This window comes from Cohnella mopanensis (assembly GCF_022352055.1).
Lineage (GTDB): Bacteria > Bacillota > Bacilli > Paenibacillales > Paenibacillaceae > Cohnella > Cohnella mopanensis.
On sequence record NZ_JAKRWM010000010.1, the window covers coordinates 57,672 to 288,357 of the forward strand.

The 230,686-nt window shown below is 50.2% G+C and carries 220 protein-coding genes, 1 other RNA gene, 1 pseudogene and 2 other annotated features (2 of these 224 only partly in view); of the genes and pseudogenes, 25 read left to right on the forward strand and 197 right to left on the reverse strand.

Going from position 1 to position 230,686, the window contains the following annotated elements; all coding sequences use genetic code 11:
- The 8 genes from ileS to L3D05_RS16220 all read right to left on the reverse strand — a co-directional run.
- Window positions 1-1,003, reverse strand: the beginning of a protein-coding gene (gene ileS, locus L3D05_RS16185; protein WP_239617350.1) for an isoleucine--tRNA ligase. 2,084 nt of this gene lie to the left of the window's left edge; only the first 1,003 of its 3,087 coding nucleotides appear in the window; the start codon lies at window positions 1,001-1,003; its stop codon lies off the left edge, out of view.
- A 46-nt stretch (window positions 1,004-1,049) separates the two neighbouring features.
- Window positions 1,050-1,351, reverse strand: a binding site (T-box leader).
- 109 nt (window positions 1,352-1,460) lie between these two features.
- Window positions 1,461-1,946: a DivIVA domain-containing protein gene (locus L3D05_RS16190; RefSeq protein ID WP_239617351.1), complete on the reverse strand. Its 486-nt coding sequence runs from the start codon at window positions 1,944-1,946 to the stop codon at window positions 1,461-1,463.
- An 83-nt stretch (window positions 1,947-2,029) separates the two neighbouring features.
- Entirely contained in the window at window positions 2,030-2,815 is a 786-nt protein-coding gene (locus tag L3D05_RS16195) for a YlmH family RNA-binding protein (RefSeq protein ID WP_239617352.1), read from the reverse strand.
- Between the two features lie 16 nt (window positions 2,816-2,831).
- Window positions 2,832-3,104, reverse strand: a complete 273-nt coding sequence (locus L3D05_RS16200) for a YggT family protein (RefSeq protein ID WP_239617353.1) — start codon at window positions 3,102-3,104, stop codon at window positions 2,832-2,834.
- A gap of 7 nt (window positions 3,105-3,111) precedes the next feature.
- A complete protein-coding gene (locus L3D05_RS16205; RefSeq protein WP_239617354.1) occupies window positions 3,112-3,573 on the reverse strand; it encodes a cell division protein SepF in 462 nt (153 codons plus the stop codon).
- Window positions 3,573-4,274: a YggS family pyridoxal phosphate-dependent enzyme gene (locus L3D05_RS16210; protein ID WP_239617355.1), complete on the reverse strand. Its 702-nt coding sequence runs from the start codon at window positions 4,272-4,274 to the stop codon at window positions 3,573-3,575. Before L3D05_RS16210 ends, L3D05_RS16205 begins: the two co-directional genes overlap by 1 nt.
- Before the next feature lie 7 nt (window positions 4,275-4,281).
- Window positions 4,282-5,121 (reverse strand): peptidoglycan editing factor PgeF, encoded by an 840-nt coding sequence (gene pgeF / locus L3D05_RS16215; protein WP_369417984.1) that lies wholly within the window; start codon window positions 5,119-5,121, stop codon window positions 4,282-4,284.
- A 57-nt stretch (window positions 5,122-5,178) separates the two neighbouring features.
- Entirely contained in the window at window positions 5,179-5,457 is a 279-nt protein-coding gene (locus tag L3D05_RS16220; RefSeq protein WP_169279868.1) for a YlmC/YmxH family sporulation protein, read from the reverse strand.
- Between the two features lie 433 nt (window positions 5,458-5,890).
- On the opposite strand from L3D05_RS16220, the gene L3D05_RS16225 reads away from it, so the two are divergent.
- A complete protein-coding gene (locus tag L3D05_RS16225; RefSeq protein ID WP_239617357.1) occupies window positions 5,891-6,814 on the forward strand; it encodes a transposase in 924 nt (307 codons plus the stop codon).
- Between the two features lie 474 nt (window positions 6,815-7,288).
- On the opposite strand, the gene sigG is transcribed toward L3D05_RS16225, so the two are convergent.
- The 30 genes from sigG to L3D05_RS16375 form a co-directional block, all read right to left on the reverse strand.
- Window positions 7,289-8,071 (reverse strand): RNA polymerase sporulation sigma factor SigG, encoded by a 783-nt coding sequence (gene sigG, locus L3D05_RS16230; protein ID WP_182301727.1) that lies wholly within the window; start codon window positions 8,069-8,071, stop codon window positions 7,289-7,291.
- A gap of 123 nt (window positions 8,072-8,194) precedes the next feature.
- Window positions 8,195-8,917, reverse strand: a complete 723-nt coding sequence (sigE, locus tag L3D05_RS16235; protein ID WP_182301728.1) for an RNA polymerase sporulation sigma factor SigE — start codon at window positions 8,915-8,917, stop codon at window positions 8,195-8,197.
- A 16-nt stretch (window positions 8,918-8,933) separates the two neighbouring features.
- Window positions 8,934-9,896, reverse strand: coding sequence for a sigma-E processing peptidase SpoIIGA (spoIIGA, locus tag L3D05_RS16240; protein WP_239617358.1), 963 nt, complete (start codon window positions 9,894-9,896; stop codon window positions 8,934-8,936).
- A 193-nt stretch (window positions 9,897-10,089) separates the two neighbouring features.
- A complete protein-coding gene (ftsZ, locus tag L3D05_RS16245) occupies window positions 10,090-11,241 on the reverse strand; it encodes a cell division protein FtsZ (RefSeq protein ID WP_239617359.1) in 1,152 nt (383 codons plus the stop codon).
- Window positions 11,242-11,294: 53 nt separating this feature from the next.
- On the reverse strand, window positions 11,295-12,545 hold the full coding sequence (ftsA, locus tag L3D05_RS16250) for a cell division protein FtsA (RefSeq protein ID WP_239617360.1): 1,251 nt from the start codon (window positions 12,543-12,545) through the stop codon (window positions 11,295-11,297).
- Between the two features lie 229 nt (window positions 12,546-12,774).
- Window positions 12,775-13,518 carry a cell division protein FtsQ/DivIB gene (locus tag L3D05_RS16255; protein WP_239617361.1) on the reverse strand — a complete coding sequence of 248 codons (744 nt, stop codon included), beginning with the start codon at window positions 13,516-13,518 and terminating at the stop codon, window positions 12,775-12,777.
- Between the two features lie 79 nt (window positions 13,519-13,597).
- On the reverse strand, window positions 13,598-14,872 hold the full coding sequence (murA, locus tag L3D05_RS16260; RefSeq protein WP_239617362.1) for a UDP-N-acetylglucosamine 1-carboxyvinyltransferase: 1,275 nt from the start codon (window positions 14,870-14,872) through the stop codon (window positions 13,598-13,600).
- Between the two features lie 16 nt (window positions 14,873-14,888).
- Window positions 14,889-15,794 carry a UDP-N-acetylmuramate dehydrogenase gene (murB, locus tag L3D05_RS16265; RefSeq protein ID WP_239617363.1) on the reverse strand — a complete coding sequence of 302 codons (906 nt, stop codon included), beginning with the start codon at window positions 15,792-15,794 and terminating at the stop codon, window positions 14,889-14,891.
- 151 nt (window positions 15,795-15,945) lie between these two features.
- Window positions 15,946-17,055 carry an undecaprenyldiphospho-muramoylpentapeptide beta-N-acetylglucosaminyltransferase gene (gene murG / locus L3D05_RS16270; RefSeq protein WP_239617364.1) on the reverse strand — a complete coding sequence of 370 codons (1,110 nt, stop codon included), beginning with the start codon at window positions 17,053-17,055 and terminating at the stop codon, window positions 15,946-15,948.
- 5 nt (window positions 17,056-17,060) lie between these two features.
- Entirely contained in the window at window positions 17,061-18,158 is a 1,098-nt protein-coding gene (gene spoVE, locus L3D05_RS16275; RefSeq protein WP_239617365.1) for a stage V sporulation protein E, read from the reverse strand.
- 45 nt (window positions 18,159-18,203) lie between these two features.
- Window positions 18,204-19,637 (reverse strand): UDP-N-acetylmuramoyl-L-alanine--D-glutamate ligase, encoded by a 1,434-nt coding sequence (gene murD / locus L3D05_RS16280; RefSeq protein ID WP_239617366.1) that lies wholly within the window; start codon window positions 19,635-19,637, stop codon window positions 18,204-18,206.
- A gap of 23 nt (window positions 19,638-19,660) precedes the next feature.
- Window positions 19,661-20,623, reverse strand: coding sequence for a phospho-N-acetylmuramoyl-pentapeptide-transferase (gene mraY / locus L3D05_RS16285; RefSeq protein WP_239617367.1), 963 nt, complete (start codon window positions 20,621-20,623; stop codon window positions 19,661-19,663).
- A gap of 4 nt (window positions 20,624-20,627) precedes the next feature.
- A complete protein-coding gene (locus L3D05_RS16290) occupies window positions 20,628-22,031 on the reverse strand; it encodes a UDP-N-acetylmuramoyl-tripeptide--D-alanyl-D-alanine ligase (protein WP_255807578.1) in 1,404 nt (467 codons plus the stop codon).
- Entirely contained in the window at window positions 22,031-23,518 is a 1,488-nt protein-coding gene (locus tag L3D05_RS16295) for a UDP-N-acetylmuramoyl-L-alanyl-D-glutamate--2,6-diaminopimelate ligase (RefSeq protein ID WP_239617369.1), read from the reverse strand. The genes L3D05_RS16290 and L3D05_RS16295 overlap by 1 nt, the downstream gene beginning before the upstream one ends.
- Before the next feature lie 87 nt (window positions 23,519-23,605).
- A complete protein-coding gene (locus L3D05_RS16300; protein WP_239617370.1) occupies window positions 23,606-25,534 on the reverse strand; it encodes a stage V sporulation protein D in 1,929 nt (642 codons plus the stop codon).
- An 88-nt stretch (window positions 25,535-25,622) separates the two neighbouring features.
- Window positions 25,623-27,917: a penicillin-binding transpeptidase domain-containing protein gene (locus tag L3D05_RS16305; RefSeq protein ID WP_239617371.1), complete on the reverse strand. Its 2,295-nt coding sequence runs from the start codon at window positions 27,915-27,917 to the stop codon at window positions 25,623-25,625.
- Window positions 27,918-27,947: 30 nt separating this feature from the next.
- Window positions 27,948-28,367 (reverse strand): septum formation initiator family protein, encoded by a 420-nt coding sequence (locus tag L3D05_RS16310; RefSeq protein ID WP_239617372.1) that lies wholly within the window; start codon window positions 28,365-28,367, stop codon window positions 27,948-27,950.
- Between the two features lie 42 nt (window positions 28,368-28,409).
- On the reverse strand, window positions 28,410-29,366 hold the full coding sequence (gene rsmH, locus L3D05_RS16315) for a 16S rRNA (cytosine(1402)-N(4))-methyltransferase RsmH (RefSeq protein ID WP_239617373.1): 957 nt from the start codon (window positions 29,364-29,366) through the stop codon (window positions 28,410-28,412).
- A 74-nt stretch (window positions 29,367-29,440) separates the two neighbouring features.
- Entirely contained in the window at window positions 29,441-29,878 is a 438-nt protein-coding gene (gene mraZ / locus L3D05_RS16320; protein ID WP_169279887.1) for a division/cell wall cluster transcriptional repressor MraZ, read from the reverse strand.
- A gap of 148 nt (window positions 29,879-30,026) precedes the next feature.
- Window positions 30,027-31,118, reverse strand: coding sequence for a DUF4349 domain-containing protein (locus tag L3D05_RS16325; protein WP_239617374.1), 1,092 nt, complete (start codon window positions 31,116-31,118; stop codon window positions 30,027-30,029).
- 108 nt (window positions 31,119-31,226) lie between these two features.
- Window positions 31,227-31,559 (reverse strand): antibiotic biosynthesis monooxygenase, encoded by a 333-nt coding sequence (locus L3D05_RS16330; RefSeq protein ID WP_239617375.1) that lies wholly within the window; start codon window positions 31,557-31,559, stop codon window positions 31,227-31,229.
- Window positions 31,560-31,575: 16 nt separating this feature from the next.
- Window positions 31,576-31,995: an ankyrin repeat domain-containing protein gene (locus L3D05_RS16335; RefSeq protein ID WP_239617376.1), complete on the reverse strand. Its 420-nt coding sequence runs from the start codon at window positions 31,993-31,995 to the stop codon at window positions 31,576-31,578.
- Entirely contained in the window at window positions 31,958-32,800 is an 843-nt protein-coding gene (locus tag L3D05_RS16340; protein ID WP_255807562.1) for an ABC transporter ATP-binding protein, read from the reverse strand. Before L3D05_RS16340 ends, L3D05_RS16335 begins: the two co-directional genes overlap by 38 nt.
- Window positions 32,797-33,810 carry a FecCD family ABC transporter permease gene (locus tag L3D05_RS16345; RefSeq protein WP_239617377.1) on the reverse strand — a complete coding sequence of 338 codons (1,014 nt, stop codon included), beginning with the start codon at window positions 33,808-33,810 and terminating at the stop codon, window positions 32,797-32,799. The genes L3D05_RS16340 and L3D05_RS16345 overlap by 4 nt, the downstream gene beginning before the upstream one ends.
- Before the next feature lie 4 nt (window positions 33,811-33,814).
- Window positions 33,815-35,095, reverse strand: coding sequence for an ABC transporter substrate-binding protein (locus L3D05_RS16350; protein ID WP_239617378.1), 1,281 nt, complete (start codon window positions 35,093-35,095; stop codon window positions 33,815-33,817).
- A 200-nt stretch (window positions 35,096-35,295) separates the two neighbouring features.
- The gene (locus L3D05_RS16355) at window positions 35,296-36,558 is read right to left on the reverse strand and encodes an adenosylhomocysteinase (protein WP_239617379.1); all 1,263 of its coding nucleotides are present in this window, start codon (window positions 36,556-36,558) and stop codon (window positions 35,296-35,298) included.
- 25 nt (window positions 36,559-36,583) lie between these two features.
- Window positions 36,584-38,224 (reverse strand): bacillithiol biosynthesis cysteine-adding enzyme BshC, encoded by a 1,641-nt coding sequence (gene bshC, locus L3D05_RS16360; RefSeq protein ID WP_239617380.1) that lies wholly within the window; start codon window positions 38,222-38,224, stop codon window positions 36,584-36,586.
- Window positions 38,225-38,467: 243 nt separating this feature from the next.
- Window positions 38,468-38,857 carry a DUF3397 domain-containing protein gene (locus tag L3D05_RS16365; RefSeq protein WP_239617381.1) on the reverse strand — a complete coding sequence of 130 codons (390 nt, stop codon included), beginning with the start codon at window positions 38,855-38,857 and terminating at the stop codon, window positions 38,468-38,470.
- A gap of 19 nt (window positions 38,858-38,876) precedes the next feature.
- Window positions 38,877-39,794 (reverse strand): ketopantoate reductase family protein, encoded by a 918-nt coding sequence (locus tag L3D05_RS16370; protein ID WP_239617382.1) that lies wholly within the window; start codon window positions 39,792-39,794, stop codon window positions 38,877-38,879.
- An 88-nt stretch (window positions 39,795-39,882) separates the two neighbouring features.
- A complete protein-coding gene (locus tag L3D05_RS16375) occupies window positions 39,883-40,527 on the reverse strand; it encodes an RsfA family transcriptional regulator (RefSeq protein ID WP_239617383.1) in 645 nt (214 codons plus the stop codon).
- 327 nt (window positions 40,528-40,854) lie between these two features.
- Here L3D05_RS16375 and L3D05_RS16380 point away from each other — a divergent pair, with 327 nt between their 5' ends.
- Window positions 40,855-41,091, forward strand: coding sequence for a DUF2626 family protein (locus L3D05_RS16380; protein WP_115990744.1), 237 nt, complete (start codon window positions 40,855-40,857; stop codon window positions 41,089-41,091).
- A 154-nt stretch (window positions 41,092-41,245) separates the two neighbouring features.
- Here L3D05_RS16380 and L3D05_RS16385 read toward each other — a convergent pair whose 3' ends face one another.
- Window positions 41,246-42,412, reverse strand: a complete 1,167-nt coding sequence (locus tag L3D05_RS16385) for a class I SAM-dependent methyltransferase (protein WP_239617384.1) — start codon at window positions 42,410-42,412, stop codon at window positions 41,246-41,248.
- Between the two features lie 120 nt (window positions 42,413-42,532).
- Here L3D05_RS16385 and L3D05_RS16390 point away from each other — a divergent pair, with 120 nt between their 5' ends.
- A complete protein-coding gene (locus tag L3D05_RS16390; RefSeq protein ID WP_239617385.1) occupies window positions 42,533-43,618 on the forward strand; it encodes a coiled-coil domain-containing protein in 1,086 nt (361 codons plus the stop codon).
- Between the two features lie 28 nt (window positions 43,619-43,646).
- On the opposite strand, the gene L3D05_RS16395 is transcribed toward L3D05_RS16390, so the two are convergent.
- Window positions 43,647-44,939 (reverse strand): ABC transporter substrate-binding protein, encoded by a 1,293-nt coding sequence (locus tag L3D05_RS16395; RefSeq protein WP_239617386.1) that lies wholly within the window; start codon window positions 44,937-44,939, stop codon window positions 43,647-43,649.
- Between the two features lie 136 nt (window positions 44,940-45,075).
- Between L3D05_RS16395 and L3D05_RS16400 the strand changes: the two genes are divergently transcribed.
- On the forward strand, window positions 45,076-45,576 hold the full coding sequence (locus L3D05_RS16400) for a hypothetical protein (protein ID WP_239617387.1): 501 nt from the start codon (window positions 45,076-45,078) through the stop codon (window positions 45,574-45,576).
- 6 nt (window positions 45,577-45,582) lie between these two features.
- On the opposite strand, the gene L3D05_RS16405 is transcribed toward L3D05_RS16400, so the two are convergent.
- Window positions 45,583-46,914, reverse strand: coding sequence for a PhoH family protein (locus L3D05_RS16405; RefSeq protein WP_239617388.1), 1,332 nt, complete (start codon window positions 46,912-46,914; stop codon window positions 45,583-45,585).
- A 209-nt stretch (window positions 46,915-47,123) separates the two neighbouring features.
- On the opposite strand from L3D05_RS16405, the gene L3D05_RS16410 reads away from it, so the two are divergent.
- Window positions 47,124-47,681 (forward strand): YhcN/YlaJ family sporulation lipoprotein, encoded by a 558-nt coding sequence (locus L3D05_RS16410; RefSeq protein WP_239617389.1) that lies wholly within the window; start codon window positions 47,124-47,126, stop codon window positions 47,679-47,681.
- A 21-nt stretch (window positions 47,682-47,702) separates the two neighbouring features.
- Here the strand turns inward: L3D05_RS16410 and L3D05_RS26480 are convergent, their stop codons facing one another.
- The 7 genes from L3D05_RS26480 to L3D05_RS16440 all read right to left on the reverse strand — a co-directional run bounded on the left by L3D05_RS26480 (window position 47,703) and on the right by L3D05_RS16440 (window position 53,145).
- Entirely contained in the window at window positions 47,703-47,825 is a 123-nt protein-coding gene (locus tag L3D05_RS26480) for a hypothetical protein (protein ID WP_255807564.1), read from the reverse strand.
- 78 nt (window positions 47,826-47,903) lie between these two features.
- A complete protein-coding gene (locus L3D05_RS16415) occupies window positions 47,904-49,028 on the reverse strand; it encodes an LCP family protein (RefSeq protein ID WP_239617390.1) in 1,125 nt (374 codons plus the stop codon).
- Window positions 49,025-49,330 (reverse strand): hypothetical protein, encoded by a 306-nt coding sequence (locus L3D05_RS16420; RefSeq protein ID WP_239617665.1) that lies wholly within the window; start codon window positions 49,328-49,330, stop codon window positions 49,025-49,027. Before L3D05_RS16420 ends, L3D05_RS16415 begins: the two co-directional genes overlap by 4 nt.
- A 36-nt stretch (window positions 49,331-49,366) precedes the next feature.
- A complete protein-coding gene (locus tag L3D05_RS16425; RefSeq protein ID WP_239617391.1) occupies window positions 49,367-49,684 on the reverse strand; it encodes a YlaH-like family protein in 318 nt (105 codons plus the stop codon).
- 83 nt (window positions 49,685-49,767) lie between these two features.
- Window positions 49,768-51,609, reverse strand: coding sequence for a translational GTPase TypA (typA, locus tag L3D05_RS16430; RefSeq protein WP_239617392.1), 1,842 nt, complete (start codon window positions 51,607-51,609; stop codon window positions 49,768-49,770).
- Window positions 51,610-51,835: 226 nt separating this feature from the next.
- Window positions 51,836-52,318, reverse strand: coding sequence for a hypothetical protein (locus L3D05_RS16435; RefSeq protein ID WP_239617393.1), 483 nt, complete (start codon window positions 52,316-52,318; stop codon window positions 51,836-51,838).
- 140 nt (window positions 52,319-52,458) lie between these two features.
- Window positions 52,459-53,145 (reverse strand): TerC family protein, encoded by a 687-nt coding sequence (locus L3D05_RS16440; RefSeq protein WP_369417985.1) that lies wholly within the window; start codon window positions 53,143-53,145, stop codon window positions 52,459-52,461.
- 121 nt (window positions 53,146-53,266) lie between these two features.
- On the opposite strand from L3D05_RS16440, the gene L3D05_RS16445 reads away from it, so the two are divergent.
- The gene (locus L3D05_RS16445) at window positions 53,267-54,010 is read left to right on the forward strand and encodes a TerC family protein (protein ID WP_239617394.1); all 744 of its coding nucleotides are present in this window, start codon (window positions 53,267-53,269) and stop codon (window positions 54,008-54,010) included.
- A 42-nt stretch (window positions 54,011-54,052) separates the two neighbouring features.
- Here the strand turns inward: L3D05_RS16445 and thiI are convergent, their stop codons facing one another.
- The 5 genes from thiI to L3D05_RS16470 all read right to left on the reverse strand — a co-directional run bounded on the left by thiI (window position 54,053) and on the right by L3D05_RS16470 (window position 58,143).
- Complete coding sequence (thiI, locus tag L3D05_RS16450; RefSeq protein WP_239617395.1) at window positions 54,053-55,279, reverse strand: tRNA uracil 4-sulfurtransferase ThiI; 1,227 nt, start codon at window positions 55,277-55,279, stop codon at window positions 54,053-54,055.
- On the reverse strand, window positions 55,276-56,454 hold the full coding sequence (locus L3D05_RS16455) for a cysteine desulfurase family protein (protein ID WP_239617396.1): 1,179 nt from the start codon (window positions 56,452-56,454) through the stop codon (window positions 55,276-55,278). Before L3D05_RS16455 ends, thiI begins: the two co-directional genes overlap by 4 nt.
- 111 nt (window positions 56,455-56,565) lie before the next feature.
- Window positions 56,566-57,246: a lytic transglycosylase domain-containing protein gene (locus L3D05_RS16460; protein ID WP_239617397.1), complete on the reverse strand. Its 681-nt coding sequence runs from the start codon at window positions 57,244-57,246 to the stop codon at window positions 56,566-56,568.
- A 102-nt stretch (window positions 57,247-57,348) separates the two neighbouring features.
- On the reverse strand, window positions 57,349-57,561 hold the full coding sequence (locus tag L3D05_RS16465) for a DUF1540 domain-containing protein (protein ID WP_239617398.1): 213 nt from the start codon (window positions 57,559-57,561) through the stop codon (window positions 57,349-57,351).
- Window positions 57,562-57,642: 81 nt separating this feature from the next.
- On the reverse strand, window positions 57,643-58,143 hold the full coding sequence (locus L3D05_RS16470; RefSeq protein WP_239617399.1) for a YpuI family protein: 501 nt from the start codon (window positions 58,141-58,143) through the stop codon (window positions 57,643-57,645).
- 227 nt (window positions 58,144-58,370) lie between these two features.
- Here L3D05_RS16470 and L3D05_RS16475 point away from each other — a divergent pair, with 227 nt between their 5' ends.
- The gene (locus L3D05_RS16475) at window positions 58,371-60,236 is read left to right on the forward strand and encodes a S8 family peptidase (protein WP_239617400.1); all 1,866 of its coding nucleotides are present in this window, start codon (window positions 58,371-58,373) and stop codon (window positions 60,234-60,236) included.
- A 69-nt stretch (window positions 60,237-60,305) separates the two neighbouring features.
- On the opposite strand, the gene rnpB is transcribed toward L3D05_RS16475, so the two are convergent.
- From rnpB to L3D05_RS16635, 32 genes are all read right to left on the reverse strand, one after another.
- Window positions 60,306-60,713, reverse strand: an RNA gene (gene rnpB, locus L3D05_RS16480) — RNase P RNA component class A.
- A 90-nt stretch (window positions 60,714-60,803) separates the two neighbouring features.
- The gene (locus tag L3D05_RS16485; protein ID WP_239617401.1) at window positions 60,804-61,919 is read right to left on the reverse strand and encodes a Nif3-like dinuclear metal center hexameric protein; all 1,116 of its coding nucleotides are present in this window, start codon (window positions 61,917-61,919) and stop codon (window positions 60,804-60,806) included.
- A complete protein-coding gene (locus L3D05_RS16490; RefSeq protein ID WP_239617402.1) occupies window positions 61,886-62,695 on the reverse strand; it encodes a tRNA (adenine(22)-N(1))-methyltransferase in 810 nt (269 codons plus the stop codon). Before L3D05_RS16490 ends, L3D05_RS16485 begins: the two co-directional genes overlap by 34 nt.
- Before the next feature lie 2 nt (window positions 62,696-62,697).
- Window positions 62,698-63,531 carry a hypothetical protein gene (locus tag L3D05_RS16495; RefSeq protein WP_239617403.1) on the reverse strand — a complete coding sequence of 278 codons (834 nt, stop codon included), beginning with the start codon at window positions 63,529-63,531 and terminating at the stop codon, window positions 62,698-62,700.
- Window positions 63,532-63,612: 81 nt separating this feature from the next.
- Window positions 63,613-64,755 carry an RNA polymerase sigma factor RpoD gene (gene rpoD, locus L3D05_RS16500; RefSeq protein WP_239617404.1) on the reverse strand — a complete coding sequence of 381 codons (1,143 nt, stop codon included), beginning with the start codon at window positions 64,753-64,755 and terminating at the stop codon, window positions 63,613-63,615.
- A 34-nt stretch (window positions 64,756-64,789) separates the two neighbouring features.
- Window positions 64,790-66,604 (reverse strand): DNA primase, encoded by a 1,815-nt coding sequence (gene dnaG, locus L3D05_RS16505; RefSeq protein ID WP_439647959.1) that lies wholly within the window; start codon window positions 66,602-66,604, stop codon window positions 64,790-64,792.
- 98 nt (window positions 66,605-66,702) lie between these two features.
- The gene (locus L3D05_RS16510; protein WP_369417986.1) at window positions 66,703-67,179 is read right to left on the reverse strand and encodes a YaiI/YqxD family protein; all 477 of its coding nucleotides are present in this window, start codon (window positions 67,177-67,179) and stop codon (window positions 66,703-66,705) included.
- A 444-nt stretch (window positions 67,180-67,623) separates the two neighbouring features.
- Window positions 67,624-68,430 carry a pyruvate, water dikinase regulatory protein gene (locus L3D05_RS16515; RefSeq protein WP_239617406.1) on the reverse strand — a complete coding sequence of 269 codons (807 nt, stop codon included), beginning with the start codon at window positions 68,428-68,430 and terminating at the stop codon, window positions 67,624-67,626.
- Between the two features lie 30 nt (window positions 68,431-68,460).
- Entirely contained in the window at window positions 68,461-70,542 is a 2,082-nt protein-coding gene (gene glyS / locus L3D05_RS16520) for a glycine--tRNA ligase subunit beta (RefSeq protein ID WP_239617407.1), read from the reverse strand.
- A complete protein-coding gene (glyQ, locus tag L3D05_RS16525; protein WP_239617408.1) occupies window positions 70,535-71,422 on the reverse strand; it encodes a glycine--tRNA ligase subunit alpha in 888 nt (295 codons plus the stop codon). The genes glyS and glyQ overlap by 8 nt, the downstream gene beginning before the upstream one ends.
- A gap of 320 nt (window positions 71,423-71,742) precedes the next feature.
- Window positions 71,743-72,558, reverse strand: coding sequence for a DNA repair protein RecO (gene recO / locus L3D05_RS16530; RefSeq protein ID WP_239617409.1), 816 nt, complete (start codon window positions 72,556-72,558; stop codon window positions 71,743-71,745).
- A gap of 6 nt (window positions 72,559-72,564) precedes the next feature.
- On the reverse strand, window positions 72,565-72,714 hold the full coding sequence (locus tag L3D05_RS16535) for a YqzL family protein (RefSeq protein WP_239617410.1): 150 nt from the start codon (window positions 72,712-72,714) through the stop codon (window positions 72,565-72,567).
- 113 nt (window positions 72,715-72,827) lie between these two features.
- Entirely contained in the window at window positions 72,828-73,730 is a 903-nt protein-coding gene (gene era / locus L3D05_RS16540; protein ID WP_239617411.1) for a GTPase Era, read from the reverse strand.
- Between the two features lie 31 nt (window positions 73,731-73,761).
- Window positions 73,762-74,187 carry a cytidine deaminase gene (gene cdd, locus L3D05_RS16545; RefSeq protein ID WP_239617412.1) on the reverse strand — a complete coding sequence of 142 codons (426 nt, stop codon included), beginning with the start codon at window positions 74,185-74,187 and terminating at the stop codon, window positions 73,762-73,764.
- Window positions 74,188-74,215: 28 nt separating this feature from the next.
- Window positions 74,216-74,590, reverse strand: coding sequence for a diacylglycerol kinase family protein (locus L3D05_RS16550; protein WP_239617413.1), 375 nt, complete (start codon window positions 74,588-74,590; stop codon window positions 74,216-74,218).
- Window positions 74,587-75,123 carry an rRNA maturation RNase YbeY gene (gene ybeY, locus L3D05_RS16555; RefSeq protein WP_239617414.1) on the reverse strand — a complete coding sequence of 179 codons (537 nt, stop codon included), beginning with the start codon at window positions 75,121-75,123 and terminating at the stop codon, window positions 74,587-74,589. Before ybeY ends, L3D05_RS16550 begins: the two co-directional genes overlap by 4 nt.
- Entirely contained in the window at window positions 75,120-77,384 is a 2,265-nt protein-coding gene (locus L3D05_RS16560) for an HD family phosphohydrolase (protein ID WP_239617415.1), read from the reverse strand. The genes ybeY and L3D05_RS16560 overlap by 4 nt, the downstream gene beginning before the upstream one ends.
- 22 nt (window positions 77,385-77,406) lie before the next feature.
- On the reverse strand, window positions 77,407-78,375 hold the full coding sequence (locus L3D05_RS16565) for a PhoH family protein (protein ID WP_239617416.1): 969 nt from the start codon (window positions 78,373-78,375) through the stop codon (window positions 77,407-77,409).
- 40 nt (window positions 78,376-78,415) lie between these two features.
- On the reverse strand, window positions 78,416-79,594 hold the full coding sequence (yqfD, locus tag L3D05_RS16570; RefSeq protein WP_239617417.1) for a sporulation protein YqfD: 1,179 nt from the start codon (window positions 79,592-79,594) through the stop codon (window positions 78,416-78,418).
- A gap of 149 nt (window positions 79,595-79,743) precedes the next feature.
- Window positions 79,744-80,040, reverse strand: coding sequence for a sporulation protein YqfC (gene yqfC / locus L3D05_RS16575; protein ID WP_239617418.1), 297 nt, complete (start codon window positions 80,038-80,040; stop codon window positions 79,744-79,746).
- Window positions 80,041-80,209: 169 nt separating this feature from the next.
- Window positions 80,210-80,671: a YqfB family membrane protein gene (locus L3D05_RS16580; protein WP_239617419.1), complete on the reverse strand. Its 462-nt coding sequence runs from the start codon at window positions 80,669-80,671 to the stop codon at window positions 80,210-80,212.
- Between the two features lie 23 nt (window positions 80,672-80,694).
- Window positions 80,695-81,690 (reverse strand): flotillin-like protein FloA, encoded by a 996-nt coding sequence (floA, locus tag L3D05_RS16585; protein WP_239617420.1) that lies wholly within the window; start codon window positions 81,688-81,690, stop codon window positions 80,695-80,697.
- 62 nt (window positions 81,691-81,752) lie between these two features.
- A complete protein-coding gene (locus L3D05_RS16590) occupies window positions 81,753-83,135 on the reverse strand; it encodes an NfeD family protein (RefSeq protein ID WP_239617421.1) in 1,383 nt (460 codons plus the stop codon).
- A 196-nt stretch (window positions 83,136-83,331) separates the two neighbouring features.
- Window positions 83,332-83,775 carry a GatB/YqeY domain-containing protein gene (locus tag L3D05_RS16595; protein ID WP_239617422.1) on the reverse strand — a complete coding sequence of 148 codons (444 nt, stop codon included), beginning with the start codon at window positions 83,773-83,775 and terminating at the stop codon, window positions 83,332-83,334.
- Between the two features lie 15 nt (window positions 83,776-83,790).
- On the reverse strand, window positions 83,791-83,964 hold the full coding sequence (gene rpsU / locus L3D05_RS16600; protein WP_115990702.1) for a 30S ribosomal protein S21: 174 nt from the start codon (window positions 83,962-83,964) through the stop codon (window positions 83,791-83,793).
- A 155-nt stretch (window positions 83,965-84,119) separates the two neighbouring features.
- On the reverse strand, window positions 84,120-84,473 hold the full coding sequence (locus L3D05_RS16605) for a histidine triad nucleotide-binding protein (protein ID WP_239617423.1): 354 nt from the start codon (window positions 84,471-84,473) through the stop codon (window positions 84,120-84,122).
- Between the two features lie 130 nt (window positions 84,474-84,603).
- Window positions 84,604-85,041 carry a hypothetical protein gene (locus tag L3D05_RS16610; protein WP_439647955.1) on the reverse strand — a complete coding sequence of 146 codons (438 nt, stop codon included), beginning with the start codon at window positions 85,039-85,041 and terminating at the stop codon, window positions 84,604-84,606.
- 88 nt (window positions 85,042-85,129) lie between these two features.
- Window positions 85,130-85,744, reverse strand: a complete 615-nt coding sequence (locus L3D05_RS16615; protein ID WP_239617424.1) for a hypothetical protein — start codon at window positions 85,742-85,744, stop codon at window positions 85,130-85,132.
- Between the two features lie 33 nt (window positions 85,745-85,777).
- The gene (gene addA / locus L3D05_RS16620; protein WP_239617425.1) at window positions 85,778-89,698 is read right to left on the reverse strand and encodes a helicase-exonuclease AddAB subunit AddA; all 3,921 of its coding nucleotides are present in this window, start codon (window positions 89,696-89,698) and stop codon (window positions 85,778-85,780) included.
- A complete protein-coding gene (addB, locus tag L3D05_RS16625; protein ID WP_239617426.1) occupies window positions 89,695-93,237 on the reverse strand; it encodes a helicase-exonuclease AddAB subunit AddB in 3,543 nt (1,180 codons plus the stop codon). Before addB ends, addA begins: the two co-directional genes overlap by 4 nt.
- Window positions 93,238-93,407: 170 nt before the next feature.
- Complete coding sequence (locus tag L3D05_RS16630) at window positions 93,408-93,629, reverse strand: hypothetical protein (RefSeq protein WP_239617427.1); 222 nt, start codon at window positions 93,627-93,629, stop codon at window positions 93,408-93,410.
- A 131-nt stretch (window positions 93,630-93,760) separates the two neighbouring features.
- Window positions 93,761-95,158 (reverse strand): class I SAM-dependent rRNA methyltransferase, encoded by a 1,398-nt coding sequence (locus L3D05_RS16635; protein ID WP_239617428.1) that lies wholly within the window; start codon window positions 95,156-95,158, stop codon window positions 93,761-93,763.
- 68 nt (window positions 95,159-95,226) lie between these two features.
- Here L3D05_RS16635 and L3D05_RS16640 point away from each other — a divergent pair, with 68 nt between their 5' ends.
- A complete protein-coding gene (locus L3D05_RS16640) occupies window positions 95,227-96,201 on the forward strand; it encodes a Na/Pi cotransporter family protein (protein WP_239617429.1) in 975 nt (324 codons plus the stop codon).
- Here the strand turns inward: L3D05_RS16640 and deoC are convergent.
- The 19 genes from deoC to gpr all read right to left on the reverse strand — a co-directional run bounded on the left by deoC (window position 96,198) and on the right by gpr (window position 116,554).
- Entirely contained in the window at window positions 96,198-96,896 is a 699-nt protein-coding gene (gene deoC / locus L3D05_RS16645; protein WP_239617430.1) for a deoxyribose-phosphate aldolase, read from the reverse strand. The two genes, L3D05_RS16640 and deoC, sit on opposite strands and share 4 nt — an antisense overlap.
- Window positions 96,897-96,922: 26 nt before the next feature.
- Window positions 96,923-97,348 (reverse strand): NUDIX hydrolase, encoded by a 426-nt coding sequence (locus tag L3D05_RS16650; RefSeq protein ID WP_239617431.1) that lies wholly within the window; start codon window positions 97,346-97,348, stop codon window positions 96,923-96,925.
- A 103-nt stretch (window positions 97,349-97,451) separates the two neighbouring features.
- Window positions 97,452-98,801, reverse strand: coding sequence for a tRNA (N(6)-L-threonylcarbamoyladenosine(37)-C(2))-methylthiotransferase MtaB (mtaB, locus tag L3D05_RS16655; protein ID WP_239617432.1), 1,350 nt, complete (start codon window positions 98,799-98,801; stop codon window positions 97,452-97,454).
- 1 nt (window position 98,802) lies between these two features.
- Complete coding sequence (locus L3D05_RS16660) at window positions 98,803-99,582, reverse strand: 16S rRNA (uracil(1498)-N(3))-methyltransferase (protein ID WP_239617433.1); 780 nt, start codon at window positions 99,580-99,582, stop codon at window positions 98,803-98,805.
- A 56-nt stretch (window positions 99,583-99,638) separates the two neighbouring features.
- Window positions 99,639-100,304, reverse strand: a complete 666-nt coding sequence (locus tag L3D05_RS16665; protein ID WP_239617434.1) for a site-2 protease family protein — start codon at window positions 100,302-100,304, stop codon at window positions 99,639-99,641.
- Window positions 100,301-101,293 carry a 50S ribosomal protein L11 methyltransferase gene (prmA, locus tag L3D05_RS16670; RefSeq protein WP_239617435.1) on the reverse strand — a complete coding sequence of 331 codons (993 nt, stop codon included), beginning with the start codon at window positions 101,291-101,293 and terminating at the stop codon, window positions 100,301-100,303. The genes L3D05_RS16665 and prmA overlap by 4 nt, the downstream gene beginning before the upstream one ends.
- 788 nt (window positions 101,294-102,081) lie before the next feature.
- Window positions 102,082-102,387 carry a hypothetical protein gene (locus tag L3D05_RS16675; protein ID WP_239617436.1) on the reverse strand — a complete coding sequence of 102 codons (306 nt, stop codon included), beginning with the start codon at window positions 102,385-102,387 and terminating at the stop codon, window positions 102,082-102,084.
- A gap of 5 nt (window positions 102,388-102,392) precedes the next feature.
- Complete coding sequence (locus L3D05_RS16680) at window positions 102,393-102,536, reverse strand: YfhD family protein (RefSeq protein WP_239617437.1); 144 nt, start codon at window positions 102,534-102,536, stop codon at window positions 102,393-102,395.
- 136 nt (window positions 102,537-102,672) lie between these two features.
- Complete coding sequence (dnaJ, locus tag L3D05_RS16685) at window positions 102,673-103,797, reverse strand: molecular chaperone DnaJ (RefSeq protein ID WP_239617438.1); 1,125 nt, start codon at window positions 103,795-103,797, stop codon at window positions 102,673-102,675.
- 84 nt (window positions 103,798-103,881) lie between these two features.
- Window positions 103,882-105,726 (reverse strand): molecular chaperone DnaK, encoded by a 1,845-nt coding sequence (gene dnaK, locus L3D05_RS16690; protein WP_239617439.1) that lies wholly within the window; start codon window positions 105,724-105,726, stop codon window positions 103,882-103,884.
- Window positions 105,727-105,777: 51 nt separating this feature from the next.
- Entirely contained in the window at window positions 105,778-106,368 is a 591-nt protein-coding gene (gene grpE / locus L3D05_RS16695; RefSeq protein ID WP_239617440.1) for a nucleotide exchange factor GrpE, read from the reverse strand.
- 52 nt (window positions 106,369-106,420) lie between these two features.
- Window positions 106,421-107,446 (reverse strand): heat-inducible transcriptional repressor HrcA, encoded by a 1,026-nt coding sequence (hrcA, locus tag L3D05_RS16700; protein WP_239617441.1) that lies wholly within the window; start codon window positions 107,444-107,446, stop codon window positions 106,421-106,423.
- 137 nt (window positions 107,447-107,583) lie between these two features.
- Entirely contained in the window at window positions 107,584-108,084 is a 501-nt protein-coding gene (locus L3D05_RS16705; RefSeq protein WP_239617442.1) for an N-acetyltransferase, read from the reverse strand.
- 89 nt (window positions 108,085-108,173) lie between these two features.
- Window positions 108,174-109,361, reverse strand: a complete 1,188-nt coding sequence (gene hemW, locus L3D05_RS16710; protein WP_239617443.1) for a radical SAM family heme chaperone HemW — start codon at window positions 109,359-109,361, stop codon at window positions 108,174-108,176.
- Between the two features lie 89 nt (window positions 109,362-109,450).
- Window positions 109,451-111,268: a translation elongation factor 4 gene (gene lepA, locus L3D05_RS16715; RefSeq protein ID WP_239617444.1), complete on the reverse strand. Its 1,818-nt coding sequence runs from the start codon at window positions 111,266-111,268 to the stop codon at window positions 109,451-109,453.
- Window positions 111,269-111,371: 103 nt separating this feature from the next.
- Entirely contained in the window at window positions 111,372-113,318 is a 1,947-nt protein-coding gene (locus tag L3D05_RS16720; RefSeq protein ID WP_239617445.1) for an endonuclease MutS2, read from the reverse strand.
- A gap of 402 nt (window positions 113,319-113,720) precedes the next feature.
- Complete coding sequence (locus tag L3D05_RS16725; protein ID WP_239617446.1) at window positions 113,721-114,095, reverse strand: hypothetical protein; 375 nt, start codon at window positions 114,093-114,095, stop codon at window positions 113,721-113,723.
- An 18-nt stretch (window positions 114,096-114,113) separates the two neighbouring features.
- Entirely contained in the window at window positions 114,114-115,358 is a 1,245-nt protein-coding gene (locus tag L3D05_RS16730; protein WP_239617447.1) for a stage II sporulation protein P, read from the reverse strand.
- A gap of 191 nt (window positions 115,359-115,549) precedes the next feature.
- On the reverse strand, window positions 115,550-116,554 hold the full coding sequence (gene gpr / locus L3D05_RS16735; protein WP_239617448.1) for a GPR endopeptidase: 1,005 nt from the start codon (window positions 116,552-116,554) through the stop codon (window positions 115,550-115,552).
- Window positions 116,555-116,682: 128 nt separating this feature from the next.
- Between gpr and rpsT the strand changes: the two genes are divergently transcribed.
- The gene (gene rpsT / locus L3D05_RS16740) at window positions 116,683-116,955 is read left to right on the forward strand and encodes a 30S ribosomal protein S20 (protein ID WP_239617449.1); all 273 of its coding nucleotides are present in this window, start codon (window positions 116,683-116,685) and stop codon (window positions 116,953-116,955) included.
- Between the two features lie 531 nt (window positions 116,956-117,486).
- On the opposite strand, the gene holA is transcribed toward rpsT, so the two are convergent.
- From holA to L3D05_RS16755, 3 genes are all read right to left on the reverse strand, one after another.
- Complete coding sequence (gene holA, locus L3D05_RS16745) at window positions 117,487-118,518, reverse strand: DNA polymerase III subunit delta (protein WP_239617450.1); 1,032 nt, start codon at window positions 118,516-118,518, stop codon at window positions 117,487-117,489.
- 221 nt (window positions 118,519-118,739) lie between these two features.
- Window positions 118,740-119,699, reverse strand: a complete 960-nt coding sequence (locus tag L3D05_RS16750) for an anti-sigma factor family protein (protein ID WP_239617451.1) — start codon at window positions 119,697-119,699, stop codon at window positions 118,740-118,742.
- Window positions 119,696-120,244 (reverse strand): RNA polymerase sigma factor, encoded by a 549-nt coding sequence (locus L3D05_RS16755; protein WP_182301814.1) that lies wholly within the window; start codon window positions 120,242-120,244, stop codon window positions 119,696-119,698. Before L3D05_RS16755 ends, L3D05_RS16750 begins: the two co-directional genes overlap by 4 nt.
- 194 nt (window positions 120,245-120,438) lie before the next feature.
- Here L3D05_RS16755 and L3D05_RS16760 point away from each other — a divergent pair, with 194 nt between their 5' ends.
- Both L3D05_RS16760 and L3D05_RS16765 read left to right on the forward strand, forming a co-directional pair.
- Window positions 120,439-120,972 (forward strand): RNA polymerase sigma factor, encoded by a 534-nt coding sequence (locus L3D05_RS16760; RefSeq protein ID WP_239617452.1) that lies wholly within the window; start codon window positions 120,439-120,441, stop codon window positions 120,970-120,972.
- Entirely contained in the window at window positions 120,969-122,096 is a 1,128-nt protein-coding gene (locus L3D05_RS16765; RefSeq protein WP_239617453.1) for a hypothetical protein, read from the forward strand. Before L3D05_RS16760 ends, L3D05_RS16765 begins: the two co-directional genes overlap by 4 nt.
- 352 nt (window positions 122,097-122,448) lie before the next feature.
- Here the strand turns inward: L3D05_RS16765 and L3D05_RS16770 are convergent, their stop codons facing one another.
- The 4 genes from L3D05_RS16770 to L3D05_RS16785 all read right to left on the reverse strand — a co-directional run bounded on the left by L3D05_RS16770 (window position 122,449) and on the right by L3D05_RS16785 (window position 127,671).
- The gene (locus L3D05_RS16770) at window positions 122,449-125,064 is read right to left on the reverse strand and encodes a ComEC/Rec2 family competence protein (protein ID WP_239617454.1); all 2,616 of its coding nucleotides are present in this window, start codon (window positions 125,062-125,064) and stop codon (window positions 122,449-122,451) included.
- Window positions 125,065-125,172: 108 nt separating this feature from the next.
- Window positions 125,173-125,691: a deoxycytidylate deaminase gene (locus L3D05_RS16775; protein ID WP_239617455.1), complete on the reverse strand. Its 519-nt coding sequence runs from the start codon at window positions 125,689-125,691 to the stop codon at window positions 125,173-125,175.
- Window positions 125,692-125,721: 30 nt separating this feature from the next.
- A complete protein-coding gene (locus L3D05_RS16780; protein WP_239617456.1) occupies window positions 125,722-127,014 on the reverse strand; it encodes a homocysteine synthase in 1,293 nt (430 codons plus the stop codon).
- 90 nt (window positions 127,015-127,104) lie between these two features.
- Complete coding sequence (locus L3D05_RS16785; protein WP_239617457.1) at window positions 127,105-127,671, reverse strand: ComEA family DNA-binding protein; 567 nt, start codon at window positions 127,669-127,671, stop codon at window positions 127,105-127,107.
- A 108-nt stretch (window positions 127,672-127,779) separates the two neighbouring features.
- Here L3D05_RS16785 and comER point away from each other — a divergent pair, with 108 nt between their 5' ends.
- Window positions 127,780-128,613: a late competence protein ComER gene (comER, locus tag L3D05_RS16790; RefSeq protein ID WP_239617458.1), complete on the forward strand. Its 834-nt coding sequence runs from the start codon at window positions 127,780-127,782 to the stop codon at window positions 128,611-128,613.
- A 425-nt stretch (window positions 128,614-129,038) separates the two neighbouring features.
- Here the strand turns inward: comER and L3D05_RS16795 are convergent, their stop codons facing one another.
- From L3D05_RS16795 to L3D05_RS16805, 3 genes are all read right to left on the reverse strand, one after another.
- Complete coding sequence (locus tag L3D05_RS16795; RefSeq protein WP_239617459.1) at window positions 129,039-129,686, reverse strand: hypothetical protein; 648 nt, start codon at window positions 129,684-129,686, stop codon at window positions 129,039-129,041.
- Window positions 129,687-129,823: 137 nt separating this feature from the next.
- A complete protein-coding gene (gene leuS, locus L3D05_RS16800) occupies window positions 129,824-132,259 on the reverse strand; it encodes a leucine--tRNA ligase (RefSeq protein WP_239617460.1) in 2,436 nt (811 codons plus the stop codon).
- A gap of 78 nt (window positions 132,260-132,337) precedes the next feature.
- Window positions 132,338-132,580, reverse strand: a binding site (T-box leader).
- Between the two features lie 47 nt (window positions 132,581-132,627).
- Complete coding sequence (locus tag L3D05_RS16805) at window positions 132,628-133,260, reverse strand: TetR/AcrR family transcriptional regulator (RefSeq protein WP_239617461.1); 633 nt, start codon at window positions 133,258-133,260, stop codon at window positions 132,628-132,630.
- A gap of 143 nt (window positions 133,261-133,403) precedes the next feature.
- Between L3D05_RS16805 and L3D05_RS16810 the strand changes: the two genes are divergently transcribed.
- Window positions 133,404-135,629 carry an MMPL family transporter gene (locus tag L3D05_RS16810; protein ID WP_239617462.1) on the forward strand — a complete coding sequence of 742 codons (2,226 nt, stop codon included), beginning with the start codon at window positions 133,404-133,406 and terminating at the stop codon, window positions 135,627-135,629.
- A gap of 65 nt (window positions 135,630-135,694) precedes the next feature.
- Here the strand turns inward: L3D05_RS16810 and L3D05_RS16815 are convergent, their stop codons facing one another.
- The 20 genes and pseudogenes from L3D05_RS16815 to essC all read right to left on the reverse strand — a co-directional run bounded on the left by L3D05_RS16815 (window position 135,695) and on the right by essC (window position 163,199).
- The gene (locus L3D05_RS16815) at window positions 135,695-137,815 is read right to left on the reverse strand and encodes a S41 family peptidase (RefSeq protein ID WP_239617463.1); all 2,121 of its coding nucleotides are present in this window, start codon (window positions 137,813-137,815) and stop codon (window positions 135,695-135,697) included.
- Window positions 137,816-137,917: 102 nt separating this feature from the next.
- Complete coding sequence (locus tag L3D05_RS16820; RefSeq protein ID WP_239617464.1) at window positions 137,918-138,922, reverse strand: nuclear transport factor 2 family protein; 1,005 nt, start codon at window positions 138,920-138,922, stop codon at window positions 137,918-137,920.
- A gap of 34 nt (window positions 138,923-138,956) precedes the next feature.
- Window positions 138,957-140,876: a hypothetical protein gene (locus tag L3D05_RS16825; RefSeq protein ID WP_239617465.1), complete on the reverse strand. Its 1,920-nt coding sequence runs from the start codon at window positions 140,874-140,876 to the stop codon at window positions 138,957-138,959.
- 15 nt (window positions 140,877-140,891) lie between these two features.
- Window positions 140,892-142,688 (reverse strand): protein kinase family protein, encoded by a 1,797-nt coding sequence (locus L3D05_RS16830; RefSeq protein WP_239617466.1) that lies wholly within the window; start codon window positions 142,686-142,688, stop codon window positions 140,892-140,894.
- A gap of 46 nt (window positions 142,689-142,734) precedes the next feature.
- On the reverse strand, window positions 142,735-143,535 hold the full coding sequence (locus tag L3D05_RS16835; protein WP_239617467.1) for a hypothetical protein: 801 nt from the start codon (window positions 143,533-143,535) through the stop codon (window positions 142,735-142,737).
- A 3-nt stretch (window positions 143,536-143,538) separates the two neighbouring features.
- Window positions 143,539-144,219, reverse strand: a complete 681-nt coding sequence (locus L3D05_RS16840) for a vWA domain-containing protein (RefSeq protein ID WP_239617669.1) — start codon at window positions 144,217-144,219, stop codon at window positions 143,539-143,541.
- 336 nt (window positions 144,220-144,555) lie between these two features.
- Window positions 144,556-145,203 (reverse strand): annotated as a pseudogene (locus L3D05_RS16845) (serine/threonine protein kinase); the annotation flags it as partial.
- Between the two features lie 28 nt (window positions 145,204-145,231).
- Window positions 145,232-145,420, reverse strand: a complete 189-nt coding sequence (locus tag L3D05_RS16850) for a hypothetical protein (RefSeq protein ID WP_239617468.1) — start codon at window positions 145,418-145,420, stop codon at window positions 145,232-145,234.
- Window positions 145,421-145,466: 46 nt separating this feature from the next.
- Complete coding sequence (locus L3D05_RS16855) at window positions 145,467-146,543, reverse strand: S-layer homology domain-containing protein (RefSeq protein ID WP_239617469.1); 1,077 nt, start codon at window positions 146,541-146,543, stop codon at window positions 145,467-145,469.
- A 62-nt stretch (window positions 146,544-146,605) separates the two neighbouring features.
- The gene (locus L3D05_RS26780) at window positions 146,606-152,605 is read right to left on the reverse strand and encodes a glycine-rich protein (RefSeq protein WP_239617470.1); all 6,000 of its coding nucleotides are present in this window, start codon (window positions 152,603-152,605) and stop codon (window positions 146,606-146,608) included.
- 111 nt (window positions 152,606-152,716) lie between these two features.
- Window positions 152,717-153,853, reverse strand: a complete 1,137-nt coding sequence (locus L3D05_RS16865) for a copper amine oxidase N-terminal domain-containing protein (protein WP_239617471.1) — start codon at window positions 153,851-153,853, stop codon at window positions 152,717-152,719.
- Between the two features lie 63 nt (window positions 153,854-153,916).
- Window positions 153,917-155,542 (reverse strand): Mbeg1-like protein, encoded by a 1,626-nt coding sequence (locus L3D05_RS16870; protein ID WP_239617472.1) that lies wholly within the window; start codon window positions 155,540-155,542, stop codon window positions 153,917-153,919.
- Complete coding sequence (locus L3D05_RS16875; RefSeq protein WP_239617473.1) at window positions 155,539-156,321, reverse strand: hypothetical protein; 783 nt, start codon at window positions 156,319-156,321, stop codon at window positions 155,539-155,541. The genes L3D05_RS16870 and L3D05_RS16875 overlap by 4 nt, the downstream gene beginning before the upstream one ends.
- Window positions 156,318-157,061 carry a hypothetical protein gene (locus tag L3D05_RS16880; RefSeq protein WP_239617474.1) on the reverse strand — a complete coding sequence of 248 codons (744 nt, stop codon included), beginning with the start codon at window positions 157,059-157,061 and terminating at the stop codon, window positions 156,318-156,320. Before L3D05_RS16880 ends, L3D05_RS16875 begins: the two co-directional genes overlap by 4 nt.
- A gap of 38 nt (window positions 157,062-157,099) precedes the next feature.
- Complete coding sequence (locus L3D05_RS26490; RefSeq protein ID WP_255807570.1) at window positions 157,100-157,234, reverse strand: hypothetical protein; 135 nt, start codon at window positions 157,232-157,234, stop codon at window positions 157,100-157,102.
- Window positions 157,235-157,280: 46 nt separating this feature from the next.
- Window positions 157,281-157,604: a hypothetical protein gene (locus L3D05_RS16885; RefSeq protein WP_239617475.1), complete on the reverse strand. Its 324-nt coding sequence runs from the start codon at window positions 157,602-157,604 to the stop codon at window positions 157,281-157,283.
- Window positions 157,605-157,675: 71 nt separating this feature from the next.
- Window positions 157,676-157,978 (reverse strand): pore-forming ESAT-6 family protein, encoded by a 303-nt coding sequence (locus tag L3D05_RS16890; RefSeq protein ID WP_239617476.1) that lies wholly within the window; start codon window positions 157,976-157,978, stop codon window positions 157,676-157,678.
- Between the two features lie 21 nt (window positions 157,979-157,999).
- Window positions 158,000-158,302 (reverse strand): WXG100 family type VII secretion target, encoded by a 303-nt coding sequence (locus tag L3D05_RS16895; RefSeq protein WP_239617477.1) that lies wholly within the window; start codon window positions 158,300-158,302, stop codon window positions 158,000-158,002.
- Between the two features lie 30 nt (window positions 158,303-158,332).
- Window positions 158,333-158,584, reverse strand: coding sequence for a methyltransferase (locus tag L3D05_RS16900; protein WP_239617478.1), 252 nt, complete (start codon window positions 158,582-158,584; stop codon window positions 158,333-158,335).
- On the reverse strand, window positions 158,577-163,199 hold the full coding sequence (essC, locus tag L3D05_RS16905; RefSeq protein ID WP_239617479.1) for a type VII secretion protein EssC: 4,623 nt from the start codon (window positions 163,197-163,199) through the stop codon (window positions 158,577-158,579). Before essC ends, L3D05_RS16900 begins: the two co-directional genes overlap by 8 nt.
- A 211-nt stretch (window positions 163,200-163,410) precedes the next feature.
- Here essC and L3D05_RS16910 point away from each other — a divergent pair, with 211 nt between their 5' ends.
- Window positions 163,411-163,794: a hypothetical protein gene (locus L3D05_RS16910; protein WP_239617480.1), complete on the forward strand. Its 384-nt coding sequence runs from the start codon at window positions 163,411-163,413 to the stop codon at window positions 163,792-163,794.
- Window positions 163,795-163,797: 3 nt separating this feature from the next.
- On the opposite strand, the gene L3D05_RS16915 is transcribed toward L3D05_RS16910, so the two are convergent.
- The 32 genes from L3D05_RS16915 to spoVAC all read right to left on the reverse strand — a co-directional run bounded on the left by L3D05_RS16915 (window position 163,798) and on the right by spoVAC (window position 190,701).
- Window positions 163,798-164,154 (reverse strand): hypothetical protein, encoded by a 357-nt coding sequence (locus L3D05_RS16915; RefSeq protein WP_239617481.1) that lies wholly within the window; start codon window positions 164,152-164,154, stop codon window positions 163,798-163,800.
- Window positions 164,144-164,395: a hypothetical protein gene (locus tag L3D05_RS16920; protein ID WP_239617482.1), complete on the reverse strand. Its 252-nt coding sequence runs from the start codon at window positions 164,393-164,395 to the stop codon at window positions 164,144-164,146. The genes L3D05_RS16915 and L3D05_RS16920 overlap by 11 nt, the downstream gene beginning before the upstream one ends.
- Window positions 164,396-164,410: 15 nt before the next feature.
- The gene (locus L3D05_RS16925; RefSeq protein ID WP_239617483.1) at window positions 164,411-165,091 is read right to left on the reverse strand and encodes a hypothetical protein; all 681 of its coding nucleotides are present in this window, start codon (window positions 165,089-165,091) and stop codon (window positions 164,411-164,413) included.
- Entirely contained in the window at window positions 165,088-166,056 is a 969-nt protein-coding gene (locus tag L3D05_RS16930) for a M23 family metallopeptidase (RefSeq protein ID WP_239617484.1), read from the reverse strand. The genes L3D05_RS16925 and L3D05_RS16930 overlap by 4 nt, the downstream gene beginning before the upstream one ends.
- 57 nt (window positions 166,057-166,113) lie before the next feature.
- The gene (locus tag L3D05_RS16935; RefSeq protein ID WP_239617485.1) at window positions 166,114-167,088 is read right to left on the reverse strand and encodes a hypothetical protein; all 975 of its coding nucleotides are present in this window, start codon (window positions 167,086-167,088) and stop codon (window positions 166,114-166,116) included.
- Between the two features lie 7 nt (window positions 167,089-167,095).
- The gene (locus tag L3D05_RS16940; protein ID WP_239617486.1) at window positions 167,096-167,545 is read right to left on the reverse strand and encodes a hypothetical protein; all 450 of its coding nucleotides are present in this window, start codon (window positions 167,543-167,545) and stop codon (window positions 167,096-167,098) included.
- 16 nt (window positions 167,546-167,561) lie between these two features.
- The gene (locus tag L3D05_RS16945; RefSeq protein ID WP_239617487.1) at window positions 167,562-167,849 is read right to left on the reverse strand and encodes a hypothetical protein; all 288 of its coding nucleotides are present in this window, start codon (window positions 167,847-167,849) and stop codon (window positions 167,562-167,564) included.
- Between the two features lie 13 nt (window positions 167,850-167,862).
- Window positions 167,863-168,282, reverse strand: coding sequence for a hypothetical protein (locus L3D05_RS16950; RefSeq protein WP_239617488.1), 420 nt, complete (start codon window positions 168,280-168,282; stop codon window positions 167,863-167,865).
- Window positions 168,282-168,692 carry a hypothetical protein gene (locus L3D05_RS16955; protein ID WP_239617489.1) on the reverse strand — a complete coding sequence of 137 codons (411 nt, stop codon included), beginning with the start codon at window positions 168,690-168,692 and terminating at the stop codon, window positions 168,282-168,284. The genes L3D05_RS16950 and L3D05_RS16955 overlap by 1 nt, the downstream gene beginning before the upstream one ends.
- A gap of 5 nt (window positions 168,693-168,697) precedes the next feature.
- Entirely contained in the window at window positions 168,698-169,135 is a 438-nt protein-coding gene (locus L3D05_RS16960; protein ID WP_239617490.1) for a hypothetical protein, read from the reverse strand.
- A gap of 118 nt (window positions 169,136-169,253) precedes the next feature.
- Window positions 169,254-169,835, reverse strand: a complete 582-nt coding sequence (locus L3D05_RS16965; RefSeq protein ID WP_239617491.1) for a hypothetical protein — start codon at window positions 169,833-169,835, stop codon at window positions 169,254-169,256.
- Window positions 169,836-170,023: 188 nt separating this feature from the next.
- Window positions 170,024-172,021, reverse strand: coding sequence for a hypothetical protein (locus L3D05_RS16970; RefSeq protein WP_239617492.1), 1,998 nt, complete (start codon window positions 172,019-172,021; stop codon window positions 170,024-170,026).
- Between the two features lie 21 nt (window positions 172,022-172,042).
- A complete protein-coding gene (locus tag L3D05_RS16975) occupies window positions 172,043-173,872 on the reverse strand; it encodes a CpaF/VirB11 family protein (protein WP_239617493.1) in 1,830 nt (609 codons plus the stop codon).
- Window positions 173,873-173,921: 49 nt separating this feature from the next.
- The gene (locus tag L3D05_RS16980) at window positions 173,922-174,713 is read right to left on the reverse strand and encodes a CpaE/TadZ family protein (protein ID WP_239617494.1); all 792 of its coding nucleotides are present in this window, start codon (window positions 174,711-174,713) and stop codon (window positions 173,922-173,924) included.
- The gene (locus L3D05_RS16985; RefSeq protein ID WP_239617495.1) at window positions 174,710-175,282 is read right to left on the reverse strand and encodes a hypothetical protein; all 573 of its coding nucleotides are present in this window, start codon (window positions 175,280-175,282) and stop codon (window positions 174,710-174,712) included. The genes L3D05_RS16980 and L3D05_RS16985 overlap by 4 nt, the downstream gene beginning before the upstream one ends.
- Window positions 175,282-176,313 carry an SAF domain-containing protein gene (locus L3D05_RS16990; protein WP_239617496.1) on the reverse strand — a complete coding sequence of 344 codons (1,032 nt, stop codon included), beginning with the start codon at window positions 176,311-176,313 and terminating at the stop codon, window positions 175,282-175,284. The genes L3D05_RS16985 and L3D05_RS16990 overlap by 1 nt, the downstream gene beginning before the upstream one ends.
- Window positions 176,314-176,372: 59 nt before the next feature.
- Window positions 176,373-176,960 carry a hypothetical protein gene (locus L3D05_RS16995; RefSeq protein ID WP_239617497.1) on the reverse strand — a complete coding sequence of 196 codons (588 nt, stop codon included), beginning with the start codon at window positions 176,958-176,960 and terminating at the stop codon, window positions 176,373-176,375.
- Window positions 176,961-177,730: 770 nt separating this feature from the next.
- Window positions 177,731-178,525: a class I SAM-dependent DNA methyltransferase gene (locus L3D05_RS17000; RefSeq protein ID WP_239617498.1), complete on the reverse strand. Its 795-nt coding sequence runs from the start codon at window positions 178,523-178,525 to the stop codon at window positions 177,731-177,733.
- A 38-nt stretch (window positions 178,526-178,563) separates the two neighbouring features.
- Complete coding sequence (locus L3D05_RS17005; RefSeq protein ID WP_239617499.1) at window positions 178,564-179,508, reverse strand: CvfB family protein; 945 nt, start codon at window positions 179,506-179,508, stop codon at window positions 178,564-178,566.
- Window positions 179,505-179,849: a ribosome silencing factor gene (gene rsfS, locus L3D05_RS17010; protein WP_239617500.1), complete on the reverse strand. Its 345-nt coding sequence runs from the start codon at window positions 179,847-179,849 to the stop codon at window positions 179,505-179,507. The genes L3D05_RS17005 and rsfS overlap by 4 nt, the downstream gene beginning before the upstream one ends.
- Window positions 179,850-179,872: 23 nt before the next feature.
- Window positions 179,873-180,457, reverse strand: coding sequence for a bis(5'-nucleosyl)-tetraphosphatase (symmetrical) YqeK (gene yqeK / locus L3D05_RS17015; protein WP_239617501.1), 585 nt, complete (start codon window positions 180,455-180,457; stop codon window positions 179,873-179,875).
- Complete coding sequence (locus L3D05_RS17020) at window positions 180,447-181,034, reverse strand: nicotinate-nucleotide adenylyltransferase (protein ID WP_239617502.1); 588 nt, start codon at window positions 181,032-181,034, stop codon at window positions 180,447-180,449. The genes yqeK and L3D05_RS17020 overlap by 11 nt, the downstream gene beginning before the upstream one ends.
- Window positions 181,035-181,055: 21 nt before the next feature.
- On the reverse strand, window positions 181,056-181,352 hold the full coding sequence (gene yhbY, locus L3D05_RS17025) for a ribosome assembly RNA-binding protein YhbY (protein ID WP_239617503.1): 297 nt from the start codon (window positions 181,350-181,352) through the stop codon (window positions 181,056-181,058).
- 188 nt (window positions 181,353-181,540) lie between these two features.
- Entirely contained in the window at window positions 181,541-182,383 is an 843-nt protein-coding gene (gene aroE / locus L3D05_RS17030; RefSeq protein ID WP_239617504.1) for a shikimate dehydrogenase, read from the reverse strand.
- Window positions 182,384-182,420: 37 nt separating this feature from the next.
- Window positions 182,421-183,539 (reverse strand): ribosome biogenesis GTPase YqeH, encoded by a 1,119-nt coding sequence (gene yqeH / locus L3D05_RS17035; RefSeq protein ID WP_239617505.1) that lies wholly within the window; start codon window positions 183,537-183,539, stop codon window positions 182,421-182,423.
- A gap of 4 nt (window positions 183,540-183,543) precedes the next feature.
- Entirely contained in the window at window positions 183,544-184,068 is a 525-nt protein-coding gene (locus L3D05_RS17040) for a YqeG family HAD IIIA-type phosphatase (RefSeq protein ID WP_239617506.1), read from the reverse strand.
- A 155-nt stretch (window positions 184,069-184,223) separates the two neighbouring features.
- Window positions 184,224-186,446, reverse strand: a complete 2,223-nt coding sequence (locus L3D05_RS17045) for a DUF4129 domain-containing transglutaminase family protein (RefSeq protein WP_239617507.1) — start codon at window positions 186,444-186,446, stop codon at window positions 184,224-184,226.
- Window positions 186,443-187,684 carry a DUF58 domain-containing protein gene (locus L3D05_RS17050; RefSeq protein WP_239617508.1) on the reverse strand — a complete coding sequence of 414 codons (1,242 nt, stop codon included), beginning with the start codon at window positions 187,682-187,684 and terminating at the stop codon, window positions 186,443-186,445. The genes L3D05_RS17045 and L3D05_RS17050 overlap by 4 nt, the downstream gene beginning before the upstream one ends.
- 2 nt (window positions 187,685-187,686) lie before the next feature.
- Window positions 187,687-188,640, reverse strand: a complete 954-nt coding sequence (locus L3D05_RS17055; protein WP_239617509.1) for an AAA family ATPase — start codon at window positions 188,638-188,640, stop codon at window positions 187,687-187,689.
- Between the two features lie 174 nt (window positions 188,641-188,814).
- Window positions 188,815-189,165, reverse strand: coding sequence for a stage V sporulation protein AE (gene spoVAE, locus L3D05_RS17060; RefSeq protein ID WP_239617670.1), 351 nt, complete (start codon window positions 189,163-189,165; stop codon window positions 188,815-188,817).
- Window positions 189,165-190,202, reverse strand: coding sequence for a stage V sporulation protein AD (spoVAD, locus tag L3D05_RS17065; protein WP_239617671.1), 1,038 nt, complete (start codon window positions 190,200-190,202; stop codon window positions 189,165-189,167). Before spoVAD ends, spoVAE begins: the two co-directional genes overlap by 1 nt.
- Window positions 190,189-190,701, reverse strand: a complete 513-nt coding sequence (spoVAC, locus tag L3D05_RS17070) for a stage V sporulation protein AC (RefSeq protein ID WP_239617510.1) — start codon at window positions 190,699-190,701, stop codon at window positions 190,189-190,191. Before spoVAC ends, spoVAD begins: the two co-directional genes overlap by 14 nt.
- A gap of 185 nt (window positions 190,702-190,886) precedes the next feature.
- Between spoVAC and sigK the strand changes: the two genes are divergently transcribed.
- A complete protein-coding gene (gene sigK, locus L3D05_RS17075; protein WP_169280001.1) occupies window positions 190,887-191,588 on the forward strand; it encodes an RNA polymerase sporulation sigma factor SigK in 702 nt (233 codons plus the stop codon).
- 76 nt (window positions 191,589-191,664) lie between these two features.
- Here the strand turns inward: sigK and L3D05_RS17080 are convergent, their stop codons facing one another.
- Window positions 191,665-192,111: a tellurite resistance TerB family protein gene (locus L3D05_RS17080; protein ID WP_239617511.1), complete on the reverse strand. Its 447-nt coding sequence runs from the start codon at window positions 192,109-192,111 to the stop codon at window positions 191,665-191,667.
- Window positions 192,112-192,288: 177 nt separating this feature from the next.
- Between L3D05_RS17080 and L3D05_RS17085 the strand changes: the two genes are divergently transcribed.
- Window positions 192,289-192,783 (forward strand): DUF2269 family protein, encoded by a 495-nt coding sequence (locus L3D05_RS17085; protein WP_239617512.1) that lies wholly within the window; start codon window positions 192,289-192,291, stop codon window positions 192,781-192,783.
- A gap of 154 nt (window positions 192,784-192,937) precedes the next feature.
- A complete protein-coding gene (locus L3D05_RS17090; protein ID WP_239617513.1) occupies window positions 192,938-193,600 on the forward strand; it encodes a 3'-5' exonuclease in 663 nt (220 codons plus the stop codon).
- Window positions 193,601-193,637: 37 nt separating this feature from the next.
- Here the strand turns inward: L3D05_RS17090 and L3D05_RS17095 are convergent, their stop codons facing one another.
- Genes L3D05_RS17095 through L3D05_RS17120 form a run of 6 tightly spaced genes read right to left on the reverse strand, consistent with a single transcriptional unit; the run spans window position 193,638 to window position 198,471 of the window.
- The gene (locus tag L3D05_RS17095) at window positions 193,638-194,573 is read right to left on the reverse strand and encodes an urease accessory protein UreD (protein ID WP_239617514.1); all 936 of its coding nucleotides are present in this window, start codon (window positions 194,571-194,573) and stop codon (window positions 193,638-193,640) included.
- A complete protein-coding gene (gene ureG / locus L3D05_RS17100; RefSeq protein ID WP_239617515.1) occupies window positions 194,557-195,231 on the reverse strand; it encodes an urease accessory protein UreG in 675 nt (224 codons plus the stop codon). The genes L3D05_RS17095 and ureG overlap by 17 nt, the downstream gene beginning before the upstream one ends.
- A 35-nt stretch (window positions 195,232-195,266) precedes the next feature.
- The gene (locus L3D05_RS17105) at window positions 195,267-195,980 is read right to left on the reverse strand and encodes an urease accessory protein UreF (RefSeq protein ID WP_239617516.1); all 714 of its coding nucleotides are present in this window, start codon (window positions 195,978-195,980) and stop codon (window positions 195,267-195,269) included.
- 36 nt (window positions 195,981-196,016) lie between these two features.
- Window positions 196,017-197,729, reverse strand: coding sequence for an urease subunit alpha (gene ureC, locus L3D05_RS17110; protein ID WP_305037456.1), 1,713 nt, complete (start codon window positions 197,727-197,729; stop codon window positions 196,017-196,019).
- 58 nt (window positions 197,730-197,787) lie between these two features.
- Window positions 197,788-198,150 carry an urease subunit beta gene (locus L3D05_RS17115; RefSeq protein WP_239617518.1) on the reverse strand — a complete coding sequence of 121 codons (363 nt, stop codon included), beginning with the start codon at window positions 198,148-198,150 and terminating at the stop codon, window positions 197,788-197,790.
- 12 nt (window positions 198,151-198,162) lie between these two features.
- Window positions 198,163-198,471: an urease subunit gamma gene (locus tag L3D05_RS17120; RefSeq protein WP_239617519.1), complete on the reverse strand. Its 309-nt coding sequence runs from the start codon at window positions 198,469-198,471 to the stop codon at window positions 198,163-198,165.
- 268 nt (window positions 198,472-198,739) lie between these two features.
- Here L3D05_RS17120 and ilvD point away from each other — a divergent pair, with 268 nt between their 5' ends.
- Window positions 198,740-200,410, forward strand: a complete 1,671-nt coding sequence (gene ilvD / locus L3D05_RS17125) for a dihydroxy-acid dehydratase (protein WP_239617672.1) — start codon at window positions 198,740-198,742, stop codon at window positions 200,408-200,410.
- Window positions 200,411-200,580: 170 nt separating this feature from the next.
- On the opposite strand, the gene L3D05_RS17130 is transcribed toward ilvD, so the two are convergent.
- Window positions 200,581-202,062, reverse strand: coding sequence for a polysaccharide deacetylase family protein (locus L3D05_RS17130; RefSeq protein ID WP_239617520.1), 1,482 nt, complete (start codon window positions 202,060-202,062; stop codon window positions 200,581-200,583).
- Window positions 202,063-202,243: 181 nt separating this feature from the next.
- On the opposite strand from L3D05_RS17130, the gene L3D05_RS17135 reads away from it, so the two are divergent.
- Window positions 202,244-203,392 (forward strand): AI-2E family transporter, encoded by a 1,149-nt coding sequence (locus tag L3D05_RS17135; protein ID WP_239617521.1) that lies wholly within the window; start codon window positions 202,244-202,246, stop codon window positions 203,390-203,392.
- On the opposite strand, the gene L3D05_RS17140 is transcribed toward L3D05_RS17135, so the two are convergent.
- The 15 genes from L3D05_RS17140 to cymR form a co-directional block, all read right to left on the reverse strand.
- A complete protein-coding gene (locus L3D05_RS17140) occupies window positions 203,322-205,160 on the reverse strand; it encodes a peptidoglycan D,D-transpeptidase FtsI family protein (RefSeq protein WP_239617522.1) in 1,839 nt (612 codons plus the stop codon). The two genes, L3D05_RS17135 and L3D05_RS17140, sit on opposite strands and share 71 nt — an antisense overlap.
- A gap of 137 nt (window positions 205,161-205,297) precedes the next feature.
- Window positions 205,298-207,412 (reverse strand): methyl-accepting chemotaxis protein, encoded by a 2,115-nt coding sequence (locus L3D05_RS17145; protein WP_239617523.1) that lies wholly within the window; start codon window positions 207,410-207,412, stop codon window positions 205,298-205,300.
- A 163-nt stretch (window positions 207,413-207,575) separates the two neighbouring features.
- Window positions 207,576-208,835 (reverse strand): peptidase U32 family protein, encoded by a 1,260-nt coding sequence (locus L3D05_RS17150; RefSeq protein WP_239617524.1) that lies wholly within the window; start codon window positions 208,833-208,835, stop codon window positions 207,576-207,578.
- 28 nt (window positions 208,836-208,863) lie between these two features.
- Complete coding sequence (locus L3D05_RS17155; protein ID WP_239617673.1) at window positions 208,864-209,799, reverse strand: peptidase U32 family protein; 936 nt, start codon at window positions 209,797-209,799, stop codon at window positions 208,864-208,866.
- 113 nt (window positions 209,800-209,912) lie between these two features.
- Window positions 209,913-211,220, reverse strand: a complete 1,308-nt coding sequence (gene mltG / locus L3D05_RS17160; RefSeq protein WP_239617525.1) for an endolytic transglycosylase MltG — start codon at window positions 211,218-211,220, stop codon at window positions 209,913-209,915.
- Between the two features lie 67 nt (window positions 211,221-211,287).
- Window positions 211,288-211,599: a DUF1292 domain-containing protein gene (locus L3D05_RS17165; RefSeq protein ID WP_239617526.1), complete on the reverse strand. Its 312-nt coding sequence runs from the start codon at window positions 211,597-211,599 to the stop codon at window positions 211,288-211,290.
- 35 nt (window positions 211,600-211,634) lie between these two features.
- Entirely contained in the window at window positions 211,635-211,943 is a 309-nt protein-coding gene (locus L3D05_RS17170; RefSeq protein WP_239617527.1) for a DUF1292 domain-containing protein, read from the reverse strand.
- Window positions 211,944-211,954: 11 nt separating this feature from the next.
- A complete protein-coding gene (ruvX, locus tag L3D05_RS17175; RefSeq protein ID WP_239617528.1) occupies window positions 211,955-212,368 on the reverse strand; it encodes a Holliday junction resolvase RuvX in 414 nt (137 codons plus the stop codon).
- 3 nt (window positions 212,369-212,371) lie between these two features.
- On the reverse strand, window positions 212,372-212,647 hold the full coding sequence (locus L3D05_RS17180) for an IreB family regulatory phosphoprotein (protein WP_239617674.1): 276 nt from the start codon (window positions 212,645-212,647) through the stop codon (window positions 212,372-212,374).
- 266 nt (window positions 212,648-212,913) lie between these two features.
- A complete protein-coding gene (gene alaS / locus L3D05_RS17185) occupies window positions 212,914-215,541 on the reverse strand; it encodes an alanine--tRNA ligase (protein WP_305037457.1) in 2,628 nt (875 codons plus the stop codon).
- Between the two features lie 353 nt (window positions 215,542-215,894).
- Window positions 215,895-216,965, reverse strand: a complete 1,071-nt coding sequence (locus tag L3D05_RS17190; protein ID WP_239617530.1) for an AI-2E family transporter — start codon at window positions 216,963-216,965, stop codon at window positions 215,895-215,897.
- 144 nt (window positions 216,966-217,109) lie between these two features.
- A complete protein-coding gene (locus tag L3D05_RS17195) occupies window positions 217,110-217,316 on the reverse strand; it encodes a YrzR-like zinc ribbon domain (protein ID WP_239617531.1) in 207 nt (68 codons plus the stop codon).
- Window positions 217,313-217,864 carry a PRC-barrel domain-containing protein gene (locus L3D05_RS17200; RefSeq protein ID WP_239617532.1) on the reverse strand — a complete coding sequence of 184 codons (552 nt, stop codon included), beginning with the start codon at window positions 217,862-217,864 and terminating at the stop codon, window positions 217,313-217,315. Before L3D05_RS17200 ends, L3D05_RS17195 begins: the two co-directional genes overlap by 4 nt.
- Before the next feature lie 32 nt (window positions 217,865-217,896).
- A complete protein-coding gene (locus L3D05_RS17205) occupies window positions 217,897-219,048 on the reverse strand; it encodes a cysteine desulfurase family protein (RefSeq protein WP_239617533.1) in 1,152 nt (383 codons plus the stop codon).
- 47 nt (window positions 219,049-219,095) lie between these two features.
- Complete coding sequence (cymR, locus tag L3D05_RS17210) at window positions 219,096-219,515, reverse strand: cysteine metabolism transcriptional regulator CymR (RefSeq protein WP_094041756.1); 420 nt, start codon at window positions 219,513-219,515, stop codon at window positions 219,096-219,098.
- A gap of 230 nt (window positions 219,516-219,745) precedes the next feature.
- On the opposite strand from cymR, the gene mnmA reads away from it, so the two are divergent.
- A complete protein-coding gene (mnmA, locus tag L3D05_RS17215; protein ID WP_255807573.1) occupies window positions 219,746-220,912 on the forward strand; it encodes a tRNA 2-thiouridine(34) synthase MnmA in 1,167 nt (388 codons plus the stop codon).
- 70 nt (window positions 220,913-220,982) lie between these two features.
- Here the strand turns inward: mnmA and L3D05_RS17220 are convergent, their stop codons facing one another.
- The 3 genes from L3D05_RS17220 to L3D05_RS17230 all read right to left on the reverse strand — a co-directional run bounded on the left by L3D05_RS17220 (window position 220,983) and on the right by L3D05_RS17230 (window position 222,896).
- Entirely contained in the window at window positions 220,983-221,729 is a 747-nt protein-coding gene (locus L3D05_RS17220; protein ID WP_239617534.1) for a YebC/PmpR family DNA-binding transcriptional regulator, read from the reverse strand.
- 160 nt (window positions 221,730-221,889) lie between these two features.
- A complete protein-coding gene (locus L3D05_RS17225; protein ID WP_209743912.1) occupies window positions 221,890-222,087 on the reverse strand; it encodes a cold shock domain-containing protein in 198 nt (65 codons plus the stop codon).
- Window positions 222,088-222,179: 92 nt separating this feature from the next.
- On the reverse strand, window positions 222,180-222,896 hold the full coding sequence (locus L3D05_RS17230; RefSeq protein WP_239617535.1) for a class I SAM-dependent methyltransferase: 717 nt from the start codon (window positions 222,894-222,896) through the stop codon (window positions 222,180-222,182).
- A gap of 230 nt (window positions 222,897-223,126) precedes the next feature.
- Between L3D05_RS17230 and L3D05_RS17235 the strand changes: the two genes are divergently transcribed.
- Window positions 223,127-223,360, forward strand: a complete 234-nt coding sequence (locus L3D05_RS17235; protein WP_239617536.1) for a hypothetical protein — start codon at window positions 223,127-223,129, stop codon at window positions 223,358-223,360.
- Between the two features lie 33 nt (window positions 223,361-223,393).
- The gene (locus tag L3D05_RS17240) at window positions 223,394-223,573 is read left to right on the forward strand and encodes a hypothetical protein (protein WP_239617537.1); all 180 of its coding nucleotides are present in this window, start codon (window positions 223,394-223,396) and stop codon (window positions 223,571-223,573) included.
- A gap of 38 nt (window positions 223,574-223,611) precedes the next feature.
- On the opposite strand, the gene L3D05_RS17245 is transcribed toward L3D05_RS17240, so the two are convergent.
- Complete coding sequence (locus L3D05_RS17245) at window positions 223,612-223,806, reverse strand: hypothetical protein (protein WP_239617538.1); 195 nt, start codon at window positions 223,804-223,806, stop codon at window positions 223,612-223,614.
- Here L3D05_RS17245 and pepF point away from each other — a divergent pair.
- On the forward strand, window positions 223,805-225,595 hold the full coding sequence (pepF, locus tag L3D05_RS17250) for an oligoendopeptidase F (protein ID WP_239617539.1): 1,791 nt from the start codon (window positions 223,805-223,807) through the stop codon (window positions 225,593-225,595). The two genes, L3D05_RS17245 and pepF, sit on opposite strands and share 2 nt — an antisense overlap.
- A 280-nt stretch (window positions 225,596-225,875) precedes the next feature.
- On the opposite strand, the gene L3D05_RS17255 is transcribed toward pepF, so the two are convergent.
- The 4 genes from L3D05_RS17255 to L3D05_RS17270 form a co-directional block, all read right to left on the reverse strand.
- The gene (locus L3D05_RS17255; RefSeq protein ID WP_239617540.1) at window positions 225,876-226,379 is read right to left on the reverse strand and encodes a DNA-deoxyinosine glycosylase; all 504 of its coding nucleotides are present in this window, start codon (window positions 226,377-226,379) and stop codon (window positions 225,876-225,878) included.
- Between the two features lie 120 nt (window positions 226,380-226,499).
- Complete coding sequence (locus tag L3D05_RS17260) at window positions 226,500-227,330, reverse strand: carbohydrate ABC transporter permease (RefSeq protein WP_239617541.1); 831 nt, start codon at window positions 227,328-227,330, stop codon at window positions 226,500-226,502.
- On the reverse strand, window positions 227,330-228,211 hold the full coding sequence (locus L3D05_RS17265; protein WP_239617542.1) for a carbohydrate ABC transporter permease: 882 nt from the start codon (window positions 228,209-228,211) through the stop codon (window positions 227,330-227,332). Before L3D05_RS17265 ends, L3D05_RS17260 begins: the two co-directional genes overlap by 1 nt.
- Before the next feature lie 81 nt (window positions 228,212-228,292).
- On the reverse strand, window positions 228,293-229,681 hold the full coding sequence (locus tag L3D05_RS17270) for an extracellular solute-binding protein (protein ID WP_239617543.1): 1,389 nt from the start codon (window positions 229,679-229,681) through the stop codon (window positions 228,293-228,295).
- A 241-nt stretch (window positions 229,682-229,922) separates the two neighbouring features.
- Here L3D05_RS17270 and L3D05_RS17275 point away from each other — a divergent pair, with 241 nt between their 5' ends.
- Complete coding sequence (locus L3D05_RS17275; protein ID WP_239617544.1) at window positions 229,923-230,657, forward strand: MBL fold metallo-hydrolase; 735 nt, start codon at window positions 229,923-229,925, stop codon at window positions 230,655-230,657.
- Window positions 230,641-230,686: the start of a TetR-like C-terminal domain-containing protein gene (locus L3D05_RS17280; RefSeq protein ID WP_239617545.1), read on the forward strand. It continues 518 nt past the right edge of the window; 46 of the gene's 564 nt are visible here — the first part of the coding sequence; its start codon is at window positions 230,641-230,643; the stop codon falls past the right edge of the window. The genes L3D05_RS17275 and L3D05_RS17280 overlap by 17 nt, the downstream gene beginning before the upstream one ends.

Consider the following 230,686-nt stretch of genomic DNA (forward strand, 5'->3'; position numbering starts at 1 on the left):
ACATCGGAATCCCATGCTGACGGGCAACGCGATAATCGTCTTCCCCATGCGCCGGGGAAATATGAACGATTCCCGTACCGCTCGAGTCGGTAACATAGTCGGCATCGATAATTCGATAAGCATTTTCTACCGTCACGTATGGGAACAGAGGCTCATAAGTAAGCCCGACCAACTCGCGGCCCTTAACTGTACCTAGTGTCTCGTATTCGCCTTTCATAACTTTGTCCGCTAAAGCGGAAGCGATTATGAACACTTCTCCGTCTTGTCGTACACGTACGTAATCCAATTCGGGATTAACCGCAAGCGCGACGTTAGCCGGCAGCGTCCAAGGAGTCGTCGTCCAAGCCAGGACGAATTCTCCGTTTTCCTTAAGCTTGAATTTGGCTGTTGCCGTCAGGTCCTTGACATCTTCATAGCCTTGGGCAACCTCATGCGAGCTGAGTGTCGTTTGGCAGCACGGGCAGTACGGACTTACCCGATGTCCCCGGTACAACAGCCCCTTATCATGAATCGTCGCCAACACGTGCCACACGCTTTGGATGTAATTGTTATCCAACGTAATGTAGGGATCATCAAGATCGGTCCAGTAGGCGATTGCTTCCGTAAGCTCCCGCCATTGACGCTCGTATTCAAAGACGCTCTCTTTGCACTTGGTAATAAACGGTTCTACGCCGTATTTCTCGATTTCCTGCTTGCCGGAGATACCAAGCTGTTTCTCGACGCCTAGCTCAACAGGCAAGCCGTGCGTATCCCATCCCGCTTTACGGATAACCCGGTAGCCCGCCATCGTTTTGTAGCGGCTAACGAAATCCTTAATGACGCGGCCAAGCACATGGCCGATATGAGGCTTCCCGTTCGCGGTCGGAGGCCCCTCATAGAAAACGAAATTCGGTTTCCCTTCGCGATTGTCGATCGACTTGCGGAAAGTATCCTCTTGTTTCCATTGCTCTAGAATACGCACTTCGCGGGATCTTGCTTTTTCTTTAACGTCAACGCGTTGCATCTTCCTCATCCTTTCATAGCCAAAAAATAAAAAAAACCCGTCCCTGGAAAGGGACGAGGTTAGCTCGCGTTACCACCCTTGTTCCGCCCCTGCTCCTTCAAAGAAAGCTTGGCGGCAACTCGCAACGCACCGTAGCTCCCGGTTGTTGACCGGCTTCTAACGTAGTGCGCGTTCCTGATAACGGAGGACGTCCGGCTCTGCTTATTAGCGTTAAACCTATAGATTCAACGGCGTTCGGCAGCGCATCTCGGGGATGATATTCGGCACGTTCCTCACGCTGGCTCGCAGCTTCCGCCAGCTCTCTGAATTTCGGATGTCGCGCTTACTGATTCCCTTCTTCGATCGGGTATGGAATAATCGTATATCCTTGTTATACTTTTTACCGCAGCGTTTGTCAAACCCAGTTTCGCTCGATAACAAAAAAAGACCCTGAAGGATCTCTTTTGTTTATCGCAGATTAAGCTTCGATACCGCGCGGCTCGCGGCTATCCAACGAATCCCAACCATCCTGAGTCAACAATTCCATTTGCGTCTCGATCAGCGCCCGGAAACGCGCGCGATAGATCGTCGCCTGCTTTTTCAATTCCTCGACTTCCAGAGCCACCTTGCGGGACTTGGCCAACGCGTCGTTAATAATACGGTCAGCGTTCTTCTCCGCTTCTTTAACGATCAGTTGGGCTTCCTTCTTCGCGTTGCCTCTCAATTCATCAGCCGCTTCCTGAGCAACGATGATCGTTTTGCTAAGCGTTTCTTCGATGTTAGAAAAGTGGCCCAGCTTGTCTTGAGAAGCAGCAATTACATTTTGCAACTCTTTATTCTCGCGAATCATCGCTTCGTAATCTTTGATGATTTGATCGAGAAACTCATTTACTTGATCCTCGTCGTATCCGCGAAGGCGGCGTGCGAATTCTTTGTTATGGATGTCCAATGGCGTAAGTGGCATTGGCGCACCTCCTGGTTCATAATTTCCGTGTAGGCTTTTCAATGACTGAATTCGACGAAACCTGTGAAAATCCTTCTATTCCTTTACACAAATTTGCCGACCCTCACCCGGATTCTTCCGCTCTTCGACACGCCTTCTACTTCGATAACTTTAAATCGTCCAAAGCCTTTCATCGAAACGACATCTCCGGCCTTCAACGAATGTGAAGGATCTTCGATCGGTTTCCAACTGACTCTGCAACGCCCCGCCTTGATCGGATCGACGATTTTGGCACGGCTTAAGCGGAACACATCGCTCGCTACTCCATCTAACCGCATCGAAGCAACCGATAGTACTTGCTCCTCCAACTTCATATGGACTTCCCTTAAGGCCGACAAGGGGCGAATCGTAACATTAACGTCGATACGATGAGCTTGCTTCATATGACCGACGATGAAGTCGCCGATATCAACGGTTATAAGAGCATGACACCCTTCATCGCTAACATGCAGATCACCGATTTTATCTCGTTTAATACCTAAGCCAAGTAGCGCTCCGAGATAGTCCCCATGGTCCAGATCCGAAACACGTCGATCTTCTGAAGAAATATCAAGGACGACGATTCCCATATCCTCATCGTCTAGCTGTTTGTAGTCGGGAGCAATAATCGCCCTCTGACGCTCTGCCTGCTCAGAACCACCGGCAAGCATAACCTGGACATCAGGATTCCGATTGGCTAACGTAAATAAAATATGCGCTTGGCGTGGGTCAAGAAAATCCGTCCGCTTCGTCTCATGACGTTGTGCGGCGCGTTCGACCCATTCCCAAGCGCGATCAACGAAAGCTTTCTCATCAGGATGAAAATGCTCGTAAATTTCTTTATGCGACATTTTGAATTGAACTCCCTTACTTTCCGAACAAGTACTCCAGAACTGTCACTAAGCCTATGAGAACATATTTTAAAGCGATATACGCGACAATCGGCGAAATATCCAACATGCCTCCGATAGGAGGAATCAATCTCCGGAATGGTTTTAAGTAGGGCTCCACCAGTTTACCTAGAAACTCTCCAACAAAACTTTCGCGAACGGATGGTAGCCATGACATCAACACGTAAATAATGATCATGTATGAGTAGATGCTACCCACAATTCCAATAAAACTTTCTACTTGTTCCAACCTGGTGTCACCTCATTTTGGGATAGTCAGCGGCTTCATCAGATAATATCTCCGTGATCGTTCCCGACACTTCCACCGAATCCGGCGTGCACATAAAAATGTCTGGCCCTAGCTTAGAGATATGGCCTCCAAGCGCATATACGGTACCGCTTAAGAAGTCCACGATCCTGATCGCTTGATCCCTTCTTACCCGTTGCAGATTCACAACGACAGAGCGACGCGACTTCAACTGATCGGCAATCTCTTGCGCCTCGTCATAAGAACGTGGTTCCGTCAGAACGACACGAGAGTTCTTCTGAGAATGTATGCTCACAACATTGTTCTTTCCTGATTGTTTACGCGAATCAAACACAGGGGTTTCAATTTCTTGCTCATCGGACCCTGCGTACCTTTCACGGTCTTGATCTTGCTCTTGTTCTTGCTCTTCTTGCAATCCTAAATAGTTCAGAAACTTGTTCATGACACCCATCACAATCCCTCCTCTATCTCTTCTTTCCCTACCAGCACTGTTCCCAAACGCACCCAGGTTGCTCCTTCTTCCACAGCCACCTCGAAATCGTTGGACATTCCCATTGAAAGTTCCGTTAACGGTTCCTTCAGAATTGCCGATTCATTCAGCTCGTCTCTTAATTTCCTTAGTGCGCGGAAGACTGGCCTCGTCTCTTCAGGTTCGCTTTCAAAGGGGGCCATCGTCATAAGCCCAATCGGTCTAATCCGATCATACTTATGAAGAGCGATTAAGAATGGCTTGACCTCGTCTGGCGCTAAACCGTGCTTCGACTGCTCGCCTGATACGTTCACTTGCAATAAACAATCAACCTGAATGTCTAACAACTGCGCGCGATTATGAATCGCTTCAGCAAGCGACAGACGGTCTAAGGAATGGACGTAATCGAATTTACCGATGACATCCTTTACTTTATTGGTTTGTAGGGAGCCTATGTAGTGGAAGACGGCTTGTCCGTTTAACGTTTCCCATTTCGGTTTGGAATCCGGCCAGCGATTTTCTCCGATATGGGTTACGCCTTCTTGTATGACGGCTTGGGCTGTTTGTACCGATACGTACTTCGTTACGGCGATAATCTGGATGTCACTTCTCTGTCTTCCGCTTCTGATGCATGCTTGCTCTAACTTGTTTTCCACGTCTCGCAAACGGTCATGTAATGTCACGAAACGATCACCTCGATTTCCTTCCAAGCCAACTCATCATCCGTCCTGTCACTCCATTTTCCTTGCGATGGGAAAAGAAGAGATCCGTACGGCAGCTTGTACACCATGATGACATTTCGATGTGACTCGGCAAAATTCCTGCTTTTATCATAAGTTCTCGGTTTAAATGTTTCAAGTCGAGGTATGCGCGACCTTCCGATTGGGCTGGTTTGACGATTCGTGCATCCTCGTGGGATGAATTTCCGTTCCTTAGCTTACCTAATAACGGCAGCACATGCTGAAGCACATTTTGATCCACTTCATAGCAACAGCTGCCAATAGACGGCCCTATAGCCGCTAGTACGTTTTCTGGTTTCGCTCCGTAGACAGCTTGCAGCTTTTCAACCGTTTTAACTGCGATTTCGGTTACTGTTCCCTTCCATCCCGCATGAGCGAGCCCCAAGCTTTCCGTAACGGGATCATAGAAGTACAACGGTACACAATCTGCAAAATACATTGCCAGCAATACATCGGATTCGTTCGTAATGAGGGCATCCATGCTCTGAATCGCGTTATCCCGATGAAGCCTGCCGCGTCCGTAATCCTCGGAAGTTACCACATGTACCTCGTTGCTATGAACTTGTTCTGCGCAGGTAAAGGCTTCGAATTTCCAACCGAGTTCCTCGGTAACCTGAATACGCGATTGTATGACTGCGTTAGGATCGTCACCCACGTGAAGCGCCGTATTATGGGCTTGTCTTGTCGTGAATCCGGCGGTAACTCCATCCCTTTCACACCAAGAATGCAGCAATAACAACGGTGACTCCTCATCCTCTAAGCGTAATTGAAACGGCTCCAAAATCCACACCTCCGAACCCAGTTTACCACAGCTCCGCGGCAATCGGAAGAAAGGCGCCGCAGCGCGCTATCTTCCCGAATGTTGTTCCCCGTCTTCCAGCCGGTATACCTTAGCGTCATCCAAACGAACAAGAACGACGTCCGTTCCGATTTTTACGATATTTCTCCAAGGAATAACCACGTCGTTCCCACTGCCGAACATTCCGAACAAACGAGTGGACGTAGGCACCACGATAGAGTCGATCCTTCCTTGTCGCAGGTCCAGCTCCAAATCGCTAACCTGCCCTAGCTTTTTTCCATCCACGATGTTAATGACGTCCTTCGTCTGAAAATCAGAAATTTTCACTATTCCTCGCCCCCATTCGGCTAGGCAATCGTACCCCACTACACAATATATGAGCCAGTCTGGAAAAATGTACGGTCTTCAGCTCGCGCCCTCATATAAATAGTATGATCACCCCTCTAAACCCGTATAGCCATTATCCCCCTCAGTCAGTTTGTCTGTCCACGCCAGTTCCATATGCCCATTATCCCCTTCAGTCAGTTTGTGTCCACGCTAGTTCCGTATGTCCATTATCCCATTCATTCAGTTTGTGTCCCCACTAGTTCCGTATGTCCATTATCCCCTTTAGTCAGTGAGACTTTTACCGATATTGCACCCGATCCAGGTCCATAATCGCTTTATTTTTTTTACCGTTATTTATGTTTATCACTTGATATTTTTATATAAATTATGTAAAATAAAATAAGAACAAATGTTCTCATTGGGGTGAGGGATAATGCAAAGTTCGCAATGCTTCGAGCATTTTTGCAGTCTGTATAACTCAGAAGAAAAATGCATTGCCGCCTTTTTCGACGCCCGTTGGCCTACAGGTTTTTGTTGTCCGCACTGCTCACATCGCCAATTTTATTTAATCCGTACTCGCAAGCTTCCTTTATATGAATGCCGTGATTGCCATATCCAGACTTCACTTACCGCGGGAACGATTCTCGAGGGCAGCCGGACACCACTGAAGCTTTGGTTTCAAGCATTGTATCTTCATTCGCTACCAACCGGCATAAGCGCAACGAAATTAACATCAATCATTGGGACAACATACAAAACCGCCTGGCTTATCTGCCATAAAATTCGTCACGCGATGTCTTCCGCCGAATCTCGCGAATTGCTATCTGGAGTAGTTCGGGTGAATTGGGGAGTCTATGGCCATCCGTACAATCCGACCATATTCAGGCATCCTCAAGAGCAGCCTCTTCTAGCCGGCGGCACAATCGACTCCAACGATCAAATCATCCACCTCAAAATCAAACAAATTTCCGATAACCATCTCATTCATGACCGCATTACCCGCTTAGGCAGCCTTGCTTTCACCTCCCAGTATGTCGATCCCGCAGTTACTGATTTAACCGTCGTTACCCAGAAATTTAGCCGTAACAGGTCCAATGCCCTCATTTCACTCTGCAATCGCGCATCTAATTGGATGAATCTTGTGTTTAATGGCATAGGTCCGAAGCATCTACAATCTTATTTGGATCAATTTTGTTTTAGCTTCAATCGTGTTCAGAGCGGCGAGAACATTTTTAATAATCTTCTTCAATACTCCGCCTCTACCTCAACTTTGAAGTACCCTGAATTAGTAAGTCGTGCTAATCATTCCAAACTACATAAACGCAACTATTTCCACCTTCTAAGAGAGGCTTGCTAAAACAATCATGATTACATTATCTAAGCCATATTTTATGGCGAACTTTTGCGAATCTGCTAATTGAGTATGCTACCCTTTAGTAGGTGGTAGGTGCCACTCAATAACGGTCCTACATTGTTGAGTGTTACTTTTTCTGCATTACAGCTTAATGGTCTTATGTAATTCGGCAATGTTGAGGATATTAACTCTTAAGTGATGCTCTTTTGCGATTCTGCATAGTTGAAGGTGCTACTTCTTAGCGAGGCGCTTATAATACTTCGGCGTTGTCTGGGCGGGGTCGTTACTGAACGAAGGGGATAATGGCTGTAGCTATTTTTGGGGGATATAGGTTCAAATTCAAGTTTAGGTTCAGGTTCGCGCTCAAACTCAAGCGCATGCCTGTGCCCGTGCTATCACATCGAGTGTCAGTACCGACATAACAAAAAGAGAGCGAAGAAACATTCCTTCACTCTCTCGCTTATTTCTACGCTTGTACTATGTTTTAACATGTTTTTGCATTTGCTGGATCGCCGACTTCTCGAGCCTGGATACTTGAGCTTGAGAAATACCGATTTCGTCGGCCACTTCCATCTGGGTTTTACCTTCGAAGAAACGCATGGACAAAATCATTTTCTCGCGATCATTGAGCTTTCTCATTGCTTCCCGAAGAGCGATCTCTTCAATCCATTGAACGTCTTTGTTGCGTTCATCGCTAATCTGATCCATGACGAAGATCGGGTCTCCACCATCATGATAGATCGGTTCAAACAAAGAAACCGGATCCTGAATCGCATCCAATGCGAAGACGATATCCTCCTTCGGAACATTCAATACTTCGGAGATTTCCAAAATTGTCGGTTCTCTGGAGTGTTGATTCGTTAGTTGGTCTCTCACTTGCAACGCCTTATAAGCAATATCGCGCAAGCTGCGAGAAACTCGGATCGGGTTGTTATCCCTCAAGTAACGACGGATTTCCCCGATGATCATCGGAACCGCATAGGTCGAGAATCGAACATTCTGACTCAGATCGAAGTTGTCGATTGCTTTCATTAAACCAATGCAACCGACTTGAAATAGATCGTCTACGAATTCTCCACGGTTATTGAACCGTTGGATCACACTCAAGACCAGGCGTAAATTTCCGTTTACCAATTTTTCCCTGGCAGAGATTTCTCCTCGGGTTTGCAGAGCGAGAAACAGTTCCCTCATTTCGGCATTGGTTAGAACGGGCAGCTTTGAGGTGTCCACTCCACAAATCTCCACTTTATTGCGGGTCAAGGCAATTCCTCCCGGGGAGCAGCATTAATGTAAAGTATCTCCGGGTAGGGGTTTTTTATTCCGATATTTGATACTTATGGTACACGCGAAAAAAGTGAGAAAAAACCGAATTTTCGCGCAATTTTATACCATTTTATTAAATTCCTTGCGCAGTCGCTTAATAATTCGTTTTTCTAGTCTCGAGATGTACGATTGAGATATACCTAGCAAGTCGGCGACATCCTTCTGGGTTTTTTCTTCCCCGTCAGCCAACCCGAAGCGCAGCTCCATGATCGTGCGCTCTCGCTCGCTAAGCTTATCCAATGCTTTGTGTAACAATTTACGATCGACTTGTTCTTCAATATTGCGGTAGATCGTATCGTTTTCCGTTCCAAGCACATCGGAAAGAAGAAGCTCGTTGCCATCCCAGTCGATGTTTAAGGGCTCGTCGAACGAAACTTCTGTCCGCGTTTTGCTATTCCTCCGCAAGTACATCAGAATTTCGTTCTCAATACACCGAGATGCATATGTCGCTAATTTAATTTTCTTATCCGGATCAAACGTATTTACGGCTTTAATGAGACCTATTGCGCCGATGGAAACCAAATCTTCAATATGAATTCCCGTGTTCTCGAATTTACGGGCGATGTAGACGACTAATCGCAAGTTACGCTCAATGAGCATAGCCCGGATTGCGGCATCTCCCGTAGACAGTCTCTCTAATAAATATTCTTCCTCTTCTCGACTGAGTGGCGGGGGTAATGCCTCGCTCCCACCAATGTAGTAGACCTCTTCGCTTTTCCAACCAAACCAGAATAACAGGCGATAAAACGATAATTGGGTCTTTAATTTCAAGTTCACGAACATTTCTGTAGACCTCCTGTCACGCAGGTTGAGATGGAGCCGACGTTAAGGGGTCGGCATGAGCCATGTCGGGGTGGACAATGGCACGATACGTACCTTCGGATGACAAAGTTCCTCCATCTAAACCAATTAGAACCCGGTTCACTTGAAGAAGGGGATGTCCTTCCCGAGACAACAAAACCGCATCCGGCTTTACGGCCAGCATGAGACGGGTATTGCCATTCACTGCGCGATAGGGGACTAATCTAAGGCGATTTCCCCAAGGATATTCCTCCGCGGAGGACGTATCCAATTCAGATATAAGCAGGTCAGCCGACTCACCTTTTAACCGTTCACACCAGCCTTGAGGCAGTTGTTCTCTCCAAACGCTTGCCTCCATAATCATGACGGGGATGCGAGTTAACGGATCATACAGCCGATTGCCCGTATCCATTAAGGCCTTTATCTCCCAACTGCCTTCGCCAACCTTAATCTGAACATTCCAAAACAGTTGTTCCAGGTCTTGCCGTTTCCTGCGAGTTTCCGACGTGCTGCGGAACAACCAAAGAGAGAGCAGGAAGGTCATCACGAACAAGCCTAATTGCATCTGCCACTCTAAGAGCAAGCCTCCATCCGCTGTATACGTAACCCCGCCCCAAGGCGACTCCGTGGAGCGAAGCAAGTAGGACAGTCCGATTACACCGCCTAGCGTTGCAAAGTTCACCAAGTAAAAGGCACCGAAGTTACGGATAAATTGTAAAGGTCCGCCATATCCATAGGAGAGCAGTACCATTCCGAGAGACACTATCACTTTAGCTCCGAAAGAATAAAGGTACGGGATATGGGCCCAGAACATCGCAGCTGCATAGATCGCTCCTACGAAGGCGGCAACAAACACACGGCTTCTTGCTGGCCTAAGGTGGCGTACTTTTGCGGTAGTCAGCAACACGGCACCGTCTACGGCAAAATTGGTGAAGAACACTAAATCTACATATACGGTCATAGGCTGCCCCCATCCTTGATCGCCCGGAAAACGACGACGAAACGCAAGCCGGGATGGATGAACCCAGTATAATCGCTTTCAAATTCGGTGTCTGTCTAATCTTGCCGACCCTCTAAGCCTTTTTTTTGTCGATAAAAAAAGCTCCGAGTCCGCAATTGCGGACCCGAAGCTCTTAAAAGTCGTATGAATAGCCTTAACGATCGCCACGCGGACGATTACGTAAAAATGCAGGAATATCAAGTTGATCGCTCGACAAGCTTTGATTGCCGAAAGGGCGAAGATTCCCTGTCTGACGAGCGTCAGATGGGCTCGAGCTCTCGGTTTGAGGTTGTGCTTGCGCTTGTGGTTGCGATTGAGGCAATGGTGTCGCTGCTGGACGTCTTGTTGGACCTTTGTGCTCAAAACCCGTAGCAATGACGGTTACTTTGATCTCATCCTTCAAGTTGTCATCGATAATCGCCCCGAAAATCATATTCACTTCCGGGTCTGAGGCCGAAATGACGATTTCCGCCGCTTCGTTAACTTCGTAGAGAGACAAGTTGGAACCGCCAGTGATATTCATGATAACTCCGCGTGCGCCTTCAATCGAAGTTTCCAGGAGAGGGCTCATGATCGCTTTGCGAGCGGCTTCCATAGCACGATTCTCCCCGGATGCTTGACCGATTCCCATTAATGCAGAACCGCGCTCCGACATGATCGTTTTCACGTCTGCAAAGTCTAGGTTAATCAAGCCAGGTACGGCGATAAGATCAGAAATACCTTGAACAGCTTGACGCAACACGTTGTCCGCTTCGCGGAAAGCTTCAAGCATCGGAGTTTTCTTGTCGACAATCTCAAGCAATCTGTCATTTGGAATGACGATGAGAGTATCAACTTTTTCTTTCAGCGCTTCGATACCCAGCTCTGCTTGCGAAGAACGTTTACGACCTTCGAAAGTGAATGGACGGGTTACTACCCCAACCGTTAACGCTCCGCATTCCTTCGCCAATTCGGCGATTACGGGAGCAGCACCTGTACCGGTTCCACCGCCCATACCTGCCGTAACGAATACCATATCCGCCGAACGAAGCGTATTCGTAATAAATTCACGGGATTCCTCGGCTGCCTTTTTACCAACGTCAGGATTCGCACCCGCACCAAGCCCACGAGTAAGCTTATCCCCGATTTGCAGCTTTTGTTCAGACTTCGTCAAGTGCAATGCTTGCGCATCCGTATTCACGGTAATAAACTCTACGCCTTTGACGCCGTTCTCGATCATTCGGTTTACAGCGTTACTGCCGCCGCCACCGACTCCGATGACTTTGATTTTCGCAAGTGGCTCCATTTCAAAATCAAACTCCAACATAATTTGCTAACTCCTCCTTGCTTCGCATGAATGGTTCCTTAATAAGCGGCGGCTTAAATAAATTCCTTGAACATGTTTTTGAACCATTCAACAATGCCAGGCTTGGATGCCGTATTAGCGCTGCTACCGGCTGCTTTCGCTTTTGGTGCGCGTTTGGTTCCAACTGCGCCGCGTGTTCGAACATATTTGGTTACATATTGGATCATGCCAACACCGCTGCTGAAAGACGGATCTCTAACTCCGATGTAATCCGGCACAGCGATTCTAACGTTGGATTCCAATTCGATCTGCGCCAATGGAAGAACGCTTGGCAAAGAGACGGAACCCCCTGTAAGAACATAACCGTTAATTTTGTCGTGATAACCCAATCGTTTAACCTCTTGACGTACCATTTGGAAAATCTCTTGCATTCGAGGTTCGATGATATTCGCAAGATCGAGCTGGGAGAATTCCTTCTCCATGTTGCTTCCCACTCGCATGACCTTGAACTTCTGATCCTCAGCGGCATCATCCGTACGGGCACAGCCGTACTTCAGCTTGATTTTCTCCGCATGTTCGGTTTGGGTTTTGAGACCATAACAAATATCGCTAGTCACATAGTCTCCGCCAATCGGAAGCGTAGATACAGCTGCTAGACTTCCACCTTCGAAGATGGCAAGCGTTGTCGAGCCTGCACCAATGTCCGCTAGAACGGTTCCCATTTGCTTCTCGTCTTTGGTTAAAGCCATCATTCCTGACGCAAGTGACATCAAGATAAGGCCCGAAATACGCAGACCTGCTTTCTCTACGCATCTCATGAGGTTATGTACAGCTGCTTTTGTACCTGTAATAATGGTGCATTCAACTTCGAGTCGAACGCCAATCATACCGCGCGGATCTTGAATATCCGCTAATCCGTCAACTAAAAACTGCTTGGGAACAAGTCCAATGATTTCCCGTTCAGGCGGTAGGGCAACCACTTTGGCCGCTTGTAAAACACGTTCAATATCTTCTTCGCCGATTTCCCGATCTTCATTGGAAACAGCGACGACTCCGTGATTACTTTGCAAAGCGATATGATTGCCGGAAATCCCGACGTAAACCTCGCTAATTCCAATTCCGACCATGCGCTCAGCATGATCGACGGCATTACGAATGGACTGCACGGTTTGGTCAATATCTACAATGGCGCCTTTGCGAATCCCATCGGAATCTGCAGAGCCTACGCCAATGATGTTAATGGCCCCGTTGCTGATCTCCCCGATAATCACCCGGATTTTCGAAGTTCCAATATCCAGGCTGACGATGAGGTCGTTGTTGCTCAACCGGTGGCACCTCCCGTAGTTCAATGAAAGTGGCTGTGTACAAGGGATGCTTCCTCTACTTATTCCACATCCACGAGGTTTTCCCTCTTTTTTCTACAATTTTTTTAGTCATTTGTTGAGGATGCTATCAGACAATCTGAAAGAGTACCTATTTCACCCATAAATGAAATTCTAGCATTCTTTTCGATTATTGAGTAGAGTCCTTTTCCTTAACTTTATCGGCTTCTTGTTACTCATCTGTAACATTTTCCGCGGAATAGGGCAAATAAGTGTCTGCTTCCAACATAATTATCTTGCCGGGTTCCCGATTTTGCACGATATCGCTAAGATAGGCAATTTTATCTTTTAGCTTGTCTACTGTCGTTACGACTTCGAATCTAGAACGTGTAAACATCTTGATCCGACTCGGATAAGAGATCGAGGGATCGGGATGAATCTCCGACAAATCTGCAAGGAGATAATTAGGAAGCTCATCTAGAACGCGACATAACGCATTCAAGTTGACATCTTCCGGCTTCCATCCTGAAAGAATCGGCTTGTCTAGCAAATTACCTTCGGGAATCGGCAATGTCAAGCCATTGGACAAAACCGCTAGCAGCTGGCCGTTATCGGAAAGTTGAACCGCGACTTGCGGATATTCCTTCACTTCGACGCGTAGCTTGCCCGGAAAATTTTTGATGATATTAACGCTCTCGATGGGTTTCATCTCCGTTAGCCTAGCCTTAAGTTTGGCAATGCTAGGAACAAAAAAGGAATCCCCAGGCGTAACGCCGAGTTTCAACCCGACTTCTTCTTTGCTTAGATATTGCGTGCCTGTTATCTCTATCTCCGAAATCTCGGAAAGGGGGGAGCGGAAAAACAACACGATGAGAACGATGACAAAAAGCGCAATCAAGAGCCTTAACAATTTTCTCCCGCGGCGAGAGCGAGGAACTCCCCCTTCGCGCTTTAATGCGGGAATTCTTTCCGTCATAATCCATCCCCCCTTGTCCATCTCTTTCATAAAAAAAACCCGCAGCCGAAGTCGTTTCTGCGGCGGGGAACTTTCACCGTTAGCTGTAAACCTTGCTTATGTGGACTTCCCGGGTAATATTGCCGCCAATCTGGCGGAACATCTCTTCGATTCGATCATATCCGCGATCGATATGGTGAACCTGTTCGACGACCGTGCGGCCTTGAGCCGCCAGCCCGGCTATGACAAGCGCGGCGCCTGCGCGAAGATCGGTCGCTTCTACCCTTGCGCCATAAAGCTGAGGTACTCCCCGTATAAAGGCATTGTTCAGATCTACCCGAATATCGGCTCCCATGCGGCATAATTCATCCACATGCTTGAATCGTCCCTCGAATATCGTTTCTTTCATGACGCTGACGCCATCCGCTAAGGCAAGCAATGTCATCACTTGCGCCTGCAAATCCGTCGGAAACGCGGGATAAGGTGACGTTACAATACGATCAACAGCCGAAGGACGTACTAAAGCGCCAACCTTAATTATATCATTTCCTACCTCGATTTGAACACCTGCCCGGCGAAGGACGTGGATGAGCGAGGTCAGTTGCCCCGGCTGCGTATTCTCGAGGGTAACTTCACCGCGCGTTGCCGCTGCGGCAACCATTATCGTTCCCGTCACGATCCGATCAGGGATTACGTCGAAATCGCATCCATATAAGGACTCTACTCCGTCTATCGTCAACGTATCCGTGCCGGCGCCTGATACTCGCGCCCCCATCTGATTCAGAAACAACTGCAGATCCTGAATTTCAGGTTCTCTCGCTGCCCCGATGATCGTCGTCCGGCCTTGAGCCAGGACAGCTGCCATCATGATGTTTTCCGTAGCCCCCACGCTAGGAAAATCCAAGCTCACTTCGGCTCCTTTAAGTCGACGGGCGGAGCAAATGATTCTGCTGCCCTTCTCTTCTATATTCGCACCAAGAGCCGCAAGACCGCGCAAATGCAAATCAATCTTTCTTTCACCGATCGCGCATCCTCCGGGTTGATAGAGCTGAGCTTCGCCGAAACGCGCGAGAAGAGGCCCCATCAGAAATACCGAGGATCGCATTCTCCGCATCAGACTCTCCGGAATGTGAGAGGAAGTTGCGACCGTCGAATCGACCGTCACTACCGAATCCTGATGTCGGGCTTTACACCCGAGATCCCGCAATATGTCCAGCATCACTTCAATATCAAGCAGCCTTGGTACATTGCGGATCGTCACTTTCCCCTCCGCCAGCAAGCTGGCGGCCAAGATCGGCAAAGCAGCATTTTTGGCTCCATGGATACGAATGGTGCCCGAAAGCGGATTCCCGCCTTCAATCACCAAATTGTCCAAGGGTTTCACCTCCGGGTTACCGCTCACCCAACAAGAGAACCTCCGGTACTAGTAGGATTCCATAAGTTTGTTCAATAGTGCGTTGTACTCGTCGTATGAGCGTGAGAACGTCCTCAGCCTTAGCACCGCCATGGTTAACGATAAAGTTAGCGTGCAGTTGGGAAACTTCCGCTGCGCCTTCCCGCAGTCCCTTTAATCCTGCCGCTTCGATCAGCCTTGCGGCATGATCGTTAGGCGGATTGCGGAACACGCTCCCCGCGCACGCCATCTGAAGCGGTTGGGTCCGCAATCGGCGATCCTTGTATGAAGCGAGCGCCGCCGCGATTTCCTTGCGGTCTCCGTTCGCCAGACGGAATACCGCACGGGTTACGATCCCCTTCCGTTCGTGAAGAATGGAATGGCGATACGAGAATCCCATCTCCTCTTTCCCAAGCACAGCCCGACTTCCGTCTTCCCATATGATGTCTGCTGACTGTAAGATGCGTGAAATGTCCGATCCGTGTGCTCCGGCATTCATGTATACGGCACCGCCGACCGTCCCGGGAATTCCTCCCGCGAATTCCAGACCGGTAAGCCCCTCTTTGCCAGACATGACTGACAGCTTGATGAACGAGTACGAAGCCCCTACCGACACCGTCTCGCCATCGAAACGCGCATCGTCGAAGCCGTCGCCCAGCTTGATGACCGCTCCGCGAACCCCTTTATCGGACACCAGAGTATTGGAGCCGCGACCGAGTGCGCACCACGGTACGTCATAGCGCTTGAGCAACTTCAAAGCCGCCGCAAGCTGACTATCCGTTTCCGGGACGAGCAGTAGATCCGCAGGTCCGCCGATTTTCCAAGTCGTATGTCCGGCAAGCGGCTCATTAAGCCGTACATGGCCGATTCCGGCTTCTTGTAGCTCAGCGACCAACTGCTGCATGGCATTATCCTCCTAACGAGTCCTTCAAGGCTGCACGTGCTGTCATTACCGTTGCCACAAGTTCGGCAGTCACGATCACGTTGTATCTTATGACGGCTAGGCGGTGGTGGTGACAAACGCCTATTGCATGCTGTACGAAGGACTGAGTCGTTTATCTTTTTCTTTGAATACGTACAATCTGATCATAGATGGCGGATGCCGCCTTCGGCATGCCGAGCCCTCTTGAAGCTTGAGCCATTTTACCCCTTAACACTTTATCGCCCATAATGGAGCTGATCTGGCTGAACAACAAGTCACCCTTCAAATCTCTTTCCAAGATCAGCCGAGCCGCTCCGGCATCGGCAAGACTTCTTGCATTAGCCTCTTGATGGTTATTCGTCACATTCGGCGACGGAATCAGAATAGATGGAATCCCAAGCGATGTCACTTCCGCGAGGAACGATGCTCCCGCGCGACCAATGAAAAGCGTCGCCGCCGCAAGCACTTCGGGCATATTGTGAATATAAGGAAGCACGTGCACGCGATTGGAACCTTCTGAGTTCATCCGCTTCATCGCCGCGGCCGTATCGTTATAAAATCTTTCGCCGGTTACGAATACGAAATGAGTATCCGGTAGCTTATGCAGCAACGGTCCCATTTCCATGATCGCGTTATTGATCGCTTTAGCCCCGCCACTCCCGCCCACAATAAGCACGAACGGCGTTTCCTGAGGCAATCCGAGCGAGGAAAAGCCCTTGCTCCTATCGGCTTGCAACACCCTCGTCGCGCAAGGGTTTCCGGCAAATTCTACGTCCGGACATTTGTTGAATAAAGGAACGGATTCTGAGAAACTAACCGCTACCCCATCGACATACCGGCTCAGAAACTTATTCGTCAGCCCTGGCAAGACGTTCTGCTCATGAATTAGCGTCGGAATGCCTAGCCGAGATGCAGCATAAACGACGGGACCGCACACGTAACCTCCGGTACCTACGACTACATCGGGCTTGAATTTTCTGAGCAGTTGCTTGGAACGTCGCACCCCTTGAACGAATCGAACGACTGTCCGAACGTTCTCCCAAGACAGGGAACGCCTGAATCCCGTAATCGTTACATCTTCGAACGCGATACCTTGCTCTGGCACGATTCGGCTTTCCAATCCGCGGTTTGTTCCTATGTACAATAAGGAGGAGCCGGGTTGCTTCTCCGATATTTCGCGACCAATGGCCAAGGCGGGATAGATGTGCCCTCCCGTACCCCCTCCGGTTAACACGACACGCATGAAAGTCACCTCGAATATCGGGATAAATTAAGTAAAATGCCAAGCGAAGTAAGCAATAAGGTCAATGAGGAGCCGCCGTAGCTTACTAACGGCAACGTTACGCCCGTAATGGGAAGTAAGCCGATTACTACGCCAACGTTGATCAACACTTGCACCGCGAATATACCGACGATTCCGGTTGCGAGCAAGCTGCCGAAAGGGTCGGAGATCGTAATCGCCGTCCTCATGCCCCGCCATATGAGAAGCAGAAACAATAAAATCAACAAGGAGCCTCCGATGAATCCAAGCTCCTCCGCAATGATCGAAAAAATAAAATCTGTCTGCGGCTCCGGTAAATAATTATATTTTTGACGGCTCATTCCGAGTCCAAGGCCGACTAGCCCTCCAGGCCCAATCGCGTATAACGATTGAATGGATTGATAGCCTGCTCCTTGCGGATCTTGCCATGGATCCAGAAAGGCCGTAATTCGCTGTAGTCGATAAGGCGCTGCCGCTATTAAGCCTGCTAATCCGGCCATTCCTAACAAAGCCAAACCACCGAGATGGGCGATTCTTGCTCCTGCCACGTATATAGCCAGCAAGGTAGCTCCGACCATAACGGTTCCTGTTCCCAGGTCCGGCTGAAGCATGATCAACGCGAACGCCGCCCCCATAATACCAAGCGGCGGAAGTAATCCTTTTGTAAAATTCGTAATCTGATTTTGCCGCTCCGAGAGCAGCTTAGCTATGAAGAAGATCATCGCTAGTTTCATAAATTCAGAGGGTTGTATGCCGAACGAACCGATCCCCAACCAGCTTCGTGCGCCTCCGCGCACGACTCCAATACCCGGGATCAACACGATAAGCAGCATGCCAAAGCACACTAATAACGCAGGAACCGCCCATTTGCGCCAGAACGTATACTCCACGTTCATCATAACGAACATGGAGACGATCCCAAGCACGGCGAATACCAATTGCCTTTTCACATAGTAATACGAATCCCCATAATCATGAAAAGCTGCTACAGCGCTAGCGCTATACACCATCACTACGCCAATGGCTAGAATGCCAAGAGTAGCGGCGATCATCCACACATCGGGAACGGAACGGGATTTGGCCATGAACCGGACACCTCGCGGTTTGCAAAAGTGGGGACATGCCCCCTTCTACAACGTATGCGCCGATTGCTTAAAAATGCGACCTCGAACCTCATAGGATGGGAACATGTCCCAGCTTGCGCATGCAGGCGACAGAAGAACGATATCTCCCGGCGCAGCCATGGCGGCTGCTTCCACGACGGCTCGGCGAAGCGTTTGCTCGGCGTCCTCTACAGGTTCGACGATTTTCACGTTCGTTAAACCGGATAACGCGGCTACTTTGCCAATCTTCTCCCTTGTCTCTCCAATAGCCGCTACGCCTTTAAGCCGATCGCGAAACACTGGCAACAGCTCCATATAATCCGAACCGCGGTCCAATCCGCCAGCGATCAGAATCAATTGAGACGGCAACGACAAAATCGACATCGTCGTCGCCATCGGATTCGTCGCTTTGGAATCGTTATAGAATTTCACGCCGCCGAACGTTCCGACGAACTCTAAGCGGTGTTCTACCCCGCGGAAATGGCGAAGCGGCTCCACGAGTAGCTGCGGGTTCGCTCCGGCGGCCAAAGCGATGGCAATGGCAGCTAGTGCGTTAGCCGTATTATGGCGACCTGGAATTCCTAACTCGTCAACGCGGATGATTCGATTCTTCTCTCCGTCTTCGTCAATGCTGACGATCCATCTTTCCTGTTCGATCTCATTCTCGGCGGGACGAATCGAGGAATAAGGCGGATCCACCATAATTCCCTGCGTTAACGTCCGCGTTACGGAGAATGGAAACCGTTTCCCTTGGAAGTCGTTCGCTAAACGGCGACAAGTTTCGTCGTCTTCATTGTAAATGGCGATATCTCCGTTTTTTTGGTTCTCAAACATTTTCGCCTTCGAAGCGACATAATCCTCCATGGAGCCGTGATAGTCCAAATGCGTCTCTGCGACGTTTAGCAAACATGCGATGCGTGGACGAAACTCTGACGTTCCTTTTAATTGGAAGCTGCTTAACTCGGCTACGAGCCAGCCGTCTTCGGCAACCTCAAGAGAGGCTTCGCTAAGCGGCCGGCCGATGTTTCCTGCGACGAGCGGCTTAAGCCCGGCAGCTTCCAGCAACACGCCCGTCAACGTCGTCGTTGTCGTTTTGCCGTTAGAGCCTGTAATGCCGATAATCGGCGCCGGAGAAAGATGCCCCGCAACCTCGACTTCGCTTACGACTTCTACGCCAAGCTGTAACGCGCTGACAATAGGAGCCGCCGAATAAGGAATTCCCGGGTTTTTGACCAGCAACGCGGTTTCCTTCGTCACGAGATCGTCCGGATGATGTCCGCACACAACAGAAATGCCCAAAGCCGTCAATTCATCGGCTTCAGGGCATTGTTCCCGCTCTTTCTTGTCGTTGACGACCACTACCGCGCCGACGCTATGAAACAGTTTAGCTGCGGCAACGCCGCTTCTTGCCAAGCCGAGAACGACGACGTGTCGTCCCCGGTAGGATGTTAGTTGCATCATCTCGCAATAGCCCCTTTTGTCGCTTAACTCATCTTATACAATAATAAGCCTGCCCCGGCCAGCAACAAGCCGACGAACCAGAAGGTAGTGACGACCCGCCACTCCGACCAGCCCGATAACTCGAAGTGGTGATGGATCGGACTCATTTTGAAAACACGCTTGCCTCGCGTCTTGAATGATCCGACCTGAATGATGACGGACAGCATTTCAAAGACGAAGACACCCCCGATGACGATGAGCAGCAGCTCCGTTTTCGTCAAAATCGCAACGGCAGCAATCCCTCCGCCAAGTCCCAACGACCCGGTGTCGCCCATGAAAATTTTCGCGGGATGTGCATTATACACTAGAAAACCGAGCACCGCGCCCACGACGGCTGCGCTAAATACGGCCGATTGCGGCTGCGTGGCTTCCAAGGCAATGATCGCATAAGCTCCGAAAGCCAAGGCGCTTGTCCCGGATAAGAGCCCATCCAACCCGTCCGTGAAATTCACGGCATTCGTCGAACCGAGGAACATAATGACAACAAGCAAGTAATAGGACCATCCCAAATCGAAGGACCAGTCCGTTCCCGGAACGGAAACGATTGTACTATGGTTCATTTTGTATAAAATATAACAGAAAATAGCCGAAAAAAGGAGTTGCCCGAATAATTTCTGCTTAGCGGTCAAACCTAGCGAGCGTTTAAATACGATTTTAATGTAATCATCAAGAAAACCGACGAGTCCGAATCCTAAGCAAGCCGTGAGCAATGCCCAGTATTCCAGTCCCTGGTCGGCGAACTTTAGAAAAGCGAGCGTTAAAGCTACCAAGATGATAATTCCGCCCATCGTTGGCGTGCCTGATTTCTTCAGATGGGACTCTGGTCCGTCCGTGCGAACCTGCTGTCCGAATTTCAGCCTGCGCAGGAGCGGAATGAACAACGGTCCGAATAAAACCGCAAGCACGAAGGAAACGCCTAAAGTCCAAATAATCGATGTATAGTCCATTCCCCTACTCCCCGGCTCCTTTCTGCAATTTCTTCACGACTTCTTCCAGTCGCATTCCGCGAGAAGCCTTCACAAGCACCAAATCATCCGATGCCAGCTCCCCGACCAAATAGTCGGCCAACGCTTCTTTCTCTTCGAAATAACGTACTCGGCCTTCCGAATAATTCGGCTTCGCTTCCTCGTACGTTTGTCGTGACAGCGGACCGTAGAGAAGGACATTGTCCGCCTTCGAATCGGTTAAGTAGCGTCCGATTTCTCCGTGTAGGGCGACCTCGTCCGCGCCAAGCTCAAGCATGTCTCCAAGCACGATCCACTTGCGACGGTATCCCGACAGCTCGGCAACCAGATGGATGGCCGCTTTAACCGAGGTTGGACTGGCATTATACGCATCGTTGAGGACGACGGCACCGTTGGACGCAACGCTCCGTTCGATTCTCATGCCAGTCAGCTTCGTCGCTTTAAGCCCTTCGCCAATCTCCTCGAACGTCAATCCGAGCAACCGTCCGACCGCGACGGCAGCCAATGCGTTAACCGCGTTGTGTCTGCCGGGCACGGGCAGCTCATATTGGGATTCCGATTCGCCGCTGACCGTAAATTGCGTTCCTTCGGTACTTACCCGAATGTAACGCGCGATCCAATCGCAGTCCGGATTCTCGCCGAAGGTCACAAGTTGAATCGGCTTATCGAGGTTAAGTGCCGCCAACTCTTCCGCGATCAAAGGCTCATCGCCGTAATAGACGAGCGTGCCCGACAGCTTCAGTCCTTCTGTAATTTCCAGCTTCGCACGGGCAATATTTCTCCGTGATCCAAGCTGCAACAGATGGGACTCCCCTATATTGGTAATGATCGCGATGTCCGGCTTCGCCAAGGAAGACAATAATGATATTTCCCCCTGCCCGCTCATCCCCATCTCCAATACGAGCAATTCCGTATCTTTAGGCGCGCTTAGGATCGTAAGCGGCAATCCGATATGATTATTGAAGTTCCCCTCGGTTTTATGTACGAGGTACCGGGTCGATAGAACCGAAGTTACTAAATCTTTGGTCGTCGTTTTCCCATTGCTTCCGGTTACGGCTACGACTTTCACGGCTAATCCGCCGTTCAAGTAACCGACCGCCAATGCTTGCAGAGCCTCCAGCGTATCTTCGACCAAGATTAGCGGAATATCGAGCTCCGGCAAGGGTACTGCGCTTTCCCACAATGCGGCGCTAGCGCCGGCATCCTTAGCGATTTGAATATAGTCGTGCCCATCGAATCGTTCGCCCTTCAAAGGCACGAACAGTTGTCCGGGTTTAATCTTGCGCGTATCCGTCGAGACGCCGGATAACAAGATGTTATCGTTCGCCGATAAACCTTGTATCCCTATGGCGCCGCTCCATTCGGCCACTTCGCGAACCGTTGCCTGCATCACTTCATTCGACTCCTTATAGCTTCTTTCGCCACTAGGCGGTCATCGAAATCATGCGTGACTCCGCCGATAATTTGATAGGTTTCATGGCCTTTCCCCGCAATCAATACTACATCGCCGGGGCTTGCCATTTCAACCGCTTTTTCGATCGCCGTCCGCCTATTGGGCTCAAGCACATAACGATCCTGCGCAACTCCCGCTTCCTTTAGCCCATCTTCGATATCGCCCAGAATGGAGAGTGGTTCTTCCGTCCTAGGATTATCGCTCGTGACGATCAATTGGTTCGCCAATTCCGCGGCGATTTTCCCCATAATAGGACGTTTGGTCTTATCGCGATCGCCGCCGCAGCCGAATACGCAGATAACCTTCCCCGTAGCCAGCTCGTTAACCATGCTGAGCACGTTTTCCAAGCCGTCTGGCGTGTGCGCATAGTCTACGATAACCGCGTAAGGCTGGCCCTCGTTGACGGGCTCCACGCGTCCAGGTACGCCATCAATCCGCTCTAAGCTGCGCAAAGCGTCGTCCAATTCGATACCTTCGCACAGCGCGGCTCCAAGGGCGGCTAGTGCATTATATACGTTAAACTTGCCTACTAATTTTAGATGGACTTGACGGTTACCGCAAAAAGTTTCCAATTCGAACGAAGTTCCGCTTGCGGTAATTTGCACGTTAGACGCCTTAATGTGGGCAGCTTGATCGATTCCGTACGTTACAACCTCGGCAGACGTCAGCTTGGCATATCGGACAGATGCTTCATCGTCGCTGTTCAGCACCGCAAATGAACGATCTTCGATACGGTCCGCATATGTATTGCCTAGTCGGGAGAAAAACAAGCCTTTAGCCGCCTCGTAGGCTTCCATCGTTCCGTGATAGTCCAGATGATCCTGAGTAAGATTGGTAAATATCGCGGTTTTGAAATGACAGCCTTTGACCCTGCCTTGTTCCAAAGCGTGGGATGATACCTCCATCACGCATCGATCCGTACCGGCTTCGACCATGGAGTGGAAAATTTGCTGCAATTCCAACACGTCCGGAGTCGTTCCCGACATCGGAAGGCTCCGACCGCCGAATCGCGTTTCTATCGTTCCGATGACACCTGCGGACACGCCGGCATCCGACCAGATTTGCTCGACTAAATAACTCGTTGTCGTTTTCCCGTTCGTTCCGGTAATGCCGATCGGACGCAGCTTGTGCGACGGCCTGCCGTAGAAAAAATCAGCCAACTGCGCGAGAGCTTGCCGAGAATTCGGCACGATGAGCTGAGGGGCGGAGATCGGCAGCTCCCGATTTGTCAACAGCGCGGCGGCGCCTTTGCTGATCGCTTGGGCTGCATAATCATGCCCGTCCACCGTATGTCCGGGAAGACAGATAAACAAACAGCCCTCTTTAATTTTACGCGAGTCGCTTTCCAAGCTTTGAACGATAAGGGATGGATCGCCAACGATTCGGCATACGAGCAATTGCTGGGACAACTCATAGAGATTCATATAAGACTAGCCTCCTGACGACATCTTGTACATTGTAAACTCATTATGGTCCAATGACTCCCGATCATTCAAGTGGAATCGCCAACTTTAGTCCGAAGCGCCTAGATAGATTCGGATCGCGGAGCCCTGTTCAACCCTTGCCCCTGCTGCCGGCGCTTGCCGAACAACGGTTTGCCCGCTTCCAGAAGTTACTAATCGAAAGTTTGAATTCATATCCTCGTACAGGTCGGATACGGTTTTGCCAACGAGATTCGGCACGGTTACGATCCGGGGTTCTCCGCTGCCGTATTTATATTCCTTCTCCACTTGGGCGGTTCTAGGCTTAACGCCTAAATGAGGCAAGGCATCCGCCATAATATTGCGAACGATCGGAGCGGCTACGACTCCTCCGAATTGAATGCCTTGGGGATTATCGACCGCTACGTAGACGACTAGTTGCGGGTCGTCCGCGGGAGCAAACCCGATGAACGAAACGATGTGCTCACTTTTCGAATATCTTCCGTTCACGACTTTCTGCGCCGTCCCCGTCTTCCCACCGACGCGATAACCTTCCAGGAACGCCTTCGCTCCGGTTCCTTGCGCGACGACCTTCTCCAGCGCCTCTCTCACCTTCTTGGACGTTTCCGGCGATATGACCTGTCGCACTAGTTCAGGCTTCGTCTCCTCTAGAATCATACCGGTTTCCGGCTGTATCCATGATTTGGACACGAACGGCTTATAGAGCTTGCCGCCGTTAATGGCCGCCGATACCGCCGTAATCTGTTGGATCGGCGTTACGGAGACGCCTTGCCCGAAAGCTGTCGTAGCCAATTCCACAGGCCCGACCTGCTTAGGCTTGAACATGATCCCGTTCTCTTCCCCTTTCAAGTCGATGCCCGTCTTCTTCCCGAATCCGAAATCGTAAATATAAGAGAATAGCTTATCTTTCCCCAACCGGTTTCCAAGCGTCACGAATCCCGGGTTGCAAGAGTTCTCGACGACTTCCAAGAACGTCTGGCTGCCATGTCCGCCTTTCTTCCAACAACGCAGCTTCGCTCCCGCAACATCAATATAGCCCGGATCATAGAAATGCTCATGCTCCAGATCCACTTTTCCTTCTTCCAACGCTGCCGCTAAAGTAATAATCTTGAACGTGGAACCGGGCTCGTAAGTCATCCAGATCGGCAAATTACGGTTATAAACCTCGACAGGTACTTCCTGGTAATTGTCCGGACGAAACGTAGGGCGACTGCCCATTGCATAAACTTCACCGGTATTCGGATTCATCGCGATAGCAATTACGCTATTCGCTTGATATTGAAGCATCGCTTGATCAAGTTCACGCTCCACGATCGATTGGATGGTCTGGTCGATCGTCAGTTGCAAGGACAATCCATCCTGAGGCGGCACGAAAATATCCGACGATTGCGGCATTTTGCGCCCGGCGGCATCGGTGAGCGACGACACGTTCCCCTTCTGTCCGGTTAACCGATCGTCGTACTTTAATTCCAATCCCGTTAAGCCCTGATTATAACTGCCCGTAAACCCAAGCACGTGCGCGGCTAAACTTCCGAAAGGATAATATCGCTTGTTGTCTTCGGACACGACGATGCCCGGCAAATTCAAACTGCGCACTTCCTGAGCTTTCTCGGGAGTCAATTTGCGCCCCCCCGGCTTAAGCTCTACGCTGGATTGCACTATGGATATTTTCTTGAACAAACTCTCTTCCGACATCCCCAAGAGCCCGGACAGTTGCCGAGCCGTCTCTCTTTTGTCTTTGATCTGTACCGGAATCGCATAGATCGTCGGAGAGCTGATATTGTACGCAAGCCGTATGCCGTTGCGGTCTAATATCTCCCCGCGCTTGGCTTGGAACGGAATATCCCGTCTCCAGGAATCTTCGGCCTTCTTCGTAATTTCCCCGCCGATCATAAGCTGGACGTAGCCTAATCTGATGATCAAGGCTGCAAAGGCGATCACTGAAATGACCATTGCGAGATACAGCCTCTTCCTTACGGTAACCTGTGAAATTTTCAAAATGAAAAACCCCCTTTACCGGGAACGTCTGGACGTGCTTTCGCCTAGTTCCAGACTATTCTCGGGAAAAGAGGGTTAGAACAAGCCCTCAACCTTCGGGCTTCGTTTCTGATGAACTACCAGAAGCAGCTTCTTCGGTTGAGGCTTCGGTCGACTCCGCCGGCGGTTCAACCGCTTGCCCTTGGGGAGCGAGCGTTAATTGAAGAATCCATTTCCCATCGACTTTAACGGCTTTCTGCGCCGTGACGTAGCCTTGGCCATCTACTGTGGCCGCGACCTTGAGCAGGGAACACATCTCAAGTGCATCGCGTAGCGAAAGTCCCTTAAGATCGGGAACGTTGCCGGGTTTCGTATCCGTTAGCAAATAAATTCGCTGCGAGGGAGGAAGCACGCTTCCCCCTTTCGGCAACTGTTGCAGCACTTTGGTGCCTTTGCCGAGCACTCCGACCGGGAAAGAGCGCTCTGTCAACTGTTGGCGCGCCTGAGACACCGTTAAACCGGAGACGTCCGGCACGGAGGACGTGATTTCGACATCTCTACGTGGCTTAGTAGACTCGCTGGAGGGAGTCTCCTCCGACTTAGGCAAATTCGGCTCGATACCCATATGCAACAACGATTTGCCCATAATTTCTTTGAAGATTGGACCGGCTACCGAGCCCCCCCCGGCATTGGCGATCTGCGGTTCGTCTACGACAACGTACAGTACGATTTTCGGCTTCTCCACGGGAGCATAACCGATAAACGAAACGACGTATTTTTCCTTGGAATAACCGCTTTTGTTATCTTCGTTTTTCGTAACCTTCTGCGCCGTCCCCGTCTTCCCGGCAATCTTGTAGCCTGGAATATACGCTTTATACCCAGTACCAATCGCTTTGTCGCTTACGACCGTCTCCAAGTATTCGCCGACCTTGCGGGAAGTTTCTGGAGAAATGACTTGACGAATCACTTTAGGCTCGGTCAAAGTCTTCTCTCCCGTATTCGGGTCGCTGATCGATTTGACGATATGCGGCTGCATGAGTTTGCCTCCGTTGGCTACGGCGGCTACGGCGGCCACTTGCTGAATCGGGGTAACCAATACCTTTCCTTGACCGAACGCGGCCGTAGCTACCTCGGACGGATAATTGAGGCTGAACGGCCTGGACACCTCGTTCGGCAGCTCAATGCCTGTCTTCTGCCCGAAGCCGAAGTCGTTAATGTATTTCGTTAATCTTTCCTTCTTTAGCATTTCATAACCTAGCTTAACGAAAGCAACGTTACTAGAGTGCTTAAGGCCGTCCAAATAAGTGATTTCTCCCCAGCCGACTCCGTTGTGGTCCTTGACCGGCTTATCCTTTGGGCTGTATTTGATCGTTCCGGATTTATAAAAAGCGTTCGGGTCGAACAACCCTTCCTCTACCGCTCCCGCTAACGTCACGATCTTAAACGTCGAGCCCGGCTCATATAAGGATTGAATCGCGTTGTCCCGGAACGAATTTTGATCCTTCGTATCCCAATACGTATTCGGGTTATAGTCGGGCAAGCTGACCATTCCCAATATTTCCATCGTTTCCGGATCGGCGGCGATCGCCGTTATACTGATCGGTCTATACTTTTCATAGGCGGTTCTTAACGCTTCCTCGATATAGTATTGAATATCCTTGTCGATCGTCAAGGTAATGTCCTTGCCGTCCACCGCCTGCTTGTATTCCACATCCCCGTTCGGAAGCTGGACCCTAGCGCCGTCCTTCTGATACTTGATGAATCCGGGACTTCCGCTTAATTCTTCATTCATCTTCTGCTCCAAACCGTAGACCGCTTTGCCGTCCTTACTCTCGTATCCGAGAATATGGGAGGCTAGGGAACCGTTCGGATAATAACGCTTTTGTTCCTCCATGAAGTACAGTCCGACGTCGTTCTTCACGCCTGTCAACGTGCGAATCTCGTCTCTGAACGCTGCTAAACGGTCTCTAGTCGCTTTGTCGACCTTCCAACCATCCGGCCGAACTTCGCGTTGATCCCGATAGGTGACTCCGTCGTCTTTCTTGGAGGTAATGAATTCTCTTAGTTTGGCTTCCTCTGTACCCAGGACGATATGAAGCTTCGATACGATCCTGTCCGTCAGCTTCCATTCCGGATGCAAGGCTTCCAACTCCGCGATCCGTTTAGGCCCTACCGCAACCGTATAGGCTAGAGCATCCGCGGCTAACACTTTGCCGTCCCGATCGAGCAGCTTGCCCCGTTCTTGCCGAATGGTCTCGCTCGTCACCCAAGTTTTCATCGCTTGCTCCGACCAGAAATCGGCTTTCACGACCTGGACCCAATAGATTCGAACGATTAAACCGACAAAAAGGAGGGTAAATAACCCTCCCGCCAGTAACGTCCGTAGTTTGATTCGTTTAATCATAGCTTTATCCTCTTCTTTTCCCGATCTAGCTTAAGGCTTCTTCGCCACAGCATTGTGATCGTCCTTGGAAGCGGTAATTCCTTCGCCTTCTATCTTCACGTAGCCATTCGCGATAGCTCTATCCCTAATAATGGCGGGATCGCTAAGACTATTCACTTGGTTCTGAAGCTCTTTGTTTTTCTCCGTTGCTTGTTCATAGGATTTTTTCGTCGCTTGAATCTCTCCGTTGACCTGATAGATTTGCGCATAACGAAAAATAATAATGCCTGCGACAAAGACGACTAAGCCGACCGTAAACAAATACAGTAGTTTCTCGCCGATCGGAATCGTCCTCCGGCGAGGGACATTCGTTCTCTGCGGTTGTCTGGCTGGCTGCTGCTGCTGCTGATGTTGTTTTCTTTCTTCTTGTACGCGCTCCGGACGAAGCGCCAAGTTGCCGTAGTATGCCATTTTTACCTTGTGCCCCTCTCAGCGTTATCTATTCTAACCCGGTTATCCGAGCTTCTCTGCGATTCTTAATTTGGAAGAACGCGCCCGTGGATTGGCTTCCAATTCTTCCTCCGTCGGTAAGATCGGCTTGCGAGGCGTCAGCTTCAAGCGGCCGTCTCCGCCACCGCACACGCATACCGGAAAATCGGTCGGGCAGCTGCAGCTTGCGACTTCCTTCGCCAATGTCGTCTTACAAATGCGATCCTCTAAGGAGTGGAACGTTATAACCGCTACGCGACCTTGAGGCGCCAAGCATTCTATCGTTTGATCCAATGCCTCCTGGAAGGCTCCGAGCTCATCGTTCACCGCGATGCGAAGCGCTTGGAAAGAACGTTTCGCGGGATGGGGGCCTGTTCGGCGCGTCGCTGCGGGAATCGAGGATTTAATAATCTCCGCCAATTGGCCCGTAGTTTCGATCTGCGCTTTTTCTCTCGCTTTCACGATGTTAGCCGCGATCTTGCGGGCGAACTTCTCTTCCCCGTAATCCCGAAGAATGTTCGATATTTCCCGCTCCTCCCATTCATTAACGATTTGTTTCGCGGTAAGTGATTCGTCGCGATCCATTCGCATGTCCAGCTCTGCATCGAGGTTGTAGCTGAAGCCGCGATCGGCTTCATCCAATTGCGGGCTAGATACCCCAAGGTCGAACAATACTCCGTCCACCTGCGGTACCCCGTCCTTCTCCGGAACTCCGGCCGACTTAAGCGCCAGCTTCAGATAGCGGAAGTTGCTTTTCACCAGCGTCACGATATCGCCGTATGCGGCTAAGCGTACGCGTGCATTGGCAAGGGCGGTTTCGTCCTGGTCTAATGCGATCAATCTCCCCTGCGGGCCGAGCTGCGAGGCGATAAGCTCGCTGTGCCCTGCGCCCCCCAAGGTACAATCGACGTAAATGCCGTCAGGACGTATGTTTAAGCCTTTTACCGATTCCTCTTTCAATACCGTAACGTGGTGAAACATAGTTGCTGCCTCCCGGTGCCCCATAAGGGTTCCGTCTTTCTTGTTTATGTATGGTTTGGTAAGTTGTAAGCGAGTTAGAAGTTAAAATCAAAGTCGACGAGTTTCTCGGCAATTTCGTTAAACGAATCGGCAGACTGCTTGGAGTATTCCTCCCAAGTCGCCTTGTCCCAAATTTCCACTCTGCTGGATACGCCGATTACGGTGCAATCTTTGTCGAGTTTGGCATATTCGCGCAAATGGTTCGGTACGTTTACCCTGCCCTGTTTATCCCATTCGCATTCCGAAGCCCCCGAGAAAAGCAGCCTGGAGAACGCCCTTGCGTTAGCCGCCATCGACGGCAGGGTCTTGATCTTTTGTTCGAGCTGGGCCCATTCTTCGCGAGGGTAGACGAACAAACAGTTGTCCAATCCACGGGTGACAATAAAGTCGGTGCCGAGAGCTTCTCGGAATTTCGCCGGGATAATAATCCGTCCCTTGTCATCGATGCTGTGCTGAAATTCCCCCAAAAACATAAGCTCCCCACACCCCCTCCACTATTCACCACTTTCCACCACTCTGAACCACTTATGATGATTATTCGCGGCATAAAATAAAAATCCTGCCACGAGAGCAGGATTTTCAAAAAAATATTTCATGAGATTAACGACTATCGTCTGCCAATTATTGATTTTCTTCCTCTTTATCGGTATCTTTAGCAACCGAATCATCCGTCGTCGGAGCGATAGACTGATTCCAAGACTTCCTTTTCTCTTCCGATTGAGTACGCCTACTCCCTCTACGCTTGCGAACGAAAATATAAATCGGAAGTCCGATGACGAGGACAACGGCCAATATAGGAAGCAAGGCAGCTATGAAGATTAATAGCCATTCCCCTGCATTCTTTAATACTTTAGCGCTGCCGGACAAGGCATCCGAGATCCGCGCTCCGAATCCGCTCTTCTCGACGGTCTCTTCCTCTTGATTGTCCGGGATTCCCGACGATTGGTACAAACGCAGGTTAATCGTGGAGAACGCAACGTTCTGATCAAGAAAGCGAATCCGACCTTTAATCTGTTCGATTTCCTGCTGAACGTTGCCTAGCTCATTGGAGAATCGCACGAGATCATCGCTTTTCGTCGCTTTGTCCATGAAGCTCAGCAATCGCGATTCTACTGTTTGCTTAGCCTTAAGCCGAGCATCGAGGTCGACGAATTCTTCCGTAACGTCGTTACCCTGTACCTCGCGCTCAAATTTTAGATTTTTGATTTTCTGCAATTTATCCAAGAAAGAAGTGAACCCTTCGGAAGGCACTTTAATGACGTAAGAAGCGCCAACCTCGTTCGTATTGCGGCTGTCGGAAAATTGAAGGACATACGCCCCGCCAAGATGGATAATATTAAGCAACTCTTCCTCGGCAACCTTAAATTCCTTGACCTTCATGACCAGATCGGCACGGTAGATGATTTTGCGCCCGAAACCCGCATTAGCGTCCGCGATCGGACCGATTCCGCCCCCGCCGACCGCAACTTCATTCCCGTCTTGCATCGCGGCCTCCGCAGGCGCAGCAGAAGCCTCCGCTCTCGCAGCCGAGTCCGCGACAGAGAACGACATCGAAGCAGATGTCGTATTAGCTTGCCGATCGGCTTCGGTTGCGACCTTCGCCATAGAATTGCTATCGTTACTGCTGCCACATGCCGCTAAACTTAACGTCAGCCATACCGCCAGCATCAGAAGAACACTGTTTCTGAAGCCTCGTTGCCATTTCCCCTTCATCTAGATCTCCCCTTTTTTTGTTTGCTAAATGGATAGACGCAGTAGTTGAGGAAAATGTTTCCTATAGAAAGAATATCCCGCTTCGCATATCAGCGAGCGGGATGAGGGCTAGTTTTCTATTGGAAGCGCCGGAAGATGAGAGACGATGATCTCGTGCAGCGTGATTTTGTTGCCGATAACCTGATCGCCGTTACCGTTTTCTCTGCGTCCCGCATGTGCTTGCTTAAAGGAATCGCTTTGCACCCAAGCATCGAAAGCCTTTTTGTCCTCCCAAGTCGTGCATACTTGAAATTCCTCGTATTCTTCGATTCCTTGCGTTTGCAGCAATTCCATTCTCACGAATCCGGGAAAGGTGTGAACGTTTTTCGGAGACTTGAATCTTTCCCGAATTACGTTGCCATAACCCGGCTTCGCTTGGATCGTATTTGTTACGATGATCATTTTGGAATCTCTCCTTTTATATTAATTCGCTGGAGTGCTCCAGAAATTCGAATACTTCCCGAGCTTGAGGGCCGCCCATAGCCGCGTGTCTGATCAACGGAATTCCGTGCGGTCCTTCCGCATGGATCATGGCGGGATATTGTCCGATCATGAGCTTCACAAGCTCCAACTGTCCAAGCATCGCCGCTGCGAATATATCCATTCTTGCGCCTCGCGCGATTAAGAATTCCGCGATATCTCGTCTACCCACATGGGCTGCCGCTCCTAGCCCGGTTTCCCAATCCCCGCCTCCCCAGTTCATGGAGGAGTGCAACAACCCGGGTTCGATCTCCAACAGCTCCTTTACTTTATCTAAATCGGCATGCGCCGAAGCTACGAACGACTTTACGAGCTCTTGGTCAATTGCCGTTAGCGGCTTTCGCGACTCCAACGCCATTCCACGATTCCTCCTTTATTTTCGCTTTAGCTAAGCCCCGCGGGGCATACACCGGCTTCCCTTCATCCTCGTAAATCTTCGCTTCGATTCCGAACACTTGAGAGAAAAAGGCCGGGACATATACGTCTTGAGGCGCTCCGTCGCTCACGACTTTGCCGTCTTTCATCGCAATGATTCGATCGCTGTAACGGGCCGCTTGATTCAAATCATGCAGCACCATGACGATTGTAATGCCTTGTTGTCTATTCAAATATTGCAGCAGTTCCATGACTTCAAGCTGATGGGCAACATCCAAATAAGTCGTCGGTTCATCGAGCAGCAACGTATGCGGAGTTTGAGCGACGGCCATCGCAATCCACGCCCTTTGTCTTTCGCCTCCGGATAAAGTAAACAAAGAGCGATATTGCATCTCGGTCAGATGGGTCATTTCCAGCGCCCAATCCACAATATCCTCATGCTCGTTCCGGCATTCCTCGTACCATTTCAAGTGAGGGTGGCGGCCTTGTTTAACCAAATCCCGCACCGTCAGATCCAAATTATGGTCTTGCGTCTGCGGAAGCATCGTTAACATCTGGGCTACCTTTCGCGTTTTCATCCGGGCGATCGCCTCCCCTTCCAAGAACACGACCCCGCTTCGCGGATGTGCCAATCTCGTCAGCAGCCTCAGGACGGTTGATTTACCTGAGCCGTTAGGACCAACGATGCTCGCCATTTCTCCCTGGCGAATGTGTATTCCGAAGTCCTCGACGATATTTCGCTCCTGATATCCGAAAGAAATCCTTTCCGCGTTTAAGGCGCTCTTCAAACTTTAAGCCCCCTTTTCAATAAATAGAGGAAGAATGGCGCTCCTAGCAAAGCCAGCAATACGCCGACGGGAAATTCGATCGGGTCGAACCATGCCCTTGCCGAAGTATCGGCGGCTACGACGAGCGCCCCTCCTCCAATCGCGGACAGAGGCAGAAAATACTTATAGTCATTGCCGACGATCATTCGCACGATATGCGGCACGACAAGGCCTACGAAACCTATCAATCCGGCAACGCTAATCGCAACGCCCGCCATGAAAGTAGACATGAGTATGACAAGCATCCTGCTTCTTTCCACTCGATTGCCAAGCAGTTTCGCCACTTCATCCCCCAGAATCAGCACGTTAGCATGCTTGATCAGAAAGAACGATAACAATATTCCGATGCATGCGTAAGGAGCAATGGTATCGAAGTGCGGCCAGCTTTTCCCGTTCAAGCTTCCGGCGAGCCAGGGCAGAACCGATTGCACCTTCTCGCTATTCAACAGCATAACCGTCGTCATTCCCGCGCCGAGCAAGGAGTTAACGGCGACTCCGGCCAGAATCATCCGCCCGGTCGGCGCTCCCTTATTCCAAGCTAACGCATAGATGATCGCGGCAGCCAATAATGCTCCCAAGAATGCCGCCAACGGTACGAGCGACATATGCTCCGGGAATAAGATCATGATCGAAACCGCTGCCAGACCGGCTCCGGATGACACGCCGATAATGCCCGGGTCTGCCAACGGATTGCGGAATACTCCCTGAAGGAATGCGCCCGAGATCGCCAAGCATATCCCGATGAGTAATCCGGTAAACACCCTTGGAAGCCGCAAATTCCATACAATTTGACGGAATTCGCTATCCGTGCTGGAGAAAAGCGACGTCCACACCTCTTTCGCCGGGATTGAGATGGCACCGACCATTAAGCCATATAGGATGGAGAGAATAGCTAGACCGATGAATAGAACGAATAACGCGACTCTTCTCCTAGTTCGAGGGTCTTTCCTCAAAGGTTTGGGTATGCTCATTCCGTTATTTCGCCTGAAGAAGCAATTTATTCAGCACCGTAATCGCTTCAGGTGCTCGCAAGCCCGGATTTGCCGCGAACAAGTCATTCGGCAGTACCTCGAACTGACCCGATTTCACGGCGCCTAGGTTTTTCCATGCCGGATTACTTTCCAGCTCCTTCTTAAAGCTTGCTTTCACTTCCACCGGATCGCCGTGAGTGATCAGATAGATCACGTCAGGGTTGGCAGCCACGATTCTTTCCATGCTAAACTCGGCGTACTGCGGCATTGTATCCATCTTCGGAAATTTGGAGGCTACGTTATCCCCGCCGGCCAGTTCCAAGAAGTTGCCCGGGTAACTCGTCGGAAGAGCGACCACGAAGCTGCCGGTTGCTCCATAGAGGATTAATGCTTTAGGTTTCTTCACGGGTTGGTTAGCCGTGACCTTCTTCAGCTGTTCGTCCATTCCTTTAATCAACTTAGCTGCTTCTTCCTCTTTCCCAAGCACTTCTCCGTAAAGCCGAATGGAGTTTTGGATTTCTTTGAAATCGTTATGCGAATTCAATAGCACTTTAGCTCCGAGCTTCTCGATCGTTGCTGCTTGCGGCTGAAGGGACGGGCTGCCGATGACCAGATCCGCTTTTAACGTGGCCAGTGTCTCGAAGTTGATCCCATGCGCGCTGCCGATCTCCGGTATGGAAGCGGCTTCCGGCGGATAAACCTTTCCGAGCGCCGTAGACCTTCCGACGATATTCCCGCCGAGCGCAGCTACGATCTCCGTATCCGATGAGGATAATGTCGCGATACGCTCAGGGACTTTGCTTAACGTAAGGGGACCGGTCTTCGTTTGCACGGTCAATTTGCTGTCGATTGTGACTTGTTTTTTTGCGTTATCCCATTTCACCCACATCCCGAAAGATTGAGCTAGGGCACGAAGTGGGACGAATGTCGTGTTATTGATGCTTACCGGTGCGGATTCTAGCTGTTTCTTCTGGTCGTTTATGTATGCCGTCTTGGAGCCGACCGTATAAGTAACCGTAACGTTATTTTTCGTGGCTTTTACGATTTTCGTCTGAGCATCCCAGCTGACTTTGCCGCCCATGCCGGTTACGACGTTGCTATAAGGTATCATTAAGCGACCTTTTATGATTTGGGGTGCGGTCGATAATGAAATTTCTTTGCCGTCCACGACCACTTTAATCGAATTATTCGTTGTTGCCGCTTCCGCAGATTGTGCGAATCCAACGGCTGCAACCCACAGGATCACTGCCGACAATAATCCAGTCCACAACTTTTTACGAAACATTTTGTTTCCTCCTGATAAAGAATATGATGAATTTCGGGATGATCGTCATTATGACGTCGATAATGATAATCATTTTCAATTAGAACTTTACATGATAATGATTATCATTGTCAACATCAATCTGTTTAAAATAAAAAACGTTTACTCCGCCGAAAATAATCGGTGAAATAAACGTTTTTAGGGTTTGTTCGGTTACACAATTAGTGGGATGCCCAGCTGTCCAGATAGGCCTTCTGCTCTTCGGAAAGCGTATCGATCTTAATCCCTAGCGATTCCAACTTCGTACGGGCAACAAGCTCATCCAGCTCGTAAGGTACGTTAACGACCTTGCTGCCGATGCTCTCGTAGTTCTCGTTCACATGACGCAAAGCGATCGCTTGCAACGCGAAAGTCATGTCCATGATTTCCGCCGGATGTCCGTCTCCGGCCGCAAGGTTCACTAAACGACCCTCGGCAAGAACGTAAATTTTACGTCCGTCCTTCAGGACATACTCTTCAATGTTTCGACGAACGACTCGCTTGGACACCGACAATTCGGCAAGCTCAACAAGATTCACTTCGATATCGAAATGTCCGGCATTCGACAGAATTGCTCCGTCTTTCATATTCGCAATATGCTCGCCGCGAATAACGTCTTTATTGCCCGTCACCGTTACGAAGAATTCGCCGACTTTCGCCGCTTCTTCCATCGAAAGCACGGTAAATCCATCCATGTAAGCTTCCACTGCGCGAATAGCATCCACTTCCGTCACGATTACGTTTGCGCCCAACCCCTTGGCACGCATTGCGACGCCTTTGCCGCACCAGCCATATCCGTTGACGACGACGTTTTTACCGGCAACGACCAAGTTCGTCGTGCGGTTAATTCCATCCCATACGGATTGGCCCGTACCGTAACGGTTGTCGAACAAATATTTGCAATACGCGTCGTTAACGGCAACCATCGGGAATTTCAAAGAACCATCCTTCTCCATCGCTTTCAGACGCAAAATACCTGTTGTCGTTTCTTCGGCTCCGCCGCGTACTTGGGCAAGCAGGTCTTGGCGTTCCGAATGAAGGATCGATACGAGATCTCCTCCATCGTCGATAATAAGGTCCGGCTTCGTCTCCAACGTTTTGACCATTAGGTCTTTATATTCCTGCGGATCCGGATTGTATTTGGCGTAAACCGCGATTCCGTCTTCTACGAGCGCCGCGCACACGTCGTCTTGGGTCGACAGCGGATTGCTTCCGGTAATGACAACTTCCGCGCCGCCCGCTTGCACGACTTTAGCCAAATAAGCGGTCTTAGCTTCCAAGTGAAGCGAGATCGCTACGCGCAATCCCTTGAAAGGCTGATCGCGTTCGAACTCCTTGCGAATTTGGTTCAGAACAGGCATATGGGCTTGCACCCAATCGATTTTGAGTTTACCTTCAGGTGCGAGAGATGGATCGCGTACGATACTCTTTAATGCTGTTTTCATAAAATAATTCCTCCATAGTATTCGATTAAGTAGTCAAACCCTCTACTAGCCGTTGTCCGCCGATCGCCTCGTAAGGCACGTCTATCCACAAGGCTAGCCAATCCGGCCCGAACCGATTCAAGAAATGAATGGTTCCGTATACTCTCTCTTGGGGCTTATCCAAGGGAGAGAGCGAGATCTGGATCCGATCCCATTGGCGGAGCGATGAATCATGCTGTTTGGCGATCGCGTCGATCGACCGCGACTCCAAATATTTCATCTGCTCTATGATTTTGTCCTGATTGGTCGCAGCTAATGTAGCAAGCCCAGGTTGCACCGATGATACGGTAGCCATGATCGGGGCGTACAGTTCGAGAAATTGCCGTTTAGCATGCTCGAATTGCTCTTCTATTTTCCACTCGTCTTGCTTGCTTAGCCAATCCGATTTCCGCTTTGCCCATTCAGACAATGCTTCTTCGGCAGACAAATGATATTTGTCCAACAGCTTAGCGACGCTTGGCTCTAAGTAAGTGAAAGATTGGCGCGGCACCAATATCGGCATAGATAATCCGAACTCGCGGAATGCAGGACCGAGAATTCCCCAATAAGCTATCTCGGATGGACCTAATACGGCCCCGAGCACGGGCAGTAAATAATCCTGCATGAGAGGCCTAGTCAGCGCGTTCGTGCTTAATCGATCCGGATGGTCGACCGTTAGCGCCACCATCTCTTCCCTAGAGTAGGCTACATTGCCCTTACGGTCAATAAAGCTTTCGTCATCTTTATGGAGCAGAAGTCTCCCCTGTTCGTGATGAAGGAATAAATTCGCGCTCCCGGAAGTCGTTTCGGCCTGCAGGTTGAAACCTCGATCGAGCACCAACTGTTCCCCTTGTTTCAGGGCGCTTTCGAGCTCGTCATTGCGAAGAATGAGATCCCGGAACATCGGGCCTTCCAGCGCCCTCAAGCTCGGATCGTCGGCATCAAGGAGCACAAGCCCCATGCTTCCGAACCAATCCGCAAGCAACCTGGCAAATGCGAGACTCAATGTAGGCGCATCCGCGACATGGGTTTGCAACCGCTCCAACAAGCTTTGTTTGAATTCCGTATCCGGCAATTGCGCGGCCAATTCCTGTAAAGCCGTATGCCATTGCCCGGAAGTAAGCGAAGTTCTGCTGACAGCTAGGCGCGGGCCTTCAGGCCGTTCGACCCTAACCCTCCGAATGCCACCTTCCGCGGATTGAATATTAACGTGATTGGCCTCGTCGAAGTCGTGATCCTCGCCGGCGATCCAGAAGAGGGGAATGACGGGCCTGCCTAATTTTCTTTCCGCTTCTCGAGCGGTTTGGATGACGGACAATGCTTTATAGAAGATCAGCAGCGCTCCTCCGAACAATCCGGCTTGCTGCCCGCCTACGATCACTAAGCTATTCGGTTGCCCAAGCTTCTCTAGCGATTTCGCGGCTTCCGGAAAGTAAGGTAGCTTTTCCTGATAACGTTTAAGCGCTTCGGCTACCTTCGCTGGATTGGCTCTCTGCGCCGCCTTCTCATCGAGCCGGGAAGCTCTCTTAGCCCAGCTTTCTTGCTCGGATGGATGACATCCGAACAATTCACCGACCGCTAAATCTCCTAACCGATAACGTTCCGCCAAGGAGGAACTGTTGGATTCCTTAAGAAATGAAATATTCAAAGGGAAGATTCCCCCGTTCTGTCTTTGTACTATCAAATTGATTGTACACAAGAGCAGTTAGCGCGTCAAAAAAAATCGCGCATAAAGGGATTAACTAAATAGGTCGTATTCGATCATGTATACATCTGTCTGCACTCTAGTGTTCGGGCTTTAAGGGGGAGACGCCTTGAGCTGCTGAAGAGCTCGTTCAAGACTGGAGAGTGTGCGGAGTATTACGGGAGAATAGGTTCTGCTTGAGCAACTTCAAGTAAAATAGCGGATAACATCAATCGGCATTAACAAAACATAGAGCAGCGCCAATCCGAAGAAGGATAATCTCCAGACCGCTCGTATTAGCTTTCTCGAATCGACTTTTCCTCTTACGCGATTTTGCGCGTTACCGATCAAGCCGCCACAAATCAGCATGATGAGGATCAGGAAAAACAATCCGAATTCCGTATGAAGCAGACGATTGATCAACATCGCCACGCATCCTAACAAGAATGCTCCGGTTACGTCCATGGCGAGTTGCATCGCTCTCTTCCGATCTCCCCCCCGAATGGAGGAGACATAATAAACGAGGAGGAACGGGATAACGGGTACTGTCGCCAAAAATGCATAGGATTGAACCAAGGCGGACCAGATTAAACTCAAGGGCTACCTCTCCTCTCTTTTAACGGATAGCTTTAACTAGCGTCGTAACGGCTAAGTTCCATGGCGCGTCCTTGCCTTGCTCAGCCGCCATTCGGCATACCGCTCCATTAATGGAATCTATCTCAGTCGTTCTCCGTGCCCCAATATCTTGCAGCATGGAGGATTCATTCAAACGAGTCGCCTCGCAAACCTGCAGGACATGATCCCACAGTCCGTGCTCGTCCTCTAATCCATAAGCGCTAAGGATATCGAACGTCTCGTGGAACAGGGATCTCATCGCGTCCAGGCGAACCGCGGATTCGATAAGCTCGCCGTTGCGTACTCGCAAGATCGCCGTTAGGGGATTGATTACGGCATTCACGAGCAGTTTCCGCAATATTGCTTCTCCCAACTGTTTCGACAAAAATACGGAAAATCCTGCCTGTTTCAACAATAGTTCGATGAACCTTAACAGGGTTGCGTCCAATTGTTCCTCTACGCCGATTCTAGTCTCGCCGATTCCCGTATGGCGAACGGTAGTTTCGTCGAGTCTAAGCGCTCCCTCCGTCGTAATAGCCGTAACCAGCTCCCTGCCGGGCAACGCTTGCTTCAGAAGCTCACGATGACCGACGCCGTTCTGAAACAATACGATCGCCCCGCCAACCGGAATGGAGGCGGAAAGCTCCTGCAGGAACTCCGTAGTCAGCGCAGTCTGTTTAACCGCGAGTAGTACTACGCCATTGTCGGCAAGGTTCGCTTCTCCCATCGGCGTTGCCTTGACTTTGAAGTTGTTCGCTAGATTGTCTACTGGATTCTCTAGCGTTAGCCCTCGTTCATTCAACAGAGCGGCCTGACGGCGGGTTCTTGTCCATATGGCGCAATTGCACCCGGATGCATTCAGCTTGCCAGCGAGCAGCAATCCAAGCGAGCCACCGCCGAGCACGGCGATTTTATCCATAGTCAGCCAATCCTTTTCCTAGTTTTCATTAACCATACCAAAGCAAAACCCGCGAGGATAGTCCCCACGGGTTTTGATCTTTTCTTGGCTATTCGATTCTCTCGAGATTACCGTTCGCATCCATCTTGAACCTCGCGCGATCCTCGTCTACTTCTTCCGTTAGGAATGCGAGTCGGCGAGCACGATCCATAATGCGAATTAACGCCTTATAGTCGTCATTGACGACGCGATAATCCGTCTGCACCTCGTTAACCTCTTTAGACAACCGTTCGTTCACTTCGCGGAATTCGTTTAAGCGATCGTCCTTATCCTTCAATTCTTTTTCCAGATGACGAATTTGCCGGCTCATCTCTTGTACGGTCCCTTTCCATTGGCGCAAATAACGAATAATTGCTTCCAATGACATAGATTCAGCGGACAATAATTCCGCTTTCACTCCGTCTCCTTCTTCGACGACTAAACGTTCTGCGCCGGAAATGGTGGAAATCCCTTGTTTTTTGAGATAATTCCGTTTTTGCCGTTGTTGTTTGGCCATTCCGATGGCCTCATCATATCTCTTGCGGACGCAACTATTCCAACGAAAACCGCAAGCGGCAGAAGTTCGGGCAATTCGCTGTCCTACTTCTTCAAATGCGGATAATTGGGTGCTGCCCTCGCGGATGTGGCGTAATGTTACCTCCGCCAATATTAAATCATCATCCGGACTCCATGCGTCTTGTCTCACAGCCGTCATGGGTGCCCTTCCCTCCTTAAGAATCACGTATATTTTGCTGCTTTCTTCATTTCTATGCCCGTAGTAGAATTCATAGAATCTATCGGATACTTCTATTTATATCCATTTTTCGTTTCACTATACCTTTGAACTAAAATCGATATGACGTTTAGAGTAAATACATAGTTAATCGATTATCGGGGATATTAGTGCTACAACATTGTTTAGAATCCCCTATGGGATTGAAAAGTTTGCCGATTCGTCACGACTTGTTTGTTTACACTCTTTAGTCCAACCGTTATAATATGCTTTAGAAATCGTCTTGTGTGTATGAGAGGGGAATATACGATGGCACGAATGTTTAGGGTGCTCGGCTTCTGGACACTGGTAATTGCCCTAATGGCGTTTGCTGGCGACATGTATGAATTCGCACTGTTGTTCTTCATGCAAACCGCTGTTTTCTTCTTGCTCGGGTATTTGAATTTCACCGAACGGACGTATCTCATGATGTTCTGGGGATACATGGTACTGGCTTTCCTTGGATTTACCTATTGGACCGTGTTCGAGATGGGAATCCCGGTATAACCAGCATCATCTAACGGTTACATACGCCAATCTAGAAGTGATAACAAAGCACAATAAAGGCTGCCTCCCATGTCTGATAAGACATGAGGCAGCCTTTTCCGTTAACGGCAGCTTTCCGGTATGCGATTGCTGACTTTATGAATTCACTTCGCATTCATTCGACTTTGACGAATATTTGCGCTTTAAATAATTCGCTCATTCCGTCCGACAAGAGCAATTGGCGAATCGCCCGATTGCGGCGCACGACCGGATGAAAAGGATCGGTGATGGCATGTGCGCTCAATTTATGCAAAATGCCGGAGTTCACCAGAAATTGTTTTTGCGTTCCATACCAAAGTTGTTTCCAACCTCGCAGCTCGACAACTTCGCGTGTATGACTGAAATTGACGTGCGAAGTCAAATCCTGTTCGCCTGGCGCTTCGTAAGGATTATTATGGGCTCTATGATTGCGATAGCAAAGCAATGTGCCATCCATCCGATGCGGCGCGAACAATTCCTCCGTAACGTCCCCGTAATCGATAAATAGCAGAACTCCCCTGCTTATTCGCCCCGCTAAATGGTTAATCCAATCCATAGCGGCCAAATTCACTTCGATCGTTTGGCCTTCTTGTAATTCGATTCCAGCATCGTCTACCCATACCTTAAGTCGTCGTTCGACGGGTTCCATTAGGCAAGGGGATAAGCCTTTTCCTTCTTCCCAGGTGACCCCCCATTCCCACAGCTTTCCACTCCGAAGAACGAGACGATACGTTGGAAATGCGTCCAGTAGCTCGTTAGCTACGATGAAAACTGGACGATCGCCCTCGATCAATTTCTCACCGGCTTCGCTTCCTTCGACGCTAGCCTTGCCTGAAATAATAGCGGCAGCCAATTCCTCCCGGGCCACTCGACGATGCTCGGGATTGTCCTCGACTATCGTCAGCCGGAACTCTTGTTGGGGTCGCTTTTGTTCATTCCATGACTCCCATTCCTCTAACATCTGACGGCTAAGGCGGCCCGTTCCTCCGCCCCAATCCACAATATCGAAAGCCTGCTCCCCGGTGAACCATTGCTCTGCAAGGCGAGCAAGCTCTACAGCCAGCTGTTCCCCCATAAGCTCGCCGATATAGGCGCTTGTATAGAAGTCGCCCTCACGGCCGACTCTCGCGTTCCCCGAGCGATAATATCCAAATTCGGGATGATAAAGACATTGCTTCATATAATGATAAAAGGAGATTGCGGACAACTCTTCTCCGGTATCCAACCTTCCTATTCTGTTGCTACCCTTTATTTCTTCTCTCAGAACCGCTGTAAGAGGAGTTTCCGATAAAGTGTTATTCAATCCTTAAACACCTTCCCCGCGCTATGTAGTCATATTATAATAACATAGGATTGTACATAACTTCGTCCGTCCCATAAACGCATTCGGCAGGATCTCGCAACAGGAAAGGAGGAACCCTCGATGCGTCGTTGGCTTATCGCCATGTTTGTTGCTTTAACTATGCTGATCTATATGTCCCGCTCCGTCGCCCTGTTGCCCGTCAATGCAGCACCGTTGCCGGAAGAGACAAGAAAACTTCTAGAGAAAAGCTTGTCCGTCGTCGAGCTGGATAGAGAAATCGATCGAATCTCCGGGCTTAAGAACAAGACTCAAACGGAAATCGACAGCAGCGAAAAAAAGCTAGCCGAACAAGAAATCGCAATAGCCGTACAAAGAGAAAAAGCCGGTAGGGTTCTTCGTTCGTATTATATGGGGTATAAGGATTTCTGGCTATCCGCGTTGTTGAACGCGAATTCACTTCCCGAGTTGATCCGCGTATGGGATACGATGGATATGATCGTCCAATCCGATCATAATACGATGAATAGCTATGCTAACGATTATCAGCAGTTGAAAAAAGGCTATCATAAGCTCCAACAAGATAAAGAGGATTTAGCAGCCGTAGCTTCTCAGCTCATTGCCCAGCGCGAGCGGATCATTGCCCTTCAGAGCGAACTGGACAAAGCGCTTGCCGCGAGCGGAGATCAGCAAATGCTGCTCAAATTAATGGATGAGCTTCAAGCTTATTGGAAGAACGTAGGATTATACGAGGTCAAACAGCATTTCAAAGCGATTGCCGATGCCATGAGAAATCTACCTGACTTCGTGAAGGAAACACCGGGGATTATTCAATCTAGCGGATTGAAAACCAAGCTCACGATTACGGATGCCCAATTAAACGAATTTTTGCGAAAAGAAGATAAACGGTTCAATGACTTCGCCTTCACTTTCGAGGATGGCCTCTTGACCATGGAAGGAGACAACGGGAATATTCAGGTCAAGATTCAAGGCCGATATACCGTAGAGAATGAACCGGAGAACGCCATCCGCTTCCATGTAGATAAGTTAATTTTCAATGGCTTAGAATTGCCCGATACGACCAGAGCGGATCTCGAAAGAGAATTCGACCTCGGCTTCTATCCGCAGAAGCTGATCAAATACGTCAAAGCCCAAAGCGTTGAAATAGACAACGGAAAACTCATCGTCCAGCTCACGATTGGCGGATAACTCGACCCTCGAGGGGAGGAACCTCCCCTCAATAATTGGATGACCATTCCTGCTTCCATTCCTCTAACGATAGACTCCCTAGCGCAAATCGGGTCCATAGGTTACGCAGATACTCTAACCGGGCAGACATTTCCGGACCCGAATAGAGCGGTGATTGATTGGGGAAACCTTGACCGGTTCTTCCTGGAATCAAATTGGACAATTTCCTATCGCTATCGTAGAGAGAACGATAAACCGGGAGCTTGCCTTCCTCTTCCATAATCCGCAGTTGCATCTGGTCTTTCGTCATCTCGGAAATCCAAGCCGAAGCCGCTTCTTCCGATTTCGTGTTCGAGGAAATAACAAAGCAACTCCCGCGCGGCCATACAAAGGGCAGCTTCCATGAATGATGGTCGATGACAAGCTTAGGCTCAGGGGCCGATCGAGGCTGCTCCACCAGAGTGGCGGCTTCGGAGTAGGGCATGATCGCCGCCAAGGCGGTTCTATCATTCAAGGCGCGCGCAGCTTCCTGCGTTGATTCGATGAACTGAACGTTAGGTCTGCTCCGCTCTAGCAACAGTAAGGCTTGCTCAAACAACGTTCCGCTCCAAGGATCGTTATCCGCCGTCCATATGCCGTCGCTTCTCTGGGATGAAGCATTCTCTAGCCATGCCATCAGCGCCAAGGGATCCGTACCGTCTATCGCCAGCCAAGAGACTATATCTTCGGATTGGGCGCTCTTATCCGCCAAAGCGGACCATTGTTCTAACGTGAGTGGGAATGCAACATTAGTACCAAGCCATTCATTAAGCAGATCTTGATTCCAGACGAGCACGAAAGGATCCATGTCACGCGGTACTCCCCACAAAATACCGTTCCATTTCAGAGGAGCGGTTAGTGCGTCGAATTGTTCGGCTAACGCCTTGCCAGCGAAAGCGGAGTCAGCGGGTAAGAGATACCCCGATGAGGCGAATTGGATGACCCATTCGTTGGACACTAGCATAATATCCGCCGCTTCTTCCAATTGGGAAGATTGCGTATACGTTGAATAAGCTTGTTCGGGGTCTAATCGTCGCAATTCAATATGGATATCCGGATGGATTAGAGTAAATTCCTCATTCTGAGCGACCAATTCCTCAAATTCCCGCTCTTCCATGGCGACCTCGATCGTTAATTCGGAAATTTCTAGATCCAGTACGGGAGCCACGTAAGTTGAGGGTTCGATGTTGTCGGGCACGACCGCAATCGGTGCGGTTGAAGTAGGTGCATCTGCCCATGGTGATAGGATTAGAACCATTATGCATAGCAATAAGAATACTAAGGCCGACTTACTTCGTGCCACAGCCTTCACCTTTTTCATCGTATCGTTAACCGCTTCTTATTAATGATAACAGGACATAGCCTGCCTGTCTCCCCTTTTTAGAAAGCGCTTTATCCGTTATGATAGTGAAAATAGCAGTTCGAAGGTTGGAGAAGAGATGGTACTGAAAAAAGTTATTGGGTTGGATATGCAACTGCCGATCGGCAGTTCCCCGGCATTTTACGCTCGTATCGTAAAAGAGATCGAGGAACATGCGGCTTTACTCGATCGATACGAAGAGTTATGGATTGTCGATTCGGAAGCGCATCTCAGCGCTGTAATTGAACGGCTCGCCCCATACAGGGTCGCCTTCGAACGCTGCGAGTTGGTCTGGGTCGCTTCCGATCGGACAGAACCCGGCGAGCTGTACGAGGATTATGCCATTGTTACCGGCAACGGCAATATTTACTTTGACTTGAGCCTTACCGCTCTCTTCGGCTTAAGCGCGGCAAAGCCGGATGCGGAACCCGCTCCGGCCTTGCTACAACTGCAAGAACATTTAATTGGTTCCTTTACGAGTGACGGCCGAACGATCTATCTCATCGACCGACAGCTGGACTCTTTGGCAGACCGCATTGCAAAGGCATACAAGTGCGATATCGAATGGCATAAGCTGTAACCGGCATTATAATCTTTCGGTAGCTAGCTGGGCAAGCCGCGAACGTTCTCCCTTCTCCAGCGTAACATGGCCGCTGATTCCTTCTTCCTTAAAGCGCTCGACAAGATACGTAAGGCCATTGCTCTGGGAATCGAGATAAGGATGATCGATTTGCTCCGGATCGCCAAGCAATACGATTTTACTATTCTCGCCAACGCGGGATACGATGGTTTTCACTTCATGTTTACTCAAGTTCTGAGCTTCATCGATGATAATGAATTGTCCCGGAATCGAGCGGCCGCGAATGTACGTCAACGCCTCTACTTGAATGCTGCCCATGCCCATCAATATTTTATCGAGATCCCCGGATTTTTTCGTATCGAACAGAAATTCCAGATTGTCGTAGATCGGTTGCATCCACGGACGCAGCTTCTCCTCCTTCTCCCCCGGCAAATACCCGATGTCCTTGCCCATTGGCACGACCGGCCGCGCGATTAGCAGCTTCTTGAACTTATGCTCATCCTCCACCTTCATGAGACCCGCAGCAAGCGTAATGAGTGTTTTCCCCGTTCCGGCTCTTCCGGTTAACGTTACGAGCGGTATCTCATCGTTAAGCAACAGCTCCAACGCCATTCGTTGTTGCGCGTTGCGAGCCGTAATTCCCCATATCGGATCGTTGCTCATATGCAACGGTTCAAGCCGGTTGCCATCCGACGTTACCTTCAGGAGAGCCGATTTGGAAGTGCCTAGTTCATCCCGTAAAATGACGAATTCATTCGGATGTAAGGTCACTTTGATTCCAAGCTGATTGACCCCTAAAAATCGCGTGGAGTAAAACTCGTCTATTACGGAAGGATGAACGTGTAACGTCATATGACCCGTATATTGATCCGATACCGACACGGTTTGGTCGGATAGGTAATCTTGGGCAATAATCCCCAGCACGTCTGCCTTCACCCTGACCAGCACATCTTTACTGACGATGATAACCGGGCGAGGATCGCCGCTTTCCTGCTCCTCTAAGTGGTAATTCAAAGCTACCGCGAGAATTCGGTTATCGTTAGTCATCTCCCCGAATAACTCCTGTACCCTCACGAAGCGCCGATGGTTCATCTCTACCTTTAACAAGCCGCCGTTAGGTAACGCAACTCCGTTGTGCAGCTGTCCCAAGGTCCTCATTTTATCCAATTCCCGAGAGATATTACGCGCATTGCGTCCGATTTCGTCGGCTAGCCTTTTCTTAGAATCAATCTCTTCCAGAACGACTGAAGGGATAATGACTTCATTGTCTTCGAAGGCAAACAAGGAGAGCGGATCATGCAGGAGCACATTCGTATCTATCACGTAAATTTTACGCATGGGTGTTCCCTCCCGGTTCGTCGATTATTGGGTGAACTTGTTGTTTAACACCAAGAATTGTCCAATTCTGACTTTACATAGTGAGCGAATGACGAGGAAACAATATGACCATCGAACGCTTTCTCCTGTGATAGCCGATTTCGAATCGTGCACGATTAAGCGACATCGGCTAATACGGGCATCCCTCCAAACCAGGGTGGTGAACTCAATTGAAGCAGTATAAGTTAATCGCTCGCGCAACCGCATTGCTGGTCATTCTTGCTCTCGCAATGGGTTCCGCAGGCTGTGGTAAAAAGCAAGCAACACCGAATGCCGCAAACAATCATCTGCAAGCTCAAGCCTACAGAGGAGCGGCTAAGAAGATCGACAATCCGAAAAAAGTCGCCGCTCATCTGGAGTCGCTTGCTCGAGGTGTACAAGGCGTTAAATCCGCTAACTGCGTCGTGTTCGGCAAGTACGCCATCGTCGGCATCAACGTCGATGAGAAGATGGAACGCTCCCGCGTCGGTACGATCAAGTACGCGGTTGCCGAAGCTTTCCGTAAAGATCCTTATGGCATCGACGCTGTCGTGACCGCGGATATCGATCTTGCCCAAAGGGTTCGTGAAATTCGCGCCGATGTCAATAACGGCCGTCCGATTTCCGGATTCGCGGAGGAGCTCGCCGACATTGTCGGACGTATCATTCCGCAAATTCCGAGAAACATCATTCCTCCGAAAACCCCGGAAAACGTGGGGACCAGTTCCGTTAATAAGCTTGGAAAATGACAAAAAAAGCCCAGTGAGAGATCACTGGGCTTTACTCATGGCAACAACGGCTTGTAACTCCAAGACGTTAGCCGATCTGATATCGTTAAAAAACGGAGTCGGAATAGGGGTAACTTCCGCAACAGAAAGTTTGCTTTGAACCATCCGCAGCCCCCCTAAGTGGAATTCTGGTTTGGTTCCATTATATCACAGGGGTATCCGGTTTCCAACGGACAAATAGAGTTACTCCGAGGCGGATGGCGAACTGGTCGGCACAGCTAAGGGAGCCGGCCTTCCATCCTGTAGCAATTCCTCGGCAAGCGCCTTCTTTGCCTCTTGCAGCTTATCCTCGTCCAAATAAACGTAAGGACTTTTCCATGTTCCGGTTAATGGGATGAAGCGAATATCCGACCGGTTGATGCCGAAATACGTTGTGATGATATTCTCGATCTGCGTTGCGGGAATGTCCGTCCTCAAGTTGTCGCCAACGGCGTCCATAATGCTGCCAACCTTCGTAACGCTGCTGAAGGACTTCATGCGATCGGCGATGGCGCCGAGCACTTGGCTCTGCCGCTCGTTACGTTCAAAATCGCTCGAAGCCGCGGTTTGCTTATAACCTCGACCGGGATTAGACTTCCGGTAACGAACGAAACCAAGCGCCTGCTCTCCGTCGAGCTCTTGCTCGCCCTTCTTCAGATCGATATCCGTACCGTCTACGGTATCGACATAGCGCATATCCTTGTCTACCGTGACATTCACGCCACCGAGAGCATCCACGACGTCTACGAAGCCTTTAAAATCGATTACCGCCGTATAGTCGATAGGAATTTCGAAAAATTTGGACAACAACTCGCGCGTCTCATCCCGAGCATAAGCAGAAACGAGATCGCCTTCGAGATTTTCTTTATTGCGCCCATTCATGAAGAAGGCTGCATAATAGCCGTTGGCTTTATGCTTCTTATAACCGTCTAAGTTGAAATCGCTGTCTCTGGGAATAGAGACGACCGTAGCGGTTTTCGTGACGGGGTTGAATGAAGCTACCATCATGACATCCGTGTTCATGCTGCCTGTTTTGGTTCGGGTATCCAGTCCAAGTATGGCTAGAGAAATCGGTTTGACTTGCGCACGCTGTTCCTTAGGGACGGTCACGCTACCTTTGCCATCGTCAGGTTTCGCAATTTTAACCAGGTTGCCTTTCCATTTATCGAAAAATAAATAGGCGACCCAGCTTCCCAGCACCAGAATGATTACACCCAGCAAAATCAATGCGATTCTGCCCCAGCGGATTTTTTTTCCGGGAGGCTTTGGTTTCGGATTAGAAGATGCTCGACTTTTTCCGCGCGATGGCAACGGTGTATCTTGACTCAAACCAGTTCCTCCTCATCCTCTGTTCCGGGCTCATCATCCGTGTCGTCCGATTGACCGAACATATCCCGGTTTAATTGCTCCACGGCTTCCCGATCAAACCATACGGTACGAGTGGAACCGTCTACCTTGTCGTATGTAACATGCACTTTCCCGGCATCGACCGAGCTGACCTCAAACGACGTCAATTCGTGGTCTTCCGACAAAATTTGCGCAAAAAAGAGAAGTGTCTCCCTTGCTGCCCCGTCATCGGGACGCGCGGAGGAAACCCACTTCATCTGAAGCCAATAGAACAACGCATCCATTAAAGACACGGCCGTTTCCCCTCTCCCAAGGAAAAGCTATTGAGGATCGGCTGAATTCACTTGCGGTGAATCGCCTTTTTTGTTGTTGCGATAAGCTTTGCGTTTGTCATAAAACTGACGCATCCGGAGCAGTGCCATCATGGCGACCGCAACGGCCATACATTGAATGATCGGCAATTTATCAAGCTGCAGCAGCAACAAAACCAAACATCCGATAGCAAGGACAACATGGACGAGAATTTCCTTCAAAATCGGAAGTTTCCCCATCCTGAATACGGCGTTAAAAATATAAATCGTGCAGGCGACGATGAGCAGATAGGAAATAACCGGATGGTCGTGGAACCATGTCTGCATTGAAATCCCCCCTTAAGCGTTCTATGCGGCATGACCGATACCCGTTAGTCGAGTATCGGTCATCGCGATAGGACATGCTGCGATTAAACTCCGGTTTCAGCCATGCGGCGTTGTTTCTCGGATCTGTCTCGCTCGCTTTTGTTCAATACTTTCTTCCGCAGGCGAATGCTCTTCGGCGTAATTTCGCACAGCTCGTCGTCGTTCAAATATTCAAGCGCTTCTTCGAGCGACATCAGACGAGGCGATTTCAATTTAACCGTTTCTTCCTTATTGGCCGTACGGATGTTGTTTAGCGCCTTTTCTTTACAAATATTGACGATGATGTCGTTATCACGCGTATGCTCGCCGACGATCATGCCTTCATATACGTCCATACCTGGCTCAAGGAACAAAATTCCGCGATCCTCTACGGACATCATACCATACATAGTCGTTTTTCCCGTTTCGCTCGCGATGAGTACGCCTTGATGACGTCCGCCAACTTGACCGCCGACCATTGGGCCGTAGTTGTCGAAGGCATGGTTCATAACGCCGTATCCACGCGTTAAAGTCAAGAAATTCGTGCGGTAGCCGATCAATCCGCGGGCAGGGATCAGGAATTCCAGTCGAACTTGGCCCGTGCCGTTGTTGATCATGTTGACCATCTCGGCTTTGCGCGTACCCAAGCTCTCCATAACGGAACCCATGCTCTCTTCCGGAACGTCGATCAACAAGCGCTCGATCGGTTCGCTCTTCACGCCGTCGACCACTTTAAGAATAACTTCCGGCTTGGACACTTGGATCTCGAAGCCTTCACGGCGCATGTTCTCGATCAAGATACTCAAATGCAATTCACCGCGACCGCTTACGATAAATGCGTCCGGGCTGTCCGTCTCTTCAACTCTCAAGCTGACGTCGGTTTCGATTTCTTTGAACAAACGTTCACGCAGTTTACGCGACGTTACCCATTTTCCTTCACGTCCGACGAATGGGCTGTTATTGACCAAGAAAGTCATTTGCAGGGTCGGTTCATCAATGGCTAGTACCGGCAAAGCCTCAGGATTAGCCGGATCTGCAATCGTTTCGCCAATGTTGATTTCTTTCAAGCCGGCGATCGCTACGATATCTCCCGCAGCCGCTTCTTCGACTTCGATACGCTTCAGGCCTTGGAAGCCGAATAGTTTCTCGATACGGGCCTGTTTAACGACGCCTTCGCGGTCGATGACCGCAACGACTTGACCTTGTTGAATACGTCCGCGGTTAACGCGACCGATCGCAATACGACCCATGTATTCGTTGTAGTCGAGTAGAGTAACAAGGAATTGTAACGGTTCGTCCGGGTTTTCCTTAGGGGATGGAATATGTTCGAGAATCATCTCGTATAACGGCTCCATCGTTTCTTTCAGGTCATCCGGCGTGTTGCCGGCAATTCCGTTAAGACCAGAAGCGTATACGACAGGGAATTCCAGTTGGTCATCGGACGCTTCCAGCTCAATGAACAGCTCGAGAACTTCGTCGACGACTTCGACTGGACGCGCGGCTGGACGGTCGACTTTATTTACGACGACAACCGGCGTTAACCCTTGTTGCAACGCTTTGCGCAATACGAATTTCGTTTGCGGCATACAGCCTTCGAACGCGTCAACGACCAGAAGAACGCCGTCAACCATTTTCATGATCCGTTCTACTTCTCCGCCGAAGTCGGCGTGTCCCGGTGTATCAACGATGTTGATCAGCGTATCTTTGTAATTAATAGCCGTGTTTTTCGCCAAGATCGTAATGCCGCGTTCTCTTTCGATGTCATTGGAATCCATTGCACGATCTTGAAGCTGCTCATTGTCGCGGAATGTTCCGGATTGACGCAGCAATTGGTCAACCAGTGTTGTTTTACCATGGTCAACGTGGGCAATAATTGCGATATTACGAATTTTGTCTCTTGAATGCATATTTCCACTCCTCGTTTATCTCTGGTTCCCCAGGCGGCTTGAGCCTTTTACTCTAGGGTTCTCTAAATCCACAAAACAAAACGCCGACTCGAGGCCGACGTTAATTAGCATCACCGGTACGATTGACACAGCGTGATCCAAAAGTCTTCAACTGGTCCTCAACCATTCTATTATACGCTAGAAGAGTCGAAAAGCCAACTATTTAAATTGCGTCAGGCAAACAAACTTACCAAGATCTTGGCCGACGAACGACAAGCCATACTCCGAAACCGATCAAAGCAGCTGCAAATAAGTAAATTCCCCATGTCCACAACAAGGTCATGAAGAACAGTACGAGCGAAATAACCGCCAACCCTATCGCGATGGACCAAATTTGCTTGTTACGGCTATAACCGAATACGTGGTATTCATATAACCCGACAGCGATGGCAAACAAAAAGAAAGGCCATAAATATTTCATGGAGCCCCATCCGAACCAATTGCCGATCAACAGAATGATCGATACCACCGTTAATATTCCCGCGGGAATCAAAGTGATAGACGGAACCATGCGACCAAAATAAAGAACGTGAAGCAACAAACCGGGAATTAAGATAAAAAGCGGCCAAAATACGGCCCCGATAAACGCGAAGACTCCTAATTTACCTAGAAGAATTATCAATCCAACAGCCACGACGCCGATTCCGACTGCGGCGGATTGTCTGTTCACGATGGCTCCCCCACTTCATTCCATTCTCTGCACGCCTCAAGTTGCGCGGCGTGACATTTATTCCTTTAGTTTAATGGAAGTCCGGGGAAAAAACTAGTTCATGAAAGCAAAATTTTCCCTAAAGCGCTTTAATGCGCGATTTACCCGCTTAAATCGCCATTGCCGGCTTTGCTGCGTCGACGCAATATTAATGCAATGATAATCAGCATGCTTACCGTTAGAAACGGGATTAACCTTTCATACTCAGGCTGAAGCAGTTCCATGTAACGTAGCAGTCCGGGATCTCCCATTGCCATTTCGGCCGCCGTATAACCAAGTAAAGCTCCGCCCAAATACAGTAGTCCGGGCAATCGATCCAATATACGAATAATAAACGAGCTACCCCAAATAATAATCGGGATACTCATGACGATTCCGATGACTAGCATGGCAATATCACCGTTCGCTACCGCAGCTACCGCAAGCACGTTGTCCAGGCTCATGACGAAATCCGCGACTACGATTGTCCATATAGCTCCCGCCAACGTGGAGGCAGCTTGCGTATGGGCGGTTTTCTCCTTATTGTCGAGCAGCAGTTGCAAGGCAATGACCAGTAGAAGTATCGCTCCGGCTGTTTGGAGGAATGGAATATGAAGCAACGTGATCGCACCTAAGGTCAACACCACTCGAAGCCCAATAGCCGCTAACGCCCCCCACCAGACAGCCTTGCGCCTTTGATCTTCCGGCAATCTGCGACCGGCCATCGCTATAACGATAGCGTTATCGCCACTTAAAAGTAAATTAATCATGACGATTTCCAAAAAAACGAAAAATGTTTCCATTTCCATGCGGACACCCCCTCTTACCAGTTTTATGTACAAGCCGAAGCGGATATGTGGGCACATTTTTGAATCTATTCCGAAAATAGGACGTATTACTGCTTGATTAATATAGAGGAGGGACTAAATCGTGGAACTATTCGGGTGGGATTTGCTTAGCGTGGACTTCTGGTCCATCTTGTTGACGATCGTATTCATCGATCTTCTGCTAGCAGGCGACAACGCAATCGTAATCGGTCTCGCAGCCAGAAATTTGCCGAAGAACGTACAGAAAAAAGCAGTCCTTTGGGGAACGGCAGGAGCCGTTATCATTCGAATCGTTGCAACCATGCTCGTCGTATCCTTACTCAAGATTCCGTTCTTGCTTGCCATCGGTGGCATATTGCTGCTATGGATCGCCTACAAGCTGCTCGTACAAGAAGATTCGCACGGGGACATCAAGCCTAGCTCGACGTTATGGGCGGCGATTCGAACGATTGTCATCGCGGATGCAGCCATGGGGCTTGATAACGTCATCGCGGTTGCCGGAGCGGCGCACGGAGATTATTTCTTGGTTATTCTCGGATTAATCATTAGCATCCCGATCGTCGTATGGGGCAGTACCTTATTCATTAAAATCATTGAAAAATTCAAATGGATCATATATCTAGGTTCTGGAGTCCTTGCCTATACGGCCGCCAAAATGATCACGCACGAGGGAGAGTTCAAAGCTTACTTCGTCGCCAATCCCGTGTTCACTTGGATATTCATCGCCACTCTAGTCGTATTGGTTATTGTTGCAGGCGTGTGGACGAATGCGATTCAAGCGAGGAAAGTCCAGCAAAAAAAGCCCGCTCCGCCGCTCGTCGCCAAAAAAAGCCGTGAAACGCATTAATGCGTTTCACGGCTTTCTCTATTGATTGAGCTATATGGCAGCTTAGAACCAAGCGTCTTCTTCCTTGGATTCCCCGGCAGGCGCTTCTACTCCGTCTTCCCTCAGCACTAGCACTTCGGTTCCTTGTACGGCTTCATCGATTAATCGTTCGAGCTCCTCCCCCATATGAGCTTCTATGCGCTCTACAAGCGTAAGATTCGGCTGGGTTGCTGGAGATTTAGGCACGAATAACGTGCAACAATCCTCGAACGGCAATATAGAAGTTTGGAACGTCCCTATGCGCTCCGCGCAATCGATAATATCCTGCTTGTCCATCATGACAAGCGGGCGAAGTAACGGTAACGAGGACGATCTTCCGATCACGTTCATGCTTCCAAGCGTTTGGCTGGCTACCTGCCCAAGGCTATCACCGGTCACGATCGCTAAGGCTCCGTTCTCCTCTGCCAATCGCTCCGTTATTTTCAGCATGCTCCGTCTCATTAACGTAATGATCAGGCTATCGTGCCCGGATTGAGCGAGCTTCGTCTGGAGCTCTGTGAAGGGCACGAGATGCAGTTTGATTTTGCCGCTATAATAAGCCAATCTCTTCGCGAGGGTAATGACCTTCTCTTTTGCTTGTTCGCTTGTAAAAGGATAGCTATGGAAATGGACGGCTTCGATTTTCAAGCCTTTTCTCATCGCCATCCAACCCGCCACCGGACTATCGATGCCTCCCGAGAGCAGAAGCATGCCTTTCCCGTTCATGCCGAGAGGAAACCCTCCGGCCGCTTTCTCGACCTCGCAGTAAATATATGCACTTTCGTGCTGAATATCGATCTTAAGCTCGACATCGGGCGCTCGAACGTCCACTTTCAGATCGGGGGTGTTGCGCAGCACATGGGCACCGACCAAATGATTCATTTCTATGGAATCGTGCGGGTACTGCTTCCATCCCCGTTTGACGGATACCTTAAAGGTTTTGGGTTCGGTTTTTAAGCTTCTCATCATTTGGAGCGAAGTTTCGCGAATCGCTTCCAGATCGTGCTTCGAGCTAATTACGGGGCTATAGGTTTGAATTCCGAAAATATCCTTCAACCGGTCGCTAACTTGCTCGTAGCTCTCGCCGTTTAGATGAATGTAAACTCGCGCATAACCTCTTACGTATTCCAGCTTAGGCATTGCTTTTAACGCCGATTTGATCCGGGTGAGCAACATCGCCTCGAAACGGTTGCGGTTACGTCCTTTGATTGTAATTTCCCCGAATCTGACCAGTACGAGATCGTATTTCATTTCGAATTCCTCTCTAACGGCTTCAGCTCAGCCACAACTCTTTTTAGCCTATCGCCTAATATTTCGATGTCTTCCATCGTGTGTTCGTCCCCGAAGCTTATCCGGATACTCCCTGATGCCCGATCGGCGTCTTGCCCCATCGCGAGCAGCACTCGGCTTGGCTGCAAGCTCTTGGAAGAGCAAGCAGACTGGGAAGACACGAGTATGCCATGTTTCTCCAGCATATGAATGATAACTTCCGGACGCATACCCGGATACGAGAAATTAACAATATGGGGAGCTGCGCCCGTTTCGCCATCGGCTTCGTCCGAATGTACTCCGTTAAAGAGAAGTTCAGGAATATCGCCTACGATATGCAGCAATCTCCGTCTAATCGCATACATTCGTTCGCGTCGCGCCTCTTGACTCTCTACCGCCAGTCTAAGCGCTTGAGACATCGCGACTATCCCGGGTACGTTATGCGTTCCCGAACGCGTGCCTTGCTCTTGATCTCCGCCGCTAAGGAGCGGGGAGAGCTCATTCCCGCTCTTCACGAGCAGAAACCCCAATCCTTTAGGGCCCCCGAACTTGTGCGCCGAGCCGCTATATAAGTCGACACCCCATTCCTTCCAAGAGAAAGGAACCTTTCCGACCGCTTGCACGCCATCGACGTGAAACCGTACGTGCGGAAATTCGCCCAGTAATTGGCCGATCTCGCGAATGGGTTGAACGACGCCGGTTTCATTATTGACCTGCATAATGCTTACTAGCACGGTATCTTTCCTTATCGCGTTCGCAACGTCTTCCGGACGAATTTTCCCTTGTCGATCAACGGGCAAAATCGTCGTATGGATTCCGAACGTCTCAAGCTGACGAAAGCTTTCGAATACGGAAGCATGCTCAATCGCGGACGTAATGATATGTTTGCTTGATCTGGCGACTTTATTGACCGAGCCTTTAATAGCCAGATTATTGCTTTCCGTACCCCCGGAAGTAAACACGACCTCTCCGGGCTCCGATCCCATTCTGTCGCTAATGCTGGCCCTTGCTCGATCAATCAGCTTCATCGCCTCGGCGCCGGACTTATGCAAGGCCGCGGGGTTAGCATAATGAAGCTTCATCAGCTCGCTCATCGTCTGGATCACCATCGGCAACATAGGCGTAGAAGCGCTATGATCATAATAATACGTTTTCATTCGTAATCCCCATTCTGCCGTACACGAGATTATTCATAATAAAAGGACCAATAACGGGAGCAGGCCCATGGCCTCCCCCCGTCTTGATCCCCGTAAGTGATGTAAGTCAGATTAGACGCCCCATTGGTTAGACGCATTCACAACCTTGCGGACGTAATTTTGCGTCTCCGTAGGCAACAAATGAAGGTTTGCCGCGAGCTCTTGATCGTTGTGGATTCCCGTTCGGTCAACGCGACCCGGACCCGCGTTATAAGCGGCTAACGCGGTAGACACATTGCCATCGTATTTGCGCAGCAAATACGACAAAAATCTGGTGCCGCCATCGATATTCTGGGCTGGATCGAAGGAATCGGTTACTCCTAATCCGCGAGCCGTATCGTCCATCAACTGCATGAGTCCTTTGGCGCCAGCCGAGGAAACAGCATTCGGATTAAAGGAGGATTCCGATTGGATCACGCCTTTGATCAGTGCAGGATCGACGCCATACTTAGCACCAGCCATCGTAATCAGATCATCGTAGGCCGAGGACGAACCTTGGTCTCCGGTCAACGCTCCTCCCCAAGAAGCGGTAGGCATTGCAAAAGACGATAGGCCGCTCAACTGCGACATTAAACCGCTCGATGATTGCTGGCTGGAATCCGCAGACGTATACTGGCTCAGCAACATCTGGAATAAACCGTTGCCATCGCTTGCCGTTCCATCGGTTGATGCGGAGCTTAAAGGGTTCATCTCCGTCATCCATTGCGTGAGAAGCATTTGCTTCAGTATTCGTGGATCCGTCGATACATTCACGTCGGTTAGCTCCCGATAGTCATATTGTAAGTATATCCATTGTACAACAAACTACCGGAGTACGACTAGTCCCGACAAAAAATGAAATCTCGTCCCTTAGAACTATTTTTCCCCATTTGGCTTAAAGGTGAGGCAACAAGTTACGGATGATTGCTTGGCTGTGTCCTTGTGCGAGAAAAATTCATCGGCGAATTCCTCATTCCATTGGTTGTTGGCATGGGAATCCACTTCAATTGTAATTTCTTGCGCCCCGCAACGGTTTCCTTGACCCCAATAAGAACAATTGCTAACGCTGCACGCTACGCCACTCGGCATAATAAATCACCCCCCTGTCCTATTGTGTACCCTGTGAAGACGGGTATACGGACAGAGGGGTGGAGGTTGTAGGCATAAATGTTATTTAGCTTGGCTCTGCATGCGGCGATGCGTTAAGTAGTCGCTCTCGTAATAGGACAAATCATCGCGCAGTTCCTCGTAGACGCGGGAAATGCTTAGAATGATGTCACGCGCGACGCGAACCGGCTTCGTACGGAAGCGGATGGCATCTTGCCCGGTATACGCATAACGTCCATCCTCGGAATAACATTCGTTTTTCGGATAGAAGAACGAATTTACACCATTGTGATACACATCGTATAATGCACGTTCCGCCAGATCGTTGTCGAAATTAGGACGTCTGAGTACCGCACCGAGCTTCTCGTAAGCGACTTCGGAGAACACAAGCAAATGACGCAAATCGGACAATAACCCGCTGTAGAAAAGAGTACTATCTGGAATGTCTGCTTGTGCAAGCTGCTCAAGCGCGTTGTGGTTTAGGAATTGTTCAATCGGATCGATCGCCGCCTTCAACTTATCCCGACTTGATTCGGCAAGCGCTTTAATATTAGTAGCTGGCATGGATTGTTCCCCTTTCCATTGTGCGAAACATATCTTTAAGGTATTAGATGGGTATCAAACTAAATAGTCTCGCTACAGGATCCGGCGAAACCTTATTCATCGTAACATATTTCCTGCGCAAACGGTACTGCCAAGGGTAAAAAGAACCGTATATTTTTGTGCTTTCTCCTTCATTCTAATGGACAATGAACTCCCTTGCTTAAAGGGATACAAAGGAGAGGTGCAGGTTGAGACGTAATACGTTAATCGGAATATTGTGTACGCTCGCCGTCGTCTTGATCGCGATTCCGCTTCTGCCTTCCTCTTTCCATTCCGGCCAACGCGAGCCATCCGCTTCGCCAGTCCGCGAAATGCAATCCAGCTCTAAGAAAGAAGCTACGTATAAACTGCGGACCGTACAGCAAGATATGGAAGCGACCGAGCGATTGTCACGTTCCCAGGTCATCCGCGACATCAAAAATTTTCTGGCAAACCGTTCGGATCGGGAGTCGAGCAAGGCGTTCCAAGCTCTGCTGAGAACCCATCCGGAAATTAAGTATGCGGAAAAAAACGACGGGAAGCACCGGGAGGAAACAGGAAAACCCAATTCGCTGCTCGCCCGGTCGGCCAAGCCTCATTTGACCAAAGCCAGACAAGCGCTACTTAAGAGCAACAGCTACGCTTCGCCGACATTTACTCATGACGGAAAAAGTTACTTCGTGCTTTCGCAACGTGCGCCCGAGCCTGCCGGCAAGCAAAATCTAGTCGCTCTCGTGTCTACCGAGGTTATCCAAGCGGTAGAGAGGCATCAGCGCCGCAATTTACGCCTAATCCCTTATCCGCCCGAAGGACGCTATCGGATAGAGTCGGTCGTTCCGGGCTCCAATGCGGAAACAACCGTACGAACAGGTGAGGACAACGGCAATGCCAGCCACTATGCCGTGGATGAGATCGTCGTCAAGTTTCGCGCGCCGCTTACGGATCGCCAATTGCTTCAACTGCGCAAAGATTTAGATTTGTCCGTCGTGAGATTCACCGGGAAAACTTATGTTTTCCGCTCCAAAAAACACGATACTAAGGCGCTGAAAAAATACTTTCACGATAAATTCGATCCCGAGTTCGTCGAACCCCACTATCTCTATATGACTAACGATTCTGGAAACGGCGCGTCCATTGTCCCCAATGATACACTGTATTCCGAATACCAATGGAATTTGCCCGAAATCGCAACGGAAAACGGATGGAATATTTCGAAAGGAAGCACCGATGTCGTCGTAGCCGTATTGGATACGGGCGTTCAAGCCGATCATCCCGATCTTCAGGGTCGTCTCGTTAAAGGAACGAATATCGTGGACCCTTCAAGTCCTCCTGACGATGACGTTGGACATGGTACGCATGTGGCGGGGATTATCGCTGCCAAGGTCGATAACAACGAGGGCATTGCCGGAATGACATGGTATACGAAGATCATGCCCGTTAAAGTGCTCGACAGCTCTGGCGCAGGCTCCACTTATTCCGTTGCCGAAGGAATCATATGGGCGACGGATCACGGGGCGAAGGTCATCAACATGAGCTTAGGCAATTATGCCGAAGCGCAGTTCCTTCACGATGCACTCAAATACGCCTATGATCACGGAGTCGTACTGGTGGCTGCCAGCGGCAACGATAACACGGATCGTCCGGGCTACCCTGCCGCTTATCCGGAAGTGATCGCCGTGTCCGCGACCGACGCCGATGAATCCAGGGCCGAGTACTCCAACTACGGTGATTATATAGACGTCGCCGCGCCGGGAACTTCCATCCCGAGCACATACCCCGGCAGTCGCTACGCGGCATTATCCGGGACGTCGATGGCATCTCCTCACGTTGCTGCGTTAGCATCCTTGATACGCACGGCGAACGCCAGCCTGACTAACGTCGAGGTTATGGATTTGCTCAGACACACGGCTAAAGATCTAGGAGCAAGCGGCAGGGACAAAGATTATGGCTACGGTCAGATCGATGTCCAATCCGCTCTGCAAACCGCCCACGGAACTAGCAGTTCCTTACAGCTATATCCGCAGCAAGTGCGCCGGGAGTTAGAGCAGCTCAATAGAGAGAATAATCGTCATTGAACTTTAATGACTATTCAAAAAAAGCCTTCCCAGTACTACTGGGAAGGCTTCTTCATTCAAACATGTTAGCCGGAAAGCTTGCCGTAAGCCGGGTTCTGTACTTCAAGTGGTCATAACGGATAGCCGAAGCGATCCTCCCACGAACTGAAGCGACAATCATCTTTCTAGGCCGTACATTGCTATACGGCTCAAGCGACCAACCCGAACGCACCCCGGGCTAGGGCTGGCTTGCGCCTGCGTCCTCCTCGGTCTTGCTCCAAATGGGGTTTACCAGGAGCAAAGTCACCAGTGCTCCTCGTGGTCTCTTACACCACGGTTCCATCCTTGCCTGATCTGCCTAAGCAGCCATCGGCGGTCCATTTCTGTGGCCCTGATCCTTCAGCTCGCGCTGACTGGACGTTATCCAGCATCCTGCCCTGTGGAGCCCGGACTTTCCTCTCGTGGCGCGAAGCCACCAGCGATTGTCTGTCAAACTTTCCGGTTTGCATCGACTAGTATAACGCGAAATGCTCTCGCTGACAACGGGAACGAATGGAGTTTATGCCACAATACCTATTCGAATGGCAATTATCGTAATTGAAATGGCTCCGTATCGATCTCGGAAGCGAATACTTCCGTAGTGTAACCTTTGTTAATGAGTTGCTCGGTCAGCCATTTCGCCACATTGATCTTCATGATTTTTTCGGCGTGGTGTCCAGGATCGATAATAGACATTCCTGCTGCAAGAGCATCCTGCGCGGAATGGAAATCGATATCTCCGGTAACGAGGACGTCCGCGCCAGCGAACATCGCATGGCGGATATATTTGGCTCCCGCCCCGCCAAGAACGGCGACTTTACGAATCGGCTTCGAGCCGTCCCCGACCATGCGGACGAAAGGAACCTGGAAAGCCGCCTTTACGCGTTCGGCGAATTGATCTAAGCTCTCCGTTGCCGGAAGCACGCCCACCCTACCGAGTCCGAAAGATCGGCCTTTCAAATCCATGCTGTATAAATCATAAGCCACTTCCTCGTAAGGATGCGCCTTTAACATCGCAGAAATGACTCTTTTCCTTGCGCTTAAAGGAACGACCGTCTCCAACCTGACTTCCTTGGCATGGGTCAGCTTTCCTTGCTTGCCGATGAACGGATCGCTTCCTTCACGGGGGAGAAAAGTGCCTGTCCCCTCGATGTTGAAGCTACAATGGCTGTAATTGCCTATCCAACCCGCACCTGCGGAGAAAATGGCATCTCTTACCTTCTCGTGATGGGTCTCGGGGACGAAAACGACCAATTTGTACAGCTTGTCGGTATGAACCTCTTCCAACACGTCGCGTCCGGTAAGTTCTAGCGCTTCGGCCATCCAATCGTTCATGCCGCCTTCGGTCGTATCGAGATTCGTATGGGAAATATACACGGCAATGTCTTTCCGAAGCAGTTCGGCAGCTAGCGCCCCTGCGGGCGTATCCGTACGCAGATGTGCAAGCGGTCGATAAATAACCGCATGGTGCGCGATGATAAGCTCCGCGCCCAGCGAAGCAGCCTCGTTGACCACAGCGGGCGTAACGTCCAACGTCACAAGTACGCGGCTGACCGGCTTTGCTGCCGAACCTACCTGCAATCCGATTTTATCGTCCGGTACGGCATAATGCTTGGGAGCGAGCCGCTCCATTAATTGGAGGATGGTTTCTCCGCGAGCAAACATGACAGCACCTCCCGAATTTCTTTAACGTCCTCTTCCCATTCCCTAGCCTTCTCCGCCGCTTCGGGAGCGGTTGCGTGCTTAAGCTGGAGAATGACTCTCTCCCGCTTGGCGATCTCCTCTTCCCACTTCCTGTGGAAAGCTTCGGTTGGATGCCTAAGCAGCAAGGGACCCATTTCATACAAGAGGGTGGATGAGATCTTAGTGATAGCCGGAGCTAGCAGTTTCTCGTCGTACAGATTTTCATGCGCTAACAATGCTTCTGACGGAGCCGATGAAAGAACAGCCCGCATTAGCGTATAGATTACTCCGTCCTCTTCTAACAGCATCTCCTGATCGAGCACAAAGTGATGGCTAACGAGCCATCGCCTAACCGCATCTTCCGCGACATGGGGCGAGAGGACAAGCGTTCGAACTCCGTCTAAACTATCTCCCGCTTGGTCGAGAATTCTGGCCATCAAACTCCCACCCATGCCGGCTATCGTTACCGTATCCACTTCTCCAGCACATAACACCGCCATTCCGTCCCCTAACCGGACGGATACGACTTGTTCCAATCCTGCCTCAGACACTTGTCTCTTTGCGGCCTCTACGGGCCCGGCATGAACGTCTCCAGCAACGGCATAGCTGATTTTACCTTTCTGTGCTAAATAAACCGGAAGCAGAGCGTGATCCGTCCCGATATCGGCAAAGCGAGCTCCTTGTGGAACCCACTCCGCCAATGCCGATAATCGGCGGGACAGCTTCAGCCCTGCTCCATTCCCTTTTAATTCTTTCATTTTTAAGCAACCCATTCCATCCATTGTTTGCGTAATCGGAACATCGTTATGCCCATGATTACGATCTTAATTACAATTTCCAACTGTATCCAATCCGTGTGGATAGCATACAAAGCCGAGTAAACTTCCGGCATAAACCAAAGTACTAAAGAGGTCGCGAACAGGACTGTGCCGGTAGACTTGTACTTTACATGTAGGAACCAGCTCAACCAGCAGATTAACAACGCCGCGGGGATCCAGTACACTTGGGTTTCAAGCAAAGACGGTCCCGAAGTATGCTTCGCAAGTAACAAAGTATACAAAGTAACGATAGCCATCCAGCCGAACCAATGGACAACGGCGTACCTTAGTAGGATGCCGCTGGATATCCAAACCGCTGCGCAGATGCCAAGCAACCACAATGGACCCGACCCGGCCAACCAATCGTTAAGACGCAGGACCAGAAACCCGACCCCGATCAGAAAAGCCATCCCACTCCCCATTGCAATAAGCCCGCGCGTCGGATTATCCTCCCTCAGCTTGGCCCCGAAGACAATAAACGCCGCCGGCACAATGCTGGTTATCCCTATTTGCAATGGCAAAGGAAACGCGCTAAAATGAAGTACAACAAAACAAATCAAGGCAAAACTTCCAAATGCAAGAAGCCACAGTTTGCCCGATGCTTGCCCAATTTTCTTAACGACAGTGCCCGCATAACTTAATGGACGTTCATTCAAATCTTCCAAATAGATGTTCTGCAGGAAGTCGCAATATTGCTCCGGCAATAACTTGTTGCGGCGCCAAGATTCAATTTCCTTCACGACGATATTGCGTTTCTCTTCATCCAAACCAGCCATACCGACGATTCCCCTCTCGCCTTTTGAAGAAAAAGACCTTCAACCAGATCGGCAAAGGTCTCACTCGCATACTTATCATTTTTATTCCAAGAAATCCTTCAATCGCTTGCTACGGCTTGGGTGACGCAGTTTCCGAAGCGCTTTGGCTTCGATTTGGCGAATACGTTCGCGCGTGACACCGAAAACTTTGCCAACCTCTTCAAGCGTACGCGTACGACCATCATCCAATCCGAAACGCAAACGAAGAACATTCTCTTCCCGTTCGGTCAGCGTGTCCAGAACGTCTTCCAGCTGTTCCTTGAGCAACTCGTAAGCTGCCGCATCCGCTGGAGCTAACGCCTCTTGGTCCTCAATAAAATCTCCAAGGTGAGAATCATCCTCTTCGCCGATCGGCGTTTCGAGTGAAACCGGCTCCTGCGCGATTTTCATGATTTCCCGAACTTTATCCACGCTTAATTCCATTTGTTCCGCGATTTCTTCCGGTGTAGGCTCTCTTCCAAGCTCTTGCAGCAACTGACGCGAGACGCGAATCAGTTTGTTGATGGTTTCCACCATATGCACAGGAATCCGGATCGTTCTCGCTTGGTCCGCAATCGCGCGAGTAATCGCCTGTCTGATCCACCAAGTTGCGTAAGTACTGAATTTGAAGCCCTTGTCATGATCGAATTTCTCGACGGCTTTCAGAAGGCCCATGTTGCCCTCTTGGATCAAATCCAAGAACAGCATTCCCCGTCCAACATAACGCTTCGCGATACTGACGACAAGACGCAGGTTAGCTTCGGCTAGCCTCTTTTTCGCTTCTTCTCCGTCCGGTCCGCCGATTTCGATCTTCTTGGCGAGCTCCACTTCATCATCCGCGCCCAGAAGGGGAACTCGGCCGATTTCTTTAAGGTACATCCGCACGGGATCGTTGATCTTGATTCCCGGAGGAAGCGAGAGATCATCGTCGAAATTGAATTCGTCGCGTTCTTCCTCTTCCCCGTTTCCGTGGCCATGCCGTTCGCGGCCTAATTCATCATGATCGTTGGATACCTCGATGCCGATATCCGCCAATTGTTCGAAGAACTCGTCGATTTGCTCTGGATCTTGGTCAAATGGCGACAGTTTCTCCATGATGTCTTTATAGGTCAAGGTAGATTTTTTCTTTCCTTGTTCTATCAGTTGGGCTTTGACCTGTTCAAGCGTCGCTTCCGTTTCCAGTCCGGTGTGTTGATCGTTTGCCATTTCCGACTCCCTCCTCCCTGAGAAACCCGCGCAATCAAAATTGTTTGCGCTGCTTTTCCAGGGCGATAATCTCTATACCCATTTGTGTTGCACGTGAATAATCGCCAGCTCGCTGGGCGCGATTCAATTCTTCAGTCAAACGTTCCACTTCCCGTGCAAGAGAAGCGCGACCGATCGTACGGATGCAATCTTCCAGTTCCCGTTCGCCAAACGGAATGTCTATTAACGCGATGGCACTGGCGGTACGTTCCAAGCGATCGTCCTGTAAGACCGCCACGAACCTGCCAACATCAGGATCATTGTTTTGAGCGTAATAAGCATATAAATAAGCAGCTAAAGCCGCGTGATCCTCGACATGAAAACGTTCGCCAAGTTTCTGCTGAACGAGGAGTGCCGTCTCCTTGTCCTGCATCATCCACGAAAGCAGTTGGCGTTCCGCATTAACATGCGCGGCTCCCAATGGAGGATTCTTGGAGGCAGATCTCTTTTCATTCCATACATTATTCCACGATCCGGCCGGAATATCCCCTGCGTTTCCCAATTTCTCTTGTTGCCTGTATTCGAAGCTTTCCTGCTTCAACGTATCGAGCGATACGCCGAACTCTTGGGCTAGCTCCTTCAACAACAACTCCCGTTCCGTTGGAGAATCTCGTCTCGCCACGATTCGTACCGCATCGCGCAAATACCTAATCCTTCCATCTTCTTCTAGGAGTATATGGGATTTCCTTAAATATATAAGCTGAAATTTGACCGCGGAAACCGCTCCCTCTATGAACTCGCGAACAAACGGCTCATCACCGTGGGACGAAATGTACTCGTCCGGATCCATTCTGTTCGGAAGCACGCTTACGCGGACGCGGAATCCCGCTTCTTCCAGCAAGGGTATGCTTTTGTGTGCGGCGGCTTGTCCTGCATCATCTCCGTCATAACATAAGATTACCTCATCCGCGAACCGTTTAAGCACAGCCGCATGTTCCCCCGTCAACGCGGTTCCCATCGTTGCAACTCCGTTGTGGACTCCCGCCGACCATGCTTTGATTACGTCGACATAACCTTCGAATAGAACGGCCTGTCTGGAGCGGCGTATCGCGGGTCTGGCTTCGTGCAAGCGGTATAGCGTTTTGCTCTTATTGAATAAGGCCGTCTCCGGAGAGTTCAGATATTTCGGTTGACCGTCCGACAGCAACCTACCCGCGAATGCAACGATCTGTCCGGCTGCATCATGAATCGGAAACATGATGCGATCTCGGAAGCGGTCGACATAACCTTCGGACTCTTGCCTTCTCGACAATAATCCTCCGGCTTCCATCTCCGCAGGAGCATAGCCTTTGCGTTCCAACGCTTGAGTAAGGGTGTCCCATCTTGCGGGGGCATAACCGATGCCGAACTGCTCGATTAACGTATCGGTAAACCCTCGGGACATTAAATACTCCCTTGCCGGTTTCGCTACTTCCATATTCCGCAGAAGGTAATGGTACAATTTCGAGCTGTATTCATGGGCTTCGATAAGGATTTTCTTTTCCTTGTGGAACGCGGAAGGCTCCTCATGATTGGCGGTCGTCCACGTAATGGGAATGCCAGCTTCTTCCGCTAGCGCTTTGACCGCTTCTGGGAACGATTCCCCTTCCATCTCCATGACGAACTTGATGACGTTGCCACCTTTTCCGCAGCCGTAGCAATGAAATATTTGCTTCTCCGGCGTTACGGTGAAGGATGGCGTTTTCTCGGAATGAAAGGGACAGAGCCCCTTCAAGTATTTCCCGTTTTTGGTTAGATGAACATATTTGCCTACCGTCTCGGAAATTTCGTGGCGGCTTAACACTTCATCGATCACCGACTGCGGTATCATTCCGTAATTCAAGGAATTCACCCTATTTCCCGGTGCTTGCAAGCGCAATGAACAAAGGTAATGTCCATCGGTCTCTTGCTCGCACGTAATACAATTCGCTAAAGGTCGGGATTCTCCTGCAACCCTCGCAACAGAGTTGTCAGTTTTTGTTGAAATCGATCCCGATCTTCATCGGTGAATGCCCTCGGCCCTTTCGTACGCACACCTCCGCGACGTTGTCGAGCCGAGAAATGACGTTGCTCCAACAAGCCTTCGATGTCGGCTTCCCGGATTTCCTTGCCTCTTGGCGTCAAGACGGCAGCGCCACGCGCAAGTCCCAATGCCGCCAATCCATAGTCGCCCGTTACAAGGATATCGCTTTTAGTCAGCACGTTGGCGATATATAGATCCGCCGATTGATCGCTGGCGTCAACGGTTACGACTTCCACGGATGGCTCCGGCACCAGTACATGCGCATGGCTCGAAACGAGAAGCGCCGTGGCGCCGCAGGTTCTCACCGTTCTGCCAATTTCCGACTTCACCGGACATGCATCGCCATCCACCACAACCCTATGACGCACATTAATCATCGACATCACCACACGATTCACCCAAAGTTTGCCGTAGTATTATATACGCTAACGGGACTCAAAAATCCTGCCTTTCCCCGATCAAATTTTATGTTCCCCATTTCAACCGTTTTTGAAAACATTTTGAAGAATCGATTACGGCTGCCCGCAAACCATTCGACATTCCTACATTTTTCGACAAACAGCATGGTAATCAGAATACACTAGAACCCTGTATTTCTCCTAGATTCCACCGAAATCGTTCATAAATTGCTCACAATTATGCAAATCGTGCTACCGCATTTCTATTTGATGGGTCTAATTACCCAAACCACCACAACAACTGCGTCTGAAGTTCCGGTCACATAGAACTAACCCTTAGTTATCATCGGCGCATTCAATTCCAATTAAACCCTGAACGATATTGTTCCTAATAATAACTAAAAGAGAACCTCGCGGTTCTCTTCCGGTCTAGCCTTGCAAATTCTCCAATATGAGACTCGCGGTTTCCTCTACGGCTTTATTCGATACATCGATGACTTTGCAACCGATTTTCTCCATCACTTGTCTTGCATGATCCAATTCCTTACGAATCCGTTCCGAAGTAGCATAAGGAGCGGAGTCGGGCAATCCGAGTGCTTTCAGTCGCTCCTTGCGAATGGCGTTCAACGTATCTGGACTGATCGTCAAGCCGATTACCTTACTAGGAGAAGCAAGATACAATTCCTTAGGAGGCACAAGCTCGGGAATCAAGGGTACGTTAGCGACTTTATACGTTTTATGCGCCAGCACCATCGATAGAGGTGTTTTGGATGTTCTGGATACCCCCACGAGAACGATATCCGCCTTGAGGATTCCAGTGACGTCCCGGGCATCATCGTAACGCACGGCGAATTCCACAGCCTCCACCTTCCGGAAATAATCAGCGTTCAACAGATGATTCAGTCCAGGCTCATGCCGGGACTCATGGCCAAGGGCGTGCTCTAGATTATCGATGAGCGGTCCGAGCAAATCTATGGCCGTCAATTGCATTTTCCTCGCCTGATCCACCATATAATCGCGCAAGAATGGAATGACCAACGTATAGAGCACGATGCTATTGTCCGATTGAGCCGCCACGAGAACGGAATCAATCCCCTCCCGGGACTGAATAAAAGCCGCGCGGCGAATTTGCACGGATAACGGGTGGAACTGAGCGGCGGCAGCTCGTACCGCAAGCTCTCCCGTATCCCCCGCAGAGTCGGAAACCACATACACGATAACGCTAACTTGCGGCATAGACAGGTCCAACTCCTTCCAATGGAATCGTCATCCTGCCAGCTTGGAGAAATCGGCGAAATGTTTGACGTCGTCGGCTACTAACGCTAAGATCGCCAGACGATTCCGCCGCAACGCCTCGTCCTCCGCCATGACCATGACCGCCCCGAAGAAGGCAGCCACAGGACCGCTTAAAGAAGAAAGCGCCGATAACGCCTCTTCCATATTCGCTTGCGCGCTAGCGGCTAAGAAGCGGCCATGCGCTTGTTGCCACGCTTCATACAACTCACCTTCAGCGGCATCCGCGAACAACTGGACGTCCACTTGTTTGGAGTCGGCTTTCGCGGCAAGATTGCATACCCGGTTAAAGGCTTCGACCGCTGGACGGAACTCCGCTTTGCCGCTTTCCGAATTCACGGCTTGCAAAGCATGGGCACGAAGCACCGTACGGCGTACGTCCGTCGTCCCTGCTCCAAGTACCGCATCTACGATATCATAACGAATCGCCTGATCGGACAGGACGTTCTTGATTCGCAACGCGAAAAACTCCTGCATATCTTTGCTGATGTCATAAGCTTCTCGCTTCAATCCTCTAGCCGCATGGACGTCTAAAGCGATCTGGAACAATTCCGCAAGCGAAATTTCCATTTCGTGCGCCAGCAACGTATTGACGATACCCGCCGCTTGGCGGCGCAGCGCGTATGGATCCTGCGACCCGGTCGGAATGATTCCGATCGAGAAACATCCCGCGATCGTATCCATCTTGTCTGCGATCCCCACGATCGCGCCGATCAAGCTTGCCGCAGGCGTATCTCCTGCATTGCGAGGCGAATAGTGCTCGTTGATCGCACGGGCTACGCTTTCTCGCTCTCCCGCTTTGCGAGCATAATCTTCTCCCATGATGCCCTGCAGCTCTGGGAACTCATAAACCATCTGAGAGACTAGATCGAATTTGCAGATGTCGGCCGTACGGCTAACGTCGGCTTGCGCGTCTTGATCCAGGCGCAAATGTTGGGCGATTCGATCCGCTACGATCCGAACCCGGCGAACTTTATCCCCAACCGTTCCCAGTTCCTCGTGATACACGATATTTTCAAGCTTAGCCAATGCGTCCTGAATGACCAGCTTTTTATCTTCCTCATAGAAAAACTTGGCATCGGACAAACGTGCCCGCAGCACCTTTTCGTTTCCTCTGGATACAACGTCCAACGATAAGTTATCCCCGTTACGAACGGTGACGAAATGCGGAAGCAAACGTCCTTCCCCATCGAATACCGGGAAATAACGCTGATGCTCGCGCATCGAAGTGATCAGCACCTCTTGCGGAATTTGCAGGAATGCCGGATCGAAGGATCCCGTTAGCACGGTAGGCGTCTCCACAAGGAAAAGCACTTCCTCCAATAAATCGTCTTTAACCGCAATATTCCAGCCCCGTTCCGCCGATAAGCTCTGAATGCCGGCAACGATCGCCTTCTGGCGTTCTTCAACGTCGACGATGACCTTCTGCGCGCGTAACTTCTCGACGTACTGGCTAGGTTCCTCGACGGTCGTATCCTCGCCAAGGAAGCGATGTCCTCTCGTAACGTTGCCGGTCGTTACTCCCGTAATCTCGAACGGTACAATTTCTTTGCCGTGAAGGGCGATCATCCAACGTATCGGACGGACATAGCGCAGCTCGTAATTACCCCATCTCATGTTTTTGGGGAACGTAAGAGAAGTCACCAAAGCCGGCAACGCATCCGGCAGCAACGTTGCCGTTTCGACGCCAAGGCTGTTCTTCGTAGCATATACGTACTCCACGCCCGCTAGTTCGCGAATAAACAAGGATTCCGGATCAACGCCCTGGCTCCGCGCGAATCCTTGAGCCGGTTTGCTAAGCGCTCCGTTCTCGTCGTAAGCGATTTTGCGGGACGGCCCTTTGACCTCTTCGCTAATATCCGTTTGTTTATCCGCAAGTCCAAGAACGTGAACCGCTAATCGACGTGGCGTCGCGTAGGCTTTAACCTCGTCGTAGGCCAAGCGGCTGTCCGCGAGCCATTTTTCCGTTTTCTCTTTCAGTTGATCCATCGCTCCGCGCACGAATCGAGCGGGCACTTCTTCCATCCCGATCTCCAACAACAAATCTCTAGCCATTGTTCACCGCTCCTTTCTTCAGCAGCGGGAATTCCAGCCGCTCGCGTTCCTGCAAATAAGTAGCCGCAACCTGTCTAGCCAAATTGCGTACCCGCGTAATGTAACCCGTGCGCTCCGTAACGCTGATCGCTCCCCGCGCGTCCAACAAATTGAAAGCATGGGAACATTTCAGTACGTAATCGTAAGCGGGGAATACGAGATTGACGTCCATCGCGCGCTTCGCTTCGCTCTCGTAAGTTGAGAACAATTGGAACAGCATCGCCGTATCCGATACCTCGAACGTGTATTTGGAATGTTCGAATTCAGGTTGTTTAAACACGTCGCCATAAGAAACGCCTTGAACCCATTCCAGGTCAAACACGTTTTCTTTGTCTTGAATGTAAGAGGCTAATCTCTCCATCCCGTAGGTAATTTCTACCGCAACCGGGTGACAGTCGATGCCCCCGACTTGTTGGAAGTACGTGAACTGGGTAATTTCCATTCCGTCCAGCCACACTTCCCATCCTAGTCCCCAAGCCCCAAGCGTCGGAGACTCCCAGTTATCCTCAACGAAGCGGATGTCATGGTGAAGAGGATCCAAACCGAGCTTCTTCAAGCTTTCTAAATAAAGCTCCTGGATGTTGTCGGGAGATGGCTTCATGATCACTTGGAATTGGTGATGCTGATACAGCCGATTCGGGTTTTCTCCATAACGGCCGTCGGCCGGTCTTCTGGATGGCTCCACGTACGCGACATTCCACGGCTCCGGTCCGATCGCGCGAAGGAAGGTCATCGGGTTCATCGTTCCCGCGCCCTTCTCCGTGTCATAAGGCTGCACGACGATACAGTTCTGCTCTGCCCAGAACTGCTGCAGCGTCAACGTCATTTGTTGGAAATTCATTCGTAATTCGCTCCTTTGGCGTTACTGCTCATAATAAAAAGCCCCCGTCCCACGTCTGCCTTGGCAGACATAGGGACGGGAGCTGAACATTCCCGCGGTTCCACCCTACTTGGCATCCTTCCGGCAGCGATATCGTCGCTATGCCGAAGGTTACCCTCCTCATTCGTGCATTCTCTCCAGAGCGCCCTTCGCCGATCCGTAGCTCCGGGCTTGCACTCTCCCCGGCTCGCTGCTGTTGCTGACGGTGTTCGGTTACTCTTCTCCTTCACAGAGAAAAAAATCGATTATGATGCCATTCTAACCTACTGCGGCGCGGACTGTCAAACCGTTCCGTCGCCTGCTTCGCCCGTTGGCGGGGACGGTTCGGGACGCTTCCTCGGTTCGCCGAGCAATTCACCGTACTTCTCCAACTGATCCAGAAAGCCGCGAGACTTCAGATTCAAGTTCAAATGCGTATCCATCCATCTTCGCATAGCGAGCTGCAATTGACGTTTCGTGCTTGTCTTGACTGCTACGTTGCCCAACCTTCGTAAATCTAGCGCCAGAAATACTCTTAACAGCTTCCAAACGGCATCTTCCAGCTCTAATGCCGTGGAATCCCTGTGCCTGCACCGATAACATAACGCGCCCCCGGCGAGCGAACTGAAACGATAAGGACCATCCGGATTTCCGCAACTGACGCACTCGTCTAACATAGGAGCATATCCTGCGGCGCTAATAACCTTCATCTCGTAAGCCCGAAGGACGATCTGCGGGTCTTTGCCGCCGGCAAGCGCGCTCTGGCAAGCTTTCAATTGATGAAATAGATAGGTAGCCGCTTCATCGTCATTAATTGCCCGATCCGTTAGTTCGGCAGCATAGGCCGCATATGCGGGACCTTCAAGCCCTTCCCTCAACTCCCGAAAAGATTCGATGATTTCGCCGCTGTTCAAAGTGCCAAGCGTTCCGCCCTTGTAATAAGAGTAATCCCCGTATGTAAAAAGCTGAGCCAAAGCCCCGTATCGGCTCTTCAGCTTCTTTGCTCCGCGCACGACAATGCCCTGCTTCCCGTATGTCGGCGTAAGCAGGGTAATAATTTTATTTCCTTCTCCGTAATCGGAGCTTCGGATGACTAAGCCTTCCACCCGATATAACATCGGCTCTCATTCCTCGTCCGCGGCATAACCCTCTTCGACTTCAGGCCCGGCATCTGCTCCGAGCTCTGATGTTCCGAGATTGTGCACTTCTTTATAAAGCAAATACGCTTCGATATCGCCGGTTTGCGTAAACACGTGCCACGTGAAATCCCGCACAGCGCCTCATCCTCTCCGGGCGAAAATGAATTGCACTTTCACGGATTAGGATGTCTCGGGAACGGCTTCGATATGCCTGTTACTTTTTGCACAAAGTCCACTGTTATTAACAATTAATCGTTGCGGTACCCCAGCGTTTTCAAGATCGAGTCGCGATTGCGCCAGTCTTTGTTCACCTTCACCCACAGCTCGAGGAAGATCTTGGAACCGAGCAGCTTCTCCATGTCCATGCGGGCCAGCTTGCCGACTTCCTTTAGCAACGCGCCGCTTTTGCCGATAATAATGCCCTTCTGGGAATCCCGCTCGACGAAAATGACCGCTCCGATATTCACTAGCCCGTTAGCCGCCACGCTCATGCTTTCAATTTCAACCGCGATGGAATGGGGTACTTCTTCCCGCGTCAGCTGCAGGAGCTTCTCCCGGATCAACTCCGCGCATACGAACTGCTCCGGGTGATCCGTAATTTGGTCAGCCGGGTAATACATAGGGCCTTCGTCCAAATATTTCGCCACTTGCTCCAGCAATGCATTAACGTTGTTCCCGTTAAGCGCCGATACCGGAACAACCTCCGTGAAATTCATAAGCTTGCTGTATTTATCGATCATCGGCAGCATCTCGTCGGGATGAATCTTATCGATTTTGTTGAGCACGAGAAAGACCGGAGTATCCTTAACCTTCTTAAGCTGCTCGATAATGTAACGATCCCCGCCCCCGATCGGCTCGGTAACGTCCGTTAGAAACAGAATCGCTTCGACTTCGTTAAAGGCGCTTTCCGCAGCCTTAAGCATGTAGTTGCCTAGCTTGGAATTCGGTTTCGTAATGCCCGGAGTATCCAGAAACACAATCTGGACGTCATCCGTCGTGTACACGCCATGGATTTTGTTGCGCGTCGTCTGGGGCTTATCCGACATAATCGCGATTTTCTGTCCGATCACTTGGTTCATCAGCGTCGATTTACCTGCGTTCGGACGGCCTACGATGGCTACGAATCCTGATTTGAAGCCTTTTTTCTGCATAACTGCCAATCTCCTTATGTCAATTCGATTCTCATTTGTTCAATTCGCGGGAAGTAAACGCGCCCGGAAGCAATTCGGACACCGTCGTCATGCGAAAGTCCCCCGCCATATTGCCCAGTATGACCGGCATATCAGGCTGGCAAAGTTCCGCAAGCACTTGGCGGCATACTCCGCAAGGCGTGATGGGGTGTTCGGTCTCGGCAATAACGGCAACGGCTTTGAATTCACCGGCCTCGCAACCGTCCGCTATCGCGCGAAACAATGCCGTTCTCTCCGCGCAATTGGTCGGTCCGTATGCGGCGTTCTCGACGTTGCAGCCGTAATGAAGCCGATCTTGCGCATCTATGGCAATCGCTCCGACCGCGAAACCGGAATAAGGAATATAGGCGCGGGAACGGGCTTCCTTAGCCGCTTCCAATAATTGCTCTATCGAATAGGGATGCACTTTGCTGCTCATTATGATTTCCTCCAAGTCGTCCTATAACTTATTTAATGCAAGCTTCCCACAAAAGCGGACCCAATACGATCGCACCGACCGCGACGGCGAAGAGGGCAGCCACGAGCACGGCACCGGCCGCCGTATCTTTAGCCTTCTTGGCAAGCGGGTGCGGCTCGGGCGATATCCGGTCGATCGTTCTCTCGATTGCCGTATTGATCAACTCCGATACCCACACTCCGGTGATGGCGACTAATAGCCACAGCCATTCCAATCGGGACACGCCCAACCAAACGGCTAAAATAATGACGATTATCGTAGCCGCCAGATGGAATTGCATATGCCGCTCGCTCCGCAGCGCCTCGGCTATACCCGCTATCGATTGCCTGAACGATCGGATCTCGCGGGAAAGCCAGCCGCTCATCTCGTCAGCCCTGCCTCTTTCAGTACCTCTTCCTGTTTGCCGAACATTTCGCGCTCTTGCTCTTCGTCCCCATGGTCGTATCCGATCAAATGGAGAAAGCCATGCACGAACAAGAAACCGAGCTCTCGCTCAAAGCTATGTCCGTACTCCTCCGCTTGCGCCTCGGCTCTAGGAACGGAAATGACGATATCCCCTAACAGATCCGAGAACGGATTGCCCGCTTTTTCTTCATCCTGCCAATTCTCGTCTCCATCTTCCGACGCTTCGTATTCGTCATTGTACTGAATGTCCGGCTCTTCCCCTTCGACCAAAGAAAAGGAGAGCACATCCGTAGGCTTGTCCAAGCCGCGATATTGTCGATTCAGCTCACGAATGCCTTCGTCGTCCGTCAACGTAAGCGTAACGATTCCGTCCTGCACATCCTCCTTTTCTCCAGCGATATGCAACAGCTTCTCGAGCAAGTCCATCCATTTCTCTTCGCGTTCGCCGGCTCCGCCTTCGCGCTCGTCGATCCATTCCAAACTTAGCGTCATGCTTTGATCTCCTTTGTTTCCTTCATTTTTTTCAGTTCTTTGTCGTCCGGGTACTCGATGCGGGAGTGGAACATCCCGATGACCGTTTCCTTAAGCGTCTCGGCGATTTTGTCCAGTTCCCTAAGCGTCAAGTCGCATTCGTTGAATTGGTTATCATCCAAACGGTCCTTAATGATTTTACCGATCATCTCTTCGATTTGTTCCACTTTAGGATGGTTTAGCGACCGGACGGCCGCTTCCACGCAGTCCGCGATGCCAACGATCGCAGCTTCCTTCGACTGCGCCTTCGGCCCCGGGTAACGGTAATCATCCTCTGTAAAATCGATCTCCGCCCCTTGTTCCTGGGCTTGCTTGACCGCCTTGTAATAAAAGAACTTCAAGAATGTCGATCCATGGTGCTGCTCGGCGATGTCCCGGATCGGCTTGGGCAGCTTATGCGCTTTGAGCATATCCGCCCCGTCCTTCGCATGTGCGATGATGATCGAAGCGCTCACCTTAGGATCGAGCTTATCATGCGGATTTCCGGAGGCGCTTTGATTTTCGATAAAATAAAGCGGTCTCTTCGTCTTGCCGACGTCATGGTAGAAAGAACCTACGCGGCACAATAGTCCATTCGCTCCTACGGACTCCGCCGCAGCCTCCGAGAGGTTACCGACCATCAAGCTGTGATGGTAAGTGCCCGGCGTCTCCGTGAGCACCTTGCGAAGCAAAGGATGATTAGGATTAGATAGCTCGACCAGCTTAAGCGCGGACAATATCCCGAACGTAACCTCGAAGAACGGCATCAGTCCAATGACGAGCACGGCTGTCAGCAATCCGCTGGAGAACATGAAGATGACCGATTGGACGAGCTGCGGCCGGCTTGGTTCGGGATTGACAAGCATGAGCGCGAGCACCGCAACGGAACCGAAGAGGCTGACCATAATTCCCGCTTTGAGAATCGAGGAACGTTGGCTCGCCCTATGGATAGCCAACACTGCCGTGAAAGAAACGACAGCCGCTACGAAACCGTAATGAAAATCGAAAACATGCTCCTGCTCCACGTTAAGAATGAGACTGGCAAGCAGAGTGAACAAAAAGGAGCTCACAAGGCCGAGATGCAGATCGAGCAACAACGTCACGAGCATGCTTCCCATCGCGATCGGTGCCAAATAGCCGACAAAAGGCCATTCCTCGCTGTGGGTTAGCGAGACGAGATGCATGAACAGAATGTTCAGCGCGAAGATCAGCAGCAGCATGACCCAGTCCACGTTCGTCCGTTTCTTGGCCGTTGCCGCGGCAATCAGCTCGACGTAACCATATAGCGCTAATGTGAAAATAACCGAAAACAACAGCACGCCCAGCTGCGGCAAGTAATTTTTGCGTTCCTGAAGCAGTCCTAACGAGTCCAGCTTCTCGTACAAGCTTTCCGTAATGACTTGTCCCGCCTTAACAACGACGTCGCCTTGCTTAATTAATACGGGCGGTGTATTCTGTTTGGCTTCGACTTTTCCGTCTTCCGTCGCTTTCTTATCGTAAAATTTGTTCGGCAAGATCGCCAAACGAGCGAGCTCCTGTACGATCTCGCGTTCCGTCTTCAGCGACAAGGAGCTTGCATTAACGAGCTCGGCGACTTTCGTTCTCGCCGTCTCCGCTTGCGTTAACGATTCTCCCGTCAGCTTGCGAACGACGTCCCACCCTACCTTGCGCATCTCGGTCAACTGATCCTGCGTTAAGCGGGGGATCTTGTAGAACGTCTCCTCAGGTATCGAATATAACTGCGACAGCACGACCTGCTGCATCTCCTGGAGCAAGCCCTCGGAATACGTTTCCGATCCCTTGTTCGCTTTGACGAAATTCGCGATATACTGGTCGACGCGCTCCGGAATGACGCGCCGAAAAATATCGACCTTGTCGGCTTCCGTAATCTGGTCGTCCAGATTTAGCTCCTCGATCCTAGCAAAGATTTCGTTGATCAGCGTTTCATTCCGAAGCACTACGATCGAATAGATCGGACCGACCTTCTCTGCGGCTTCTTCTTGTGCCTTTAACGTCGCCTTCTCGTCAAGCTCCTGGCGCGGCGCTTTAATATCCTTATCGCTTTTGCCGTTCAGCGTAATATCGTAAGTCTCCGGCACAAGGCGCGGAGCGATGCTGAAGTAAAACAAAAATACAAAAAGCAGGAGCAGGAGCCAGCGCATCGCTGCGCTGTGCTTCCATCCTGCCGCTGCCCCAGATAAGGTAAGCGGATTGCTTGGTTGGCCGCTGTCATTCCGACTCATCCGGCACTCCCCTTCCTTATGTTTATTGTTGTTCGCCGTTTGCGTTGTAGGCCAATATAATTTTCTGCACGAGCGCATGTCGGACGACGTCTTGATCGGTAAAGCTCACCATTCCGATCTCCTCGATATCGCGTAAAATCCGTTCGGCTTCGATCAAACCGGATTTTTTCCCTTTCGGAAGATCGATTTGCGTCACGTCTCCGGTAATAACCATCCGTGATCCGAAGCCTAGGCGGGTCAGGAACATCTTCATTTGCTCCGGGGTCGTATTCTGCGCTTCGTCCAAGATGACGAAGGAATCGTCCAACGTCCGCCCCCTCATGTAAGCGAGCGGAGCAATCTCGATTTGCCCGCGCTCCATCGCTTTGGCTACGCCTTCAAGTCCGAGCGCGTCGTTAAGCGCATCGTACAACGGACGCAAATACGGGTCCACCTTCTCCTGCAGGTCGCCCGGCAGAAAACCTAAGCTTTCCCCTGCTTCGACGGCGGGACGAGTAAGCATGATCCGCTTCACTCTGCCCTCTTTCAACGCCGCGACCGCGCACATGACCGCCAAATATGTCTTACCGGTACCCGCTGGCCCAATGCCGAATACGATGTCCTTCTTCCTGATCGTTGTGACGTAATGCCTTTGGCCCAACGTCTTCGGAATGACCGGCTTACCGCGGAAAGTCGATGTAATCTCGCCCTTGAACAAGGACAGAAGCTCGTCCGCCTTTAATTCCCGCGACAATTCCAACGCGTAGCGGACATCTCGTTCGTTCAGTTGCAGTCCGCTTTGAACCAGTTGAATAAGGGTGTCGAATAATTGCTGCAACGAGCGAACTTCATCCGCGGGACCTTCAATATAAATTTCCGCGTCCCTGGAATGGATAAGCGACACGGTTTCCTTCTCAATTAGTCTCAGGAACTTATCTTGCGGACCGAACAGCGCTAAGCCTTCAGCCGCATTGCGTAACGGGATAGTCGTATATTCTTTCAATTCCGTCAAAAAGCCTCATTCCCCCTAATCGGTAGATGCTTATCATAGCTTATCCTATTGGACGTTCTATCGCGATAGATTGTTCCACTTCAAAAAGAACGGTTAACAACACTTTACCATTCTCGGTATGTTCATGCAAAATTTTTTCGGCTTTAATGACCGCATCTTTCCCCGCTTTAGCCAGCATTTCGGAGCGCGCTTGCTCCAAACCGGCTAACTTGGCTTCTGCCGGCGTCCGGACTTTCTCAAGCTCTACCACTTCGAGCTCGTGCTCCTTCATCGTCCCGAACGGCAACAGCCGCTTCCAGAGCTGCGCGCGATGAACCGTCGTGCGCGTTTGCGAAATTTCGTAGGACGGCTCGCCGTATCCCGAAATTTGCAAGGCCCGGTTCCCGATAATCAGATATGAGCGATCTTGGGTAACTCCGGTTAAATTTTTGGACTTCGTGACTAGGGGAGACTCGATCCGATACTCATGCCACACCAAGCCCATCACTTTTCCTTTCGAAATGACCGTCTTATTGTTCCGCTCATCCCCGAGAACTCCGGAAATGAGGATGTCCCCTTTGCGCACCCGGTCGTTGCGTTCCACTTTCGGACGCCCATTCTCCGCAATGATTCGCGTAATAACGGCATCGGTCTTGGCGACGAGATGCCTTGGGCCTTCCAACGCCGTTTTCTCCGGCTTGGTCGAATCGATTACCGTAATCGAGATAGAGGTTCCCCGTTTGTCCACTCCGATCCATGCCGCTTCGGGCAACCGCAGCGCCAACCGCTGCGATAGCGATGCCGCATCCTGCAAGCGGAACGACCATTGGAAAGTGTAGACGCCTTCTTCCCTTGCGGCTTGCAGTATTTTCTCCTCGGGAATCGCGGTATTCCCTTCGATCCGGACATCCCAAACGAACGTAGACAGGAGGAATAAAGCCAGCACGAACGCGAGCATGCCTCCCGCGAATGTCTTTCTTCTAGACAGCCGTGCCATTCGAAACGGCAGCCCGTGCCGCGATATAATTCGAGTTCGGCTGCCGCATCCTCGCAATAACGGACGTAGGCGAAAAAAATCGGGAACCGACACCCCGAAGGTCAATTGTCCCGCAGGACTGAACGATATATTCCAGAGCGGGACCTGTTCCCTAGTTGCCGCATTGAGGAAAACTTCGGGCTCCCCCCCAATGAGCTTAACCCAAACGTATCCGCGTATCGTTGCTACCCATGATCCTTTCATCTTTGACTCTCCTCCCGGCTTAGGGCTTGTCCAGATCAACAGCAAAACAGCTTCGCCGTCATTGGGACATCCCGTTCGCGAGCCTATTGCTCTATACGATGGGTTGCGCTAGGGACGGCGAGCCATTGGACTCGAACGTAATCCAAGCGTCAACTGGACGGCTTCCCTTTCGCGTGCAGCTGGACGCCCATGATTTTCCCTTCCACGAATACTTCCTCTGCCCCGATATTCCGGATGACTAAATCTTGGCCCGTGACCTCCATAATCCCGTTATCCATCGCTAATCTTAGAACATCCGGGGAAAAATGGAGGATACCTCGGTGATTTTCCACCGTAACCTGAAGGCCCCCGATCATCGTGATGCGCGGCAAGTCCAGCACCACATCCTGCGGCAGGTCGAGAATCGTTGCGGTCCATTTGCGCAGCTTCCGACTTACACGCATCATTGGGCGGTCCTCCCTCCTATACGTTAAACATATGCGCCGCATGCTCGCTTTATGAAGCGATGCCCGGCCAAGCCGCCATCCTCGCCATGTTTATCATCCGCGCGAACGACAAAAAAGCAGACCCCATAGGGTCCGCTTTATGAAAACATTAGATATGGACGATCGTTCGCTATCGCCGGTAGGGTTTGCGCGCTCTCGGCGGGCCTAGTATTTCAGCCCACATGACGGCCCGGGCGAGCTCCGTGCTCGCCAAACCTTGAACCTCACCAGAGCCCCCTGTACGGGGCACCGCATTTTGTTTCTTCGGCATGTTAGCCGTCGTGTTCGTCATCGCAATCGGCGATGATTCCAACGCATAGGCATCGTCAACCGTAGATTTATCCTCGACCAGGGATGGAAGCGACTCCCGCTGGCGGGAATCCACCCGGATCGTTCTCGGCTGCTGAGGAGCCGGCTTACGGATTTCAGGCTCGGGTTGCTTCGTCTGCTGATCGCTTCCCCCGAAGTCCGGCATCCGGTTAGGAGGCCGATTTTCGAGCGGAGATTTCCGAAAAAACAGCGAGTATATAATCCCGACCGCAAGGATGACAAAGTAAAAATTATGCGTCAGGAACGATATTAATTCCTCCACCGTTCATTCCTCCTTGCTTACCCTTATGGCTTCTGCTGACCATTCCCGCCAATGTCATTTTGCTTACCGATAGAACCCCGCATTTGCGTATCGGCTTCGATGTTTTTCAAGTTCATGTAATCCATGACTCCAAGCTTACCGGATTTCAAAGCCTCCGACATCGCAAGAGGGACTTCGGATTCCGCTTCGACCACCTTCGCTTGCATCTCGACTACGCGAGCCTTCATCTCCTGCTCTTGGGCGACCGCCATCGCGCGACGTTCTTCCGCCTTCGCTTGAGCGATTCGCTTATCGGCTTCCGCTTGCTCCGTTTGCAGTTGAGCCCCGATATTCTTACCTACGTCTACGTCAGCGATATCAATAGACAAAATTTCGAATGCTGTGCCCGCATCCAAACCTTTGCTTAGTACCGTTTTGGAGATGAGATCAGGGTGTTCCAGAACGTCCTTATGGGATTCGGAAGCCCCGTTCGTGCTAACGATTCCTTCGGCAACACGAGCGAGAATGGTTTCCTCACCAGCTCCCCCGACGAGACGATCAATATTCGCACGAACCGTCACACGAGCTTTAACCTTAACTTCAATACCGTTTTTCGCAACTGCGGAAACGACAGGAGTTTCGATGACTTTCGGATTTACGCTCATTTGAACCGCTTGAAGCACATCCCGTCCTGCGAGGTCGATCGCAGCTGCCCGCTCGAATACGAGAGGAATATCTGCGCGTTGTGCAGCTATTAGTGCGTTAACTACTCGATCAACGTTACCGCCAGCAAGGAAGTGACTTTCTAACTGGTTAATATTCAAACCTAGACCGGCTTTAGTTGCCTTAATTAACGGATTAACGATCCGACCAGGAACAACGCGGCGCAACCGCATCGCTACCAAAGTAATAATGCTGATACGCACACCTGCTGCCCAAGCAGAAATCCACAACATAAAAGGGAAAAAGCTCATAAACACCGAAACCGCTACAATAACTACAGCTATAATGACTAGTAGTTGAACATCCGTAGTATTCATCGTTTACCTCCAACAATTTATTAGTCTATTCGACTTTTCATCAACTAGTAATTCGATGCAGCCTATTCGATCTCCTTCACAAGAATGCGCGTTCCATCCGCGGATAAGACCCGTACTCGCTTACCCTTCTCGACAAACTCGCCCGAGGTGATGACATCAAGACGTTCGCCGCCGAATTCCGCCATGCCCGAAGGGCGCAGCATAGACGTTGTCATCCCTTCCTGACCGATCCATTTGTCTCGGGATTGCTGAGGGACGAAACCTTTGTCCGTCGTTAATTGCTCGCTCAGGATAAACCGGTTCCAGATGCCCCGCTTGCGGAAAATATAAACGACTATACCGACGATAACCGCTGCCACCAGTGCGGCTATGCCGAGCGACTGCAGCGCGTTGCCGGTATCGTAGGCTCCCATCGTGATCCCGAAGATCAACGCTACGATGCCTAGAATACCCAAAATTCCGAAACTCGGCATGAATACTTCCAAGATTAGCAATCCGATTCCGATTAAGAACACGACCAATGCCTCTATTCCCGCGAACCCAGCAATCGACTGACCGAAAAAGTAGAGTGCAAAGGACACGAGACCGATAATTCCCGGCACTCCGAAGCCTGGTACGAGAAACTCGATCGCAATGCCCGCGATTCCGATGATGAGCAACAAGGTAGCGATTCCCGGGCTCGTTACGAATTCGGATACCCTTTCCGCGAATGAAGGATTGAACTCAATCACCGCGCGATCGGACAAGCCTTTCCAGGCGATCACTTCTTTCGTCGTCTTGGCGATCTTATCCGCATATCCTACTTTAAGGGCCTTCTCCGCGCTTAGGGAAATAATATGGCCTTTCTCTTTCGTTTCGCCGATCGCTTTCATCTCGACGACCGGATTAGGATCGACCATTCCGATCGCGATATTCGGATCGCGTCCGTTCAGCTCGGCTGCCGACGCCATCTCTTCCCTCCAAAAAGAAACAAGCTTCGGATGATCTACAGGGTTACCGTTACTGTCAACGATCATGGCTGCTCCGATTGTCGTGCCCGGAGCCATTGCGATATCTCCCGCGTTAAGCGATAGGTATGCGCCTGCCGAAGCCGCTTTGCCGCTAATAAAGGCCACCGTCGGCACGCCAGCTTCCCGTATGCGCTTCCCAATAGCCTCGGCACTATCCAAACGGCCGCCAGGCGTGTCGATGTCGAGCACGACGAGGGAGGCTTTGGCTTTCTCCGCATCCGTTAAAGCGCGATCAAGAAAAGAAGCAAGACCGCTTTGCACCGTTTGTTGCACCGGAACCACGTATACGGCTCCGGCAGTAGTCTCTTCTGCAGCTCGAACGCCGCCTACAGCAATGCCGATAATCGGAATTACCGATAGGAGAAGCAGCAGGGCAAGCCTGGCCGCTCTAGTCCACCCATCGATTTTCTGGCGATTGGGATGAGATAAGGTCAAGTCCATTCCTCCTACAACTTTTTTTTAGGCGATATACTCTTAATACGGTTCGACAGAACTATTGTTTCAATCCACCTTAATTAAGTATCGGGTCGACCCCTTCAGGAAATTAGTAAACAGGGGAAATAAGTTTCTGTCAAGCTGGCAGAAAGCAAAAAGCACTCCCCTAAAGGAGTGCCTGTCGTTCATGTCGGAATTATTGCAGAGATTGTTGGACGATTGCATTGACGAGCTTACCGTCAGCAATTCCCTTCACCTTGGGCATAAGAGCGCCCATCAATTTCCCCAGATCGGCTTTAGAAGAAGCACCGGTTTCTTGCATGGTCTGTACAACAATGGCTTTGACTTCTTCTTCCGTAAGCTGTCGTGGAAGATATTCAGAGATGATCTCAATTTCTGCCTTCACATTGCTCACGAGATCTTCCCTACCGCCTTTTTCAAAGTCTTGGAGGGAATCACGTCGCTGCTTGAGTTCACGGCTCATTATATTAAGCAATTCGTTATCGTCAAGCGCGCGGCGTAGCTCGATTTCTTGGTTTTTGATCGATGCACGAACCATGCGAATCGTCTGCAGGCGAAATTTCTCACCGCTCTTCATCGCTTGTTTCATGTCTTCGTTCAATCGTTCCGCAAGATTCATGAGTGCGGATTCCTCCTAGAACTTCCGTTTGCGCGCAGCTTCGGATTTCAACTTCCGCTTAACGCTTGGTTTCTCGTAATGTTTACGTTTCTTCACTTCCGCGAGAACGCCGTCTTTGGCAATGGAACGCTTAAAGCGGCGGAGTGCAGCGTCGATTGTTTCATTTTTTCGTACTTTTGTTTCGGCCACCTGTTTTCCCTCCCTCCGCAACAGACCCAACACGGTTATCAAACTATATTATATGTGATGAGGAAAGGGGGTGTCAACTTGAGTCTGACGAAAAATTCGATTCCTGCTCAACTAAGTTTTTCCTCGATTCCATATGCTTCCAATACGCGACTATCCTAGTTGGAAGACGGATTTAAATTGGCCAGTTTCTCTCCCCCGAGAATGTGCCAGTGAAAGTGAAATACGATTTGTCCGGAATCTCTTCCGCAGTTGTTCACCAGCCGATAACCGGATTCCTCTAGTCCCGCTTCCTTAGCGATCTGCCGCGCGGCGAATAAAGTTCGCCCAAGCAATTCGGCGTCTTCGGCGCCCCATTCGTTCATCGATGCGATATGTTTCTTAGGAATGACCAACAGGTGAACGGGAGCTTGCGGTTGGATATCATGGAACGCGAGGACATGTTCGTCCTCGAACACTTTGCGCGACGGAATCGTTCCTTCGGCAATTTTACAGAACAGGCAATCTGACAATGAACACACCCCTTAGAAATCTATTGCACTTATCATAACGTATTCCCTTCCTCCTCGTCCAACTGCGCTCTGCCTGAAGAGGCAAAAAAAAGAGGACCTACGTCTGCAGGCCTCCGGTAGTCTCTCGCGCTTACCAGTAATAAGGCAACAGCGAAACAGCCGCTAATCCTGCCAAAGGCAAAATCAAACGGTTAAATCGTCTTGGACGGTAGTACGGCGGATAGAAGGGCTGTTGCGGAAAGAAGCCGCGCATCGGCTCCACGCATCCCGGAACCGCGAGACATACCCACTCGTCGTCCACGTGCTCTACGATCCCATCATAACAAAAGCCATCGGCGGCTTGGATTTCCACGTATCGATGCATATGGGATTCGCACAAAGATTTCGTTACAACTTTAGCAACGGGCTTAACGGCCATCTTATAATCGTGATGATGGTGATGATGGTGGTGGCCTTTCTCTTCCGCCACTGGATAAACGACCGGCTTCTCGGCTTTTTTGGGCGGCATCGGCACCGGTGCCGGGCTCGGCGCCGGGCTCGGTGCCGGTTGCGGTTTAGGTTTTTCCATCGGATTTCCCTCCTTGGGCGCTTACCTTCTTCAACATCATATGCCGATGTAGGCGAATGGCTACTAGGAGGACAATGAATTAGGCGCCTTAAAGATTATCCGCAAGTTGCTCCAGGTACTTACTCGCTTCCACGACGTTCGGCACCCAATCGGCGACCGTAACCATCTGCCGGAATCCCGCTTCTCCGGAAGGTGGCCGGAAGCGATTAAGAGCTTGCTGCATTTGCGCTGCCCCGTCACGGACTAGCGTTAGCATCGCGATCTCTTGCTCCGTTAACGTTCCTTCATGCTCGCCTACCGAAGCCAATATACTTTTCTCGCCAAATACGGTATTCATCGCGACAATAATTGGGTTGCCCGTCTCTTCCGTGGATTGTCCCGTTGTGAGTCGTTGGGCTTCCAAGAACAAGCCTAAGGACTCACCAGAAGCGAGATGGGCTTCGCCAAGCATTCGTGCCGCACGCATCCGATCCGCTTCGGATTTAGCGCTCAGCATGAGATCGGTGCCATTATGAAGCCGGTCCGCGTAGATTAGTGCGTAATTGTACTCCTCGGCTAATTGTTTACCTTGATCCGTCGTATGAGTCTGCTTCATAAATAAGTATTTGGTAGAAACGACGATGATTAACGTCATAAGAACCACAAGAACGACGAATATTATTGGAGCCGTATAACTTCTTTTGCTTTGAACGTTGGCCGACATGTCCATTTCCTCCTGCAATCGACTTAACTTGAATTAAATCAAACGAACGGAATGCCCGCCGTCGAAAAAATACACATAAGCTTCCGTTACTGGCGTATTTAAAATACCACTTACTGCCTCGCTGTATTTTTCTACTTGGAACCGGTGTTTTTCCGCCGCCTCTTCCGGATTCATCCCCTTGAGGACATCCGTTTTGTAATCCACGAGCACGAGCCCGTCTTCCTCCGCGAACAAGCAATCGATAACCCCTTGGATAATAACCGTTTCTCCCGACGATGAAGCAATCGATCCCGGGTAAACGGTAGCCGCATCATGCCCGAAGGTAAAAGGAACTTCCTTCCACACTCTTGTAGCCTTGCCTATTCTCGAGTACAAAGGATGGAGGCAGAATGCCGCCACGACAGACGAGTCAACGCCTTGGCGTTGCTCTTCGGAGAGAATTCGGCGTTCTACCAAGCTCTCAAGAAGCTCTCGGATCTTTGCTTCGTCGATGCCTTCCCGGAAAGGCAAATGTTGCATGACGAGATGGAAAGCCGTCCCCCGTTCGGCTGGCGTCAACTGGCGCGCAGACATGAATCGCGGGCGGCGAAGCCGATACGTAGAGACCGGAACCGCTTGATCAGACTCCGGCGTCTGTTCCGGTTCGGCCCATCCTTCCCCATCGGAACGCTCATGCCATTCCTCGATTGGGGTGGGGGAGCTCTCCGGCAGCCCGGGCAGCGAACCGGCGTTACTTTCCTGCAACCGATTTTTAAGAGCGGTGATCGATGTCTTCGCCGCTAAGCGAGAAGCTGCCGCGTCCTCATATTCCCAAGAGAGAATACGTGAGATTCGATCCGAGGTATCGGAATGTTCCGAAGCGATCTTCTCTCCGTTCAAGACGGCATTCCATAATTGTCCCTCGTCAGGCTTGGCTTCTTGGACGTCCTGCGCCTGTCGGGTGTACACGTTAGCGGGGACGATTCGGCAAGTCCATCGGCGCGCCGGGTCCTGTAGCTCGCTGGCGATGACGGCCGCCGGACCAAGCCAATCCAAATACTTTCCGGCGGCGGCAACGGCAAACGTAGGCAAGCTCCCCTCAGCCATGGCCGCGGTTTCACTCCACTGTTCCCATTGCTTGGAGGCGTTCTTGCTCGTGCCGATCAAATAGAGCTTCTCCTTGGGCCGCGTTAAGGCGACATAGAGCACCCTCATTTCTTCCGCAAGCATTTCGGCTGCCAGTTTTCTGCGAATAGCTAGCTGAGGCAGCGTCGGATATGCAACGCGAGTGTCCTTCTCCACTACCCTTGGACCGAATCCTAGCTTCTTATGCTTAAGAAAAGCCCCGTTTAAGTCTCTGCGATTGAAATTACGGGCTAGCCCCGCCGCGAAAACAACCGGGAACTCCAAGCCTTTACTCCTATGAATCGATACGATCCGCACGACGTTCTCGCTTTCGCCGAGCGCGCGCGCGGCTCCAAGATCGGCTCCGGTATCGCGCATTCTGCCTAGGAAACGAAGAAACCGGAACAATCCCCGGAATTTAGAGGAGCGTTCGTACTGGACAGCCCGGTTGACGAGCGCCCGCAAGTTCGCTTGCCTCTGTCCGCCTCCGGGCAAGCCGCCAACATAGTCATAATAGCCGGTTTCTCGATATAACATCCACAGCAGGTCTCCTAGCGGCTCCCTTCTCGCATAATCGCGCCATTGTTCCAGTTGGCTTACGAATCCCGCTAATACCTCCCGCAAACCATCCGGTGCAACCGCTTGGGAATCAATGATTCCCGCAGCTGCATTGACCGCTTCCCAGAATGAGCCATTCCGGCGGGACAATCGGATTTGCGCGAGCTGTTCGGCCGTCAAGCCGCCGATCGGCGAACGCAACACTCCCGCCAGCGGGATATCCTGGTGAGGATTATCGATGATAGACAGAAGCGACAGCATGATGTCTACCTCCGTTGCCGCGAAATAACCTGTTGCCAAATCGGCATAAGCGGGAATGCCTGCAGCCTTCAGCTCATCCAGAAACGTAGGAGCAAGAGCGGTAACCGCCCTGAGCAAAATGACGACGTCCCTGTATTGTACCGGACGGTGCAGCTTAGCTTTGCCATCGTAAACAGCGAACGGTACCTGATCCGGGTCGTCCGCTCCCATCAATTTGCGGATTTCCGCCGCTATGCATCGGGCCTCTAACTGCGCCGATTCCACGTCTTCGGTTTCATCTGCCCCTTCGGACGAGGATGCTCCGTCCTCGTTCGTATCGGAAGCAGCCTCCCCCGATTCGGTTTCCGACTCCGTGCTTGCACTAGCCGAGGAATCCAACACGATCAATTCAACCGAATAAGGGTTCGGTTCTCCTCCGTCAGGATAACCTTCACCGTAGATCAATTCGGCTCGGCCGTCATAATTCATCTCCCCCACGGGCTCTCGCATAATGAGCCTGAACACGTGGTTAACCGCATTTAAGATTTCCTTGCGGCTGCGGAAGTTACGCGCCAGATCTATCCGTAATCCGTCCGAGTCTTGACCGGTCAATAACGAATCCTCCGCATTGTCGCCGTAAGCCTCATATCTTCGGTATTTATCCAGAAACAAGCCCGGCTCGGCCAATCGGAATCGGTATATGCTCTGCTTCACGTCTCCTACCATGAACACGTTACCCGGGTCTTTGCTAGAAATAAGAGCTACGATGGCCTCTTGTACCTCGTTCGTATCCTGGTATTCGTCCAAATAAATTTCCGCGAACCGCTCTCTGAACCCGATAGCTGCCAAGGAAGGCACGCTGCGTTCCGGCGTAGAAACGGGATCTCTCAGGATGCGTAGCGCGTAGTGTTCAAGATCGCTGAAATCAAGCAATCCTTTCGCCCGCTTAGCCTGCTCGTAGCGCTCTCCGAACGCCACGGCCAGCTCCGCTAATTGCTCCATCTCCGGGGCAAGGGAGCGAAGCTCAGCGGCGTACTGCTCAGGCGAACGGACTAACCACTCTTCAGACAGCTTGCCCGCCGCCTTCTTCGCAGAGTCTCTTAAGCTTTTGACTCTGTCGATCAGATCGGGGTCGTATTCATCGCCTTTGCAAGGCTTAAGCCTACCGAAGGAAATGTCCGCAACCGCGGCCTGCCAATCTTCCCAAGCTCCCGCCTCAAAAGCGTTCGTCACTTTCTCCAGCCCGTCTATATCCGCGAATAACGTATCGATATAGGGCTCCGGCCCTCCGGGCTCATGAGCGATACGCAACGCGCCGCGCAGCAAGTGCAACGTACCTTGCAACAGCAACATCGCATCCTCGCGCAAGCTTTTCACCCATAGCGAACTAAGCAGCGTCTCTGCTTGCGCGCTTTCGAATTCGCCAGCCGTTTGCCGAAGCCAGAAAGCCGGCCAAGGATGGCTTCCCGCGTATTCGAATAACTCCAGCACAAGCCGATGCAGCGGTTCGTCGCTTCTTTCCCCTCCGAAGTGATCCGCCAAGGCCGCCAAAGAGCCCGCTTCCCCTTCGGACTCGTAACGTTCCTCGAACAGCTCGTCGAGCGTATCCATCCTCAGAAGCTCGGCTTCCGTCTCGTTCGCCATGCGAAATCCGGGATCAAGCCCGATAAGCGGCGCATAACGCTCCACGACCTCCAAACAGAAGGAATGGAGCGTCGTGACCGACGCCCTCGGCAGCAATGCAATCTGGCGGCGCAAATGCTTGGAATCCGGGTCTTGCTCCAATGCTTCTTCCAACGCATGGCGAATCCGTTCTTTCATCTCCGCCGCTGCCGCTTTCGTGAACGTGGCCACGAGCATCGCGTCTACGTCCAGCGGACGGTTCTCGTCGGCGATTCGCGAGATGATTCTCTCGACCAGAACGGCCGTTTTACCGGAACCGGCCGCGGCAGCGACAAGAAGATTGGAACCGTCCGCCTGGATCGCCGCCCATTGCTCATCGGTCCACCGGCTGATGGCCGGTTTTGCCGGCCAAGCGTTTAGCTGGCTCATTTCGGGTTCCCTCCTTCGGCGCTGCGCGACAGCCTATGCCATAACTCCTCGCGGCTTCCTGCTTTGCTTAACGTTTGATAAGCATTTCCTTCCACTTGGTTGTCGAAATGGCACACCGGCCGGAAATCGCAAAACGTGCAAGGACTGCGCTTATCGAGACGATAAGGAGTAATCGCCACGTCGCCGTCGATGATCCGTTTGCCAATGCGGCGGATTTGCGAGCGTACCGATCCCCGGAGCACCTCCCATTCGCTCTTGTCCGCGACTTGCGAGCGCGCGGAGAACGTCCCGTCCTTCTTGAATTCGACCGGCACGACAGCGGATTTGTTCCCGTGGTTCAAGGATTCGTCCATCAGCTTGACCGATTCCCCATCGGAGAGAAGCAGCCCCTGCATTCTGTATTGGCGGAACATGGCGTTGCGGGCTTCATCCTTAGGCAATCCGTTCGGCGTAACCAATAAAGGATTCTGTACGTGAAAATAGAGCACGCCCGCCGGTTTGGCCGGTTGTCCTAGCCAATGCGGCGCGTGAGAGACGACGACGTCCAAATAAGTAAGCATTTGGAGCGACAAGCCATGCGCTACCTCGTCTAGCTTTAGCTTCATAGCACTAGACTTATAGTCCATAATGCGCAGGAGCAAGCCCGAAGAGGATTGCGCGGCATCGACGCGGTCGATTTTACCGGCGATGTCCATCCATCTTCCCCCGTCTAATTCCAAAGACAAAGCAGGCAACAATCCTTTCGGCCCGAAGCTCATCTCGAGCCCGACTGGCTTGAAGGCCGACAAGGCGGCATGCTCTCCAAGAATCGCCGATGCTTGCGTAACGATATCTCTCAGCTTACGCGCCATTACCTGATGACGGTGGGAAGACAATAAAATTTGCGATTGGATGCGCGGAAGCAGCTTGTCCACCGCGGCTGCGGCTTCTAACTGCCAGCGAACCGCATCCATGCCGGCCGGACCTTCCGCGAATAGCTTCTCCGTCGTTTGGCGGAGTGCCGCATGAAATAGCTGTCCGATATCCGGAGCGTCCACCCGGAACAAGCGACGTTCCTGCAGGCGCAAGCCATGAACGGCGAAATGCTGGAACGGACAAGCGATGAACCGCTCCATCCGGGATACGCTTGCAAGCAGACGCTCTCCGTACAACTCTCGGCTCGTTTCCGGGCTAAGCGGTTGTTCTTCGTTCGTATAGTTCAAAGAAGAAACGAGAGAGGTAAGACGGGCATTCCAGCTCGTCTTATCCCGCAACCAATTGTAGACCGACCACCAGCCTGCGGATAACGTTTCCCCTTGCCGCCAGCCGCGAAGCCGCGTTAATAGATGGGTCATCGCTCTTCCCGGATGCACCGCGAATCGCAGCTGTTCCTCTTCCGATTGCGTTTCCTGAGGCTCCGCGGCTAGAGAACGGACCGGAATGCCGGGAAATCTCTTCTTAAGCTTGCCTATCCATTCCGATGGAAGAAGCCCTTGCCCTTCCTCGTTCGCCGCCGGATAGCTGACCCACAGATGCTCGGAAGCGGTCGTAAAAGTTAAATACGCCAAAAAGGCTTCGTCCAACAACCGTCTACGTGAGCCCGGAGCAAGCTTAAGCCCCGAGACGGCAGCTTGTTCGCGTTCTTCCTCCGCTAGCAGGCCATTCTCGGAAATGCGCATCGGCAGCACGCCGTCGTTCGCTCCGAGCAAATAAACGATTCTCACGCGGTCGGACCGCGTTCTCTCCGGACTGCCGATCAACACGCCGTCAAGAGAAGGAGGCACGGCCCCGAGCTTAAGCTCTTCCAAGCCCGAATCTATCATTCCGGTGAACAATTGAATATCCGGAGAGTGGTCTCCCATTAGTTCTACCAATTGGTCTAAGAGATGAATAACCCCATCCCATAACGGACGATGTACGGCCATTCGGCCCGGTTTTCCTGCCGCTTGATCTTCCTTGCTCCAACTTTCCAGCCTATCGGCCGCGCCCGTCTGTTCCAGAAAATCATAGAGACTTTCACAGAGTTCCCTGACGGAACGCGCGGATTTCATTCTTGCTTCCATGGCTAGCAATGGCCCGAGCAATGCATCCCGGACGTCGATAAAGCTCTGTAGTTCATCTTCGGCGGCGATGCTCGTCCCTTCGATCTCCAGATCGCCGCGGAATAGCGGGAACCATGCTTGAGCAGCATGCCAACGCCAACCGTCGATTCCCGCCGCCAGTACGTAGTTTTCCAAGCGGTCGATCTCGTCTCGGGTTACTCGTCGATCAGGCGTTCCTAGCAAATCCGTCTTCGCGCAGCGAAAGACGGCCTCCGATTTCCAGCCGCCGCTAATACATTCGAGCGCCGAGCGGACGAATTCCACGAACGGATGATGAGAGACGGAAGCTTTGCCGTCCAGATAATAAGGAATACCGTAATCCCCGAACACCTTCGCGAGCAAATCCGCGTACTCGTCCATTTGCCGAATGAACAAAGCCATATCGCGCCAGCGGCTCCCTTGCTCTCTAACGCGGTACAGCATATCCCGGGCTACGGCTTCCGCCTCCGCTCTACGGTTCGCGGCTTCGTACAAGGAGAGTCCGCAATCGGGATGACCGGGTTGCAAGATCGCGGGATCGCCATCCCAACGCTTGCGTTTCGGATTGTCCCAATTCCGTTCCAAGAAAGCGAGCATCGGATTCGACTTGAAGCGCGGAGCGACTACGGGATCGAGAACGACCGGCGGCTCGAGCTTAATGCCTGCCGACTCCGCCAGCTCGCACAATTGTGCCGACGTCTCCGCCGTAGGGTGGAACACGTCCAGTTCGTCCGGCCGTTCACCGGAACCATAGGGCTGATCGACGCATAGGGCGATATTCACCTTCTGCGTTTTCCTTAGGAGAGCTTCTACGACCGTATACTCGCTTGGGGTAAACCCGTGAAAACCATCCACCCACACCTGCGCGCCTTCCAAATACGTCGAAGAAGCCGCTCCTTTCGCTAACCAGTCGAGCATGTCTTCCCCGTCAAGCCAATGCCCTACAAGTTGCTGCTCCATATCCGAGTAGATAAGCGATAGGTCGTGGAGCTTGTCTGCCAGCAAAGACGATTCCTTATTGGCTACCGTCCTTAAGGCTGCCGCGTCCGCCTGTTCCGTTAGCTTGGAGCTATCAATTCCGTATCTTTTCATTTCCGTAAACAGTTCGTTAATCCGAGCGATAAGCCCCGTTTCCGTTTTCCCGCCGTGAAATACGCGCAAACTTTCCCGGCGAGCCTCCAGTACTTTATGTAACAGCATCGCTTTGCCGTTATCTTGAATCGGAACGATCGCCGAGCCTCCGGTTTCTTGCATGACCCGAAAAGCAAGCCTGCGAAAGCTTAAGACTTGGGCTCTCATGAATCCGGATAGTCCCGGCGTCGAGACCATCGCATATTCCATCTGGAAGGTTGCCTGCTCCGGAACGAGAAGGATAAGCGGAGGCCCCAAGGGGTCCTTATGCAACTCTCTCCTTATCTCATCCAGGATCAGACGAGTTTTTCCGCTCCCGGAACGACCCGTAATGAGCTGAAGTGGCATTTAACAACCTCCCGTTCCTTGTATTTTGTCCCTCACAAGCGATGATCGCCTTCACACCGCATTCTTCGATCATTGTATCACAGGAATCCGAAACGAGCACAGGCGTTCGCGAAGTTGCCATCACTTACATAAATAAAAAAAACGCCGGGTTTCCCCGACGTTCGCTAAGCTTAGGAAATATTCATATACCATTTGCTTCCATCATCGTATTTGAAGATCGCCGCGTCCGACCATAACTCGATATAACTGACATGTTTCCATCGGCGGCGAAATTCCAGATCGTCCGCCATTGCGCGAATCCGGGTGTTAAAACGGCTTCTGCTACTAAGAGCTTTAGCTCTATTTTCCAACGGAACGGCCCGTTTACCAAACAATATTACTTCATGCACCATGACTTCAACCTCCCGTTTCCTTGCCTCATGATTAAAGATAATCCAGAGGCGTTAGAAATGTTCCCGAAACGAGATGAAATCATGCTTCTTTTTGCTAACATTTTCTTAACAAATAGACAATGGTCCGATCTTTAAAGCTCTTTACGGCTACGAACCTCGAATATTCCGAACTTCAAGTAATGCCCCTCTTCTACGCCAGCCAACTGAGGATGATCCTTGCCCGCTCCGCGCCATTCGATTCTGCGAATCACTTTGCCGGCATCTTTCGCCGCTTCCTGGATCGTCTCCAAGAACAGCTCCGGCCTTACATGATACGAGCAACTGGCCGTCACCAAGTAACCGCCCTCGTTCAGAAGCTTCATCGCTTGCAGGTTAATGTCCTTATAACCGCGGCAAGCCCCTTCTACTGCTCGTTTCGTTTTGGCGAAGGCCGGAGGATCGAGTATGATTACGTCCCAAGATCTTCCCTCGGAGGTCAGCGGTTTAGACGTATCTACCTTAACGCCTGCCGCTTTGGCGTTCGCTCTCGTTTGCCTTTCGTCCCGACCGGCGACTTGTTGGCGCAAATATTCGAAAGCGTCGGCGGCAACGAATTCCACGCGGTCGGTAAAGCCGTTAATTTCCACGTTATGGCGGGCGGTTTGCAGCGCGTGCTCGGAAATGTCCAGGCAGGTTACTTTCTTCGCTCCGAAATCGCAGGCATGCAACGTAAAGCTTCCCGTATGGGCGAAGCATTCAAGCACCGTTGCCCCGTCCCAGTAAGGAAAAGTGACTTCGCTGCCCTTCTCGTTGACAGGAACCCTTTGACTAACTCCATTATCCGAAAGCTTCTCCACCAGCTTGATTCCGCTCCGCGCTCCCCAGCCTTTCACCAACGGCTTGATCGATGCCCGGTTCTCGCGTTGATCGAAGAAGTATCCCGTTTTCTGTCCGCCTTCGATATCGACTTGGACTTTTAATCCGTTCTCTACGATTTCCACGAGTCTAGGACATTCCCCGTACAGAACCCCGGTTCTCTCCTCAAGCCCTTCCAAAGTGCGGACGCCTACGTCGCTTCTCTCATAGATCCCTTGCGGAGCGAATACATCGATAAGCGCCGGAAGCCAAGCATCCTTAGCCAATTCCATTCCAAGCGTAAGCACCTGTACGACAAGAACATCGTTAAAGCGGTCAACGACGAGACCCGGAAGAAAATCCGCTTCGCCATAGACGAGTCGGCATGACGTTTCATCGCCAAGAAAACGGGTACGGTGGTCTCTCGCACGTTCGAAGCGTTTCTTAAAGAAGTTAGCGTCCATGGAATCTAACGGTCCGTAAGCCACGATTCGCACCGTAATTTGCGATGCCGGATTCCAATATCCCGTGCCTAGTAGCAGTCCGCGATGATCCCGCACTTCTACCAATTGTCCTGGAGTCGCTTCCCCCTCCGTCTTGGCGATCTCATTCGCGAATATCCAGGGATGACCTTCCTCTAAACGCGGGCGTCTTCCTTTGTTTAACCACACCGCTGCTTGACTGCTCATTTGCATCTACTCCTTATCCGTTTCCGATCATAAACTTGTCCTATTATCGCATAGTTTGAATGGGGGGTGCGAATATGTTTGCTAGCTTTATTTTCCCGTCTTTGCTTGGGTTCGCCTTATTATTGTCCGGCATGAAAGTCATGGAAACTTCCCTACAACAATGGGCAGGGCAGAAACTCGCTAACTGGGTGGCCCGTTCGACCGCAACGCCGTTGAGAGGATTTGCCGTCGGTACTATCGCCTCCGCGCTATTGCAGAGCAGCACGGCCGTGACCGTCCTCACGATCGGTTTCGTGAATGCGGGTTGGCTCACGCTGCCCCGAAGCTTCGGGATCATATTGGGTACGAACGTAGGGACTTGCCTGACGACGGAGCTCATGAGCTTCCAATTGCACCGTTACGGGGCTCCTCTGCTGGCGTTGGGCGCGATAGGTTGGCTAATCACTTTCATTCGGAACGAGATGCGAAATTCAAGCGCGACTCCCCGATGGGGGATGACGTTCCGATATGTATCCGTTGCCGTCGGCGGCTTCGGCTTGTTGCTTATCGGCTTTAAGCTCCTTCAAGGAATGGGACCCGCCCTTCGGGAAAATAGCGTGTTCGAATCGCTCATGCGCCATACGGACGAGAACTTGTTATGGGGGATCCTAGGAGGCGCCGCGCTTACCACGCTTGTTCATTCCAGTGCCGCTGTTATCGCGATGTGCATGGGACTCGCGGCGACAGGCGCAATCTCGCCGGAAGCCGGGATCGCAATCGTTCTAGGAGCTAACATCGGCACTTGCTTCACCGGATTGGTAGCCTCGCTCGGCGGAGGGCCGGGGGGCCGTTTCGTCGCTTTATCCCAGTTAACGCTTAACGTTGGGGGAGCTTTGCTCTTCTATCCGATGATCGGCATCCTGCATGCGATGGCTGCTTACTTGGCGCCGGATGACCCCTCCGCCCAGATCGCGCATGCTCAGACGATTTTTAACGTGGCATGTTCCTTGCTAGCCCTTCCGATTGCCTACTTGCCTATGTGGCGTTCCCTTAACCCAAGAAATCCTTAGATTAGTTCTAGCTTGCCGCGAATGATCTCTTTGCCCGAGCTACTGCCGATCCTATTCGCGCCAGCTTCTAACAATGAGATCGCTGACCTAGCGGTCCGAATACCCCCCGAAGCTTTGATCCCCATCGTTTCCGATACCGTTGACCTTAGCAGACGAATATGTTCCACAGAGGCTCCCTTGCCGCCGAAACCGGTCGAAGTCTGGATATAATCCGCTCCCGCCGCTTCGGCGATTTTGGCGCCGGCAACGATATGCTCGTCCGACAATAGTCCGGTTTCCAATATGACCTTCACCAAAGCGCCGCCTTGAACAGCTTGTACGACCGCGGCGATATCGCGTTCTACCGTATCATAATCTCCGTCCTTCAATTTGCCGATAGGTAAAACCATGTCAATCTCCGATGCCCCATCGTCCAAGGCCGCGGAAGCTTCGAACGCCTTCGCTCGTGTCGCATGGGAGCCCAAGGGAAAACCTACGACCGCGCTTATTTTCACGGAAGTACCGCTCAACCGTTCCCGACACAACCGGACCCATCCTCCGCTCACGCAAACCCCGTAATATCCGTCCTCGACCGCTTCGCTGCATAGCTCGATAAATGGTTTTGCCCCTGCCACCGCGGATATGAGCGTGTAATCCATGAAGGCTGCTAAACGGCTGTCCATTTGCCACAAAGGAAACCGACTTTCTTCGGACATGACTTCCCCCCTCACATTCAACGATTTTACTTCACGCCTAACTTCTCAAGAGCTAGCCGAAGCACTTCGTCATTGTTGTCATAACCGGAGTCCAGTTGCAGCTGCCAGGCTTGGGTTGGCTCGTACCATGCTACTCCTGTAATTTCCTCAACCTGCGCTTGAAGTTGGCCTTCCCCCGCTTCAACCAAATAATAATGTACTTCTTTCTGAACCGTGCCTAACTGTGCATGCTCATACACATAGGAGATGATTTGAAGCGGGGCCACTAGTCGTCCGATGATGCCCGTTTCTTCCTGTATTTCGCGCAATGCGGTTTGCTCGATCGTCTCTCCGGGCTCCATCTTCCCCTTCGCCAACGTCATCCGTCCGAACCGGTCCTCGATCAATTGGATTTCGAGTTGTCCGTCGCGTTTGCGATAGACGACTCCCCCAGCGGAAATTTCCTTCTGCATGTTCCGAATCCCCTTTATTGTTCCTATGTATGAGAAAAAAGACTTCACGGCAAGGAGGAAGCTCGCGCACACCTGCCTTGCGATGAAATCTTCATTCCGAATGCTACGCTTGCATCGCGACAGGGTGCGATTCGGATTCGAGCACCTCGAGAAGCTCGCCTTGACATTCATTTACTGAAGAACCCGTAATGCGAACTCGGCAAAGCTTGCCGATTAGCGACGGCTCCCCGTTAAATACGACTTGAATGTAATTATCGGTGTAACCGGACACCAATCCGGTACCTTCAGCGCCTTTCGCTTCCCGTTCGGGAATGACATCCAGCACCTTACCGACCCATTCGCGACCGTATGCAGCTTGCATGCGCTCGGATAAGTCGATCAATTGATGCACGCGATCGTGCTTCACTTCTTCGTCCACTTGCTCGTCCATGCGTGCCGCCGGAGTTCCTGTCCGCTTGGAGTATGGGAATACGTGCATTTCCGCGAAATTCATCGCTTCCATGAACTTATAGCCGTTCTCGAATTGCTCCTGCGTTTCTCCAGGGAACCCAACAATGACGTCCGTAGTAATCGCGACTCCCGGCATCGCTTCCTGAATGAGACGGATTTTCTCCGCGAACTCCGCGGTCGTGTACTTGCGGCGCATCCTCTTCAGGATATCATCGTCGCCCGCTTGAAGCGGGATATGCAGATGTCTGCACATCTTCGGTGAGCTGTTCAAGATGGCGATCATTTTCTCGTCGATCTGGCTCGCCTCGATCGAACTGATGCGAATGCGTTCCAGACCCTCTACTTTATCCAAGTCGGCAAGCAAATTAGCTAACCGGTAGTTTTCCAGATCATCTCCGTACCCGCCGGTATGAATTCCGGTCAGTACGATTTCCTTGTAACCCGCGGCGACGAGCTGGCGGGCTTGATCCAATACGCTCTCCGGATTACGGCTGCGGGACAAGCCGCGAGACCACGGAATGATGCAGAATGTGCAGAAATTGTTGCAGCCTTCTTGGATCTTCAAGAAAGCGCGCGTCCGCTCCGCGAAATCGGGAACGTCCAGCTCCTCGAACTCGCGGGTTTTCATAATGTTGCGAACCGCGTTAACCGGCTTGCGATCGTTCTGGATGTCCGTAATGAACGACATCAGCTTCTCCCGGTCTTGCGTTCCGATAACGAGATCGACGCCCGGAATCGCCAAGATTTCGGCCGGTGAAGTCTGCGCATAGCAGCCCGTAACCGCGATAACGGCGTCTGGATTCCGGCGAACGGCACGGCGGATAATTTGCCGGCTTTTCTTGTCGCCCGTGTTCGTAACCGTGCACGTATTAATCAAATAAACGTCCGCCGTCTGTTCGAAGTCGACCTGCTCGTAGCCTTCGTTCTTAAACAGCTGCCAGATCGCCTCGGTATCGTAAAAGTTGACTTTGCAGCCAAGTGTATAAAATGCCACGTTCGGCATCTCAAATTCCTCCCAACTCTCCGGACTCGTATGCTAGACAGGCGAGCGCGAATAACGCTGCCGTCTCCGTCCGTAATATTCTTCTGCCTAGACCGATCCATTTCGCCCCGGATGCCGTTGCCGCTTCCGCTTCTTGTGGGGTAAAGCCCCCTTCAGGCCCAATGACAACCATGATGCGCGGAGCTGATGTAGCCTTTGCGGTTAACTCTGAGGTTTTGAAGCTTGCTAATAAATCCCTTAGTCCGTTACCGGAACGTCCTTCTTCTTCGTAACAGAACAGAACAAGATCGTATTGTTCGAATTGCTGAAGCAAAGCTTTCCATGAACGAACCGCATGAATGTCCGGAACGACGCTGCGGTGACTCTGCTCCGCGGCTTCTTTGGCGATCTTGCGCCAACGCTCGATCCGTTTCGCTTCCTTGCGGTCGTCGTATTGCACGACCGTGCGCTGCGATAAGAAAGGCTGAAAAGCGATTGCACCCGCTTCGGTTCCCTTCTGAATGACGATTTCAAGCTTGTCGCCTTTGGGCAAGCTCTGCGCGACAGTCACTTTCCACGACATTTCAGCGTTCGAAGTTAGCTCTTCCACGATTTCCGCATGCACTTTTTCTTTATCGACCGACACGATTTTCGCAAGAACGTCGCGACCGTTACCGTCGCAAGCGATAAAACAATCTCCGGGTTTGGATCTCATGACGGCGGCTACATGCCGGGCGTCATCTCCTACAAGCGCGACGGATTTATCCTCCAATTGCGCCGCAGGCACAAAATAACGCTGCATCGTTCATCCAGCCTCCTGCTTATGTTCCATCCTTCATCATACCATCGAATTGTGGATTAGAAAATCAAATCTAAAATACGAGTCATCCCGTTCCAGATCGGTACTCTTAAATTCATGAGTGGGCCGATCGTCGAATCGCGGAGAGGAGGGATAAAAATAAGCATAAGGAAAGCAAAAGTGATCCACTGACCCATCTCTTGAATTTTGATCCTCGTCTTAATCGGTAAAAACTCTTCCACGATTCGGTATCCGTCTAGCGGAGGTATGGGAATCAAGTTGAAAATAAAAAGCGCAAGGTTAATAGACATCCAATAGACTAAGAACGTTTGTAAATTAGTCAAGAAATCGATCGAAGCATGATCGAAAACATTTAATGCGCTCAATAAATGAATGAGAAATAAAAATATAAAAGCGAGAAGCAAGTTGCTAATCGGCCCAGCGGCCGTTACTAGAATACTCATTAACCGCGGATTCTTGAATCTGCTGCGACGAACTGGCACCGGCTTAGCCCAACCGAATCCGGCTAATACTAGAAACAACATCCCGATCCAGTCCAAGTGGGCCAACGGGTTCAACGTAACCCGGCCTTCCCGGTATGCCGTATCGTCTCCGAATCTCCATGCCGTCCAGGCATGCGCGAACTCATGTACGCTAAATGCGATCAGCATGATCAGGATAATGACCGGAAGGTGTTCTATCGGAAACCAGAATAAGTGATTCACTGGCCATCCCCCTTAGGTTTTCCAGCAACGAACGCGACCCATTCCTCTTGTCTCAATACATCGATAATCTCGAAGCCGGAAGCTAGCAATCCTGCCTCAACGATCATTTCTTTATTCTTGTAGATACCCGAAGTAATGTAAATTCCGCCTGGCTTAAGCACTTCCATGACGTCGGCGATGAACAACAAAATAATCTCTGCTAGTATGTTAGCGACGACTAGATCCACAGGAGGGGTTACGCTGTTAACGGTTGCCGTGGCGGGATCGGCACTCTCATGCAGCACGCCCAGCAGATCGCTAAGCCTAACTTCAACTTCCTTCTCGTATCCGTTCAGCTCGATGTTTTCTTGCGCGCATTTTACCGCAACCGGATCCAAGTCTAGCGCCAGTACCTTCGATGCGCCGAGCTTCATCGCTCCTATGGCAAGTACGCCGGAGCCCGTTCCGACGTCAATGATCTGCTCTCCGCCTTTGATCGCATGTTCCAACGCCTTCAAGCACAAAGCCGTCGTTGCATGCGCCCCCGTTCCGAAAGCCATACCTGGATCGATCTCTATAATTAACTCGTCTCCGCTAGGAGTATATTCTTCCCATGTCGGTTTAATCGTCAGGCGCTCCGTAATCGCTATTGGTTTGAAATATTGTTTCCATGCATCCGCCCAATCGTCTTCATGCACGTCGCCGAGTTCAATCGTAAACTCTCCCGCATCGTATCCGAATTCCGGAAGTCCTTCGAGCAAAGCCTTTAATTGTACGGCGATAGGCTCCATCTCGATATCTTCCGAGAAATAAGCCTTAAAAACGGCATAGCCAGGTCTAATATCGTTTAACGGCGTGTCGTACACTTCCCCGTAGGTCGTGTTTCTCGGTTTGTCTTCCGACCATGCTTCCTCTACCGAGACTCCACCCGCTCCAAGCTCCGTAAGATAATGCGTAACCATTTCCTGAGACGACTCCGTCGCCAGGACAGTAATTTCATGCCAGCGCAAATCTTTTCCTCCTCATGACTCCCAGCCTCGTGACTGCTCAATGAATCCCATTATACACGCTCTGATTTGTAGGATGCAAAATACGTCGTTCTCGAGGATTCTTCGAATGAGTCCGGTTTATCTTCTTTTGCCGTTATCCCTCTCGCTCAGGACTTCTCGGATGCTGCTTCTCAGTCGCTGCTCCTCAATTCGCTGCTTCCATTATCCCCTTCAGTCAGTTTCGCGTATGAGCTCGATTTATCACCTTTAGCCATTATCCCTTTCGGTCAGGACTATTGCGTATTGCTGTTTCGCTGTTCATCGACCTCGGCTCTCCATCGTCGCATTTTGCGACTATGAGCAGGGTTTTCCCTTGCAGCGGCTCTCCATCGTCGCGTTTTGCGACTATTAGCAGGGTTTTCTCTTGCTTCGGCTCTCCTTCGTCGCATTTTGCGACTATGAGCAGGGTTTTCTCTTGCTTCGGCTCTCCATCGTCGCGTTTTATGACAATGAGTTTCTCTTAAAATGACCTCTCCATAGGAGCATTATTCGACTTTAGGCGGGGTAATCCACTTAGACTGAGTGAAAGGCATAATGGACGTAGATAGCCTAACCCAAGCTACTGAGTGAAAGGGATAATGGACATAAGTACCCAAAAACCTAGTTACTGATCGAAGGGGATAATGGTTATTGCGAGTGGAGACAACTTCGGTTACTACTGAGCGAGGGGGATTATGGAGATAGCGGCGCACTACGATGAAACTCAAACAGAGACGCACCAAGCCTAAGCAAGATGCGTCTCGTTCGTTCTATATGATTTCGCCGCCGGCTTGTAAAATGACGGTACGGGCTTGATCGGAAGCGTCTCCGGGAACGATCGCGGATAAGGTGAATTCGGCATTGGAGCTAGTCTGCGCTGGCGTTAACTCTTCCGAAGCTTCCAATCGGGAATCCAATGCAGTAGTCTGAGAAAACTCGGGTGCCGACGAGACCGCGCCAGCCGAGCTAGCTCGCTCCAATCGAAAACGATCGCCGCGGAGAGAAGCGAGCTTACGTATAACCGATTCCGCCTGATCCTGCGTGTCGAACTTCGCTTGCAAAGACTGCATTTCCAACTTTGTCATTCCCCCTCGTGCCCGGAAGCTCTCAAATCCGCTGCGCGTGCACGCTCCTGTGCTTCCTTGTCGTCTTGATCCGCTAGCTCTTCGGAAAATTCAACGTCTTCTGCGGAAGCAATCGGTAATTGCTCTTGGTTGTTGTTCACGTTATACCTCCTTATCATGCGAACGCATTCCATTTGCGAAGCAAATCCTCACATAGAATTCTCAACTGCACACAGGAATATTCATAGCAAAAAACCGCCCAGCTCGCACCGGACGGTTCGTTATCGAATAAAGGCCTTAATCCCCTAGGATGGCGCGTTTCATTCGTTCGAAGATGGATTTGCTTTGCTCGTGCGTGGATTCGCCGCTCTTGGAAGCAAAATCACGCAACAGCTCGCGTTGATCGTCGCTCAGATGAGTCGGAGTCACGATGGTCACTTTAACCTGCTGATCGCCTTGACCGTAACCGCGAAGTTTCGGAACGCCTTTGCCCTTCAACCGGAAGTAAGTACCGGTTTGAGTACCTGCAGGGATCTTCAGCTTAACTTTCTCCGTTAAAGTCGGAATTTCGATCTCATCCCCCAGTGCCGCTTGGGTAAAGGTTAATGGGATCTCGCAGAAAATGTCATCGCCTTCGCGCTCGAAGAAATCGTGCGACTTTACGCGCAGAACGATGTACAAGTCTCCCGGAGGCCCCCCGCGAACTCCGCCTTCCCCTTCTCCGCTTACGCGAAGCTGAGCGCCTTCATCGACGCCTGCCGGGATTTTAACGTGAATTTTGCGTTGTTTCTTCACTTGACCGCTGCCGGAGCAAGTACCGCAACGATCTTTAATCACAGTTCCCCGTCCGGAGCAAGCCGAACAAGCGCGGCGATTAACGATTCTTCCGAACGGCGTATTCTGCGCTACTTCCTGTTGGCCGGAGCCGCGGCAAACCGAACAAGTTTCCGGTTTCGTGCCTGGCTTCGCTCCATTGCCGTGACAAGTGTCGCATGTCTCTGTACGTGGGATCGTGATATCCATTTCTTTACCGAATACCGCTTCCTTGAACTCGATCGTCATCGTATATTGCAAGTCGTTGCCCCGTTGCGGTGCATTCGGATCTCTCCTGCCGCCACCGCCTCCGAAGAACATATCGAAGATATCCCCGAATCCGCCGCCGAAGTCCGCCCCGCCGGCTCCGCCGCCGAATCCCGCATTCGGATCCTGATGGCCGAATTGGTCGTAACGAGCCCGCTGCTGGTCATCGCTCAATACATCATAAGCTTCCTTGACCTCTTTGAATTTCGTTTCGGCATCCGGCGCTTTGTTAACGTCCGGATGGTACTGGCGCGCGAGCTTACGATAGGCTTTCTTCACATCGTCCGCGGAAGCATTTTTCTGTAGTTCCAATACATCGTAATAATCTTTTTTGTCCGCCACTTCTCCACCTCCTCATGAAGGAAAGTCAAAATGATCCCGCAAGTGGCGGAAATCACTTTGACTTTCGATTTATTTCAATAAAGCTTAGTTTTTCTTGTCTTCGTCAACGACTTCGTAATCCGCGTCAACGACGTTATCTTTCGAAGGGCCTGCATCCGCAGCGCCTTCCGCTCCGCCTTGCGCAGCTTCTGCTTGAGCCGCTTGCTCGTAGAGCTTAACGGACAGTTGCTGTACGATCTCGCTCAATTCGTCGGTTGCCGCTTTGATCTCTTCAAGGTTATCGGAAGCCAGCGCGCTCGTCAACTTCTCTTTGCCGGCGTTCGCTTTCTCGATCTCGCCTGCATCGACTTTGTCGCCAAGATCTTTGATCGTTTTTTCTACGCTGTAGATCAATTGATCCGCGCTATTTTTAGCTTCGACTAGCTCGCGGCGAACTTTATCTTCCTCCGCGTGCAGTTCAGCTTCTTGTTGCATACGGTCGATTTCTTCTTTGCTCAAACCGCCGGAAGAAGTGATCGTGATTTTTTGCGTTTTGCCCGTACCTTTATCCAATGCAGATACGTTAACGATCCCGTTTGCATCGATATCGAAAGTAACTTCGATTTGCGGTACGCCGCGAGGAGCAGCCGGGATATCGCTAAGAATGAAGCGTCCCAACGTTTTGTTGTCTTTCGCCATTGCGCGTTCGCCCTGCAGAACGTGAATCTCAACTTGCGTCTGCATGTCCGCGTAAGTCGAGTATACTTGCGATTTGCTCGTAGGAATCGTCGTGTTGCGATCGATCATTTTCGTCAATACGCCGCCCGCAGTCTCGATACCCAGAGACAATGGAGTTACGTCGAGCAGGACAACGTCTTTCACTTCGCCTGTCAACACGCCCGCTTGAACTGCTGCGCCTAGGGCAACAACTTCATCCGGGTTAACGCCTTTATGAGGATCTTGGCCTGTCAGCTTTTTGATAGCTTCTTGTACGGCAGGAATACGAGTAGATCCGCCGACTAGAACGACTTTGTCGATATCTTTGGCAGTCAATCCGGAATCGGATAGCGCTTGGCGAGTAGGTCCCATCGTGCGCTCAACCAAGTTAGCTGTCAATTCATCGAATTTGGAACGGCTAAGGTTAATTTCCAAATGCTGAGGAACTCCGTCTACGACCGTAATGAACGGCAAGGAAATAGTCGTCGACACGACGCCGGACAATTCTTTTTTCGCCTTCTCTGCTGCGTCTTTCAGACGTTGCACGGCTGCTTTGTCCTTCAGCAAATCAATGCTGTGTTCTTTTTTGAACTCGCCAGCAAGCCATTCCATTACGACTTGGTCGAAATCGTCGCCGCCGAGGTGGTTGTCGCCGCTAGTCGCTTTAACTTCGAAGAAGCCTTCGCCTAGTTCAAGAATACTTACGTCGAAAGTACCGCCGCCCAAGTCGAATACGAGAATCGTTTGGTCTTCTTGTTTCTCAAAGCCGTATGCAAGAGCTGCCGCCGTCGGTTCGTTAACGATCCGAAGAACTTCAAGGCCCGCGATGTTACCCGCATCCTTAGTCGCTTGGCGCTGGCTGTCATTAAAGTATGCTGGAACCGTGATTACGGCTTGCGTTACGGGTTGGCCCAAATAAGCTTCCGCATCGGCTTTAAGCTTCTGCAAGATGATCGCGGAAATTTCAGGAGCGGAGTACGCTTTGTCCTCGATCGTTTCTTTATGGGTAGTACCCATGTGACGTTTAATCGAGCTTACTGTACGATCAGGGTTTGTGATCGCTTGACGCTTCGCCGTTTCGCCGACGACACGCTCTCCGTCTTTCTTGAAGCCGACAACCGAAGGGGTTGTGCGGTTTCCTTCCGGATTCGGGATAACGACAGCTTCGCCGCCTTCCATTACCGCTACGCAAGAGTTCGTTGTTCCAAGGTCAATTCCGATTACTTTACTCATAACTGTATTCCTCCTTCATATAAGTGCGTTACTCATTTAAGTATTAACGTCTTAGCCGCTAACTTTAACCATCGCTGGGCGAATGACTTTATCTTTAAGCCAATAACCGGTTTGAATAGCCTCGACGACGATTCCTTCTTCGTACTCGTCGCTCTCCACCTGCATGATCGCTTGATGCATTTCAGGGTCGAACGGCTGACCGACGGCTTCCATCGGTTTCAAGCCTTCCGCTTCTAGCACTTGGGAAAGTTGGCGATAAATCATGTCTACGCCTTTAGCGAAAGATTCGGTTTCTGCACTTTCCCCGCCGTTTTGCAATGCACGCTCGAAATTATCCATTACAGGAAGTAGCTGCGTGATCAATTTCAAAGAAGCATATTGCGTTAGCTCTTCTTTTTCCTTTACCGTGCGGCGCCGAAAATTATCGAAATCGGCTTGCGCGCGCAAATAACGGCTATGATTATCATCCGCTTGGCGCTGAAGCTCGGCAATTGCGGAATTGTCCTCGTTGTTAAGCTCATCTGTCGGTTGTTCGCCTTCCAATGGGGATGCTTCATTCACATCAGAACCCATTTCCTTTTCCAAAGAGTCCTGCTGATGCTCATCCATGTTTCCTGGCTCCTTCGTCTCATTCGTACTCATGTAGAGTTCACCTCCTTACCGTGCCACCCTTGCCTTGGCGCTATACAAGTCTTTACTTATACCATCGGGACATCATTAATGCGATATCCTTGGATAAATAATTGAGTAAACTGATTACTTTGCCGTATTCCATTCTCGTTGGCCCCAATATTCCGATCGTACCGAGCGATTGCCCTTCGTAGGAATAAGTTGCCGTTATCAAGCTGCATTGATTGATCGCTTCAAGCGCGTTCTCCGTCCCGATCTTGACCTGAATCCCGCCCGGATTGGATTGGAACAACTGCATGAGCAACTGCGTTTCCTCCAACATGCCGAGAATGCTTTTCGCTTTGTCGACATCTTTGAACTCCGGTTGAGTAAGCATATTGGATGCCCCGCTTAAGTAAACCTTAGGCTCCTGCTCTTCGGTAATCGTCTGTTCCAGCAAAGTAAGAATCTCTTCGCAATGCTCGACGTAACGACTTAGTTCTTTGGCGATTTCGCTGTGAAGAACGGATTTGACTTTGTAAAACGGGACGCCCGTCAGCTTCTCGTTCAGCATGTTGACGATCTTGTTCATGTCTTCCATCGCGATTCCGTCAGGAATGGTAATCGTTCGGTGCTCGACATGTCCCGTATTCGCGACGATAATCGCTACCGCCGACGAATCGCTAATCGGAATCAGTTGAAAATGCTTCAGCGTCGTGCTGAACATTTCCGGTCCGAGCACGATCGACGTGTAATTGGTCATCTGGGACAATACCGTCGCCGCATGTCCGATAACATCTTCCCAGTGATTCATCTTCTCCGCGAAAAAAGTCCGGAGCTTCCGAGCATCCTGATCACCGACTCCGTCCAACGTAACGAGGTGGTCAACATAATAACGGTACCCTTTAATCGAAGGAATCCGACCCGCAGACGTATGCGGCTGCTCGAGCAAGCCCAACTCCTCTAGATCCGCCATCTCGTTGCGAATGGTAGCCGGACTGAAAGTCACGTCCCCTCGCTTCGATATGCTTCGGGATCCGACAGGTTCGGCCGAACGGATATAATCGTCGATAATCGCGTTGAGAATCATTCGTTGACGTTCGCTTAGCATCCGAACTCCTCCTTTAAGGTTTCCGCTTTTTCCTTTTCGTTAGCACTCCATTTCGATGAGTGCTAACGGCTAATACAAAAATACCAAATCGACGGCGGTCGTGTCAAGGACGTTCCCGCGCGATTTGGCAGTTTGAATTAGATTTGGGCGAAGCTTAATTTCTCCTTGGACAATTCCGATTCAATGACTCTGACGACAGCGATCTCGTCGCAGCAATGTTGCTTCGGACAATTCACGCAATCCGTCCATACTTTCTCTGGAAAAATTTCTTTATCGACGATTTTGAATCCGTTTTTCTGAAAAAAGGCCGCTTCATAGGTTAACGCCATCACTTTAGGAATGCCTTGAACTCTGGCTTCCTCTATTAAAGCATCAACTAGACGGCTGCCTACTCCTTGCCCCTTGTAGCCATCGACGATGCCCAGAGAACGTATTTCAACCAGATCGCTGCCTAAACGGCACAAAGAACCGCACCCAATGAGGCGATCCCCGTCTTGCGCGACGATAAAGGTATCGATATTGCGGGTTAACGCCTCGCGCGAACGAGGTAACATAATCCCGTTGGCGGCATAACCCTGTATAAGTTCATAAAGCGCATCGACATCCTCGGGCAACGCTTTCCGGCATACGATTGGCATGTGTACTCCTTCTCTCATACATGAAATATGTATGAATAAATATACAACAAAACGAATGGACACTCAAGGGACATTTCGATCATTATGCCTTACACGAATGCCCCGAAAACCTCGTTACCGAGCAAAATACCCTTCGGAGTCAGACGGTATCCGGCATTTTGCTCGGATTTCTCGAGTAACCCAACCTTAACTAGCCGTTGTAATTCCTCTCCGAAAACCTCTTCCAGCTTAGCGCCGTCGAACTGCCGTTCGAAGCTCAACTGCGTGACGCCTTCCTGCAATCGCAAACCTACCATCATGAAGTCGCCCATCGCTTCCTGTACGCTAACGACGTTCCGTTCCATTCGCGGCAAACCGATATTCGCCGCATCGATATAAGGTTGAACGCCTTTAATATTCATATGCCGTTGACCGAGCGCATAGCCATGCGCGCCAGCCCCAAGGCCATAATAAGGCTCATTATGCCAATAGGTCGTATTATGGCGGCTTTCAAAGCCCGGCCTAGCGAAGTTGCTTATTTCATAGTGCCGATAACCAGCCTCGCCTAGACGCTCCATGAGATGCTCATACATAGCCAACTCTACGTCCTCTTCAGGCAATGGCAGCTCATCGCGTTGATATAACCTGTGAAACAGCGTGTTCTCCTCTACCTTCAAGCCATAGAGGGAATAATGCGGTAAATCCAGCTCTAGCGCCTTCGTCACGCTATCCTTGAGCTGTTGCAGCGTTTGATTCGGCAATCCGAACATCAAATCGATGGACAGATTAGTGAACCCGGCGGCTTTCGCATTCGCGATGCTCTGGATGACGTCCTGAGCGGCGTGAATTCTTCCTATAGTCGCCAGCAAGCCGTCGTCGAACGTTTGCGCGCCGAAGCTAATCCGGTTCACGCCGCCTTCTCTCATCGCCGCAAGCTTCCCCATATCGGTCGTCCCGGGATTGGCCTCCATCGTGAACTCGACGTCGTCCGCAAGCGGAAAATGTCTCCGAACGGCTGCCAGAAACCTCGTCATCTGCGATGGATTAAGCACGGTCGGCGTTCCGCCTCCAACGAATACGGTGTCGATAACTTTAGTTGGTAGCTCGGCAACGGTTAATCTCATCTCGTTCTCTAGAGCATCCAGATAAGCATCTATTGGCTGGCCCGCAGCCACGTAAGAATTAAAGTCGCAATAAAAGCATTTGTTCGTGCAAAACGGGATATGGATATATAACGCCCGAGGAGCCCACTGATGGACCGACGGGACGGATAACGATTGTTGGGACGGATTTTCCATGTTGGATCTTCACCTCTCTTGATAACCTAATCTAACTCCGACAAAGCGAAAAGCGGGCCGGAAGCCCGCTATTCTGTATCGATATCGCTTTATTCGTTATCCAGCTTAAGCACGGCCATGAACGCCTCTTGCGGCACTTCAACGTTTCCGACCTGTTTCATCCGTTTTTTACCTTCTTTTTGCTTATCGAGCAACTTCCGTTTCCGGGAAATATCTCCACCGTAACATTTCGCGAGAACGTTCTTACGCATCGCTTTGATCGATTCGCGCGCCACGATCTTCTGGCCGATGGCCGCTTGGATCGGCACTTCGAACATTTGACGAGGGATAAGATCCTTAAGCTTCTCGCAGATGACCCGCCCGCGATTGTAGGCTCGGTCCTTATGCACGATGAAGGACAAAGCGTCAACCTTCTCCGCGTTAAGCAGAATATCCATCTTAACCAAGCTGGACTGGCGATAGCCGATCACTTCGTAATCGAACGAAGCATAGCCCTTCGTGCTCGACTTCAACTGGTCGAAGAAGTCGTACACGATCTCGGCAAGCGGAACGTTGTACTTCAGCGTTACACGGTTCGTGTCCAAATATTGCATATCGATGAACTCTCCGCGCTTACCTTGGCACAAGTCCATGATAGCCCCGACAAAATCGTTCGGAACGATAATAGATGCTTTCACGTACGGCTCTTCGACGAAGTCGATCTTGCCCGCTTCCGGGTAGTCAGCAGGGTTGGAAATCTCCAACACTTCGCCGTTCGTTTGCGTAACCTTGTATATAACGCTCGGTGCGGTCGTGATCAACGGAATGTTGAATTCCCGTTCGATGCGCTCTTGAATGATCTCCATATGCAGCATGCCTAGAAATCCGCAACGATATCCGAAGCCAAGCGCTTGGGATGACTCCGGCTCGTAACGAAGCGAAGCATCGTTAAGCTCGAGCTTCTCTAGCGCATCCCGCAAATCATTGTAATCCGTGGATTCAATCGGATACAATCCGCAGAATACCATCGGGTTGATGCTGCGGTAGCCCGGCAGCGCTTCCGGCGTCGGATTTTTCAAATCGGTAATCGTATCCCCAACGCGGGTATCCTTCACGTTCTTGATCGAAGCACTGACGAACCCTACGTCCCCAGGCCCCAGTTCGGCAACGGACGTCGGTCGCGGCATGAACGTTCCGACCTCAACGACCTCAAAGCTAGCACCAGTTGCCATAAACTTCATCTGTGTGCCCGCCTTAATCGTACCGTCAATAATCCGAATGTGGCAGATTACGCCTTTGTAAGCATCATAGTGAGAGTCGAAGATAAGCGCTTTGAGCGGCTTGTCCCGATCCCCTTGAGGGGCAGGGATCTTCTGAACGACTTGCTCCAAAATTTCTTTGATTCCAATGCCGTTCTTCGCGGAGGCAAGCACTGCATCGCTGGTATCGAGTCCGATCACGTCTTCGACTTCTTTCTTCACCCGATCAGGATCGGCACTCGGCAAATCAATTTTGTTGATAACTGGAACAATCTCTAAGTTATTATCAAGTGCAAGGTATACGTTAGCTAAAGTCTGGGCTTCAATTCCTTGTGCGGCATCGACGACTAGCAATGCGCCTTCACAAGCAGCCAAGCTACGGGAAACCTCATAAGTGAAATCCACATGTCCCGGAGTATCGATCAAGTGCAGCAAGTACACTTCTCCGTCGTCCGCTTTATACAGCAAACGAACAGCAGTAAGCTTAATCGTAATGCCGCGTTCACGTTCAAGGTCCATGGAGTCAAGAACCTGTTGTTGCATTTCTCGGGAGGTTAACGTGCCCGTATATTCCAAAATGCGGTCGGCCAAAGTCGATTTACCATGGTCGATGTGCGCGATAATACAGAAATTACGAATGTTACTCTGTTTAATTTTAAGCTCTGCCATTACAATGAGTACCTCCAGCCGGTTCCATACGTCAGATGACGATCACTTCATTATAACAGCGTATCCCCATAGCATCAATGATACCTGTTCCATGATCTATCGCTTAGTCCTCCGAAAGCTTCTCGATGACGATCCCTTCCATATGCCGTTTCCCCATCAAATGTCGTTTCTTACGGTTTTCGACCGTATCGAAAACAATATCCATATCGTAATTTTCTCCGGGGTACAAATGCTTCTTATCGATATATTTGCGAATCCGTTTATGGTTGATCGTGAGTTTCTCCTTCTGCACCTGAACGATCATGTTGCCTTTCTCGTCAGGCAAGCGGTAAACCACCCCCGGCTTGCGCAACTGCGAGATGAACACGACATCTCCGACGGACCATCTCGAGAGCAGCTCGTCACGATTGGCGTCCCCTTTAAATTTACGACTCGTTTCACGGTCATCCCTACCGCCAAATGTCGGCGTCGCGCGAGATTTCCCTCCCGCTTGCCGAGGAACCGCAGTCTGGCCGCGACCTTCCTTCAAGCTATCCGCAATCGTGCGCGCCCTCTCTATAATTCCTTTGGAAATCCCCAGCTTAGCGGCGATTACGAACGCATAGCTATTGCCTGCCTCCCCCATGTCCAACCGGTACAGCGGACTTAAAGTCTCTTCGTCGAATGCCATTCTCGCATTCTGAAATCCATCCGTGACGCGGGCGTATTCTTTGATTTCGTTAAAATGGGTCGTCGCCATAATGACGGAGCCCCGGCGATACAATTCCTCCAGAACGGCAATCGACAAGCCGACCCCTTCACCGGGATCCGTTCCGGTAGCCAGTTCGTCGAGCAATACGAGAGTCGCAGAGCCCGCGTGAGCCAATATATCGATGACGTTGCGGAGATGGGACGAGAAAGTGCTAAGCGACGAATCGAGGCTTTGATCGTCTCCGATATCAACCTCGACGCTCCGGAATACGCATAGCCGGCTCCCTTCCGCGGCTGGGATCAACAGCCCGGATTGTGCCATTAGCGTTAGCAGCCCTACGGTTTTGAGCGCCACCGTCTTTCCTCCCGTATTCGGCCCCGTAATCAGTAGGGCTTGATAACCGTCGCCCAACCGAATGTCGAGCGGCACGGGTTTCGTCGCCAGCAATGGATGCCGGGCTTCTCTTAAATCGATGATCCGTCTGTCGTTAAGCTCCGGTGCGATTCCTCCGATCGATAACCCCCATCTTGCCTTCGCGAACAGAAAATCGTAATGCCCGACTGTATCCTGGTTAACGGATAACTCATAAGAATAAGTTTCCACTTCTCCGGTCAACCGGGCCAGTATTTGCGCTTCCTCGCGGTTCTCTTCCACTCTCAACACGCTCAGGTCCATTTGCAAGCCTGCCAGCTCTGACGGCTCTACGAACACCGTTTGCCCGCTGGACGATTCGTCGAGAACCGTACCCGGGATACGTTTGCGATATTCTTTCTTTACAGGGAGCACGTAACGCCCGTTTCGCTGGCTGACCAGCCGTTCCTGCAAAATATCCGCAAATCGGGATAACATTCCTTCGAGCTTCTTCTGCAGCCTCTCTTCCGCCGTGCGGATCTTCTTGCGGATTTTGTGCAACTCCGGACTGGCCGTATCCACGATACGTCCCCGATCGATGCAGGCTTCTATCGTTTCCCGCAATGGCTTAAGGTCGAACATTGCCGCACCATAGGCCGCTACGATCGGACTCTCCGTTTTCTTGGACGCCATATATTGCCGCAACTGCTCGCAGCTGCGCGCGAATTGGGCCGCGAATCCGAAATCCGCCTCGGACATGACGTAACCGGTACCGAGCAGCGCCATCATGGTTTCCATCCCATCTAACGAAGGAAGAGGCGGATGCCCTCCTTTGGCTAGCATCCGGGATGCCTCCTGCGTCTCTGCCAGCTTGCGGCGGATGACCTCCTTGTCCTGCAACGGCTCAAGCTTTTCGATCATCTGACGGCCAAGATAAGTGGAAGCATACGTGTGCAAAATGTCGATCACGCGGTTATATTCCAATTTGCGAAGTGAATGTTGTCTCATGGGTAATTCCTCCTGTGGTTTTAAAATAAAAAACAGGTCGCGAGCTGAAGCGCCATCGGCGCAAGCTCGCAACCTGTCGGAGTTTAAAAAATCGAAGAAGATGCAAAAAAACCGTACCCTGATGAGCACGGCTGATCTCCCCGAAAATTCATTCTTCGTAGGGGCGGTCTTGACCGGTTCTTCACTGGTTATCAGTGCCACGAAGCAGCAACAAGGAAATAAACCCTCATAAAGACGGTTTCATCCTTTTACCCTATTCGCGACGTATCAGATAATTCAGTTCAGAACCAATACCAACATTAAAATTTCCCCTTAAAAACTAATTAGCAACATCATAACGTTAACGGAAGAATGTCGTCAAGCCCGGATAGAGGCTGACAGAGATTGGCTTCTTGGAAGGCCTTACCCTAACACCCGATCAAAGATCGAAACGACCATCCGTATCCCATTGCGGGATAGGTCATGCAGCACCTCTGCGGTTTTGCCGGACACACGGTCGACAATCGGCTCCCGGTCATTGCGAGGGATCGCAACCTTCTCCTCCTCCGACTGATAGTAGGGCGATTTGACCGGGTTAGCATTTTGTTCGTTCTGATTGCGATTTTGCACCGGCAGCGTCCAATCGTTATCGTTCGCCACGGTTCCGTTACCAGGGCTAACCGTTTCCCACGGCCCGTTCACGCTTTCGATCCCTTTCGAAGACAATTCCATACCATATAAGATCGCAAACCCCACAATCCCTGCAAAAATAAGCAATTTAAACGTATCTCGGCGCATGATCTATTCACCCCTTTATTATTTCTGTCCGTTCACTTTTACGGCGTCCCCCTGTTTCCAATACAATTCGGCAATGACCTTAGCGAGAACGTCTACCGTCCGGTTACTTTCCTCCAGCGTGTTATCAACGCCGCCTATTTCAAGCAGAACGCTATCCGGAGAGACCGATTGGTTGTATTCGCCGTTGCCGTTTGCCGCCGTTTTGCCCCACACGCCGCGCGACAGCCCCGGGTAAGTTTCCTCCAGCTTCTCGTGAATCTCGTTAGCGAATGCTTCATTTTCCCGCCAGTTCGGATTTTTGTGGCCGATAATGAAATACACTTGCGCGTAATCCTTCCCTTTGATCGTTGCGGTCGTCTTCTTCCTGCGCTGGGAATCTCGATGAATATCGAAGAAAAATTTCAATTGTTTATTAGATGTCATAGCTTGGCGAACCGTCTGCAACGAATATTTGTACGAATAATTCCAATTATAGCCCTGAACGGCAGTCGGATAATCCTTCGAGGAATGAATCGATCCTACGCCAAGCGATTCCAGTTGCTTAGCTAATCTTTTGCCGACTAAGGTGATATTGGTGGTGCTGGAATTCGGATCTTTCATATCCGATTTCAATTCGGGGTACCATGACTCGCGATTGTGCGAATGATAAATAAATACGACCTTACGCCCTTCCGTAGAGTGCGTTTCCGTTAAGTTGGACGGATCGTCTTGCTCAGGCTCAGAGGACGGGACCGGTTCATCTCCTGGATTCGCGGCTTCATCCGGAACGACCGGCGAACCGGGAAAAACTGGTGTTCCTCCTGACGAAGGGAGACCCCTACCGTCTAAAGGACCCCGATCTTCAGGCGCTTCCGGCTCGTCCGATCCCGGTCGCAGCAATACGGAGTGATCCCTGTCCATACCCGGCATCTCTAGCGCAATCAAGCTCTTCGGATCGTTCGGGTTCACGTCGGTCATAAAACGCAGTAAGAAAGCCGCCATCCTTCCCGTCTGGAAAGGAGAACCTTCCGAGGCATCCATATTTGGAAGCTCCATACTAAGAAGCGATTGAAAAAATTGTCCGGACAACGAAGCGGTGAATCCTTTCATGGATTGCGCCGGAGAAGCGGCTAACGACTTCTGCAGCATGCCTCCTAACCCTAGCAATAGGAATAGCACCATGGAACTGACGCTTAAGAAGAAGAACGCGCGGCCGGTAATTAGAACTCTTCTCCATCTCGCGCGCAACAGCGGCCATTTCAGCGATTTAATGAGGCGTCTCATCCCATGTCCTCCCCCTGAGCCTCGATTGTGCGGAGACTCCTTCTCTTATTTTGATAGGTACCCTATCCTATGAGAGCATCAAGAATGATAGAACCGATCATTTAATAGATTAGGATGAACGGAACAACAAAAAAGCCCGGCTTTCGCAAGCCAGGCTTTCATGCTGTCGATATGGAGTACATGTCGTGCAACTAATGGGTGTAGGCGGCCACGTTATCGGTATCGACCGCTTCATGGAGAGCCGCGTTTAATCCGCTAGCGATGATATTAGCAATATCCTCCATGAATTTATCGATTTCCTTCGGAGTGACTAGAAGATCGTGACCCAGAGGGTTGAGTACCTCCCTCACAAGCTGCAAACGCTCCGTCTCCTCCATCATACCGAAAACGCCGAACACCGCATCCGAATTCGCCGTATGTTTCTTCATGTGCTCGAATACCATGTCCAGCGTGTTGTTGACGATCGTCGAAGCATAGACGACGGTCGGCACTCCGATTCCGATGACCGGCACGCCCAAGATCTCTTTCGTCAAGCCTTTGCGCTTGTTGCCGATTCCCGACCCGGGATGAATTCCCGTATCGGCGATTTGAATCGTCGTATTTACTCTCTCTAAGGATTTAGCCGCCAAAGCGTCCACGGCAATGATCAGATCCGGCTTGGATCTCTCCACGATACCTTGGACGATGTCGCTCGACTCGATCCCCGTCGTTCCCAGAACGCCGGGAGCTACGGCGCTGACTGGACGATAGCCCGGACTGACTTGATCGGGCATTAGCTCGAACAGATGGCGCGTGACCATGATGTTATCCACGACGATGGGTCCAAGAGCATCCGGGGTTACGTTCATATTGCCGAGACCGACGATTAATACGCTGCTCTTCGCGGTTGCTCCGATCCTCTTCAGGAAAGCTTCAAATTCTTTCGCAAAAGATGTCGCGACTTTGTCTTGTAAAGTCGTATCCCCATGACGCAGGTCAGGAACTTCAAGCGTGACATAGTGGCCGATCATCTTGCCGATTTGCCGCGCGGCTTGATCATCCTTAATTTCCATGCGGGTTACGTTAATTCCGTCCGCGCTTTCGTTCTCGGACCAGACTCCCGGAATGCTCGGAGCCTGCTGGCCTTGCGTCGCTAGCTCATGAGCCTCGAGCGCTAGATCCGTGCGTACGTTGTACATTGACAAATCATTATCCATAGGGTGAAATAAAGCCCCTTTCGCATGCGGATTGAGGTGGGAAATCGGCTTGCTTTTTACCCCCTTGCATGATAGAATGTTACAAGTTGTGTGGAGAAATACTTCTGTTTTATCTGGAGGTGAAAAGAATGCCAAACATCAAATCCGCCATTAAACGTACCAAAACGAACGAAACTCGCCGTTTGCGTAACGCTTCGGCTAAATCCGCTCTTCGTACAGTTGTTAAACAAGCTGACGTAGCGGTCGTAGGAACGGACGTAAACGCTGCTAAAGCAGCTTACGGCGCGGCTCAGAAGAAGTTGGACAAAGCGGCAACTAAAGGGCTCATTCACAAAAATGCAGCTGCTCGCAAAAAGTCCCGTCTGGCCAAAAAACTCAACGCATTGTCCGCGCAAGCGTAAGCTTGTGCCTGACGCATATGCGGCTGCCTAGTCCATCTGATACAGCAGCCATAAAAAAGCCATCCTAAGCAGGGTTTCCTGTCTATAGGATGGCTTTTTTGGTTGGGTTTCATTAATTCAGAGCACAACGATTCAGAAATCCGGGTATGCCGGAAGAAAAGTCTCACTACACCGCTGGTTAAAATCGAATTGTCTATATGAGATTAAGTGGGAACAATTCAATTTTAAAGGCGGACGTAAACTTTCCGTGTGACTTTTTTCCTCTATACCCCTTTCTGAATCCCATGGTTGCACAAAAATAAAACCCAACAGATGTGGGTTTTCAGAGTTGCTTATTAGCACCTTAATTAGGTGCATTACAATAGGATAGGGAACTGTCCCATCTGTCACGTAACCTACACCATGGGGGCAACGCAAGGCTTCGCTCCTCAACCGATGAGCCAAGGCACTTTTTTGGCCTTGGTGAGTAGCTGATCTTGTGCATAAATAAAAAAGCCCCGAGAGGACGGGGATTTTAACGTTATTGCAAAGTTAGCTTGCGCCTTGGGAGCCTGTTTTGAGCAGGAAGAGCTCAAGGCCGAGGGATTTCTCAACGCGTCCGGTTTTCATGGCATAGTCTAAGTCGGCCAGCTCGGACAACAAGAACGCTAGACGTTCTTGGCTGAACTTGCGCGCCTGCTCTCCCGTTATCTTGACCGCGTACGGATGCAAGCCAAGCTGGGAAGCCATCTGCTGCGGAGAATAGCCTTGGCTGCCAAGCTCCTTAACATATAGCATGTTGCGGAATTGGCGAACGAGCAGCGCCATCAGTTTAATGGGTTCCTCCCGTTGCTTCAGCAGATCGTAGTAGAGCTTGATCGCTTCTGCGGTCCGAAGCGCAGCTAATTCCTCCGTAAGCTTGAACACGTTCTGTTCCGTTGCCATAGGAACTAGCGAACGAACGGATTCCAACGTAACCGATCCACCCGAGCCCGCATGTAAGCAAAGCTTGTCCGTCTCTGCCGACAATGCATGCATATCGGTGCCTACTCGCCTCAGCAGCTCCTCCGCAGCCTGACTTTCCATCGTTCTCCCTTGATTGGAAGCGCGCTTTAGCACCCACTGAAGCAGCTCCTCCGGTTGCAATGGGCTAAAGGAGATAACGGAGTCGTTAGCCTTTGCGGTCTTCACCAGCTTCTTACGCTCATCCAGCTTATCGTGATGCACCATGAACACAAGCACGGTCGTTTCCGACGGCCGGCTCATGTAGGCAAGCAGGCTCTCGGGCCGATGCTCAATCCGGGAAGATTCTTTGCCCGAAGCGAATAACACGCTATCCCTGACCAGAATGATTTTGCTTGGAACGAGAAAAGGAAGAGTCTCGGCTTCCTCCAGTATACTGTCGATCGAGGTCTCTCCTGTATCGAAACGGATGATTGCCATTTCCCGATGCTCGGGCTGAACGTGATGTTCCAGCAATCGCTCGACGAATTCGTTCATAATATAGGTTTCCGTTCCGAAGCAAACGTAAACCGGGGACAGATTCCCTTGCTTGATCGATCGAAAAGCTTGTTTTGCGTCCATTGCGCCGATCCCCCAACTTATGTACTCTCCCAATTGTACACCATAAAACAAAGAGATCACACCTTAAGCAAGGCGCGATCCCTCTGTCCTCGGACATCTATATCAACGTTCGCCGGCCGGTCCATGGTACCGTGCGCGAACGACCGTGACGATGGTCCAAAGACGATCGTCAACTTCATCTGTACACTATACGCGGCTTCGCGCAAATGGTGACAGATAAATTAACGTTTTGATTCTTTTGACGTTTCCGTATCGAATTGCCATTGAGTTGCATTCCCGCTGGCATCCGTTAACGTGTAGTACACGATCGTACTTTCGTCGTTCCAATCCAGAAGGCTGATCTTGCTGCCTTTGGATTCGGATTTGTAATACTCGCTACCATCTTGATTACGGAACACTTGGAAAGAACCCCCGTCTTCCAAAGCGACTGCTTTCCACTTACCGTCCGGCGAATCAGCCGTTAGCGTCGGAGCGTTATAAGCCGAAATAGACATTCTGTCAGAACTGTTCGCGGACGGGTTTTCCAGGCCTTTGGCATCGGATCCTCCCAAGCTTCTGGCTGAGTCCAGCTTTTCTTTGTCTTCGGAAGGAGCTACATCGGAACCCGTAGCGCCGAAAGTCATTGGCTCGCTTACTTGATTTTGAATATCCATCTCCTGGTTATTGCTATCCGCCATCGGCGCAGCTCCAAGCTCTTGCTTCGACATTAAAGCGGAAGATTCATTAGCGGCAGGAGCCGCAGCTCGTTCAGGCGCAGCCGCTTCATTATGGCTACCCGTTCCGCCCAACCTCCATTGATCGGGACTGCTGAACAACATCAACCCTACGATAACTCCCGCAGCGACGACGCCCGATATTTTGGCGAACAAATGTCTTGCAGGACGGTTCGATCTTCCCTTTGTCCGTATTGGCTCAGATGCTTCCTCGTTTGCATCTGTACCCTTTGCCGGTTCAGCCGCATGAAGGCGCTCCAGTTCCGGCATAATAGCATCTACGAGGCTATATTTAGGCACAACGCGCGGAAGCTGCTCCAATTCGCTCGACAACTTCTGCAATCTAGCTAACATGGCGGCGCAGTCAGGGCATTGACCGGCATGATCCATCATGAGCGATGTTTCTTGTTGATCCAAATCCCCGTCAATATAACGCTGCATGAGTTCCATCACCTCTTGGCAAATCATCCCCGGACACCACCTTTCTGATAATCTTGAAGTAGAATTTGCAATTGTTGCCGGGCTCTAAATAAGTAAGACTTAACGGTGTTCAACGGCAAATTCAACGAGTCGGCAATTTCATTATACGAAAAATCCTGCAAATATCGGAGAACGACAACGGTACGATGATGCTCGGGAAGCTTACCGATGGCCTCGCGTATTTCCTCAGCAGCGTATGCGGAAAGAACCTCGGTTTCCACGTTATCTCCCGCTTGAAATACCATTTCATGCTCGTCTATAGAAACGGAAGGTTTCTTGCGCCGAAATTTGTCGATACATATGTTCGTGACAATACGTTGCACCCAGGTGCGAAATTGAGCTTTCTCCTCATAGGAATCGATTTTTGTGTAAATGCGAATGAGCGCGTCTTGAGAAGCGTCCATGGCATCCTGCTCGTTATTTAACAAATAATAAGCTGTCCGATATACTTGGTTCTCAATTTCGCGGAGTAGCGTAACGAGAGCTTCCCGGTCGCCCGCTTGTGCGGCTTTGATCAGAGCCGGCTCCACCACAGAAGATCCTCCTCCCCTGCACCCTCTCAGACGTTAGTGTCTGTCTAAAGGTTGCAATCCCCCCAAGGGAATTTACGGTAATTTATTATAGCTATTTAAGTCTAGCAAAAAATTTTCGAAAGGCATAATGTTTTATGTGGAATTAACGGAACCGAATCCCATTATACACTGTCTAATAGGTTGGAGGTGAACCTATGGACACGCAATATTTGAAACATGTCGATTCCGTCGACGGGTCCGAGCTTAGGCTGCTCATGGATCAATACGGAGACGATGTCTGGAAATATGCTTACGTATTAACCAAAGACCGCGAGCAGGCCAAAGATATCGCGCAAGAGGTGTTCATTAAAGTTCACAACAGCATCCATTTTTTCAGAGGCCAATCCTCTTTGAAGACGTGGCTGCTTACCATTACGAGAAATCTATCGTTTAACTACTTAAAGTCCAGCTATTTTCGCAGAATTCTGCTATTCGGCACCGTTAAGCCACGCCAAACGAACCCCTCTGCCGAATTAGCCTACCTAGGCAAGCAATCCGTTTCGGAACTATGGGATATCATCCTAAAATCATCCGACAAACTGCGCGAAGTGCTCGTCCTTGACCTGGAACACGAGCTAAGCGTTCAAGAGATCGCTACACTGCTCAACCTTCCAACGGGTACAGTAAAGTCCCGGCTCCATCGCGCTCGCAAAGAAGTAGAAGAAAAGTTAAAGGGGTGGGGACAATGAATGAGAAAAAACCGGAATGGTATAACGACGCAAAAGGCGGACTAGGTCATGCGCTATTCGACGAGCAGATGAAGAAGGATGTGATACGTCGAATTCAAGATCAGCAGCCTAAGCGAAGTAAATACGGGTTCTGGACCGCGGCGGCCATTGCCGTTGCGATCTGCATCGTCGCCTTTCTGTTGGTCATCCCTTCCCTTACGAAGGACGTTGTTCCATCTCCTGCCGGAACCCAAACTCCCGATATCGAGAGTACGCCGCCAACGCCCGAGCCAACCGATACGATACCGCCTTCGGAAACGCCTATCGCTACTCCCGATGACCAGGTGCAGCTTGCCTATATGGATTTAGCAAACACGATCGGGAATTATCCGGTCGAATTCAACCGGATTGAGGCCAATCGCATAGCCAAATCGTCCGTTATCGTCAAACGCGTCATCGAATACGGAGATCAAGGAAATTTCTTGATCTATACGAAAGACGAAAAGGATACCCAACTGTACTCGGGGATGGAAATTCTCACTGGAGGTCAAGGTTCCGAACCAAAGCCCGACATTTACGAGCTTGGGACCGTCGGCGAGCTCCCCTATTTGAACGACATTGAAGTTAAGGGAAGCAACTTGTTCGGCCAATATCAAATTCATATTTACGGCGTATGCGGAGCCAATTGCGTAACGAATAATTGGATTCATTTCGATGAGGCTACGCCGGTCGTCCCGATAAGCGACTTCAGGCTTAATGCGCATGTCTTCGAAATGGATATCGACGAAGACGGGACGATGGAAGCAATCGCGTCGGAATCGTCAACGATAAGTAAAATAGAAATTTACAAAAAAATAAACGGCCAAATCAAAATCGCGGATCTGAATATCGCGCTCAATGCCGAGCATCCTAACTCCGTCATTTTCGACAATGAGAAACGCATCTTCAAGGCGATATTCCCTAACTACAACTTGAGCTACCAGTATAAAAAGGGAGAAGATACCCTCGAGCTTGTCGACAACTCGCAAGTAACAACGGATCAGGATCGGCTCATGACCGGCGCCGTTTACGAGGAGAAGGATTCGATTGAATCCAAGTGGACTGAGTGGAAATCGACGCTAAATGGTATAAGGACCCTTAAATGACTTCGGCTTGTACCTTCCCGATTCCATGAAGACGGTCAAGTTCGAGGACGGCTACGAATACACGACCGGGGACGCAGAAGCGACCATTAGAATTTTAAGGTCGGACCATAGGGTCGGAGTTCTGGGGAGATGACCGAACTATCCGCTATGACCATTTCTTGGTCGAATTGGATCCGGAATATTCGGTTCAAGTCTCGATCCGAACCAAATCCGCGCAAACGGAGCAGATTCGTCCGTTGTTGCTTGCCGTTATATCCAATCTTCGATACGCTCCTACTCCTATCGAATAGTGAAGCAAGGTCGTCTTTCGAGCCATCGGTGATAGCTTGAGAGGCGATCTTGTTCTATTGTTCTATTGCCCTATATCGCCTATTTGTAACACTCTTCGTTCCATAGCTCCGCCTGGCTTGATCCGATATTGGATCTCTCCGTTCAGATCCGTTCTCCAGATTCGGCTGCCTGCTTCCGAGAGCCGTTCAATCACGCCGCTATTGGGATGACCGTAGAAGTTGTTACGACCTACCGAAATAACCGTCTCCCTGGATAACCAATAATTTACCCAAAGTGGAGTCGTTGAAGTTTTGCTCCCGTGATGTCCTGCTTTGAGCACATCGATCGGAGGAATCGCCTGAATTTCCTTGCTCATTCCACTTCTTATCCTTTCAACGATTTCCAGCTCTCCTCTCTCCTCTAGATCGCCTGGAAACAAGAAAGTTCGACCATATATCGTTACGAGTAACACTATGCTGCTATCATTCTGGTCATCCTCGATTGGAATGGCGTAATTTGAGCTTGTTGGCTGCGTCAATGGATAAACGACTTGGATTTTCGTTGACTCATCGATAGCCCATTCCATCGGAGCATGCACGGAGTACACCGGAATATTACTCGCCGTCGCCATTCGAAGTAAGCTCAGAACGCCGGGCGAATCTTTCACGGTCCCATTGATCAGCAAGGAACGAACGGGGACATTGCCGAGCACCGCTTGCGCGCCTCCGATATGGTCGGCATCGAAATGCGTCAGCACCAACGCATCGATTTGTCTAACCCCGCGCTTAAGGAGCAAAGGAACGATCAGCTTACGTCCGACTTCATAGGGATCTTGGCGGCTTCTCCACTGTTCATCCGATTTACGGAATTTAACCGTCCCTCCGGCATCTATCAGAATGTTCTTGCCGGCTCCCGTCCGAATCAAGATACTATCCCCTTGGCCAACATTCAGGAAGGAGACCGATGCACCGCGACCAAGCCATGCTGGCTGAAAGCCCCATAACAGCCAACCGACGGCGAGCACGCTTACGCTAACGCGAATCAACACTCTTATTCCATATTGCAACCGTGAGCCTGTATCCTCAACCGGATGAATGAGAGGCGCTGTCATCTGTTCCCCGCCGCCCGCCTCGATTGCCGTATCTTCTCGTTGTTTCCACCAGTTTCGTTCCGCCCGGTGCGCCAATCTTCTTTTCAAGCCGACAATTCCCACGCCCATGAGTACGTAAGCTGTTACAACCCACATCAAAGAAGGCTGCGGCCATACCGTTCTCATTCCGACAAAAGAATCAAGCCAATCGATTATACTAAACGTCCATTGATTGCCCAATGAAGCCATTCTAGCAGGAATGATCCCCAACGGCAGCCAGATGGCGCCCAATGCGATAGATGCCATCCCAAGCGGCATAACTATAAAACTAATAAACGGTACAAGCACGAAGTTAGCGGGCAACGACAGCAAATGCACGGCGTGAAAATAGTAAATCGTGACCGGAAACGAAACGATCTGCGCCGTTAACGTGACAGATACCGCCCCTCGAAGCCATGCCCAAGGAATAGGAAGCGACTCCGTAACCGTTGGAACGAACAGGATCAATCCCGCCGTGACAAGAAAGGAAAGCTGAAAGCTAACATCTTCGATAAGCAACGGGTTCCATAGGAGCATGAGCATTGCCGCCGCGAGTAAAAGGTGAAGACCGTCCTTTAAGGCGTGCCGGCGTGCTAGCCAAAGCGCAAGCATTGCCATCAAACAAGCGCGAACCGCCGATGGAGAGGCCCCCGTTATTAGCATATACATCGGCATCATCGCGATAGTCATGCTTAATGCTCGTTCTCTGGTCATTCTCGTCCATGCGCCGATTTGCAACAGCAAATAGACGATTACTCCGACATGCAAACCCGAGATCGCAAGCACGTGAGTTAAGCCAAGCCGAGCAAATTGGTCGAACTGCTCCGGATTCAGATCCGAACGGATTCCCACGACCAAGCCTTTCATATAACCCGAATCATCGGTGCTATACATTCGATCCATTAATTTTCCGATTCCTAGACGCAGATCGTCCAACACCGTTAGCCCTTTGTTCCAGAAAGGGCTTGGCTCACCCGTGAACGTAACGGAATTCGCGCCTTTGGCGGCAAGTTGCCAATAGATCCCTTGCTTCATTAAGTATTCACGATAATCGAACGCCCCGAAGTTACCTGATCCGCCAGGTAGCTCCCATACTCCCGCGATAAGGATGCGCTCGCCTCTACGCCAATCGGAAACGATCCGTTGCTCCTCTTGTTTGGTTAGCTTGATTCTGACAATCACCGTCTCATCGATGTCCCGATCCTGGGAGCCCCCGGTAAAATTTATCGCATTCGCTTGCAATCGGAACGTCGCCAGATCCCCATCTACCTCTACCGTCGATGTAATGTAACCATGCAGCACAACCTCAGACCCAACGATTGCAGCGGAAGCTTCAATATCCGATTCATTGCGATGCTCCACCCAATTGCGCTCTCCGAATGAAAACAACAAAGCTAGTCCGCAGATGAACGTCAATTTAATCGTTATTTTGCCATAGAAAGCTATACCGAGTAGGAGCATAAGTAAGCCGCTTAGCGTTAAGATAGCGTTATAACCTTGGAACAACGAGCCTATTGAAACGCCGACGATCCAGCAACAGGCCACTCCGACTAATGGTCTACTGTTCATCTTGCACCTCCGTTGCCGTATAGCAACAAAAAAACACCCCTCCGCCGAGAACTCTCGACGAAGAGGTGCTTCCTCTTCTACCTGTGTAAAATATACAGATTGTGGATACTAAGACCCATCCTGCACTTCGGTATCCGCTGGGGGGACGTAATTCGCGATTTGCCTGAACAGCACGCCTCTTTGCTCCATGAGAGCGGCGACTTTCCCGTGATCCTTCAAGTAAGGGCGGAAATAGACGATCTCTACGATCCCGCTATTCGCAAGCATGTTCGCGCAAGTCCAGCACGGCTGGTCCGTAACATACACGACCGATCCTTCGCGGTCGACTCGATCCGTGAACAGCAGAAGATTCTGCTCAGCATGTATCGTCCGGATGCAACGTTGCTTCTTGATCATCTCCGTCGACGAGGCTCCGGCAGGAGCGGCTTCGAATTCTTCGACGATCATGCAGCCCGCTTCCGAGCAATCCTGTACGCCCATCGGAGCACCGTTATATGCCGTTCCCAGCAGTTTTTTCCCTTGCACGAGCACGGTCCCGACATGTCGTCTAGGACAGCGCGAACGAGTCGATACCATGAAAGCAATATCCATAAAATACGTATCCCAGTCCTTACGAAGGGCTGTCATTCTGCATACCTCCACTTGCTGGCTCGCCGATTACCGCTGGCTTGCCGCCAATGCTTGTTCCAAATCTTGAATGATGTCTTTAATGCCTTCCGTACCGACCGAAAGACGAATCATACCCGGCTGAACGCCTGCAGCGAGTTGGCCTTCTTCGGATAACTGTTGGTGCGTCGTACTAGCAGGGTGGATAATAAGCGACTTAGAATCCCCGACGTTGGCTAGATGCGAGAACAGTTTGACTGCGTTAATGACTTTTTTGCCTGCTTCTACTCCGCCTTTAATGCCGAACGTCATAATCGCACCTTGTCCGTTAGGCAAATAGCGTTGAGCAAGCTCGTAAGACGGGTGGCTTTCCAAGCCGGCATAGTTGACCCATTCGACGGCAGGATGAGATTCCAGGAACTTGGCTACGGCAAGCGTATTGCTGCTATGGCGCTCCATGCGAAGATGGAGAGTTTCCAAGCCTTGAAGGAACATAAAGGAGTTAAAAGGAGCTAAAGCCGCACCCATGTCGCGAAGGAGTTGAACGCGCATTTTAATAATATACGCAACCGGTCCCACGGCATCTGCATAAACAACGCCATGATAGCTTGGATCCGGCTCGGTCAAGCCTTGGAATTTACCGCTCGCTTTCCAATCGAACTTACCGCCATCCACGACAATGCCGCCGATGGACGTTCCGTGTCCGCCGATAAATTTCGTAGCCGAGTGAAGCACGATATCCGCTCCATGCTCTAAAGGACGGCAAAGGAACGGCGTCGCGAAAGTGCTGTCGATAATCAATGGGATTCCGTTGGCATGAGCGATGTCAGCCACTGCGGAGATGTCCAGAATGTCCCCTCTAGGATTACCGATCGTCTCTGCGAAAATCGCTTTCGTCTTCGGCGTAATCGCCGCGCGGAAGTTCTCCGGATCAGACGGATCAACGAATTTCACCGTAATGCCCAGCTTAGGCAATGTTATAGCGAACAGATTGTAAGTACCACCGTACAGGCTTGCTGCGGAGACGATCTCGTCTCCCGCTCCCGCGATGTTCAAGATGGAGTATGTAATCGCCGCTTGGCCGGATCCAACCGCCAACGCTGCAGCGCCGCCTTCTAATGCAGCAACTCTCTGTTCGAAAACATCTGAAGTCGGATTCATGATACGAGTATAAATATTGCCGAATTCCTTCAAGGCAAATAGGTTAGCGGCATGGTCTGTATCACGAAAGCCATAGGAAGTCGTTTGGTAAATCGGTACTGCGCGGGACATCGTTGTCGGGTCGATCTGCTGCCCGCCGTGTACGGCAAGCGTTTCCAGGGAATACGATGATTCTTGACTCATTTAATAACCTCCTAAGATGGATAGAAATAAATTACTCTATCATTTTCTCATATTTACGCCAAATGATAAAGGAAAGCGCAGGATTTATTCCTATGGAGCAATTTGAACGAGCGCGGAAATTTTTCCGTACACCTTCGGTCCGATCCCTTTCACCTCCATTAACTGATCAACGCTTCGAAACCCGTTATGTTGATCTCGATAAGCGATAATCGCTTTTGCCTTGGACGGTCCGATTCCAGGCAACGATTCCAGTTGTTTTTGCGTTGCACGGTTAAGGTCTATGAGGTTGGAAGAAACAGCCGATGTGGAGGAGGTTGGTTTCGGGTTAGGGTTTGGCTGAGATTCCTCCGTCGCAGGGGCACTAGTGGAGAGTTGTGGCTCCGCTATATGTTCAGTCGTTGGCGATGGGCCAGAGGTTGCGGACGCTTCTGCTGCTGGTGAAGGACTAGTCGTTACCGACACTTCTGCTGTTGGCGCGGAAGGCTGAACAGACAAGGACTCCACAACGGCTTGCAAAGGCTCATTGACCGGAATCCAACCATCTATCGACGACGATTTGGCGTTTGAATAGAAAGCATAAGCGAGAATTGCAACACCCGTTAACGTCAAAATCAACGCGATTTTATTGTTCAAACCGATTGGTCTAGCTTTTCTCATAAATTTACCTCCGATCGTTTTGTTCATTCTATTGAAAAATAAATCATTTCGGCCAAGCGATGATTCATACAATGAAATGTAAATAGCTCGCCGCAGGAGGGACAAAGGATGAAGATCGGCTTCATCGGTGCAGGGAGTATGGGAAGCTTATTAGTAGGAGCGTTCGTACGCGCCGGCGCAATGCGGCCGGACGACATCGTAATCAGTTCCCGTACCTCTTCCAAACTATATAGTCTGGCAAATCAGTATCCTGGACTTCAAGTTGCAACTACAAATAAAGATGCGGCTGCAGATGCCGATTATTTGTTTTTGTGCGTAAAGCCTCTTGATTTCCGAAGCGTACTCGACGAAATTACTTCCGTGCTAACTCCGGATCAGATTGTGATCTCAATTACGAGCCCTGTCAGAATCTCGTCGCTGGAAGAGCTTATTCCTTGCAAAGTAGCCAAAATCATTCCGAGCGTCGTCAATGCCGTTGGCAGCGGAGCTTCGTTGGTCATGTGGGGCTCGCGCTTAACGGACGAGGATCGTTCCGCGCTATGGCATTTATTTGCCGCGATTAGCCAACCTATCTCCATTTCGGAGGAGGAGGTACGGGTCGCCTCGGATATTTCAAGCTGCGGTCCGGCTTTCCTGGCTTGTTTGCTGGAGCAGTTTATCGACGCGGCGGTCATCTCCGCGGGAATGCAACGGGAAACGGCGACGGAACTCGCAAGCGAAATGATGTTAGGAACCGCTCGGCTCATGCTAGAGCAATCCTGCTCGCCAAGCGAACTGCAAGCTAAGGTTTCCGTACCAGGAGGAATCACCGCCGCAGCGCTGGATGTCCTTCGCAAATCAACGCGCGGCGCTTTCCTTCAAGTCCTGTACACGACCCATGAGAAATTCGCCGAGGATTTGGATCGCGTTGATAGCTCCCTATTCCCCCGAGAGCGGACGTAAACCGATTGGGTTGGGTTTCCTCGGACTTAGCCATATGTGTATCCAAGGCGGCTTGCCCGCCTTTTTTCACATCCCCAAATCTCATCATTTCCCCTCCGTAGTCCGGTATTTCCTGACTCCACGCCTCAAAACTTACCATTCCCGCTCTGTAGTCCGGCATTTCCTGACTGCACGCCTCAAAACTCACCATTTCTCCTCTGTAGTCCGGTATTTCCTGACTCCACGTCTCAAAACTCACCATTTCCCCTCTGTAGTCCGGTATTTCCTGACTCCACGTCTCAAAACTCACCATTTCCTCTCTGTAGTCCGGCAAATCCTGACTCCACGCTCTCAAACACACGTTCCTCTCTGTAGTCCGGCAAATCCTGACTCCACGCTCTCAAACACACGTTCCTCTCTGTAGTCCGGCAAATCCTGACTCCACGCTATATTCTATTTCTCTGTACCAAATATTCTTTCGCCAATGGTAGAAGGATGTATTCGTGATATCGCTTTGAGCCTGTCCCTATTGGCTTCAATAGTCTCTTATTGATTAATTGATAGATGACTTTATGAGAAAGATCGTATTTGCATTGCAAAGTATAATTAACGTCGGATATTCGAAGCGGGCGCATGAGTTGCAGAGCATACCGGATAACTTCCCGCTCATAAACGGACAACTGTTCCATTGCCAAACTACCCGCCAGACTCGAGCGCTGGCCTATTAGCTCAAAGAAGCTTCGTCTGCAAGCGTCCGGCTGTTTATCTAACTGATCCTTACTATAGGGCTTGTAGGTTAATCCTATTAACGCCATCGTCCTTACTCGCGTTTTCTCGAAATCGAACCGATCACGTGTAATCTTCTCCGAGTGGGCGACAAACCCATCACACTCGAAAGCAACGTCAAGAGGAGCATAGTGAACATCGATATATGCCTTTACTCCAGTAGAACTGACCATTTCATATTCTAAAGTCACCCCCTCAAAGGATTTGAGCACTGCCCAAACTACGACCTCCAACAATTTTTTCGTTCCTGTCAAATCCCTGTTCAGCATCTCCAGCCTTTGGCCTGTAGCGGACTCGCGCTGTTGCATTAGAAATTTCTCGAACTCATCTTCAACATCTCGTTGCCTCCAAGCTTCGAATAAAACAAAACGCCGCCTGCTCCACGAAGGGAGACAAGCGGCGTGTGCTTCACGCAGCGATATGCTGTTGTTGATCTGCAAAGAAATTAGTTGGCTACAATGTTAACAAGCTTGCCTTTGACGGCGATGACTTTGCGAATCGTCTTGCCGGCGATAAGCTCTTTCACCTTCTCCGACTCGAGCGCCAGCGCCTGCATGCCCGCTTCGTCCAGATCTGCCGGGATGTTCAGGCGATCCGCGATTTTACCGCTCACTTGCACGACGATCTCGACTTCGGAATCCACCGTAAGCGAAACATCGTACTGCGGCCATGCGACGTAGGAGACCGAACCGGTATTTCCAAGTTTCTCCCACAGTTCTTCCGCGATATGCGGAGCGATCGGGGAAAGCATCTGAACGAAATGCTCCATCGCTTGCTTCGGCAACGTCTCCGTTTTGTAAGCTTCGTTGACGAAGATCATCATTTGGCTGATCGCGGTATTGAAGCGCAAAGCTTCGTAATCCTCGCCAACCTTCTTCAGGCTCTTATGCCAAGAGCGACGGAATGCGTCATCGCCTGCAACGTCCTGGATCTTGCCGTTCAAGTTGCCGTTGTCGTCTACGAACAACCTCCATACGCGGGCCAAGAAGCGATATACGCCTTCTACACCGTTCGTATTCCATGGCTTCGTCGCTTCAAGAGGCCCCATGAACATTTCATATACGCGAAGCGTATCCGCCCCGAACTCGCCTACGATATCATCCGGGTTGATGACGTTGCCGCGCGATTTGGACATCTTCTCGTTGTTCATTCCGAGGATCATACCTTGGTTAACGAGCTTATGGAACGGCTCCTTCGTATTCACGACTCCGATATCGTACAGCACCTTGTGCCAGAAACGCGCGTAGAGCAAGTGAAGAACCGCATGCTCCGCGCCGCCGATGTATAGATCAACGGGCAGCCATTCGCGCTGCTTCTCAGGGGAGCAAATTTCCTTCTCGTTCTTCGGATCGATGAACCGCAAGTAGTACCAGCAGCTTCCCGCCCATTGCGGCATCGTATTCGTCTCGCGGCGAGCTTTGCGGCCATTACGCGAATCGACCACGTTCACCCATTCCGTAACGTTAGCCAGCGGTGATTCGCCGGTGCCCGAAGGTTGAATCGCGTCCACATCCGGCAGCAGCAACGGAAGCTCTTCTTCCGGAATCGTATCCATCGTGCCATCCTCGTAGTGAAGAACGGGAATCGGTTCGCCCCAATAACGTTGACGGCTGAACAACCAGTCGCGCAGACGGTAAGTCACTTTGCCTTTCCCTTTGCCATCCTTCTCCAAGCGGGCGATCATTGCGGCAATCGCTTCCGCGGTGGACAGTCCGTTCAAGAAATCGGAGTTGACCAGCTTGCCGTCTCCCGTATAAGCCGCCGCGTCCACGTCTCCGCCCTCAACGACTTCCACGATCGGCAAACCGAATTTCTTCGCGAATTCCCAATCCCGTTCGTCATGTCCCGGAACGGCCATAATCGCGCCCGTACCGTATCCGCCAAGCACGTAATCCGCGATCCAGATCGGAACCTTGCCTCCGTTAACCGGATTGATCGCATAAGCGCCCGTGAATACTCCGCTCTTATCTTTGGCCAGATCCGTACGCTCAAGATCGCTTTTCCGAGCCGCTTGCTCGACATAAGCCTCGACCGCTGCTTTCTGATCAGCAGAAGCAATTACGCCGACAAGCTCATGCTCAGGCGCCAATACGCAATAAGTCGCGCCGAACAGCGTATCGGGACGTGTCGTGAATACCGTCAACTCGGCATCGTGGCCGTCGATGGCAAACTTAACTTCGGCTCCCGTCGATTTGCCGATCCAGTTGCGCTGCATATCCTTGATGCTCTCCGACCAATCCAGCTCTTCCAAATCTTCGAGCAATCTTTCCGCGTATTCGGTAATTTTAAGCATCCATTGACGCATCGGCTTACGAATGACCGGGTGTCCGCCGCGCTCGCTCAGTCCGTCAATAACTTCCTCGTTCGCAAGCACCGTGCCAAGAGCAGGGCACCAGTTCACCGGTACTTCCGCTACGTAAGCAAGGCCTTTTTTGTACAATTGGATAAAAATCCATTGCGTCCATTTATAATAGTCAGGGTCCGTCGTGCTGAATTCCCGCTCCCAATCGTACGAGAAACCTAGAGATTTAATCTGGCGACGGAAGTTGTCGATGTTCTCCACCGTAATCTCACGCGGATGGCGTCCCGTTTGCAAAGCGTACTGCTCCGCAGGCAAACCGAAAGCATCCCATCCCATCGGATGAAGAACGTTAAATCCTTTCATCCGTTTGAAACGGCTTACGATATCCGTTGCGGTATAACCTTCGGGATGGCCTACGTGCAATCCGGCTCCGGATGGGTATGGGAACATATCCAGCGCGTAGAATTTCGGTTTTCCGGCTTCTTCCGTCGTGCGGAACGTTTTGTTCTCGTCCCAATAGCGCTGCCATTTCGGTTCGATCTTCAGTGGTTGATAGCCTTGCCCTTGCTCGTGCGACATGTCCATTAACTCCCTTATGTTCTTTTCTAGGTATACAACATTGTTAGTAAACAAAAAGCTCCCGCCTCTAGCGTTATCGCTAGGGACGAGAGCATAAATTCCCGTGGTACCACCCTAGTTGACGGACATCCTGCTTGGATTGCCGCCCACTCGTGCCTCGTAACGAGAGGAAACGCCTAACTTGTCGAACAACGGCGATCCGCATGTTCGTTCAGCTCGGAGGCTCCAAGGCGAGTTCGTCGTTCGCGTTAACCGGCTTGCACCCTCCGCCGGCTCTCTGGGTAACGTCTAACGAGTACTGCTCCTTATCACAGCCAAAGTATGCCATGATTATAGCCAATTCACGCGATTGATGTCAAGTAAACCCGCTACTCTGCCGTATGCCGGGGAGAAATCCCCTTCCAGAACAATTCCACGATGGATGCCGATAATTCAGCCGGAGTATAGGCTTTGTCGCCGACCATCTCCCGGTTGCCGATCATTAACAGCGCGGAGAAAGCATGCGATAGCAGCATCGGGTTCCCTTGCGAGATATGCCCATCTTCCATCGCTTGACGGAAGGTATCCGCCAGTACCTCATGAATTTGATGCTCTGCTTTGCGGATATCATCCCGCTGTTCCTGCGTCAGGAAAGGCATCGCTTCCCTCATCAGGCTCTCGAATTCCACGTGAGATCTGGACATTTTGGTCAAGGCAATCTGTTGCAGCCTCGTTTGAATATCCGAATGGGCTTCAACAATCCGAAGCGTATAGGAGCAAATTCGCGTCATCATTTCCGTGACGGAAGTGGTGAAGAGATCGGCTTTATTCGTAAAATAGTAATAGACCGACGCCTTGGTCACTCCGGCTCGTTGCGCGATCATATTCAGCGATACAGGCTCATAACCTAGCTCCATAAATAGGATGGAAGCGGTACTTAGCACTTTGTCTCGCATTGAGGGTTGATCCACTACGTTCTTCGGTCTTCCCGGAGAGCGCTTGGTAGTACGGGGGGTCGTCATCGCATTCCCCTCCTTTGTTCAATAATTCGCCATTGCATAATTAACCTTCCGGTATATATAATTAATGTGTAAATCATAATTTGATTATATCCCAAATATCAGACGCTTTCATCGTCCAATTCGTGAAGGAGGATCAAGATAGCATGCACGAGAACCGAGGACTAGGAAAATGGGTTGCCGGTAAAAGAAGCAAGTGGATCACTCTGCTCGTCTGGATTGTGGCGGCGGGACTTCTCAGCGCTTTGCTCCCGTCGGTCAACAAGGAAGAAGTCAACAACGATCCTAACTTAAGCGCATCTAAGCCATCCGTGCAAGCGGACGCCGTTGCCGAGCGCGAATTTCCCAGCGGAGCCGACATTCCGGCCCTCATTGTCTGGCATAAAAAAAGCGGATTAACCGATACCGACTTGCAGAACGTCCAGAAGCTTGCCGAGAAGCTAACGGCCGAGCCGGTGCCTCACCAAACTTCGGTACCGCCCTTGCACCAGTTGCCGCTTCAAGCGCTAAAAGGGGAATTGTCCGAAGACGGCAGCACCTTCGTCGCGCCTGTCTTCTTCAGCAAAGAAGTCGGTGTAGACGAGCTAAAAGAAGGCGTGGAGAAGTTAAAGGAACATGCGACGAACCTTATTGGCGAGAACCCGTTCACCGTAGCCAAGGACTCCCCCGACCAACTGAGCGCCCGGGTAACCGGACCCGTCGGCATTCAAATCGACGCGACGGGGTTATTCAAGAACGCCGACGTTTCCTTGATGATCGGAACGGTCATGCTCGTGCTTGTCCTTCTCTTGCTCATCTATCGTTCGCCAATATTAGCATTCCTACCATTAGTAGCCGTAGGTTTCGCATACGGGGTCATCAGCCCGATCCTCGGTTGGATGGCGCACGAAGGATGGATCGTCGTCGATGGCCAGGCCATTTCCATCATGACCGTCCTCTTGTTCGGAGCCGGAACGGATTATTGCTTGTTCCTCATTTCCCGCTTCCGTCAATTGCTTAAATCGGAAAGGGATAAAGGCAAAGCGCTGCTCGGCGCGATTACCGGCTCCTCAGGGGCGATTGCGATGAGCGGTTTAACCGTCGTTCTGTCCCTGCTTGCTTTGCTAGTCGCCGAATACGGGGCTTACCACCGATTCGCGATCCCGTTCAGCATTGCCATCCTGATCATGGGAATCGCCAGCTTAACGCTTGTTCCTGCGATGCTCGCGATCATCGGCCGCGCTTCCTTCTTCCCTTTCGTGCCAAGAACGCCCGAAATGCAGCAAGAGCGCACCATTCGCAAAGGAAAAACCAAGCCCGTCATCGCACCCAAGCAACCGCGTAATTGGGTCGGCAAAACCGTAGTCAGCAAGCCTTGGTTGATCGTCGTCATCTGTATCGTCGTTCTCGGCGGGCTCGCCGCCGTCACGACGCAAATCAAGTACACGTACGACATCCTGTCGTCCTTCCCCAAGGATATGGAATCCCGGGAAGGCTTCGCGACGATCGGAGAACAGTTTTCTCCGGGAGAGCTCGCTCCGGCGAAAGTCATCATCGACACGCAAGGGAAGCCGGTCGCGCTGGACCAAACTCTCGGCGCCCTTCCTTTCCTAGATGAAGTCGCCAATCCGCAAACCGGCAAAGCCAATTCGCAAATCGTCGCCTACGACGTTCAATTTAACCTGAACCCTTACTCGATGGAAGCGATGGATCATATTCCGGATTTAAGAGCTGCGGCGGAGCACGCGTTGGCCCAAGCTGGAGTGTCAAATCCCGAAGATCACGTATGGATTAGCGGTCAGACGGCCGAGCAATACGATAACAAAGTGACCGGCGAGCGCGATACGATGTTGATTATCCCTATCGTAATCGGGCTGATCACGTTATTGCTGCTTGTGTATCTGCGCTCTATCGTCGCCACCGTCTATCTCGTATTGACGGTTATTCTCTCCTATTTCTCGGCATTAGGGCTCGGTTGGCTAATCGTTCACTACGTCATGGGAGCCGATGCCATCCAAGGATCGATTCCGCTCTATTCTTTCGTCTTCCTTGTCGCGTTGGGAGAAGATTACAACATCTTCATGATCTCGAGCATTTGGCAGAAGAGAAAACATATGCCGCTCAAACAAGCGATCAAAGAAGGCGTAGGCGAGACAGGCGCCGTCATTACGTCCGCAGGGCTTATCCTTGCCGGAACGTTCGCCGTGCTTGCTACGTTGCCGATTCAAGTGCTCGTCCAATTCGGTATGATCACCGCCATTGGCGTGCTGCTGGATACGTTCGTCGTCCGGCCGTTCCTCGTTCCCGCGATTACGCTGTTGCTTGGCCGCTGGTCTTTCTGGCCCAGCAAGTACGAGGCCGTGCAAGAACAATCGCCGTCGGCAAATCAATAATCTAAAATGAAAGGCTGCCCTGGAAGAAGTCAATCGACTTCGGGGCAGCCTTTCTTGATGTTCCTCTATTTAATGGACGCCTTAACGGGCTTCATGAAACTTTCTAAGGAATTGCCTTTAATGTAGATATCCGGCTTAATATGGCTATTCATGATATTGTTCTGCTTCACGTTCCAATAATGATTGACGACGAACACCATGATCTTGTTGCTCTTATCCTCGAACACCCGTTGGCCAACGCCTTTACCGAAGGTATTACGCCCTATGACCGTGACGTTCTTCAGGTAAGTTTTTAAACCTAAGGTTAATAGCTCCGCCGCGCTAGCCGTGTTCTCGTCGACCAAAATAAATATTTTTTTGAAATCGACATGCGAGGCATCCGAATAGTAACTATCGGTGTAGCCGTCCTTGTAGATGAGCGTGCTCGTCACGTAGTCGGGAAGAAGTACATCCAGCATATTGTTGGCGCTATCCGTCACCCCTCCCGTATTGCCGCGCAGATCAATGACCAATGTCTTCTTAGGAGTATCTGAAATGCCGTCGATCTTCTCGATAAAGGCATCGTCCGTATTCGCGTTAAAATCGACAATCCGAAAATAGGCGATATCGCCTTGGTCTTCGAACTTAATCTCGTTCCCGCTCCCCATCATTACTTGGTCATACACTTCGCCGTATAGGGTAAACGTAAACCGATCATCTCGTTTTTTCGCGCGATCGATGATTTCCGCGATCTGCTTCGTCGTAACGTTCGCATCATCCAGCTTGGACAAGATCTTATCCCGTTCCTCGTCTTTGCCGTCTCCATAGAGATATTGTTCCTCAAAAAACTTCTTGATCTGTTGCCCCAAAGGCCGGCTTCTTTCCCGTAAAGCGTCTTTAATATATTGCGCCAAGGAGTTATCTGAATACAGGCTCAAGCTTTTCGCGCTATACTTCTCGGCTTCGCCGTTATTCTCGAGCATCAACTGAGCGTAGGCTATGTTGGCATAAGCCTCATCGTCGTTCTCGTCCTTGTCGATGACGCTTTGAAAATTGCCGATCGCTTCCTCGTAATTCCCGAGCTCCATATTACATTTCCCCGTATACCAAGCAATATTGGAAGAATCCTTCTGGTATTTCATAGCTTTCGCGCCGAATGCCACGCATTGCAGGTTTCTTTTGCCGCTGTATAACGCCCTTAACTTGTTGATATTCGCTGTCTCGTCCCGCGGACTTATGTTAACAGCTTTATCGTAATAAGTTAAAGCTTCTACGTACATAGACTTGTTCATATAGACGCTACCCATCGCATTTTGGACTTCGATGTTGGATTTGTCTTTTTTAACCGCTCGCGCATAGCTAGACAAAGCTTCATCTTGTTTTCCGATCGCGCTATACGTATTGATCATTCGTACGTAGACGTCCATTCGATCAGGGAATTTTTTGCTCATGAATTCCAGTTGCTTCTTGATTTCCTCGAAATCTCCGGTCTCTTCCAACACGTCGGCCATCATTTCATAGGCTTCATATTGATCGGAATTTCGCCCGATGACATCATCGGCTACCGCCAGTGCCTCTTTAGTCTCGCCCAGCCGGATATGGGAGTAAATTTTCATTTCCAGCGCGTCCATATCGTTATCATCATAAGTTAAATAGGTATCGAATTGCTTGAGCGCGTCTTGATATTGCTGTCTATCGTAGAAGATCATGCCCTTCCCGTAATAGGCGCTCTTATCCGTCTTCTCCAAGGCGATTGCCCGATCGTAATTGATTAAAGCTTCATCATACCGATTCAATCCGTACAAAGCGTTTCCTTTGTTCACATACTCTACATCCGTGTTCGGGAGGATAAGCAGCGACTTCTCTATATTTTCCAAGCTTTTGTCGAATTCCCTCAACTCGTTATACGCCCAGCTCAAATTGTTGAATGGAGAATCCATCAGCTCGGACAGCTCGATTTCATGATCCAGATCAACGACGCCCGGTTCTAGCTTATATACATACTTGACGGCTTCATCGAGATAGGGGATCGCTTCCTCATACTTGCCGTTTTCTATTAAATCGTACCCTTTTTGATTATTTTCGGTTACTCTATTTTCCCATTCCGCTTGACTCCTGATTTCATTAAGGAAAGGGACGCAACCGTTTAATACACAAATACTAATCATTATAAGACTGAGTTGGAGTATTTTTTTCCTGATCTTCAACAGATTCCCTCGCTTTATGTATGCATTTTCCTATTCTATCACGGACGATGCTACGGAGGAATTGAAATTTAGTTAAATATTGGAATGCGGAAATGTTCGCTTCTAATTGTCTTTAAGAGCTATGTTTGATATTTTCCAACGGTCGGATATCTTGCTCAAGGTGAACTTTAATTCGGAATTATCCTGGCTTTCCGCCTTAACGACAAAGGTTTTGTTCGGTTCAAGAGCAGAGGATTCCACGATTTGCAAATCCAATCCGCCATAATTCATGAGACTTAAATCGATATAATCCTCCACTTTAAAATCGAGCACAGCCTCGTTATCAACGAATTGCTTCATTTCCTCGACTAACCCTTCTTTGTTATGAAAGTCTTCGATGAAATTACGAATGAGATCTTTAGGTTCGGTCGGGTACACCAGTGTCTGTTGCTCGTTAGGATATTTTAGATCCGTTTTCCCCTCTCCCAAACCATCATACCGTTGATAATAAACAAGCAGATGATGTTGGAAATCATTCACGTATTCGTAAGTTACGCTATCAAACACGCCGTCATTGTCGTAATCCTCTAACTTCCTTGACCCGTTGCCGGTCGACTCTGGGAAATTATAATTCACTGCTTCAATTTGATCGCCGTTTAATCGAAAAATAGAAAATCCTTCGCCATATCCGCCAAAACTGGCCTGCTCGGAATACACAACGATAAATGGGGTGTCCGACTGATCTAATTTTTGAATTCTCACATCGATATTGTCATGCACGACGCCAACTGGATCCATCAATTCTCCAAAAACCCGGTTTTCGTCTACAACAAAAATGCGTTCATACTCACCGAAAACGACGATGGATTGTTTTTTTCCATCGTGGTTGAGGTCGTCTTCAATTATCTTTTTTACTTCCAATCCTTCGGGTTGAACGCTCTTAATGATATTGTTCACATTTGAAAGATCATTCTGAGCCTTCGTTTCAATAGGCAATGATGCGGAGCTTTGCTCTGGCTGTATCGAAGTTTGCGTGGGAGGATCGATCTTAGTCGGTTTAGCAGCCTCTTCGTTGTGATTAGCTTTAGCGCACGAGCAAACCATGGCTAACAAAACAAGCGATAGCATGAACTTTATCATTGGGCAACTCCTATTGTTATCGTTACCTGAAAGCTTCCTCGAACGCTTCAACGACTTCCCAGCTCTCATATGGCTTCGCCTGATTCAAAGAGCAGGCCCTAATATGCTGTAATCGCGGCAAGATAATCGCTTTGGTCATCAACGGGTCTAAGGATAGATCGGCAAGCACTCTGGCCGGATCGACTGGAGGATCTATGAGTATCGCTTTAGTCGCCACGTTATCCGCGCGGAAATGCTCGATCGTTTGTTTCAACAGCCGATTGCCCCTAGGCGTGCAGTCGGTTAGAAAGTGGACAGATAAGGCCGACTTGGCAAGCCGGTTCAGAAGCTCGGTCTGTCCGGCATCCAGAAGGATATGGATGTGCGCGTAATAATTCAGCCGCGTTTTCAACTCCGCCACGACTTCATCCGCTTTCTCCCACGCTTCCTCCAAATTTCCTTCCACGCAAACGAATGGCCTCTCCAACCGATCGTTCAAAAATGTCGTCAGCTCTACAGGCTCTACGCCATACTGTCTAAGTTTCGAGCTGCCCGTAAAATCCAATAGAAGCGTATTTTTTCTTCGCGATACGATTCCCGACCACGCGAGTGCCGTAGCCGTGCGCCCCGTATCGGTCGGACCGACGAAGATCCTCAAGCAATACTTGATTACGTGGTCTACGATGACGACATTCTCTACTCTCTGCGCCATGAGCAGCCGGATCAGCTTCTGCTGATAATCGATAATCGTCGCGTCTTCCTCGCACAGCTTGAACACCAGATCGATCAGCTTCTTGATTTTCTCCTCGACTATGGAGAGCACGACTCTTTTCTTGTGCAAATCGCCGATCAGCTTGTTCGTTACGGCCGCGATATTCTGGGGAAGGAATAAAGGCTTTATCGGCTGCATGATCTCATTAATGTAGGCGTTATCGGATGCGAATTCCGCGCCCATGCCGTCCAGATGCTCCGTTACCGTCTTGTCCATCGCCATGTAGACTTCGATGATTTCTTTGGACAGTTCCATCAGATCGACCTGTACTCGCATTCTGGCATCGATCAACGCTTCAAGCTTGCCGTGGTCGTCGTATAACAATTCCGCCGACGTTACGACTCCGAGCGCTTCCCTGAGCGTTTCGATCCGTCTCTCTACCGTCGCTTCGGCGGACGATACGATCGCTTCCATAATAGCGGCGAGCTTATCCGCTATAATGCTATTGTGCATCCCGCTGAACGTCGAGCGATCGATACTAATCGCTCTGATCATCTCGAAGCGTTGCTCGGCCGGTAGATTAGCCTCTTGAAAGATGCTTGCGATCTCCCGGTCGTAGGCTTCCAGCATGTTAACGAGTCCTGCGTATTCGGTATTCTGATCCATCAGCTCGGCAAGCACGACGTCTTTGCGCAGCGCCTCCTTGAAGAAGCCGAAGTTCGCGAATTCGCCTATCTCCCTAATCCGCTGCTCCAGCGATTTCGGGGGCTCGACTTCGGGCATGACGGTGGCCGCGACTTCCAGCTCCGCCTCGACATCGGGCAAGATCGGCTTAGGGATAGGCGTTGCCAGCTTAGCCCGGGCCATCTGATGCGCTTTGTTGTCCCCCGACTCGATGATCCGGTTATCCCCGCTGATTTCGCCTATCGAGAGTTCGACCTTCTGCTGGATTTCTTCCGGCGTGAGCTTCCCGATCTTGATCTTGGAGACGTCGCCGTTGACGAGATCGGCATCCTTGTCCTTCTGGTAGAAATACAGAATGCCCACGGAAGGATGCTTGCCGTTCAACGCCGCCTGCAGCATCTTTCCCGATGTCCCCTGCATATCCTTCGGACCGAGCACGACCGCATCCATATTGGAAACCTTCGGATCGAGCGGCAATGTTTCTATGATTTTGTTGATGTTCGTTTGGAAACCTTTTTCGACCAAAGCCTTTTTGACGAAAGGCCCTAAGGATGCTCCGAATATCATGCGCGTATCCCCCTCTTAAAATCGGTGCATATATTCTTTGTGAAACGAGATATTTTTCTCCGGATTGCGGCTTTGGTTGTATACGTATGGGAAAAAGTAGCCGTCCACGGTTTTCGTCCGATCGACGAACGTCTGATCGAACTCGAATACTTTCATCAGATATTCGTTCATGTGGTTTAAGTACAACTGGGCAGCGGCGAACGTCTTGACATCCAGCTTGTCGTTCAACGCCGGGTCCGCGTTGGCGATTCGCTGCAGCTCGCTGTAATCCTCCTCTAACGCCTTAAGCATTTCTTGTTTCTTGGCGGAGAGATCCTGCGCTTTCAATTGTTTCGTAAGCTGTGCGATCTCCTTGTCCTTCTCCTTGATGTCCTCCGTCAAGCTCTCCACCGATCCGACAGCTTGCTTGTCCAGATAGGACTTGCCAAGAAATCCGACCAAACCAAGCAGAACGATAAACGCAAGCGTTAAGAAAAAGCGTTTGACTTTGCGTGAAGTCGCCGCCCGATCCTGCTTCTTTTTGCCGTTCGACAGAATCTCTTCGATATGCTGGATCGCGATTTCTACTTCCTTAGCCAAGCTGGAATGCGCGTTTAACGTTTGGATGGAACGATACACTTCCAGCGCTTGCTTATAGTTTTTCTTCTGCTCCAGGTTCTTGGCCTTCTGGAGTAAATTCGCGTTAAATCCGCCGCCGTCCGATTGCGAGATAGAATCCGCCGAAGCCGCTGCCCTAAGCGCGGGCGCGACAACCGGAGCCGCGGGTCTTGGAGCAGCCACTCTAGGCGCCGGTCCGGATAACGTCTCGGTGTGATCCGACGGCGAAGAAGAACGAACAGCAACTGGCGCGGAGGCTGCCGCCGCCACCTCGGCGCCGATCGTCCCTTCGATCCTGGATAACGCCATCAGCCATTCCCCGAAAGGCGGACACTGGCTCAGATGCTCGCTTTCCCAAGCTCTTACGAATAGCGCGGCCAATGCTTCTCCCCATGCCATTCGGATCATCTCGACCAGCTCGTTGAACCGATCGCAGCCGGTTTGCAGCTCTTCCGGGTCGAAATAGCTTTCACCCCAGAGGTTTCTTATGAAGGCATCGGAGCACGAAGCAAGCATTTCCGTAAGCAGGATAGCACCGGCGAAGCGATCGCTCTGTCCGCTCCACATCAGCGATTGGGTTTTGTTCCGTATGGCGTACCCCGGCGAACCGGCGGGAATATGCTCCGGCTTCTCCAGATGGGTGGAAAACATTTGCTCCAAGTCGATTAACTGAACGAATTCGACGGGTTTGACGACTTTCTTCACCGTGCTGAGCATAGGCAGCATGACATTCGCGGCCGATAAGTCGCAATGCGCCAGCCCCCGTTGCTCCATGTCCATGAGCACGTGCGCCAAGGCGAATGCGGCCGAGAAACTTTGCTTCTTGCTCAGTCGCTGCTTGTTCAGAAGTACGTCCATCCACGTCGGGCCCTCGATCCACGGCATGACTACCGCGTAGAGCAGATCGGGTTCCCTGTTCAGCAGCTCCGCATGATTTTGCGGCGTGAGAATAGATCGATCGCAAGCCGTCAGACCGGCTATGCCTTTGTATTTCGCAACCGTATCCGTATGAAAGACGAGAGAAGGGTCGATGAATTTGTTTCGAAACACCTTCATCGCTTTGGGGCCGCCGCTCTCTTCGGCATTCAGCAGGTATACGGTGCCTTGCCTGCCTTCCTGACCGTAAGGCACTCCAGCCGCTTGAGGATGTTCCCCGATCGTATAGGGCTTGCCGTTAATGGACAATCGGGCACGGACTTCCGGTTGAAAACTCATTTCATCTCTTCTCCTTCATGATGAAAAGTATAATTTCCGCTACGCGTTAATCCCATATAATATGTAACAACGAAATATCGTCGCTGGAAGGATGGGCGGCTTCCTGTTTCATGACCCCCTCCAGCTTCTCGTGAGTAAACCTTTCCCATGCGTCGATCGCCTTAAGCCCGTCGGAATACAGCAGCACCGCTCCTTCCTTCCAGCTTCGCAGGTCGTCGTAGAGCAGGTTCGGCTTTCCGCCTACGGGTCCCAAGACGCTATTCCACTGTTGGCGGGTATCGAATCGATCGCCTAACAACGACGTTCGTTCCAGCCCGTCCTTCCACACCCGAAGACGAATGTCGCCTTGCCAAGCAAGCACGATGCGCCCTTCGGGAAACGCCTTGCAAGGCAGATCGATTCTGCCGCAGCCGTACATCGACGCGCTACCTTTCGCTTTCTTATCGAGAATGATTTCCCGCAATAGGCCATGAATCCGCGAAGGTATCCGATGACGTTCTAAGCTTCGGGTTGCCTGATCCGTGATTTCCTTTAAGTAACGCTCCAATGACTGCTCTAACTCCGATATCCCATTTCGTCCGTCTTCTAATTGACCTAGCCATTCGATTAACCGATCGCCCAAATACTTAGCCGCGATATCGCCGAAGTAAGACATGCTGATCCCGTCGCATAGCGCGAAAATAAAGCTGGATTCGGACTCCGCAAAGCTCAAGTAGTCTTGGCCCGGATCACCCGATGCGGCCGATTCCGCGGAACGGGAATATCCGTACCGGTAAGTCCAAGAAGGCTGCCGTACTTGCCGCAAGGCCGTTTCGCTTTGTTGGGGAAGCTGAATTAGCCGACTCATCGCTTAGAAGATCGGCGTCGCGGCCGACATCTGAAAGCCAAGCGACACCAGATCAGGATTCGTCCCGGGAAACATGAGCAGCGAGCCTTGGGCAAGATTGTAATTGGCGTCCCGCATCATCTCGCGGTAGCTTTCCGGCATGACGGAGGACATCGCCCGCAATTTATAGCCGTACTCATCGAAGAAGGGCGTATTCGGCGTAACGCCCTGCCAACGTTTCGGATCGACGACCTCTTGTGCCAGCACGTCGCCGGAAATGAATATATTTTCGACCAATACGTTACCGTCCTTCACCGATAGATCCATGATTCTGCGCGCGATCGGCTCCGGATCGTCGCCGGTATACACGCCGTCCGTCATATGGCAGATCAACGGTGCCGGCCCGTCCTGCAGCGATGGCAGCTCCGCGCGCAGGATCGCCTCCGCGTGTCGGAAAGCTTTGGCCGTATCGGTGAAACGATGCGTGTTCAATACCGGCATTCCGCCGTCGTTCATCAGTTCGTCGATGTTCTTGACTCCGCCCAGCAGATCGTAGACCTCGTCGCTGTAGGCCAACATGGCCACTCTGTAACGGGACGAGATTCGGCTTCCCTTGGTCGAGCGGTATACCATCTGCCTTAACGTCACATGCAAGGCATCCGTAACGACGTCGATACGCCGTTTATCTCCATTCGCCATAGTCATAGAGCCGCTAACGTCCAGCAAATAAATAATGAGCGCAGGTTGGCTCTGCGTCGCTTGCGCCCTGTATGTTGCCTGCCGTTCCGGCGATCGGCTTCGCTGCTCTCTGTCGGCGGGCGGAAGGTAATCGGCGGCGCTAAGCATGACTGTACCCATCTCCGGATTGCTCTCGGCCGGAGGAAGAGGGGCAGGTGAATCGAACTGCACGAGCTTGAAATCCCCGATCACCTCGCCGACATCCTGATATCGGAGCTCGGGTTCGGTCTGCAGCAGCTTATCCATGATCCTCACCAGCTTGTCCGGGACATGCGCGAATAGGCTGTCTAACGACTCGCGCGCTTGATAGACGTATTTGCCCCCGCTCAGCAAGTAGTGCATGACAGAACCAAGCGCGTAAATGTCCGTTCTAGGATCGGTTTGCTTATTCTCGAATTGCTCGGGTGCCGCGAACGCAATCGTCCCCATCTGCACCGTATCCGACACCTTGCCTTGATCGTAGCCGCGCGCGATGCCGAAGTCGATCAGCCGTATGTTGTCGTATTCGTCGATCATGATGTTCCCCGGCTTCAAGTCCCTGAATACGATCGGCGTCGGCTGACGGTGAAGGTACAGCAGAATTTCGCAAATCTGCTTCATGTACTTCAGCACCGTATCCAGAGGCAAAGCGCGGGCGGCATCGTCGAATCGCTGCTGCAAGGTCACGCCGTTGATATATTCCATGACCAAGTAACAATAGCCGTCCGCGTCAGGCTCGAAATAATCGGTAATTTTCGGAATGTAAGGATGGGTCAAGTTAGCCAGAATCCGTGCCTCTTCGAGGAAAGCCTCGTGGTTGTGCACTTGGGTAATTTCCTTGACCGCCCACTCCTTATCGTTAAGCTTCGAGTCCTTGACGAGATACACGGAGCCCATCCCACCCTTGGCGATTACCGACTCAACCTTATATCTGTTTCCTAGCAAATCTCCCGCACGCAGCAATCCGATCACCTGACCTTATGTTTATCTTCGGAAGCGGTTATAGCCGATAGAGATTTTGTCTGACCTTGTTGTATTTCTGCGAGATTTGGATCAACTGCTCGGCGCAATATTCCGCTCCGACGCCCTTGATCCGTCTGAGCTCCTCGGCGACTTGCTCCAAATCCCGGCTGATCGCGTTCAGATCGTTGACGATCTCGTTCCGTTCCATGCTGGCTCTGTAGTCCATCGCGTTCTTCACTCCCGTTGTTATTGGAATCAATCATTCCATTAGTCTACCAAGTGATCTTGATCAGATAGTCAGAGCCAAGCGTTTCAATGGTTAGATTACCCTCTGTCATTTTCCGCTCACCCGATTGAATTTTAGATATCGTGTCTTGACTTAAGGAATCGGATAATCTATCCGCATAATCGGAAATATAAGCCTTGTTATCTAGAATTCCTACCTTCACGTAGTTCACGCCGGATCTTAGATTCATGCTGTTACTTGCAGGCGCAGTCGGATCATCCCCTCTAGCACCTTTCTTAGTAATATCAATGTTTGAAAGTTTTACATAAACCTTTCCTCTAACAGACACCCCTTCGAATGTACCCGTAAAATCGAGCAAGCGCTTTACGGTAATGATAGCTTGCTCCCGAGTGTATAAATCTGAGGGCCTGAATCCTAGATCGGATCCTTGAAATACTTTAGCGTTAGCTAGAATGTTTACACCGTCTTTAGCCCAACTCGCAATAGAATGTTTATCTACAAAGTCATACTCCGCAGAGCTAAGACCTTGCTTTCTTATTGTTTTCAGAAAGTTAGACATCATAGTAGTAGCTTCTTGCCTAGTAATATTACTATCCGGCTCGAACTTGGCAGCACTCACTCCGTTGATTATTCCTAACGAGAATGCTTGCTCTACGTGATACATACCTTCTACATCAGCAAATTTGTTCTCATTAGCAATCAACTTCATTTTGGTGTTATCACTAGCCAGGGACTCTGCCGCCATAGTTATTAACTCCGCAAACTCTTCCCTCTTAATACTTTTTTTATAATCTTTTTGCAGTCTGTCCGGTACCAAACCCTTAGCTATCATTTGCTCTACATCCGCTTTAGCCCAAGAGGAAATAACACGGTTTGATCCTTCAATCGCAAGGGTAGGATCCGACTCTCCAGGTTTCAGATGGATATCGATAGGCGGCTCAGGAACAATTACTCCGTTTGCATCCCTTGGTTGACCGTCTTCTCCTGCTGTTGACTTAGGTGAAGATGCTGCTGCCGCTATTGGAAGTAGAACAGAATCGCTAGCACATCCAGACAAACATACAGCTAGAATAGTTAGAAGTGCTAAACTTTTAAATCTCAATTGTGAATCCTCCTTAAATTATTCGCTCTATAAAGAGGAGAGATATACTCTCCTCTTGCGCTTTAATGCGTACCGAAGGTGTCTAAGTCCAGAGCTGAAGATTTGTTAGCAGAATAAACAGCCATAATTGGGTAAGGAATACTCGTTGTCGGCCAGGAATTTATTCCATCTATGTTGACATCTCCGTTCCCGTTAGGGTTACTGTACTGAAGTACGTAAGTATCTCCAACGGATTTGATATCAGCGGCCATCAACAATACCATCGTATTCTTAGCGATCGCTTGAATACTAGCTTGCGTAGGTTTAGCACCTTTAGGCACTGCTACCGCGGACGATGGAAGTCCCATATGGAAGTGCCACCTTTGAGCCTGCTGCGCGTACATTAATGAAGGTATTTTGTTTCCTGGATTTTTGTCCTCTCCATACGTATTCGTCTGACCGATGTATGTTCTGTTCCTACCGTTCAGATTCATAATCTGTGTAGTGCCGTAGATATAATCGTATCCAGTAGGTCCAGCTGCTTTTCCTGTCTTGGCGTCATCGCCGCCACCTAGTGCGTAGTTTGTCACGGCGTCCGTGTTCTCCTGTTCCGCTTGAGTTACATTACGCCTTGAAGCTTCAGATTCCCAATCAATCGCTACCGGATTTTTGTATATCGTAGTAGGATCCCAATCCGGTTTAGCTGCTCCGAATTTGTTAATGGGTTGATAGGAGCCGTTTACCTTCATGTAAATATCTACAGGCTGTATGTCACCGTTTAGTAAATTAAGCGCGTAATAGTACGGAATAATCTGAACTTTACTGTAATAATTGCCCATGGTCTGAATATCAGTAAATGCGTTGTAACCTATACGCATAGGCTGTTTCTTAAATGCAGTAATATTATTCTTCTCAGGAGATAATGGCCATTCTACCGGAACCTGCCTAGCGTGGGGTAATAATCCCCACGTATCTAAGTAGTTTGTATCGACCGATACTGGATTAGCCCTAATATCTATCCTATCTCCAATAATGAATTTCTGCCTGGTCTGGTCTACCTTCGGCACCACATTAGGAATAAACCATTCTTCAGGCACAGCAGGCTTCTTGAAGAAATTGGAGAAACGGAAGTCGCCAGTATCCTCCATCATCATGTTTCCTATACGTCCCACCAAGTCAATATTGAATCGCTTCAATGTACTATGGCGTGCCGCGTAGTTGTCATACCTGATTCTATTGGTCGGAGTATCATTATCCTCATAAGGAGCATTGATAGCGATACTCTTCCACTCCACTAGAGCACTTATCTTTTCCTTGTTCTCCAGAGGAGTATAGAAATCGAATGTGGTCGTAGGTACGTTTAACTGGATCCAAGTATTCTTCTTGAATAAGACGCCGCTGTAGATTACGTCAAACTGGAACTTTACGTACTTTTCTTTTGTCCATTCCGTTGTATCCATATTATCCACGAAGCCTTTACCTCGGATCGAAGTTGTTGAAGAAATCCCATTAGCTCCGTTACCGTAGAAGTCTCCTGTATTTGGGAAGTACATTCGGAATCCATAATCAAGTAATATAAAGTTGCCCGGAGTAAAGCCGCCAGCGCCAGCATTAGGTTCCGTATCTTTAGATACTTTGATATAGGCATCCGCTGGTATGGCCGAAGAACCACCAGCGGCTACGACTTGCACTCCTATAGTTGGCGTGCCTTGTTCCGGTATATTCGCTCCCGGAGTGGATATTCTAGTGTATCCATTTCCGGAATGACCTATTTCGTTCCCTCCTCCAGGAGCTGGGAAACTTAAGTTGCCTTGCATGATAGCTGAACTAGAGAGAGATCCAACATAAGAAGTACCTCCTCCTCCACCTGAATCGCCCCCGCAACCAGTAGACCCTCCAGCTCCGCCGTACCAACCGCCGCCTCCTCCTCCATCATCGGTTTCATGACCATCACCGCCTAAACCAGTGGCATAAATCCCTTTCGCACCACCACCGCCGGCTCCTTTGGAAGAGTTGTACCCGTCACCGTTAAGATCCCCGTCTCCACCGAAAGACTGTTGACCTGCTCCACCGCCACCGCCCGCTACTATAAGTTTGTTTGAGCTGCTGCGTATATCTGTAGCACCACCGCCGCTGCCGGAGTAGTTACCACCTCCGCCGCCTCCGTTGAATCCACCTTTGTTCTGGCCTATACCAGCTCCGCAACCTCCAGTATCAATCGAGGCATTACGACCTGCTCCACCTACATAAACCTCTAACTTTTCTCCAGCCATTAAGCTAATCTTACCGGTTGCGTAACTACCTTTTCCTCCAGTAGCTATACCTCCCCATGGATTACTTGTGTACGTACCGTTGCCCCCGCTAGCCCCCCATGTTTCTAGCGTATACAATCCAGTACTAGAGGCAGTGAAAGTCTGTGCAACGCCAGTGTACCCAAATTCTACAGAAGATGGTGGCGATACCGAAGCCGCAACATAATCCGGATTAGCCATCTGTTGAGTAACATAGACCGGATCGGTAGCAATAAACTCTTGGGCGTCCATATTTCGTAATCTTAAGTTATCCGCAAAAACGTATTCTGCAGTACCAGCTACTGATTCAGATCTACCGTTTCCTTTCACGATATGGATACGAACCTTGTTCACGCTAGGACCGCTCTTGAAATTAATAGTTGTCGTAACTGGAGTTCCAGTACTTTGAACAGTTCCATTAGAGAGTCCGCTCTGATAGACTGTACCATCGCTGTTATAGACATCTAAGTAGAAATAACCTTCACACCTATGGCAACTAATCTCCCCATCGAAAGAGTAGTTAACGTTAGGCTTGATAGGCACATCCTTATAATAGACACCTATATAGTTAGTACCCGTGTTCCCTCCAGGATTAGGAGTTGTGTTGATCTCGAATGTGTGAATACCCTTCATGACCCACTGATCACCAGTACGACTTGTGAATCGTACATTCGATCCAGGAGTCGAAGTCCAAATATTCCACCCCGCCACGGTAGCATCGTCATTAATAACTTCTGCATCTCCATTGGTTAGAATATTCTGCCTGTAATCCGGATCGAGCTGAAGTTCAAACTCTTTTTCAGGAGTTTGCAGATTTCCACCTATGGTTTTAGATGCCGGAGTTCTCTGATCTAATCTGCTGGGTAACGATACTACTAACGCATTCTCTACGGACACAGGATTGTGTATAATGATATCGTTTACCTTCGGATGCGCGGATGAATAAGTACTTGCGTACTGTTGACCGACAGTCCCGTACAACGCATCATTAGCTGTCGAATAAGGTACAGGCCAATTATTAGGATTGTAGTTGTAAATGTACCTATAGAAAACGGAAGAATTACCGGTCCTATATTCACCGTTAACAACGTTGAGAGGACTTAGATTCGTTTCCATCATTCTAAAGTAAGGACTAGGTCGATCAGGTCTATTTACGCCTGCAGGTCTGCTATCGAATACCGTAGCTACAGTACTAGTACTTCCTCCTGAATATTTCATGGAAGGCGTAGAGTAATTACCGTTGTATCCCCCGATCTTAATATGATGTACATCCCATTGTGCTGCTGATAATGAATTATTAGTCCACATCGTATCAAAATCTGTAGTAGGTACAGTTAAATCATCTGTAACCTTAGCTGTATTCGACGTCTTGTCGAAATACATGACAGATTGGTCTCCAGAAGAAGTTTGTAGGATTAGCACATCTGATACCGCAGTAACGCTATTGGTCAGATTTCTTCTCTCCGTAAACTTAGTCTGCTCTACTACTGGACCCGTATCTTTACTGTTCGATAAACAGTTATCGGAATTCCCCTCTTCCCAGACCACGCTATCATGTTGATTCGTTTCCAGAGAGTAACGAAGGCGACCTCCTGCGCTAGTATTAGACGTAGCTATGTGGGCGAAGATGTTCGGATCTCCTTGAACAATGCTAGCCGTAATTTCGTTGGTTCCTAGTAGAGAAGTCATACCATCAACCTTAGATTTATCCAACTTCCATACTTGCGCTTTAACAATCCTCATGTAATCGAACGTCGATGTCTGAGTCCAAGTATCGGTATAATCCCCTACAGTGTGGGAATCATAACCAGCTTGAGTCCAGTTATACTTTGTACCCGGAATTGGCGACCCGTCAGGATTAGTTCCTTTTATGTAAGGCATACTCCCTTGTGTAACGGGCTCTGTGTACGGTGCACCACAAGCATCTACTTTTACCCTAGGAGCAGGTGCTGGGGGTGCTGGATCAGAATAACCTCCAACAATAGGTGACATCGCCCAACCATTTGTTACCCCGGTATAATGAGATTTATAACTTCGAGTAGCGGTTGTTTGAGGCATGTACTGGGTGACAATGTCTACCATAAACTCGGAACCGCCCGATGAAAAATAAAGCTTACGAGTTGTAGGCGTGCCCGCCATGGCTTCGAAATCTTCGTTAGAACCTGTCCCCGCTGTTTGCGGAGAACCTTGCTTAATCTCAGACCAATATTCAGGTTCAGAAGTATAAGTTCCATAACCAGTCATATCTGGCGGCCTAAAGAATGGCGGAGCATCTATCGACGGTCCTTGCGTACAGGTGATCGTCTCTACTGTACCGTCTGCAGCAGTAGATGTAATGCTAACGGATGCGTTGTAACGGAAACTTACTTTACCCCCAGCCGGTATCGGATAACTTTGCAGGTTATCATTATAAAGAGGTACGACTTTTCCTGCGAGCAAATCTAACAAAGCTGCCTTCGTGTAGTTATTCACTACAGCTGCTCCGCCACCTACAGTAAAATTAGGTCCGGCAGATTTAATCCAAGTCGGTGCTGCTCCTGTATTATTCGGTCCGGTATCTGTTCTCCATAATCGAACAACGACTTGGATGTTAGATCTGGCTGACAGATATTTATCCCAATGTTGAATGGATAATGGAGACTCTACCATGTTGATCTGCAAAGGTACCTGCTGAGCCAAAGTACTTCCGGTTACTTTACCACCGACACTTGATAGGTTAGGTATAGAGACATTCTGAGTACAGTCACAGGCAATAACCTTATACTTTGCAACAACTCTCTCTCCACCAATTGACATACCTGGCTTACGAGTAAAGTCACTCCCCGTACCGTCCCTTACATAATAAGGACCTGCACCTTTCTTAATCACTTTTCCATCAGAAGTCCTAGTCGTGTCTGCGTTACATAAGACGTTAGTATTATCGTCCGCAGCTTGCTGATAAGAACATACAAGTTCCATTACTTTTCCATTGTAAGTGACTGAGTTTTTTAATGTGATTTGTTTCGTTTCCATAGCGGAAGGCCACAAACCATCAGGACTGCCAGGATTCGGAACTGGAATATCAGGCACTTGTGGAGCAAGAGTCCCGTTATTCCCTTCATACCTATGCTGTATTATCAGAGGATAGTTCATACCTTCGAACTCTACTGGCCTATCATAATATTGCCTAAAGTCGTCAGGTCTAGCCCAAGGATAGGGAATATCTCTGATTGAGCTCAGATTGGTATACTCATTATTTTCTCTTGTGTCATCCCCTCGAATTTTTAACACCGGGCTTAGATATAAGAGCGTACCATTGACTACACTTCGGAAGTTTTCATCAAGGCCAAATTTACCTCTTAAGGACTCGGCATCCATAACATACTTTTCAATCAATCTCTTTTCGGAACCCTCGTAATAATAACAATCAACAACTCTTGAGTCGTTACATGCAAGATCTCTGGCTGTACCTTTAGTTTTGAAATCTGTGCCAATATTCAACCTGATGTAGTTGCTATCCTTTACTGGATTGCATTGGGAATTCATTTTGGATTCATTTGTACATACAGTCTCCAATCTAATTAGCCACGCGACCGTATAGTACCGTATGGCCGCCGAAGCTGCTTTTACATCAGTGACTGTTGTAAGTTCTTTTGTTCTTGGATCGAAGAATACTTTATTTCCTCCATCAGTACCAGGTCTGGATCCTCCCGAAGCGTTTGCTGTTTGTGGACTTGTCGGCACCATAGAGAACACCATTATGGCTATCATCAATACTGACAACGCCGTATTCCACTTCTTTATCCTTCTCACATTCTAACCCTCCTTAAGCGATGCCCACTTGAACAATGTAACAAGATCTAGTCAACCCGAATCACGAATCGTTAGAAATATAGAGGTAGATTGATTGTAGCTCGCTTATCCTTATTTAACCTCGTTGTAAACATAACGACCTTTGCTAAACATATTTTCATTTGCGTTTAAAGCGAAGTGATTCTCTGGGCTAGAGCCAAAATGAGTTCCCATAGTTACATCAGCATATCCCTCGTACCATACTCCGGTCTTTAGTTTAAAAGAGTCTGACCACTTAGAAACCTCAGTATTATCCATGAATACTTGTGCAGTATCATCCGCTTGCACTACCATAAACTTGAAATGAGTTCTAAATACAGGACCGCCAAAGATATAGCCAACTAGGGAGTTTTCCGGGTCGGCATATCCTTTAGCAATTACATGGTTCGTCTTAACCCAAGCTACGTACTCCTTCATAGCTTTTGTAATATAAAATTTGTCGTAGGATGATCCAAGTTCCATCTCATTTTGTAAAGCAGATATAAAAGAGGACTCATCGATAGTGCGGTAATCGATATTCAGTTGAGCTTGGTAGTACTTACGAATTTTACCTGCCCACATATCGATGTGAGTTTTATCTGCCCAAGTAGAACCTACCTCTTTAATGAACTCTTTATTCGACAATTCCCTAGGAGCGGATAATTCATACACGAAGGAGGGGAGATCAGCAAGTTTGTTCCACTTATCGTCAGCAGTTGCCAACTCACGCCCCCAAGCATCAAGCTTGACAGTTCCATTGTCGATCTTTGCTTGATATGCAGAGTCAGAGATTTGAACCGCATTACCGCCTTTGTCCCAAGTTACCTTGGAATTCATGGACTCGCTTACAAAACGCAAAGGAACCATAGTACGGCCGTCTACCATAGCAGCGGCAGTATCCAGTTCGACAACTTGTCCATTATCCGAAACTGTTTTGGAACCAATAGCCAAGCTGATAGTCTTTGTACCATTTGTGATAGTAGCAGTGCGAGTAGCGTTGTCCCATTTTACAGTAGCACCCAACGATTCGCTCACAAAACGCACAGGAACCATAGTACGACCGTTCTCATCGACGTAAGGCTCAGTATCAGGAAACTTTACTTTATGACCATTAACGATTATAGGAATAATGATTTGACCTTCATTTATAGCTGCTGCATTTACAGAGTTCAGACCAAATCCACCGATGACCGCTGCCGCTACCAGTGTTGCGATTGTTTTCTTAAACACATTATCTTCTCCTTTGGTTGTCTCATTAGTGACTCTCCGAGTGTCGTTACCTGAGGATTTCAATTAGAACGCATGAGCCTTCTGAACAAGCGATCCTTCGCACTGATCCAGCCTGTCCGCCGTCTTATTCAAGAAGTCCATGCAAGCCTTAAGGTCATAATCGAAGCCGAACTGCATATCGAGCCACAATAAAGGCAGCATTTCGTCGAAGTCCACAAGACCCCGAAGCGTGCTGATTCTGCGATCCGCCTGCTGTACTTTGTTCTGAATCATATTCAAGCGAGCGGCAAGGTTTCTGAGCATCGCTGTATTGACGTTAATGTTCTGATCGTAATTCTTGCTCTTGCCCCCGCCGAACAAGCCGGCGATCGCGCGGCCGATGCCGTCGAAGAAATTCCCCACCTCTGCCAGCACCTGATTGCGGAAATCGTTGAATTGACGGTATTTGTCCTGCACATAGTCGAACGCGGACTCGAGCTGGTCCCCGACAAATTTGGCGATTTGCTTGCCAAGATCCTTAGCCCTAGCGGCGACATCATTAATAAAGGGCATGACGTAATATTCAATAACCAGAGGCAACAGATAACTAATAGCGGCCACGGCGACCATCGTAATTGCGACAGCAGGGCCTATCACGATTACCAATGCCGCAGCGGGAACGATTACGGCCGCAGCCATCGCTACCATCTCTGCTTTACTCATTTCTCCTGTCCATGCTTGAACCGCTATATTAGAAATTCCTCTTGAAATAAAGTTCGGTAATTTGTCTGCTTGCTGGGTGATATCCTGAATGACAAAACAGGCAAAATCTTTTTGGTCCGCTAGCACGAGATGTCCATCTTCCATCGCCATGAATGCAAGCCCGTGATTATCAAAGTTATATACTTTGGGGTCTTTGGCGGTGGATTTAACGATGATCGGATCCGTCGGGTTATGAAATAGAGAGGAAACCATGTCATGCTGGCTTTGATATTCGTGCATAATCTGATTCTGATTCAATTTATCAATGGCATTCTTATGGGTATCGATGAATTCTTGATTAAATCCCGGTGCGTTATAGGTATACGTCTGCGTTATTCTATCCTGGATGTCGGAGTCGGCAGTGATCGTGCTATACAGCGCCAGATTCCCGCCCAACGAATGGCCGGTTACCGCAATATCCTTGTATTTATTCAAATGTGTATCTTGCATATAGTCGGCCGCATCTTTTTGCTGCATCGTGGTTTCCTCATACCAGGAAGACACATTGTTAATCCAATCGTTCCGAAATTGGGCTACGGAAATTTCCTCACTGCCGCGAAACGCAACAACGGCTTGTCCGCTATTCCCGGGAGGTTCGAAAGTATATGCGACGAATCCCGATTCATTGTTGTTATCTTGAACGTGGCTGACTTTCCAATTGTAAAATTTTGAGGAAGGGTCGGATAAACTTTTCGTCAAATCCTTGAAAGCGTTAAAGTCCGCATCCGTCTTAAAATGACTCCTAAGATCTTCTAGCTTCGCGTCTACCTTTGCGTCTGATAGTTTTCCTGTTTCATCATAGAAATCTTTAGTATAGGATTTTACCAGTTGACCTATTGTTAATTCGGATTCATCATTATTAATCTTTTTTTGCTCATCTTTTTTTATATTTAAATATACGATATCCGACAAAATTTTGAGATCAACCTCTGATAATGGTTCGCTCATTCTTTCTGGCCTCCCGGACGTAATGTTGAAAGCGTAGTCGTTATTTTGTCTATGGATTGTTCTTTAACAGAATCAGTTACATATATATGTCCAACTTTGTAGTTCATATTTTTTCTAATCAGATAATCCTTTGGATGTTCCCCGATAGCATAATCGTTCATGACTTCCGCAAAGTCAGTTGAATTAATAAAATAAACCGAAGTAGTTAAGTTCCTAACACCGCGAGCCATATATGCATCTGCTAAACGATCGATTTTTATAGCTTCTTCACGAGAATCTATATTAATTTCAGCCCCAGCGTTAATAAAATTATCTGTTAAAATGACGGAAGAGGGGTTGACTTTCACATACTCCTCCAGGCTAATATGACGATCATTCATATTAATTTCCGGATACGACAAACCGCTTTGAACCACTTCGGATTTCAAATAAACTTCTTCCTGAAACACCGAACGAATGGTCTCGTATGCTACTTCCTCAACCTTATCCCGCATAATCACATTCATATATTCATCCCAAACGGTTTTGCGGTCTTTCGTGATCTCCACCTCGAATATTTCGTCTGGATCAGACTTAGGATAAACACGAGCTTTTAAAGTATTGTTCGTCAGCGTGCCATACCCCCCGCCGATCGCATGAACAACGAATTCTTCGCCGTACTTTTCGTGCAAATATTGTTCGATCTTCTCGATCGCCTTCTTGTCTCTATCCGTGCAACCCATTAAAGATAATAAAGAAGCTAGAATCATGGATATGAGCACCGCCTTCATCGTTTTCATTTTTTTCGCTCCCCGTTGCGAGAATCTATCGATTCATGCAAGCTTCCCTTCAACTCTTTATATGGAATCTCTACTTCCGCGTGATCGCCGAGCGCATGAGGGACGTTGAAGCTTATTCCTAATGCATCATCCGTCAAATAGGAATACACGCTCATGGCGTTCTTGTCGCTCAGATCGTCCGCTTGTTCGAAAGCCGCGATCCATGCTTCGTCGCTCTGTTCGCCAATCCATTCCTTAATCTCTTGCCCGATCTCCAATTCGGGATCGTATGGCTTGTATTCGCCGTTCTTGAATGTCTCGATAAAACCGGCATCTATATCGACGATATCCGGGAGCGATAATCGCTTTCCCGTAAGGATATCCATGTTTGTCGTATATAATAGGTTAGTCGGGTAAGCCGCATCGGGCACCACGCCCATTCCCGAATATATGACGCTTAACCGATTCGAAGTTTGCTCCTTAATGGCGTAATTCATCTCTAAATGAACGTTCTTATCGTCATCCGCGTATAGCATCGGTACCTTAAGGGCCTCGTTCTTCAGCGTGTAATTGATTGCCTGCTCCCTGTCTCGATTGCCAAGGCCGGCAATTTGCGGGTAATTCACGGTAACTTCTTGATTCCGGTAGGTTTCTTTATTTACTTCGTAATGTCGGTCATGCTTCCGTAAGACGCTAAACGACAACGGATCCGAAAAGATCGTTGTCGCTAGGATAACAAGTGTGAGCAATAGCTTGATCAAGATGGGTTCCCCCTTGTCGGTATCGTCACTTGAAGATTTCAACCGTCTCCCTTGTTGACGTTGCCCAGATCTTTTCTATTCTTCGAGCTGTTACTGGCAGGAGAAGTCGACGCTTTCGCTTGGACCTGCGTCGTTTGCGTTCCTGCCAGCTGCCTTTGTAATTTGATCGACATCGACTATGAACACCTCTCCGTAACGTCTTAGATGCGTGCGTGCTTGTTACCAATTGGGCTTAAAATTCATGGCAGCCCTCGCTGCGGCTGCCGCTGCCGCCGCTTGTCTCGCTGCTTCTTCTTCGCGATAGATTTCATTGGCAACGCTAACGATATCGCTCCCTAACGATTCAAGCTCCTTGCTCAATAGGACGATTTCGTTCGTCAAGCGATCAATCGCTTGGTTTACGAATACCATTTCATCGGACTGCCACGCGAGATTCAGATTCGCGCGATACTGCTTCAAGCTGTTGTTGATGTCCCTCAGCGTTGTTGAATATTGATTCATCGCGCTAGCTTGAGAGGCTGCCAAACCGACGTTAACTCCCATCCTTATTCCTCCTATGAAGGTGAGAATACAACTTGGGGGCACTTTCATGCCCCCAAATCGACATGCAAGGATTACTTGAACGCGCTCGCATTGCTGTTGATTGCAGTCTCCGCGGCTTCGTAATTCGTAACGGTATTATCCAAAAATTTCGCGTACGATTCCACGACTTGCTTATATTCCTCGAATCTAGGCGCCAAAGCGTTGAAATTGTTCCTGATCGTATTGGAAGCGTCACTCTGCCAAGTGGAAGAAAGATTGCCCATTTCCTTCTTGATCTCGTCCAGCTTTGTCGACAAGCTAGAATTCAAGTTCCTGATCGTGGCCGCCGTTTTGGCGACCGCTCCTAACGAAATACTGATTCCTTCCGTAGCCATTGAATAACTCCCCTTTTTCGATTAGTTTGTTAAGCGTTTTGCTTGATTAATGGTTTCGGTTTGCGTGTCGCTGTAAGTTTTCGCGCTTGTTTTCAGAAATTCGGAATACTGGTTCATCAGCTGCTTCATCTTCTGAAAATCTTCTTGAAACCCTTTAATTTGAGTGACGAACGCGATGTTGTCCGCGCCCTTCCAGTTAGCGGCCATTCCGTCCGCTTCGTTGAAAAGCTGGTTATACAGCTTCTCGTACTCCGCGGAATGACTGTCCATAGCCTGCGATGCTGAGACAAGCTTGGATGGATCGACGACAATTGTTCTTGCCATGATTGATTTGCTCCTCTCGGATTGGGTTTATTATATTAACATCAGCCGAGAGCCATTATAGAGTCCAAGCTCTATGGCTGATTTGTTAATATCGAGCAGAGTGCCGGTTTGCATGTCGCACATAATCGCGTTCTGCGAAGCGACGAAATAGCCGTCCGACAATTCGATGAACGCGCCGATCAACAGCGCTTCGATCTCATGAAGCCTTAGCGTGATCGGAATGAATACGTCATACTTCTGGTTAATCGAAGGCAGATAAATCTCTACGATAATCTTATCCATAGGCTTCCACCTCCGAATCCGACGACAGCGAGGACAACAGCTTCACGAGAACGGGTTTGCCCTTCGAGATCAAATAGCCGAAATCCTGGCCGATCTCTTGGTACATATCCGTCGACATCTTCGCAATCTTCAACTGATATTGCTCGGTAATGCCGTTGCCGATCCAGATAGCGTCGCTTAATGATACTTTGCTCGTAAACCAATTCTCGTAGGCGACGGAGGATATGCTGGATACGGAATCGCATAGAACGAAGCTGACATTATACTGGGTCTCGCCTTTCTCGAACAGGACCTTGAGCTTGTCCCTGGAATCGTCGGAAATTCTGGACATTAAAGACGACAAGGAATCGATAATGCAAGTCAAGTTCTCGAATGCCGGTGGTTGATCTCCTCGTTCGAGCGCTTCCTTATATGTGTTGTTCCTGTTGACCAGTGTGTTAAACAGCTGTCCGATCTGATCGTCCAGTTCGGATTGAGATGTCACGTACGTGTAATCCATTCCGGAACCGCCTCCGCGGAAGTGGCCTTCCGGATCCAGCACGACGATATCCGACGTCTCTTTCGCCGCAGATACTTCGGCCAAGCCTTGAATAAAGCTCGGATTATCGTTGTTCTGCGAAAGCACGAGATTGATATAGGATTGGTTGAAATCGTAATACGCGACCTTCAAGCTATTCTTGTCGACGCCGATCGGAACTCTCGGCTCCCGGCTAATCTTGATCTCGTTCTCGAATTCGAGCACGTTGACCTTGTCGGGCAGAATCGGAATCTTAGCAGCCCCCGGCGCTTGCCATGCTTGCTTACGTTCTTCGCATAATTTCCGTAGATTGTCGAACGTTCGATCCGCTTCGCGGTCGACATGGGCGATCTGGAACTCGTACACGCGATCCGATTTGTATATCCCTCTTCCCTTATGCTTGGAAGGGTACAGCCCTTCGACGTTGCCGAGCACGCTCGAATAGTCGCTCGGATCGTTCAATTGCAGGACGTAGAGCTGTTTGAAATTTTGCAGTATTCTGTATCTAATGGCGTTAGTATTGGACGCGGTCAATATAAAGTACAGACCGTATTTCAATCCTTCGCGGGTTAGATAAGAGATCGCTTCTTCCTTGTCTTCGTAAGTTTCCGCAAAAGCGGAATAATTGTGAATGATGACAACGAGCGCCGGAAGCTTATCAGGGCTGGAACGGATAAACGAATGATAATCCCCGCCGTATTCCGAGAACCGCTTCTTGCGCGATTCGACTTCCCGGTACAGCATCTTGAAGAAGTTGTTGATCTTCTCCGCATCATGGGACAACAGCACATCGCCGACATGCGGCGCCTTAGCGAAAACGCCGAGCGTCTCGGAACCGAAATCGAGCAAATACATATTCAATTCGGCAGGTGTATGGTCTTTAATCAACGCATAGGTCAACGTAGTGATGAAGGTCGTCTTGCCGTTGCCCGCAGCGCCGTAGATGATCGCATTCCCCTCCCGCGTTAACGGGAAAGTCATTGCAAATTGCCTTTGCGTCGTCGGATCGTCGACCTCCCCGATGAGCGGATTGAGCACGTACGGCGTAGCATCGGGAAGCCCGTATTTCGCTTTCAGCTCGTCGACGACGATCATTTCAGGAATGGGCTCCAACCACAGCGGCCGGACTTGAATGTTTTCTTCCTCCGCGATGGCGGATAAATACTTGTTGATCTCGTCGATCTGTTTCGGCGGATTGCGGAACATTGCCCTCCGTTTATCCGTCTTGACTTGTTTCGTAATCCGTCCAAGGTTGTCGACCACGGCGACGCTCTCGTCTCGAAGCTTCTCGATGCGATCCGCAGGATAATAAGGTGCGCCCCCCCATGCCGATTGACCGAGATCGAACAACTCGTTAAAGCCGACCTGTACGAAATACCTTCCCGTAACCGATAACTCCGCCGCATCCGGGCGCTTGATGACGTCCATGCTGTCCGCCTTCTCCTGCACCTTGAGACAGATTCTGAATTTACTGTTGCTCCAGATCTGATCATCCACGACGCCGGAAGGCTTCTGAGTAGCCAAGATAAGATGCACGCCCAAGCTTCTGCCGATCCGCGCGGCGCTGACGAGCTGCTCCATGAATTCCGGCTGCTGCGTCTTCAACTCGGCGAATTCGTCGGAAATGATGAATAGATGCTGCAGCGGCTCCGTGACCTGGCCTTCGCGATAGAGCTTCTGATATTTGTATATATCGATGTTACTGATACTGACTTGTTTGCTAGTGTCGCTGAAGATCGCTTGCCTGCGCTTCAGCTCGCTCTGGATCGAGATGAGCGACCGCTTCACCGCGGCGCCGTCCAAGTTAGTGATCGTTCCCGCCAGATGCGGCAAGTTCTCGAAAGCATTGGCCATGCCGCCGCCTTTGTAATCGATCAGAATAAACGCCACTTCATAGGGATGGTAATTGACGGCGAGCGATAGAATGAAGGTCATGATGAATTCGCTCTTCCCCGAGCCCGTCATCCCCGCGATCAAGCCGTGCGGTCCATGGAACTTCTCGTGCAAGTCGAGCTTGAACTTCTCTCCCGTCGTATCCACCCCGATCGGAGTTTCCAACGTTACCGTCGGATCGTTTTCCTTCCAACGGGTTAACGCGTTCAAGTGCTCGATCTTACCGACTTCGAACATTTCCAGGAAGGTTAGCATGTTCGGCAGTGCATAAGACGATGAAGCCGAATCCAATTCCGTGTTCGCAAGAATGACTGCCAGATCGTGCTCGCTCTGCTTATAGTAGAAGTCCGGCTGGAACGCGATATGCTTGCCGGTAATGTCGTCTTTATCGTAAATCTTCGATAATCCGCCTCCGAATTCGACGACCATCGAGCACTCCTTGGGCAACTTATTCAATTCGTCGTAGAGGTACACGACGCTGAATCCGTGATTTTTCTTATGCTTCAAGATTGAATTGATCATTTCCGCTTTGGCGGCTAAGCTCTTATTCAGGGCGAATACGATGTAATGAGGACTTTGTTCGGCGAGCTCCTCATCATTGGAAATCTCTTCGCGCCGAGAGATCTCCTTCTCGAAGAAAGCAGCTAGTTCTTTCACCTCGCTGGTGCTAGTCGCCAAGAAGCGAATGCCCTGCTCCCTGTTCCATACGTGCGGCAGCCATTTAACGAAATCCCAGACTTCCTGTTCCTTTTTATCGTAGATAAACACCAGCTTAAGCTCGTCGTAGCTGTGCAGGGCGACTAACTGAAGAATGATTCCCTTGACTAAGTCGGTGACGCTTGTCCGGTTGCCGATAAAGCCGCTGTTCCAATCCTCCATCAAGCTTAGCGTGATCGGAACTTGCTCCAGTACTTTCGGCTGTTCGGCCAATTTGTATAACGCGTCTTGCAGGTCGTCGTCATCCATCGTGAATCTTTTCTCCGGATATTTGATATCCGCCTGCAGCGGAAGCTGTCCCAGACCTAGACGAACCTTCAAGAAATCGTTATGGCCATGGCTTCTTTCCCACAGATTCCGTTGCCGGAGCTTGATGCGTTCGACGCATTTATCGACGGTCACGTGATTCTCATGCAGGATCTGGCTTTGGCGGACGCTTTCGTTGACAATTTCCTGGCTCATCTGGTCGATGTAAGCCCGGTATTTCTCCTGCCGCAGCTTCTCCCTCTTGATTCGCTTCTTCGTCTCGTGCTTTCTCGTTAAGATCGGCCACAGAATCGTTCCGAGCAGCATGCTGAACGACATGACCATCGTCGGCATGGCGCTCTTGACGCTGCCGGTCGAGCTCATCGCATTCTGCAACGAGAAGATCCCCATGAATACGGCGGACATCCCCATCGTGAGCGATGGCCCTAACATCAGCATTAACGGCGTCTGTTCCTGATTACCCACGGACGGCGGCGGATCGATCTTGATTTCCTTGCTGGCGATGTCTTTCTTGAATCTCGGCGAACGGAAAAACGGAGTGCTCACGGAGACGTCCTCGTCGTCGCCGTCCTCGTCGTCTGCCGGAATCGCGGCTTGTTTGACTAGCGGCCTGAGTACGGATTGCTTGTAAGACATCTGGCCGTCCGGATTGTTGATCGCGATGAAGCCCTGCCCTACGAGAATCTTAAGTCCGATGATATAGATGATATCTCCCGGCTTAAGCGTCTTGCTCTGGACCCTCGTTCCGTTAACGAACGTTCCGTTAGAGCTGTTCAAGTCCTGTATAGTCAGCGTGTTGCCGGCAACGAGAATTTCCGCATGCCGTGACGAGGCGAATTTATTAGCGAAATGAATGTCGCAATTATCTGCTCGTCCGATCACGAGTTCGCCCTGCGTTGGCAGGATGAGCTTCTCGAACGTCTTCCGGTCTTCGGAGATCGGCTCCGAGTATAACCATACCGTTTCGTTCGTATTTTTGAGGATCAGGCTGTAAAAACAAGGTGCTTCCAGAACGAGTTCTTTGACCCGTTGGTGTCCCCGGTCCTGGATGATCACGTTTTTGTTCGACTTCAGAATCCATTGGCCTTCGACGCCCTCGGCGCTAATGACTCTTTCCTCAAACCCTTGCGCGTTCGTGTGCGTCACCCAGTATTGACCCTTTTGTTTTTCAGGTAGGACACAGGTATATAATTCGTTTTCTTTCAATAACGATAGCTGCACGCCTGTACCCCTCCGTCATATGGAAAAATATACATTTGTTACGACTAAACTATCACAAAATTTTGAATTATTCGACAATATTCAGGAAAATTTGGGTAAATTTTATAAAAATATGATGAATGAATGGATATCATGCAGGACTTTTGGGATCTAAAGCAAATTATTCAGTAGGATACAATGATTTGTTTGCCAAAAGGAGAGTTGAAACCTTATGAAAACGAGCGAGTTGACCGCCGCTGAATTCGCTGCCCAATTCGGAGCGAGCCATATCGTACCCGGACCGTTCGCTTATTTTGCTTGCGATAACGGACTAGGCGTTATCAGAGATAACCGCGACAGAACGATCGAGATCGTTAACGCAACCGAGAAAAATATCGCCGAGTTCAGCCCCGAGGACGAATTGCTTCTGCTGGCCATGGTGTGCGGGGAGTATCGTGAGGAAGTAACCATTCCTCGAAGCGATACGGTCTTCGATTACGAAGAAAGAGATCGTAAGACGACTAAAAAATACAACGCCATACGGATAACGCTTAATCTGTTGTTGTCGCTCTGCATCAGCTTAGCTTTAATACTTATCTTCGTGCTGATAGACTAGCGATTATTTCTTCAAATTCGCATTGTAAGGGATAGCGCCCGTCGGGTGATCCTTGGTCGAAGCTCCCTGGTCGTCCTTGGCTAAGTAGGCCGCGCCGGCCAGCTTCTCCTCGACGAATTTGCTGTTGTTTTCCAATGAAGATTTGACGTTGGCGATCTCTTCAGCCACATGAATGATCGCGTTGCGAGCCTCCACGTAATGGTCGGAGAACGCCCCGCTTTGGAACGCCGGGTCGATAATCTGGGCAAGCTGCTTTTGTATCGTCTGCATGCTTGCGGTCGCCCTCTGGTCGAACCTGCGGCTAGCCGAATAGAGCTCGCGAATTTGCTTGGGATCTAGAATTTTCGTCTTACCGCCCACTGGAAACCCCCTCCATCATTTCTTTAAGTTTGACGCGAAGATCCTCTAGCAGCTCCGATAGCTTAATGAACTCTTCCGTTAGATGCTCGTATCGATGTTCGATAATCTTAATGAACGTGAGATCAGAATCGGTGGAAGCTTGACTATATATTGCCTTAAGCTCTGCCGCCTCCTCGCATAATCCGTTTAACTCGTCGGCGATGCCCGACAACGCTTCCCCTAGCGTCAACTCGTAACTCATACCTGACCCTCCTAGCTATATGAGCAAATTTTTCGTCGCGCTTTTTTCTTTTTCCGATGGACCTTTGGCAGCCATAGGAAGTTCCGGCTCTTTTACGTGGGAGTAGCCCGCAAGAATGCCCGTGGCATCTAACGGAGTCTCCGTGCGGATCATGCCTCCGATGGAACCGATTGAGCCTCCTATGTTCACGTTGCCGGACATTCCATTCATCATTAGAGCTAATCTTTGCGCGGATAGCGTCAATAGATCGCGTTGTTCATAGGGCATTGCCGACATGAAGAAGCTTTCCCAAGCCAATTCGTACTCTTCCTTGATCGATAGCGTGAAGGACACGCTCTTGCGTACTTCCGGGGGCTTAAGTATGAACCCACGTACGTTAATCATCGCCGTGATCACATGAAGCGCCCCGCAGCACAACTCCATGTCCTTTTCTATCGTTCCTTCGATCAGGTTAAGGTAAGGAGCAATAATATTGAGCGGCTTCGGCGTTTGCTCATAAAACCAACGTACCGTTTCTTCGTTATTGCGCGAGCCTCCGATCAATTCGGCCAACGTTTCCGGATCCTCGTAACGGTCGGACAAAATCACCATCTGGTCGTAGACGTCCCTATGAATGTAGAAATACCATTCGCCCTTGGTCAGCACTAACGTGTTGATCACGACGGGCATGTATCTTTCTTTCGATGCAATGATCATTCGGACTCTCCCTCCCAATGAGTTAATATGATGCCGGGATCTACCGTCTTTCCGTTAATATATACCCCGAAATGCAAATGCGGGCCGGTCGATCTCGAGCCGGTGCTCCCCGATTTGGCGATGATGTCGTATTGGGTAACTTTCTGGCCCTTCACGACAAGGCTTTCAGAGAGATGTCCGTATAGCGTCGTAATACCGCGACCGTGGTTCACGATGACATAATGGCCGATAGATTCGTTCTCGGAGGCTACTTCTACCACACCGTTAAACGCCGCCAAAACATAAGTGCCCTCCACAGCGGCAATGTCCATCCCTCTATGAAAAGTGACTGAATCCCTCGTAATCGGATCTAACCGGATTCCATAGGGAGACGTTACCCGCACGGGGATTTCAAGCGGTGATTTGAAGTTCGTAATCTCGCCCAAATCGGGATTGTCGAGCGACTTCTCATACCTCTTCCGCTGCGTTTCCACCTCTTTGCCCAATTGTTCCATTCGGATCTTGTCCTGCTCGATATTTTCGGTTGTTACGAGCGGTACCGGATGACTCCGTTCCGCCACTCCCTCTCGGGCAGCCCTTATATTTTCTTGCTTGGACATCAACGTTCTGTACTTCGTATCCAACTCTAAGATATAAGAGACGGATTGTTCCTTGCTCTGATCCATCAAGAGCTCCGTCTGATGAAGCTCGTCGTCGATTCGATAGATTTCCAGATCAAAATCAGCCAGCTTTGTTTCGTTGTTATGATCGCGCAAACCGTTAGCCTCGGATAGCATCGTATTCGTATTGAATGTAAAAAGCGCATTCGTATAATCGTCTTCAAACAAGCTCAGCTTCGCGTTCTCGATGACGGGATCGTCGACGGAAATGCCGTATTTCTTAAGTAAGACGGACGCGTTCTCCGCATGAACGATTGCGCTTCCGACGAAGAGAAGCAAGATCGCGATCGGGATGGCTCTGAACAAGGTTATCCCCCCTTTCCTTCTAGTCGAGAGACGTTTATCATAAAATCTTGCATTCGTTTATTTGGTCATATACTTCAAATCGATATAATATCCGGCAGCTGCCGCCTCCTTGAAAGTCGTGAACAAGTCATCTACTACGCTGCCTTCCGGCACCTTATCGGCGTATGCGTAATAGTGGATTCCATCCCGAACGTAACCGGCGATCATTCGGGCTTCCTCGATTTTAGTTCCTGACAAGCTGAAACCGCTAATCGGTCTTGACGTTGTTAGATTAACCCCTTGAACCAGCACGAGGAAGCTCGGTCCTTCGATCGGATTAACGCCGGTGGTGGTCGTCAACTGGCTGGGAATATAAAAGGAATTGCGCCAATTCACATTTTCTTCGTTGATCTCGTTGATGCTGTTGGCCATATCCGCGCTTACGAGATTATTCATTAAAGTCCTCGCTCTAAGCTCAGTGAGACCTGGCGGCAATCCCTTCGGTTTCGTAAGACTGTCCGCAGTCATTCTTAGAGAGTCCTTCAATCCCATATTCAGAGCGTAAGTCGCGTCAGGCCCTTCATATAAATACGGAAGCTTCATTCCGAATATGAGATCCCAGTCCCCGTCGTTAACCTCCCGCCCCGGATTATCGGGATAATTGCCTCCGCCGTTACGAACGAGTTGGTGAGTGGCCAAATAATATCCGTCACTGGTAGCTACGGCCGCTACCGGAATAAAATCCTTGATCAATTGTTTGTTCCGATCCGTTGGCATCATATCGTAGTTAAAGCAAAAAACTTCAAGGAAGGCATTGAGCGCTAGCTGCGGATCGACCGTGAAAGTCGACTTGCCGTTGGTATAATCCATATCGAGTCTAGTCGTCTCCAGCATCGCCATCGCACCAGCATCGCTGGCATAATCAATCGCATAAGATAGCTTGAGTTGTTCGATTTCGTTTTTTTCTTTCTGCACGTATACGAGGTAACCGATGAGCAAAGCGGCAATGAACAGTCCGCTGAGCATATTGATAATTCCTAGATTCCTGCTCATCGTTCACCTACTTTCTCACCATTCCGGCCATCGTTTGATCGAACTTCGCCGGAGTGATGCGCAGCAACTGATTTTGCAATCTTTGCGCGCCGGTATAATCGATCGCTTTGACCGTCACCTTGATGATGTCCCCTTGGTTCCAAGTACTGATATCGTCGTTAAGCATGTAAGTCGTAGTCGTACCGTCGGTTCCATTCGGATTCACGACCTTCATGTATCTTCTGATCGTGGCGTCCATCGTCATGCCGTAGGAAGAAATGGCAATGTAGAAGTCTTCCTTATCCTCGGGAGTCAGTCTGCCGTTATCCGTCACTTTGTCGATAAGGTTCGTCATCTCGTTGAGCACGCTTCTGTTCATCGTCAGATCTTTGCTCATCGTATTGATAACCAGCGGACCGCCCGCAAGAATCGTGAAAGCTAGGAGTACGCCTAATATTTTATTGAATATGTCCGTCATGCTGAGGTGTCCCCCCTTACGCCCTGGCTAATCTCGACTCGTCGATCGCATACAAGATTTCCTTAATCAACACTCCGCAATAAATGCTCTCATTGCCCTCCGAATCCTTATACTTGATCATGGTAACGATTCGTCCCTTGGAGCCTTTCTTTAATGAGCCGTATATGCTTTGCTTGTACTCTTCCTTCGGGTCCAGGTATCGGAAAATATTAGTAGCGTTCTGGCCGCGGGCGCAGACGGGATCCGCGACGATAACGGAGACGCCTTTCCTGAACGAAGGGATTAATAAGCCGAACAATTTCATCAGGTATTCCTCCTTATTCCGGCTGTACGTCCCAGAACCTCATTCCGAGCTGGTCAGAAAATAATTGGAGCTTAACGTTCTCGTTTACAGGCATTGCCGTTTTTGCTTCGATTACTTTCTCCGCCTTATTGACAAAGAAATCTTCGTCTATCTTGATTTCTATTGATCCGTTAACGCTAAGCCTTATTTTGTTCGGATCGGGTCCGTATCTGTCCGCGACGGCCAGCATTAGGACTACGTCATTCGCCTTCAATTGCCGATGAACGGGAATGATCTCAGCATTGGTGACCCTTGCCGTCTTATCGATCTGAACGTCGAAACCTCCGACGTGTCCGTTGAGAAACGGAACCATAACGAACACCATAATCGGGGTGAAGATAACCAATGCGCAGATTAGCGTAATCAGGTCGAAAGCGTCATCTGATTGTTCCATTAGCGCCCCTCCGTCACTTCAACGGTATAGTAATCATAGTCAGACCTCGACGTATCTCCCGGGCTTGACACCGGCTCGACACTCAGCCTGACTTTCTTATCCAATAGCAAGGTCAAATCTTCAGTCTTCGTAATGGAAATACCAAAGGCGGTACCCGTTACGGATTGCAGCGATTCGGCGTTCTTCATCAGAAGGACGTAAGCCGAAGCTGCTGGAATGGAAGAATCATATTCTCTCATCGCTTTCAACTCCGCTGCATAAGTTCCCGCTTGATTGTCCGCAATGACCGTTTGAGCGCTTCTGCTGAAATTTTGGCCAAGCGTGATGAATAACGCCAGCATGGCGACTATGGCAGCGATGATCACCATATTTACGGTAAGATGAATCCCATGGCTCACTTCGTTATCCATCTTGACTACCTCCTGAATATGATTTGTACGATGGCTCCGTTCGGATCGCGAACAAGCTGCGAGGAGAACCTTGCCGTCGGATCGAATAGACCGCCTTCTATATTCAACTTAACCAGTTCATTTGTGCCGAACTGATCCGGATTATTCTTAGACGTATCCGCCGTCCATTCCCAAGTCACTCCTCCTAGCCCGTAAACCAATATTGCCGGCATCCCGTCGGATTCCGTAATGGCCGTTATTACGTCCGACGGATATAAATTACTCGTATCGTCGAATTGGTTGTATTTCCGATACTCCTTAATTATGGCTACGGCGTTGTCGTCCTGTTGCTGAATATTCGCGCTCTCTCGCGCGAGAGAACCAAGCGTGATGATTAAAGTGAGCACGAGGGCTGCCGTCATAGCGCTGATGCTCGCCCATATCGTCGTCGACCATTCGTTCATATCCGACTCCTCCAGATCCTTTAGCTATAAGTTTCAACTGAAATCTAGCAATTTCCATACTCTATAGGACACACGAGCCTATTAGGCTCGTGAATCCGAACAGTACAAAAAAAGAAAGTTATTGCTGCGTAAAGCAGATGCCCACGATCGTACCTGTGTTATCTTGAATGAGTTCAGCTATAAATTTGGCAGTAGGTCTAATGAAGGCATTCGTTCCGGATCTTGTTGTCTGGATCGTTACCATGTTGTAAATAATGCCGTTTGTAGTATTTAGATTTGCCGTATAAAATGCATTAGTCGCTACAGCTTTCGTCATTGCCGTCGTTGTATAAAGTAGCTGATCTCCTGTTAAATTGTTTGAAGTCGCATTGGCAAGTATTGCTCCATAATTGTGACCAATCGTAGCTGCAGCATTAGCCGGGGTAGCTGGTCTTAATGCCCGCGTTCGGACAACCATAGCCACCGGCCTTCCGTCGAACAGCTTGATCGCGGAAGTCACTTGCGTACCCGACAATATCTTCTGGTCATAATCGTCGAATTGAGCTAGCGACATCGAGTCCATCGAGTTCTGCACCGTAGTGATCCCCGAGTTCGTCGTGCCTCTCGTAAAACCCAAAATAACGAAAATAACCGAAATGATAACCCCGATAACAATGAGCGCTATGGCTATCCTCGCGCCTGATCCCAATTCACCTTCCATTGGTTACTCACTCCTCTTATTTGTAGAATCGTTTGTTACATTTTCTTGCGTCTCGTACAAATCAAGCTTTCTTGCGCGCGAACATAAAGACGCATACTCCGGCGATGATCAAGACGACAACGGCAACGATAGGAGCCCATGGCACATCGCTCAATTTGTACTCACCCCCTTAATGGAATCTGCCCCGGCTACATGTCGATATTTGATAACGCCGCCGTAAACTCTCTGAAGCCCAATATGCCCAACGGAACGAGAATATAGAGAACCGCCGTCAAGACTAACGGCGCCATCGCAAGCGGGCTGACCATCGCTCTCTTCTTGTTGAGCGTCGTTGTCTGAGAGATTTCCCGGATCCGCAGCACGTGATCTCTCTCCGTGACGAGATCGCTGAAGGCTTCGGCGAGCGTAATCTGATGAATCGTCAGGATCAGCTTGTCCACCAGCCTGCGGAAGCCAGGCAGAACGGCTTTCGCTTTCAAGCGATTGAGCGCCAAATCCGGATTCGACGGGTACTCGTGGTAGGCGTCGATCAATGCATTCTTGTGCACCCGGCTTTGACGTTCCAGCCAGAATAGCGTATCCAGCGTGTCGGTGGAGGTATTCATTAGAATGGAGATCATCGTCTGAAGCTGCAGCACGTCCTCTTCGCTCTCCGTCTTAAGCAGCCAAGTTCTACCCTTAAGCAGCAACTCCGGAATTCGGGTACAAGCCATCGCGATTCCGAACGCGATTACGATCATCCACCATCTGAAGTATGTATTATGGTAACTCTTATATTTTTCTTGCAGCCGCTTGATCTGTGCGTCTTGATCGAAGGGAGGCAGATTCGATAAGTATTGCTTGACGAAATCCTTCGTTTTGCTTTCGCTCAGCGCTGCCGGCAATTCGAGGTAAACCTTATCCATCTTTTTCCGGATTTCAATATCCTTTGCGTTCAGCTTCTCGCCGCCGACCAAAGATACCTCCTTAACGTTGGAATAAACGAATTGCTTACCGAGATTGACCGCGAAGAACATAAAGAGAATACACATAACGAATGCAATGAAGCTGAACACGATTTTACTGGCGTACAGATGCCGCAAATCCGTCATGCTGAGCGCGCCCTTAATAATTCGCTGTTTCCGCCCTCGCTTGAGCTGTTTTTTCGGAAGAATATTATTCACTATTTTGGAGAACCAAGAAAACTTCTTCAAACAGAACATCACGAGCGGATTGCGATCGTCCTTCTTAACCGATACGGCGCTATTGATCTTCACGATGACCGTGTATCCGATAATCGAGGCGAGCAAGATAACGATTCTGGAAATATAGCCGATCGGACCGTTATACATAACCGTCGTACCGGGGATGATCGATGTAAAAAATCGCTCGATAACCCCGATGGCGAATAAAGGAGCAATAGGCAAATACTCGAGAAATCCGAAGCGGGCTTTCTGAAGCGTAATTCTTCTGATTTCCAGATTCACTTCGTCCGCCAGCATGCCCATCGCTTGCAAAAAATTGGAGGAACCGTTGCTCAGCTTGGTGTCCCCGGAATTGTTCAGGATGTAGCAGACGCCGGCAAGCGTACACAACAACCGGAAAGGCGTCATCGCATAGAACTCGTCCAAGCGCCGTTTACCGTCAACATCCGTCAGAATGAGGTAAATATCCTCGAACGCCCGATGCAGTTCCGCCCCGGTTTCGGTTTCGGCGATCGCTTGCGGAATAGAGTTCAAGCGCAAATAGTTTTGCCGCAAAGATGAGATTGACATCGACATCTGCTTCAGCAGCTTATAATGCACGCTATCGACTTGCTTGGAGACGATAACGGTATTCATGACTACCGCGTACAAAAGAACGAGCAAAGTCGAGAACAAATCCCGGAAAATGATAGCTCCAGCAATAACGAGAGCGATCGAAGTAATCATCGAGATCGAATAGATTCTTACCGATAAAACCTGAATTTCTTGGTAGTTATATACCGATAGCTCGCCCATTCTTTGCTTGACTCTGCGAAAGCTGCCTCTGGATAAGAAAAATTCATCCAGAAATTTGCTGATTTTGACGTAAGTCGCAAGAGAGATGATTCCGCTTTTCCTAGCCCCGGTCAGTCTGCGTTTCTTCGCTTTCTTCCGGTCGGAGACGACAACCATTGAGATGCCCAGTATTGCCGTGAGCATGATCGCAATCAGTAGGAAGATCATAGCCGTATCGTGAGCATCGTCTCACAGCCTCCAGTTATCCAGAATAAAAGTCTTGAAATCTTTCAGCTTATCCGGCGGCATCACTTCCAGCATCTTCTGCGTCAGTTCCGTCGTAAACCAATCGAAGGTTTCGTAAGTATCCGTCTCCAGGTTATATTTCAGAATATCCCGGGTCGTGAACGATTGGCGGTCCGTCTGCCGGGTGTAGTATTCCTTCGTAATCTCGTTCATCGAATGAACGGGATTTCCTACGTCGTACTGAGGATACGGCACGCTGACATCAAGCTTGACGATCTCCGACACGCGTTCGATATATCGGCGTCCGTCCGTCGTATAGTTGAGATGAATATCCACGCGGATAACGTCGATAACCTGTTGCTCGGCGGTGATCATATTGCCCGTGAAACCGCCCGCGTTCACGAGCGAGTTCCGGATCGCATAGACGAGTTGCTCCGCCATGTTGGCGTGATGCGAGAAGATCGTGAAGATCGATGCGACCTGCCCCATCTGGATCATCCGGGCGGCGATCGCGTCGGTCGCGACTTCCCCGACGATGGAAACGGCGGCGTCGGATTTCTTGAGCGCATCCTGCAGTTCGGAAGCCGATACGTACTCGGTTTCCTGCACGGACAAAATGTTTCTCTCCGGGTATAACTCCCGTAAGTACATCTCCGGCGCCATCTCCAATACCCGCACCGTGTACCGCGGGTCGATGTACTTAACCGCCGCCGTCATCATGACCGTTTTCCCCGCGCCTTGCCGTCCGGTAAATCCGCAAGTAATTTGCCCCATCATCAAATACATGACCAGATTAATCGCCAGGTAAGCCTTGTTAACGTAAGGTTTGTCGATGAGCGCGGGCAACGAAGAATCGCTCAGCGTGAACTTACGGATAAACACGGCCCAATATTCCGCGGCCGGCGGCCTTAACGCGAGCACCCGCGATTTGTCGTACATCGTATTGACCAGATAACCGCGCTTTTCGGTCAATGGCCCCGGGTTGTTATAACGGCATAAGAGCTGCACGACACGCCTTAATTCCTCTTCCGAGTTAAAAGTGAGAAACCGAAGATGAATGTACTTTCCGTTATAATAGAGCCACACCGACCTGGGTGCCTTCATAATGTCCTTATCTTTGTTCAGCAAAGCACTTAGAATGGAACCGGACGTTCCGCAGTTAAATCCGTTGATATTCATCTCTCGTAACGTGTCGACAACGCCGAAACCCTTGTATCGCTGATAAATCATGATGGAAATGATGTCCAGCATGACGTGATACGTCAGCTCGTAATTTTTCTCCGCATATATGGCGTCGATATCCTCGTTCGAGATCAAATAGGAAGGCTGCGACTTTTCCTCGATCTCGTAACGTTCTCTCGCCAATCTATATTCGTTGATCAACTCGGCCAGCGCGTCCTTGCCGTGCGTTTTCTTATAGAAGTACATCAGGATCTCGAACTTGATCCTTTGGTCCAAGTTGCGCGCATGAAAATCGAATACCTGCAAAATATCTTCTTCCGTCTTCAGCAGATCGGCGATCAGACTTCTAATCAAGTCTTGAACGATCAGCTTCGCGGAATCGATGCCGTATACGCAGTTCTGAATCGCATCGATAATCCGTGCCCTTCGCTTATATAACGATTCGAATTCCTCATCCGCCATTCCCGCGAAACTTTCATCCTTCACCATGTCTGCGAGACTGTATTTAACGATCTCCAGAATTCTGTCCAACGTCAATTTGTCGGACAGCTCGATGTCCGGCTTCTCCCGCTTGGCCTTCAGATATAGAAGGAGTAGCAACAACACAATAGCGAGGAGGGTTACTAGGATAAGCAAAGTATTTAAATTCAAGAACGTCTCCTCCAATCCAGCCGGTCTTCACCGAGTGCGGCGCGCTCACTTATTTGTGCGGCCAAACGGTTTTTCTGCCCAAGTTCGCTAAGATCATCATGATGCATTCCTTTAGATCGTTATGAAGCTCGATGACGCGCGGATCTTTATCGAGAATAAAAGACAGGATGCTTTGCAGGTTCCCTCTATTGCTTGTCCGTCTGATGAACGGATTGTAGCTGATCTTGGCGCAGCGTCTGTGCCTCAAGCCGAGTCGCTTGGTCGTCTCCCTGAAAGCCTCGACGTACGGATCATATTGGTTAAACACGTACACGAGACCTTTGGCGTTCAGATGTTTGATCACTTCGGCCGTTTCCCAATAGGCTAGCTTATCTCCGACGTCCTTCGATTGGGTCAGGACCATAATGATCAGATCGGCATTGTCGATGACCGACTGCGTTACTTCATCGTAGATTTCCGTCGTAACGTCCGTGATGACGATCTCGTGGTTCAGACTTTCGATGGCAAACCTGATAAGCTTAGCGCTATCTTCATAAGATACCGTCTCCGAGGCCGTCTCGATCACTTGCAGATTAGGAACGTTCGGCACCTTGATGCAGTAATCCTGAATTTCGTCTCGCGAGATGGCATTGGCTTCTAGCATCTTGATAACTTGTGTTAAGTTCCTCGTCATGTCCTCCGTCGACTTTAAGCCAAGCACGCCTGCCATCGCTTTGTTGTTGTTCCCCGTATAAGTAAGGCAAGTTGATAGATTCTGCGTCTGTGCCAAAGCTACCGCCAAGAGTACGCTGATTGTCGTGCCCCCTTGCCTTCGGTCCGGAGAGATAACGGCGATATTCATTTGCCCCACCTCCTCGTCAGCAGCTTAAGAGCTGTTTTGAATTTTAGATTAAGCTCTGGCGCCAGCATTGTGGCTAGTCCCTTATTCAATTCCGGTGACGGTACTGGGTTCAGGATACGATAAGTCTCGATCTCCTCCACGTTTTTCCAAAGCGAAGCTAGCGGCGATACGTTGATTGCATCTTTCTCGCGCTTGCGGTCATAGGTCAACTTGATCGTCTTGTAATTGCCCAGAATATCTAGGAAGGCTTGCTCCTCTTCGTTAGGCGCATAGCTCTTGACGTAAATAATCTGAGACAGATTCTCCGGTAATGTATCCTGAATATCGAAGATGACATGCTCGAAATCGTCTTGCGTATAACCTACTTCTTCGAATATTTCATCCGGCGAAGCATCCGAGATAGCAATCATCATATTTGCAAGATGCCCCTGCGATTCTCCTGGCGCCAGCAGCCGCTTGTAGTGCCGGTTGTTGCTGAACAATGCGACGTCTCCGGTAGCTTGCAGCAATTTCATGAGCGCATAGATGACGGGGCGCTTATCCGTATATCCGTATACACCGATTAGCATTATTCTACGACTCCTTCCTCGACGGTGAAGGATGAGGAGTTGGATGACTTAGGCGTTCCCGAGGATGGCTGTGTCGTCGTACCCTGATCTGGCTGGGAATTCAGCGCATTCTGCGCTTGCAAGTCCATTAATGCCTTCGCGTCGTTCTCCAACTGCGTTGCCCCGCTGTCGATTTTCCCTTGTATCTCGCTTCTACCCGACGAAATCACCGATCCAATCTCTGCCGTAACACTTAGAATAGCCGCGTCGATAATTTTTCTCCTCGTATCGTTTATCTCGCCGTTGACTTGCTCTGCTACATTCGGATCAAGCATCATGATCGATTGGATGTTTTTCGGAATCGCATAGTATTCGATAGCCGGTTTCTGAATACCCGGTTCGACATACCTCGCCATATACAATGTGGCTCCATCACTCTTTTGTAGGAAATAATCGACTAATGCCGCTTGATAGAAATGAATTTCGTTTTCCGTCATCCGCAGCTTCATTGTCTTGTCATGAATCGCCTCAATGCGCTTATGGGTGAGGACGATAAAATCTTCTCCGCGCGGATAGACGATTCTGTAGTCGATATAATCGCCCACCTTGATGCCGATCGGTAGCACGTTCGCGACGACGTCGTAATCCCGGGTCGTGTCGTCGATCGGATCGTCCATGACGAAGTCCATGCTGAGCGGAGTGCCGGAATTCAATCCGATTCGGTAGTATTTGCCGATAATCGCTTCCGGGTCTAGAATAAAACTTCTCGTCAGCAATGATTGCGGTATTTCCCGAAGTTCCAAATCGGTTTCCTCGATCGTCTTGCCGGGGAACAATTCGGAAGCGCCTTCCTTCACCGTCCAGATGCCGACCATCGGACCGTATTCGTCGATTGTAGCCTGCAATACCGCCTTCTCCTCTTCGAACTTCTTGGTCATAGCCTCTTGCTTAGGTCCCCACAAAATGAAGTATTGACCGACGTTGGTCAGTATGAATAGCACTATTATGCTTATTAAGACCACAATCGTCTTCCAATTCCATTCGATATTCATATTTACATCCTCCAAGAGAATCTTAATAATCATTCACTTTGCGTTTGAACCCTGAATGCTCACTTGCTGACAAATTGCTCCGGATCGGGCAGCGGTCCTTGAATATCGTGAAATACTTTGATGCTGTTCTTCAGAACGATAACCCGGGATACGATAGCCTTTTTCTCCAAATAGATGTCGATGTAATTCGTTGTTGCGTAAAGACCTATCGTTCGCCAACCATCTTGATGCAATGTCTCCAGATAAGCCGAGGTGTTCTCTAATGTTGAATCGTATGTATAAGGAATTGACGGATGTATGTTAAGCCTTAAGCTTGACGGATCGATCAGAGAGGTTTCTGTTAAGTATGCAAATTCCGCAACGGGTTTGCTGCTGGATATCTTCATGATGGGAGCGACTTGGCCGGTTACTTTGCGTAGCGGCGTGGTCGTATTTGCGTTCGTCTCTTTAAGGTAGAGGGTATCGCCCTTCGCGTAGACGATATAATGCGAACCGTTGGCGCTCGCCTCCCTGACGATAGTTCCTTCGCTCTGCTGTTGAGCTAACGAATTCTGTTGGGCTGCCGAGTGCTGTTGGGCCAAAAAGTAGATGGGTAGAGGTATAAGCGTTAGCAGAATACCGATCACGACGGCTACCGGTTTCTTCAAAGGAGCACCACACCTTTAATCGGAGAATGGAATTTCGTAATCGCTGCTTTTAATCGCAGTCTTGCACTGAAAATTACGTTTATGATAGAATGACAAATAAGCGACTTTATGCAGTGCATCAAAGTTGCAATCACGGGAACCAATACCAGCCGACCGGCCAAAGTTAACTGGTATTGGTTTTTAATTTTTTTGAAAACATATATCCTCAAAATTGTCAATATACTATTCAATTCTTTCAATTCCTCTTGACAAGGAGAGTATAGCATCTAGTTGTTTTAGTGTATATCTCTTTTTTTGTTGAAAATTGTAATATTTTGTCGAATATCATCTCTTTAGGTAGTTTTTAGGTTTATACGCCGGGGAATATTGTCATATTTTTGCTCGATTGATTGCTGCTTAAGATGTGCTCGCTAGTTCAACGGTCATGCTCAAAAAGGCCTTGAAGGTGTTAACCTCAAAGCCGATTTGACACGATTTATTGAGATATTGCCGGACATCAGAGACCTTATTTGCCGTACAGACCTCTGTTGCTGAGTTCTTACGGACACTACAGACCTTATTCCTCAAATCCCCATGCGTTTTGGAGCTATTTCGAGCAAATAAAGGCTCCTGTGTCCGTTTGAAAGCGATTCGAACCTAAAATTCACAAATAAGGGCTCCTGTGTCCGTTTGGGTGCGACGCCTAAACCCGTTGTCATGTTCTAAGAGAATTCCCCCATTTCCATAAAAAAAGCGCCCTCGAAAGGACGCCTCAATTCATGCTATAGACATTATTCCGGCTTGCGAGCCACGTAAAACAATCGCTCCGATTCCTCGTTCGGCTTATCCCAAGTAAAATCGGCTAGACGATGCAGGATTTCGAACCCGGCTTCGGTCAGTTGCTCCGCGATCCAGTCGGGATCGTAAACTCTCTGAACGTGGGACTCCTCGAAACGACTGTATAACGCGCCATTTCCTCCACCGTTCGACGACTCCTCTTGGATGAAAAAAGTAAGCGAATGCTCGATCTCCATCCGAACGGGATCGTAATCGCTCGTCCATAAATAAGCGACATCCTTCTCATCGTAGACGAATGGCTGCTCTTCCGCATACCTCTCCAATTGCCTAGGGGAGTGAACATCGAACAGGAACAAACCGCCAGGTGCCAACCCTTGATAGGTATGACGTATCGTGGACGTTATATCCTCCGGTTCCGTCAAATAGTTCAAGCAGTCGCAGAAGCTGATAACCGCATCCACGGAATGCGGAAGCTCCCAATCCCGCATATCTTGCTGCAGCCAACGAATCGTCCCTGGCTCATCCCGGTGTCCGCTTCGCGATGGCGGTTCGTCCCATTTACTTCGGGCAACCGATAACATCTCCGAAGAAATATCGATGCCGAACACGCTAAAGCCCGAGCGGGCTAACGGGATCGTCATATTGCCCGTTCCACAGCCGAGATCCACGACGGTCTTAGGGATGCCGTACTTATCCCAGCATCGGCGAGCGAAGCTCATCCAATCGGAATACGGCATCTCTTCCATCAAACGGTCATATACGGCGGCGAACTGCCGGTAAGTACGCATGGTTGTCTCCCCAGTCTCTGTCAGATATCGCTTAGAGGCTAAGTCGCCGAGTTCCCGTCCTCCGGGTTCGGCTTATCGTTCGACTCTTCTTGAGCCGAAACCAGATGAGTCCAATTGCCCTTCTGCGTGATAAGGCCTTCCTTCATCAGCTTCCCGAGCGCTCTCTTGAAAGCCGATTTACTAAGCTGGAACCGACGTTGAATATCATCGGCGCTTGTCTGATCGGAATACGGCATCGCTCCGCCCGGCCGTTCCTTGAGAAAAGCAAGGATCCGGTCCGCGTCTTCCAACCTTCCGACTTCTTTGCTCGCCTTAATGCTTAGGGACACTCGGCCGTCCTCGCGAACTTGCGTCACTCGACCACTGAATTTCTGACCGATTCGCAGCGGATGCGTCATCGATGCGTCATGGATATATCCGAGTACGCCAAAGCCTAATAGACCACCGTCTACCAAAGTGAACACGCCGTCCCGATAGACGTCCGTCACCCAACCTTCGCGCCACTCGTTAAGCCAAGTCGTCGGTGCCCGTACGACTTTCGGAGCGAAATCGTCGATCTTCGCAAGACGCGCTAGCATACGTCCTTCTTTGTCCTGCTTCATGACGACGAACAGCTCATCTCCGGTCTGCGGCCACACGTTCTTACGCTCCGGAGGAAATTGCTTTAACGGGAGCAACAATTGACGGCCAATTCCCATCTCCAGGAAAAACCCGAAATGAGGATGGAAATCAGCAACCGTCAGCTTAGCCATCTCTCCCAGTACGATGAGGGGTTTGCGCAAGGTCGCGGTAATCCGCTCCTTGTCGTCGTGGAACAAGAATACTTCGATCTCCGTATCGACTTCCGGTTTAGTACCGACAACCTCGCCGTAAGGAAGATGGACTTCCGGCCCCTCTTCCGGTCCGAAACCGAGGAACCAGCCGTACGGAGATATTTCCCTGCGAACCCACAAGTGCTGCAGCGTGCCAGCGGTTAGGTTCATACGGATTCAACTGCCTTCGCGTCAGACCACAAGCGCTCCAAATGGTAATACTCCCGTTCATCGCGATGGAATACGTGAGCGACGACATCTCCCATGTCCACAAGCACCCAACGCGCCGTATCCATTCCCTCCATACGGACTCTTTTACCGCTTAGCTCTGCGCTTTTACGGATTTCCGTTGCGATAGACAACACCTGCGTGTCCGAATTCCCGTGACAGATGACGAAATAATCGGCAATCAATGAGATTCCTTGCAAGTTCAAAGCTACGACATCATGGGCTTTCTTCTCTTCTGCTGCATTGAGTACGGCTTTCAATAATTGTTCTGCGCTACCTGCCATGTCTCAGCCTCCGTTTACTATGTTTATTGTTCGTTTGTTTGTGCTAGTTTGAATTGCAAAATGAGATCGTTCCTTGCCAGTACCGTTAATGGAAAAATGCGTTTCCCTCGCTCTACAAGCACTTCGATCGTTGAACCGAATGCCGAGATGAGCGCTTCTTCCAAGCTAATTTTGGCAAGTTCGCGAAGTTTATTCACGCCCGGAAAATCTCTTCCCGGTTCTATATAATCCGCTAAACAAACGATTTTGTCCAGCTTCGTCATGTTTTCCCGTCCGGATGTATGATAGCGGATCGCGTCCAAAACCTCCGCATCGGTTATCCCATGCTCGCTTTCCACGGCCCATGCCCCGACGTGCGCATGCCATAGCTCTTTGTCGTGCACGAGCAGTTCCGAAGGCAAATCGTGTTGGCGTATGACGGCTTCCATCCGATCGATCGCCCATGCTTTCGAATAGTCGTGCAATAACGCGGCTAACTCCGCCTTGTCGGGATCGCCGCCGTAACGCTTGGCTAGCTTGATCGCGGTGTCCACTACCCCGAGGGTATGCTTCCACCTTTTGTCGGGCATCTGCTGCCTTGTCGCTTCCCTTAACGTCTCAAGATTCATATAAGCCATTCCTTTGAATGAATTCGACAACCGATTCCGGGAGCATATAGCGAATAGAGCCGCCTTCCTTACGCCTCCGCCTGATCTCGGATGAAGAAATGCCCATAGGGGGCATTGACGCCCGAATAAGACGGCTCCTTATGAAATCAGGAAGCAAGGAGTCGTCTCCTGGCTGATCCGGTCTTTCCAAGCCGATAAAAGTTACGCGCCGGGCAAGGTTGTCGATCTCCCGCCAATTCGGCAAGTCCTTGACCATATCGGAGCCGACGATCCAATGGAAATTCAAATCCGGATGCCGCTCCTGCAGCGCCGTAACCGTATCAATCGTATAGGATGTGCCTGCCCGCCTCAGTTCGATATCTTCTACTCTAAAAGCCGGATTTCCGGAGATCGCCGCTTCAAGCATAAGCCGTCTCGACGAGCTATCCGCCCCAGGCTGCGGCTTATGAGGCGGCGTTAATGTCGGAATAAACCAGACTTCATCGAGCTTGACGGCTTCAAGCGCGGCTTGCGCCGCCAGCAAATGGCCATTATGAATAGGATCGAACGTTCCGCCGAGCAAACCGATCTTACGCATAGGCTTCCGCCTTTCCGATCATTATTTGCGAGGAAGCACGATCTGCTTGTGATCTTTGGATTCTTTGTAGAGCACGATCGTTTTGCCGATGACTTGTGCTAACTCCGAACCCGATTTCTCGGCAAGCTCTGCGCCGATTTCGCGCGGATCATCGTCGCAGTTCGTAAGGACGGAAATCTTGATCAGTTCGCGTACTTCGATCGCTTCTTCGATGTGGCGAATCAAGTTATCGTTGGTGCCGCCTTTGCCGACTTGGAAAATCGGGGTAAGGTGATGCGCTAGCGATCTGAGATGGCGTTTTTGTTTTCCTGTTAACATTTCAATTCCTGCTTTCATTAGTTGTGGACCCGGCAGACAGGTACTCCGAAAAATGAGTGCTACTCCACCGCTGTTAAAATCAAGTTGTTCTTTGAATTAATTATGTGGATACAACTCGATTTTAAAGGCGGACGTAAACTTTCCGTATCACCCATTTTCCTCCGTACCTTTGCGAGTCCATGATTTTTTTATTTACCAAAAGATTCAAGGACGACCGAACGCATCGCGTCGACTGGGGCGGGCTGGCCGGTCCAGTACTCGAAGGCGTAGGCGCCTTGGTAAATGAACATGCCCAAGCCACCGTGAACGCGGCAGCCAAGCTGCTCCGCTTGCTGTAAAAACGCCGTCTTGAGCGGGTTGTAGATCAGGTCGCTCGCGACCGATCCCGGCTTGAGCCAGGAAGGATCGAGAGGGAGATCGCCGATATTCGGCGACATGCCTACGGAAGTCGTATTGATGACGACGTCCGCGGAGGAGCAGGCCTCGCGCAGGCCGCTCCACGGAATCGCAGCGATTCGGTCGTCCGGCGAGAACGACGCCGCAAGCTCGACCGCTTTCGCTTCCGTTCGGTTGGCGATCAGAATCGCTGCGGGATTTTCTTGAGCCAACGCCCATACGATTCCCCTAGCGGCTCCGCCTGCACCTAACACGACGATCGTTTGGCCGCTTAAGTTCGGTTCGGCTTCTTCCTTCAAAGAACGAACATAACCGATGCCGTCCGTGTTATATCCGATCAACCGTCCGTTATCGTTGACGATCGTGTTGACGGCTCCGGCCGCTTTAGCGCCATCGCTAATCTCGTCAAGATAAGCCATGACCTCGACCTTATGCGGTATCGTTACGTTTAAGCCTCTAAATCCCAATGCACGAACACCGGCTATCGCTTTTTCAAGCGTATCCGGAGTAACATGAAATGCCGCATAGGCACCGTTAATGCCCGACTCCCGAAATGCCCGATTCAGCATGATCGGAGATCTCGAGTGGCGAATCGGGTCGCCGATGACTCCGAATAATACGGTATGACTATCCATTCTATGTTATCCCCTCTCCCATAAAGAGGCTGCCCGGTTACATCATGCTGTCCCGTAACATGACTTTAATTCCACGCGGTGCGTGAATGTCTACGGTCGCGCCTGTTTTTCCGTTCGCCTGAATCCATCCCAAGCCCGAAATGAAAATATCCTGGTTCGAGTTTGGAGCAATTCTAAGGCGATGCCGAGTCCAAGCCGGAAATGTCTCCAGATCCTCTAAGCTAGGCGGACTTAACATCACTCCGCGATGTTGCTCGTACAGCTCATCCGCCCGCTCCAGCTTCGTACGATGAACCGTCAATCCGCCGGATAGGTTCACCGTGAACGATTGGCGTTCCCCTTCCAAGAAATCAAATCGCGCCAAAGCTCCGATAAACAACGATTGCTTCTCGTTTAATTGGTACGTCAACGGTTTTAGAGGTTTGTCCGGTAACAGAGACGCTAAATCATGGCGTGGAACGATTTCCGACATCCGCCAAGAATAGACGATTCCTGGCGTATCGATAATGCTTTTGCCATCATCGAGTGGAATATGGACGGCATCGAGTGTCGTTCCGGGATACCGCGACACCGTAAGCTCGCGCTTCAAATCGCTATAATCCGAAATTAAGCGATTGATCAACGTGCTTTTGCCTACGTTCGTCGCTCCGACTACATAGACATCCTTATTGTTGCGATATTCGTTGACCGCTTCTACGACTCGGTCGAATCCGATATTGCGTCGGGCGCTGCACAGCACAACGTCCGCGACCTTCAAGCCTTCTTCGCGGGCTTGCTTCTGTACCCAATTCCGCAGCCGGTTCCAATTCGTGACCGGAGGCAGCAAGTCGATTTTGTTAACGACCAGCAGCACCGGGTTATTCCCGACGAAACGCTGCAGGCTTGAGATCAAACTTCCTTGAAAATCGAATAAGTCAACGATATGGACGACTAAGCTGTCCGTTGAAGCGATTCCTCCGAGCAACTTCAGAAACTCGTCCTGATCTACCGTTACGGATGACGCTTCATTATAATTTTTGATTCTGAAGCAGCGTTGGCATACGGCTTCTTCCTTGTCGAGAGAAGAGGCGGGCACGAAACCCGGCCGCTTCTGATCTTCGCTCTGAAGCGGAATTCCGCAACCCGCGCAACGAGGAGGCTTGTGTTGATCTGTCATCTGGTTAGCGTCCTCCCTTATCTGGCCATAGTCCTTTTTTCCGCAGCCGAGCTAATGCAATTTTCTCGATTCTCCGGTTGATCTGCGTTGCCCAGCCTTCTTCTGCCGGGGCAATCGGCGTGACCAATATCGTGTGTAATCCCGCCCGCCGGCCACCCAATACGTCTGTCAGCATTTGATCGCCTACGACTACGGCATGCTCCGCAGAAAGTCCCATCAGACTCAGCGCACGGCGAAACGCAGCCCCGCCGGGCTTACGCGCGGCCGGGATGAATGGAATGCCAAGAGGGTCGGCAAAATTGCCTACCCTAATCTTGTTATTATTGGAAAGAATGACAACTTGAAACCCCCGCTCCTTGACGATATCCAACCAATCGATCAATTGAGGCGTGGCAAGCGGAGTTTTGGCGCCTACCAGCGTATTGTCGAGATCGGTTATGATTCCGCGGACTCCACGGGACTTCAATTCATCCAAATCAATATCAAATACGGTGTTTACGATTTGATCGGGAAGCAAACGCTTGAACATCTTAATGAGAACTCCTGTCTGTTAACGGCTGATCTTTCCTCAAAATATACCACACCACCTCTAGCCTTGCAAAAAAAAGACGGGAAAGCCCGGGTAACCCGAGCTTCCCCTATATCGCCTTATATTCAGTAGAGACGCACTTCCTAATTGTCCCATCATAGCGCTTTACGGATCTTATTCGCCGCCTCGGTAAACTCATGTAACGTTTGGCTATTGCCGCTATCATGCCCGTACCGAGCCTTCTCGAAGCTCGTTAAGGCTTCTTCGAACTCATGATGAAGGGATGAGAACTTATTTTCCCAACGGTTAAAGGTTTCCCGAATCGTCTCATGCGACTCTCTGCGCAGGCCTTGGCGCTGCAAGAAAGACAAGAGCCTCTCCATCTCGCGAACGACTCTTTGATTCGGCGTATTCCCTCGATTGCGAATTCGGTTCCACAGCTTGTGGGCATTATTGCTCCGGTAAGCTACGAATATCAAGGATAGGATGATCAGTACGACGACAACCGCCCCGACCGGAACAATCCAATCTTTGTTCTTATCTAAAGTGCCTTCTTCGACCGGCGTTCCGTTTACCTCCGTATCCACGTTAGACTGCAGTACTTCGCCTTCAGGCAAAGGCTGAGGAATGCTAAATCCGGAAGTCGGTTCGAACGGGATCCAACCGAAGCCTTCGAAATAAACTTCCGCCCACGAATGGGCATCAGCGTTACGTATCGTATAAGTACCCGCTCCTGTCGGATCGGGAATCTCTTCGGGACCACCGAAGCGCGCGCGATCTAGCGCGGACGGATCGAATCCGGTAGAATACCCTTTCACCCAGCGCGTCGGCAATCCGATCGACCGAGCCATGACAACGAATGAAGTCGAGAAGTAGTCGCAGTAACCCTCTTGGATCTCGAACAAGAAAGAGTCTACGAAATCTCCATTCGACTTATTGGTGCGACGAGACAGGTCTGGAGTGTTCGTGTAAGGGAACGTTTCCTTCAGATACTGCTCCAGTTTCTTCGCCCGGTCGTAATCGTTCGTCAAGCCGGTTGTTTGTTGTTTCGCCAACTCGCGAACTCGTTCCGGTAAGCTGTCCGGCAGTTGCAAATAAGGAGCGAGCGGTAGCGAACTCTCGGAAGATGCAGTCGTTTCACGCAATGCTTTCTCGTCGAGAATGGTCACTCGAGAAACGACCGAATACGTCTCCACGCGGGCAGGTTTACTCCATCGAAGCTCCCATTCCTCCGGATTCCACTTCAATCCGCTATTGCTGTCGCTCTTAAGCTCCGTAACGGTCGCAGCAGGACTCGCTGTGAACAGCACGGATTGCTTCCCTTTGCGTTCAACATTGACCGTCTGTACGACTTCAATCGTTTTGGTTCCTTCGCCTCTAGGCGGTACTAGTTCCATATCGGCAGCGGTCTTGCCAATCTCCGCAGGCACCGTATTCTGGTTTTTACTGTCTCCCCAGCCTTTGCCGGTGTAGACCATCTTCGATTCGCCCCGCCAGTAGCTGCGCTGAGACGTCGTTATCGTCATGACCGGAGAATAGTCAAATTGAAAACCTCCGCCAATATTGCGATCGTCTCTGCTATAGCCCGATAAGGACGAGCCTTTGTTGCCTGAAGAGCTGACCTTCTGAATGCCGCCATCTCCCCCGAAAGCCGGAACTTCCCGCCCCTGCGCTTCCGTCCAGATCGTATACGGGTCCTCGAGAATGACGGGTGCACGGGGCATGAGAATTCCAACTAGAAGCACGATTACGATAATCAATACGGCAGGAACAGCGATATCGAGCGGCCTTTCAGCCAACGCTTCCCAGCTGTCCGGATGCCGAATCTGCAGTTGCCTTAAATGAAGAACGACCAGCCAAGCTAATCCTGCGGTAACGATCCAAGCAATGTTGTGCCATAACTCGAGCGGAAAGAAAGAATCGATCGCGGCCATGACTGTAATAGATAACACGATCACGCCGATTGCGCCTACGCGCCTCGAGCCTATCCACGACAGCACGTGAACGAGGGCAACAACGCCGATCGTTAATTCAATAAAAGGATGGAACTGCTCGGAGTGAACGACGATAAAATCTTTTACGTTAGCCCAACTTTTCCAACTGTCCGGCCACCCCTGCCACTCAATCGGGATTTTCAATAGTATGAACCCTATCGCGGCTACGCCAGATATGGCCAATCTTATGCCGATTAATCGGGTAATAAGCAATTCCGTAATAGCCGTTACCGTCAATACCCCATAAACGATGAAATAAGTTTCTTCCCACCAATAGTCAGACAAGCATTGGATTAATTGCAATACGATGACGATCACAAGCAACCTATGAAGCCGCTCCAACACCAATTGCCGCCAAAACTGTTCCGTTATTCTTAGCTTCATGCGCTCGCTACCCCCAATGCTTGGGGAAGTTTATCCAATTGGGACAAGGAGCAAAATTCCCATTGCTTGGATTGGCATAAAGATTGCCAATGGCGAAGCTTTGCCGTATCATCCGGTAGCTGATGGGGGTCCGAGATATGAATGACGCTCGGAACCATTCGCTTGCCTTCCAGCGCGCTCATGGCTTTAATTGTCTGCTCGTCCGTAGACGATCCGATAATGACAATGTGAATGCCCGGTTCGTAACGTTCGGCCACTTGGCAAAGCAAATCTCCGAGAGATAACGTTCCGTCCGCTTCGACATCCACCAGATGCTGCAAGAGCTCATCCCGGGAAGTAGGCGTCCGGTCTTGTCCGAACCAATAGGAAGACTCGCCCGCCGAGACGAAGCCAATAGGCATTCCTTTGGTAATCGTTAATTCGAGCAAAGAAGCCGCCACGGAGACGGCGAGCTCGAACTGGTCCGCTGCTCTATAGGAGGACTGTTTCCGGTCCAATACGAACACGACGCGGGGAAGGGCTTCCCTTTCGAACTCCTTGGATTTCCACTGTCCGGTCTTGGCTGTCGCATTCCAGTGAATCCGCGATAGGCGATCCCCGTGAATATATTCCCTAACCCCGTCAATCTGCGTTGTTTCTCTTGCCCATAACGAGTTGAACGTATGTTGGAATACCCCCCGCTGCGACTTGCGAAACAGCCGCCAGTCCTTCAGCGCGATCGTGCGAGGTAACACTTGAATACGCATCGGTTGGGCGAAAGAGCCCCGATGCTCGAACAAGCCGAAGATGTCCCGTGTCGAGCAATCCGTCTTCTGGAATTCATATCTTCCTCTTCTGAGCGGAGCTGTCTCGAACTGAACTTCTCCCCTGCGCCGGTAATCCGGCACGAAGGACATCTCGTATAATTGCGATTCCCCGCCCGTGGAGCGTATTAGCTTCTCCCTAACGATAATGTATGGAAGCGGCCAAAATCCGGGAATTTGCATTCGCAGCTTAACTTGCAGCCTCATCCCTGCGGTAAGAAGAGTAGAACTTTTTTCATCCATTTCCGTTATTCGTACGCCTTGTACGCCGCCGATGCCGCTCCATCGTCCAAGCATCAAATAGACACAAAGCGCGTTAAGAATTACGAAAAGCATAAGAGAGGTTTTTCCGCCTTGAAAAAGCAAGTAGCAAAAAGCCGTGACGTATAGAAGCGCGCTTAGCCACCAAGCGCGTGGGAAATGAAGCCGCGACATGATTATCGCTCCATCCCTACGGGCACCGGCAACAGACGCAGAACGTCCTGCAACACTTGCACGGTCGTAACGCCCTGCATTCTAGCTTCGGAGCGCAAGTGCAGTCTATGGCTAAGTACGAGCGGAGCCATCGCTTTCACGTCATCCGGCAATACGAAAGCCCGATGGTTAAGGAACGCATAAGCTTTGGATGCGGATGCGAGAGCAACGGCAGCCCGCGGGCTTGCCCCGAGCAATACGCCCGAATGCTGGCGGGTTCCGCGTATAAGGGCAACCAGGTAATCGGCGACTGTCGTTTCTAGATGAATGGCTTCCGCTAACCGCTGCATTTCGGCAATGTCTTCTACCGTTGCGACCGCCTTCAAGGATTCGGCTGCGCGACTCGCTCCAGGCTCAAGAATTAAGCGCTTCTCGGACACCTCATCCGGGTAACCTAATTTGATTTTCATCAAGAAACGGTCTAGCTGCGCTTCTGGTAAGTTGTATGTTCCTTCGAATTCAATAGGATTCTGGGTGGCGAATAACATAAAAGGATGCGGTAAAACGTGCGTCTCTCCATCGACGGAAACTCTTCGTTCCTCCATCGCTTCCAATAACGCGGATTGCGTCTTCGTAGTAGCCCGGTTAATCTCGTCGGCTAGCAACAGGTTGGCCATAACCGGACCCGGCCTGAACACAAACTGCTCCAGCTTCGGATGATAGATGGATACCCCGGTAATGTCCGTAGGCAATAAATCCGGATTACATTGAATACGATGGAACACGCCGCCGATCGACAAAGCTAGTGCTTTCACCATCTGGGTTTTCCCCGTCCCAGGTACGTCTTCGATGAGTACATGCCCTCCTGCAAGCAAAGCGGTGAGCATGTAAGCGATTTCCTCTTTCTTACCATAAATGCACGATTCCATATTTCGTTTGATTTGATCTACTAGTTGCATCGCGGCATGATGATCCATTTCTCCGTTCCTCCTATGGAATCTACTTTGATGTTTATTATATAGTCCCTTGTTCATTATACCGGAATTTGGATGGGATCGTAAATTTTAGTTTCTTCCAAATTTCAATAGAAAAACAGCCAAACCCATTTTGGGTTTGGCTGTTTTTACAATATATGGGTCGGAAAACTGCCGTTAGCCTTTCGGTTTCACGACCAAAGCGGCCAAAAAAGAAAATACAATCGCCGCGGAAACGCCCGCGCTCGTTACGCTGAATATGCCTGTAATGACGCCAATCCATCCGACGTTCTGAAGCTCCGTCAACGCTCCGTGCACCAATGCGTTGCCGAAGCTGGTGATCGGTACCGTAGCTCCCGCTCCGGCGAAATCGACCAACGGATCATACCACCCGACGGCGTCTAACGCCGCTCCGATTACGACTAATAACGACATCGTATGCGCGGGCGTAAGCTTAACAACGTCGAATAGCAGCTGTCCTACGACGCAGATCGCGCCGCCGACAACGAATGCCCATACAAAAGCCATCATATTGCGGCTCCTCCTTGCTTCAGAGAGTTCGGAGCTTCAATCGCGACCGCATGCGCTACGCAGGGAATGCTTTCCCCTTGCTGATACGATATCGGACTGAGTAATGCTCCCGTGGCAACAACGAGTATCCGGCGCAATTCCCCTTTATGAATTCGTTTGAGAAGATGGCCGTAGGTCACGACCGCGGAACAAGCGCACCCGCTGCCACCTGCTTGCACTTTCTGATTTTGCACGTCGTAAATCATGAGCCCGCAGTCCTGGAATTTCGTCTGATCCATCGGAACTCCGTTTCTGCGCAACATTTCGCTTGCGAGAGGATGCCCTACGCCTGCCAAATCGCCAGTTACGATCAGATCGTAATACCCGGGCTCCCTTCCGGTATCCTGAAGATGCCCCTGAATGGTATCCACCGCCGCAGGCGCCATCGCCGCCCCCATGTTAAAAGGATCTTTAATGCCCAAATCCATGATTTTACCGATTGTAGCTGCAGTGATGATCGGGCCGTCCCCTTCTTGCGCAACTATGGAGGCACCCGCCCCCGTCACCGTGTATTGCGCCGTCGGAGGCTTCTGCGATCCGTATTCCGTCGGATAGCGAAATTGCTTCTCTGCCGTGCAATTATGGCTGCAAGTGCCCGCCATGACATAATCCCCCGCGCCTGAGGAGACGATCAAGGAAGCTACGGCGAGCGATTCCATGGAAGTCGAGCACGCACCGAAAACACCGATGTAAGGTGCGCCTAACGTGCGCGCCGCGAACGAATTGCTAATGATCTGGTTCATCAGATCTCCGCCCACGAAGAAATTCAGCTTGTCTTTCGATAGCTTCGCATGCTGTAAGGCAATATCCGATGCTTGCTCCAACAACAATCTCTCGGATTTCTCCCAGGTTGACTGACCCATCTCTAAATCCGGGTGCACCAAATCGAACTCCGAAGCGAGCGGCCCCAGCCCTTCATCAGGGCCGACGACCGTTCCGGTAGCGATGATTACGGGAGGTTTCGGATATACCCAAGTGCGTTTACCCTGAAGTATCATGCCATGCTCCTATTCCGAATATCCAGTAGATAATGCCGACGATAAAAGCAGCCACGACGCCGAATACGATGACGGATCCGGCCAGCTTGAACATATTCGCTCCGACGCCGAGCACCAAACCTTCGCTGCGATGTTCGATCGCCGCGGAACACATGGAGTTCGCGAATCCGGTCACCGGAACGGCGCTCCCGGCGCCCGCCCATTGCGCGATTTTGTCATAGATACCGAGGCACGTCAAAATAACCGACAACAGGATCATGACAGCCACCGTTGGATTACCGGCATCCTTAGACGACATGTGGAATACGGTAATAAAAAACTGCGTGACCCCTTGACCGATGGCACAAATAACCCCTCCTACCAAAAATGCCCTCAGGCAATTCGTCCATATGGACCGGGAAGGTTCCCTTGCTTTGGCGAATGCTTGGTACTCTTTGGACGACATGGATACCGGCTTGTAAGACTTTGTTCCACTCCCGGTACTTTTTGCGGCCATAGAAACCACCTCCATGGAAAATAACATCATGCTCATCGCGATAATTATTCCCCATAGTGGCATCCAATCATTCGGCCAATTTACTTTAATGCTCTGGAACAGGCACGGATAGGCGTAAACCCACATACAATGGTAATGCTTCTTTTCCCGCAAAGCCGATCCCCACATCCGGAGGTGGCCTTCCCGTGCCCGGTTTTATTACATCGATAGCCCTGTTCTTGAAGCAATTGTCCCTTCTTGTCTCCTATGTCAAGAACAACGCTTTCCCGCAGCCTCTGACCGATGATGAAGAGGCTCTACATTTGCAACGGCTTGCGGAGGGTAACCCCGTTTCCCGCAACCTGCTCATTGAGCACAACTTGCGTTTGGTCGCCCATATTGTCAAAAAATTCGACAATACCGGGGAGGACTTGGAGGATCTCATCTCCATCGGAACGATCGGGCTCATTAAAGCGATCGAGAGCTTCCAGCCCAACAAAGGGACGAAGCTGGCTACTTTCGCCGCCCGGTGTATCGAGAACGAAATACTTATGCATTTAAGGTCGCTTAAGAAAACACGCAAGGACGTGTCCTTGCACGACCCGATCGGAACGGATAAAGAGGGCAACGAAATTACGTTGCAGGATATTTTGGGGACGGAACCGGATGAGGTCGTCGAGAAGGTCCAGCTCAAAATCGAGAAAAGTAAAATATACCGCAATCTCGACATTCTTGACGATCGCGAGCAAGAGGTCATACGAGGGCGGTTCGGATTGGATGGCGGCGGGGACGAGCGGACGCAGCGCGAGATTGCACGGGAACTGGGAATATCGAGATCCTACGTATCGAGGATAGAAAAGAGAGCTCTGATGAAGCTCTATCACGAGTTTTATAAGGCTAAACGGTGAGTGGAAACACGAAAAAGCGCCGACGGCGTTGGTCGGCGCTTTATTTAGGACTCTATCAAACTTTCACAGAGGTATTCTACAGACCGAAGTCGCCTGCAGGAAGGTTAACAGCTCTGCAAATTTCTCTGACGACGTTTTTCTCCAACTCATCGAAATCTCCATCGGCAGCACCGATCGCGCAACAAACGCTGACGACAACGCGCGCAACATCCGGTTTGTCCTTAAATTTGAGAATCGGCTTCATCGCTTCCGCTTTACCGATCAAATGGTCGAAGTCGAACTGATTCGTGAAATAATTGAATCTCTCGATCACCTTTGCCATTTCGAATACTTTGAGTTCTTCGTTGTGGTTAATGTAACCTACCATTTTTTGCTTCTCGGAGGCGTCGATCTTCCCGTCCGCCGCAGCAACAATCGCGCACCCGGCTACAACAGCGTCCATGAAATCTTTATTTTTAAACTTCGTGACTTGGTCTTTAAGTCCTTGGCGCATTGAGGATAATCGTTGTGAAAATGTGCTCATGTTTGTTCCTCCCGTTGTGTGCTTAATTATGCTAGTTACGCTAGATTTTAAATTGTACCTTATGGAGAGCCGTCGATCAAATTTCGTGCCGCAATAAAGTAAATATTGTCGAAGTTGTGTCGACGTGATACTATTCTAATGGTCATTAGTCCAAAAATTGGAAGGTGAAGTTATTCGATGTCATTTAACGGCTATATTGGACTTCCGGAAGATTGGCTCAATATTCTCGTGGCCATTCATGTTCTATCCGCAATTATCGGAATTGGTCCTACATACTTCAGCCATGTTCTCCTGCGCAAAGGACAAACGCTTGGTCAGCTTAAAAGCTCCTTAACCTTTATCCCTCTATTGGAGAAGTTTCCGAAAATATTGGGCTCGGTTGCGGTTCTGAGCGGTATTTTACTTGCCTGGCTAGGCGACTATGGATTCAAGCAACTATGGATTTATGGCTCACTAGCCGTCTACGTCATCATCCAAATTATCGTCGTCGGCTTCATGGCTCCAGCCGCTAAGAAACTCGTCGCCAAGGCGATGGCTTCATCTGATCCCGTCGATCAAACCGTTTCTTCCGAACTGCAAGTCGACGTTTCGAAAGTTAACAACCTGAATTACTTAGCGGCTATCTTCGGCATCATCCTCTTCCTGTTCATGTTCTTTAAGCCGACCTTGTAGAACGGTAACCTTAGACAGCCTGCTGATCTTGGTCAGCAGGCTGTTTATTTTTAGGTGAAATTGTAGATTATTTTCCACACTGACAAATGACCCGCATAAGACTATAATAACTAAGGAACAAACCCATTATCGGAATGTCTTAGAGGTGCATGAAGTGACCATTATTGTCTATGATTTGGAAATGACCGTTCGACGCAAGAAAGGCCAGATTGCTGAAATCATCGAGATCGGAGCGGCTAAAGTCGGTTTAGTCGGAGAAACCCCGCAAATCATCGATACCTTTCAATCGTTCGTCAGACCTGTCGTCGTTACCCAACTGACCGAGGATACGACCTCTTTTACCGGAATCACTCAAGAGGACGTTAATACGGCCGGGACGCTAGCGCAGGTCATTCGAGAATATACGGAATGGATGGGCGACGAAGAGTATTTTCTTTGCGCATGGGGACCTGACGATCAGCGACAGCTTGTCCAGGAATGCCGCCAGCATCAAATTTCAACCGACTGGATCGTGAACCATAATAACCTGCAAAAAATGCTATCCAAAATATACAAGCTCGAGAAGCATCAGCAAATGGGGTTAAAGCCCGCATTAGAAATGCTGGAGATCCCTTTCTCGGGATCCCATCATCGCGCCATGGACGATGCCATTAACACCGCGCAAATTCTCGTAAAGCTATTCGATCAGTTCCAATTCCGCCGCAATAAGCTAAGCGACGAACCTAAATTCGAAAGCGAAGTCGTCTACAAAACCGACCACTTCGAGAATCTTCCGTTCGCGGGACTTGCGAACCTATTCCCCGACCAACAGAAGTAGCCGCGAGTTCGACGATCGCGGCTACCCTCCCTTATTTTCAGTTGTTCACGCCGCTCATCCAAGCTTCCTTAAGAAGCCTAAGCGGAGGCTGATTCATGAGTTGCTGCCGCACGCTGTCCCAAGCGACGAGCAGCAACCTTTGCAGCTTCCACGCCGCATGGCCAGCCGCTTGGACGACTAGGCCGTGGCGTGCCGTTCGTGCGACGCCGTAACGGACGCCTTCAGGTACTGCTCCCGGCCTCCCCAACGCTTCGCGCACATTCTCCACTAAATCAGGCGATATTCGATCAGAGAATACGGAGAATAACCCTAAGTGGGTGAAGCTTCCGAAGCAGCCGGCATTATCGATCTCCAAGAGGGAAGGTTCCCACTTCTGTCGCTGATAGTGGATTAGCTTTCCTCGGTAACGTACGGTCACCTTCGCATCATAGACGCCGAAAGCAAATGCTTCTCCCCTCGACAATCTTCCCGGACAGAAAATATCCCCTAGTACGCACACCGAGCCTTCATCCATATCGATGTCCGTCTCGGAAACGAACCGAGCATCCCGAAATAACATGACCGGCTCCGGCATCCATTCCATCACGGAACCCGCTCGCAGCTTAAATCGTTGATGGAGCCGGGAATATCGGCCGGATTCGCAAGGATGAACTCGAGTATACGCTTGGTTCGTCGCATAGAGGCGAGCCCCTTCCTTCAGTTCCCAATCGAACACGTAACGATCTCCTTCCAGCAATCCGGGAGAACCGTCCATCTGTATGACAGCCAACTGCTTCCAATCCCCATTCGACAGGGCGAAAGTTTTGGCGATTTTCAAAGGAGACGTATGGTACCGGGATAAGAGCTCCGGTCTGCCGTTAGCTAAGCCGACTACGGCTCGAAGCTCGGAGAGCCTTTCGGTTACCGGGGGCAAATCGGCGCCGATCGGAAGGTCGACCGTAGCCCTATCCGCCAAGCTAGACAACCGCCTCATGACGGCCTGTCTCCCGGGCTACCCATGCTGCGACGGTATCCAATCCTTGCCCCCCGAACAGATTCGTGAAGACGAACGGCCTTTCGCCGCGCATATGGCGGGAATCATGCTCCATCACTTCCAAGCTCGCCCCCACGTACGGCGCCAGGTCGATCTTATTAATGATAAGCAAATCCGATCTCATAATTCCGGGACCGCCTTTGCGAGGAATTTTCTCCCCTTGGGCCACGTCGATGATGTAGATGAAACGGTCTACCAGTTCCGGGCTGAAAGCCGCTGCCAGATTGTCACCGCCGCTCTCTATCAAGATCAAATCCAAATCGGGAAAACGATGCTCCAACTCCTCGACCGCCTCAAAATTCATGGATGCGTCCTCTCGAATGGCCGTGTGCGGGCACCCTCCCGTTTCCACTCCGATAATCCGATCGTTAGGCAAGCATCCCGTATCGGACAAAATCCTCGCATCTTCCTTCGTATAGATATCGTTCGTGATGACCGCGAGATTGATTTTATCCTTTAATTGAAAGGCGAGCTGCTCGACCAGCTTTGTTTTACCGGATCCGACCGGCCCTCCGATTCCGATCCGCATGGGGCGTCCTCCCGCGACTTGCGGTGTTTCCCATTCATGATGATGATGCCCTTCTTTACCTTGGCACATAGTTCATTCCTCCGTTATTTGAGTAATTTCGTAAGTTAAGACATGAATAGTCGGGAATATAACGTCTCGTGCCGAATCATCGCGAGCTCCGCAAGCGGCATTGCGCTGTACGCATCCGCCGGATCCATTTCCTTGACGTTGGCCCAACTTATCGCGATAGATTGGAATAAGGAAGCCGTTATTCGCTGCGCCTGCGTCTGGCCTATGGAGATCAACCGCAAAGCCGCGTTCACACATGTCGCTACCGCTGTATATAAGTAACCTTCCGCCGCTTGATCGAGCGGAACCCGAAGCCCTCTGCAGATCAAGCCATATACAAGCGGATAACTACCTAAGCAACGGCCGTAGCGAATATCGTCTTGAACCCGGCGGAACAACGCCGACATCGATGGAAATAGTTCTGGGGCTAGCTTTAGCAGCCTTCGGCCGATTTTCTCCATTCCGTCCCGCGATTCCGGCGCCAATCTCTGAAGGTGTACGAGCTCTTCGATTTGATACGCGTACGTATCCCCCTCATCAATAGAACTGTGATAGACGGCTTTAATGATCATTAGATCGCTAGCCGCCCAACTATGCCTCAGCATCGCTTCCATGTACGCCCGCAAGCTCGCTCCATCCTGGATTTGCCCATCTTGCACGAGCGACTCCAAACCGAAGGAATGGGCGAAGCTGCCGACCGGCAACGCTGAATCAAGCAATAATTGCAAGGATAGCCATGTTTCTTGATTTGAGGTTGCACTTCCTTCCACCGTCAGCCCCCCCTCCCTTCGACTGTATCTCCCTCTCTAGAACAAATAATATCTCTGGGCCATCGGAACGACCGAAACCGGCTCACAGATCGCCAGCTCACCGTCAACCGTAACTTTATAGGTGTCCGGGTCTACTTCAATAGCAGGAGTCGCGTCATTGCGGATCATGTCTTTCTTCCCGATGTTGCGGCAGTTTACGACGGGCTCGATTCTTTTCTGCAAACCAAGCTCGGAAGCAATCCCCTTCTCGTAAGCCGCTTGCGAAACGAACGTAATCGAGCTATGAAACAAAGACTTTCCGTATGAAGCGAACATCGGACGACCGAATACCGGCTGAGGCGTAGGTATGGAAGCGTTCGGATCTCCCATCTGAGCGTAAGCGATGCTCCCGCCCTTCAGAATCATATCCGGCTTCACGCCGAAGAAGGCCGGGCTCCACACCACTACGTCGGCCCATTTACCGATTTCAAGGGAACCGACGACATGGGAGATGCCATGCGCGATTGCCGGATTAATCGTATATTTAGACACGTACCGTTTAATTCGCTCATTGTCCCCATGCCCTTCCGCGTCATCGCCAGCTAGCGGTCCTCTTTGCGTTTTCATTTTGTCCGCCGTCTGCCAAGTCCGGGTAATCACTTCTCCTACGCGACCCATCGCTTGCGAATCGGAACTGATGATGCTGAACGCCCCAAGATCGTGCAAAATATCTTCCGCCGCAATCGTCTCCGGGCGAATCCGCGAATCCGCGAATGCGACGTCTTCCGGTATGCTACTGTCCAAGTGGTGGCACACCATCAGCATATCTAAGTGCTCTTCAATCGTATTAACGGTAAAAGGTCGGGTAGGATTCGTCGAGGAAGGAATGATATTGGGTTCCCCGGCCGCCTTAATAATGTCTGGCGCATGACCTCCGCCTGCGCCTTCCGTGTGGTACGTATGGATCGTTCTTCCGCCGATCGCCCTAAGCGTATCCTCGACGAAGCCCGCTTCGTTCAACGTATCGGTATGAATCGCCACTTGAACGTCGTACTGATCCGCGGCCGTTAGACAAGCGTCTATTGCCGCAGGCGTTGTCCCCCAATCCTCGTGTAGCTTAAGTCCGATAGCCCCTGCTTCTATCTGTTCAATTAGCGGTTCTAAGGTCGAAGCATTTCCTTTTCCCAGAAATCCAAGGTTCATCGGAAAGGCTTCAGCCGCCTCCAACATCCGCCTAAGGTGCCACGCTCCCGGAGTGCAGGTCGTTGCGTTCGTGCCTGTAGCCGGCCCCGTTCCTCCTCCGATCATCGTCGTCACCCCTGAGGATAACGCGGTTTCGATCTGTTGCGGGCAAATATAATGGATGTGCGTATCGATCCCGCCCGCCGTTACGATTTTCCCTTCTCCGGCAATGACCTCCGTGCTCGCGCCGACGACCATATTCGGTTGGACGCCGTCCATGATATCCGGATTGCCTGCTTTGCCGATACCGACGATAACTCCGTCCTTAATCCCGATATCACCCTTTACAATCCCCCAATGATCGATGACCATCGCATTGGTTATCAGCGTATCCAGAACACCCTCGCTTCTGATTGCGCGGCTGGATTGGCCCATGCCATCTCGGATGACCTTACCGCCACCGAATTTGCACTCGTCACCGTATACCGTATAATCCTGCTCGATAACCGCCCACAAGCCGGTATCTGCCAGCCTAACTGCATCCCCCGTCGTCGGACCGAACATCCCGGCGTAGCTTTGACGATCCATGCGCATGCTCGCTCTCTCCTTCCAAATGCCCGTTCCTCGTATAATGTTGATCGTATTGCTACGCAAGATCGCTCCAAGCTTTAAGCCGATTCGCCACCTCTGGCGACACCTCTCCCGAGGCAACGCCCTTGGAAATTCCGTTTAAGCCGAACGACAGCTTAGCTCCGCCCAGTTCGGTTAACGCGATCGGCTTCTCTTCGCCCGGTTCGAACCGGACGGCCGTTCCCGCCGGAATATCCAACCTCATTCCGTATGCTTGCTCTCTGGGGAAACGAAGCGATCGATTGACTTCGAAGAAGTGAAAATGGGAGCCTACCTGTATCGGACGGTCACCCACGTTGTTCACAATGATTTCAACCTTTCGCCTTCCCGCATTCAGTTCCAGTTGTCCTGTTCTCACCTTAATCTCACCTGGAATCATTTCGTTGCCTCCTCAGTAAGATGCAATCGGTTGATGTACCGTTACCAGCTTCGTTCCATCGGGGAAGGTCGCTTCCACTTGCACTTCGTGAATCATTTCCGGCACGCCTTCCATCACTTGATCGCGAGTAATCAGCGTAGTACCGTATGCCATCATTTCCGCTACCGTTTTCCCATCCCTTGCGCCTTCCATAATCGCGGATGTTATCAATGCGATGCACTCGGGATAATTGAGCTTCACTCCGCGCGCTAGTCTCCTATGGGCGAGATCGGCAGCTACCGTGATGAGCAGCTTCTCTTTTTCGCGTTCCGTCAGATTCATTCTCTGTCTCCCTCCCTGAACTTTCTTCCCATTATAGGAAAACAAGTTCAAGATGTAAATCATTTATGTTAAGTTTTATTACATAATATAAACATTTTTTGTGTAATTATTGTTGAATTTTGGTTAAAACATAACATTAACATAACATTAATGATCGATGAGATTCCTAAGCCTTATCTGGTCAAGCCAACTCGTTGTGTGATAAAATCAAGGATATGACATTCCGGTTTATCCGAAAGCGAGGGACTTATCATTGGCTAATAAAAAAATGCGCTCAGACATGATTACCAAGGGCTTCGACCGCGCACCGCACCGTAGCTTGCTGCGTGCAGCAGGCGTTAAAGAAGAAGATTTCGGCAAACCGTTCATTGCAGTCTGTAACTCGTATATCGATATCGTTCCAGGACATATTCACCTCCAGGAATTCGGCAAAATCGTTAAGGATGCCATTCGCGAAGCAGGCGGCGTTCCTTTTGAATTCAATACAATCGGCGTCGACGACGGAATCGCGATGGGTCACATCGGTATGCGCTATTCCCTTGCAAGCCGCGAGATCATTGCCGATTCCGTCGAGACGGTCGTTAATGCTCACTGGTTCGACGGCATGGTTTGTATTCCTAACTGCGACAAAATTACTCCGGGGATGATGATGGCCGCGCTTCGCGTTAACATCCCGACGATCTTCGTCAGCGGAGGACCGATGAAGGCCGGACGCACGAGCGATGGCAAAGCCATCTCCCTAACGTCCGTATTCGAAGGCGTCGGCGCATTCATGACCGGCAAGATCGACGAGAAGAGCTTAACCGAGCTTGAACAATACGGATGCCCGACATGCGGCTCCTGCTCCGGTATGTTTACCGCAAACTCCATGAACTGTCTGGCCGAAGTGCTTGGCTTAGCGTTGCCAGGTAACGGAACTATTCTGGCGGTCGCTCCGGAACGTCGCGACTTCGTTAGAAAGTCCGCTACGCAATTGATGGAACTGATCAAGAAAGATATCAAACCGCGCGACATCGTCACGCTGGATGCCATCGACAATGCATTCGCACTCGACATGGCGATGGGTGGTTCCACGAATACCGTACTTCACACATTAGCTCTAGCCCATGAAGCTGGAATTGAATATCCGATCGAGCGTATCAATGAGGTCGCTAAACGCGTACCTTACTTGTCCAAGCTTGCTCCCGCTTCCGATCACCACATCGAAGACCTTCACAACGCGGGCGGCGTGAGCGCGATCATCAACGAGCTGTTCAAAAAAGAAGGCGCGTTGCAAGGAGACGTAATGACCGTCTCCGCCAAGACGCTTCGCGAGAATGTCGAGGGCGCGGAAATTACCGATCATTCGGTTATTCGCCCAATCGACGATCCGCACTCCAAGGAAGGCGGTTTGTCCGTCCTCTTCGGGAACCTTGCACCGGGCGGTTCAATCATTAAAGTCGGCGCAGTAGACAAATCGGTTGGCGGCTACCACCGCGGTCCTGCGATCTGTTTCGATTCCCAGGAAGCCGTTCTTCAAGGCCTCGCCGAAGGCAAAGTCAAAGAAGGGCACGTCGTTGTCATTCGTTACGAAGGCCCTAAAGGCGGTCCCGGCATGCCGGAAATGCTTGCTCCGACATCCCAGATCGTCGGTATGGGACTTGGAACGAAAGTTGGGCTAATTACCGATGGACGTTTCTCCGGCGCATCCCGCGGAATCGCGATCGGACACATCTCTCCGGAAGCGGCTGAAGGCGGACCGATTGCCTTCGTACATGACGGAGATATCATCGAACTGGACATGAACAACCGTACGATCACGCTCGAAGTCAGTGACGAAGAGCTCGATCGCCGTCGTTCCGAATGGTCCGGATTCGAACCGAAGATCAAACGCGGTTACCTCGCACGTTATTCCGCAATGGTCACCAACGCCAGCCGCGGCGGCGTTATGAAAATGTAATTCAAGTAACTCCAAATAGGAGGAGCAGGAATAAATTCCTGCTCCTCCTATTTTTATTTCTTCCTTGTGTCCCAACTCGCAGTCCGGTTTTACCTGACTGCAGCCCACACTCCCCTCAAGTGAATCAAAAAAAAGCAGGTACCGGTTTTACCCAGTACCTGCTTCCGCTATTAAACAAGCTTGCCGACAGCGCCCTCTTCGAATTGCGCTACGAGGTCTTGCGAATCAGTTTCGTCGATTGTCTGGATTCCCGAATCCGACTTCGTATCCTGACCGCGTTTCGGACGCCGCGACGGACGCGATTCGTCCGCCCATGTCATTAGAATGTGACGCGGCATAAGGAGCATGCGAGGCGCCATGGAATCCCCTTTTTCTCGCACTCTTTGATTGCCTGACGGGTGAATAACCCGGATAAGGAATCGCAAATAAAGATTCGTCATCCATGCGAATAATCCCCGCGGCAAGTCAAAATTCCTATAGCCGAGTGATTCTGATCCCCGATGGATCATGGATACCCCATAAAGCGCTTTAACCTTATCGCCATTCGGAGCTACGGCTAATTCTCTGGCCATATCCGGCAATGCTTTCTCCATCTCCCGAATGATCCGAATCCCGATTTGTAAAGTCGACTTCGAATTCATGCCAAGATCGAACAACATCTGGTTCTCGAAATGAATCTCCATGATGTGGTCGCCGGAACGAAGCGTTTGATTGTCCTGCAAGTCCATCGGCGGACCCGAATATCGGCGTATCCGATAATTGAAGAAATGACCCGCTCCGACGGGACGTAATCTAAACACCAAGTGGAACACTTTCTCGTACACCATCCACAGGCTAACGATCACTTTCTTGAACGGACTAATCTTAGGGCTAATCTCTTCCTTCTCGCCGCTCTTCATATCGGATCTCCTCGTAACCTGATCATCGACTTGCTTCTTGTTCTTCGCGCGTTCAGTCACCGCGATCAAGTCGTCGACCCCAACGAAGCGGTATCCCAACCCCCGACCATCGTCCAATATTCGTTCCAATGCCGAAAGAGTATTCGCAGGCGCATCCTTATCTGCACCGAAGGTAATCCCGCAATCATGCAGCAGGAACACTTGCCCCGGTTTGAGCTTTTGCCTCATTCTTCGATAAAGCTTCTCCGCGCCAACCCGCTTCTTCCAGTCCCCGAACAAAGAAGTCCATAATACGATTTGTAAGTACCCTAGATTCGCATAGTCGAATACGTTCACGATTCCCCATGGCGGACGGTAATACATCGGTCGCGTTCCCGTAATGCGCTTAATGACATCCGAAGTACGATGAATTTGCCGCTTGACCGTTTTTGGGCGCATGAACCAGTTAGTATGATGAACGTAATTATGAATGCCTAGAATGTGGCCCTCTTGATGAATACGGGCGATAATATCCGGGTTCCGTTCCGCGTTCTCCCCTACGACGAAGAATGTCGCTTTCGCTCCATGCTTTTTCAACAAGTCCAACAATTGAGGTGTATATACCGGATCCGGTCCGTCATCGAACGTCAGCGCGATATCGGATTCCGACTTCCCTTTCATAAACACCCTAAAACCAAAAATCCGACTAACGAGAGCCGGTAAAAAAGCGTAAAAAGTCAAAAAATAAAAACCGATCCAAAGGATGATTTCCATGCCTTCCCCACCATCTTGATTGCCGTATTTAATCTGCTCGCGGTTTCATGCCTGTCTTCTATTTTATCATAACCTTCCGAAAAATAGGCATTGTATAGGCATCTTTTTTGTTATCGTGTACAATAAAAAATAAATGGAATGGCCTTGCTCATAATCGAATACAAAAAGGGTGGCTAAACGGATGTTTTCTTTGTATCAAAAATATTGGCGGACCGCTTTCGATATTGGCGTCATCGTGCTAACGGTTTGGCTTACGATGTACATATTCAGTTATTTGTACAATCTGGCGACACCTGTTTTCTTGTCTTTCCTTATTTTCTGGATGATCGAGCCCCTTGCACGTCGACTGAACCGTTGGGGCATGCCGAAATCTATCGCCTCCGGAATAAGTATTATGTTATTCATGCTCGTTATTCTAGCTATATTCATTGGCCTTGGGTTCATATTCACCATGCAAATTACCCAACTAGCCGATGATTTGCCGAAATACCAGAAGCTGCTGCAGGATCAAGTGGCCAAAATTTCGGTTGACGTTCAAGGCCGAATGGAAGCTCTGCCTCCTGATATTACAGAGAAGTTAACCGAAGCTACGGCTAAAGTGACGGACCTAGGAGCGAAATGGGCAGGCCAATTCCTGAATTGGTTGGTCGGGTTCCTAACTTCCTTTTCTTCCTTCATCCTCAATTTCTCGATCGCCATTGTTCTCGCCTATTTCTTAAGCATCGAGATTGAATCGTGGAAAAAATTGAGCAGGGACCGGGCGCCCAAAACGTTAAAAATCGCATTCGAGTTTTTGCGCAATAACGTGTTCAAAGGAATGGGAGCTTATCTTAAAGCGCAAGGCAAACTAATCAGCGTTACCTTTATCGTCATCTTCGTATCGTTGTTGGCGCTCGGCGTAAATAACTCCTTTTCCATCGCGCTGCTGGCAGGAATCTTCGACGTCCTGCCGCTGCTCGGCGTGAATACGTTATTCATTCCTTGGATCGCGTACTTGTTTATTACCGGCGAAACGAGCCTCGCCATTTGGCTTACGGCCCTTTTGCTCGTCGTTACCTTGACAAGACAATTTTTGGAGCCTCGCATCACCGGCCAGACCGTCGGCGTATCCGCCTTTACGATGCTAGCCTTCATGATGGTCTCCTTATCGTTATTCGGCGTATCGGGGCTCATATTAGCTCCGATCCTAATGATCTTGCTGAAAGCCTTATATGATCAAGGCTATTTCCACAGGTGGATCCGTTTCCCGAAAGAGGAGTTCAACGTTTCTCCTTTTGCGCCTCAGCCTGAGACAGCAGCCGCTGCTCCTGAAGACGAAGTCCGTTCATAATCTCACCGAATAAAGTCGCCCCGCGATTGCGTAAGCCTGCCGGCTGGTCTTCGATCAGTACGGCAACCGCATAGCGCGCCTCTCCATCCGCAGGCCCGTAACCGACGAACCATTGGTCGTTACGGGCTTTTTGTTTGCCCGAAAGCTCCGCCGTTCCCGATTTGCCGGCAAGCGGCCACTTGGCGTTCCTCAGCGCATGCTCAGCCGTACCTTCCCGCACGACCGCTCTCATCCCTTCCCGGATCAGCCTCGCTGTTTGCGGTTCAATCTGGCCGTATTTAGAAGGGGCAGATTTCACGTTGATTGAAGCCATTAGCCCGCCGTCCGCATAACGGACCTCCTTCACTAACCTAGGGGAAAACACTTGTCCATTATGCAATAAAGTAACCGCCACGTTGGCTACCTGTAACGGCGTGACTCTCACATCCCGCTGCCCAATCCCTGTTCCCGTCCTCACTCCTCCATCCTGAGCGGTCTGTTTGTTAAGGAAAATCGATCCCTTCTCTTCCTCGCCAAGCAACCTTAACGGTTTGCCATCAATGAAGCTATCCGTTTGCCAGCCGACTTGCCGGCCGAAGCCCATCCGTTCCGCCGTAATTTGCAGCCACGCCGCATCCATCCGCTCTGCCAACCCGGCAAACACCACATTGCAAGATTGAGCATAGGCTTGCTCTAACGTAAGCTTACCGTGCCCGCCTTCTTTCCAGCATTTCAAGCCGTATTTACCGTAATGGCCGTCGCAATAGAACGTCTCGTCGAAGCTAGTTACTCCTGCTTCGATAGCGGCGGCTAGCGTCACCGTCTTGAATACAGAGCCAGGAGGAGCCGCCACGAGCGCATGATTCCGTTCATCCGCCTCGCTCGCACCAATATGATAAGGATCAAGACGCGGCAAGGACACCATTGCGAGGATATCCGCGTTGGTTGCATCCAAGACTACCGCTGCCCCTTTACTTATCCCGTATTTGTCCATGGCGTTCTGCGCGATTCGTTGAATATCCAAATCCAAAGTCGTAGTCACTTGAATCGGAAAATGCGGATTTTTCGGAGCTGAAATTCTCAGCCCCAACCCTTCTAAAGGATGCCTATTCGCATCCGTCATCTGCATGACCGTGGTCGGACCCCGTCCTTGTAGCAATCGATCCATCGATTTCTCCAATCCAGAGCCTCCAACCGGGCTCTTCAAGCTCATCCGATGTTTCGTCAGTCGATTCCCGTACAGCTGTTGAACCCGTTCCGGGTGCTGGGAAATGTAACCCACGGCATGAATAGGAGGAAAATCGGCAGAATATCGATTTACGAAAGGCACGACAGCAACGCCAAGCAGACGGGACCGTTCCGCGGCGTTAATCTGAAGTTTCGTCATATTGAGCGCACGGTCAGAATCTGCCCCGTTCCACGTATGGGGCTCGCGAAGACCGGCAAGCCATGCCTCTAGCGCGTTCTCTTCAACTCCTAGAGAAGAAGCTAACAATCGTAAGTCTTGATTAGAACCTCGAGGCTTCCCGTTAGCAGGGAATGCCGCCAGACTCTGGACGGTAACCCCCGTAAGAAGCCGTCCCTTCCGATCAAGGAATTGTCCGCGTCCGCTATCCAGCACTAGCCCGTCGGAATGCTGTAGGAACGCGCTTTGATTAAGCGAACCGCTTGCCGTTCTGGATCCACCGAAACCGAGCTGCAACCATGCTAATCTCGCACCCTCTATCCCGAATAAAATAGCGATAAATAACAGAACGTGAAAAGTTCTTATCGTCCAATTTCGGCTCATAAGCCCCAACTCCTAATCCTACAATCTCCTTCCTTTATTATTTCCAAATAACTACAAATAAAAAGCAGACAGGAGTAACCCTGTCTGCTTAGCAAATCTATGAATTTGTATTCCGGCCTCTAACACCCGTTATACGATTAAGATACGGTAAAACGACTTAACGACTCGCGTAATTGTCCGGATACGGATTCCAGTCGATTGGACAATTGGACTAAACCGTCGCTAATGTTCAATTGCTCGTTGCTGAGGGAAGCTACTTGCTCGGATGTAGCGGATGCTTCCTGAGCGACCGCGCTCACGTTGCTCATCGCCATGGACAATGTCGTTTGCGCATCTTCCAGATGACGAACGGAATCCGTTGCCGATTCTAACCGCTGCACGAAGCTACCCATGTTATCTTGTACGATAACGAAAATCTGATTCGCTTCCCGTACGGATTCGATCTGTTCTTTGAAAATCGGGTACGCATCGGAAAGCACGTTAACGGTTTCATCGATTTCGCGTTGAATATTTTCTACGATTCCTCCAACGACGCCGATTGACTCGCGGGTTTGGTCTGCCAGCTTGCGGATCTCGTCGGCAACGACCATGAAACCTTTCCCTGCAGTCCCTGCCCTCGCCGCTTCAATCGTCGCGTTCAAGGATAAGATATTGGTTTGCTTGGCCATATTGCCTAATACGTCTAAAATTTTGCGGATAGAACGTGTGCTATCTTTCAATTTATCTACTTTTCCAACCATGGAACGAGTCATTTCTTCCGTCTGACCCGTCTTCTCGATCAAGCTTCCCATGTACACGGAACCTTTGCGACTAGCTTCCTCGACTTCGTTAGCCGAATTCCCCATCTCGACGTTGGAGTTGATGACCGAAGTAACTTGTTCGCCAATTTGGACCGTCAAATCTGTCCCTTTCTCCGACTCGACTGCAAGATTAGTTGCCCCATTGGCGATTTCTTCCGTCGCCACGGCAATTTCCTTGGCTGCGCTAGCCGTCTTGCGAGAAGAGTCCGTTAACGCACCGGCCGTCTCGAGCACTTCTTGCGCGGACTTGTTCGTCTGACGAACTAGCCCGGTGATTTCTTCCATCATCCGATTGAAGCTATCGGACACTTGGCCGATCTCGTCTTTCTTGCGAATGGTTGAACGCACCGTCAAGTTCCCGCGTTCCCCTTCGTTCATCAACGTTCTTAATTGACCAAGCGGACGGCCAACCGACAACATAACGATTAATCCGATCCCTCCGGCAATAAGCGCAGCAACAAAGGTCATAATCCATGTTAAGTTGCTAATCGCTTTAGCGTCCTTCACTAGTGAAGCTACGGGAATATTCCCGATCAACTTCCAACCGTTGAGCTCCATTACGCCTGCCGATGACAATGTTTTCGTTCCGTCCATGCTAATTGTAGCGGTACCCGTATCTCCCGGGACTTCATATTCGTACTTTGATCCCCATTTTTTCTCGTCAGGACCGTAGATCATCGTACCGTCGGGGGAAATGATATAGGAAGAACTATTCTCGCCGAAGTTTACAGTTTTCATCTGTTCATCCAACGTTTTGGCTTTGATCTCAAGAATCAAATAATACGGCTTGCCTTGGTTAATCATACGTCCTAACGCGAAAGTAGGGACATTACGACCTCCATCCAAGCCTGAAGCCATCGTCGAATTCCATACCGCCTTGCCGTTCGCATCCGCGATCGTTTTGAGGAACGGTAATTTCAGAAATTCTTCCTTGTTGATCGAACCGCCAGTAGTCATGACCTGACCAGCCGCATCGGCCGGGATCAACGATATCGATTCGTAACTGCTGTCCGCCATAGCAATGCTGCTCATCTTCTCGGTAAGCTGTCTGGACAAGTCGAATCTCTCGTAATCGTCTTCCGAAATCGACATCGAACTTAAGAACCCGATAAACTTGGAGTCCGTAATAAATTGTAACGATTGACGTTCGTAACCTTTCAGGAGCAACGCAATTTTACCTGCCGTCTGTTCCGCGGTCTGACTGCTGGAATCGGCAACCTTCTTCTGAATAATCGAACTAGACTTCGAGTAAGAGAACCAGCCTAATGAAAGTACGCATGCGAGAATACTGCTGAAGATGAGTAGAAAAAGCTTCATCCCAACAGAACGAATAGGGTTCTCCACCTTTGTTTCTTTCAGCTTGTTACCAAAGTTTTTTGTTAAACCGCTTACATTGCGGACCGATTTCTTCCAATTTCCGCTTCCCAATTTCTCACGCCACGATTTATCCATCTGCTATGACCCTCCAACTATGTAGTGACGACTGACCTGCGGCAGAAAAAAACTTGCCGAAAAAGTATACATAAAGTATATCGGTCGCAAGGGCCGCAACGTTTACTTTAATGTAACAATTCGACAAGTATAATTATATTTCCTCTTGTTTTTTAAAAAATTTTTAATCCAACCGTTTGCGCATTAGATCTAGCGGCCTAACCGGATGCACCGTTTTTAAACAAACCTTCTGCAAAGGATGTCGAGCGACGGTCAAAGGATTACCCACTTCATCCGTTAAATCGGCTATCTGCTGAATGAATTGCCTGCCCCCCGGACCGAAAAACTCCACTTCCATTCCCGGACGAAACGGACTGCGTTGCTGTACGGTAGCGATTCCGGTCTCTTCATCATAATCCGTCACCACCGCGGCGAAATCATAAGGTGCCGGCTTCTCTTCGGCTTCGTAAATATGCTCTCCCGCTCCCGGAACCTCATAGAAAAAACCGGTGTTCAAAGGACGGTTGGCAGCTTTACCAATATCCTCTACCCATTCCGGGCGGAGATGATAGCCTTCAGGATCGGCCATATATGCGTCAATGGCTTGACGATATACGTTTACGACCGATGCTACGTAATGAATACTCTTCATTCTCCCCTCGATCTTGAAGCTGTCCACGCCCGCATCGATCAGATCAGGAATATGCTCGATCATGCACAAGTCTTTGGAGCTCATCGTGAAAGGATTTTGCCCCGGCTCCATAACAGATTGCTCGTCCGCGTGAAGATCGTATTTCCAACGGCATGACTGACAGCACCCGCCGCGGTTCGAATCCCGGTCCGTGAAATGATTGGACAGCACGCAACGACCGGATACGGAAGAACACATGGCGCCATGAATGAACACTTCAAGCTCGACGTCAACCCGTGCTTTCATCTCTCTGATTTCATTCATTGTCGTTTCACGGGCAAGCACGACGCGCGGCAATCCTTCTTCCTTCCAGAATTGAACGGCTTGCCAGTTCATCGTCGATTGTTGCGTGCTGAGATGAACCTCCAGCTTCGGTGCGTACTTCTGCGCGGTTTCCACAATGGCCGGATCAGCGGCGATGATAGCGGCAATTCCCGCGTCCTCAAGCTGTTTGAGATACTCCGCTACGCCTTCCAAATCCTCTTGGTGGGCATATATGTTCGTAGCAACGAATACTTTAGCGCCGTATCGGGCCGCATACTGCACTCCCTCGCGCATTTCCTCGAAGCTGAAATTATCGGCATTCGAACGCAAACCGTATTTCTGTCCTCCGATATATACGGCATCGGCGCCGTAATGTACGGCGAATTTCAGCTTCTCCAAGCTACCCGCGGGCGCCAACAGCTCCGGTTTGTCAAGCCGGTTTCTCTTCCCTTTAAGTCGCGGGGCATCCTGCGTTAAAGTTTGGTTCATCCTGATTACCTCCTTTGTGGAGCTCATCTTAGTAAACTTGTTCCTTATACAAAAATCCGAATCCTAGCTCTCTCTCGGGATTTTGTAGCTTCTGAATATCCGCGAGCCATTTCGGATCGAATCGATAGCGTTCGGGGTTGCTTCCCCATAGATCCAGCGCTTGCCGATAACTTCTCAACACGGCTAAGTTATATGGTTCCGATTTGAGCAAGGGTTCCACATACAAACTGTTCACGCCGGCTTGAATAAGCTCCGGAAGAGCCTCCAGTAGGCATATGTCATCCGGGCTCATAACATGAGTCCCATTGTCATCCTCGTAGACGGGAAATTTCTCATCCGGACGCTCGGCTTCGACTAAGAACAAACCTTTGTCCGCTCCTTTACGAATAAGCGTCGCTTCTCTGCCAAGGTGCTCCAAATAACTTTGCACTAAATTTCGATGAGAATGATAAATGTTCGTCATTCCATGAATTTGAATTTGGATTTCCATCGCTGCTTTTTGTTTCAGGTCCACGATTTCTTCTTCGTTCAGCTCTCTTGCGACGACGGCCCTAGAAGCTCCGCGGCGCCCCCAATAAGATGCGGCGGACGAATTCGTCCCGGTCATCTCCGCATTCCAGAACATGGTCAGACCAGGTGCATACTGCCTCACGTTCATTAATACCGCCGGATCTCCGAATACGATTGCATCCGCCCCTGCGTCCTTCAACAGTTGGAGGTATTCCGGAATCCATGCCAATTCGTCATTTCGAAAAAGCTTATTCATATTCACGTAGGCTTTCGCGCCTAGCCGGTGAACAGCGGCGACGACATCCTTCAACTGATCCGAAGTAATCTCGCCTGGCTGCCTCATGCCAAAACGCGATTCGCCGATTAATATCGCCGTCGCGCCTGCTTCAATGTATTTTTCCGCCTGTTCCAGGGAAGCGGCGGATATTAGCAATTCGGGAGTTAAGGCTGTAATAGGGATACACCTCCGGGAAATCTTCGACCCGGCTCGCCTGTCCGCGGTACCCTCAGGTACGTCGAACAAGCTAGCCGGGCCGGAGCGCGTTTTATAAAACGCGTCTTTATTGTTTATTTAACGTTTTTCTCGCTTAACTGGATGTTTTTCTGATGTTGCTTGTAAGTAACCGCGAACAGATGGGTATTAGTTCCGTCTTTTTTGGTTACGTAATAGAAATAATCGGTTTTCTCCGGGTACAACGCCGCTTCGATCGACTTCAAACTCGGCGTTGCGATCGGACCAGGCGGAAGCCCCGCATTCAAGTAAGTATTGTACGGGCTATTTACCTTCAGGTCAACCTCGAGTAAACGTTCCTTTTGCTTGTCGAGCAAATATTGAATCGTCGCGTCGATTTGAAGCGGCATCTTCTTCTTCAGACGGTTCTGGATGACGCTTGCAACGATCGGCCGCTCTTCATCCACGACGACTTCACGCTCGACGAGCGAGGCGATCGTCAGCAATTGATGAACGGTAAGTCCGCGTTCCTCCAGCGTGCTCTGCCAGTCTTCCGGCAATTGGTCGAGCTTATGGTCAAGTTCGGCAAGCATCCGATTAATAATATCGCCTTCCGTGCTACCGCGCTTCATCTCATACGTCTCAGGGAATAAATAACCTTCTAGCGGGAATCTTAGGCTATTATCGTTAGGAAGAGCTTTAGTCCATAGAGATCCTGTCCACTGTTCAGGTTTTGCGGCTGCTTCAAGAAACTTGGTTTTGTCGATGCCCGCGGTTTCCGCCAGCCTTGCCGCGATTTGCTGTACCGTGAATCCTTCGGGAATCGTGAACCGAATCGTTGCCCCGGCGACGATATCTCCCGAATTCAGCTTCGCTACGATCTCTTGCCGGCTCATACCGGGAGTAAGCTCGTATTCGCCAGCTTGGAAACGGGAACCTTCTCCTTCGAGCTTTAACCATCCGCTAAAAAGAAACGCGCTGCGTATAAGTCCGTTTTCTTCCAGCATTTCTGCAACTTTCTGCGCTCTCATCCCAGAATTGATCGTGATTTTAACCGGTGTAGCAGAAGCTTTAGCCGGACGCAGTCCATTCCATAAATAGAACAAGACACCGCCAAGCACGGCTAATACTAACCCCAACGCGATAAGAAAGGACCATAGCAAGACGCGCGGCTTACGGCGCCGAATTGGCGGTACCGATGTCGTCCTGGCCGTTGTTCCTCCTTGCGAAGCTTGAGGGGCCGGAGCATCGTTCCGCTGAACGTCGGAGCGTTGTGCGGATGCGGACCTCGTCATGCGGGAATATCCGGTCGTTTCCGTAGCTGCCGCCGTCTCGCGCGTCCCCGTCGCCTTGTCGTTATCGCCTTCAATCTTATCGCCGTATATGGATTTCCAACCCGATGTCGGCTCATCATCTCTACTCACGTTATGTCCCCTCCAGCAGCCCCTTTTTCGTGAAAAAGAGCGGTCGCCCGCTCTCATCACTTACAACTTAAGGCTGGTCGTCACTGCCAAATTGAGAATCGTCGAACGCTTCTTCGACAAGTTCCCACTCATCTACATTCGTAACGGTTTCAAGCTGAGCTTCTCCGTCCGCGTTCGCTACGATCTTGAATACTTCAATCTCATCCTCTTGCTGCATCTCTTTGGACTGAAGAATAGCGTAATCGCTGCCGTTCACGGTAAGTTCGGCCAATATTCGATAGATTTGGCCCGTTCCGTCTTCGTCATGCAATTCCACTTGATCGCCATAAGCTTGTCGCAACGCGGAAAGCTCTTTGCTCCCGTTGTCATTGTTAGTCATTTACTTTCCTCCCGAAGGTTAGCGCAACGGCATAATTAGCCCTTGTCGCCTTCCGCTTCGTCGAATTCGCCGATCAACGTATTGAACGTTTCTTCGACCATATCCCATTCGGCTTGATCTTCGATCGGATAGAGCTTGATTTCGTCGTTCTCTTCATCGTAACGGAACGCGAATACTTCTTGCTCCTCGTCTTCCTCGTCCGCCGGAACGACCATTAAATACTTGCGGTCCGTTCCGTCGTCCAGCTCGAAGCGCATGATGACTTCGAACGCTTCATCGTTGCCTTCATCGTCTGGAATATAAATAATTTCCGCTTCTTCTTCGTTGTTCAAAATGTCCGTCATGGACGATTCCCTCATTTCGATATCGAATCCAGATAGCTCTGCAGCAATATAGCCGCGGCCATCTTGTCGATGACTAGTTTGCGTTTGCGTCTGCTTACGTCGGCTTCCAGCAAAGTGCGTTCTGCGGATACCGTAGTCAGCCTTTCATCCCAAAGCTGGACAGGTAAGGATAGTGTCTCCTTAAGCTTCTCAGCGAATGCGATGCAATTTTCCCCACTCGGGCCGACTGTTCCATTCATGTTCTTCGGAAGTCCTACGACGATGGACTCCACTTCGTATTGTTTGATCAACTCGACAATGCGTGCCATCGGATCGGCGACGACCTTCTGGTCGATCACTTCCACGCCTTGAGCGGTCCACCCGAACAAGTCGCTCATCGCTACGCCGATACGTCTTTCCCCATAATCCAACCCCATGATGCGCATAGATTAACGGTTCTGCTGAAGATAGAAACGTACGAGTTCTTCGATAAGTTCGTCGCGTTCCTTCTTGCGGATCAGACTGCGCGCATTGTTATGACGCGGAATAAAGGCAGGATCTCCGGAGAGCAAATAGCCGACGATCTGATTGATCGGATGATATTCTTTCTCCACTAAGGCATCATGTACCGTAAATAAAATATCGCGGGATGATACTTCATGAGGATCCGCTACGACGTCAAATTTGACGGTCATGTCCAAATGATTGTTGTCCGACGAGCTCATCTCCAGCACCTCGCTTTCACTGACAAACTCTTTAGCACTTGTATTCATAATAACATAATCTCTGGTGGACAGGAAATTAGTGGTGCTGTTTAGATTTTCGACAATCCGGGAGTCCAGTGAACTAACTCTCTCCAGCCGCATCCTCTCCGCCCATTGCCTTGATTAGACTAGAAGGAGGCAATGGGCTCCAAGAGGCGGACGTAAACTCTTACGAGAGCTAGTTCACTTCCCTCCCTAAGGTCGAAAGCTTCCAAACCATAATTACCTTAGGACAATTGAGCCAAAACCAACTGTTCGGCAGCGGCTAGAGCTTCGGACAGCTTGGACGGGTCTTTACCGCCGGCTTGGGCAAGCTCCGGCTTGCCGCCGCCACCGCCGCCGCAAATCGCTGCGATATCTTTGATCAGCTTGCCTGCGTGCAGGCCTTGCTTCACGAGATCGGACGTTACCGCGACGACCAAGTTGACTTTGTCGTCCGAGGTCGAACCGAGTACAAGCACCGCTGAACCGAGCTTCAGCTTAAGCTCGTCGGCCACGCCGCGAAGGGCATCCATGCCGCCTGCGTTTACTTCGGTCGAGAGAAGCGTAAAACCGCCGACCGTCTTCGCTGCCGAGACGAGGTCTGCAGCTTCCAAGCGGCTGAGCTTGCCTTGAAGCGATTCATTGTCGCGTTGCAGCTGGCGGACTTCGCCTTGAACAGCCTCGATTCGCTTAGCGACATCGTTTACGCCGCATTTCAATTGCGCGGCTGCGCCTTTGAGCACGTTCAACTGATCATCGAGATAATTGTAAGCGTTCCTGCCTGTGACCGCTTCGATCCGACGAACGCCTGAGCCGATACCGCCTTCGCTGACGAGCTTGAACAGCCCGATCTGGGAAGTGTTGCGAACGTGGCAACCGCCGCATAGCTCCAAGCTATAATCGCCTACGCGAACGACGCGGACGATATCGCCGTATTTTTCTCCGAACAAAGCCATAGCGCCAAGAGCCTTTGCTTCCGCAATCGGCTTGAAGCTGATGTCCAGCTCCGTTCCGATCCAGATTTGCTCGTTCACGCGACGCTCGACTTCCGCAAGCTCTTCGGGCGTAATCGCGCCGAAATGCGAGAAGTCGAACCGTAAACGTTCCGGATCCACAAGCGATCCCGCTTGGTTAACATGCTCGCCGAGCACGTCTTTCAAAGCTCTGTGCAGTAAGTGGGTAGCCGTATGGTTACGCACGATGTCGCTGCGTTCGGAAGCGTTAACGGAAGCCGTTAACGTATCGCCGACTCGCAGGAGGCCGCTCGTAACGACGACTTGATGGACCGATTGGCCGTGAGGAGCTTTGCTCAAGCCATTCACGTTCGCTTGGATCCCTTTGCCGAATAGAACTCCGCGGTCGCTCACTTGCCCGCCGCTCTCTGCGTAGAACGGCGTCCGATCTAGAACGACCAGCACCTTGTCATCTACGCCGGCTACGTCTACGAATTGATTATCCGCTACGATAGCGATAACGCGCGACTCCGCCGTCAAGCCTTCATAGCCAACGAATTCGCTCTTCTCGGTGTAGTCTGCCAACGGACCGCCTTGAACCTTCATGCTGTCCGTCTCTTGGCGTGCCGCGCGAGCGCGATCGCGCTGTTCTTGCATCGAAGAATCGAAGCCTTCCCGATCGACGGTCATGCCTTGCTCCGTCGCGTAGTCTTCCGTCAGATCGAACGGGAAGCCGTACGTATCGTATAATTTGAAAGCATCCGGACCGGAGATGACCGTCCTGCCACTGGCGCGAGCTTTGTCGCATAGATCCGCCAAGATAGCCAATCCGTCGGACAGCGTCTCATGGAAGCGCTCTTCTTCCGTGCGGATAACTTTCTCGATAAACTCGCGTTTCTCCAGCACTTCCGGATAGTAGACACCCATGATTTCGCCTACCGTAGGCGTTAGCTCCCATAAGAACGGACGATCGATTCCGATCACTTTGCCGTAACGAACCGCGCGGCGGAGCAACCTGCGAATGACGTATCCGCGTCCTTCGTTCGAAGGAAGAACGCCGTCACCTACGGAGAACGCAACCGTACGAATATGGTCGGCGATCACTTTCAGGGCAACGTCATGCTCTTCGTTCGTTTTGTATTTTACGCCTGCGATAGCGCTGGCGCGCTCGATCAGAGGCATGAACAAATCGGTGTCGAAGTTCGAATCCACGTCTTGCAAAATCGAGGCAAACCGCTCGAGGCCTGCGCCGGTATCGATGTTTTTGTTCGGAAGCGGCGTATAGCTGCCGTCTTTGTTATGGTTAAATTGCGAGAAAACAAGGTTCCATACTTCAAGGAAACGCTCGTTCTCCCCGCCCGTCGTGCAATCGGGATCGGATAGATCGCCATACTTATCTCCGCGATCATAGAAGATTTCGGTACAAGGACCGCATGGACCTTCGCCGATATCCCAGAAATTGTCCTGCAACTTGACGATACGCTCAGGCGGAAGGCCGATTTTCTCGTTCCAGAAGCGATAAGCCTCTTCGTCCTCCGGATATACCGTAACGGACAGCTTTTCCGGATCAAATCCGATCCATTCCGGTCCTGTCAAGAATTCCCAAGCCCAAGTGATCGCTTCTTCCTTGAAATAATCGCCGATGGAGAAATTGCCCAGCATCTCGAAAAACGTGTGATGGCGGCGCGTTTTGCCTACGTTCTCGATGTCGTTCGTACGAATGCACTTCTGGGAATTCGCGATTCTTGGATTTTCCGGCTTCACGCGTCCGTCGAAATACGCTTTCAGCGGTGCCATGCCGGCATTAATCCATAACAACGAAGGATCGTTATGCGGAACGAGCGGCGAGCTCGGTTCGATCTTATGGCCTTTGCTTTCAAAAAACGCTAACCATTTGCTACGAATTTCTGCTGCTTTCATCGGTTTCATTGGGGTAATCCTCCTCATAATCGTCCAAAAAAATAAAAAAACGCCCCTAAAAATCAGGGACGAAAATTTTCGCGGTACCACCCTGGTTATTGTATCCGAAAGATACAATCTCCTCATGCAGCGATAACGGCCTTCGCCGGCGGACTTGAATCCGCACTCCGAAACGAGCTTCCTTCGCCCTTCGCATCGAAGATTTTCTCAGCCATGTCGCTGATCCCGCCCTACGGCAAGCTCGCAACATGAAATCTTCTCTCTGATTACGCGGTCTGCAAAGTACTTATGTTCCGTCAACGTGTTGCTAATATGATGATCATACAAATTATAGACAACGTATTTCGACGCTGTCAAACGGTTTTTCTATGGATATAGTAGGCGGACACATGTTGAACGACGACTTTCAACGCGGCATAGAAAGGAACTGCCAGGATCATCCCCACTACTCCCGCCAATTGCCCTCCGATAAGCAGCACCAAAATAATCGTCAAAGGATGCATTTTCATCGATTTTCCAACAACCTGCGGGCTGATGACGTTGCTCTCTAAGTTCTGGCAAATCATGTTAACGATAATAACCATGAGCACCATTTTCCACGAAATCGTCGTCGCCATAATCAGAGCTGGGAACGCTCCGAAGAACGGCCCTAGGTAAGGAATAATGTCGAACAGGGACACGAACCCGGCCATTAAGAGCGGATAAGGCATTCCAATGATCAAGTAACCGATATAGGCAAGCACTCCAATACAGAAGGAAACGATAAGCTGTCCGCGTATATAGCTTCCTAATGCCGTGTCTATTTCCTTCATGAGCCTAACCGCGTGTTTGCGTCTGGTTCGTGGGATATATTTCAGCGCGGCACGTTCGAATACGTCTAAGTCCTTCATCATGTAGAACGCAAGAAAAGGAACTATCATCGCAATGAACAGCACGTTCACTACGGCACCGATATTGTTAAGAAAGTCGGCGATCCGTTGTTCGATTTGTTTCTCCATCGTGCTAATCGATCGATTAATCCCATCCCTGACGGTTTCCGGCAATACGTTGTTGTTATTGAAATGATCGACAAGGCTTTGCGCCTTCATCGTCAAATCCGGCATCCGTTCATTCAGTTCCTCTACCTGATTCATGAACATCGGAATGACGTTCATTAGGATGACGACGGACACCGAAATGAATACCGCATAGATGAGCAGAACCGCTGCCGTACGAGGCACTTTACGGTCATGAAGCATATTAACGATCGGGTTAAGCGTATATGAGATCACCATCGCGACGAGGAAAGGCGTCAATACCGCCTTCAGAAAATCATAGACGGACATGAGCATGGGACGTACGAGGACGACAAGAAACAATACGACCAAGATCAAGATCGTATAAATAAGCGCGGTAAACAACCGACTCTGCGTCATCCGGCTCATCTCTCCATCTCCCCCCGAGCAAGCGCGCCTCTTCCCTTCATTCCCAATTAGTATATGTACTTGTCCCGACCCGTAAACCAAAGGAAACAAAAAAGCACTCCGACCTCCCGTTTGGGAGCATCAGAGTGCTAATCGCTTTCGTCTTTACATTCCGTTCGCATGGATCTGAACCGGCATAGTTTCCTCGAAGAACAAGTCGTCCAGCGAGCTTAACGTGCCGTCCTCTTCCACTTGATACACCGACATCTTCTCACCGTTCACCGTTAGTTCGATAAAGCAGCTCCAACAGTAAAACTGGTGGGAACCGATTTTTCCAATATCTTTGGAGCTGCAATTCGGGCATCTCATCATCCGTCTTCACCTGTCACTTTCCAAGTATGGTCTCTCGTAAGTATCCGCTCGTAAGAAGCCGGTACCAGTATGGCATCCTCGCCCAAAATAATATTCTCAGGCGCCTCCGGCAGAAACAATTTCCGCCTTCCCTCGAATACGTCCGCGAGAAAACCATCCGTTAACTCATATCCTAATATTTGTGTACCCTCAGACGGTTGAAAATAAACGTCTGAGATTTCTCCTAAATGCCGTCCTTCGATCGTATATACCGACATTTCCTTCAATCGGATGACACCGGTGTGGAAAGTCCGCAGCAGCTGCTTGCTATCTAAAGTCGCAATGACTGTACTGTTGCGTATCAACAGGGCATCTTCACCGCAGTGAACGATATCTTCCCAATAAACCACCTTGGGCATTTTGCGAATTACGCCTGAACGGGTATATCTGTCTAAAATAACCCCGACCAGACTCCAAAATTCGTCAAACCAGAAATCCTTGACTTTGCCAACGCCCTTACCGTTTTCGAGAAGTACCGGCAGGCCGAGAATCCGTTGTACTTGGAACATAAACCGGACTCCTGACTATTTCAACGCGCCTGTTATCTATTACGCAAACGAGCTGAAATGGTTGCAGTTATTTTCGCCAAATTATCGGCTTCTTCTCTAGTATTGCCCAAACCGAAGCTAAAACGTACGGCAGATGACACTCTTTCGGAAGAAATGTTCATTGCCGTCAGAACATGCGAAGGTTTCAAGGAACCCGAGTTGCACGCAGAACCCCCCGATGCTGACACACCAGCCAAATCAAGATTCATCAGCATGCTCTCGGATGAAATGCCGGTAAAGCTTAAGTTGAGGATATGGGGAAGCCGTTCGGTAGGATGCCCGTTGATTATGAACCGATCTTCGCCAAGCTGCTCCGTTAACCTCTGAAGGACGGCCTCTCGAATGCTTTCGACATGGTTCCATCGAGTTTGAAGCTGATCGTAGGCAAGCTCCGCCGCTTTCGCGAAAGCAACGATTCCGGCAATGTTTTCCGTTCCGGCTCTGCGGTTCCGTTCTTGCGAGCCTCCGAATAACAACGGTTGAAACGGGGTTCCCTTGCGGACATAGAGTAGGCCAACGCCTTGGGGGCCGTTGATTTTATGGGCGGAAAGGCTGAGGAAGTCAATCGGCATTTCCTTAAGGTCAAAAGAAAGATAACCAAATGCTTGTACCGCGTCGACATGCATATAAGCTTTATGCTTGCGAGCCCATTCGCCGATTTCGGCAATCGGCTGTATAGTCCCGGTTTCGTTGTTTCCGGCCATAACGCTGACGATCGCCGTCGTGTCGTTAATGGCAGCTTGCGCGTCCGCTACTGCAACGCGACCAAATTCATCGACAGGCAATACCGTCAGAGAGAAACCTTGGGCTTCCAACTGACGGCATGCGTTCAATACGGCGTGATGCTCGACCGCCGTCGTGACGATTCCGTTGCGCCCGCGCTTACGTTGCGCTAGAGCCGCTCCGAACAAGGCGGAATTATCGCTTTCCGTTCCGCTCCCTGTAAAAATAAGCTCTGAGGGTTCGCAATGAAGATGAGTAGCAAAGACGTCTCTGGCCGATGTTATCCGTTCTCTGGCAGCTCTCCCGCTGCTGTGCAGGCTGGAAGCATTGCCAGGCCCGAACGAGGCAGCCTCGATGTAGGCTTGAAGAACTTCCGGACTCATCGCCGTAGTCGCCGCGTGATCGAAATAAATGGAATCCATGCCTTGCACCTTCTTGATAGGTAGTTCCTGACTTTTTGAATAAACCGTTAAATATAAAACATGTAGTTGTCTAGCTTGTCCTCGCCCTTAAAGGTAATCAGATCGTGAAGAGTCGTAGAATCGAGCACTTCCGCGATGCTATCCCTAATTCTCAGCCAGAGATCCCGCTTGGCCGGATCGTCTTCTTCCGTAAAATCAACGGGGCTGATCGGTCCTTCCAAGATGCGAATGACGTCTCCCGAGGAAATCGTTTCTGGATCTTTGGACAGAATATAACCGCCGTAAGCTCCTCTAACGCTTTTGACCAGTCCGGCGTTGCGTAATGGAGCGATCAGTTGCTCGAGATAATGCTCGGATAAGCCATTCTTCTCCGCAATGCTTTTTAATGAAATCGGCCCCTCGCCGAATTTAGCCGCAAGTTCCATCATGATCGTTAAGCCGTAGCGGCCTTTCGTCGAAATTTTCAAAAGAACACCCGCTTTCATGCCTTGAGCATAGAATAAGTTGCCTTATGTCTAATTCTCGTTGTTAAATGGGGGGTATCCCCATATTAAATCTATGTTATCACATCATCTCCCTTTTTGGTCAAAAAAAACGTGACATATTCATGAAAGAGCCCTTTAGATGTGAGAATTCTAAGGTAATATGCTAAAATAATAACGAATCAGATATGGTTTGCAGTAAGGAGAGATGAAAGATGATAGACAATGAGTCTGCTAATCCGTCATTGGATGAGCGATTTCCCGATCCGTCTAAGGTTCGTGTCGTAGTAGGCATGTCGGGCGGCGTGGATTCCTCGGTGACGGCGCTTATATTGAAAAACCAAGGCTTCGACGTAATCGGAGTGTTCATGAAAAACTGGGACGATACGGACGAGTTCGGCGTATGTACCGCGGAAGAAGACGCGGAAGACGTTCGCCGCGTATGCAACCAAATCGGAATCCCTTACTATACGGTTAACTTCGAAGAGGAATACAAAGACAAAGTATTCGAATACTTCCTTGAAGAATACCGCCGGGGAAGAACTCCTAACCCCGATGTCATGTGCAACCGCGAGATCAAATTCGGCGAGTTCCTGCAAAAGGCATTGGATTTGGGCGCGGAAGTCATTGCCACCGGTCACTATGCCCGCGTCGAGCTTCGGGAAGGCAAATACGAGTTGTTGCGGGGCGTCGATACAAACAAAGATCAATCGTATTTCCTCCATGCCCTTAACCAATCGCAATTGGCGCGCGCCATGTTCCCTATCGGCCATCTGAACAAACCGGACGTGCGCAAAATCGCGGACGAGGCCGGATTGGCAACGGCCAAGAAAAAGGACAGCACCGGCGTTTGCTTCATTGGAGAGCGCAATTTCAAGGAGTTTCTGAGCCAATATTTGCCTGCCAAGCCAGGCAATATGGTCGACCTCGTTACGGGCGATATTAAAGGACGCCATGATGGGCTTATGTATTACACGCTCGGGCAACGTCAAGGGCTAGGAATCGGCGGTTCCGGCAATGGCGAGCCTTGGTTCGTGGCGAGTAAGGACTTGGCAAGCAATACGTTGTACGTCGTTCAAGGGGATGCTCATTCCAGCCTTTACTCCGTTGCCTTAACCGCTACGGAAGTTAATTGGATTAGCCCTTCCCTGCCCGTTGAACCGATCCGATGCACCGCTAAATTCCGTTATCGCCAACCGGATCAAGGCGTTACATTAACTCCCCAAGGCAACGGAACTTACCATGTCGAGTTCGACGTTCCGCAGAAAGCGATCACGCCCGGACAAGCCGTCGTCTTCTATGATGGAGCAACTTGCCTAGGCGGCGGTACGATAGATCAAGTCCACATGTTGCAGCCTGCTGCTGTCGAATCAATATCCTAATGTTCAAACGACAAAAAAAGGGGCCGAGAGGCCCCTTTAATGTTTGTACGTTATGTTTACGGTCAAATGCTTAGCCTAAACGGTGCATTTCATCGTCGCTAATCTCGAAATTATGATAGACGTCTTGTACGTCGTCGTTGTCATCGAAAGCTTCCATCATCTTCAATAGCTTATCCGCGTTCTCGCCTTCGGCAGCTACCGTATTTTGCGGCAACCAACGAACTCCCGCCGTCTCGAACGAATAACCCGCCGCTTCAAGGTTGCTCTTCACGGTGTCGAAGTCTTCCGGTGCCGTCAGAATCTCGAAGCTATCTTCTCCTACGACTACGTCTTCCGCTCCGGCTTCCAGCATTTCCATCATGAAGCTATCTTCGTCCCGGTCGTCATCCTCATCGCGTGTAATGACTAGCAAACCTTTCTGATCAAACATGTAGGAAACGCAACCCGATTCCCCCATGTTTCCTCCGCGTTTACCGAAGATCGAACGAACGTCTGCCGCCGTGCGGTTACGGTTATCCGTCAAGCACTTCACCATGATGGCTACGCCGCCCGGACCATATCCTTCATACAGGACATCTTCGTAATCAACGCCGTCGGTACCGCCCGCCGCTTTCTTGATCGCTCTTTCAATATTATCAGCCGGCATTTGGATCGCACGCGCGCTTGCAATGGCGGATTTAAGTCCGGAATTGGCCTCAGGGTTAGTCCCGCCCCTGCGTGCTTGTACGTAAATCTCGCGAGCCAGCTTAACGAAACGATTGTTTTTGGCTTGGTCCGCTTTGCCTTTGCGACCAGCAAAAAGCTTGAATTTTGGCATAACCTTTACCCCCGAGTGACATTAGTATCAATAAAACCCAGAAATAGTGTACCATTATGCCGCCGACAAGGTCAAAGGAATAGACAATAAAACCCCTAGCAAGGGCTAGGGGTTTTACTGCTAATTCGTGATATGATAATAAGTCAACGCATCGCGCGACTTACAGTTTAACCACGTTAGACGCTTGTGGACCACGATTGCCTTGAGTAATTTCAAATTCAACCGCTTGGCCTTCTTCCAAGGTTTTGAAGCCGTCGCCTTGGATTGCAGAGAAGTGAACGAATACATCGTTTCCGTCCTCGATGGAGATAAAACCGTAGCCTTTCTCCGCGTTAAACCACTTAACTGTTCCTCTCAAATGAAAAACCTCCTAAAATCTCGCCGTCAAGCGGCGAATACGATAATTATAACCGAAATTACCCATTTTTGCAAGATAGACGGATTCGTCCATTATGCCAATTTAACCAGTCGTAGCAAGGGACTTTGGACTGGCGTGAAGGGTAATCCGCTAGGCAAATACTCTGCATGGGCAACATCCTCAAGCTCTCTCAAAATATCCGAAATGAAAGAGCAAGGCTCCCATTTCAAGGAAACTAAAGGATATATTCGCAACTCTCCGCCCGGGCGCAATACGCGAATCAACTCCGCTAACGCGTCTGCATGAAATTTCTCCCCGAAAGCGTCTGCGTATAGGAAAAGGAAATGGCTGCACAAGACCAAACCAAACGTATCTGTTTCAAACGGCAAGTTCGGAAGCGAGGCGGCCAAATACCTCGATCTCGCGTCTTCCTTGCGGAAATCTTCCGCGAAGAGCTCCAGGGATCGCTCTCTTAACTTGCGATGTTGTTCCAGGGAGCCGTAGAAGCTCCAGTCGAATTGATCCGAGATCGCCGCGAGTTTGGCGGTAGAAACCTCGATCTCCCGATATCCGGAAGCGATTACGCTCTCGGTGAGTCCTTCGTAGTAAGGATCAGCGGCATACGCGCTTACTCCCATGGCGTTAAGCTGGGCGGTAAACGATGACGCCCCTCCGGCGACATCGAGTACGGGCCCGGCATTCCAGTTCGTCTCGGAAAGATTGAACATCGCGCGATACTCCTCGAATGATCGGCAGGTCGATGCGACTCCGACTTGCGGGTAAGCTTGCAGCGCAGATTTGTTTTCCATTGTTTCGTTCTCCTCTCGGCTCGTCAATCTAAGACTCGGCTCAGCTCGTCTCTTCACATTCCCACTCACCATTACGAAGCAACTTATGCTTCTTTAAGGGTGAATTTGTAGTAGAATCCCATATATCTCATCTTATGTCAACCTATATTTTCCAGCGTTACGTTGATTTCTACGCCCATCTCTTCTATGATGAGAAAAACGGCACGCGATGCCTAGATCAGGAGAAGATTATGTTCACTAAACATACCGTCTATAAGCACGATAACTACAATATGCTGACTGTAGAAGTACAAGGAAAAACGCTCGTCGTAAGGGAAATATCCGATCAATGGGGCGAGATCTGCCACAAATTCGTTAGCCGTCCGGAAATGATGGATTGGGCCGAGAAAAGATTTCTGCCCGAAGATTTCCCCGATGGCGAAGAAGGTCTCCGCGCTACGATGGAGAAAATGAAAGACATCTAATCGCAAACCGCGGGGAAGGAGTTGCGTGCTTTTATGAACTCGGAGTCGAATATCATTTTCATCATTGCATCCTTTAGCTTAGCCGTAGTACTCATTCTGTCCCGGGAGCGTATCCCCGGGCCTCTGCGTCGTCCCATGGCGATCCTATCGATCCTATTCGTGCTCTTCGCCTTCTTCCTAATTGTCTATAGCTTCGTTCGGTTAGGCACATAGCGGCAGGTGAACTGATAATGCGCCTTGGTAAGGACATACTATTCCGGTAACTCATTCCGTTCCCGGAGGCGCTCTATGAAGATTTTCGCTATCTCGCTCTCCGCCACTGCAGTGGTGATTTCGATTCTATGCACCGTCGCGACGACTAACGCCACTTTCGCGACAACCAGAATTTCAATTGCGGAAAATGATTCTAACCCTAGTCCAATAATCAGGAGGTTGAGCTCTCCCATGAGTCAAGTTGCCAAAAGAAAAGAAGTCCTGCAGGAAAATCGTTGGAAATTGGAAGATTTGTATCCGAACCAAGCCGCTTGGGACGCCGAATTCAAACGCGTCAAAAGCGAGCTCGGTGAAATCTCGGCCTATCAAGGCAAGCTTCAGGACGCGGCGTCCATCGCCCGCTGCTTCGCGCTGGAGGATGACCTTTCTCTCTTGACCGAGCGCCTCTACGTGTACGCCAACATGCGCCATCATGAAGATACGGCAGAGCCAAGCTATCAAGCATTGTCTGAGAAATCCAAAAAGATAAGCGTTGAAGTTAGCGAAGCCACTTCTTTCATTACCCCGGAAATACTCAGCTTATCCGAGCAACAATTGACGGACCTTATCGCGGATCCCGCTTTGGCCAAATATAAGCGTACGCTGGAAGAGATGCTTCGTCAGAAGCCGCATATATTATCCAAGAATGAAGAATCGCTGCTTGCACAAGTAGGCAACGTCTCGCAAGCTCCCGGTACCATATTCGGAATGCTGAACAACGCCGATCTTAAGTTCCCGAAAGTGAAAAACGAAAAAGGCGAAGAAGTCGAACTTACGCATGGCCGCTACATTCAGTTTCTGGAGAGCAAAGATCAGAACGTTCGGCGGGAAGCTTTCAAAGCGATGTACGATACTTACGGCAAATGGCGTAACACGTTGGCTTCTACTCTGAATGCCAACGTTACCAAAAACATATTTTATGCGAAAGCCCGCCACTATCCATCGGCATTGGAAATGTCGCTTTTCGGAGATAATATTCCGCAATCCGTATACGACAATTTGATCTCGACGATCCATGAGTATTTGCCGCTCATGCACCGGTACATGGATTTGCGCAAAAAGCTGCTCAAGCTCGACGAGCTACATATGTATGATCTGTTCGCCCCGCTTGTCGAAGAGTTCGATATGGAGATCTCCTACGAGGATGCGAAGAAAAAAGTATACGAAAGCCTCGCGCCTCTTGGAGACGATTACCGCAAAGTGCTGCAAGAAGGCTTCGACAGCGGCTGGATCGACATCTACGAGAACGAAGGCAAGCGTAGCGGAGCTTACAGCTGGGGTGCTTTCGGCACGCATCCGTACGTTCTCTTGAACCATAATGACAACCTGAACAGCATGTTCACGTTGACGCACGAGATGGGTCATGCGCTGCATTCTTATTATTCCGACAGTCACAATGAATATCGCGACGCGCAATATACGATATTCCTAGCGGAAGTAGCTTCCACGCTGAATGAAGCGCTGCTCATGAACAACTTGCTGGAAAAGTCGACGGATCCGAAGGAAAAAATGTACCTTCTCACTTATTACGCCGACCAGTTCCGGACGACCGTATTCCGTCAAACGATGTTCGCGGAGTTCGAGAAAATCATCCACGAGAAAGCGGAAAGCGGCGAAGCGTTAACACCGCAGGAGCTCAGCTCGATCTATTATGACTTGAATTTGCGTTATTACGGCAAGGGCATGGTCGTTGATAAGGATATCGAAATGGAATGGGCTCGTATTCCGCATTTCTACAACAGCTTCTACGTGTACAAATACGCAACGGGTTTCTCCGCCGCGACGAGCTTCGCCAAGCAAATCCTGGACGAAGGAAAGCCTGCGGTCGATCGCTACCTCGGCTTCTTGCAAAGCGGCGGCAAAGATTACTCCATCAATATCCTGAAGAAAGCCGGAGTCGATATGTCGACGCCGGAACCTATTCGCCAAGCGATGAGCGTATTCGAAGGGCTTATTGAACAAATGGAGCAATTGACGAAGTAAAAGCAATATCAATCTCGTGGGAGATTGCGTTCCTTGCCACTCGAATCCTTCTCCCTCGCCTTCCAGCATCCCGTTAGCGGCTTAAACACGCTTGATCGGCTCTTGCCTACTTCGCATGGCACGGCAAGCAGCACGCGGCTCATATCACGTCCTTAAGGCAACGCGAGGGCTGGTAATCGAGCTGAAATACGTAGAGGCTGTCTCATAAGTCATTTATGAGCAGCCTCTTTTTGTTATAGATCAGAGTCACAACAATGCGGGATCGAGCAAAATCGAAAAATTATATGTCCAACAATACCCGCCAAGCTGCCAGCCGATCATCGAAACCTCTGTAATCCTTCGTGGGGATCGGGCTCGTCGAAGGCAGGCGAAGCAGCTTTCTTCCCATGATTTCCGGGTGCGAACCGTAATGCTTCTTCAGCTCCGAATACGATTTCGTGCCGTTGCAGACAAGAGCTTCTACATTGGGATATTGGGCTAGCAACCCCGGAAGATCATTCGGGACGGCCCCCTTGATGTCGCTGTCCAGGCTCCCTTCCCGCTCGCAGCTCGCGATGACGTCCCACAAGGCAACCCCGTGATCCATTGCGAATCGGAGTCTCTCTTCATACCCCGTATCCGGCCTCCTGCCCTCCCCGAACAACGCGTACACGATCGGCCACAAATAATTGCGGGCGTTCCCGTAATATTGTTGGGATCTCAAGGATGCGACGCCCGGCATGCTACCCAGGATCAATATTCGCGAGCCGGTATCGATAACCGGCGGAAATGAGGAAACGATCAAATCGGTGCCCTCCCCTTCGCTTTGCTCCACCTATTTTCTCATGAATCGTTCCGAAAAAACAAAAAAGCGCGAATCTCTTTAGGAGAAGGCGCTAGTTCGTTCGTATTGAAGATTTCCCACTTAGCCTTTAACGCCACCCGCGGTCAATCCTTCGATGATCGTTTTTTGCAAGAACGCGTAGATAACCAGAATTGGCAATACGCTAATTACGATACCGGTAAATACCAAGGGATAACTCGTTTGGAACGCGTCGCGGAAACCGACCATTCCGGTCGGGAGCGTGCGCAAGTTGTCCTTGCTAATGAAAAAGTTCGAGAGCAAATATTCGTTCCAGTTTCCTAGAAGGTTAATGATAAATACCGTTACGAGTGCCGGTACAGTCAACGGAAGGATAATTCTAAAGAAAGATCCGATAACCCCTAGCCCGTCCACAATTGCCGCTTCTTCCATTTCCTGAGGGATAGCCTTCATGAAAGCGACGATAAGCAATACGCTGAACGGCAACGCCCCCGCCGTATAAGGCAAGAACAAGGCCCAGTGGGTGTTGAGGATTCCCATTTTCTGAACAAGAATATATTGCGCGATAAACAGTACGTTACCCGGTATGAGCATCCCCAGCAAAATAAACTGATAGATGATCTTGCTCATACGTTTTAATCTCATGCGGGCGATGGCATAAGCTGTCATTGCGGAAAGCAGGATAGCAGCAACGGCAGCCGACAAGGATAGATAGGCGCTGTTAAAGAAATAACGGCTGATTTTCGCTTGCGACCAGGCATCCGCGAAATTCTCGAACATCAGCTTTTTCGGCAAACCGAATGGCGCAGTTACGATCTGATCGTTCGTTTCTTTTAAGGACGAGAGCAACACGAACACGAAAGGAAACAAAATAATGAATACGTAGACGATCAGCACGAGATGGGGCAAGACTTTTTTTATGACTTTAGGCATCAGTACTCGACCCTTTCCTGCCTTCTGGCAAACACGATTTGGTAAATCGCCGTCAAGAGCAAGGCGATGGCGAAGATCATGATGGAGAGGGCGGTGCCATAACCATATTCACCGTACTTCATCGCTTTATTGACCATATAAGAAGCCATAACTTCCGTTGCGCCAGCCGGACCTCCGTTCGTCATAACAAGGACGATGTCGACGACTCGCATCGCGCCGGCGATGGAAAGCATTACTACTATCGATATAACAGGCATGATGAGCGGTGTCGTAATCCGGACTGCTCTTTGGAAGCCCGTTGCCCCATCGATCTCCGCCGCCTCGTTGATTTCCTTCGGAATAGCCAAAATGGCTGCGAGCACTAATACGATATAAAATCCCATCCACTGCCAAGCATTCGTAATCAGAATGGAGAGCAGCGCCCATTTCGTATCGGATAACCAATAAATCGGTTCAATGCCGAACCAACTAAGAAATTTGTTGAAAAACCCGATGCTCGGATGATACATGAAACCCCACAAAATACCGATAATCGATGTGGACAAAATGGAAGGCATAAATACTGTCGTCTTGTAAAAACCCTGCAAACGTTTTACGCCGCTAATAAGCAGCGAGAACAGAATAATCAAAGGAACTTGTAAGAAAACCGAGAAAAGAATGAAAAACATGTTGTTTTTGACGGAAATCCAGAAATCGTCATCCTGAAACGCTCGTTCGAAATTTCCGAAACCGATAAAATTAGCAGTCGTCAATGCGTTCCAATCCGTTAATCCGTAATAAGCCGATTGGATGACGGGATAAATAAAGAACAATCCGTACAGGCCGATCGTCGGCAGTACAAAGAGCAGGTATACATATGGATTTCTCAAAGTTTTGTTCATGGTTCCCCCACCCTGATGACGAGAGAGGAACCGCCCAATCTGAGCGGGCGGAACCTCGTCGTCGTTATCGCTGAATTAGGACTATTTCAAAGCTGCTAGTTCTTTATCTTGAGCCTGTTGGATCGCTTCAACTGCTTTTTGCGGATTGGACTTGCCGGCGATCAGGTTTTGAATTTGTTTTTCGAATTCGCCGTTTACAGGTCCTGCTACGAGAGAATCGAAATGCGGGAATACGGTTCCGGCAGCAGCGTTGTTCGCCAATACTTCTTTCATAACCGGATCTTCGGAAGTCAGCTTCGAAGCGTCTACTTTCATGGAAGGCAATACGCCGTCTTCTTTGAAGCCGCGAACTTGGTATTCTTCGGAATAAAGATTTTTGATGAACGCTTTAATAGCCGCTTTTTCGTTGTCGTTCACATCGGAAGAGAACGCGTATCCGTTGTTTTGGTTGTAGTTAACTGCGGTTTGGTCGCCTTTGCCGCCCGTTACAGCAGGGAATGCAAAGTAACCAACTTTACCGTTAAGAGATTTACCTACGCCTTCTGGAGAGAAGGTAGACGCACGCCAAGTGCCGTCGAACAAGAATGCTGTTTTGCCAGCGATGAATTCGTTCGTTTGGCCAGTGTAGTCGATACCTAGTTCACCTTTAGTGAAGTATCCTTTTTTGATCCACTCTTCATATTTCGCGAATGCGGCAACAACTTCAGGCTCAGTCAATTTGCGAGTACCGTTTGCTACGCCTGCTTGGATATCAGGACCAGCATAACGAGCGATCAGCGTGTTCACGAGCATGAATGGTACCCAAGCAGCTTGAGATCCCATTGCGATCGGAGTAATACCTTTGCCTTTCAGAGTCTCGAACGCAGCTTCGAGCTCTTCAAGCGTTTTTGGAACCGCGATGCCGTTAGCCTCAAGAAGTTCCTTATTGTAGAACCATCCCTCTGAGCTAGCACCGAGTGGCAATCCGTAAGTTTTTCCGTCTACGTTAAACGTGGAAGTGTCCGTAAACTTGTCTTTGATTCCGAGCTCATCGAGGATCGGAGTTAGATCGAGCAATTTGTTAGCGCGAGCATACTTCTGACCTTCCGCTGGACCGCCGAACACGTCGAAGATTTTAGGAGGGTTGCCCGCCGCCATTTCAGCCGGAAGCTTTGTCCAACGGTTGAAGCTATCTTCAACCGCGTCAAGTTCAAAGTTTGCTCCAGGCACTTCTTCTTCGGATTTTTTAACGACTTCGTCAAGAATCGCTTTACGGAACTTTTGCAATTCACCGATTTGGATGTGACGCAGGGAAACATCGAATCTCTCCACGCTAGCCGGCGCCGATGCCGATTCGCTAGGGCTGTTGCTTGCAGGAGTGCTTGCACTTGCAGATGGCGATGCTTCGTTTTTGTTGTTGCCGCCGCAAGCAGTCAGTACAGATGACAACATGACAACGGATGCAACTGTAGTAAGTAGTTTCTTTTTCACTTCTTTGACCTCCCAAAAGGTTGTTTGATACTTACACCCTTATTGTAAAAGCAAACTCTCCCAAAGTAAGGGAGTCAAACAGCTAACGGAGGGATAAGATCATCTTGCGCATGAAACAAGCGTTTTTCCCCCTATTCGTTGTCCATCAGCGGGTTTTTCCGAAAACCATAAAAATGCCCATTGCATAAACTAATGATATTAGTTATTATAATAATACAATTAGTTTATGGAGGCGTTAACTATGAGAAAGACGACTTGGGGAACCGTAACCCAACTGATTTTTATGCCTAGATTGTTCCCATTGAACTGTTATCTAGTAGAAGAAGAAGACGGAATTACGCTGATCGATGCGTGCATGCCCTTCGTCGCTAAAGGAATCCATAAGGCGATCCAAGCGACGGGCAAACCTCTCGCACGAATACTGATCACGCATGCTCATGAAGATCATATCGGCGCCGTTCCCTACTTAAAAGAAAAGTATCCCCATGCCCGAATCGGAATGTCCAGCCGCGAAGCGGCCATTCTGAGCGGCAACCGTTCCCTCCTGCCTCACGAACCACAAACTCCGCTTAAAGGCGGCTTGCCGAAAAAAGCGTTATTCGCCCCCGACTTCTTGATCGAGGACAACGACCGCGTAGCATCGTTAATCGCCGTATCGTCCCCGGGCCATTCTCCCGGCCACCTCGCTTTTCTGGAACCGGGAAGCCAAACGCTGATCGCCGGCGATGCTTTCCAAACCAAAGGCGGATTTGCCGTCTCAGGCCACGTGAAGTGGGCGTTCCCTTTCCCGGCGTTAGCAACGTGGCATGCGCCGACAGCCATCGAGACTGCCAAGAAGCTGCTGCTGCTTAACCCGACCGTTCTTGTCGTGGGTCATGGGCCCGCGCTCATTCAGCCTTCCGTCTCGATAAAGCGCGCCATCGCCGATGCACAACTTAGAGTCAATGGAGGCAAGGCAAATGCGAGCAGGTATTAAACCCGAGATCGTCATCGCGACAGCCGCTG

What these genes read in the sequence shown, in the direction of transcription:
- L3D05_RS17170 (WP_239617527.1), bottom strand. Translation starts at nt 211,943, where the DNA reads ATGACGGACATTTTGAACAACGAAGAAGAAGCGGAAATTATTTATATT.
- leuS (WP_239617460.1), bottom strand. Translation starts at nt 132,259, where the DNA reads ATGTCGCACGAGCAAGGGCAAGGCTATCAACCACTGAAGATCGAACCG.
- ureG (WP_239617515.1), bottom strand. Translation starts at nt 195,231, where the DNA reads ATGTGCCAAGGTAAAGAAGGGCATCATCATCATGAATGGGAAACACCG.
- recO (WP_239617409.1), bottom strand. Translation starts at nt 72,558, where the DNA reads ATGTTATATCGGGTGGAAGGCTTAGTCATCCGAAGCTCCGATTACGGA.
- L3D05_RS16955 (WP_239617489.1), bottom strand. Translation starts at nt 168,692, where the DNA reads ATGGATAACGAAGTGAGCCATGGGATTCATCTTACCGTAAATATGGTG.
- L3D05_RS16345 (WP_239617377.1), bottom strand. Translation starts at nt 33,810, where the DNA reads ATGAGCATACCCAAACCTTTGAGGAAAGACCCTCGAACTAGGAGAAGA.
- deoC (WP_239617430.1), bottom strand. Translation starts at nt 96,896, where the DNA reads ATGTCCGAAGAAAGTCGGTTTCCTTTGTGGCAAATGGACAGCCGTTTA.
- L3D05_RS17180 (WP_239617674.1), bottom strand. Translation starts at nt 212,647, where the DNA reads ATGAGCTCGTCGGACAACAATCATTTGGACATGACCGTCAAATTTGAC.
- L3D05_RS16490 (WP_239617402.1), bottom strand. Translation starts at nt 62,695, where the DNA reads ATGAAAGAATTAAAAGGGAATGGAGCAGGGCTGAAGCTGTCCCGCCGA.
- rsmH (WP_239617373.1), bottom strand. Translation starts at nt 29,366, where the DNA reads ATGTTTCACCACGTTACGGTATTGAAAGAGGAATCGGTAAAAGGCTTA.
- L3D05_RS16910 (WP_239617480.1), top strand. Translation starts at nt 163,411, where the DNA reads ATGAAAACGAGCGAGTTGACCGCCGCTGAATTCGCTGCCCAATTCGGA.
- L3D05_RS16765 (WP_239617453.1), top strand. Translation starts at nt 120,969, where the DNA reads ATGAATGAGAAAAAACCGGAATGGTATAACGACGCAAAAGGCGGACTA.
- L3D05_RS17000 (WP_239617498.1), bottom strand. Translation starts at nt 178,525, where the DNA reads ATGCGTACTTACCGGCAGTTCGCCGCCGTATATGACCGTTTGATGGAA.
- comER (WP_239617458.1), top strand. Translation starts at nt 127,780, where the DNA reads ATGAAGATCGGCTTCATCGGTGCAGGGAGTATGGGAAGCTTATTAGTA.
- L3D05_RS16875 (WP_239617473.1), bottom strand. Translation starts at nt 156,321, where the DNA reads ATGAAAACGATGAAGGCGGTGCTCATATCCATGATTCTAGCTTCTTTA.
- L3D05_RS16775 (WP_239617455.1), bottom strand. Translation starts at nt 125,691, where the DNA reads ATGACAGCCCTTCGTAAGGACTGGGATACGTATTTTATGGATATTGCT.
- L3D05_RS17095 (WP_239617514.1), bottom strand. Translation starts at nt 194,573, where the DNA reads ATGAGGCGGTTGTCTAGCTTGGCGGATAGGGCTACGGTCGACCTTCCG.
- L3D05_RS17115 (WP_239617518.1), bottom strand. Translation starts at nt 198,150, where the DNA reads ATGATTCCAGGTGAGATTAAGGTGAGAACAGGACAACTGGAACTGAAT.
- L3D05_RS16455 (WP_239617396.1), bottom strand. Translation starts at nt 56,454, where the DNA reads ATGAAAACGTATTATTATGATCATAGCGCTTCTACGCCTATGTTGCCG.
- L3D05_RS16350 (WP_239617378.1), bottom strand. Translation starts at nt 35,095, where the DNA reads ATGTTTCGTAAAAAGTTGTGGACTGGATTATTGTCGGCAGTGATCCTG.
- L3D05_RS16560 (WP_239617415.1), bottom strand. Translation starts at nt 77,384, where the DNA reads ATGAGTCGGAATGACAGCGGCCAACCAAGCAATCCGCTTACCTTATCT.
- L3D05_RS16920 (WP_239617482.1), bottom strand. Translation starts at nt 164,395, where the DNA reads ATGAGTTACGAGTTGACGCTAGGGGAAGCGTTGTCGGGCATCGCCGAC.
- L3D05_RS17145 (WP_239617523.1), bottom strand. Translation starts at nt 207,412, where the DNA reads ATGGATAAATCGTGGCGTGAGAAATTGGGAAGCGGAAATTGGAAGAAA.
- L3D05_RS16760 (WP_239617452.1), top strand. Translation starts at nt 120,439, where the DNA reads ATGGACACGCAATATTTGAAACATGTCGATTCCGTCGACGGGTCCGAG.
- sigE (WP_182301728.1), bottom strand. Translation starts at nt 8,917, where the DNA reads ATGTTCGTGAACTTGAAATTAAAGACCCAATTATCGTTTTATCGCCTG.
- L3D05_RS16945 (WP_239617487.1), bottom strand. Translation starts at nt 167,849, where the DNA reads ATGAAATTGTTCGGCTTATTAATCCCTTCGTTCAGGAAAGGCGTCTCC.
- L3D05_RS16770 (WP_239617454.1), bottom strand. Translation starts at nt 125,064, where the DNA reads ATGAACAGTAGACCATTAGTCGGAGTGGCCTGTTGCTGGATCGTCGGC.
- mtaB (WP_239617432.1), bottom strand. Translation starts at nt 98,801, where the DNA reads ATGCCGAACGTGGCATTTTATACACTTGGCTGCAAAGTCAACTTTTAC.
- L3D05_RS17240 (WP_239617537.1), top strand. Translation starts at nt 223,394, where the DNA reads ATGAACTCGGAGTCGAATATCATTTTCATCATTGCATCCTTTAGCTTA.
- L3D05_RS16325 (WP_239617374.1), bottom strand. Translation starts at nt 31,118, where the DNA reads ATGAAGGGGAAATGGCAACGAGGCTTCAGAAACAGTGTTCTTCTGATG.
- L3D05_RS16950 (WP_239617488.1), bottom strand. Translation starts at nt 168,282, where the DNA reads ATGGAACAATCAGATGACGCTTTCGACCTGATTACGCTAATCTGCGCA.
- L3D05_RS16795 (WP_239617459.1), bottom strand. Translation starts at nt 129,686, where the DNA reads ATGCAACAGCGCGAGTCCGCTACAGGCCAAAGGCTGGAGATGCTGAAC.
- L3D05_RS16225 (WP_239617357.1), top strand. Translation starts at nt 5,891, where the DNA reads ATGCAAAGTTCGCAATGCTTCGAGCATTTTTGCAGTCTGTATAACTCA.
- gpr (WP_239617448.1), bottom strand. Translation starts at nt 116,554, where the DNA reads ATGGATAATGATTTGTCAATGTACAACGTACGCACGGATCTAGCGCTC.
- L3D05_RS17150 (WP_239617524.1), bottom strand. Translation starts at nt 208,835, where the DNA reads ATGAACCAAACTTTAACGCAGGATGCCCCGCGACTTAAAGGGAAGAGA.
- L3D05_RS17050 (WP_239617508.1), bottom strand. Translation starts at nt 187,684, where the DNA reads ATGTCGCGGCTTCATTTCCCACGCGCTTGGTGGCTAAGCGCGCTTCTA.
- L3D05_RS17120 (WP_239617519.1), bottom strand. Translation starts at nt 198,471, where the DNA reads ATGAATCTGACGGAACGCGAAAAAGAGAAGCTGCTCATCACGGTAGCT.
- L3D05_RS16610 (WP_439647955.1), bottom strand. Translation starts at nt 85,041, where the DNA reads ATGGAAAAACCTAAACCGCAACCGGCACCGAGCCCGGCGCCGAGCCCG.
- L3D05_RS16900 (WP_239617478.1), bottom strand. Translation starts at nt 158,584, where the DNA reads ATGGATAAGATTATCGTAGAGATTTATCTGCCTTCGATTAACCAGAAG.
- L3D05_RS16705 (WP_239617442.1), bottom strand. Translation starts at nt 108,084, where the DNA reads ATGCCAATCGTATGCCGGAAAGCGTTGCCCGAGGATGTCGATGCGCTT.
- L3D05_RS17230 (WP_239617535.1), bottom strand. Translation starts at nt 222,896, where the DNA reads ATGGAAAACAAATCTGCGCTGCAAGCTTACCCGCAAGTCGGAGTCGCA.
- L3D05_RS16730 (WP_239617447.1), bottom strand. Translation starts at nt 115,358, where the DNA reads ATGAGACGCCTCATTAAATCGCTGAAATGGCCGCTGTTGCGCGCGAGA.
- L3D05_RS16725 (WP_239617446.1), bottom strand. Translation starts at nt 114,095, where the DNA reads ATGCGCCGAGATACGTTTAAATTGCTTATTTTTGCAGGGATTGTGGGG.
- L3D05_RS16420 (WP_239617665.1), bottom strand. Translation starts at nt 49,330, where the DNA reads ATGGATGCGTTGTTCTATTGGCTTCAGATGAAGTGGGTTTCCTCCGCG.
- L3D05_RS17005 (WP_239617499.1), bottom strand. Translation starts at nt 179,508, where the DNA reads ATGAACCTAACCGCTGGCACGCTGCAGCACTTGTGGGTTCGCAGGGAA.
- L3D05_RS17140 (WP_239617522.1), bottom strand. Translation starts at nt 205,160, where the DNA reads ATGAGCCGAAATTGGACGATAAGAACTTTTCACGTTCTGTTATTTATC.
- L3D05_RS16375 (WP_239617383.1), bottom strand. Translation starts at nt 40,527, where the DNA reads ATGACGGCTGTGAGACAAGACGCATGGAGTCCGGATGATGATTTAATA.
- L3D05_RS16195 (WP_239617352.1), bottom strand. Translation starts at nt 2,815, where the DNA reads ATGTCGCATAAAGAAATTTACGAGCATTTTCATCCTGATGAGAAAGCT.
- L3D05_RS17265 (WP_239617542.1), bottom strand. Translation starts at nt 228,211, where the DNA reads ATGAACAAAACTTTGAGAAATCCATATGTATACCTGCTCTTTGTACTG.
- mnmA (WP_255807573.1), top strand. Translation starts at nt 219,746, where the DNA reads ATGATAGACAATGAGTCTGCTAATCCGTCATTGGATGAGCGATTTCCC.
- L3D05_RS16335 (WP_239617376.1), bottom strand. Translation starts at nt 31,995, where the DNA reads ATGGCGTTGGAGTCGCGAAAGCCGCTAACGGCAATTGACCAAGAGCTC.
- L3D05_RS17275 (WP_239617544.1), top strand. Translation starts at nt 229,923, where the DNA reads ATGAGAAAGACGACTTGGGGAACCGTAACCCAACTGATTTTTATGCCT.
- pepF (WP_239617539.1), top strand. Translation starts at nt 223,805, where the DNA reads ATGAGTCAAGTTGCCAAAAGAAAAGAAGTCCTGCAGGAAAATCGTTGG.
- L3D05_RS16465 (WP_239617398.1), bottom strand. Translation starts at nt 57,561, where the DNA reads ATGCCGAGTGGCGTAGCGTGCAGCGTTAGCAATTGTTCTTATTGGGGT.
- L3D05_RS16890 (WP_239617476.1), bottom strand. Translation starts at nt 157,978, where the DNA reads ATGGCTACGGAAGGAATCAGTATTTCGTTAGGAGCGGTCGCCAAAACG.
- murG (WP_239617364.1), bottom strand. Translation starts at nt 17,055, where the DNA reads ATGCGTGTCGTGTTAACCGGAGGGGGTACGGGAGGGCACATCTATCCC.
- L3D05_RS17260 (WP_239617541.1), bottom strand. Translation starts at nt 227,330, where the DNA reads ATGCCTAAAGTCATAAAAAAAGTCTTGCCCCATCTCGTGCTGATCGTC.
- L3D05_RS16550 (WP_239617413.1), bottom strand. Translation starts at nt 74,590, where the DNA reads ATGAGCGGCTGGCTTTCCCGCGAGATCCGATCGTTCAGGCAATCGATA.
- L3D05_RS16750 (WP_239617451.1), bottom strand. Translation starts at nt 119,699, where the DNA reads ATGATTTGCCAAGAGGTGATGGAACTCATGCAGCGTTATATTGACGGG.
- L3D05_RS17080 (WP_239617511.1), bottom strand. Translation starts at nt 192,111, where the DNA reads ATGAGCACATTTTCACAACGATTATCCTCAATGCGCCAAGGACTTAAA.
- L3D05_RS16370 (WP_239617382.1), bottom strand. Translation starts at nt 39,794, where the DNA reads ATGGATAAAATCGCCGTGCTCGGCGGTGGCTCGCTTGGATTGCTGCTC.
- L3D05_RS16870 (WP_239617472.1), bottom strand. Translation starts at nt 155,542, where the DNA reads ATGAGCGAACCATTATCAGAGGTTGATCTCAAAATTTTGTCGGATATC.
- glyQ (WP_239617408.1), bottom strand. Translation starts at nt 71,422, where the DNA reads ATGAATTTCCAACAAATGACGTTGACGCTGCAGCAGTTCTGGGCAGAG.
- L3D05_RS16825 (WP_239617465.1), bottom strand. Translation starts at nt 140,876, where the DNA reads ATGATATTCGGAGCATCCTTAGGGCCTTTCGTCAAAAAGGCTTTGGTC.
- L3D05_RS16895 (WP_239617477.1), bottom strand. Translation starts at nt 158,302, where the DNA reads ATGGCAAGAACAATTGTCGTCGATCCATCCAAGCTTGTCTCAGCATCG.
- L3D05_RS17135 (WP_239617521.1), top strand. Translation starts at nt 202,244, where the DNA reads ATGTTTTCTTTGTATCAAAAATATTGGCGGACCGCTTTCGATATTGGC.
- rpsT (WP_239617449.1), top strand. Translation starts at nt 116,683, where the DNA reads ATGCCAAACATCAAATCCGCCATTAAACGTACCAAAACGAACGAAACT.
- lepA (WP_239617444.1), bottom strand. Translation starts at nt 111,268, where the DNA reads ATGGCAGAGCTTAAAATTAAACAGAGTAACATTCGTAATTTCTGTATT.
- L3D05_RS17205 (WP_239617533.1), bottom strand. Translation starts at nt 219,048, where the DNA reads ATGGATTCCATTTATTTCGATCACGCGGCGACTACGGCGATGAGTCCG.
- L3D05_RS16330 (WP_239617375.1), bottom strand. Translation starts at nt 31,559, where the DNA reads ATGATCATCGTAACAAATACGATCCAAGCGAAGCCGGGTTATGGCAAC.
- L3D05_RS16885 (WP_239617475.1), bottom strand. Translation starts at nt 157,604, where the DNA reads ATGGGAGTTAACGTCGGTTTGGCAGCCTCTCAAGCTAGCGCGATGAAT.
- L3D05_RS16190 (WP_239617351.1), bottom strand. Translation starts at nt 1,946, where the DNA reads ATGCCACTTACGCCATTGGACATCCATAACAAAGAATTCGCACGCCGC.
- spoVAC (WP_239617510.1), bottom strand. Translation starts at nt 190,701, where the DNA reads ATGGCCGCAAAAAGTACCGGGAGTGGAACAAAGTCTTACAAGCCGGTA.
- L3D05_RS16495 (WP_239617403.1), bottom strand. Translation starts at nt 63,531, where the DNA reads ATGGCTGGTTTGGATGAAGAGAAACGCAATATCGTCGTGAAGGAAATT.
- L3D05_RS16980 (WP_239617494.1), bottom strand. Translation starts at nt 174,713, where the DNA reads ATGAATATCGCCGTTATCTCTCCGGACCGAAGGCAAGGGGGCACGACA.
- L3D05_RS16720 (WP_239617445.1), bottom strand. Translation starts at nt 113,318, where the DNA reads ATGAGACAACATTCACTTCGCAAATTGGAATATAACCGCGTGATCGAC.
- holA (WP_239617450.1), bottom strand. Translation starts at nt 118,518, where the DNA reads ATGGACGCAAAACAAGCTTTTCGATCGATCAAGCAAGGGAATCTGTCC.
- L3D05_RS16830 (WP_239617466.1), bottom strand. Translation starts at nt 142,688, where the DNA reads ATGAGTTTTCAACCGGAAGTCCGTGCCCGATTGTCCATTAACGGCAAG.
- L3D05_RS17235 (WP_239617536.1), top strand. Translation starts at nt 223,127, where the DNA reads ATGTTCACTAAACATACCGTCTATAAGCACGATAACTACAATATGCTG.
- L3D05_RS16595 (WP_239617422.1), bottom strand. Translation starts at nt 83,775, where the DNA reads ATGAATCTTGCGGAACGATTGAACGAAGACATGAAACAAGCGATGAAG.
- ybeY (WP_239617414.1), bottom strand. Translation starts at nt 75,123, where the DNA reads ATGACGCTAAGTTTGGAATGGATCGACGAGCGCGAAGGCGGAGCCGGC.
- thiI (WP_239617395.1), bottom strand. Translation starts at nt 55,279, where the DNA reads ATGAAATACGATCTCGTACTGGTCAGATTCGGGGAAATTACAATCAAA.
- rpoD (WP_239617404.1), bottom strand. Translation starts at nt 64,755, where the DNA reads ATGGCAAACGATCAACACACCGGACTGGAAACGGAAGCGACGCTTGAA.
- addB (WP_239617426.1), bottom strand. Translation starts at nt 93,237, where the DNA reads ATGCCACTTCAGCTCATTACGGGTCGTTCCGGGAGCGGAAAAACTCGT.
- typA (WP_239617392.1), bottom strand. Translation starts at nt 51,609, where the DNA reads ATGCATTCAAGAGACAAAATTCGTAATATCGCAATTATTGCCCACGTT.
- L3D05_RS17195 (WP_239617531.1), bottom strand. Translation starts at nt 217,316, where the DNA reads ATGATGAGATGCCCGAATTGCAGCTCCAAAGATATTGGAAAAATCGGT.
- L3D05_RS16820 (WP_239617464.1), bottom strand. Translation starts at nt 138,922, where the DNA reads ATGCTATCGCTTGTTTTGTTAGCCATGGTTTGCTCGTGCGCTAAAGCT.
- murB (WP_239617363.1), bottom strand. Translation starts at nt 15,794, where the DNA reads ATGCAGCAGTTGGTCGCTGAGCTACAAGAAGCCGGAATCGGCCATGTA.
- L3D05_RS17085 (WP_239617512.1), top strand. Translation starts at nt 192,289, where the DNA reads ATGTCATTTAACGGCTATATTGGACTTCCGGAAGATTGGCTCAATATT.
- cdd (WP_239617412.1), bottom strand. Translation starts at nt 74,187, where the DNA reads ATGAGCAGCAAAGTGCATCCCTATTCGATAGAGCAATTATTGGAAGCG.
- hemW (WP_239617443.1), bottom strand. Translation starts at nt 109,361, where the DNA reads ATGGAAAATCCGTCCCAACAATCGTTATCCGTCCCGTCGGTCCATCAG.
- dnaK (WP_239617439.1), bottom strand. Translation starts at nt 105,726, where the DNA reads ATGAGTAAAGTAATCGGAATTGACCTTGGAACAACGAACTCTTGCGTA.
- L3D05_RS17130 (WP_239617520.1), bottom strand. Translation starts at nt 202,062, where the DNA reads ATGGAAATCATCCTTTGGATCGGTTTTTATTTTTTGACTTTTTACGCT.
- addA (WP_239617425.1), bottom strand. Translation starts at nt 89,698, where the DNA reads ATGAGCCAGCTAAACGCTTGGCCGGCAAAACCGGCCATCAGCCGGTGG.
- L3D05_RS26490 (WP_255807570.1), bottom strand. Translation starts at nt 157,234, where the DNA reads ATGTCGATCAAATTACAAAGGCAGCTGGCAGGAACGCAAACGACGCAG.
- aroE (WP_239617504.1), bottom strand. Translation starts at nt 182,383, where the DNA reads ATGGATAGTCATACCGTATTATTCGGAGTCATCGGCGACCCGATTCGC.
- L3D05_RS16515 (WP_239617406.1), bottom strand. Translation starts at nt 68,430, where the DNA reads ATGCCGCAAGTTAGCGTTATCGTGTATGTGGTTTCCGACTCTGCGGGG.
- L3D05_RS16380 (WP_115990744.1), top strand. Translation starts at nt 40,855, where the DNA reads ATGGCACGAATGTTTAGGGTGCTCGGCTTCTGGACACTGGTAATTGCC.
- dnaG (WP_439647959.1), bottom strand. Translation starts at nt 66,604, where the DNA reads ATGATACCGCAGTCGGTGATCGATGAAGTGTTAAGCCGCCACGAAATT.
- L3D05_RS16940 (WP_239617486.1), bottom strand. Translation starts at nt 167,545, where the DNA reads ATGACGGACATATTCAATAAAATATTAGGCGTACTCCTAGCTTTCACG.
- murD (WP_239617366.1), bottom strand. Translation starts at nt 19,637, where the DNA reads ATGATGCAACTAACATCCTACCGGGGACGACACGTCGTCGTTCTCGGC.
- L3D05_RS16660 (WP_239617433.1), bottom strand. Translation starts at nt 99,582, where the DNA reads ATGCAGCGTTATTTTGTGCCTGCGGCGCAATTGGAGGATAAATCCGTC.
- L3D05_RS16780 (WP_239617456.1), bottom strand. Translation starts at nt 127,014, where the DNA reads ATGAGTCAAGAATCATCGTATTCCCTGGAAACGCTTGCCGTACACGGC.
- L3D05_RS16615 (WP_239617424.1), bottom strand. Translation starts at nt 85,744, where the DNA reads ATGTCGGCCAACGTTCAAAGCAAAAGAAGTTATACGGCTCCAATAATA.
- L3D05_RS16400 (WP_239617387.1), top strand. Translation starts at nt 45,076, where the DNA reads ATGGTACTGAAAAAAGTTATTGGGTTGGATATGCAACTGCCGATCGGC.
- L3D05_RS16425 (WP_239617391.1), bottom strand. Translation starts at nt 49,684, where the DNA reads ATGCAGACATGGTTCCACGACCATCCGGTTATTTCCTATCTGCTCATC.
- grpE (WP_239617440.1), bottom strand. Translation starts at nt 106,368, where the DNA reads ATGAGTACGAATGAGACGAAGGAGCCAGGAAACATGGATGAGCATCAG.
- L3D05_RS16840 (WP_239617669.1), bottom strand. Translation starts at nt 144,219, where the DNA reads ATGACTATGGCGAATGGAGATAAACGGCGTATCGACGTCGTTACGGAT.
- L3D05_RS17165 (WP_239617526.1), bottom strand. Translation starts at nt 211,599, where the DNA reads ATGACTAACAATGACAACGGGAGCAAAGAGCTTTCCGCGTTGCGACAA.
- L3D05_RS17045 (WP_239617507.1), bottom strand. Translation starts at nt 186,446, where the DNA reads ATGAAGCTAAGAATAACGGAACAGTTTTGGCGGCAATTGGTGTTGGAG.
- L3D05_RS16970 (WP_239617492.1), bottom strand. Translation starts at nt 172,021, where the DNA reads ATGATCTTCCTACTGATTGCGATCATGCTCACGGCAATACTGGGCATC.
- L3D05_RS16630 (WP_239617427.1), bottom strand. Translation starts at nt 93,629, where the DNA reads ATGGTGCATGAAGTAATATTGTTTGGTAAACGGGCCGTTCCGTTGGAA.
- era (WP_239617411.1), bottom strand. Translation starts at nt 73,730, where the DNA reads ATGCAGAAAAAAGGCTTCAAATCAGGATTCGTAGCCATCGTAGGCCGT.
- spoVAE (WP_239617670.1), bottom strand. Translation starts at nt 189,165, where the DNA reads ATGGCTTTTGTATGGGCATTCGTTGTCGGCGGCGCGATCTGCGTCGTA.
- L3D05_RS16255 (WP_239617361.1), bottom strand. Translation starts at nt 13,518, where the DNA reads ATGACGGAAAGAATTCCCGCATTAAAGCGCGAAGGGGGAGTTCCTCGC.
- L3D05_RS16205 (WP_239617354.1), bottom strand. Translation starts at nt 3,573, where the DNA reads ATGGGTGTCATGAACAAGTTTCTGAACTATTTAGGATTGCAAGAAGAG.
- L3D05_RS17020 (WP_239617502.1), bottom strand. Translation starts at nt 181,034, where the DNA reads ATGCGTAAGATCGGTTTGCTCGGCGGAACGTTCGATCCTATTCATAAT.
- L3D05_RS16440 (WP_369417985.1), bottom strand. Translation starts at nt 53,145, where the DNA reads ATGGAAATGGAAACATTTTTCGTTTTTTTGGAAATCGTCATGATTAAT.
- L3D05_RS16965 (WP_239617491.1), bottom strand. Translation starts at nt 169,835, where the DNA reads ATGGAAGGTGAATTGGGATCAGGCGCGAGGATAGCCATAGCGCTCATT.
- L3D05_RS16470 (WP_239617399.1), bottom strand. Translation starts at nt 58,143, where the DNA reads ATGCCAGCTACTAATATTAAAGCGCTTGCCGAATCAAGTCGGGATAAG.
- spoVE (WP_239617365.1), bottom strand. Translation starts at nt 18,158, where the DNA reads ATGGCCAAATCCCGTTCCGTTCCCGATGTGTGGATGATCGCCGCTACT.
- L3D05_RS16310 (WP_239617372.1), bottom strand. Translation starts at nt 28,367, where the DNA reads ATGGCATACTACGGCAACTTGGCGCTTCGTCCGGAGCGCGTACAAGAA.
- ureC (WP_305037456.1), bottom strand. Translation starts at nt 197,729, where the DNA reads ATGGATCGTCAAAGCTACGCCGGGATGTTCGGTCCGACGACGGGGGAT.
- L3D05_RS16390 (WP_239617385.1), top strand. Translation starts at nt 42,533, where the DNA reads ATGCGTCGTTGGCTTATCGCCATGTTTGTTGCTTTAACTATGCTGATC.
- glyS (WP_239617407.1), bottom strand. Translation starts at nt 70,542, where the DNA reads ATGGCTAGAGATTTGTTGTTGGAGATCGGGATGGAAGAAGTGCCCGCT.
- L3D05_RS16850 (WP_239617468.1), bottom strand. Translation starts at nt 145,420, where the DNA reads ATGGACTACAGAGCCAGCATGGAACGGAACGAGATCGTCAACGATCTG.
- yqfD (WP_239617417.1), bottom strand. Translation starts at nt 79,594, where the DNA reads ATGAAAGGATCATGGGTAGCAACGATACGCGGATACGTTTGGGTTAAG.
- L3D05_RS17055 (WP_239617509.1), bottom strand. Translation starts at nt 188,640, where the DNA reads ATGGATCATCATGCCGCGATGCAACTAGTAGATCAAATCAAACGAAAT.
- yqfC (WP_239617418.1), bottom strand. Translation starts at nt 80,040, where the DNA reads ATGATGCGTGTAAGTCGGAAGCTGCGCAAATGGACCGCAACGATTCTC.
- hrcA (WP_239617441.1), bottom strand. Translation starts at nt 107,446, where the DNA reads ATGCTAAGCGAACGTCAACGAATGATTCTCAACGCGATTATCGACGAT.
- yqeH (WP_239617505.1), bottom strand. Translation starts at nt 183,539, where the DNA reads ATGACAGATCAACACAAGCCTCCTCGTTGCGCGGGTTGCGGAATTCCG.
- L3D05_RS17220 (WP_239617534.1), bottom strand. Translation starts at nt 221,729, where the DNA reads ATGCCAAAATTCAAGCTTTTTGCTGGTCGCAAAGGCAAAGCGGACCAA.
- L3D05_RS16935 (WP_239617485.1), bottom strand. Translation starts at nt 167,088, where the DNA reads ATGAGCAGGAATCTAGGAATTATCAATATGCTCAGCGGACTGTTCATT.
- L3D05_RS16810 (WP_239617462.1), top strand. Translation starts at nt 133,404, where the DNA reads ATGCACGAGAACCGAGGACTAGGAAAATGGGTTGCCGGTAAAAGAAGC.
- rsfS (WP_239617500.1), bottom strand. Translation starts at nt 179,849, where the DNA reads ATGGCAGGTAGCGCAGAACAATTATTGAAAGCCGTACTCAATGCAGCA.
- L3D05_RS16305 (WP_239617371.1), bottom strand. Translation starts at nt 27,917, where the DNA reads ATGATTAAACGAATCAAACTACGGACGTTACTGGCGGGAGGGTTATTT.
- L3D05_RS16985 (WP_239617495.1), bottom strand. Translation starts at nt 175,282, where the DNA reads ATGCTAATCGGTGTATACGGATATACGGATAAGCGCCCCGTCATCTAT.
- L3D05_RS16990 (WP_239617496.1), bottom strand. Translation starts at nt 176,313, where the DNA reads ATGAATATCGAATGGAATTGGAAGACGATTGTGGTCTTAATAAGCATA.
- floA (WP_239617420.1), bottom strand. Translation starts at nt 81,690, where the DNA reads ATGAATACTACGGATGTTCAACTACTAGTCATTATAGCTGTAGTTATT.
- L3D05_RS26480 (WP_255807564.1), bottom strand. Translation starts at nt 47,825, where the DNA reads ATGGTTCAAAGCAAACTTTCTGTTGCGGAAGTTACCCCTATTCCGACT.
- L3D05_RS16925 (WP_239617483.1), bottom strand. Translation starts at nt 165,091, where the DNA reads ATGATCATTGCATCGAAAGAAAGATACATGCCCGTCGTGATCAACACG.
- L3D05_RS16405 (WP_239617388.1), bottom strand. Translation starts at nt 46,914, where the DNA reads ATGCGTAAAATTTACGTGATAGATACGAATGTGCTCCTGCATGATCCG.
- yhbY (WP_239617503.1), bottom strand. Translation starts at nt 181,352, where the DNA reads ATGTTAACAGGAAAACAAAAACGCCATCTCAGATCGCTAGCGCATCAC.
- spoIIGA (WP_239617358.1), bottom strand. Translation starts at nt 9,896, where the DNA reads ATGACCGTATATGTAGATTTAGTGTTCTTCACCAATTTTGCCGTAGAC.
- L3D05_RS16785 (WP_239617457.1), bottom strand. Translation starts at nt 127,671, where the DNA reads ATGAGAAAAGCTAGACCAATCGGTTTGAACAATAAAATCGCGTTGATT.
- L3D05_RS16835 (WP_239617467.1), bottom strand. Translation starts at nt 143,535, where the DNA reads ATGAGTCGGCTAATTCAGCTTCCCCAACAAAGCGAAACGGCCTTGCGG.
- L3D05_RS17040 (WP_239617506.1), bottom strand. Translation starts at nt 184,068, where the DNA reads ATGTTCAAGCGTTTGCTTCCCGATCAAATCGTAAACACCGTATTTGAT.
- L3D05_RS16290 (WP_255807578.1), bottom strand. Translation starts at nt 22,031, where the DNA reads ATGCAGGCAACGGTTCGCGAAGTGGCCGAATGGAGCGGCGCCATAGGG.
- L3D05_RS17245 (WP_239617538.1), bottom strand. Translation starts at nt 223,806, where the DNA reads ATGGGAGAGCTCAACCTCCTGATTATTGGACTAGGGTTAGAATCATTT.
- L3D05_RS16510 (WP_369417986.1), bottom strand. Translation starts at nt 67,179, where the DNA reads ATGTCGATGATTAATGTGCGTCATAGGGTTGTGGTGGATGGCGATGCA.
- L3D05_RS16295 (WP_239617369.1), bottom strand. Translation starts at nt 23,518, where the DNA reads ATGAATCTCTATGAGTTGTCCCAGCAATTGCTCGTATGCCGAATCGTT.
- L3D05_RS16640 (WP_239617429.1), top strand. Translation starts at nt 95,227, where the DNA reads ATGTTTGCTAGCTTTATTTTCCCGTCTTTGCTTGGGTTCGCCTTATTA.
- L3D05_RS16355 (WP_239617379.1), bottom strand. Translation starts at nt 36,558, where the DNA reads ATGAAAACAGCATTAAAGAGTATCGTACGCGATCCATCTCTCGCACCT.
- mraY (WP_239617367.1), bottom strand. Translation starts at nt 20,623, where the DNA reads ATGGACTATACATCGATTATTTGGACTTTAGGCGTTTCCTTCGTGCTT.
- L3D05_RS16805 (WP_239617461.1), bottom strand. Translation starts at nt 133,260, where the DNA reads ATGACGACCCCCCGTACTACCAAGCGCTCTCCGGGAAGACCGAAGAAC.
- L3D05_RS16485 (WP_239617401.1), bottom strand. Translation starts at nt 61,919, where the DNA reads ATGTTTGCTCGCGGAGAAACCATCCTCCAATTAATGGAGCGGCTCGCT.
- L3D05_RS17190 (WP_239617530.1), bottom strand. Translation starts at nt 216,965, where the DNA reads ATGAGCCGGATGACGCAGAGTCGGTTGTTTACCGCGCTTATTTATACG.
- L3D05_RS16635 (WP_239617428.1), bottom strand. Translation starts at nt 95,158, where the DNA reads ATGCAAATGAGCAGTCAAGCAGCGGTGTGGTTAAACAAAGGAAGACGC.
- L3D05_RS16650 (WP_239617431.1), bottom strand. Translation starts at nt 97,348, where the DNA reads ATGCAGAAGGAAATTTCCGCTGGGGGAGTCGTCTATCGCAAACGCGAC.
- mraZ (WP_169279887.1), bottom strand. Translation starts at nt 29,878, where the DNA reads ATGTTTTTGGGGGAATTTCAGCACAGCATCGATGACAAGGGACGGATT.
- ruvX (WP_239617528.1), bottom strand. Translation starts at nt 212,368, where the DNA reads ATGCGCATCATGGGGTTGGATTATGGGGAAAGACGTATCGGCGTAGCG.
- yqeK (WP_239617501.1), bottom strand. Translation starts at nt 180,457, where the DNA reads ATGAATCTTGAGACGTTAAGGGAAGCGACAAGGCAGCAGATGCCCGAC.
- ilvD (WP_239617672.1), top strand. Translation starts at nt 198,740, where the DNA reads ATGCGCTCAGACATGATTACCAAGGGCTTCGACCGCGCACCGCACCGT.
- L3D05_RS16960 (WP_239617490.1), bottom strand. Translation starts at nt 169,135, where the DNA reads ATGAACGAATGGTCGACGACGATATGGGCGAGCATCAGCGCTATGACG.
- L3D05_RS17200 (WP_239617532.1), bottom strand. Translation starts at nt 217,864, where the DNA reads ATGTTCCAAGTACAACGGATTCTCGGCCTGCCGGTACTTCTCGAAAAC.
- alaS (WP_305037457.1), bottom strand. Translation starts at nt 215,541, where the DNA reads ATGAAAGCAGCAGAAATTCGTAGCAAATGGTTAGCGTTTTTTGAAAGC.
- ftsZ (WP_239617359.1), bottom strand. Translation starts at nt 11,241, where the DNA reads ATGTTGGAGTTTGATTTTGAAATGGAGCCACTTGCGAAAATCAAAGTC.